The 230,686-nt window shown below is 47.2% G+C and carries 200 protein-coding genes, 13 tRNA genes, 3 rRNA genes, 1 pseudogene and 2 other annotated features (2 of these 219 running past the window's edge); of the genes and pseudogenes, 28 read left to right on the forward strand and 189 right to left on the reverse strand.

The genetic code is table 11. The annotated features are described in order from the left end of the window. The 3 genes in view from MKY44_RS21910 to MKY44_RS21920 are tightly spaced (at most 14 nt apart) and all read right to left on the reverse strand, a layout consistent with a single transcriptional unit that may run on beyond the window. Nucleotides 1-1,008 carry the 5' portion of a UDP-glucose--hexose-1-phosphate uridylyltransferase gene (locus MKY44_RS21910; RefSeq protein ID WP_341008588.1) on the reverse strand. It extends 591 nt beyond the left edge of the window, so 1,008 of the gene's 1,599 nt are visible here — the first part of the coding sequence; it begins with the start codon at nucleotides 1,006-1,008; its stop codon lies off the left edge, out of view. Between the two features lie 14 nt (nucleotides 1,009-1,022). Further along, nucleotides 1,023-2,012, reverse strand: a complete 990-nt coding sequence (galE, locus tag MKY44_RS21915) for a UDP-glucose 4-epimerase GalE (RefSeq protein ID WP_315938440.1) — start codon at nucleotides 2,010-2,012, stop codon at nucleotides 1,023-1,025. A gap of 1 nt (nucleotide 2,013) precedes the next feature. Next, nucleotides 2,014-3,195 (reverse strand): galactokinase, encoded by a 1,182-nt coding sequence (locus MKY44_RS21920; RefSeq protein ID WP_341008589.1) that lies wholly within the window; start codon nucleotides 3,193-3,195, stop codon nucleotides 2,014-2,016. 153 nt (nucleotides 3,196-3,348) lie between these two features. Between MKY44_RS21920 and MKY44_RS21925 the strand changes: the two genes are divergently transcribed. Further along, the gene (locus tag MKY44_RS21925; RefSeq protein WP_341008590.1) at nucleotides 3,349-4,323 is read left to right on the forward strand and encodes an AraC family transcriptional regulator; all 975 of its coding nucleotides are present in this window, start codon (nucleotides 3,349-3,351) and stop codon (nucleotides 4,321-4,323) included. Nucleotides 4,324-4,404: 81 nt separating this feature from the next. Here the strand turns inward: MKY44_RS21925 and mgrA are convergent, their stop codons facing one another. The 6 genes from mgrA to MKY44_RS21955 all read right to left on the reverse strand — a co-directional run bounded on the left by mgrA (nucleotide 4,405) and on the right by MKY44_RS21955 (nucleotide 9,684). Further along, nucleotides 4,405-5,412, reverse strand: a complete 1,008-nt coding sequence (gene mgrA / locus MKY44_RS21930; protein ID WP_036616991.1) for an L-glyceraldehyde 3-phosphate reductase — start codon at nucleotides 5,410-5,412, stop codon at nucleotides 4,405-4,407. A gap of 78 nt (nucleotides 5,413-5,490) precedes the next feature. Beyond that, the gene (locus MKY44_RS21935) at nucleotides 5,491-6,231 is read right to left on the reverse strand and encodes an NAD-dependent protein deacylase (RefSeq protein ID WP_341008591.1); all 741 of its coding nucleotides are present in this window, start codon (nucleotides 6,229-6,231) and stop codon (nucleotides 5,491-5,493) included. A 42-nt stretch (nucleotides 6,232-6,273) separates the two neighbouring features. After that, nucleotides 6,274-7,041 carry an HAD family hydrolase gene (locus tag MKY44_RS21940; RefSeq protein ID WP_341008592.1) on the reverse strand — a complete coding sequence of 256 codons (768 nt, stop codon included), beginning with the start codon at nucleotides 7,039-7,041 and terminating at the stop codon, nucleotides 6,274-6,276. A 63-nt stretch (nucleotides 7,042-7,104) separates the two neighbouring features. Beyond that, nucleotides 7,105-7,869 carry an alpha/beta fold hydrolase gene (locus MKY44_RS21945; protein WP_341008593.1) on the reverse strand — a complete coding sequence of 255 codons (765 nt, stop codon included), beginning with the start codon at nucleotides 7,867-7,869 and terminating at the stop codon, nucleotides 7,105-7,107. Between the two features lie 95 nt (nucleotides 7,870-7,964). Then, nucleotides 7,965-8,630: a bifunctional 2-keto-4-hydroxyglutarate aldolase/2-keto-3-deoxy-6-phosphogluconate aldolase gene (locus tag MKY44_RS21950; protein WP_047844056.1), complete on the reverse strand. Its 666-nt coding sequence runs from the start codon at nucleotides 8,628-8,630 to the stop codon at nucleotides 7,965-7,967. Between the two features lie 88 nt (nucleotides 8,631-8,718). Continuing rightward, nucleotides 8,719-9,684, reverse strand: coding sequence for a sugar kinase (locus MKY44_RS21955; RefSeq protein WP_341008594.1), 966 nt, complete (start codon nucleotides 9,682-9,684; stop codon nucleotides 8,719-8,721). 222 nt (nucleotides 9,685-9,906) lie between these two features. On the opposite strand from MKY44_RS21955, the gene MKY44_RS21960 reads away from it, so the two are divergent. The 3 genes and pseudogenes from MKY44_RS21960 to ilvD all read left to right on the forward strand — a co-directional run bounded on the left by MKY44_RS21960 (nucleotide 9,907) and on the right by ilvD (nucleotide 13,316). Further along, on the forward strand, nucleotides 9,907-10,947 hold the full coding sequence (locus MKY44_RS21960; RefSeq protein WP_341008595.1) for an acyltransferase family protein: 1,041 nt from the start codon (nucleotides 9,907-9,909) through the stop codon (nucleotides 10,945-10,947). Between the two features lie 123 nt (nucleotides 10,948-11,070). Next, a pseudogene (locus MKY44_RS21965) lies at nucleotides 11,071-11,313 on the forward strand (KGG domain-containing protein); the annotation flags it as partial. A 317-nt stretch (nucleotides 11,314-11,630) separates the two neighbouring features. Then, on the forward strand, nucleotides 11,631-13,316 hold the full coding sequence (gene ilvD / locus MKY44_RS21970) for a dihydroxy-acid dehydratase (RefSeq protein WP_074096200.1): 1,686 nt from the start codon (nucleotides 11,631-11,633) through the stop codon (nucleotides 13,314-13,316). Between the two features lie 85 nt (nucleotides 13,317-13,401). On the opposite strand, the gene MKY44_RS21975 is transcribed toward ilvD, so the two are convergent. After that, nucleotides 13,402-14,805 (reverse strand): polysaccharide deacetylase family protein, encoded by a 1,404-nt coding sequence (locus MKY44_RS21975; protein WP_341008596.1) that lies wholly within the window; start codon nucleotides 14,803-14,805, stop codon nucleotides 13,402-13,404. A 175-nt stretch (nucleotides 14,806-14,980) separates the two neighbouring features. On the opposite strand from MKY44_RS21975, the gene MKY44_RS21980 reads away from it, so the two are divergent. After that, nucleotides 14,981-16,156 (forward strand): AI-2E family transporter, encoded by a 1,176-nt coding sequence (locus MKY44_RS21980; protein ID WP_341008598.1) that lies wholly within the window; start codon nucleotides 14,981-14,983, stop codon nucleotides 16,154-16,156. Here MKY44_RS21980 and MKY44_RS21985 read toward each other — a convergent pair. The 14 genes from MKY44_RS21985 to MKY44_RS22050 all read right to left on the reverse strand — a co-directional run bounded on the left by MKY44_RS21985 (nucleotide 16,151) and on the right by MKY44_RS22050 (nucleotide 32,172). After that, a complete protein-coding gene (locus MKY44_RS21985) occupies nucleotides 16,151-17,962 on the reverse strand; it encodes a peptidoglycan D,D-transpeptidase FtsI family protein (RefSeq protein WP_341008599.1) in 1,812 nt (603 codons plus the stop codon). The genes MKY44_RS21980 and MKY44_RS21985 overlap by 6 nt on opposite strands. A gap of 121 nt (nucleotides 17,963-18,083) precedes the next feature. After that, nucleotides 18,084-20,372, reverse strand: a complete 2,289-nt coding sequence (locus tag MKY44_RS21990) for a methyl-accepting chemotaxis protein (RefSeq protein ID WP_405170485.1) — start codon at nucleotides 20,370-20,372, stop codon at nucleotides 18,084-18,086. Nucleotides 20,373-20,606: 234 nt separating this feature from the next. Then, the gene (locus MKY44_RS21995) at nucleotides 20,607-21,935 is read right to left on the reverse strand and encodes a peptidase U32 family protein (protein ID WP_091027680.1); all 1,329 of its coding nucleotides are present in this window, start codon (nucleotides 21,933-21,935) and stop codon (nucleotides 20,607-20,609) included. A 17-nt stretch (nucleotides 21,936-21,952) separates the two neighbouring features. Further along, complete coding sequence (locus MKY44_RS22000) at nucleotides 21,953-22,882, reverse strand: peptidase U32 family protein (protein WP_341008601.1); 930 nt, start codon at nucleotides 22,880-22,882, stop codon at nucleotides 21,953-21,955. A gap of 14 nt (nucleotides 22,883-22,896) precedes the next feature. Next, nucleotides 22,897-23,937, reverse strand: coding sequence for an endolytic transglycosylase MltG (mltG, locus tag MKY44_RS22005; protein ID WP_340913424.1), 1,041 nt, complete (start codon nucleotides 23,935-23,937; stop codon nucleotides 22,897-22,899). Between the two features lie 75 nt (nucleotides 23,938-24,012). Next, nucleotides 24,013-24,327, reverse strand: a complete 315-nt coding sequence (locus MKY44_RS22010) for a DUF1292 domain-containing protein (RefSeq protein ID WP_047844066.1) — start codon at nucleotides 24,325-24,327, stop codon at nucleotides 24,013-24,015. After that, nucleotides 24,328-24,627, reverse strand: coding sequence for a DUF1292 domain-containing protein (locus MKY44_RS22015; RefSeq protein ID WP_017686820.1), 300 nt, complete (start codon nucleotides 24,625-24,627; stop codon nucleotides 24,328-24,330). 12 nt (nucleotides 24,628-24,639) lie between these two features. Continuing rightward, nucleotides 24,640-25,056 carry a Holliday junction resolvase RuvX gene (gene ruvX, locus MKY44_RS22020; RefSeq protein ID WP_062835871.1) on the reverse strand — a complete coding sequence of 139 codons (417 nt, stop codon included), beginning with the start codon at nucleotides 25,054-25,056 and terminating at the stop codon, nucleotides 24,640-24,642. A 128-nt stretch (nucleotides 25,057-25,184) separates the two neighbouring features. Next, the gene (locus MKY44_RS22025) at nucleotides 25,185-25,445 is read right to left on the reverse strand and encodes an IreB family regulatory phosphoprotein (protein WP_036616950.1); all 261 of its coding nucleotides are present in this window, start codon (nucleotides 25,443-25,445) and stop codon (nucleotides 25,185-25,187) included. Nucleotides 25,446-25,686: 241 nt separating this feature from the next. Continuing rightward, nucleotides 25,687-28,317: an alanine--tRNA ligase gene (gene alaS / locus MKY44_RS22030; RefSeq protein ID WP_341008602.1), complete on the reverse strand. Its 2,631-nt coding sequence runs from the start codon at nucleotides 28,315-28,317 to the stop codon at nucleotides 25,687-25,689. 435 nt (nucleotides 28,318-28,752) lie between these two features. After that, nucleotides 28,753-29,820, reverse strand: coding sequence for an AI-2E family transporter (locus MKY44_RS22035; RefSeq protein ID WP_091027676.1), 1,068 nt, complete (start codon nucleotides 29,818-29,820; stop codon nucleotides 28,753-28,755). 294 nt (nucleotides 29,821-30,114) lie between these two features. After that, nucleotides 30,115-30,324, reverse strand: a complete 210-nt coding sequence (locus MKY44_RS22040) for a hypothetical protein (protein WP_017686815.1) — start codon at nucleotides 30,322-30,324, stop codon at nucleotides 30,115-30,117. A gap of 10 nt (nucleotides 30,325-30,334) precedes the next feature. Continuing rightward, nucleotides 30,335-30,856: a PRC-barrel domain-containing protein gene (locus tag MKY44_RS22045; protein ID WP_017686814.1), complete on the reverse strand. Its 522-nt coding sequence runs from the start codon at nucleotides 30,854-30,856 to the stop codon at nucleotides 30,335-30,337. Nucleotides 30,857-31,020: 164 nt separating this feature from the next. Continuing rightward, entirely contained in the window at nucleotides 31,021-32,172 is a 1,152-nt protein-coding gene (locus tag MKY44_RS22050) for a cysteine desulfurase family protein (protein WP_341008603.1), read from the reverse strand. Nucleotides 32,173-32,302: 130 nt separating this feature from the next. Between MKY44_RS22050 and MKY44_RS22055 the strand changes: the two genes are divergently transcribed. Then, nucleotides 32,303-32,632, forward strand: a complete 330-nt coding sequence (locus MKY44_RS22055) for a hypothetical protein (protein WP_341008604.1) — start codon at nucleotides 32,303-32,305, stop codon at nucleotides 32,630-32,632. A gap of 185 nt (nucleotides 32,633-32,817) precedes the next feature. Here the strand turns inward: MKY44_RS22055 and cymR are convergent, their stop codons facing one another. Then, on the reverse strand, nucleotides 32,818-33,237 hold the full coding sequence (cymR, locus tag MKY44_RS22060; RefSeq protein WP_076212458.1) for a cysteine metabolism transcriptional regulator CymR: 420 nt from the start codon (nucleotides 33,235-33,237) through the stop codon (nucleotides 32,818-32,820). Between the two features lie 321 nt (nucleotides 33,238-33,558). Between cymR and mnmA the strand changes: the two genes are divergently transcribed. Then, a complete protein-coding gene (mnmA, locus tag MKY44_RS22065) occupies nucleotides 33,559-34,683 on the forward strand; it encodes a tRNA 2-thiouridine(34) synthase MnmA (RefSeq protein WP_036616942.1) in 1,125 nt (374 codons plus the stop codon). Nucleotides 34,684-34,814: 131 nt separating this feature from the next. Here mnmA and crcB read toward each other — a convergent pair whose 3' ends face one another. The 4 genes from crcB to MKY44_RS22085 are packed head-to-tail and all read right to left on the reverse strand — an operon-like array spanning nucleotide 34,815 to nucleotide 37,846. Further along, nucleotides 34,815-35,174, reverse strand: coding sequence for a fluoride efflux transporter CrcB (gene crcB, locus MKY44_RS22070; protein ID WP_341008605.1), 360 nt, complete (start codon nucleotides 35,172-35,174; stop codon nucleotides 34,815-34,817). Further along, nucleotides 35,171-35,572 (reverse strand): fluoride efflux transporter FluC, encoded by a 402-nt coding sequence (locus tag MKY44_RS22075; protein ID WP_036674530.1) that lies wholly within the window; start codon nucleotides 35,570-35,572, stop codon nucleotides 35,171-35,173. The genes crcB and MKY44_RS22075 overlap by 4 nt, the downstream gene beginning before the upstream one ends. A 33-nt stretch (nucleotides 35,573-35,605) precedes the next feature. Beyond that, nucleotides 35,606-36,913, reverse strand: coding sequence for a replication-associated recombination protein A (locus MKY44_RS22080; protein WP_341008607.1), 1,308 nt, complete (start codon nucleotides 36,911-36,913; stop codon nucleotides 35,606-35,608). 42 nt (nucleotides 36,914-36,955) lie between these two features. Beyond that, the gene (locus MKY44_RS22085) at nucleotides 36,956-37,846 is read right to left on the reverse strand and encodes a LysR family transcriptional regulator (RefSeq protein ID WP_341008608.1); all 891 of its coding nucleotides are present in this window, start codon (nucleotides 37,844-37,846) and stop codon (nucleotides 36,956-36,958) included. Nucleotides 37,847-37,982: 136 nt separating this feature from the next. On the opposite strand from MKY44_RS22085, the gene MKY44_RS22090 reads away from it, so the two are divergent. Beyond that, nucleotides 37,983-38,726 (forward strand): SDR family NAD(P)-dependent oxidoreductase, encoded by a 744-nt coding sequence (locus MKY44_RS22090; protein ID WP_341008609.1) that lies wholly within the window; start codon nucleotides 37,983-37,985, stop codon nucleotides 38,724-38,726. Beyond that, the gene (locus MKY44_RS22095) at nucleotides 38,723-39,625 is read left to right on the forward strand and encodes a DMT family transporter (protein WP_341008610.1); all 903 of its coding nucleotides are present in this window, start codon (nucleotides 38,723-38,725) and stop codon (nucleotides 39,623-39,625) included. Before MKY44_RS22090 ends, MKY44_RS22095 begins: the two co-directional genes overlap by 4 nt. Nucleotides 39,626-39,756: 131 nt before the next feature. Here MKY44_RS22095 and MKY44_RS22100 read toward each other — a convergent pair whose 3' ends face one another. The 12 genes from MKY44_RS22100 to MKY44_RS22155 all read right to left on the reverse strand — a co-directional run bounded on the left by MKY44_RS22100 (nucleotide 39,757) and on the right by MKY44_RS22155 (nucleotide 56,712). Next, nucleotides 39,757-41,937 carry a HelD family protein gene (locus tag MKY44_RS22100; RefSeq protein WP_341008611.1) on the reverse strand — a complete coding sequence of 727 codons (2,181 nt, stop codon included), beginning with the start codon at nucleotides 41,935-41,937 and terminating at the stop codon, nucleotides 39,757-39,759. Nucleotides 41,938-42,160: 223 nt separating this feature from the next. Then, the gene (locus tag MKY44_RS22105) at nucleotides 42,161-43,939 is read right to left on the reverse strand and encodes an ABC transporter ATP-binding protein (RefSeq protein ID WP_341008612.1); all 1,779 of its coding nucleotides are present in this window, start codon (nucleotides 43,937-43,939) and stop codon (nucleotides 42,161-42,163) included. Nucleotides 43,940-44,012: 73 nt separating this feature from the next. Beyond that, entirely contained in the window at nucleotides 44,013-45,311 is a 1,299-nt protein-coding gene (locus MKY44_RS22110) for an NCS2 family permease (protein ID WP_036616916.1), read from the reverse strand. A 438-nt stretch (nucleotides 45,312-45,749) separates the two neighbouring features. Beyond that, a complete protein-coding gene (locus MKY44_RS22115) occupies nucleotides 45,750-46,508 on the reverse strand; it encodes a tRNA threonylcarbamoyladenosine dehydratase (RefSeq protein ID WP_091020457.1) in 759 nt (252 codons plus the stop codon). A gap of 18 nt (nucleotides 46,509-46,526) precedes the next feature. Further along, entirely contained in the window at nucleotides 46,527-48,305 is a 1,779-nt protein-coding gene (gene aspS, locus MKY44_RS22120) for an aspartate--tRNA ligase (RefSeq protein ID WP_341008613.1), read from the reverse strand. Between the two features lie 213 nt (nucleotides 48,306-48,518). Beyond that, nucleotides 48,519-49,772, reverse strand: coding sequence for a histidine--tRNA ligase (gene hisS / locus MKY44_RS22125; protein WP_169481821.1), 1,254 nt, complete (start codon nucleotides 49,770-49,772; stop codon nucleotides 48,519-48,521). A gap of 821 nt (nucleotides 49,773-50,593) precedes the next feature. Continuing rightward, nucleotides 50,594-51,862 (reverse strand): SEC-C metal-binding domain-containing protein, encoded by a 1,269-nt coding sequence (locus tag MKY44_RS22130; RefSeq protein ID WP_341008614.1) that lies wholly within the window; start codon nucleotides 51,860-51,862, stop codon nucleotides 50,594-50,596. Nucleotides 51,863-52,492: 630 nt separating this feature from the next. After that, complete coding sequence (locus tag MKY44_RS22135; RefSeq protein ID WP_341008615.1) at nucleotides 52,493-52,939, reverse strand: hypothetical protein; 447 nt, start codon at nucleotides 52,937-52,939, stop codon at nucleotides 52,493-52,495. 104 nt (nucleotides 52,940-53,043) lie between these two features. Beyond that, nucleotides 53,044-53,550: a type 1 glutamine amidotransferase domain-containing protein gene (locus MKY44_RS22140; protein WP_036616900.1), complete on the reverse strand. Its 507-nt coding sequence runs from the start codon at nucleotides 53,548-53,550 to the stop codon at nucleotides 53,044-53,046. A gap of 266 nt (nucleotides 53,551-53,816) precedes the next feature. Beyond that, the gene (locus MKY44_RS22145) at nucleotides 53,817-53,984 is read right to left on the reverse strand and encodes a hypothetical protein (protein ID WP_338706895.1); all 168 of its coding nucleotides are present in this window, start codon (nucleotides 53,982-53,984) and stop codon (nucleotides 53,817-53,819) included. Nucleotides 53,985-54,060: 76 nt separating this feature from the next. Next, nucleotides 54,061-54,522, reverse strand: a complete 462-nt coding sequence (dtd, locus tag MKY44_RS22150) for a D-aminoacyl-tRNA deacylase (RefSeq protein WP_341008616.1) — start codon at nucleotides 54,520-54,522, stop codon at nucleotides 54,061-54,063. Between the two features lie 12 nt (nucleotides 54,523-54,534). Beyond that, a complete protein-coding gene (locus MKY44_RS22155; RefSeq protein WP_341008617.1) occupies nucleotides 54,535-56,712 on the reverse strand; it encodes a RelA/SpoT family protein in 2,178 nt (725 codons plus the stop codon). 373 nt (nucleotides 56,713-57,085) lie between these two features. On the opposite strand from MKY44_RS22155, the gene uraA reads away from it, so the two are divergent. Further along, on the forward strand, nucleotides 57,086-58,402 hold the full coding sequence (uraA, locus tag MKY44_RS22160; RefSeq protein WP_341008618.1) for a uracil permease: 1,317 nt from the start codon (nucleotides 57,086-57,088) through the stop codon (nucleotides 58,400-58,402). A 153-nt stretch (nucleotides 58,403-58,555) separates the two neighbouring features. On the opposite strand, the gene MKY44_RS22165 is transcribed toward uraA, so the two are convergent. From MKY44_RS22165 to MKY44_RS22190, 6 genes are all read right to left on the reverse strand, one after another. Beyond that, nucleotides 58,556-59,068, reverse strand: coding sequence for an adenine phosphoribosyltransferase (locus MKY44_RS22165; protein ID WP_017686780.1), 513 nt, complete (start codon nucleotides 59,066-59,068; stop codon nucleotides 58,556-58,558). A 37-nt stretch (nucleotides 59,069-59,105) separates the two neighbouring features. Beyond that, the gene (gene recJ, locus MKY44_RS22170) at nucleotides 59,106-61,514 is read right to left on the reverse strand and encodes a single-stranded-DNA-specific exonuclease RecJ (protein ID WP_341008619.1); all 2,409 of its coding nucleotides are present in this window, start codon (nucleotides 61,512-61,514) and stop codon (nucleotides 59,106-59,108) included. A gap of 40 nt (nucleotides 61,515-61,554) precedes the next feature. Next, a complete protein-coding gene (locus MKY44_RS22175) occupies nucleotides 61,555-62,514 on the reverse strand; it encodes a cation diffusion facilitator family transporter (protein ID WP_341008620.1) in 960 nt (319 codons plus the stop codon). Nucleotides 62,515-62,587: 73 nt separating this feature from the next. Continuing rightward, the gene (secF, locus tag MKY44_RS22180; protein ID WP_051447454.1) at nucleotides 62,588-63,496 is read right to left on the reverse strand and encodes a protein translocase subunit SecF; all 909 of its coding nucleotides are present in this window, start codon (nucleotides 63,494-63,496) and stop codon (nucleotides 62,588-62,590) included. Further along, nucleotides 63,486-64,736 (reverse strand): protein translocase subunit SecD, encoded by a 1,251-nt coding sequence (gene secD, locus MKY44_RS22185; protein WP_051447453.1) that lies wholly within the window; start codon nucleotides 64,734-64,736, stop codon nucleotides 63,486-63,488. The genes secF and secD overlap by 11 nt, the downstream gene beginning before the upstream one ends. 91 nt (nucleotides 64,737-64,827) lie before the next feature. After that, nucleotides 64,828-65,067 (reverse strand): post-transcriptional regulator, encoded by a 240-nt coding sequence (locus tag MKY44_RS22190; protein WP_036617497.1) that lies wholly within the window; start codon nucleotides 65,065-65,067, stop codon nucleotides 64,828-64,830. Nucleotides 65,068-65,294: 227 nt separating this feature from the next. Here MKY44_RS22190 and spoVB point away from each other — a divergent pair, with 227 nt between their 5' ends. Further along, complete coding sequence (gene spoVB, locus MKY44_RS22195; protein WP_341008621.1) at nucleotides 65,295-66,917, forward strand: stage V sporulation protein B; 1,623 nt, start codon at nucleotides 65,295-65,297, stop codon at nucleotides 66,915-66,917. Nucleotides 66,918-66,920: 3 nt separating this feature from the next. On the opposite strand, the gene MKY44_RS22200 is transcribed toward spoVB, so the two are convergent. Further along, the gene (locus tag MKY44_RS22200; RefSeq protein WP_445670696.1) at nucleotides 66,921-67,634 is read right to left on the reverse strand and encodes a YetF domain-containing protein; all 714 of its coding nucleotides are present in this window, start codon (nucleotides 67,632-67,634) and stop codon (nucleotides 66,921-66,923) included. A gap of 227 nt (nucleotides 67,635-67,861) precedes the next feature. On the opposite strand from MKY44_RS22200, the gene MKY44_RS22205 reads away from it, so the two are divergent. After that, entirely contained in the window at nucleotides 67,862-68,254 is a 393-nt protein-coding gene (locus MKY44_RS22205) for a TIGR04086 family membrane protein (protein ID WP_341008623.1), read from the forward strand. Between the two features lie 125 nt (nucleotides 68,255-68,379). Here MKY44_RS22205 and yajC read toward each other — a convergent pair whose 3' ends face one another. The 68 genes from yajC to MKY44_RS22545 all read right to left on the reverse strand — a co-directional run bounded on the left by yajC (nucleotide 68,380) and on the right by MKY44_RS22545 (nucleotide 134,844). Next, nucleotides 68,380-68,694, reverse strand: a complete 315-nt coding sequence (gene yajC / locus MKY44_RS22210) for a preprotein translocase subunit YajC (protein WP_145324035.1) — start codon at nucleotides 68,692-68,694, stop codon at nucleotides 68,380-68,382. 67 nt (nucleotides 68,695-68,761) lie between these two features. Next, nucleotides 68,762-69,898, reverse strand: a complete 1,137-nt coding sequence (gene tgt / locus MKY44_RS22215) for a tRNA guanosine(34) transglycosylase Tgt (RefSeq protein ID WP_341008624.1) — start codon at nucleotides 69,896-69,898, stop codon at nucleotides 68,762-68,764. 35 nt (nucleotides 69,899-69,933) lie between these two features. Continuing rightward, entirely contained in the window at nucleotides 69,934-70,962 is a 1,029-nt protein-coding gene (gene queA / locus MKY44_RS22220; RefSeq protein ID WP_341008626.1) for a tRNA preQ1(34) S-adenosylmethionine ribosyltransferase-isomerase QueA, read from the reverse strand. Nucleotides 70,963-70,968: 6 nt separating this feature from the next. Then, the gene (locus tag MKY44_RS22225) at nucleotides 70,969-73,056 is read right to left on the reverse strand and encodes a SpoIID/LytB domain-containing protein (RefSeq protein WP_341008627.1); all 2,088 of its coding nucleotides are present in this window, start codon (nucleotides 73,054-73,056) and stop codon (nucleotides 70,969-70,971) included. Nucleotides 73,057-73,154: 98 nt separating this feature from the next. Beyond that, nucleotides 73,155-74,165, reverse strand: coding sequence for a Holliday junction branch migration DNA helicase RuvB (ruvB, locus tag MKY44_RS22230; RefSeq protein WP_341008628.1), 1,011 nt, complete (start codon nucleotides 74,163-74,165; stop codon nucleotides 73,155-73,157). Nucleotides 74,166-74,220: 55 nt separating this feature from the next. After that, entirely contained in the window at nucleotides 74,221-74,835 is a 615-nt protein-coding gene (gene ruvA / locus MKY44_RS22235) for a Holliday junction branch migration protein RuvA (protein WP_036616866.1), read from the reverse strand. After that, nucleotides 74,832-75,335, reverse strand: a complete 504-nt coding sequence (ruvC, locus tag MKY44_RS22240) for a crossover junction endodeoxyribonuclease RuvC (RefSeq protein WP_017686765.1) — start codon at nucleotides 75,333-75,335, stop codon at nucleotides 74,832-74,834. Before ruvC ends, ruvA begins: the two co-directional genes overlap by 4 nt. A gap of 307 nt (nucleotides 75,336-75,642) precedes the next feature. Next, nucleotides 75,643-76,335, reverse strand: coding sequence for a BofC C-terminal domain-containing protein (locus tag MKY44_RS22245; protein WP_341008629.1), 693 nt, complete (start codon nucleotides 76,333-76,335; stop codon nucleotides 75,643-75,645). A 203-nt stretch (nucleotides 76,336-76,538) separates the two neighbouring features. After that, nucleotides 76,539-76,612, reverse strand: a tRNA-Pro gene (locus tag MKY44_RS22250). Between the two features lie 7 nt (nucleotides 76,613-76,619). Then, nucleotides 76,620-76,698, reverse strand: a tRNA-Leu gene (locus tag MKY44_RS22255). A 16-nt stretch (nucleotides 76,699-76,714) separates the two neighbouring features. Next, nucleotides 76,715-76,791: transfer RNA gene (locus tag MKY44_RS22260), tRNA-Arg, on the reverse strand. A 6-nt stretch (nucleotides 76,792-76,797) separates the two neighbouring features. Then, nucleotides 76,798-76,872, reverse strand: a tRNA-Gly gene (locus tag MKY44_RS22265). 23 nt (nucleotides 76,873-76,895) lie between these two features. After that, a tRNA-Asp gene (locus MKY44_RS22270) sits at nucleotides 76,896-76,973 on the reverse strand. A 27-nt stretch (nucleotides 76,974-77,000) separates the two neighbouring features. Further along, nucleotides 77,001-77,074 (reverse strand) — tRNA-Met (locus tag MKY44_RS22275). 17 nt (nucleotides 77,075-77,091) lie between these two features. Next, nucleotides 77,092-77,167: transfer RNA gene (locus MKY44_RS22280), tRNA-Val, on the reverse strand. A gap of 122 nt (nucleotides 77,168-77,289) precedes the next feature. Beyond that, nucleotides 77,290-77,361: transfer RNA gene (locus MKY44_RS22285), tRNA-Glu, on the reverse strand. 4 nt (nucleotides 77,362-77,365) lie between these two features. Further along, nucleotides 77,366-77,441 (reverse strand) — tRNA-Asn (locus tag MKY44_RS22290). Nucleotide 77,442: 1 nt separating this feature from the next. Then, a tRNA-Ala gene (locus MKY44_RS22295) sits at nucleotides 77,443-77,518 on the reverse strand. Nucleotides 77,519-77,552: 34 nt separating this feature from the next. Further along, nucleotides 77,553-77,626, reverse strand: a tRNA-Ile gene (locus tag MKY44_RS22300). 38 nt (nucleotides 77,627-77,664) lie between these two features. Beyond that, nucleotides 77,665-77,781: ribosomal RNA gene (gene rrf / locus MKY44_RS22305) — 5S ribosomal RNA — on the reverse strand. A gap of 78 nt (nucleotides 77,782-77,859) precedes the next feature. Further along, nucleotides 77,860-80,785, reverse strand: a 23S ribosomal RNA gene (locus MKY44_RS22310). Nucleotides 80,786-81,099: 314 nt separating this feature from the next. Further along, nucleotides 81,100-82,652: ribosomal RNA gene (locus MKY44_RS22315) — 16S ribosomal RNA — on the reverse strand. The 16S, 23S and 5S rRNA genes sit together here with 11 tRNA genes alongside, the layout of an rRNA operon. 548 nt (nucleotides 82,653-83,200) lie before the next feature. Further along, nucleotides 83,201-84,841 (reverse strand): LysM peptidoglycan-binding domain-containing protein, encoded by a 1,641-nt coding sequence (locus MKY44_RS22320; RefSeq protein ID WP_341008630.1) that lies wholly within the window; start codon nucleotides 84,839-84,841, stop codon nucleotides 83,201-83,203. Between the two features lie 195 nt (nucleotides 84,842-85,036). Further along, nucleotides 85,037-85,921 (reverse strand): branched-chain-amino-acid transaminase, encoded by an 885-nt coding sequence (gene ilvE, locus MKY44_RS22325; protein WP_017692630.1) that lies wholly within the window; start codon nucleotides 85,919-85,921, stop codon nucleotides 85,037-85,039. A gap of 148 nt (nucleotides 85,922-86,069) precedes the next feature. Then, nucleotides 86,070-86,942: a prephenate dehydratase gene (pheA, locus tag MKY44_RS22330; RefSeq protein WP_047841177.1), complete on the reverse strand. Its 873-nt coding sequence runs from the start codon at nucleotides 86,940-86,942 to the stop codon at nucleotides 86,070-86,072. Continuing rightward, nucleotides 86,939-87,907: a homoserine kinase gene (gene thrB, locus MKY44_RS22335; RefSeq protein WP_341008633.1), complete on the reverse strand. Its 969-nt coding sequence runs from the start codon at nucleotides 87,905-87,907 to the stop codon at nucleotides 86,939-86,941. Before thrB ends, pheA begins: the two co-directional genes overlap by 4 nt. Further along, the gene (gene thrC, locus MKY44_RS22340) at nucleotides 87,904-88,974 is read right to left on the reverse strand and encodes a threonine synthase (protein WP_341008634.1); all 1,071 of its coding nucleotides are present in this window, start codon (nucleotides 88,972-88,974) and stop codon (nucleotides 87,904-87,906) included. The genes thrB and thrC overlap by 4 nt, the downstream gene beginning before the upstream one ends. 115 nt (nucleotides 88,975-89,089) lie before the next feature. Continuing rightward, nucleotides 89,090-90,376: a homoserine dehydrogenase gene (locus MKY44_RS22345; RefSeq protein ID WP_341008636.1), complete on the reverse strand. Its 1,287-nt coding sequence runs from the start codon at nucleotides 90,374-90,376 to the stop codon at nucleotides 89,090-89,092. A gap of 58 nt (nucleotides 90,377-90,434) precedes the next feature. Next, nucleotides 90,435-90,872 carry an ACT domain-containing protein gene (locus MKY44_RS22350; protein WP_017692625.1) on the reverse strand — a complete coding sequence of 146 codons (438 nt, stop codon included), beginning with the start codon at nucleotides 90,870-90,872 and terminating at the stop codon, nucleotides 90,435-90,437. A gap of 229 nt (nucleotides 90,873-91,101) precedes the next feature. Further along, complete coding sequence (obgE, locus tag MKY44_RS22355; protein WP_076216952.1) at nucleotides 91,102-92,412, reverse strand: GTPase ObgE; 1,311 nt, start codon at nucleotides 92,410-92,412, stop codon at nucleotides 91,102-91,104. Nucleotides 92,413-92,429: 17 nt separating this feature from the next. After that, nucleotides 92,430-93,227 (reverse strand): Spo0B domain-containing protein, encoded by a 798-nt coding sequence (locus MKY44_RS22360; RefSeq protein ID WP_341008637.1) that lies wholly within the window; start codon nucleotides 93,225-93,227, stop codon nucleotides 92,430-92,432. A gap of 90 nt (nucleotides 93,228-93,317) precedes the next feature. Beyond that, nucleotides 93,318-93,629: a 50S ribosomal protein L27 gene (rpmA, locus tag MKY44_RS22365; protein WP_017692622.1), complete on the reverse strand. Its 312-nt coding sequence runs from the start codon at nucleotides 93,627-93,629 to the stop codon at nucleotides 93,318-93,320. Between the two features lie 23 nt (nucleotides 93,630-93,652). Then, on the reverse strand, nucleotides 93,653-93,982 hold the full coding sequence (locus MKY44_RS22370; RefSeq protein WP_036605912.1) for a ribosomal-processing cysteine protease Prp: 330 nt from the start codon (nucleotides 93,980-93,982) through the stop codon (nucleotides 93,653-93,655). Between the two features lie 14 nt (nucleotides 93,983-93,996). Beyond that, nucleotides 93,997-94,308 (reverse strand): 50S ribosomal protein L21, encoded by a 312-nt coding sequence (rplU, locus tag MKY44_RS22375; RefSeq protein ID WP_017692620.1) that lies wholly within the window; start codon nucleotides 94,306-94,308, stop codon nucleotides 93,997-93,999. A gap of 14 nt (nucleotides 94,309-94,322) precedes the next feature. Next, nucleotides 94,323-94,407: a sequence feature (ribosomal protein L21 leader region), on the reverse strand. A 56-nt stretch (nucleotides 94,408-94,463) separates the two neighbouring features. Next, a complete protein-coding gene (locus tag MKY44_RS22380) occupies nucleotides 94,464-95,714 on the reverse strand; it encodes an Rne/Rng family ribonuclease (protein ID WP_341008639.1) in 1,251 nt (416 codons plus the stop codon). A gap of 106 nt (nucleotides 95,715-95,820) precedes the next feature. Continuing rightward, complete coding sequence (locus tag MKY44_RS22385) at nucleotides 95,821-96,681, reverse strand: M50 family metallopeptidase (protein WP_341008640.1); 861 nt, start codon at nucleotides 96,679-96,681, stop codon at nucleotides 95,821-95,823. Then, nucleotides 96,674-97,522, reverse strand: coding sequence for a M23 family metallopeptidase (locus tag MKY44_RS22390; RefSeq protein ID WP_074096243.1), 849 nt, complete (start codon nucleotides 97,520-97,522; stop codon nucleotides 96,674-96,676). Before MKY44_RS22390 ends, MKY44_RS22385 begins: the two co-directional genes overlap by 8 nt. A gap of 149 nt (nucleotides 97,523-97,671) precedes the next feature. Then, nucleotides 97,672-98,466 carry a septum site-determining protein MinD gene (minD, locus tag MKY44_RS22395; RefSeq protein ID WP_017692616.1) on the reverse strand — a complete coding sequence of 265 codons (795 nt, stop codon included), beginning with the start codon at nucleotides 98,464-98,466 and terminating at the stop codon, nucleotides 97,672-97,674. 3 nt (nucleotides 98,467-98,469) lie between these two features. Continuing rightward, nucleotides 98,470-99,132, reverse strand: coding sequence for a septum site-determining protein MinC (minC, locus tag MKY44_RS22400; protein ID WP_017692615.1), 663 nt, complete (start codon nucleotides 99,130-99,132; stop codon nucleotides 98,470-98,472). Nucleotides 99,133-99,206: 74 nt separating this feature from the next. After that, complete coding sequence (gene mreD / locus MKY44_RS22405) at nucleotides 99,207-99,740, reverse strand: rod shape-determining protein MreD (RefSeq protein ID WP_091037552.1); 534 nt, start codon at nucleotides 99,738-99,740, stop codon at nucleotides 99,207-99,209. Then, nucleotides 99,740-100,612 carry a rod shape-determining protein MreC gene (mreC, locus tag MKY44_RS22410; protein WP_124117730.1) on the reverse strand — a complete coding sequence of 291 codons (873 nt, stop codon included), beginning with the start codon at nucleotides 100,610-100,612 and terminating at the stop codon, nucleotides 99,740-99,742. Before mreC ends, mreD begins: the two co-directional genes overlap by 1 nt. A gap of 185 nt (nucleotides 100,613-100,797) precedes the next feature. Next, entirely contained in the window at nucleotides 100,798-101,832 is a 1,035-nt protein-coding gene (locus MKY44_RS22415) for a rod shape-determining protein (protein WP_017692612.1), read from the reverse strand. A gap of 183 nt (nucleotides 101,833-102,015) precedes the next feature. After that, on the reverse strand, nucleotides 102,016-102,705 hold the full coding sequence (gene radC, locus MKY44_RS22420; RefSeq protein WP_341008643.1) for a RadC family protein: 690 nt from the start codon (nucleotides 102,703-102,705) through the stop codon (nucleotides 102,016-102,018). Between the two features lie 37 nt (nucleotides 102,706-102,742). After that, the gene (locus MKY44_RS22425; protein ID WP_036673538.1) at nucleotides 102,743-103,354 is read right to left on the reverse strand and encodes a Maf family protein; all 612 of its coding nucleotides are present in this window, start codon (nucleotides 103,352-103,354) and stop codon (nucleotides 102,743-102,745) included. A gap of 94 nt (nucleotides 103,355-103,448) precedes the next feature. Continuing rightward, the gene (locus MKY44_RS22430) at nucleotides 103,449-103,691 is read right to left on the reverse strand and encodes a DUF4321 domain-containing protein (protein WP_036605903.1); all 243 of its coding nucleotides are present in this window, start codon (nucleotides 103,689-103,691) and stop codon (nucleotides 103,449-103,451) included. Between the two features lie 145 nt (nucleotides 103,692-103,836). Continuing rightward, nucleotides 103,837-105,066 (reverse strand): SPOR domain-containing protein, encoded by a 1,230-nt coding sequence (locus tag MKY44_RS22435; protein WP_341008646.1) that lies wholly within the window; start codon nucleotides 105,064-105,066, stop codon nucleotides 103,837-103,839. Between the two features lie 116 nt (nucleotides 105,067-105,182). Continuing rightward, nucleotides 105,183-106,502 (reverse strand): UDP-N-acetylmuramate--L-alanine ligase, encoded by a 1,320-nt coding sequence (gene murC, locus MKY44_RS22440; RefSeq protein ID WP_341009926.1) that lies wholly within the window; start codon nucleotides 106,500-106,502, stop codon nucleotides 105,183-105,185. A gap of 56 nt (nucleotides 106,503-106,558) precedes the next feature. After that, nucleotides 106,559-107,935 (reverse strand): bifunctional folylpolyglutamate synthase/dihydrofolate synthase, encoded by a 1,377-nt coding sequence (locus tag MKY44_RS22445; RefSeq protein WP_341008647.1) that lies wholly within the window; start codon nucleotides 107,933-107,935, stop codon nucleotides 106,559-106,561. Nucleotides 107,936-108,013: 78 nt separating this feature from the next. Then, entirely contained in the window at nucleotides 108,014-110,680 is a 2,667-nt protein-coding gene (locus tag MKY44_RS22450; RefSeq protein ID WP_341008649.1) for a valine--tRNA ligase, read from the reverse strand. 61 nt (nucleotides 110,681-110,741) lie between these two features. Continuing rightward, nucleotides 110,742-111,023: a binding site (T-box leader), on the reverse strand. Nucleotides 111,024-111,178: 155 nt separating this feature from the next. Then, nucleotides 111,179-112,762 carry a LysM peptidoglycan-binding domain-containing protein gene (locus MKY44_RS22455; protein ID WP_341008650.1) on the reverse strand — a complete coding sequence of 528 codons (1,584 nt, stop codon included), beginning with the start codon at nucleotides 112,760-112,762 and terminating at the stop codon, nucleotides 111,179-111,181. 374 nt (nucleotides 112,763-113,136) lie between these two features. Continuing rightward, complete coding sequence (locus MKY44_RS22460) at nucleotides 113,137-114,036, reverse strand: RluA family pseudouridine synthase (RefSeq protein ID WP_340913336.1); 900 nt, start codon at nucleotides 114,034-114,036, stop codon at nucleotides 113,137-113,139. After that, nucleotides 114,033-115,337, reverse strand: a complete 1,305-nt coding sequence (hemL, locus tag MKY44_RS22465) for a glutamate-1-semialdehyde 2,1-aminomutase (RefSeq protein ID WP_341008652.1) — start codon at nucleotides 115,335-115,337, stop codon at nucleotides 114,033-114,035. Before hemL ends, MKY44_RS22460 begins: the two co-directional genes overlap by 4 nt. A gap of 26 nt (nucleotides 115,338-115,363) precedes the next feature. After that, complete coding sequence (gene hemB / locus MKY44_RS22470) at nucleotides 115,364-116,365, reverse strand: porphobilinogen synthase (protein ID WP_017692601.1); 1,002 nt, start codon at nucleotides 116,363-116,365, stop codon at nucleotides 115,364-115,366. A gap of 104 nt (nucleotides 116,366-116,469) precedes the next feature. After that, the gene (gene cobA / locus MKY44_RS22475) at nucleotides 116,470-118,032 is read right to left on the reverse strand and encodes a uroporphyrinogen-III C-methyltransferase (RefSeq protein WP_341008653.1); all 1,563 of its coding nucleotides are present in this window, start codon (nucleotides 118,030-118,032) and stop codon (nucleotides 116,470-116,472) included. A gap of 4 nt (nucleotides 118,033-118,036) precedes the next feature. Continuing rightward, nucleotides 118,037-118,993: a hydroxymethylbilane synthase gene (gene hemC / locus MKY44_RS22480; protein WP_341008654.1), complete on the reverse strand. Its 957-nt coding sequence runs from the start codon at nucleotides 118,991-118,993 to the stop codon at nucleotides 118,037-118,039. Between the two features lie 2 nt (nucleotides 118,994-118,995). Beyond that, on the reverse strand, nucleotides 118,996-119,646 hold the full coding sequence (locus MKY44_RS22485; protein ID WP_341008656.1) for a precorrin-2 dehydrogenase/sirohydrochlorin ferrochelatase family protein: 651 nt from the start codon (nucleotides 119,644-119,646) through the stop codon (nucleotides 118,996-118,998). Nucleotides 119,647-119,651: 5 nt separating this feature from the next. Continuing rightward, the gene (locus tag MKY44_RS22490; protein WP_415841522.1) at nucleotides 119,652-120,479 is read right to left on the reverse strand and encodes an ABC transporter permease; all 828 of its coding nucleotides are present in this window, start codon (nucleotides 120,477-120,479) and stop codon (nucleotides 119,652-119,654) included. 14 nt (nucleotides 120,480-120,493) lie between these two features. After that, nucleotides 120,494-121,879, reverse strand: coding sequence for a glutamyl-tRNA reductase (hemA, locus tag MKY44_RS22495; protein ID WP_341008658.1), 1,386 nt, complete (start codon nucleotides 121,877-121,879; stop codon nucleotides 120,494-120,496). Between the two features lie 342 nt (nucleotides 121,880-122,221). Then, a complete protein-coding gene (gene speD, locus MKY44_RS22500) occupies nucleotides 122,222-122,623 on the reverse strand; it encodes an adenosylmethionine decarboxylase (protein WP_307416330.1) in 402 nt (133 codons plus the stop codon). A 335-nt stretch (nucleotides 122,624-122,958) separates the two neighbouring features. Continuing rightward, nucleotides 122,959-123,546, reverse strand: a complete 588-nt coding sequence (locus tag MKY44_RS22505; protein ID WP_036605891.1) for a hypothetical protein — start codon at nucleotides 123,544-123,546, stop codon at nucleotides 122,959-122,961. Nucleotides 123,547-123,825: 279 nt separating this feature from the next. After that, nucleotides 123,826-124,470, reverse strand: a complete 645-nt coding sequence (gene yihA, locus MKY44_RS22510; RefSeq protein ID WP_341008660.1) for a ribosome biogenesis GTP-binding protein YihA/YsxC — start codon at nucleotides 124,468-124,470, stop codon at nucleotides 123,826-123,828. 156 nt (nucleotides 124,471-124,626) lie between these two features. Continuing rightward, nucleotides 124,627-126,966 (reverse strand): endopeptidase La, encoded by a 2,340-nt coding sequence (lon, locus tag MKY44_RS22515; RefSeq protein WP_091011872.1) that lies wholly within the window; start codon nucleotides 126,964-126,966, stop codon nucleotides 124,627-124,629. Between the two features lie 86 nt (nucleotides 126,967-127,052). Beyond that, nucleotides 127,053-128,807 carry an ATP-dependent protease LonB gene (lonB, locus tag MKY44_RS22520; RefSeq protein ID WP_315937731.1) on the reverse strand — a complete coding sequence of 585 codons (1,755 nt, stop codon included), beginning with the start codon at nucleotides 128,805-128,807 and terminating at the stop codon, nucleotides 127,053-127,055. Nucleotides 128,808-128,974: 167 nt separating this feature from the next. Then, a complete protein-coding gene (gene ispG, locus MKY44_RS22525) occupies nucleotides 128,975-130,072 on the reverse strand; it encodes a flavodoxin-dependent (E)-4-hydroxy-3-methylbut-2-enyl-diphosphate synthase (RefSeq protein ID WP_017692591.1) in 1,098 nt (365 codons plus the stop codon). 121 nt (nucleotides 130,073-130,193) lie between these two features. Further along, on the reverse strand, nucleotides 130,194-131,447 hold the full coding sequence (gene clpX / locus MKY44_RS22530; RefSeq protein WP_036605887.1) for an ATP-dependent protease ATP-binding subunit ClpX: 1,254 nt from the start codon (nucleotides 131,445-131,447) through the stop codon (nucleotides 130,194-130,196). Nucleotides 131,448-131,459: 12 nt separating this feature from the next. After that, nucleotides 131,460-132,050, reverse strand: a complete 591-nt coding sequence (gene clpP / locus MKY44_RS22535) for an ATP-dependent Clp endopeptidase proteolytic subunit ClpP (protein ID WP_036605886.1) — start codon at nucleotides 132,048-132,050, stop codon at nucleotides 131,460-131,462. A gap of 379 nt (nucleotides 132,051-132,429) precedes the next feature. Beyond that, nucleotides 132,430-133,770: a trigger factor gene (gene tig / locus MKY44_RS22540; RefSeq protein WP_341008662.1), complete on the reverse strand. Its 1,341-nt coding sequence runs from the start codon at nucleotides 133,768-133,770 to the stop codon at nucleotides 132,430-132,432. 138 nt (nucleotides 133,771-133,908) lie between these two features. Continuing rightward, a complete protein-coding gene (locus MKY44_RS22545; RefSeq protein ID WP_174806500.1) occupies nucleotides 133,909-134,844 on the reverse strand; it encodes a hypothetical protein in 936 nt (311 codons plus the stop codon). Nucleotides 134,845-135,078: 234 nt separating this feature from the next. Here MKY44_RS22545 and MKY44_RS22550 point away from each other — a divergent pair. Together MKY44_RS22550 and MKY44_RS22555 are read left to right on the forward strand one after the other, a co-directional pair. After that, nucleotides 135,079-135,152 (forward strand) — tRNA-Arg (locus MKY44_RS22550). An 891-nt stretch (nucleotides 135,153-136,043) separates the two neighbouring features. Beyond that, nucleotides 136,044-137,273 (forward strand): CynX/NimT family MFS transporter, encoded by a 1,230-nt coding sequence (locus MKY44_RS22555; protein ID WP_341008663.1) that lies wholly within the window; start codon nucleotides 136,044-136,046, stop codon nucleotides 137,271-137,273. Nucleotides 137,274-137,390: 117 nt separating this feature from the next. Here the strand turns inward: MKY44_RS22555 and MKY44_RS22560 are convergent, their stop codons facing one another. From MKY44_RS22560 to MKY44_RS22570, 3 genes are all read right to left on the reverse strand, one after another. Further along, on the reverse strand, nucleotides 137,391-141,350 hold the full coding sequence (locus tag MKY44_RS22560) for a S8 family serine peptidase (protein ID WP_341008664.1): 3,960 nt from the start codon (nucleotides 141,348-141,350) through the stop codon (nucleotides 137,391-137,393). Nucleotides 141,351-141,744: 394 nt separating this feature from the next. After that, the gene (locus MKY44_RS22565; RefSeq protein ID WP_341008666.1) at nucleotides 141,745-142,515 is read right to left on the reverse strand and encodes a class I SAM-dependent methyltransferase; all 771 of its coding nucleotides are present in this window, start codon (nucleotides 142,513-142,515) and stop codon (nucleotides 141,745-141,747) included. Nucleotides 142,516-142,940: 425 nt separating this feature from the next. Continuing rightward, nucleotides 142,941-143,014 (reverse strand) — tRNA-Arg (locus MKY44_RS22570). A gap of 291 nt (nucleotides 143,015-143,305) precedes the next feature. Between MKY44_RS22570 and MKY44_RS22575 the strand changes: the two genes are divergently transcribed. Beyond that, the gene (locus MKY44_RS22575; protein ID WP_017692583.1) at nucleotides 143,306-143,599 is read left to right on the forward strand and encodes a DUF4870 domain-containing protein; all 294 of its coding nucleotides are present in this window, start codon (nucleotides 143,306-143,308) and stop codon (nucleotides 143,597-143,599) included. A gap of 177 nt (nucleotides 143,600-143,776) precedes the next feature. Here the strand turns inward: MKY44_RS22575 and MKY44_RS22580 are convergent, their stop codons facing one another. Next, complete coding sequence (locus tag MKY44_RS22580) at nucleotides 143,777-144,133, reverse strand: hypothetical protein (protein ID WP_341008667.1); 357 nt, start codon at nucleotides 144,131-144,133, stop codon at nucleotides 143,777-143,779. A gap of 31 nt (nucleotides 144,134-144,164) precedes the next feature. Next, a complete protein-coding gene (locus tag MKY44_RS22585; protein ID WP_341008669.1) occupies nucleotides 144,165-144,464 on the reverse strand; it encodes a hypothetical protein in 300 nt (99 codons plus the stop codon). 192 nt (nucleotides 144,465-144,656) lie between these two features. Between MKY44_RS22585 and asnB the strand changes: the two genes are divergently transcribed. Further along, entirely contained in the window at nucleotides 144,657-146,501 is a 1,845-nt protein-coding gene (gene asnB / locus MKY44_RS22590) for an asparagine synthase (glutamine-hydrolyzing) (RefSeq protein WP_341008670.1), read from the forward strand. A gap of 142 nt (nucleotides 146,502-146,643) precedes the next feature. Here the strand turns inward: asnB and MKY44_RS22595 are convergent, their stop codons facing one another. The 9 genes from MKY44_RS22595 to MKY44_RS22635 form a co-directional block, all read right to left on the reverse strand. Beyond that, complete coding sequence (locus MKY44_RS22595; protein ID WP_341008671.1) at nucleotides 146,644-148,338, reverse strand: methyl-accepting chemotaxis protein; 1,695 nt, start codon at nucleotides 148,336-148,338, stop codon at nucleotides 146,644-146,646. A gap of 332 nt (nucleotides 148,339-148,670) precedes the next feature. Then, complete coding sequence (locus tag MKY44_RS22600) at nucleotides 148,671-149,534, reverse strand: STM4011 family radical SAM protein (RefSeq protein WP_341008673.1); 864 nt, start codon at nucleotides 149,532-149,534, stop codon at nucleotides 148,671-148,673. Then, nucleotides 149,531-150,919 carry an STM4012 family radical SAM protein gene (locus MKY44_RS22605; RefSeq protein WP_341008674.1) on the reverse strand — a complete coding sequence of 463 codons (1,389 nt, stop codon included), beginning with the start codon at nucleotides 150,917-150,919 and terminating at the stop codon, nucleotides 149,531-149,533. The genes MKY44_RS22600 and MKY44_RS22605 overlap by 4 nt, the downstream gene beginning before the upstream one ends. Nucleotides 150,920-150,966: 47 nt before the next feature. After that, nucleotides 150,967-151,752: an STM4013/SEN3800 family hydrolase gene (locus MKY44_RS22610; protein WP_341008675.1), complete on the reverse strand. Its 786-nt coding sequence runs from the start codon at nucleotides 151,750-151,752 to the stop codon at nucleotides 150,967-150,969. Further along, complete coding sequence (locus MKY44_RS22615; RefSeq protein WP_341008677.1) at nucleotides 151,745-152,992, reverse strand: STM4014 family protein; 1,248 nt, start codon at nucleotides 152,990-152,992, stop codon at nucleotides 151,745-151,747. Before MKY44_RS22615 ends, MKY44_RS22610 begins: the two co-directional genes overlap by 8 nt. A 21-nt stretch (nucleotides 152,993-153,013) precedes the next feature. Further along, a complete protein-coding gene (locus tag MKY44_RS22620; protein WP_341008679.1) occupies nucleotides 153,014-153,856 on the reverse strand; it encodes an STM4015 family protein in 843 nt (280 codons plus the stop codon). A 350-nt stretch (nucleotides 153,857-154,206) separates the two neighbouring features. Beyond that, entirely contained in the window at nucleotides 154,207-154,830 is a 624-nt protein-coding gene (locus MKY44_RS22625; protein ID WP_017692573.1) for an XTP/dITP diphosphatase, read from the reverse strand. A gap of 1 nt (nucleotide 154,831) precedes the next feature. After that, nucleotides 154,832-155,587 carry a ribonuclease PH gene (gene rph / locus MKY44_RS22630; protein WP_341008680.1) on the reverse strand — a complete coding sequence of 252 codons (756 nt, stop codon included), beginning with the start codon at nucleotides 155,585-155,587 and terminating at the stop codon, nucleotides 154,832-154,834. Between the two features lie 337 nt (nucleotides 155,588-155,924). Next, nucleotides 155,925-156,980, reverse strand: coding sequence for a GerMN domain-containing protein (locus tag MKY44_RS22635; RefSeq protein WP_341008682.1), 1,056 nt, complete (start codon nucleotides 156,978-156,980; stop codon nucleotides 155,925-155,927). Between the two features lie 271 nt (nucleotides 156,981-157,251). On the opposite strand from MKY44_RS22635, the gene MKY44_RS22640 reads away from it, so the two are divergent. Continuing rightward, complete coding sequence (locus tag MKY44_RS22640) at nucleotides 157,252-157,818, forward strand: phosphatidylglycerophosphatase A family protein (RefSeq protein WP_017692570.1); 567 nt, start codon at nucleotides 157,252-157,254, stop codon at nucleotides 157,816-157,818. Between the two features lie 160 nt (nucleotides 157,819-157,978). Here the strand turns inward: MKY44_RS22640 and MKY44_RS22645 are convergent, their stop codons facing one another. The 5 genes from MKY44_RS22645 to MKY44_RS22665 form a co-directional block, all read right to left on the reverse strand. Continuing rightward, complete coding sequence (locus MKY44_RS22645; protein WP_053061408.1) at nucleotides 157,979-158,632, reverse strand: ferric reductase-like transmembrane domain-containing protein; 654 nt, start codon at nucleotides 158,630-158,632, stop codon at nucleotides 157,979-157,981. 31 nt (nucleotides 158,633-158,663) lie between these two features. Next, complete coding sequence (locus MKY44_RS22650) at nucleotides 158,664-159,707, reverse strand: FAD:protein FMN transferase (RefSeq protein WP_341008685.1); 1,044 nt, start codon at nucleotides 159,705-159,707, stop codon at nucleotides 158,664-158,666. Then, entirely contained in the window at nucleotides 159,704-160,120 is a 417-nt protein-coding gene (locus MKY44_RS22655; protein ID WP_341008686.1) for a hypothetical protein, read from the reverse strand. Before MKY44_RS22655 ends, MKY44_RS22650 begins: the two co-directional genes overlap by 4 nt. Before the next feature lie 198 nt (nucleotides 160,121-160,318). After that, nucleotides 160,319-161,302, reverse strand: coding sequence for an MBL fold metallo-hydrolase (locus tag MKY44_RS22660; protein ID WP_341008688.1), 984 nt, complete (start codon nucleotides 161,300-161,302; stop codon nucleotides 160,319-160,321). A gap of 27 nt (nucleotides 161,303-161,329) precedes the next feature. Next, nucleotides 161,330-162,073: a class I SAM-dependent methyltransferase gene (locus MKY44_RS22665; RefSeq protein WP_341008690.1), complete on the reverse strand. Its 744-nt coding sequence runs from the start codon at nucleotides 162,071-162,073 to the stop codon at nucleotides 161,330-161,332. Between the two features lie 232 nt (nucleotides 162,074-162,305). On the opposite strand from MKY44_RS22665, the gene MKY44_RS22670 reads away from it, so the two are divergent. Then, nucleotides 162,306-163,181, forward strand: coding sequence for a DUF72 domain-containing protein (locus MKY44_RS22670; RefSeq protein ID WP_341008692.1), 876 nt, complete (start codon nucleotides 162,306-162,308; stop codon nucleotides 163,179-163,181). A 200-nt stretch (nucleotides 163,182-163,381) separates the two neighbouring features. On the opposite strand, the gene MKY44_RS22675 is transcribed toward MKY44_RS22670, so the two are convergent. From MKY44_RS22675 to MKY44_RS22705, 7 genes are all read right to left on the reverse strand, one after another. Next, nucleotides 163,382-165,559, reverse strand: coding sequence for a glycoside hydrolase family 88/105 protein (locus MKY44_RS22675; RefSeq protein WP_341008693.1), 2,178 nt, complete (start codon nucleotides 165,557-165,559; stop codon nucleotides 163,382-163,384). A 57-nt stretch (nucleotides 165,560-165,616) separates the two neighbouring features. Next, nucleotides 165,617-166,438, reverse strand: a complete 822-nt coding sequence (locus MKY44_RS22680) for a polysaccharide deacetylase family protein (protein WP_341008695.1) — start codon at nucleotides 166,436-166,438, stop codon at nucleotides 165,617-165,619. 17 nt (nucleotides 166,439-166,455) lie between these two features. Continuing rightward, nucleotides 166,456-169,809, reverse strand: a complete 3,354-nt coding sequence (locus MKY44_RS22685) for a glycosyl hydrolase (protein WP_341008697.1) — start codon at nucleotides 169,807-169,809, stop codon at nucleotides 166,456-166,458. Between the two features lie 240 nt (nucleotides 169,810-170,049). Next, on the reverse strand, nucleotides 170,050-171,555 hold the full coding sequence (locus MKY44_RS22690) for an extracellular solute-binding protein (RefSeq protein ID WP_341008698.1): 1,506 nt from the start codon (nucleotides 171,553-171,555) through the stop codon (nucleotides 170,050-170,052). Between the two features lie 18 nt (nucleotides 171,556-171,573). Then, nucleotides 171,574-172,461 carry a carbohydrate ABC transporter permease gene (locus MKY44_RS22695; protein WP_017692544.1) on the reverse strand — a complete coding sequence of 296 codons (888 nt, stop codon included), beginning with the start codon at nucleotides 172,459-172,461 and terminating at the stop codon, nucleotides 171,574-171,576. Nucleotides 172,462-172,473: 12 nt separating this feature from the next. Then, nucleotides 172,474-173,403, reverse strand: coding sequence for an ABC transporter permease (locus MKY44_RS22700; RefSeq protein WP_026081491.1), 930 nt, complete (start codon nucleotides 173,401-173,403; stop codon nucleotides 172,474-172,476). A gap of 333 nt (nucleotides 173,404-173,736) precedes the next feature. Then, nucleotides 173,737-176,142, reverse strand: a complete 2,406-nt coding sequence (locus tag MKY44_RS22705; RefSeq protein WP_341008700.1) for an AraC family transcriptional regulator — start codon at nucleotides 176,140-176,142, stop codon at nucleotides 173,737-173,739. Between the two features lie 215 nt (nucleotides 176,143-176,357). Between MKY44_RS22705 and MKY44_RS22710 the strand changes: the two genes are divergently transcribed. From MKY44_RS22710 to MKY44_RS22720, 3 genes are all read left to right on the forward strand, one after another. Then, the gene (locus MKY44_RS22710; RefSeq protein WP_036605860.1) at nucleotides 176,358-177,713 is read left to right on the forward strand and encodes a dipeptidase; all 1,356 of its coding nucleotides are present in this window, start codon (nucleotides 176,358-176,360) and stop codon (nucleotides 177,711-177,713) included. Between the two features lie 998 nt (nucleotides 177,714-178,711). Further along, complete coding sequence (locus tag MKY44_RS22715) at nucleotides 178,712-179,347, forward strand: TetR/AcrR family transcriptional regulator (RefSeq protein WP_341008701.1); 636 nt, start codon at nucleotides 178,712-178,714, stop codon at nucleotides 179,345-179,347. 155 nt (nucleotides 179,348-179,502) lie between these two features. Continuing rightward, nucleotides 179,503-181,089 carry an oleate hydratase gene (locus MKY44_RS22720; RefSeq protein WP_341008702.1) on the forward strand — a complete coding sequence of 529 codons (1,587 nt, stop codon included), beginning with the start codon at nucleotides 179,503-179,505 and terminating at the stop codon, nucleotides 181,087-181,089. 818 nt (nucleotides 181,090-181,907) lie between these two features. Here MKY44_RS22720 and MKY44_RS22725 read toward each other — a convergent pair. The 4 genes from MKY44_RS22725 to MKY44_RS22740 all read right to left on the reverse strand — a co-directional run bounded on the left by MKY44_RS22725 (nucleotide 181,908) and on the right by MKY44_RS22740 (nucleotide 185,259). Beyond that, nucleotides 181,908-182,279 (reverse strand): hypothetical protein, encoded by a 372-nt coding sequence (locus tag MKY44_RS22725; RefSeq protein WP_211084603.1) that lies wholly within the window; start codon nucleotides 182,277-182,279, stop codon nucleotides 181,908-181,910. Between the two features lie 164 nt (nucleotides 182,280-182,443). Next, on the reverse strand, nucleotides 182,444-183,661 hold the full coding sequence (gene nagA / locus MKY44_RS22730) for an N-acetylglucosamine-6-phosphate deacetylase (protein WP_341008704.1): 1,218 nt from the start codon (nucleotides 183,659-183,661) through the stop codon (nucleotides 182,444-182,446). Next, nucleotides 183,658-184,386: a glucosamine-6-phosphate deaminase gene (gene nagB / locus MKY44_RS22735; protein ID WP_341009927.1), complete on the reverse strand. Its 729-nt coding sequence runs from the start codon at nucleotides 184,384-184,386 to the stop codon at nucleotides 183,658-183,660. Before nagB ends, nagA begins: the two co-directional genes overlap by 4 nt. A gap of 9 nt (nucleotides 184,387-184,395) precedes the next feature. Then, nucleotides 184,396-185,259: a MurR/RpiR family transcriptional regulator gene (locus MKY44_RS22740; protein WP_341008705.1), complete on the reverse strand. Its 864-nt coding sequence runs from the start codon at nucleotides 185,257-185,259 to the stop codon at nucleotides 184,396-184,398. 224 nt (nucleotides 185,260-185,483) lie between these two features. Here MKY44_RS22740 and MKY44_RS22745 point away from each other — a divergent pair, with 224 nt between their 5' ends. Continuing rightward, entirely contained in the window at nucleotides 185,484-185,831 is a 348-nt protein-coding gene (locus tag MKY44_RS22745; protein WP_341008706.1) for a hypothetical protein, read from the forward strand. A 160-nt stretch (nucleotides 185,832-185,991) separates the two neighbouring features. Here MKY44_RS22745 and MKY44_RS22750 read toward each other — a convergent pair whose 3' ends face one another. Next, nucleotides 185,992-186,531: a DUF4303 domain-containing protein gene (locus MKY44_RS22750; protein WP_341008707.1), complete on the reverse strand. Its 540-nt coding sequence runs from the start codon at nucleotides 186,529-186,531 to the stop codon at nucleotides 185,992-185,994. 228 nt (nucleotides 186,532-186,759) lie between these two features. On the opposite strand from MKY44_RS22750, the gene MKY44_RS22755 reads away from it, so the two are divergent. Further along, nucleotides 186,760-187,053 (forward strand): hypothetical protein, encoded by a 294-nt coding sequence (locus MKY44_RS22755; protein ID WP_341008708.1) that lies wholly within the window; start codon nucleotides 186,760-186,762, stop codon nucleotides 187,051-187,053. A gap of 200 nt (nucleotides 187,054-187,253) precedes the next feature. On the opposite strand, the gene MKY44_RS22760 is transcribed toward MKY44_RS22755, so the two are convergent. The 6 genes from MKY44_RS22760 to MKY44_RS22785 all read right to left on the reverse strand — a co-directional run bounded on the left by MKY44_RS22760 (nucleotide 187,254) and on the right by MKY44_RS22785 (nucleotide 193,217). Then, complete coding sequence (locus MKY44_RS22760) at nucleotides 187,254-187,478, reverse strand: helix-turn-helix domain-containing protein (RefSeq protein WP_017692532.1); 225 nt, start codon at nucleotides 187,476-187,478, stop codon at nucleotides 187,254-187,256. Nucleotides 187,479-187,724: 246 nt separating this feature from the next. Beyond that, entirely contained in the window at nucleotides 187,725-188,714 is a 990-nt protein-coding gene (locus MKY44_RS22765; protein WP_341008710.1) for a YhcN/YlaJ family sporulation lipoprotein, read from the reverse strand. Between the two features lie 295 nt (nucleotides 188,715-189,009). Then, the gene (locus MKY44_RS22770; protein ID WP_341008711.1) at nucleotides 189,010-190,026 is read right to left on the reverse strand and encodes a DUF4340 domain-containing protein; all 1,017 of its coding nucleotides are present in this window, start codon (nucleotides 190,024-190,026) and stop codon (nucleotides 189,010-189,012) included. Continuing rightward, the gene (locus MKY44_RS22775) at nucleotides 190,023-191,417 is read right to left on the reverse strand and encodes a GldG family protein (RefSeq protein ID WP_341008713.1); all 1,395 of its coding nucleotides are present in this window, start codon (nucleotides 191,415-191,417) and stop codon (nucleotides 190,023-190,025) included. Before MKY44_RS22775 ends, MKY44_RS22770 begins: the two co-directional genes overlap by 4 nt. Before the next feature lie 4 nt (nucleotides 191,418-191,421). After that, a complete protein-coding gene (locus MKY44_RS22780) occupies nucleotides 191,422-192,138 on the reverse strand; it encodes an ABC transporter permease subunit (protein ID WP_341008715.1) in 717 nt (238 codons plus the stop codon). After that, a complete protein-coding gene (locus MKY44_RS22785) occupies nucleotides 192,135-193,217 on the reverse strand; it encodes an ABC transporter ATP-binding protein (RefSeq protein ID WP_341008716.1) in 1,083 nt (360 codons plus the stop codon). The genes MKY44_RS22780 and MKY44_RS22785 overlap by 4 nt, the downstream gene beginning before the upstream one ends. Nucleotides 193,218-193,690: 473 nt before the next feature. On the opposite strand from MKY44_RS22785, the gene MKY44_RS22790 reads away from it, so the two are divergent. Beyond that, nucleotides 193,691-194,764, forward strand: coding sequence for a glycosyltransferase family 4 protein (locus tag MKY44_RS22790; protein ID WP_341008717.1), 1,074 nt, complete (start codon nucleotides 193,691-193,693; stop codon nucleotides 194,762-194,764). Between the two features lie 65 nt (nucleotides 194,765-194,829). Here MKY44_RS22790 and MKY44_RS22795 read toward each other — a convergent pair whose 3' ends face one another. Together MKY44_RS22795 and MKY44_RS22800 are read right to left on the reverse strand one after the other, a co-directional pair. After that, complete coding sequence (locus MKY44_RS22795) at nucleotides 194,830-196,359, reverse strand: DHA2 family efflux MFS transporter permease subunit (protein WP_341008719.1); 1,530 nt, start codon at nucleotides 196,357-196,359, stop codon at nucleotides 194,830-194,832. A 205-nt stretch (nucleotides 196,360-196,564) separates the two neighbouring features. Beyond that, nucleotides 196,565-196,924 (reverse strand): hypothetical protein, encoded by a 360-nt coding sequence (locus MKY44_RS22800; protein WP_341008721.1) that lies wholly within the window; start codon nucleotides 196,922-196,924, stop codon nucleotides 196,565-196,567. Nucleotides 196,925-197,110: 186 nt separating this feature from the next. Between MKY44_RS22800 and MKY44_RS22805 the strand changes: the two genes are divergently transcribed. Next, entirely contained in the window at nucleotides 197,111-198,349 is a 1,239-nt protein-coding gene (locus MKY44_RS22805) for a glycosyltransferase family 4 protein (RefSeq protein ID WP_341008723.1), read from the forward strand. Next, the gene (locus MKY44_RS22810; protein WP_211084618.1) at nucleotides 198,346-198,516 is read left to right on the forward strand and encodes a hypothetical protein; all 171 of its coding nucleotides are present in this window, start codon (nucleotides 198,346-198,348) and stop codon (nucleotides 198,514-198,516) included. Before MKY44_RS22805 ends, MKY44_RS22810 begins: the two co-directional genes overlap by 4 nt. Before the next feature lie 141 nt (nucleotides 198,517-198,657). Here MKY44_RS22810 and MKY44_RS22815 read toward each other — a convergent pair whose 3' ends face one another. The 21 genes from MKY44_RS22815 to modA form a co-directional block, all read right to left on the reverse strand. Next, on the reverse strand, nucleotides 198,658-199,191 hold the full coding sequence (locus tag MKY44_RS22815; RefSeq protein WP_341008726.1) for a GNAT family N-acetyltransferase: 534 nt from the start codon (nucleotides 199,189-199,191) through the stop codon (nucleotides 198,658-198,660). Between the two features lie 249 nt (nucleotides 199,192-199,440). After that, the gene (locus tag MKY44_RS22820; RefSeq protein ID WP_341008727.1) at nucleotides 199,441-200,157 is read right to left on the reverse strand and encodes a glycosyltransferase; all 717 of its coding nucleotides are present in this window, start codon (nucleotides 200,155-200,157) and stop codon (nucleotides 199,441-199,443) included. Nucleotides 200,158-200,253: 96 nt separating this feature from the next. Beyond that, complete coding sequence (locus tag MKY44_RS22825) at nucleotides 200,254-200,970, reverse strand: glycosyltransferase (RefSeq protein ID WP_341008728.1); 717 nt, start codon at nucleotides 200,968-200,970, stop codon at nucleotides 200,254-200,256. Next, nucleotides 200,967-201,908 (reverse strand): NAD-dependent epimerase/dehydratase family protein, encoded by a 942-nt coding sequence (locus MKY44_RS22830; protein ID WP_341008730.1) that lies wholly within the window; start codon nucleotides 201,906-201,908, stop codon nucleotides 200,967-200,969. Before MKY44_RS22830 ends, MKY44_RS22825 begins: the two co-directional genes overlap by 4 nt. After that, nucleotides 201,890-202,717, reverse strand: coding sequence for a dTDP-4-dehydrorhamnose reductase family protein (locus MKY44_RS22835; RefSeq protein ID WP_341008731.1), 828 nt, complete (start codon nucleotides 202,715-202,717; stop codon nucleotides 201,890-201,892). Before MKY44_RS22835 ends, MKY44_RS22830 begins: the two co-directional genes overlap by 19 nt. Beyond that, complete coding sequence (locus MKY44_RS22840) at nucleotides 202,714-203,700, reverse strand: polysaccharide biosynthesis protein (RefSeq protein ID WP_017692517.1); 987 nt, start codon at nucleotides 203,698-203,700, stop codon at nucleotides 202,714-202,716. Before MKY44_RS22840 ends, MKY44_RS22835 begins: the two co-directional genes overlap by 4 nt. Continuing rightward, nucleotides 203,693-204,784 (reverse strand): non-hydrolyzing UDP-N-acetylglucosamine 2-epimerase, encoded by a 1,092-nt coding sequence (gene wecB / locus MKY44_RS22845; RefSeq protein ID WP_076329077.1) that lies wholly within the window; start codon nucleotides 204,782-204,784, stop codon nucleotides 203,693-203,695. Before wecB ends, MKY44_RS22840 begins: the two co-directional genes overlap by 8 nt. A 14-nt stretch (nucleotides 204,785-204,798) precedes the next feature. Next, nucleotides 204,799-206,424, reverse strand: coding sequence for a glycosyltransferase family 4 protein (locus MKY44_RS22850; RefSeq protein WP_341008732.1), 1,626 nt, complete (start codon nucleotides 206,422-206,424; stop codon nucleotides 204,799-204,801). 66 nt (nucleotides 206,425-206,490) lie between these two features. After that, nucleotides 206,491-207,630: a CgeB family protein gene (locus MKY44_RS22855; protein WP_341008733.1), complete on the reverse strand. Its 1,140-nt coding sequence runs from the start codon at nucleotides 207,628-207,630 to the stop codon at nucleotides 206,491-206,493. Nucleotides 207,631-207,690: 60 nt separating this feature from the next. After that, a complete protein-coding gene (locus tag MKY44_RS22860) occupies nucleotides 207,691-208,785 on the reverse strand; it encodes a CgeB family protein (protein ID WP_341008734.1) in 1,095 nt (364 codons plus the stop codon). Between the two features lie 252 nt (nucleotides 208,786-209,037). Beyond that, complete coding sequence (locus MKY44_RS22865; RefSeq protein ID WP_341008735.1) at nucleotides 209,038-209,379, reverse strand: hypothetical protein; 342 nt, start codon at nucleotides 209,377-209,379, stop codon at nucleotides 209,038-209,040. Between the two features lies 1 nt (nucleotide 209,380). Continuing rightward, nucleotides 209,381-209,680, reverse strand: a complete 300-nt coding sequence (locus tag MKY44_RS22870) for a hypothetical protein (RefSeq protein ID WP_341008736.1) — start codon at nucleotides 209,678-209,680, stop codon at nucleotides 209,381-209,383. Then, nucleotides 209,677-210,018, reverse strand: coding sequence for a hypothetical protein (locus tag MKY44_RS22875; RefSeq protein ID WP_017692510.1), 342 nt, complete (start codon nucleotides 210,016-210,018; stop codon nucleotides 209,677-209,679). Before MKY44_RS22875 ends, MKY44_RS22870 begins: the two co-directional genes overlap by 4 nt. A 23-nt stretch (nucleotides 210,019-210,041) precedes the next feature. After that, nucleotides 210,042-210,329 carry a hypothetical protein gene (locus MKY44_RS22880; protein WP_017692509.1) on the reverse strand — a complete coding sequence of 96 codons (288 nt, stop codon included), beginning with the start codon at nucleotides 210,327-210,329 and terminating at the stop codon, nucleotides 210,042-210,044. A gap of 121 nt (nucleotides 210,330-210,450) precedes the next feature. Beyond that, nucleotides 210,451-211,203: an amino acid ABC transporter ATP-binding protein gene (locus MKY44_RS22885; protein ID WP_124117626.1), complete on the reverse strand. Its 753-nt coding sequence runs from the start codon at nucleotides 211,201-211,203 to the stop codon at nucleotides 210,451-210,453. After that, nucleotides 211,200-211,910, reverse strand: a complete 711-nt coding sequence (locus MKY44_RS22890; protein WP_253503011.1) for an amino acid ABC transporter permease — start codon at nucleotides 211,908-211,910, stop codon at nucleotides 211,200-211,202. Before MKY44_RS22890 ends, MKY44_RS22885 begins: the two co-directional genes overlap by 4 nt. A gap of 4 nt (nucleotides 211,911-211,914) precedes the next feature. Then, complete coding sequence (locus tag MKY44_RS22895; protein WP_341008738.1) at nucleotides 211,915-212,658, reverse strand: amino acid ABC transporter permease; 744 nt, start codon at nucleotides 212,656-212,658, stop codon at nucleotides 211,915-211,917. Nucleotides 212,659-212,681: 23 nt separating this feature from the next. Next, nucleotides 212,682-213,521 (reverse strand): transporter substrate-binding domain-containing protein, encoded by an 840-nt coding sequence (locus MKY44_RS22900; protein ID WP_341008739.1) that lies wholly within the window; start codon nucleotides 213,519-213,521, stop codon nucleotides 212,682-212,684. Nucleotides 213,522-213,819: 298 nt separating this feature from the next. Then, entirely contained in the window at nucleotides 213,820-214,152 is a 333-nt protein-coding gene (locus MKY44_RS22905; protein WP_017692504.1) for a hypothetical protein, read from the reverse strand. Between the two features lie 273 nt (nucleotides 214,153-214,425). Beyond that, the gene (modB, locus tag MKY44_RS22910; protein ID WP_341008740.1) at nucleotides 214,426-215,112 is read right to left on the reverse strand and encodes a molybdate ABC transporter permease subunit; all 687 of its coding nucleotides are present in this window, start codon (nucleotides 215,110-215,112) and stop codon (nucleotides 214,426-214,428) included. Next, a complete protein-coding gene (gene modA, locus MKY44_RS22915) occupies nucleotides 215,109-215,981 on the reverse strand; it encodes a molybdate ABC transporter substrate-binding protein (RefSeq protein WP_036673450.1) in 873 nt (290 codons plus the stop codon). Before modA ends, modB begins: the two co-directional genes overlap by 4 nt. A 237-nt stretch (nucleotides 215,982-216,218) precedes the next feature. On the opposite strand from modA, the gene MKY44_RS22920 reads away from it, so the two are divergent. Beyond that, nucleotides 216,219-217,262 carry a helix-turn-helix transcriptional regulator gene (locus MKY44_RS22920; RefSeq protein WP_341008741.1) on the forward strand — a complete coding sequence of 348 codons (1,044 nt, stop codon included), beginning with the start codon at nucleotides 216,219-216,221 and terminating at the stop codon, nucleotides 217,260-217,262. 146 nt (nucleotides 217,263-217,408) lie between these two features. On the opposite strand, the gene MKY44_RS22925 is transcribed toward MKY44_RS22920, so the two are convergent. Beyond that, nucleotides 217,409-219,481: a beta-galactosidase gene (locus MKY44_RS22925; RefSeq protein WP_341008742.1), complete on the reverse strand. Its 2,073-nt coding sequence runs from the start codon at nucleotides 219,479-219,481 to the stop codon at nucleotides 217,409-217,411. 175 nt (nucleotides 219,482-219,656) lie between these two features. Here MKY44_RS22925 and MKY44_RS22930 point away from each other — a divergent pair, with 175 nt between their 5' ends. Continuing rightward, complete coding sequence (locus MKY44_RS22930) at nucleotides 219,657-220,514, forward strand: helix-turn-helix transcriptional regulator (protein WP_341008743.1); 858 nt, start codon at nucleotides 219,657-219,659, stop codon at nucleotides 220,512-220,514. Between the two features lie 79 nt (nucleotides 220,515-220,593). On the opposite strand, the gene MKY44_RS22935 is transcribed toward MKY44_RS22930, so the two are convergent. The 12 genes from MKY44_RS22935 to cntA all read right to left on the reverse strand — a co-directional run. Further along, nucleotides 220,594-220,827: a helix-turn-helix domain-containing protein gene (locus MKY44_RS22935; RefSeq protein ID WP_341008744.1), complete on the reverse strand. Its 234-nt coding sequence runs from the start codon at nucleotides 220,825-220,827 to the stop codon at nucleotides 220,594-220,596. A 9-nt stretch (nucleotides 220,828-220,836) separates the two neighbouring features. Further along, a complete protein-coding gene (locus MKY44_RS22940) occupies nucleotides 220,837-221,313 on the reverse strand; it encodes a DUF2975 domain-containing protein (RefSeq protein WP_341008746.1) in 477 nt (158 codons plus the stop codon). A gap of 278 nt (nucleotides 221,314-221,591) precedes the next feature. Continuing rightward, on the reverse strand, nucleotides 221,592-221,927 hold the full coding sequence (locus MKY44_RS22945; protein ID WP_341008747.1) for a DUF3024 domain-containing protein: 336 nt from the start codon (nucleotides 221,925-221,927) through the stop codon (nucleotides 221,592-221,594). A 115-nt stretch (nucleotides 221,928-222,042) separates the two neighbouring features. Next, nucleotides 222,043-222,312 carry a 30S ribosomal protein S14 gene (gene rpsN / locus MKY44_RS22950; RefSeq protein ID WP_062324162.1) on the reverse strand — a complete coding sequence of 90 codons (270 nt, stop codon included), beginning with the start codon at nucleotides 222,310-222,312 and terminating at the stop codon, nucleotides 222,043-222,045. Nucleotides 222,313-222,630: 318 nt separating this feature from the next. Continuing rightward, on the reverse strand, nucleotides 222,631-223,827 hold the full coding sequence (locus MKY44_RS22955; RefSeq protein ID WP_341008750.1) for a GTP-binding protein: 1,197 nt from the start codon (nucleotides 223,825-223,827) through the stop codon (nucleotides 222,631-222,633). A 571-nt stretch (nucleotides 223,828-224,398) separates the two neighbouring features. Continuing rightward, nucleotides 224,399-225,664, reverse strand: coding sequence for a staphylopine family metallophore export MFS transporter CntE (gene cntE / locus MKY44_RS22960; protein WP_341008751.1), 1,266 nt, complete (start codon nucleotides 225,662-225,664; stop codon nucleotides 224,399-224,401). Next, a complete protein-coding gene (cntE, locus tag MKY44_RS22965; RefSeq protein WP_341008752.1) occupies nucleotides 225,661-226,854 on the reverse strand; it encodes a staphylopine family metallophore export MFS transporter CntE in 1,194 nt (397 codons plus the stop codon). Before cntE (MKY44_RS22965) ends, cntE (MKY44_RS22960) begins: the two co-directional genes overlap by 4 nt. A gap of 14 nt (nucleotides 226,855-226,868) precedes the next feature. Further along, entirely contained in the window at nucleotides 226,869-227,621 is a 753-nt protein-coding gene (locus tag MKY44_RS22970; RefSeq protein ID WP_341008753.1) for an ABC transporter ATP-binding protein, read from the reverse strand. Next, on the reverse strand, nucleotides 227,622-228,431 hold the full coding sequence (gene cntD / locus MKY44_RS22975; protein ID WP_341008754.1) for a staphylopine uptake ABC transporter ATP-binding protein CntD: 810 nt from the start codon (nucleotides 228,429-228,431) through the stop codon (nucleotides 227,622-227,624). Continuing rightward, entirely contained in the window at nucleotides 228,412-229,308 is an 897-nt protein-coding gene (gene cntC, locus MKY44_RS22980; protein ID WP_341008755.1) for a staphylopine uptake ABC transporter permease subunit CntC, read from the reverse strand. The genes cntD and cntC overlap by 20 nt, the downstream gene beginning before the upstream one ends. Further along, nucleotides 229,308-230,240 carry a nickel/cobalt ABC transporter permease gene (opp1B, locus tag MKY44_RS22985; RefSeq protein ID WP_341008756.1) on the reverse strand — a complete coding sequence of 311 codons (933 nt, stop codon included), beginning with the start codon at nucleotides 230,238-230,240 and terminating at the stop codon, nucleotides 229,308-229,310. The genes cntC and opp1B overlap by 1 nt, the downstream gene beginning before the upstream one ends. Nucleotides 230,241-230,253: 13 nt before the next feature. Continuing rightward, nucleotides 230,254-230,686 carry the 3' end of a staphylopine-dependent metal ABC transporter substrate-binding lipoprotein gene (gene cntA / locus MKY44_RS22990; RefSeq protein ID WP_341008757.1) on the reverse strand. Its footprint extends 1,196 nt past the window's final position, so 433 of the gene's 1,629 nt are visible here — the last part of the coding sequence; its start codon lies off the right edge, out of view — the gene reads right to left on this strand; its stop codon occupies nucleotides 230,254-230,256.

Here is a 230,686-nt window from a genome sequence, read left to right on the forward strand (position 1 = left end):
ATCGTGTGAGGCCAGACGCATGACGGACATCGGCCATTTGACAAGACTCAATGTAAGTCCAGGTGCATCCGCATGGCGGAAGACCGCCTCTGGCTGTGCATTTTGAATGGCGAATGTATGACGTCCGCCCTGGAAATGGTCATGTGTCAGAATCGACCCACCTACGATCGGCAAATCTGCATTAGATCCGATAAAGTAATGCGGGTACTCCCCAACAAAGGCAAGCAGCCTGCGCAGCGTATCCTTTGTCAGTTTCATCGGCACATGATCATGATGGAAAATGATGCAGTGCTCGTTGTAGTACACATACGGCGAGTATTGGAACAACCAAGGCTCGTTGTTAAGTTCCAACGGAATGACTCTCAGATTCTGGCGGGCCGGGTGATTCACCCGACCAGCGTAGCCTACATTTTCACGACACAGCTGGCATTTTGGATATACCGGTGGCGGAAGCAATTTCGCCATAGCAATTTCCTTTGGACTTTTCTCCGGTTTTGACAGGTTGATAGTAATCTCCATGTCTCCATAGGCCGTGTCCTGTGTCCAGTAGACGTTCTTCGAGATCCGATCCATACGGATGTAGTTGGAGTTAATCGACAAGTCATAGAATTGAGATGTGGCCGCCTCAATGCCTTCCGTCTGCTCCGTGTGGCGGAATGCGCGTACCACTTCGGATGGGCGTGCCATCAAATGACCCATGATTTTGGCATCCAGCAAATCACGGAATGTATCGCTATTTTCAGGAATGAGTCCAATGGAAAATCCATAATCAATCAACGTATCCAGCATAGCCTGTGGGCCATCGGGCACAGTCGCGTCCAACTCGCCGGCATAAGGCTCTGAGAATCCGAATTGTTCCAGCAAGAGGTTGCGGCTATAATCCCAATCCGCTTCCTCGATTAATTGTTTCTGCAAGGCAAATGCAACCAGACGTTCAATGGCATGCAGTGCTTCCTGCTGCTCCGGTGTCCGCTCTGTGGCACCTGCTGCAATATGAGTCTGTGACATAAGGTGTTCGCCTCCTAGTTTTTTCCGTAGCCGTCAGGACGTGATTGGTGCCAGCTCCAAGCGCTTTGAATAACATCTTCCAGATTGGTCCATTTTGGATTCCAACCCAGGACAGATCTCGCTTTGGCAGATGAAGCTACCAGCACAGCCGGGTCACCTGCACGACGTGGTTCCTGTACAACCGGGATATCGAGGCCAGTCACTTTTTTAGCTGTTTCGATCACTTGTTTTACCGAGAAGCCTGTGCCGTTACCCAGGTTAAACACGTTACTGTTCTCACCTTTGCGAAGATAATCTACTGCACGCAGATGTGCATCAGCCAAGTCGCTCACGTGGATATAGTCACGGATACATGTTCCATCTTCTGTTGCATAGTCGTCACCAAACACTGCGATGTGCGGACGTTGTTTCAAAGCCGTTTGCAGCACCAGTGGAATCAGATGACTCTCTGGTTGGTGATCTTCACCAATTTTGCCGCTCTCATGAGCACCGGCTGCATTGAAGTAACGCAGGGAAACGTATTTGATATCCTGAACTTTATCGAACCATGACATCATGCGTTCCATCATCAGCTTGGTTTCGCCGTATACGTTGGTTGGCTCTGTACGATCGCTTTCTTCGATTGGCACTTTCTCAGGCTCACCGTAGGTAGCTGCTGTAGAGGAGAAGACGATGCGGCGTACGTTCGCTGCATTCATCGCTTCCAATAGACAGAGTGTACCAAACACGTTGTTGTCATAATATTTAACCGGGTCTTTCATACTCTCGCCTACGAGTGAGTTAGCCGCAAAGTGAATGACTGCATCGATTGAATTCTCAGCGAACAGCTTCGCCAGAATTTCTTTGTCACGCAGATCCCCTTCATACAACTTACCGCCGAGCAACGCCTCACGATGCCCTGTCTGCAGGTTATCCAGCACAACAACCTCTTCTCCACGTTCCAACAATGCTGCTACCGTATGAGATCCAATATACCCTGCTCCACCTGTCACCAAAATTGCCATTTTACTTCGCCTCCTTCAATTCTTTAACACCGTCGCCTACACCGCATACATAGAAATCACCTTTTAGATGGGTACGCGCTTCATATGCAGCGCCCACTTCACTTACAAAACGCTCGACATCATTCTCATGCACAAGTGATACGGTACAACCGCCAAATCCTGCGCCAGTCATCCGAGCACCAAGCGTGCCTGGAATCCGCTGAGCTTCTTCAACCATAACGTCCAGCTCATCACAGCTTACTTCGTACAAGTCACGAAGCGATTCATGAGAAGCGTTCATCAGCTTACCGAAGGTTTCCAGATCGTTACCCTGCAATGCTTCGACTGATGCGAGCACACGAGCGTTCTCTTCCACAACATGTTGTGCACGCTGTCTTACTTTCTCATCCTTGATCTGATCCTGTAGTGTTACGAACTGCTCTGGCGTCAATTGAGCCAGGTAATTCAGTGCAGGCAGCTGTTCCTTTAAGATGGCAAGTGCCTGCTCGCATTGGGAGCGACGTTCATTGTAGGCCGAATCCACCAGACCGCGGCGTTTGTTCGTGTTACCGATGACCAATTTGTAGGAGCCTGTACGGAAAGGAACCTTTTCGTATTCCAGTGTGTCACACATCAGCAGGATCGCGTGATCCTGAGCACCGTTTGCGACAGCGAACTGATCCATGATTCCACAGTTGACGCCTACGAACTCATTTTCCGCTTTCTGGGACAGAAGCGCCAGTTGAACCGTATCAATATCCGTTACGCCCTCCAGAGACTGAATCGCGAAGCCCGTGAGTACCTCCAGTGATGCAGACGATGAAAGTCCTGCCCCGTTCGGAATCTCCCCGTGGTACAGGAAGTCATACCCTTTTGTTACATTCACGCCTTTGCCTTGCAATTCAACCATGACACCTACAGGATAGTCGGTCCATTCTCCGGTTTTTTCCTTACCGATGGAGGAAGTGTCTAATACCCCTTCATAAGACATGTTCGTGGAAGCCAGTTGCAACTTGTTGTCCTGACGCTCACGAATGATCAAAGTTGTTCCGAATTCAAGTGCTGCCGGAAGCACGTATCCACCGTTATAGTCAATGTGCTCACCGATCAGATTCACACGCCCAGGGGCATGAAATACACGGATGTCCGCTCCACTCTCTCCGTACTTTTCAATAAACTTTTGTTTCAATTCAGTTACGTTCACTGCTGGTGCACCTCGCCTCGTTGTTGTGGTTTTCTTAATGTTATTATATAAGAAAGCGGTGCCTCTTGTAATGCAACCATGTGTGTTTCATATGGATAAATGTGACCTTAAGGCGTATAATGATCGGAGCATCCCGGAAAGAAGGAAACGACTATGGCAGACCAATTCAACGCCAAGAAAGAATCCCTTGCATCTTCTAACGAAAAAATACAGGAATCACCTTCCGGTAAAAGCGGAGCACTCAGTTATTCGGTTGCCTCCAATCCGGTCTATTATGAACAAGGCGCACTGCATGTCCTGTTTGCCGGAGCAAGCCAGACCCTTCCGGGTCATGCCGTCGGACCCAAACTGTTTGATTATTATCTGCTGCACTATGTAGAAAAAGGGGCGGGTACGTTCCGTACCGAACTGCACACCTACGATTTATCCGCAGGTGATTGTTTCCTCATTCATCCCGGGCAACTGGTAAGTTACCAGTCTCACGCCCGCAACCCATGGCAATATCGCTGGATTGCCTTCACAGGCAGCCAGGCTGGCCAACATACCGAGGAAGCCGGGTTCCGCCCGGAGAAGTCCGTTTTTCATGCTGGACCATCCTGTGGAATATCCGATTGGCTATCCGTGATGCAGGATGCTTTTGCCAAGCGCAAAGAAAGCTCCCATTTCACATCACTGGGTACGTTATATATGATTCTAGCCGAAGCACAGAATCACCTTTCGCAGGGTCAAACCTTAATTCCCGGTGAATCCTCCATCCGACGTACGGTGAAACAGATGATTCAGTATATGTCCACCCAATATGCCTATCCTGTCTCCATTGAACAAATGTCTGCGAGTCTCGGTTACAACCGTGCGTATCTATCCCGTATTTTCAAACAGGAAACCAGTCTTTCTCCAGTCACCTATCTGCTAAAACTGCGGATCGACAAGTCGCGCCAACTCCTGAGAGAACGCCCGGATCTGTCCATCGAACAGGTATCTGCCTCAGTGGGACTGCCAGACGCGCTGTATTTCTCCAAACAGTTCAAACGATTTCACGGTGAAGCGCCTAGCTTGTATCGAGAGAAAATACTGTCCCGCCCACTAAACCAGGGGTTACAGAAGAATGCTCAACAAAACAAACGGTAAGCAACTTAACGGACGGAACCACGTAAGACAAAAAAAGGTGCATTCCGCCATTATGGCTAAGATGCACCTTTTGCACTTTATTTATTTGTCATCAGGCTCCGGAGACAGGATGGATTCAATCCGTTCCAATTCCTCTGTAGAGAAATCCAGCTGACTGAGTGCAGCCACATTCTCTTCAATCTGGGAAGGACGACTTGCGCCAATCAGCGCAGAAGTTACCCTGCCATTACGCAGCACCCAGGAGAGTGAAAATTGGGCCAAACTCTGACCACGGGCTGCTGCAATCTGGTTCAGCGCACGCACTTTGCGGAGCGTCTCTGGAGAGATGTTGTTTTCATTCAGGAATACCGACGGTCCTTTGGCACGTGAGTCTTCCGGGATACCATTCAAGTATTTGTTCGTGAGCACACCTTGTGCCAATGGACAGAATGCAATACTGCCTGTTCCATACTCATCCAGCACGTCCTGCAAACCATCTTCAATCCAGCGGTCCAGCAGCGAGTATTTCGGTTGATGGATTAACAGGGGCGTACCCAGACCTTTCAGAATTTCGGCAGCCTGTCTCGTCTGCTCTGCGGGATAGTTGGAGATCCCTACATAAAGGGCTTTGCCCGAGCGAACAATATGATCCAGTGCCATCATCGTTTCTTCCAAAGGTGTTTCGGGATCATAACGGTGTGAATAGAAAATATCCACATAATCCAGGCCCATACGCTTCAAGCTCTGATTCAGACTGGATACCAGATTTTTGCGTGAACCCCACTCGCCATACGGCCCGGGCCACATATAATACCCCGCTTTGGTGGAGATCACCAGTTCATCACGGTAAGGTTTCAGATCCTGGGCCAGTACCTGTCCAAATAACTGCTCAGCCGAACCTGCCGGTGGGCCATAGTTGTTGGCAAGGTCAAAATGTGTAATGCCCAGATCAAATGATCGGGTAATCATATTACGACCATTCTCAGCGTTATTGATACCGCCAAAATTATGCCACAGCCCCAGTGAAATCGCTGGCAGTTTCAAACCTGAGCGTCCAACGCGGTTATATTTCATCGTTTCATAGCGAGTATCGCTTGCTACGTAGACCATTATGAATCCCTTCTTTCCCCAGGTTCCGCCTCTTGTGTCCGGTCTATGCCGGAGAATGCGGTTATTCAGTCCATGCGTTTAACCAAGAAGCTGGTCCACATTATTCATTACCTCGCCAATCGGCTCTGTAATCAGCAAATCAGCCCGGCGGTCGTAAGCGGTAGGTGTGGCGTTAAGAAGAACGGTATGTTTTCCTTGAAAATACGTAATTAACTGGGCCGCTGGATATACCGTCAGTGACGTGCCTCCCACGAGTAATAGATCTGCAGAAGACAGCGCATCAATGGAACGATACAATGTCGTCTGATCCAGCTCCTCTTCGTACAGCACCACATCCGGTTTGATCACACCACCACATGTGGTACAGCGAGGCACGGTATCTTGGGACTGTATAATATCATTCAGCGTATAAAACTGCTTGCAATCCATGCAGGCATTACGATGAATTGAGCCGTGAAGCTCAAAAACATTGCTGCTGCCTGCCTTCTGATGTAGTCCGTCGATATTTTGCGTGATCACTGCCTGAAGTTTTCCCGCCTGCTCCAGACGGGCCAATAGTCGATGGCACCCGTTCGGTTCCGCATCTGGATGAAGCATTTTACCACGATAAAAATCATAAAAAATATCGGCATGTTTATCAAAAAAATGCCGGCTTAATAACTCTTCCGGTGGATAAGGCGAATGCTGCTCCGTCTGATACAGACCCGCAGCCGAGCGGAAGTCGGGAATCCCGCTTTCCGTTGAAGTTCCGGCCCCTCCGAAAAAAACAATACGGGAGCTTTCCTGAATCCAGGCAGCCAGTTGTTCTGTTGCGTTCATCCTCTCTCCTCCTTTTATATCGTCCAACCAAGCCAGGGTGACTTATAAAATAACGCTTATCTCATTATAATGACGAACAATGGCATGGGCATCAACCAGGTGGGATCCTTGATCTAACTGTGGACAGTAACCAAGCGTATAGGATACCTCTGCGTGCCTCCCCATCTGCATATCCCCATTGCTGTCTCCAATGACAACGGCCTCCGCAGGATGGATATGTAATTCACGGCAAGCCAAGAGTGCTGCTTCTCTATCCGGTTTGCCCTGGGTCACCCGATCACAGCCCACAATGGATGTGAAAAAGGAACGTATCCCCATCCAATCCAGATGTGTTTCTGCTGCTGCTGTGCTGTCTGAAGTGACGACCGCCAGTGGTATGTCCGCTGCCTTGCATTTCTGCAAGAAATCCAGCAATCCTGACATGGGTTCAGCGGATTTGCGCTCTCTTACCGATCTCATGGCTACACTTGAAAATTGGCGTATCGTTGTGATCGCTTCATTCCATGGCATACCTGCCGCATATAACTGCCCGGCAAGCAATCCCGTGCACTCATCCACAGTCGCAATGGCCAGCGGGCCTTGCGGATCATATCCAACAATATGACCTTGCGGATTATGGGTGGTGCCCAGAACATGCTCCCGTTCAACCGTAAATGAAGCTCCGAGTTCATTCATACGTGATTGCAACTGATCCAGTAATGTCTCTGCCCATGGCCCCCAAAGCTGGAGAAATTCCAGCAGTGTTCCATCTTTATCAAACAGGATACCTTTACATGGGATCTGCACTCCATTCACTTGAAGCATGGTCATCCGTATCGCCTCCATCAAGTATGCTATAAATGCATACAGCCCTTAGTGCAGAATAATCAAAACCTACTTGATGGCACTTAACCAAGCCAGTACCGTCTTGACCGTCTGATTCAGCTGTTCTTCTCCACTCACTTCTGGCTCGCCATCTCCTTTTTGATGACCATAATCACCGAACTGGGCGTGGTTACCACCTTCAATAGTGTAATAAACCGTGTCTCCTGGAAGATACATCCGTCCACTCTGATACTTCGTAGCATTCACGACTTCATCTTTCGTACCCAGAATAGATAAAGCAGGTATTCCAAGTGACTTTACGCTTCCTTTTTCATCCGGGTAGGATGCCAAGAAGAAGATGCCCTGAAGTGCATCAGGATGCGCGGCTACATAACGTGCAGCCATCGATCCACCGAGAGAGTGTCCACCCACAACAAATTGTTCGTCCGGATATGCGGCCAGAATCTCATCTGCCAAGTTTGGCTTGAGCACTGCCAGATTAACTGGCATTTTGGCAATAATCGTGTGATGCCCCGCAGCGGCCAACTCATGCGCAAGTGGTGCGTAACTTTCCGGTTTTACCAGTCCACCAGGGTAGAAAAGTACACTTTTCCCAGTCGGTTTATCTGGCACAAAATCAATCCAGTTCTCTTGTTCGCTCACCGTCACCTTATTGGCTGTTTCCATGGCCGTTTGAGCTGTTTCCTGTGGACCGTATGGTGTGAATAATTTCCACGCAACAAATCCACATCCAATGACAATGAGCGCCAGAAGTACGAGCAGGAATTTCCCGATGCCCCTCTTCTTGCGCCCTGTATTATACCGATTTCTCAACGTTAATCACCTTTCTTCACTTCCGCAGGTGCCGCGGCTCACAGAATTGGGAGCCTTCGTTAATTCAGGCTCCCTTTCTCCGAATTGAACAAATATTATTCAGCCTTGGCCTTGCGGTAAGCATCCATATATTGTTCCGCTTTGCGACGGACATGACTCAGGTCACCCGTCTTCACAGCTTCCGCTGTCAAGTCGGAGCCGATACCAACAGCCACTGCTCCACCCTTGATCCAATCCCCCAGATTAGACAAGGATACCCCGCCAGTTGGCATAAAATTCGCCTGCGGCATAGGGCCCTTCATCGTTTTGATAATCGAAGGATCATACAGATTACCCGGGAACAACTTCACAATGTCCACACCAAGCTCCAATGCGCGTTGAACATCAGCAATCGTCATCACACCCGGCAGAATCGGAATTCGATACAGGTTGCAGATCTGAACGGTATCCGGATTCAGGGAAGGTCCGACTACAAACTCGGCACCCGACATGATAGCCGCTCTTGCCGTTTGTGGTTCAAGCACCGTTCCCGCACCAATAATCGCGAATTTCTCTGGATCTTGTGTGTTCCAATGGTATACACGGCTTAATTTTTCAATGGCTTTGAGAGCACTGGGTACTGTCATCGTAATCTCGATAACTTTAATGCCACCCGCAATCGCTTGCTCGGCCATGGCAATAACTTGATCCGCAGAATCTGCACGCAGAACTGCCACAACCCCATTGTCCGTAATCTTTTGCAACAGCTGAAGCTTCTTCATTTCATTCTCTCCCTTGTCAATGTGGTGGTTGTGTATACAAGCCTTACATTTAAGAACGAAGATGAGCCATATATAATTTCAGCAGCGACTAGCGCTCAACATGGGCAACGTTGTTCAGCTTGGCCTCGACCTGCCCCCACGTGGGGAGCGCCTCCCAATCGCCAACAGCCTGTATAACCATGGAACCGGTCAAATTGCCGAGACGGGTTGCTTCCTGCGGGGAGTATCCTTTTAATAATCCCGATAAAAATCCCGCGCAGAATCCATCTCCTGCACCTACCGTATCCAGAACATAATCCGCCTTAAAGTACGGAACTTCAGTTAGGGTACCATTCGCCAATACGTAGGTCAAATCAGGGCCACCCTTCACAATGCACACAGCATTCATGGCAGATAAACGCTCAAGTACTTTTTGATCATTTTCTTCGTTATATAGAAGTTTCATCTCGTCCAGACCCGGTAAAAAGTAGTCCGCCAGTTCAGCTAAACGCAGTATAACCGGACGGGCCTCATCCGCAGACCATAGTTTGAGACGCAGATTTGGATCAAAGCTTACTTTCACCCCTGCCTGTTTGGCAATATGTATAGCAGCCTCTACCGTAGCAAGTCCGGACGGGCTTATCGCTGCCGTTATACCCGTAACGTGCAATATCTTCGCCCCGGCAATATAGTCGGGATCCAAATCATCAGGTGTGATCGCACTTGCAGCAGATAGCTTCCTATAATAATGCACCGAGGCTTTCCCGGAAGCGTTCTCACGAATCATCAAACCAGTAGGCTCGTGATCACTCAACCTTACCCGGGATACATCTACGCCTTCACCGCGAATGGCTTTCAGAATCATACTGCCGATCGGATCATTGCCCAAGCGTCCAAACCAACCACTGGTATGCCCCAGGCGGGATACGCCAATAGCCAGATTGCTCTCAGCACCCCCGAAAGACTTGTCCAGTGTGGCTGCATATTCCAGCCCTCTTGTATCTTTGGCAGTCAGCAAACCCATACTCTCCCCAAACGTAATAATTTCCGGGCTTGGATAGGGACTCGTTGACATGATTTCTTCCCTCCTTATAGTTACATTCCCTCATCTTCTTTTTCTATTGTCATCCTCTATGCAACCGTTGTCAATCCCGTTGCGTTCATTTTGTTGTCACAGCTTTAATAAAAGATAACGCTTACCAATGTGAATTAAATCACAATAGATAATGAACATCCATATTACCCTTATTACAGATGCAAATGAATTTGCAACCAGGGTCTATAAGGGGGCTACACCATGAAAAATCAGACACTGATCCGGGATGATCAGGAATCTTTCTTTTACAATCTGCGCTTTATGCTTATCGTCTGTGTCCTTGCTGGTAATGCACTTGAACCACTCATCACACGTTTTGCAGGAGCGGAAGCTCTGTTCCTGTGGATATATACGTTTCACATGCCACTCTTTGTATGGGTAACCGGGTATTTTGCGACACACTCACTCCAGGGTGCATCTGGGCGAAATGTCCTGAAGCAGATTGCACTACAGTATGTACTGTTTCAGTCCTTATACGCACTAATGGACTTTACCGTATTCCACACACCCCATATGAGGCTATCCTTCTTTGCACCTTACTTGCTGTTATGGTTTCTCGCGAGTCATTTCTGTTGGCGACTGTTGCTTCGTCTGGCGATTTCCTGGAAACCGATATATCGGGTGATTGGATCGATTACGCTCGGTGTAATTGCGGGGTATTTGCCTATCGACGGATTCTGGCTCAGCTTCAGCCGTACGTTTGTATTTCTGCCGTTCTTTGTCATCGGTTATGACTATGGAGCAACCATCCGTTCACATTTATTATCCGGTTGGGGGCGAAAAACCGCAGCCATCCTCTCTGCTGCACTGTTGGTATGGATCGGGTATGGTGGTTTGAACATTTCATCCGGATGGTTACTCGGCAGCATGACGTACGCCGAACTGGGTCACCACGAATGGTATGCCGGCATCTTCCGGGTGGGTGTCTACTTGCTGGAAATCGCATCTGCAGCACTGTTCTTGGCCTGGGTACCTTCCTTGACTTCCAGACTGACGGACCTTGGACGACGTACACTCTATGTGTTCCTGCTGCATGGGTTTCTCGTTCGTCTCGCGATCTGGTCCGGAGTCTACAGTTATATGGGAAGCTCGGCGTATATTCCAGTCATACTTGTCATTGCCATACTCTTCGCAGTCACACTGGCTCTGCCGGCTGTACGTCACACGTTCAAACCCGTAATTGAACCGGATATATCCCGATTTTCTTTCAATCGACATGAGGTGTTTAAACGTTCGGCCTAATGCTCTGACGGATCTCTTCACCATCGATTCTATCCTAGTGAATTGTTTCAGGCTGGAAATAAGGTGGTAAATTAGGGATACGCGCTACAAAAAACAACTTATCGTTGTAAGGAGTGATTTGTAATGGCACGTCAACAGACGTCAGAACACAAGATGAGCCGTGAGGAAGCTGGCAGATTAGGTGGCAAAGCGACTTCCAAGAACCATGATCGAAGCTTCTACCAGATGATTGGAAAAAAAGGTGGAGAAGCGACTTCAGATGCCCATGACACTGACTTTTACAAACAGATTGGTCGCAAGGGCGGCGAAGCAACCTCCGAAACTCATAATAAGGAATTCTATCGTGAGATTGGACGCAAAGGCGGAAGCAACTAATGAATTCCGCTTGCCACATCGAAACATGATCATAGCTTTCCCGTAAATCAAGAAGTCTAATTCCATGAAAATGGTTTGAGGCTTCTTTCTATTGATTGTAGAAATATGACGACGGTTGTGATAGACTCAATAGAAAAACCGGGTGTTCACGGGTTTAAAGCAGCAAAGAATTTCACAAACTACGGGGAGCTCGACACCGGCATGCCGGTCCTTTTTTTTAGAGTACGGATGAAATTAAACGACAGATGCACTGCCATTTACTTTTCCATTCATGTTGCTCAATATTATATATTTGGGGGGAATACACCATGTCAGCCAAGAAGATGCGTTCCGATATGATCAAAAAAGGTTTTGACCGTGCACCACACCGGAGTTTGCTTCGCGCAGCGGGCGTTAAAGAAGAGGATTTCGGCAAGCCGTTTATTGCCGTATGTAACTCATACATCGATATCGTGCCCGGCCATGTCCACCTTCAGGAATTCGGTAAAATTGTAAAGGATGCTATTCGTGAAGCCGGTGGCGTTCCATTCGAATTCAACACCATCGGAGTAGATGATGGTATTGCCATGGGACACATTGGTATGCGTTACTCGCTGCCAAGCCGTGACATTATCGCGGATTCCGTGGAAACCGTTGTATCTGCACACTGGTTCGACGGCATGGTATGTATCCCGAACTGCGATAAAATTACACCCGGCATGATGATGGGTGCACTCCGTTGTAATATCCCTACCGTGTTTGTCAGCGGTGGACCGATGAAAGCCGGTCGTGACAGCAATGGTAAAGCTCTTTCCCTGACTTCCGTATTTGAAGGCGTGGGTGCTTACCAAGCAGGTAAAATCGATGATAAGAGCTTGCTCGAACTTGAACAGTTCGGCTGTCCGACATGTGGATCATGTTCCGGTATGTTTACCGCAAACTCCATGAACTGTCTGGCTGAAGCGATGGGACTGGCTATGCCAGGTAACGGAACCATCCTGGCTGTTGCTCCTGAGCGTCGTGAGTTTGTTAAACAATCTGCTAAACAACTGATGGAACTTATTAAAATGGATCTGAAACCACGTGATATCGTTACTGTAGAAGCGATCGATAACGCGTTTGCACTGGATATGGCGATGGGTGGATCTACGAATACAGTACTGCACACGCTGGCACTGGCTCATGAAGCAGGCATCGAGTATCCAATCGAGCGTATCAATGAAGTAGCTAACCGCGTTCCGCATCTGGCGAAACTTGCACCTGCTTCCGATCTTCACATCGAAGACGTTCATAATGCAGGCGGCGTAAGCGCAGTGCTGAACGAGTTGCTCAAGAAACCAGGCGCAATTCATGGTGACTGCATTACAGTAACAGGTAAAACGATCCGTGAGAACGTTGAAGGAAAAGAAATTCAGGATACAAATGTCATTCACCACCTGGATAACCCGCATTCCGAAAAAGGCGGCCTGGCTGTATTGTTTGGTAACCTTGCACCACAAGGCGCTATCATCAAAGTTGGTGCAGTTGATGCTTCAGTTGGCGGATACCACAAAGGTCCTGCCATCTGCTTTGACTCCCAGGAGCAAGCGCTCGAAGGTATTGCTAACGGCAAAGTAAAAGAAGGACATGTTGTTGTTATCCGTTATGAAGGACCAAAAGGTGGACCAGGTATGCCTGAGATGCTGGCTCCTACTTCCCAGATCGTAGGTATGGGATTGGGTGCCAAAGTTGGTCTGATCACCGATGGACGCTTCTCCGGCGCATCCCGCGGAATCAGTATCGGACATATCTCTCCGGAAGCAGCTGAAGGTGGTCCAATCGCCTTTGTTGAAGAAGGAGACATCATCGAGCTGGATCTGAACAACCGTATCATCGAATTGCACATCAGTGACGAAGAGTTTGAACGTCGTCGCGCAGGTTGGAAAGGCTTTGAACCGAAAGTAAAAACCGGTTACCTGGCTCGTTACTCCAAACTGGTTACCAATGCAAGCAACGGTGGCGTACTGAGTATCTAATTCACTAATAAATAAAGGGTTGCTCTTCTGCCAAATCTGGCGAAGGGCAACCCTTTTCTTTTGCTGGTTGGTGTGATCAGTCCGTTTAGTTCCGCTCTGGCAGTATCTCTTTTTCAATTAACAACGATTCATCTCTGGATTCTTCTAACGTTGCTGCCACCTGCGTCATATGTTGACCGTAACGTTCCAGCAGTACATCCAGCGGCATGGCAATCATCTTGGGTACCAATTGTTCTGTACGCTGTTTCAAACGTTTGGTTCCTGCCGGGTGGATTACACTTAACAGCAGCTTCAAGTATACTTTGGATGCAGCACTGAACGGTCCTGGGGGCAATTCTTGTATGGTAAATCCAAATTTTTCTGGGCCTCTGTTAATCATGCTCACACCGTATATCGCCTTGGCAGAGCGTAACTCCGGTTCGAGTGCCACCATGCGTGCCAGATCCGGCAATTGCTGTTCCATGGTCCGAATCATGCGAATAGCCAAATGCATACTGGAACGTGATGTCACTCCAAGTTCATACAACTTCTGATTGTCAAAATGCAGTTCTATCACCGGATCTCCATTTTGAATGACATGGCCATCATTCATCTCCACCCGCGCTCCGTGATATACACGTGATCTGAAGTGCAGCATCGGCTCCTCTGGCGAAGCCGTCCGTAGATGATATACCCAGTGGAACAACTTCTCCCAGCCCAGCCATAGGGCAACAACGATTCGTTTCCATAGCTTCAATGGTGTCTGTAATTGCGTTTTGTTCTGAGATTCGCTCACTGTGATACCTCCCATCAACGTATCAACGCGTACACTTTGCAGCCCGAGTCGTTCAGCTTCCTGCAAGACGACTTCCAGCGCCTGAAGCATCTGCTCCGGCGCGTGTGCATCTGCACCAAGGGTCGTTCCTCGATCATGCAGCAGCATGACCTCTCCACCTCTCAGTTCCTTCAGCATCCGTTCAGTCAATCTCTGGGCACCTACTCGGCTTCTCCAGTCTTCAAACATGGAAGACCACAGTACAATCTTTCGTTCTTTCTTGCTGAAAAAATCAAACAGATTCATAATCCCCCACGGTGGACGATAATAACAAGTCTTCACGCCGGTTACTTCATGAATAATCTGACCTGTTCGCTGAATCTGATCTCGAACGGTACGTGGCCGCATGAGCCAGTTCGTCTTGTGAATATAATTATGAATGCCAATAAGATGACCTTCCTCATGTATGCGCTGTATGAGTTCAGGATGACTCGCTGCATGTTCTCCAACGACAAAAAATGTGGCTTTTGCCTGATGCTGACGAAGCAGATCGAGCAGTCTTGGCGTATAATGTGGATCTGGCCCATCGTCAAACGTTAATGCAAATTGTGTATCACTTCTTCCCCGTCGAAATACACGAAAACCAAAAATCCTGCTGATCAAACTTGGAATAAAGGCGTAAAAAGATGAAAGATACAATAACCACAGTAAAATACTATGAAGTATCGTTGTCATGTTGCAAGCTCCCCACTTCTCCTGCTAAATTACGGTGCACTATGGGCACTATCTAAAATAAACCGCCTTTAATTTTATCATAGTTCAGACTTTTCTTGAATCCTGTTTTCCCAAAAAGATAGCTATCGTGTACAATAAATACAATCTAATTATTGCCATCAAAGGAGCCATGTCCATGCTACCGCTTTACAAAAAATACGGGCGAACTGTCTTTGACATCGCATTGCTCGTATTAACCGTGTATGTGATCATGTACAGTTTCAGTCAATTATACCATGTGGCTGCACCGGTCTTTCTATCATTCATTGTGTATTGGATGATTGAACCGCTGGCCAAATTTTTACATCGCAAAGGATTGCCCAAGACACTTGGAGCCGCCATCTCCGTCTTGTTGTTTCTTGCATTGATTGTCGCTGCCTTTTTTGGGGTAGGCTTGATTATCATTTCACAAATTTCCAATCTTCAAGATAATTTTCCCGTATACATTGAAATGATACAACGTGAATTCACCAATCTGGTGTTATTCATTCAGGACAAGTCAGACGCTCTTCCTGATGGAGTTATGGAAAAAGCGAATGATTATTTTGCAACACTGACCGGGTTCCTGTCCAAATGGGTAACTAGCGGAGCGCAATTCGTCGTAGGTTTCCTCAGTTCATTCTCTTCGTTTATTACGAACTTCGGAATTGCGATTATTCTGGCATTTTTCCTCAGTATCGAGATTGAATCCTGGCGCAAGTTCGCCCGTGCGAAAACGCCCAAAACATTAAAGTTAGCTATTGAATTCATGCGTAATCACGTGTTCAAGACAATCCGCTCGTATCTGAAAGCACAGATGATCATGATGCTCATTACGTTTGTATTGATTTATGCAGGTTTGTTGATTTTGGGAACCTCTAATGCCTTTACCATTGCAGCAGTCTGTGCGGTTTTTGATCTGGTACCATTGCTTGGCGTCCCTGTTGTGTTTATTCCATGGATCGTCTACTTATTCATTATTGGAAATAGTAGCCTGGCGATTGGCCTGATTGTGATTCTGGCAGTGACGATGCTGACAAGACAATTGCTGGAACCGAAAATATCGGGTAACTCGATTGGTGTATCTTCGGCGTACTTGATGCTTTCGTTTATGCTGATCTCCCTTTCGATCTTTGGCCTGGCTGGTGTAGTGTTATCTCCAGTGCTTCTGATCCTTCTGAAAGAACTGTTACAACAAGGATACCTGCAAAAGTGGATTCACCTGCCAAAAGATGAATTTGAATCCTCTCCATTGGTCATGGACCCACCCGTTAATAAGGCCTCAGCGAATTCTGCCGAGTCTACTGTACACCGTCCCTGCGAAGGATCATGAGGACTCCGCCAAATAGTCCATCACCTTCCTGAAGAGAGCCGTCGCCTGATGTTGGCTGTCAGGAGAGACATTTTGAACAAGAACAGCTACAGCATATTGGGGTTGTTCTACCGGTCCATAACCAATGAACCATTGATTGTTGCGCTTCTCTCCATGTTTCTGTACTTGAGCTGTACCTGATTTTCCTGCAACATGCCACCGTGCACGCTGCAGGGATTTTCCTGTTCCCTCGCGGACTACCTTATTCATCCAGGATAACAGTTTATGCGCTGTTGCGGGAGCAATCTGTCCTGATGTTGAAGGTGAATCATGCAAGGGCATCTCCAGCATGGTGCCACCATCCGCATATCGAATGCGCTTAACGAGACGTGGGGCACTAACCTTTCCATCATGTAACAGTGTAACGATCAGATTGGCAGCTTGCAGCGGTGTGACCAAGACATCTCGCTGGCCGATTGCTGTCTGTATTTTCGCACCTTCATCAGCAGAAGAAACAGCCTCTGTTCTCACACGCCCGTGATCCTCATGATCAAAGTGTCGTAACACAGGCATTCCTGCCATCTGCTTCCCCTCCCAGCCAATCGGACGCGCGAGTCCCAGACGATCAGCCGTGTTCTCCAGTTGTTCCATACTAAGCCTGCGCGCCGTTTCCGCGAATACGATGTTACAAGACTCAGCGAATCCTTGCTCCAGATTTAGGTCTCCATGCCCGTGCTCCTTCCAGCAAGACAGCCCATATCTTCCGTACTCACCACCACAATGGAATTCTTCTCCGTTAGAAACCGTATGATACTCCAAAGCGGCAGCCGCAGTGACAATTTTGAAAATGGAACCCGGTACAGCTCCCTGTACTGCACGATTCCCCCAGGACGATTCTTTAGGGTCCACATGTTGTGGCTGATAGAAAGGACGGGAGATCATGGCGCGAACATCTGCGTTAGCGGTATCTAACACAACAATGGCCCCTTCTTGTAATCCAGATTCTTGCGTCAACTCCTCCAACCCACGCTGTAACTCAGCATCCACAGTGGTTTCTACACGTAAAGGATAATGGCTATTGGTCGGTGCAATGACGTGCGGCTGAATATCAGGGATAATCTCTCCACCACCCGAGACCATGCGTGATACAAGCGTAGGGCCAATTCCCCTTAACAGCGGTTCAAGTGTCCTCTCCAGGCCCGCTGCTCCTGATTTCATAGCAAATGGCTGTTTTACTTCATCCTGATGTCCAGTCAGAACTTTGGAGGACTCAGGCTGTTCAGCCAGATAACCCATCCACTGCATTCCTGTATGCCCATGAAGATACCTTGTCATCATCGGATAGATGCCAGCTTCTTGCAGGTGCAAACTACGTAGGCGCTCCACCTGAGCAGCGGTCAAATGAACAGGCTGATGTGTACCTGCTGTCCAGAAATGAGGTATACTTTCCTGATTCCATTCCTTCTTCAATTGATCCGGATCGGTATGTAATATAGCTGCCAACTGTATCATCTCGGAGCCTTCTAATGCCCCATACTTGCGTAATGTCTCTAATGGACTTGCCTGTGGAAAAAGAACCAGTCCCCATTGCAGCTTACCGGTCAACGCCTCACCCTTGTAATCCGTAAATTGTCCCCGCCCCGGGTCAAGCATCACCCCGCGTTCACGCTGCAATACAGACATTTCACGTACCGTTCGGTGAAATCCAGGCATCGTCTGATTCACCTGAACGATCTGGACCCATCCCAATCGTAATATAAGCAATCCAAAGACAAGAGTTAGAAGAATACAAGTTATATAGATTCGCCGTTTCGCAAGGAGATGCATCCCAATCTCACCTTTTGTCGTTTTGACATATTATTGCTGATATGGCTTGGAATTATCCGGTAAACAAAAAGAAAACCTGTCCCATGTGCGGGACAGGTTCTCCTCATTTCAACCTTGCTTGTTACACCGTAAAGCGTGACAAGGTTTCTTTCAGTTCAGTAGACACATTCTCCAATTTGCCAGACAGATTGACCAGCTGGTTACTGATATTTTGCTGTTCACTGCTCAAGGAAGCTACTTCTTGGGACGTTGCAGAAGATTCTTCAGCTACAGCGCTGACATTGCTCATGGCTTCAGACAACGTACCTTGAGATTTGTTCAAATCTCCAATAGAACCTGTCACCATGCCCAGACGTTCCACAAAGGCACCCATCTGTTCCTGTACGGAAGCAAAGATGACGTTGGTATCTTTAACCGCATCCATCTGTTCCTTGAATAACGGATAAGCTGCCGACAAAGCATCAACGGTCTCATTCATTTCAGTCATGATTTTGTCTGTAATCTCTCCAACCATCTCAATGGATTGTCTGGATTGAGCCGCGAGCTGACGAACCTCATCAGCCACCACCATGAATCCGCGTCCGGCTGCACCGGCACGTGCTGCTTCAATGGTTGCATTCAGGGAAAGGATATTTGTCTGTTTCGTTATGTTTTGCAGCACTTCAAGCACTTTCAGAACAGAAGACGTACTCTCTTTCAGCGAATCAACCTTATTCACCAGTGCACCAATCATTTCTTCTGTCTTCTGGGTTTTGGTCATCAACTGATTCAGATGTTGTGTTCCTGTCTGACTGGACTTCTCTACATGACGAGCAGAATCACCCATCTGTTCATTAGCAGCGATTACACTCTGCATCTGACGAGAGATATTGTCAGTTAATTCATTGCCACGTTCCGCTTCGGTTGCCAAACTGCCTGCACCGCCTGCGATCTCTTCTGTAGCTACTGCGATCTCCGAAGCAGATACAGCCGTTTTCTTGGATGCACTGCTCAGCTCAGAGGCCGTATCCAATACTTCCTGTGCAGAACGATTGGTTTGTTCAACCAGCTTAGTAATCTGCTCCATCATCAGATTGAAGGCAGTCGAGAGCTGACCAATTTCATCCTGGGAGCTATATGGTGTACGAACTTTAAGATTACCTTTCGCACCTTCCTGCATCAGGTCTTTCAATTTGCCGAGTGGACGAGCGATCATACGCACCATCCAGATCCCGATCAATACTGCAATCCCCGCATCAATCAGCGCCATCCACAGGGTCAGAGTCAGAATACCTTTTGCGTCCTGAACCAAAACAGAGGTAGGTATCATACCAACCAGTTTCCAATTGGATGTATCCATCGTACTGTATACAGCCAGCATTTCCGTAGATTTGCCATCTACCGTATAATCCGTATTCGTACTACCTGCTGGTTCCGTCAACTCTTTGACAAATGCAAGCTCTGTTTCTTGTCCTGTACGATCCGAGATGGAGGATGCAACCACTTTATTATCCGGAGCAATTAGTTGAAGAATAGCTCCTGGCCCCAGATCAAGCGATTTCAATTGTTCCTCCAAAACTTCCAGTTTCAGTTCAATAACCAGAACATACGACTGAGTAGTCCCCTGCAAGTTTTTCATGGAACGTGCAATTTTAAACGTTGGCGTTGAGCCATCTTCCTTGACCTCTGTTGGAAGCCAGCGATAACCGCCCGCCTCAATTAACTCACTGTACCATGCTTCCTGGCGAATGCTGCCCATGGATGAACTGTTGCTGCCGGTACCCATAATGGACTTTGTATCGTCCGTAGGTACCAAATAAATCGCTTCCATAGATTTATTTGTAAATGCAACATTGGACAGTTGCTTGTTGATTGAACTTGAGTTCACGAATGTATCATACGCAGTCAAATTCGTATCTGACATTTTTTGTAGCAAGGACTGCATTTCCGGATCAAAGAAAATCTGTGTGGATGTATCCACAAATCTCTCCAAAATAATGTCCATTTTTTGTTTGGTCTGATCAATGGTCTCCTGATTGGCACGCGAGGCATTTTTCTCTATCGTACCCTTGGCTTTTGAATAGGATAATAGACCTAAACTCACTACAAAAATCATGATCCCCGCAAAAAAGATCAAGAACAGTTTAACCCCTACGGATTTGACCGGATTTGCCTTCCTAATTTGTTTGAAAGAAGACCCTCCAAGGTTTTTCCAATCCCGGTTTTTTAATTGTTTTTTTACCCAATCGGTCTTGATCCAGCCCAGCTTCAATTTACTACGGTCAAACTTAAGTAATTTTTTCCCATTCCCTGTAATTTTACTTTTACCTACTTTTTCTTTCTTCACTTTCTGAACCTGCTCAGGGTTAACCTGCTCGGATTTTATCACTTGCTCCCCACTGTCTTTCTGCTTCTTTTGAACCATTCCCATTCACCTGCCAGTTATTTACTTGTTGGATTTTTCTTTCTCTCCCCTATAAATATGTAGTATTCGACAGCTTTCTTCGTTCCCCTTTCACTTTCCAGAAATATTTTACAACTTTATTCCTATTTTTCTATAAAAAAAAGACCCCCATCTGCCGATAAACGGAGGTCCCCATGTAAATTTCATAACACTATGTTGTTAAATCATAATACAATATTGACACATTGTAGGTATTTGAGCCTACTTCTTTTTTCTCATCATATCGAAGTACGAAACCGGTTGATCTACCTTCATTTTAATCAGTTGCAACGGGTGACGAGCAGCATCTAGAACATTGCCTTCTTCATCCTGTATTTCACCGACGACCTGTTTGAAAAAGTGACCTCCCGGACCGAAAAATTCGATTTCCTGTCCTGGTTTGAAGTGATTGCGCTGTTGAATGGTTGCCATTCCTGTTTCAGCATCATACCCCATGACCAATCCAGCGAAGTCAAAAGGTACGGCCTTTTCTTCCGGTTCATAGATATGATCTTCATGGTCTGGTGTGTCATAGAAAAATCCGGTATTGAGCGGACGATTCGCCGCTTTGTTCATTTCTTCAACCCATTCAGGTTTCAGAACATAATTTTCCGGGTCTGCCATATAGGAGTCAATAGCTTGACGGTATACGTTAACCACAGTTGCCACATAGTGGATCGATTTCATACGTCCTTCAATCTTGAAACTGTCCACGCCCACATCAATCAACTCGGGAATATGGCCAATCATGCACAGATCCTTAGATCCCATGGAGAATGAATTATCCTGTTCTTGGAACAGAGGAAGCTGGTTCTCACCCAGTTTGAATGGCGCAGGTGCCTTCATCTGCATGTCCTCTTCGCTAACCCAAACCGTATCTTCTCTCGCATCCTCGAACAGATCATACTTCCAACGACAAGACTGGCAACAGCCACCCCGGTTGGAGTCCCGATCCGTAAAATGGTTGGAGAGCACACAACGTCCGGAATACGAAGAACACATCGCCCCGTGAATAAAGGCTTCAATTTCGATATCCACATTGGCCTTGATTTCTTCAATCTCTTCAAAGCTGGTCTCACGTCCGAGAACAACACGTGGAAGTCCTTCATCTTTCCAGAACTTCACGGCTTGCCAGTTAAGTGTGGATTGTTGAGTACTCAGATGTACCTCAAGGCCCGGCACAGCACGAAGGGCAACCTCAATAATAGCCGGATCAGCTACGATGATCGCAGAGATTCCCGCATTATAGAGGTTTTGCAGATATGTTTCGATCCCCTCAACATCCTCATTATGTGCATAGATGTTTGTCGCTACGAACACTTTGGCTCCATACTTTTTGGCAAACTCCACACCTTCACGCATCTCTTCAAAGCTGAAGTTATCCGCGTTGGAACGTAGTCCATAGGCCTGTCCACCGATATATACGGCATCTGCACCGTAATGGATTGCAAATTTCAGTTTTTCCAGATTACCCGCCGGAGCTAGCAGCTCCGGTTTGTCCAGACGGTTACGTTTACCCGAGAACTTCCGCTGTACCGCCACTGTTTCCATTCTGTTCACCTCATCTATTAATACACTTGTTCTTTATAGAAAAATCCAAACGACAATTCACGTTCAGGGTCCTGTAACTTCCGCACCTCAGCGAGCCACTCTTCAGAGAACGCATATGCATCAGCATCGGCTACATAACTGTCAATCGCTGTCCGATATGCACGTACAACAGCTTCATTGTAGGAAAGTGATTTTAACATACCTTCAATTTTGAAACTGTGCACACCCGCCTCCATCAACAGATGAAGGTCTTCGAGGATACATATATCCTCAGAGCTCATAATGTGTGTACCGTTAATGTCCTCATAGATCGGGAATTTCTCATCCCGGCGTTCAGCCTCGATCAGGAACAATCCCCGTTCTTTGCCTAGATGTCCCTCAACCGGCCGCCCTTGATGAGCCATGTAACTTTGTACCAGACTGCGCTTGGAATGATAAATATTCGTCATGCCATGCACCTGAACCTGAGCTTCCACCTTCAAAAAAGGAACCATTTCCGTCAACTCGTCCATATTCAGCTCTCGGGCAAGTACAACGCGACTCGCTCCCTTGGTTCCCCAATAGTTGGCCGTCGCATAGTTCGTTGAAGTCATCTCCGCATTCCAGTGCAACTTCACATGTGGTGCGTATTCCTTCATGGTAGCCAGCACGGATGGATCATTAAACTCCACACCATCAATACCGATTCTGCCAAGTGCTTGAACATATTCAGGCAATTCTTTCAACAGTTCGTTGGACATCAGATTAGTCATGGATACATACACACGCGCCTGATGTTTGGCTGTAATGGCAACCACCTCTGCTGTCTCTTCCACGCTAAAGCTGCCTGGAAGACGCATGCCGAATCGATCATCTCCAATGACCAAAGCATCTGCTCCAGCCTGAAGCAGCACTTCTGCCTCTTTCACATTCGCTGCTGTAACGAGCAGTTCATGTTTCTTACTCATATAATCCCCTCCGCTTATTGCGCAGCCTTACTTTTGGCTATATTTTGCTGGTGTTCCTTATACGTTTTGGCAAATAGATGTCCGGATGACCCGTCCTTTTTCGTCACATAGAACAGATACTCCGAAGCTTCCGGATTTAGCGCTGCTTCAATGGACGGAAGACTTGGACTGGCAATTGGACCTGGTGGCAAGCCTTTATTCAGATACGTATTATACGGACTTTTCACCTTAAGATCTTTGTAAAACAATCGTTCCTTTGGCCTATCGAGCAGATATTGAACGGTAGCATCAATCTCCAGCTTCATATCCTGATTGATCCGATTGTAGATTACACCTGCAACCAGAGCACGCTCCTCGTCCACCACAACTTCTTTCTCCACAAGTGAAGCAATCGTCAGCAGTTCATGCAGGGAAAGGTTCTTTTCCTGAAGCTTGGCTTCCAAATCAGGAATGGAATTGATCTTGGTCTGGAATTCTTCCAGCATTCGCTGCATCACATCATGCGTGGAACTTCCCTTTTTCAGTTCATACGTCTCCGGGAACAGATACCCTTCCAATACGTAGCGAAGTTCTTCATCCACTGGAATATCTTTGATGATATCTACATCAAAGGCCGAAGGATCATTGGCCAGCTTGATGAATTCATCCCGATCTACAACATGCTCATAAGAAAGCTTACCCGCCATTTGCAAAACGTTATAACCCTCCGGAATCGTAAATTTCACCATTTCCTCAGGTACAACTTCACCACTACTCAGCTTGCTAACAATCTCATCATATGTCACGCCAGGATTCATAGAATATGTACCCGCCATGAAATTAGAACCTAGTTTCTTCCACTTTAAATACCCTTTGAAGGTTAACCCGCTTCGAATGAGGCCTTCTTCTTGAAGCTGATCCGCGATTTTCGAAGTTCCCGATCCGCTCTTAATCTCGAATACGACCGGTTCTGTAGAAGCTTCCACGGGACGCATCATACTCCATACGTAACCGCCAGCGCCTCCGGCAAGAACTACAATGATAAGCAGTATGACTACTATTGCTTTCCCTTTCAAAAAAGAAACAACTCCTTTACACAACCAAAAAGAGCGGACTTCTCCGCCCTCCTGGTTTCTTCAATTTGAAGCTGATTAATCTTCGTCAATGGGGAGTGTACACTCATCATACAGCTCCGAGATGTTCTCCCACTCATCATCATCGTCGATCGTAACTAACTCTGGCATGATCTGGTCTTCACTTCCAGGTGATACCCGCAGAAGTTCAACCTCGTCATAAGGTCGCAACGAACTGCGGAGCACCGCGTACTGTTGACCGTTCACTTCGAACTCAGCCAACAAGTCATACGGTTGTGATTTACCGTTCTCTTCCTCGAGCTCAACATGAGCACCGAATGCCAGACGCAGTGAATCTGTCCATTTCAGGTCTTTGCGGCTATATTCCGTCATTTAGTTCGCTTCCTCTTCATCTTCAGCAAGAAATGTATTAAACGTCTCCTCGACGATATCCCATTCGGCATCATCTTGGATGACGAAAAGTTTAATATCGTCGCCCTCTTCTTCATAACGGAATGCATATACATCCGTTTCGCCATCTTCAGGTTCAACCGGAGCAACCATCATGTACTTGGCCTCCGAACCATCTACTTCAAACTTCATGATGACTTCAAATTCCTCTTCATTACCCTCGTCATCCGCAATGTAAATAATTTCCGCTTCTTCTTCCATACCCAGTTGATCTTCAGCCATTGTTGATCCCCCTCACCTTCTACTATTGGCATCCAAATAATTTTGCAAAATCAAGCTTGCGGCCATTTTGTCCACAACCTGCTTGCGTTTTTTCCGACTGACATCCGCTTCGATCAGCGTACGTTCTGCTGCCATGGTTGTCAGCCGTTCATCCCAAAGGTGAACAGGTAAATTCAGTTCATCCCGCAGGCGTTCGGCAAAAGCAATGCAGATCTCACCGCGCGGTCCTACGGTGCCGTTCATGTTTTTGGGAAGTCCGACTACGATCTCACTAATCTCATGCTCACGCACAAGTTCGGCAATCCGAGCGAACTCGCCTTCATCACGGCGGCGTTCTAGCACTTCCAATCCCTGGGCAGTCCAACCGAAGGCGTCACTCGCGGCAACTCCGATTCTTCGGTCCCCATAGTCCAAACCTAATATTTTCATCCATGCTCTCCCATCCTGGGGCCTGCTCAGATCGATTACGAATAATCGCCTTCTCAAGCTTCAGGCTGTCTTCTGTCGGTTCATTTCCCGCTGCCTGCAAGGCTGCAACACAGCGGAAGCGGCGTACATTACCGGTGATTGGCCAGATAGGAACGTACAAGCTCTTCAATCAGCTCATCGCGCTCCTTTTTACGGACCAGACTACGTGCGTTGTTGTGACGAGGAATGTATGCCGGGTCTCCGGAAATCAGATACCCAACAATTTGGTTGATCGGATTATACTCCTTATCGACCAATGCATCATATACCGTGAGAAGAATCTCTTTGGATGATGCTTCCTGTTCGTCACCTTTCACATTAAATTTAACCGTCTTATCCATGGAGTCCATTGATGACACCTCGCTCCTGCATGAACATGGGGACCATGTCCTGCCGAATTGATTTCTGTTTATATAATAACATATTCTGACTGCCACAAGTAAACAAAGGATAAGGCAATTGTGTTTTTTGCTTGTCCTTTACTAGCTTCAGCATATTGCATCATTCGATTCCACACGCTCTCGGGTACAAAAATAAACGAACAGAACCATTTCGATTTATTTTTTGACGATTGAAAGCCACTCAATGGATTTATGCACTATGCCCGCTAACCAGCGAAACCGCCAGTTTCAGCGCTTCATCCAGCTTGGTCGCATCCTTACCTCCGGCTTGCGCCATATCTGGACGTCCACCGCCGCCACCGCCGCATACTGCTGCGACTTCTTTGACGATTTTGCCTGCGTGTAATCCTTGTTTTACTTGTTCAGCAGGTACTGCTACAACAAAATTCACTTTGCCGTCCGCTGGAGCACCCAATACGAGTACCGCGTTAGGCAATTTTACTTTCAACTCATCTGCCACTGTACGCAGCGCATCCATGTTCGGAGCATCTACGCGTGCTGCCAGCAATTGTGTATTTCCTGCTTGTACCACTTGATCCGTCAATTGACCAGCTTCCATGGCACTCAGCTTGCTTTGCAGGGATTCAGTCTCTCTGGCTGCTTCTTTCAGTTGTTGGTTCAGACCTTCAATCCGTTTAGGTACATCAGCCACATTTGCTTTGAGCAGTGCTGCTGATTGTTTAAGCAGTTCCAACTGGCTTTCCACATACAGATATGCGCCGCGGCCAGTTACAGCTTCGATCCGGCGTACGCCGGAGCCAATTCCGCTCTCGCTCACCAGTTTGAAGATTCCGATCTCTGAAGTATTATTTACGTGACAGCCGCCACAAAGTTCCAAACTGTAGTCTCCAACTTGAACAACACGCACAATATCTCCATATTTTTCGCCAAACAGGGCCATTGCCCCCATTTCTTTGGCTTCATCAATAGCTTTCAGCTCGATGTTCACGTTCAGACGATTCCAGATCTGCTCATTCACCTGACGTTCAATCTCTGTCAACTCTTCCGGTGTGATACTACCGAAGTGAGAGAAGTCAAACCGCAGACGCTGTGGCTCTACGAGCGATCCTGCCTGGTTTACGTGTGTGCCGAGCACATCTTTGAGTGCCTTGTGCAGCAAGTGAGTTGCTGTATGGTTTTTGATAATGTCGCCACGTTTCGCTGAATCCACTTCGGCGTTGATCACATCACCTACACGCAGTTCACCAGACTCCACAGTCACCAGATGTACATGTTGTCCGAGTGGAGCTTTGAACAAACCTTGTACCTTCGCTGTTACACCAGCACCTCGCAGCAAGCCCTGATCACTCACTTGACCGCCACTTTCCGCGTAGAACGGAGTCTTGTCCAGAACAACCTGACACGTCTGTCCTTCGCCTACAGATTCAACAAGGGCATCACCAGCTACGATGGCTACCACTTTTGCTTCCGTCAACAGGTCAGTATAACCAACAAACTCGCTTTTAACCTCCAGATCAGCAAGTGGTCCGCCTTGAACTTTCATGCTCTCGTTCTCTTGGCGCCCAGCACGTCCAAGCTCACGTTGTTTCTGCATGGAAGCATCAAAACCTTCACGGTCCACAGTCAGGCCATGCTCTGCGGCATAATCTTCTGTCAGGTCAAACGGGAAACCGTACGTATCATACAACTTGAAAGCTTCAGGTCCGCTAATAACCGTGCGTCCTTCGGATTTGGCTGTGCCGCTGATATCAGCCAGAATAGCCAGACCATCTGTGAGTGTTTCGTGGAAACGCTCTTCCTCGGTTTTGATTACTTTGGCGATGAACTCCTGTTTGTCTACTACCTCAGGGTAGTACATGCCCATCACTTCACCAACAGTTGTTGTCAATTCATACAGGAATGGACGGTCAAGTCCAAGCACTTTTCCATAACGAACTGCACGGCGAAGCAAGCGACGGATGACATATCCACGTCCTTCATTACTTGGCAGAACGCCATCACCTACTGCAAAAGCAACCGTACGGATATGATCGGCAATGACTTTTAATGCAACATCAATCTCTACGCTGTCGTTATATTTCACACCCGCAAGAGCGGCTGTTCTTTGAATCATCGGTTGGAACAGGTCTGTGTCGAAGTTGGAATCCACATTTTGCAGAATGGAAGCAAAACGCTCCAAACCTGCACCTGTATCAATGTTTTTGTTAGGAAGCGGTGTGTAGCTACCATCTTTGTTATGGTTGAACTGGGAGAATACCAGGTTCCATACTTCCAGGTAACGTTCGTTTTCCCCACCTGGATACATTTCAGGATCACTCATGTCGTTTCCGTAAGCTTCGCCGCGATCATAGAAGATTTCTGTACAAGGTCCACATGGGCCTTCGCCGATATCCCAGAAGTTTTCATCCAATTTGATGATACGTTCAGCAGGCAGTCCTACTTTTTCGTTCCACAGTTTGAATGCTTCTTCATCTTCCGGATATACCGTTACAGAAAGACGTTCCGGATCGAATCCGATCCACTCTTTGCTGGTCAAGAATTCCCAAGCCCATGTTACGGTCTCTTCCTTGAAATAATCTCCAATGGAGAAGTTGCCAAGCATTTCGAAGAACGTATGGTGACGACGCGTTTTACCAACATTCTCGATATCATTGGTACGGATACATTTTTGGGAGTTCGCTAGACGCGGGTTCTCTGGCTTCTCACGTCCGTCAAAATATGGTTTGAGTGGTGCCATACCTGCATTGATCCACAGAAGGGAAGGATCGTTGTGAGGCACGAGCGATGCGCTCGGCTCGATTTTGTGACCTTTACTTGCAAAAAACTCTATCCATTTGGACCGGATTTCACTGGCTTTCATACTGGATGCCCCCATTAAATTATAATAGTCCGTTGCGTATTCGCTCCGGTTGGTCAACATTGTTTTTGTAAAAATAAACACAAAAAACGCCCCTGAATAATCAGGGACGATGTTATCGCGGTACCACCCTGGTTATTGCTGTTCATCCCTTGCTGCCCGGACAAACAAACAATCTCCTCGTTCATGCGAAATAACGGTCGCTCCCGGCAGGGTTGTCCTGCACTCCGAAATTAGCTTTCCGCCGCTTCATCTTTCAAGACTCTTCCAGCCATCAGTTCAGGCTCACCCTGATCCGATGAAGTCTATTCTCTGAGGAAAGGAACCCTCGGCGTACTTTATTTCATCATCGATTTCATGTTCTCAACATACACACTCATTATATCGGTAGCACAAGCGGGTGTCAACGCGGCCTCGTTGATGTTTTAACCCTGTTATTTAGTCGGTCCTTCGTTTGATGTAATAGGCGAAAAAGTGTTGCACAATCACCTTCAGCACGGCAAAAACAGGTACTGCCAGAATTAAACCTACAATGCCTGCCAGTTCACCTCCGACGAGCAGTGCAAATATAATCGACAGTGGATGCAGATGCAACGTACGTCCCACCACCTGAGGAGAAATAACGTTACTCTCCAACACCTGGCACAGTGTGTTCACAATGACAACAAGTAGTACCATTTTAAACGATACGGTTGATGCCATGACCACAGCAGGAGCAGCTCCAAGGAACGGCCCCAAGTAGGGCACAATGTTAAACACAGCTACAATGCTTGCAAGCAGCAGGGCATACGGCATATCAATGATGATATAACCAATGTAGGCAAAGATACCAACAATGACACAGACAATAAACTGTCCACGAATGTAGTTCCCCAGTGCGGTATCGATCTCTTTCATCACCGAGACAATCGCTTTACGACGTGAACGCGGAAGATATGCCACAATGGTACGCTCGAATACCTCAAAGTCTTTTAACATATAAAAGATCAGAAATGGCACGATAAACACATTAAATAACACATTAATGGTCGCCCCGATATTGTCCATGAGCACGGTAATTCCCTGAGTTAGTCGATCCTCCATCTGAAAAAACCAACTGTTCATGCCTGTTCGCACACTTGGCGGCATTAATTTGTGATCCATATTGTTCATCAGGCTCTGGGCACGCATGGATAGCTCAGGCATATGCTCGTTGAGTTCCCCCAGCTGTTCAATCAATACCGGAATGACATTCATCAGAATGACACCGAGGCAGGTCAGGAAAAAGGCATATATGAGGAGAACCGCAATCGTACGCGGCACCTTGCGCCCTCCCAGCATGCTGACAATCGGATTAAGTACATAGGATATGATAAGGGCTACGATAAAGGGTGCCAGCACTGTTTTCAGGAACGCATATATGTGAAGCAGTAAAGGCCGCAGCAGCCATATAAAATATAAAATGATCAATCCGAGCAGCAGCCAGATCGCGTAACGGAACAGCTTGTTTTTGGTTAATTGCTCCACTTTGCATCTCTCCTTTTGGACTGGCTCTGAGAGTCAGTATATGTAGGAAAGGTAATATTTATTAACACAGCGCAGAAGTGGAAGGAGCAATCCGAACTTTTTTTCCTTAAACCAAAAAACGCCTCCTTCATCAGAGAAGGAAGCGCATTTTGCAGTATAGGGCAGCATATAATCATACATACACCAACCGAACCACTATGTAACCGCATCTATATACATCTGCCAACAATTAACGACAGCCTCTCATGACAGACATTGTCATGAAACCGCATATAGAGGAAGTTATTCTGCTTATTAAGAAGAAGCGTGAAGATGAGGGAAGTCTTGTGGCAGCTCGTCCCCGAAAAACAGATCATCCAGGGAACTCAGCGTACCGTCTTCTTCCACCTGATATACAGACATTTTCTCACCGTTCACCGTTAATTCAATAAAGCATCCCCAGCAATAAAACTGGTGGGAACCAATTTTCCCGATATCTTTGGAACTACAGTTTGGACATTTCATATTCATTCACCTATCCATTAACAGAATGAATGGCATTTTCCAAGCGTTGTTCACTCAGAGACGGCACCATAATGGCACTTTCCCCGATGGACATATCGCTTGTACATGGCAGCCATTTGCGGCCCTCGATCAGATCGGACACAAAACCGTCCGTAATTTCAATCCCTATTATTGTATTTCCCAACTCTTGGTCAAAATAAACATCGGAGACACGCCCAAGCAGCAAACCTTCTTCGGTGAGCACGGACATCTCCTTCAATTTAGACCGACCGAGGAGGTACGTGTATTTTATGTCGTCGGCTCCCGTCTTGCGGACAGCCTGTTGATTACGGATCATGACGGCATCTTCGCCGTAGGCAACGATATCTTGCCACTGCACGATTTTGACATGATTGGTAAACAGACCTTTGTTCTCAAGCTCAATGCCTTCGATCTCCCAATCATCATTCACAATGAAATCCTGGATTTTACCGACCTGCTTCCCGTCCTCAACATCAAAAACGGCAAGTCCGATCATTTCCTGAAGCTTCATCGCTGGGTCCCCCTCATCTTCTTATCATTAAATAGGCGCGGCGCTATTGCTAGGTATGCCCAAAGTTGATGAGTGGCAATCAGACGCCGATCATCAAAACCGCTTCTATCCAACCGATGAAATGGAACTTCTTCCCTCCTTCTGTTCCATGTGTAAAGTTCCCCTCAGGGTCTATTACGCAGTCGTCCAAGAATGGTTCCAATTTTTTCGGCGGTTATCATGATTTCTTCCGTAGTATTACCCAATCCCCAGCTAAATCGAATCGCAGAGTGTAAAAATGTTTCAGGTAATTTCATCGCTTTCAGCACATGAGAGACTTCAAGTGACCCGGAAGTGCAGGCAGAACCGCTTGCAACAGCAATCCCTTCCATATCCAGATTCATTAACATCGTCTCTGTGGACACTTCCGGAAAGCTGATATTCAGGATGTTTGGCAGCGTATGCTCCAGATGTCCATTCACGTGAAAGTGCTCCGTACCCACATGAATTTCAAGCTGTTCCAACAAAAGTTTACGCAATTCCAAATCATGCTGACGATGCGCCTCCGTCTGTGCTGATGCAATCTTGAGAGCCTCTGCAAATCCGGTAATACCTGCGATATTTTCCGTACCAGCGCGACGCTGACGCTCTTGCAACCCACCGTGAGCTCTTGCTTCCAGCACAATTCCTCGCCGTACATAGAGTGCACCCACACCCTGAGGCCCGTTGATTTTATGCGCAGAGAAGCTGATTAGATCCACAGGCAGTTCCTTACAGGAAATATTCTGGCTGCCCAGAGCCTGAACTGCATCGGTATGGAAAAGGATATTATGCTGACGTGCAAGCTCACCCACCTCACGGATCGGCTGAATCGTGCCTACTTCATTGTTGGCATACATCATGGTAATCAACACCGTATCCGGTCGAATAGCATCTCGCAACTCACCCAGATTTATTCGTCCATAATGATCAACAGATAGATAGGTTACTTCATAACCTTGCCGCTCCAATTCCTGACACGTATGCAAGACAGCATGGTGCTCAATTGCGGTCGTAATGACGTGTTTCCCCTTATCCTGCCTGGATGAGACTGCTCCAAAGATTGCCAGATTGTCGCTCTCCGTGCCACCTCCGGTGAATACCAATTCGTCCGGGAAACAGCCCAAAGACGCCGCAATGACATCCCTTGCTCCGCTGACAGTCCGTTTGGCCTCACGCCCAAAGGCATGGATACTTGATGCATTGCCAAATTGTCCTGTCATGACGTTCATCATCGCTTCTGCGACTTGTGGATGCATAGGTGTCGATGCGGCGTGATCCAAATAAATTCGTTTCATTTATCTTCACCCCGTTATATGTTAAATTTCTATCTCATGGCAAACTGTCAAAATTGGAAACTGAAACGGATGCTCTATTGTCACATCTTCGTGTATAATGTTATATATCCATTTCAAAAAGGAGAGAGACATGAGTGATCCCATTCTCGGGCAGATTCTGAATCAGCTTCAACAAATGGACAAGCGGTTCGACAGCATTGATGGACATCTTGGAAAAATAGACAACCGACTCGATGTTATGGAAGAGAGGCTCGGTGCCGTAGAGAGCAGATTGGACACCATAGAGGAACAAACTAAAAACATTCCGCTTCTTCAACAAGCTGTTCTGGAAACATTGACCGTTACGAAACGCCTTGAGGCCTCCCAATCGGCCTCTGAACGCAAAGTAACTACCGAATTGAATACCCATCAGCACAGCATTGATATTTTGAATCGCCGTCAGTTACGCATGGAAAGCTGATTTACAAGTGATCCAGTTAAGTTCACACTTGACCATCTTGTAAATCACGCGGCTGAATACATAGCCCTGCTCAATTAAAATGATCTGTAGAAATTGAAGAACAAAGTACCCATCATTGCCTTGGCATGTCTAAAGCCCCCAAGTTGGGGGCTTTATTGTGTCTTCTGTGATGCGAATTAATGACCTTAAATGTAAAACATGTAGCTGTCTTTTTTGTCCTGATCCTGGAAGGTAATCAGGTCTTTCAGTGTTGTGGAATCCAACACTTCCGCAATCCCGTCACGAATACGCAACCACAGATCACGCTTCGCTGGATCATCTTCCTCCGTGAAATCTACTGGAGAGATTGGCCCTTCCAGTACACGGATTACATCGCCTGCAGTCACGGTTGCAGGATCACCCGCAAGGATATAACCGCCGTAAGCACCTCTAATGCTTTTCACCAGTCCTGCATTACGTAGTGGAGCAATCAGTTGCTCCAGGTAATGCTCCGAGAGCTGGTTGCGCTCGGCAATGCTTTTAAGTGATGTAGGGCCTTCGCCTGTTCTGGCAGCAAGCTCCATCATGATTGTGAGGCCGTAACGGCCTTTTGTCGATATTTTCAAAGGAGTCACCTCTTTCAATTTTCAGAAACGATTGGAAACTTTATATTTAATCCTATGGTCCATGACCGTCTGTTTCACGACCTGTCCACAGCAGAGAAGCATAGAAATTAGCATGAATCTTCTAATCCTCCGTATTCCGATCATAACCCTCAGCTAATGTTAACATATCTGCATGCTTTATGGAAAAGAAAGATTGACGATATTCCAAAATGTGCGTCTGTGGTGGACACTATCCAAAATTGGCCGGGTGTATCGTATCTTGAGTCCGGTTATGCTAGAATAAGAAACGAAACACATTTATATATAGAAATGGTGATAACGATGTCCAAAACAATTGAAAATACACGGGTCGTCGTTGGCATGTCCGGAGGTGTCGATTCTTCCGTTACCGCACTGCTGCTGAAAGAGCAAGGTTACGATGTCATCGGCATTTTCATGAAAAACTGGGATGACACCGACGAGTTCGGCCACTGTACCGCTGAAGAAGATTCAGAGGATGTACGCCGCGTATGTGAACAGATCGGCATTCCTTACTACACTGTCAACTTCGAGAAAGAGTATTTTGATAAAGTATTTACCTATTTCCTTGATGAATATAAGTCGGGTCGCACGCCAAATCCGGATGTCATGTGTAATCGTGAGATCAAATTTGGTGAATTCCTGAACAAAGCTCTGGATCTCGGCGCAGATTATGTAGCTACAGGACACTATGCTCGCCTGATTGAAGAAGATGGCACACTCAAGTTGCTTCGTGGTGTGGACAACAATAAGGATCAAACGTATTTCCTTAACGCACTCAATCAGAACCAGCTGTCCAAAGCCATGTTCCCGATTGGTCATCTGCCCAAACCAGAAGTACGCAAAATCGCAGAAGCGGCTGGTTTGTATACTGCCAAGAAAAAAGACAGCACAGGTGTCTGCTTCATCGGTGAGCGTAATTTCAAAGAGTTCCTGAGTAACTATCTGCCTGCCAAAGGCGGAGACATGGTTGATATCGCAACCGGTGAAGTCAAAGGTCGCCACGACGGTCTGATGTACTACACACTCGGACAGCGCCAAGGTCTTGGCATTGGCGGTTCCGGCAATGGTGAACCCTGGTTCGTTGCAGACAAGAATCTGGAGAAAAATCAACTGCTTGTTGTTCAGGGCGATGCCCATGCAAGCCTGTACTCCACTGGTCTTACCGCAACGGGTGTGAACTGGATTGCTGGTGCAGAGCACATGCCTAATGTGCCATACCGTTGTACTGCCAAATTCCGCTATCGTCAGCCGGATCAAGGTGTAACATTGACCTGGCAGGAAGACGGAAGCGTGGATGTACAATTTGATCAGCAGCAAAAAGCCATTACGCCAGGACAAGCCGTTGTTTTCTACGACGGAGAGGTCTGCCTGGGTGGGGGTACGATCGATCAGGTGCAAAAAGTACCTGTACCCGCAATGCAATAATAGAGCTTGTCCATTAAAATGCAGATTATACACAATACCGTGTATCCCTATTAAAAAAGCCGTCTTTCATGTATACCATGAAGGATGGCTTTTTTCCTGCTTATTTTTGCAAAAAAATTAAAAATAGTTCGTTATGCAGTTAACCAGACTCCTGCCAAGCAGGCCAACACCCCAACTACAACCGAACTGATGACGTAGAGCGCCCCGCTTGCATATCGTTGTCGACTCATAAGTCCTAACGTCTCATAACCAAAGGTAGAGAACGTCGTGTACGCACCGCAAAATCCGGTTCCCCAAATCACCCAGATTCCATCTGAGATCATTGCAGATTGGTGCCACCCGTATAACAACCCAAGCAGCAGTGAGCCACTGATGTTGATGATCCATGTTCCCCATGGAAAAGCCATTCCCAGCAAGCCAGAGACCCATTTTCCCAGACTGTAACGCAGTACTGCACCCAGCACACCTGCAAAACCAATCCACAGGATCATGAGGCATCACCCTCTTGTCTTTGTGCTCCCAACATACGATGTCCAAGGCTCATTCCCAGCGCACAGAGCAACAACCCTGCCAACAAACTTACAATCATATAAATAGCGGCACTGATCCATTCGCCCCCTTCGGATAAACGAACAATATCCAGTGTAAACGTGGAGAATGTCGTAAATGCACCAGTAAAACCTGTACCAATCGCAAGTCGAAGTTGTGGTGTTATTTTGCCTGGAACAGCTATGGTAAAGAACCAACCCAAAAAAAGGCTGCCCATCGCATTGATTAACAGCACTGCCCAAGGGAACCCCCCATGGACAGTTGGTATCGCTAACTGTATGGCATATCGGGTTAATGTACCGAGAAATCCACCCGCCCCTATATACAAAAGCTCTTTCATGTTGTGTGCATCTCCCGAGTGATCTGACTGATCTTATAGATCTCTGCGCCGCTGTTGGTTCAGCCTGATCTTCGATTCGTTGCCTTGCTCCGTGGCCTCATAGAATACTCTCCGCGAGAGCTGCTTTGGCAAATATTCTTGTTTCACGTAATGCCCCGGATAGTTGTGTGGATATTGATAGCCCTCATGTCCAAGCTTCACGGCACCCGAGTAATGTGTATCTCGCAAGTGAAGGGGAACTTCTGCCGATTTAACCTCATCAATTGCGTTCATGGCTTTGGAAATAGCCGTGTACACCGCATTGGATTTTGGACTTTCGACCGCGAACAGAATCGCTTGTGCAATGTTCAGCTTGGCTTCAGGCCAGCCGTTATTTCGGTAAGCATCAAGTGCTCCAATCGCCTGAGTCATGGCTTGCGGGTTCGCAAGTCCAATATCTTCACTGCTTGCTGCAATCAGACGCCGAATGAAGGTCATCGGGTCCATGCCGAGCTTCTCCACCGCGTATAGAAACCAAAACAACGCCGCATCGCTGGAACCCCGAATACTCTTGTGAAATGCAGACAGCACATCATACTGTGTGGATTCATCTGCCTTCACAATGGGGCGTCGAATAGACTCTTCAGCTACACTAAGCGTAATATGAATGGACCCATCCATCTCCGGTAGCGTGGTCAACGCAGCCAGTTCAAGCGCATTAAGCGCACGCCGAATATCTCCGTTGGCCATCGTAGCAATATGTTCAAGCGCCTCATCGTCCGCCTGCAGTTCCATGAACCCCAGACCTTTGTCCGCATCACTCAATGCTCTGCGCATTGCAATTAGGGAATGATCCTTATTTAGCGATTCTAGCTGGAACAGAGTAGAACGGCTCATCAAGGCTCCATTGACATAATGAAAGGGATTCTCTGTTGTTGCGCCGATAAAAATAATCGTGCCCTTCTCTACCGCTGGCAATAGCGCATCCTGACGTGAACTGTTAAACCGATGTACCTCGTCGAGGAACAAAATGGTTTTTGTTCCATACAGCTGTTTGTTCGTTTGCGCCTGTTCGATGACTTCACGCACATCCTTGACGGAAGCTTCCACTGCATTCAGGCGAACGAACTGTCCTTGCGTTTGCTGGGAAATAATATGTGCCAAGGTAGTCTTACCACATCCCGGCGGGCCGTATAACAAGATGGACGAAATCTGATCAGCCTCGATGGCGCGCCGGAGTAATTTCCCCGGTCCAATAATATGTTCCTGTCCAATATATTCATCCAGATGCTCTGGCCGCAAGCGGTCGGCGAGCAATCTAGCTTGTGGTTTTGAGTCCTGTTGAAACGAAAATAAATCCATTGCTCATCACTTCCTTAACGGATTGCCTTGCCTTGAATACAATTACACTTCTGATGGTTCTCCACTCTCTATCATATCATACTCTCGCGGTAACATAGCCATAAATGCATGAAGTGCACTGCTGACAAAGGCATCCTTGCGAGTAATAAAATGAGTCATCATGCGATTCATACCTACGGGGAGTGTATGCGTGCGCAATAATCCATTTTTGATCTGATGCCTAATCACAATCTCTGGTAATAAGGAAATTCCCATACCGGACGTAACTCCACTAATAATCGCTTCAAGGGTTCCGAATTCCATAATTACTGGGCGGGTAACACCACTCATCTCTAACCATTCCTCCAAAATCTGACGATAGGAACACCCCATGCTGTAGACAAGAATGGGTTTACTCTTAAGATCTTCATCCGTAGGACCCATACCAGAATAGACAACAAATAGTTCCTCATCAAATACGGGAATAGAAACGATATCAGGATGATCACAGGGACAGCCTATAAATGCTCCCTCCAATTCATACCCAATAACCTGATCCATAAGCATCTGCGAATTTCCAGTAACCAGTGACAAGGAGACATCTGGATACTGTTTATAATATCTGACGAAAAGTTCCGGTAGTCGCACGGCCGCTGCGGTTTGTGTAGACCCTATTCGCATTGGACCCGCTGGTGTGCTCGTCGCCCGAAGCGCCTTGGAAGCATCATTCAGCAAACCAATAATTTTATCTGCATAGGTCAGCAGCATCTCTCCGGCTGGAGATAACGTCATGCCTCGGTTATGGCGAATGAACAACGTTGTACCTACTTCTGCTTCCAGATGCCGGATTCGTGCCGTTACGTTGGATTGAACATACCCCAGTTTAGAAGCAGCTTTGGTCAGATTCCCTTCCTGTGCAACACACTGAAATATTCTAAGATCCCCGCTCTCCATGGTCCCCCCACTCTGACATCATTCAAAATGATATCCACTTCATTACCAATCATTATACTTCATGTGTAAACCGGACTACAATTCATGTAGATCCCAAACCAGTCATCTGACTGGATGATGATAAGGAGTGTTCAGCATGACATACTGGAAAAATAGAGTTGCTCTGATCACAGGTGGTGGAACAGGTATAGGCCGTGCTGTAAGTGAGATGCTCGCTGAACGCGGAGCCTTAGTCGCTGTCAACTATTCCCGCTCACAAGATGCAGCAAACGAGACTGTTCAACACATTCTGAATACGGGAGGCCAGGCATTCGCCGTTCAAGCTAATGTTGCCAATGATCTTGATGTCCGGCGGATGGTCACTACAGTAACTGAAACCTATGGCCCGATCACTGCACTTGTAAATAACGCCGGAATCACGCACCATATCCCCATGCACGATCTGGAGTCTGTTACAGATGACGTCTGGAATGAGCTGCTTGATGTGAATGTGAAAGGCATGTTTCATTGCGCTCGTGCAGTGACGGAAGGTATGAGACAGGCTGGCGCTGGTTCTATCGTAAATCTGGGCAGTATCGCAGGTAGTACGGGTTCAGGCTCCTCTCTCCCATACGCCGTCTCCAAAGCGGCAGTTCATGGTCTAACTTTATCACTTGCGCACGCACTCTCACCACAAATTCGGGTGAATGCTATCGTCCCTGGCGCAGTTGCTACAAGGTGGTGGGCTGGAAATGAGGAGCGAATGTATCGTCTTGGCGGAGAAGTGTTATTACAGCATATTGCCTCACCTGAAGATATTGCACACATGATCTGTGCTGCGCTGGAACAGCAATCCATGACCGGGCAGCTAATTACTGTAGATAGCGGACAGACGTTATGAGCTCCAGTCATGATAAAGATGCCCGGATCATAAAACCATTGAAATATACACTATTGATCATTTTAACAACGCTCATCATGGGTACTTCTTTTCCAGTTGGCAAGATCGGCATGTTATATGCCCCACCTTTCCTGCTCATGGGCATACGGTATATACTGGCAGGTGGTTTGATGGCCTTGTTCCTTCGTAAACGTCCTTTGCCTACTGGATGGCAGTCATGGTTGAAAATAATCCTTATTGGCCTGTTCCAATCCGCAGGAGTGATGGGCTGCGCCTACTACAGCATGAACTGGATTACATCCGGTGAATCCGCCATTATTACGTTTACCAATCCGTTGCTCGTCATTATCCTCAGTGCTCTCTTATATAGAGTGACCTACCGTTTCAGTCAGTGGATCGGTGTTATACTCGGTTTCATCGGGATTATGTTAACCTTTGGATGGCAGATGAGCTTTAGTCCTGGAACCTGGATTGGATTTGGTGGTGCGATCTCCTTTTCCGTGTCCACATTGCTCATCAAACGCTGGGGCAATGGCTATGATACTTTTGTCTTAACAGCCTATCAGATGCTTGCTGGAGGTGCTGCGTTGCTTCTGCTGAGCGTATGGACTGAACAGCCTCACTTTATGGTCAATACCACCTCTGTTATGGCGCTGCTCTGGTTAACGCTTGTTTGCTCCATCATTCAGTTCTCACTCTGGTTTTATCTGCTTCAGAATAGTGACCCAGCCCAAACCAGTTCGTATCTGTTTCTGGCACCGTTCTTTGGTGTATTATCGAGTTGGATTTTACTAGGAGAGCACGTTCAGTGGTTTGCATTAGCAGGCGGTTTATTTATTGGTGTTGGCATATTCCTGGTGAACCGTCGCTCATCCAGAATGAGAAATAGCGTAACATAAACTTGCACTTCTTCATCGTTCTTCCTTGGAAGATTAATCATTTCTCACACAAAAGCAAAAAAGGCATGCGCTTATGGGACTTTCCCATGAACGTCATGCCTTTTGTTGTTTGTTGTATAATTAAACTCTATTTAACCAAGCTCTGGCCAACCCTGAATGGTTACGGGTTCGCCATCGGGATTATGTGTTGCAGCCGCATAGATTGGCAGTACACCGTCATGGAACAACCACAACTCGTGCAAGGCCCGTGTACAACCAACGTACAACAGCTTTGCATCACCCGCATTTGGCAAATAATGCTTCTGGTCTACGTCTGCCACAATAACGGCATCAAACTCCAACCCTTTGGACAGATAGACAGGCAAAACGGAGTGTCCACCCGTGTATTGCTTTTTGCCACCATCGATCAGGTTTAGATCCCAGCCTGCAGCCTGTAGGTCACGGTGAAGTTCCTCTGCTTCATGCAGTGTACGGGTCAGGATGGAAACCGTTCGGTAGTCTTTGACGGTTAACACCTTCAAAGACTGCTCCAGACTTGCCGTCCGCCCTTCCCCTCCATAAGCCAACGTCCGAACCGGATCACCACTACGGAAAACAGGAATCGCCGTAATTCCGCTCTTGACACCACGTTCCAGAATCGTATTGGCATAGTCGATAATTTCCATCGTTGAACGATAACTTCGGGTCAATGCAAAGTATGCATTCTGTTCCTCAGGAAACAGAGAACTCATCTCATCCCACGCATGAACACCACGGTACTCATGAATCCCTTGGGACAAGTCACCTAGTATGGTGAAGGAGTGCCCTTTGACGAACTGATCCAATAACGCCACATGGAAAGGTGAAAAGTCCTGCGCTTCATCGATCACAATATGGTCAAATCGCTCCGAACCCTCAATATCATGGACCAGTGTATGAATGTATACCAATGCAGGCAGATCCTCTTCACGGACGATATCCTGTTTCAGCTCTGCTGCGGTTTGTTTCATGACCAGTTTTGGAATAAGCCCGCTGAGCGAGGCTGGCACAGAGCCACCCTTTGCAGCTTTGAACAGCTGTTTGTATAGCGTAAGCGGCTCATATTGAGGCCATTTTTTGGCATAGGCCTTCTCACGAGTTGCTGCTTTCTTCTTGCGTTCTTTGCGCACAGCTTCTGGCATCGGTTTCTTAAGTTCCATCTCGATCCAGCGATGAACTCTCGCCATGACCCGTTCTTTGCGTTTGGCCAGCGGATAATGCTTGTATTCCTCACCGAACCAGTTCTCGATCTCCGTCTTGTTGAGCACCTTACCATCCCATGGACTGAAGTCCATATCCGGCACAGAATCCTCTTCCATGCCCGACAGCCACTCTCGAATAAGCTCCATGAAACGGATCGATCCTTTGTAACGTCCAGGCACATCATCATTCAATTCAGGCCGTGCATCAGGTGTTTCAAACCAGGTGTTCAATGTATCCGACGTATTCGCCAAAGGCATCTCCAGCCCCAGCAGGTTCATCGCCCAATCCGGGAATGTCCGCTGCTGAATGTCCCCTACTCCGAGTTCCGGGAGCACATCCGAGATGTAATCCAGGAACATGTGGTTAGGTGCAAAAATAACCATTTTCTCCGCAGATACCTGCTCCTTGTACTGATACAGCAAAAAGGCCAGCCGATGCAGGGCAACCGTTGTTTTCCCGGATCCAGCTACACCCTGAATGATTAATGCGGTATTTCGCGCCGCACGAATGATCAGATCCTGCTCCGCCTGAATCGTCGATACGATATCACGCAGTTTGTTATCCTTGTTCTCTCCCAGACGATAAACGAGGAATTCATCAGATACCGCTGGCTGGTCGCTGTCACGGTTATATGTATCCGCCACACGTTCCAATATCCGCTGTCGAATGACAACGTTTCGTTTCAGGTATACCAGACCTTCAATAAGCCCTTCCGGGGCTTCATACGTAGCGGAGGCTTCGCCTCCGGTAAATGAGTAAAACAGGCTGGCGACAGGAGCACGCCAATCGATGACGAGCGGATGCTCTCCCACCTCTTCGCGGTCTACGCCGATTTTGCCAATATACAGCGGTTTCCGTGCACCACTGCCCTGTTCTTCGAAATCCAAGCGTCCGAAATAGGGTTGCTGCGCGCTCTTGGACAAGGCGGTGCGGCGCTCTTCGCGTCCAGCTTCCAGCACTTGTTCTGTGAAGTCGTGGCCGGTGTATACCGGAATATTTTGCAGTCGCTCCAGCTGACTGTCCACTTCCTCCATCGTTCGCTCTAACCTGTACTCTTCTTCTTGATAGGCACTTTGAAAGCTGTCTGACATGTTTCAGTTACCTCCTAAGAATATGTTTTGCTCTGCATCACCAATCACTGACGACGCAAAAGGATACCCACTATATCATATTGATGTGTAAAAAGCTACAGTCACGTGAGTACGGAAAGAATAAAACCGTTGTACTCGCTCCTATTAAACGAATGAACAACGGTCTTAGGTTAAACTATATTTGAACCTTATCTTTAAAATACAGTAATCGATCTAATTTGATTTAATCTTGCCTTTCCTGTGCCACAAACTGCTTCTGCGCTAATTCACGATATACCGGATGATTGCTAATTAATTCCGTATGCGTTCCTGTTCCGGTAACATGTCCATGCTCCAGTACAACAATTTGATCGGAATCCACAACTGTGGACAGTCGGTGAGCGATCACGATCGTAGTTCTGCCTTCCATCAGGTTGGACAAAGCCTGTTGTACTTCATACTCCGAGGTGCTATCCAGACTGGATGTCGCTTCATCCAACATGAGAATATCCGGACTGCGCAGTAAAGCACGAGCAATAGCAATCCGCTGACGTTGGCCCCCGGATAACTTGATTCCTCTCTCGCCCACTTCCGTGTCATAACCCTGTGGCAGCTTGTCGATAAAGTCGGCAGAATAGGCCATCTCAGCAGCTCGCCTGATCTCATCCATCGTGACCTCACGGTCCAATCCGTACGTGATGTTGTCTTTGATCGTGCCCGCCATTAGCGGACTTTCCTGAGATACATACCCGATCTTGCTGCGCCAGGAGGATAAAGAATAATCCGTTATGGCTTGTCCCCCATATGAAATGTGACCTGAATCGGGCATATAGAACTGCTCCATCAGAGAGAACAGCGTTGATTTGCCGCTACCGCTTGGACCGACAATGGCCGTCACTTTTTGTGTAGGTACCGTCAGATTGATACCGTGCAGCACTTCCTCACCTGTGACGTAGGAAAAGTGTACATCATGGAATGCAATCGTCTCATTTCCTTTTGGAGCTACCTTGGTGCTGTCATGTGGCTCTTCCTCATCGGCAAGGATAGCTTGTATGCGCTCTGTTGCACCTACGACTTTTTGCAAACGAGAGTACAGCGTGGTGAATTGACCCATTGGCATAATGACCTGGAACAACAGCAAAATGAACGCAACCAGTTCACCAGGCGACAACAGTCCAGACGCTACCCGCATTCCCCCCACACCCAGAATAACGACCAGTACGGCAGTCATGACAAATGTAAACAAAGGACCGATCAGAGCAAGGATGCGTGCTTCCTGCAAGCCAAAAGCGAACATTTTGCGAATGCGGGAATCCCCTGCTTCCACTTCCTGTTTCTCCGTGCCGTACGCTTTAACCAAGCGGATCTCGCCAATAACCTGGCTAAGTACGGACGTAAGACCTGCCATTTCATCCTGCTGTTTCTTGGAGATCTTGTACATTTTCTTACCCACCGGCAACAGAATCAACAGCGTGAGTGGCACCAGACTCAGAATAATGAGCGACATCACCCAATCCAAATAAAATAGTAACGCCACTCCACCCACAACGGCAACGATGTTCGACACAAAGGAAACCAGATAATCTGCGATCAACGTCATGATCTGGCTTGTATCATTCGTAATCCGACTCATCGTATCGCCTGTCCGATTGCGATCAAAATACGGCATTCGCAGCGACAAGACCTTGTTCCACAGCTTGGTGCGAAGCGTTGCCACCACGCGTTGTCCGGCGTAATTTAACATATAAATGCTAATACCCGAGGCAATCGCCTGAATCACAAATGCCCCCAGCAACAATAAAATTACAGATTTGTTCAATGCCGAAGTGGTAAGTCCATCAATCAGACCTTTGGTCATCAATGGCACGATCAGTCCGGCTGTTGTTTGAATCAGGGTTAAGATGAGGGCCAGAATCAGGATCAGTTTTGGCGGGTTCGTGGAAGCGATCAGCTTGACGAAATCCTTAAATCCCTTTTTTCCTACCTTCGGGTCATTCTGCCCTGCTTGTTGCTGCTCTTCCATTCCCGTTCCTCCCGTTCTCCGTCTGCTCACCAGAGATCATACGTATGAACTTACATGACGTTGCCTTTTCTTATTACAAAACTCCATGCAACACAAAATTGGCTAAAAAGAGGATGGAAATGCCATACATGACCACAGGTACCTGTTTACCTTGACCTGCTGCCAGCTTCGCTAGTGGATAGGCAATAAATCCAAATGCCATACCGTCCACGATGCTATATGTAAATGGAATCATGACCATGATCAGAAATGCCGGGAAGGCCTCTGTGAAGTCACCAAAGTCCATATCTTTCACACCTTGTACCATCAGGCCACCAATAATGATCAAAATGGGAGCAATCGCACTGTCCGGAATGTAACCGAGCAGAGGGATGAAGAAGAACGTAGCTCCGAATAACACGGCTGTAACGAGCGGAGTCAAACCTGTGCGTCCACCTGCCGCAATTCCGGCTGTAGTCTCGGCTGCAGCAACTGGAGGACTGCTTCCGAACACGCCTGCCAGCACGGTACTAATAGATAGAGCACGCAGACTTCCTTTGAATCGCTCTGGACGACCAATCATCTGTGTCTGAGCCGTAATTAATCCGATATTTTCGAACACTACAATGAGCAGTAGCAAAAATACCGCGATCCAGAAGGCAACATCAGCCAGCTTCATCAAAGACAATTCGCCAAACAACCCACCGTATTGACGCAACGCATCCATCGCTGATACGGACTCACCCGGGTTCACTGCACCAAGTACATAAGCAAGACCTGTCCCGACCAGAATACTGATCAGAAGTCCACCCTGTACGTTCCGTATAAATAAAATCAAGGCAAGCACCAGCGTAACGCAGGCTGTAATGACGTTCGGATCATTGAAGTGCCCAATCGCAACAAACGTAGTCTGGTGTGCGATGACAATTCCACTTTTTTGTAAACCGATAAATGTCAGAAACAAACCTATTCCCACCGTAATCCCGTGTTGCAGATTTTTCGGGATTGCTTCGCTGATCATTTTGTATAGTGACGTAAACGCAACAATGGCAAACAGTATACCTGTAACGGTTACAACGGCCAGCGCTTCTTGCCAGCTTAATTTCATGGAATGTACAAGTGTATACGTAAAAAATGCATTAATCCCCATTCCGGGTACTACGATAATGGGTGATTTTCCGCCAAATGCCATGAGCAAACAGCCTGCAATGGACGTCAGCAGGGTTCCAACCATGGCCGCCTGTAAGGGCATCCCAGCATCGGAAAGAATTGTAGCATTGACCATAACGATATAGACCACGGCAAAATAGGAAATGGCTCCCGCCACAACTTCCTTCTTCCACTGGTCTCCTGGCTCCATGCCAAGACGTCTGGTCATCCATCCGTGTTTCATTTCGTTCTATTCCCCTCTCTCTAATTATAAATTCAACTAAAGAATGTTTACACTTGCCACTCCGATGACAGAATAACCTTTCGATCGCTGTTATCCCCAGATTTTTTGCATTTCCTTCTCCAAGGGGAAAATCCGGTGATAAAGGCGAACGCTTCGCTTCTCCAGCTTTTTTCTGTCCTCTCCGTTCTCGTGTAAAAAGTTAAGTTGAACCTATATGCCGCAAATTCATTTATGTATGTATCATCATTTCGCGCAGCAGTGAATATCATACACGGTTTTGACTTTGAAGTACATGACGTAACTCTGACATTTATCCAGGGATATAGTTCAGCTATCATAGACGATTGACGTCCCATCCGCTCCTCTCTTGCGAAGTATGATCACACAAAAAAGCGCAGATGCCTTATCAGCATCCACGCTTCTTCAGTTGGTAGCAAGTTACTGCTGTTTGTTCTCTGCAATTTCTAACAAGTCCTTAATGGCAACACTGACCATAATCAGTCCGGCTACCGGAGGCACAAATGAGTTACTCGCAGGTGGCTGTTTAGCCTTGCGAATTTCAGGAGCATTCTCGGGAACGATTTTTTGTGTTACGTCCTCACGCGGTTTCATCGGCTTTTCAGTCGAGAAGACCACTTTCACACCTTTTTTGATGCCGTCTTTACGAAGTGTAGTCCGCACAACACGGGCGATCGGGTCCATGGTCGTTTTCGAAATATCCGCAACCTGGAATTTTGTTGGGTCCATTTTATTCGCCGCACCCATGCTGGAAATCATCGGAATTTTACGTTTCAGGCACTCTTTAATGAGATGGATTTTGTAGATAATCGTGTCGGATGCATCCAGCACATAATCCAGTTCATATTTGAACAGTTCCTCATACGTTTCTTCCGTGTAAAACATATTCAGGGCAATCGCATCACATTCCGGATTGATCAGTTTCACACGTTCCACCATCAGATCCGCTTTCTTCTGCCCCACTGTCGTAGTCAGAGCATGAATCTGGCGGTTAATGTTAGTGATGTCCACGACGTCTTTATCAATCAGGATGATGCGCCCAACGCCGCTACGGGCAAGAGCTTCTACAGCAATACCACCTACGCCGCCAATACCGAGCACAGCGACTGTACTATTCTTTAATGCATCCAGACCTTCAGGTCCGATCGCAAGTTCTGTTCTTGAAAATTGATGGAGCATTGAGAATCGATGCCTCCTTTATTTCTTTTCCGCTACCGGTTTACGGGCTACACGGATGTGAAGTTGTTCCAATTGAGAGTCATCCACTTCGGATGGTGCATTCATGAGCAGATCCGTTGCACTTGCCGTTTTCGGGAAGGCAATCGTTTCACGCAGATTCGTGCGACCTGCCAGCAACATGACGAGACGGTCCAGACCAAAGGCAATACCACCATGCGGTGGAGTTCCATATTCGAATGCTTCCAGCAGATAGCCGAATTTCTCATTCGCTACTTCTGTAGAAAGTCCAAGGGCAGCAAACATTTTCTCCTGAACATCACGTTTATAGATACGCATTGAACCGCCACCTACTTCATAACCATTGAGAACAAGGTCATAGGCTTGAGCACGGATTGCACCTGGATCTGTGTCAAACAGATGTACATCTTCGTCTTTTGGACGAGTGAACGGATGGTGTTCTGCCACATAACGTTTCGCATCTTCATCATATCCGAGGAGCGGGAAGTCCACAACCCAAGCAAATTTGAATTTGCTGTCATCAATCAGACCGAGTTGACGGCCGATTTTCAGACGCAATGCGCCCAGAACGTCAGCAACCACTTTTTTAGTGTCTGCGGAGAAGAGCAACAAGTCGCCATCTTCAGCACCAGTACGTTCTTTGACAGCTTCGATTTCTTCAGGCGTGAAGAACTTCACGATTGGCCCTTTGAACTCGCCGTCTTTTACTTGAATCCAAGCCAGACCTTTCGCACCGTAACGTGCAGCAAATGGTCCGAGATCATCGATCTCTTTACGGCTCCATGTGCCACAGCCTTTAGCGTTCAGCACTTTCACTTCTCCACCTTTTTCGATGACAGAAGCAAATACTTTTACACCACTGTTCGCTACGATATCGTTCATTTCAACCAGTTCCATACCGAAGCGCAAATCTGGTTTGTCTGAACCGTATTTGCCCATTGCATCTGCATACGTAATCCGTTGGAAAGGTAGTTCCAGCTCGATGCCTTTGGTTTCATGCAGCAATTTGGCCATCAGTTCTTCCATCATTGGCAGCAGATCATCCTGTTGCAAGAAAGAAGTCTCGATGTCGACTTGAGTGAATTCTGGTTGACGGTCTGCACGCAGATCCTCATCCCGGAAACAGCGAGCGATCTGATAATAACGCTCAACGCCACCCACCATCAGCAATTGTTTGTAGATTTGTGGGGATTGTGGCAAGGCGAAGAATTCACCTTCATGCACACGGCTCGGTACGAGATAATCACGCGCACCTTCCGGGGAGCTCTTAGTCAGGATCGGTGTTTCCACTTCAACGAACTCTTCTCCATCCAGGTAGTCACGGAACACTTTGGATGCTTTGGAACGCAGTTTCAATGTTTCGAACATTTCCGGACGACGCAGGTCCAGGTAACGATATTTCAAACGAAGGGATTCATCAACTTCGACACCATCTTCAATGAAGAATGGAGGTGTTTTGGCTGCATTGAGCACTTCGATTTCAGTGATTTGAACTTCAATTTCGCCTGTAGGCAGGTTTTTGTTAACTGTTTCTGCATCACGTTTAACAACTTTACCTGTTACAGCGATAACATACTCGCTACGTACGCGATCTGCAATTTGCAGAGCTTCACCGGAATAAGCCGGGTTAAAGACAACTTGTACAATCCCGCTGCGATCACGCAGATCGATGAAGAGTACGCCTCCCAAGTCACGGCGGGTCTGAACCCAACCGTTCAATGTTACTGTTTCACCGATGTGTGCGGGTGTTAATGCGCCGCAATGATGACTTCTTTTCATAACCAAACTCCTCATTATGTGAATTTCCGTTCTGTATGGGCAGTTAGTGCCTGCTCTTCAACAGTCCGGTTACGTGTAGATCATGTATTCGAAAAGGCATGTTACCTCTGGCTCGCCAACTTCCGCTTAATTTGAATCGTCGATGAGTCTCAGTAATTTTGCCGGATCAATTGTTTTACTTGAATGTTTAAGATTTAATGTAACACTTCGTGCTTATTTACCTTCGCGAATTGCCGCTACCAGATCATCAAGCTTCACAGTTTGTTGCTCACCCGTATTCATCGACTTGAGGGCAATCTCACCACGCTCCAGCTCGTCATCACCAAGAATGGCAGTATAGCGGGATTTGAAACGGTCAGCTGATTTCATCTGTGCTTTCATCTTGCGGCCCAGATAATCACGTTCCCCAGAAAGTCCAGACTGACGAAGTTTGAACAACAGTCGGTTCACTTCACGATCAGCTGCCTCTCCCAGAGCAACAAAGTACACATCCAGTGGAGCCAGCGTAGTAACCTCAATATTTTGGTGCTCCAGAATCAGTTGGATGCGCTCCAGACCAATACCGAAGCCGATACCCGGCTGATCAGGTCCGCCGATATCACCAACGAGACCATTGTATCGACCACCGCCGCCAACGGTATCAATTGCTCCAATACCTTGGGCTTTTAATTCAAAAGCAGTCAGCGTGTAATAGTCCAAGCCCCGAACCAGACGATTGTTCACCGCATAATCCACACCGAAATCATCCAGGTATGCTTGTAACTTGGCAAAGTGATTCAAAGACTCTTCATCCAGGCTATCCAGTATGGACGGTGCCCCAACGAATTTGTCCTGATCGACTTTACAGTCGAGTACACGCAGCGGATTGCGCTCCATGCGGGACTGGCAGTCCTTGCACAGGCTGTCTTTCATCGGTCTGAGGAACCCAAGTAACGTCTCACGGTATTCTGCACGGCTGGTTGAGTTACCAACGGAGTTGATCTCCACTTTGACATCCTTCAAGCCGAGCTCCACGCACAATTGGTAACCTAGTGCGATTACTTCCGCATCAATCGCCGGGTCCAGCGCACCGATGGCTTCTACACCAAACTGGTGAAACTGACGCTGACGACCTGCCTGCGGACGCTCATAACGGAACATCGGACCGATGTAATAGAGCTTGCTCACATCCGGTTCGCCGTAGATTTTGTTCTCTACATACGCACGGACAACACCCGCTGTTCCCTCCGGACGAAGAGTCATGCTGCGATTGCCTTTGTCATCAAAGGTATACATTTCTTTCTCAACGATATCGGTAGTCTCTCCTACACCGCGTACAAATAAAGAAGTCTGTTCGAAGATCGGTGTACGAATCTCGCGGTAATTAAACCGTCGACATAGATCTCGTGCTTTTTCTTCTACATACTGCCATTTCTCGACAACTCCAGGCAGTAAGTCCTGCGTTCCAGTCGGTTTTTGAAAAGCCATCTTGATCCCTCCAGCATTGATTTTTTTCTCTAAAAGTTAAAAAATTCTACACGTGATCACTGCGCGGGCAGAACAACCTTACAATCGCTGTTATCCCCAGATTTTTTGAATTAATTTTATAATGTGGAAATCTGGTGATAGCATATGCTTCCGAAGTAGCTTTCTTTCAGAAAGCTTTTAGGCGAATGCTTCGCTTTTACAGGTTTTTTCTGCCCTCTCCGTTTTCATGTATTTCTTTTAAATCAACTTATATAACAAAAAAATCCCTCGCCCTGTCTGCTATGTATAGCAAACAAAGGGACGAGAGATTGTGTAATATACATTCACCCGTGGTACCACCCACATTCCGGAAACCTGACACTTTAGCCGTTCAGGTGATCTCTGATGATTCAAGATTGCATACAGCACCCTGATCAAGCAGATATTCCGCTCTACGTGTAACGCACGTCCTGCGCAGCCCGGCTACTGGTCAACAGATTATCTCTGCTGTGTTCGCCGTCTGTTCTCGGGGAAGTCATTCGTCCGCTCATCAAGAGAATCCTTACAGCCTGGGGATTCCTCTCTGGTCATGTGGGCACGGAGTACTTGGTCCCGTCATCAAATCAGTAATATAGTTCAAAAATCGACTTGTATTGACTATAGTCAACGTATTATTTTCTGATTGTAATGAACCGCAGTGTTAAAGTCAAGGGTTAACACAAAAAGATAGCTCTAAAAAATTTTGCTCACACGCAGCATGGTATGTGGAGTCCACAGAAAATATGGCTAGTAGAAGCTGGATTCATCATATGAATTCCAACTTCTATTCGCTTCTTATTTCTCTATTGTTGCAGCATCCACTTCAACAGATCCGGCGCGCTCGCCCATAAACGGGAATGCATAATGACATATTCAATCGCTTCGTCGGAGTCGCCCATTCCGACAAAGTCAGGGAGGTTATGCGGCAGCCGTTTCAAACCCAACAGGTAATCAGGCACATGTTTGTTCACACCCCGGGCCACACGGTACAGCATTTTGAGCTGGGTGGTGATTCCGTTTTTCTTATACTCCAGAATAATCTTGTCATAGGCAAAGGCCGTTGCGCCGTCACCTCTTCCATACTCCTCCAGCAATTGCTCTGCCTGATCCAATTGGTTGCTGTACAAATACACAGCAGCGAGCAGGTAACGTGCTCCGGTATTGTCTTCCGTATTAAGCTCTAGCATATGCTCCAGAATCTGTGCTGCTTCTTTCGTATCTCCGCCAAACCAGCAGGATTCGGCATAACTTTTGCATATCCGGATATAGGGACGAGTCTCATGAAGCCCCCAGAAGTCCCCTTTGTTCTCCTCAAAGAACAGTTCGCCCAGTTCACGTTTGCCAGCAGCGATTCCTTCCTTGAGGTAAGATCGTGCATCATTCTCATTGTCCGATTCCTCAGCCAAAATGAGATACGCATCAGAACTGTCAGGATACATCTCCAGCGCTGTTTCCGCCAGATGTACTCTCCGTTTGGAAGAGCTCGCTTCCATCGCCTTAGACAGCAGAGCCTGTGCTTTGTCTTTCGATGTGCCTGGACCGTTCAGCATCAATAGCTCGTCCGTTTCACCGCCCATGCCGTATTCTTCGATGTAACTATTCATCTCCTTAACCTTCCGGGAGATCGTGCCTGTCGTTACCTCATATTTATCAGCCAGCTCAGCCTTTGAGACATTGAAGCCGTATTCCTCGGACAACAAATACTCAATTGCAGCAGAGAACGAGCCTGTCTTCTTCACAGTAGGGCGGGTCTGACGGGAGTAGCCGTTCCATAGCACCAGAGCTTCCAAAATTACCTCTGGCTCGTATTGGTTCCTCATGTTCTCAATAGTCTGCAGGGCCAGCTGTTCGTGAGCCGGGTGCTCCCATTTCAAATCGCTTGCCACCATCTTTTTCAGCTTGGTCAAGGTCAGTTTGCTCTCAGTCTGAATGGAGGCTTCCCGAACCGGTTGCTCCGTTGATATTATCCCCAGTATGGATTCTACTGCAGAGGACTCCTTGTTCAGACAACATTTCTTATATTTTTTCCCACTGCCGCATGGGCATAAATCATTTCTTCCAACCTTACTCAAAACTAATTCCCCCTTAAATCTGTCTCTAGCCATTCGCATGAGAACTCTGTTGCTTTAGCATTGTAGGTGTCATTTCTCAAACGAGGCATTCTATATAACTTTCAAATTCCATCGATCAAGCAGAAACGGCTGCCCCGTACTTATATAAAAAAGGTGGGGCCGTTTCAGCGAGTATATGTTCATCTGGAATATGACGGATCACTCTGGCGATGAGTTCCTCATACTCTCTGTCATAGGATTGAATTCGCCTGAACCCAATCGCTGGAGCTAGATTTACCGTCCAATGTAGCCCAACTATGAAAACAATTCGCTGTAGAATATATAAACCCATCTCTCTATTCTAGCAAAAATTGAATAAAGGGGTAAGCTCTGCCCAAAACATACACATTCTCAGCTCAAAAAAAATAGCCTGCACACGGTGTGCAGGCTCAAAGGATATATAAAAAAGGGGGTCATGTGTGTTATTATAAGCCCACTATGTTAAAGGCTTATGTATCTAATATTACAGTAATATTACAAAAATGATAGCGCTTTATAAATTAGTTTTTTAATATCCTCCTGATTAAAAAGCCCTTGCACATCACTCGACTGTGTGGTCGAGCAGTGCAAGGGCCAAGAAGTATCTACACGTTAATTCAAATCTTCCACATAGGCATGGTTGGAACGAAGCTTATGAACAATCTCGTCATAATCCTCATCCCTTACTTTGGCAGACAGAACATAATGCAGATCATTATAATCGGCCGAAGACACATCTGCAGCATTCAGCATGTCTCCATCCTCATTCACTCTGTCACGAGTATCCCGTTCTGCATCACGGTCCACATTGGCTACCACAGGGATCACATTTTCGCTGGCTGGAACACCAGGGGCTGCACCTACACCCATTGCACCATTGGTACCTACGCCACCTGCTGTATTATAAGGCACCAGTGGCACCATAACACGCGTGTCTCTACCTATCGCACTGTCCAGTTGACCTACTTCCAAATGCTCTGTACGGAACGTCTGAAGTGAAGTTCTTGCTCCCTCTGCCTCGTCCTCGGTTCGAAAATACGCCTGAATATGTTTTGTCATGTCAAACCCTCCTTTTTCGGAATGAAATGCAACGTGAAGTTTCGTAACGACACGATGTAACGTAGTTAAGATACATCAATGTATGTCAGTTGTACTGGCTGAAGTTATATAACTTTTAGCAGTTCACGTACAAACGCTGGCTCATCTTCAGGTGTTCGGGATGTAATATAGTTTCCATCCACAACGGCCTCATGATCCTTGAACTCTGCTCCTGCGTTTACCATATCATCCTTAAGTGGTGGATAGGATGTAATGGTACGGCCTTTCAACAGACCGGCACTAGCCAAAATTTGCGGACCATGACAGATCGCAGCAATTGGTTTCTTCGCACTGTTGATCTCGGTGACAAACTTCAAGATGTGCGCATCACTTCGCAAATTCTCAGGGGATGATCCACCAGGAATCACGACTGCATCATAATCTGAAGCGGATGCATCACCAATCGCCTTATCTGTGGTATAGGAGGCCTTTCCTCCTTTACCTTTAAGGGTCTCACCGGCTTTTAATCCGATAATCTCCACTTCATGTCCAGCTTTTTTTACTTCGTCATACGGGACCTGCATCTCCGAATCTTCAAAGTCATTCGCCAATAAAAAAGCAACTTTACTCATAACGTATGTTCTCCTTTCCGTGTTCGAACTTTCTTTATAAAATCGGGTCTTGCAGTACATTGGCACTTCGTTGTGCCTCGTTTTGTTATTACCCTCACCAGAGCAATTTATAACAATTCAATGTAATTTCATTTTGTAACGAAGTCTTCAAACGAATAGTTAAAATGATCAACTCACGACAAAAAGTCCTGATTCGGGAAGGAATCAGGACTTTTTCAGAATCTGTATAATCCAAATATCGGATGTTTATATCCCTGTGTAAACATTCAAGATCGCGGAAGATGACTCTGCTTCCCTTTGTCCGAATCCTGAAGTGCCCAGATCGTTGCAACATACTCAGCAGCCGAACGGGCAAGGTGCAATGATTCATACAGGTTGCCAGGGAGTAACAAAGGTTCTGTACGGGCACGTGTTTCTTTCGCAGATTGGCGCATAATTGGATGGATACTCCTTTGATCATGAAATAGTCATCAACGAATTATCCCTTATTATGGCCTGAACCCCATGGAATTATGCACTTGGTTCATGACGAACCGGACTTTCAAGCATCAAAGTCACGGGTCCCCAGTTGGTAAATGTTACATCCATCATCGCTCCGAAACGCCCGGTTTCAACCTGAATACCTTTATCACGTAGCAGTTGATTAAACGTTTCATATAACAGTTCTGCCGCTTCAGGTCGGGCCGCAGCTGCAAAGCTCGGGCGCTTTCCTTTGCGACAATCTCCGTACAGGGTGAATTGGGAAACAGACAATACAGCACCGCCAACATCAAGCAGACTGAGATTCATCTTCTCCTGATCATCCTCAAATATCCGCAACCCACTAACTTTGTCAGCCAGATACTGGGCATCCTTCGCGGTATCCTCATGGGTAATGCCCACGAGTAGCATTAATCCGGATTCGATCTTACCTGTCAGCTCGTCTCCCACGGTCACCTGAGCCTCTTTACAGCGTTGTACAAGCACCCTCATCTTACAGGCTCCTTACTGCATAATCCGATGCACCGAATAGACATCTTTCACACGTTTGATCCGTTCTACAACGGATTGCAGATGATCCGTATTACGAATCAGAATTGTGACGTGCACCAATGCTAATTTATTTTTATCTGTCCGTCCTGTAACGGCAGATATATTGGTTTTACTTTCGGATACAGCCTGAAGTACCTCGTTAAGCAAGCCATTCCGATCATGGCCTGTAATCTCAATATCCACACTGTAACTTGCTTCGATATTCTCTTCCCACTCCACCTCAATAACACGTGCTGCTTCTTCTCCATCTGCACTTGTCGGAATATTCGGACAGTCACTACGGTGTACGGAAACGCCGCGTCCACGTGTAACGTATCCGATAATTTCATCCCCAGGTACAGGATTACAGCATCGTGCGAATCGAACAAGCAGATTATCGATGCCTTTGACACGAATACCGTTGGTTGGTCGATTTCTGCGCTCAGGCGCAGGTTTCAGCTCGCGCATCTCGGAATTTAATTCCAGCAAACTGGACTCTTCCTGCTCTTTACGCAGTTTTTCGGTTGCTTTTGTTACAATCTGTGCAGCAGTAATCCCACCAAATCCAACAGCCGCAAGCATGTCATCAATATCGTTAAACGCATATTTTTTGGCAGCTTCCATCAACTTGTCATCCGTCATCCACGCAGAAGGATCAAGCCCCATACGTTTTAATTCACGCTCACAGCTCTCCCGACCTTTTTCAACGTTTTCTTCACGGCGTTCCTTCTTGAACCATTGCTTGATCTTCGCTCGTGCATGAGAAGATTTCGCAATTTTCATCCAGTCCTGGCTCGGTCCGTAAGAATGTTTGGACGTCAAAATTTCGATGATATCACCTGTCTTCAGATGATAATCGAGCGGAACAATCCGACCGTTTACTTTGGCACCAATGGTCCGATTACCAACCTCCGTATGGATTCGATAAGCAAAATCCAAAGGAACAGAGCCGATTGGCAATTCGATGACTTCTCCTTTTGGCGTAAATACAAATACCAGATCCGAGAAGAAATCCATTTTGAGTGACTCTACGAATTCTGATGCATCCTGTGCTTCGTTTTGAAGTTCAAGAATTTCACGGAAGAACGTAATCTTGTCTTCAAAATGATTTCCGTTCGCAGCGCCTTCTTTGTAGGCCCAGTGGGCAGCAATACCAAATTCAGCAGTCCGGTGCATATCCCATGTCCGAATCTGTACTTCCGTTGGTTCGCCATTGGGACCAACTACCGTTGTATGCAGCGATTGATACATATTCGCCTTTGGCATCGCAATGTAGTCTTTGAAGCGTCCAGGCATCGGTTTCCATAGCGTGTGTATAATTCCCAAGGTAGCATAACAATCCTTGATATTATCCACAATAATACGAATGGCAAGCAGATCGTAAATTTCGTTAAACTGCTTGTTTTTGGTGGTCATTTTCTTGAACACGCTGTAGATATGTTTCGGGCGTCCCGAAAGGTCTGCCTGAATTCCCATCTCATCGAGCTTGTTCGTAATTCCATCCATAACCGTATCAATATATTGCTCACGTTCTGCACGTTTTTTGTGCATCAGGTTTGCAATTCGGTAATACTGCTGCGGATTCAAATAACGGAGGGCGATGTCCTCCATTTCCCATTTGATTGCAGAGATACCCAAACGGTTTGCAATCGGACAAAAAATTTCCAGCGTCTCATATGAAATCCGGCGCTGGCTTTCTTCCGACTGAAACTTGAGTGTCCGCATATTATGCAGACGGTCAGCCAATTTAATCACGATGACACGGATGTCCTGCGCCATGGCGATGAACATTTTGCGGTAGTTCTCGTTCTGCTGTTCTTCCTTGGAGCGAAACTGAATACGTTCCAGCTTCGTCAAGCCGTCAACAAGCATGGCACACGTATTGCCGAAATGATTGCGGATCTCTTCAAGTGAGACCGTAGTATCCTCTACTACATCATGAAGAAGCGCTGCTATTATGGAGATGGTGTCCATCTGCATGTTCACAACAATGTCGGCAACCGCAAGCGGATGCAGAATATACGGTTCTCCCGATTTTCGCGTCTGTCCATGGTGGGCCTGATCAGCAAATTCGTAAGCTTCTCGTATGCGCACCAGATCGGGTTCTTTGATATATGCCCCGGCCTTCTCGAGTAATTGCTCTATGCCCATTCTGATCTGTTCCGTGTCCTTTCTATACCAAATGGAACCCGTGACAGTGCTGCAACACAGGTTCCCCGTAAAAGTAATTTCCTATAATTATGACGCTTCGCCCGTTTCCCGTCAACTGCTGACGAATAAGAGCGCTTATCCAATTTTTATATTGGTGATCTGAATTACTTCTATCCCATTTCCCTATGACTCACAGGGGATTGGATGTATTTCTTATTTCTTATGTATTATTGCCGTTATTTGCTGAAATAGAAGGAAAATTCATGAAAATATAAAATCCATCGCTTTGCTACGTCAAAAATGTTATTGATTAATTAAGAGAAACTCTGTAATCTATTGAAAGTTTGTGTTTCGGAAAAGGAGATGAAATTCATTGCAACGCGAAATTCAGGTTAATCAAAAGATGCCACTTGGCTCAGGTTCACTGCTCAGCCTTCAGCATTTGTTCGCCATGTTTGGCAGTACGGTGCTTGTACCAAACCTGTTCGGTGTTGATCCAAGTATGATCCTGCTGATGAACGGGATTGGAACATTGTTGTACATACTCATGTGCAAAGGTAAGATTCCAGCATATCTCGGATCAAGCTTTGCCTTTATTGCACCTGTCACAATGGTATTAAAACAACATCCAGAGAATGGCTACTCCATGGCACTTGGAGCTTTTATCATAACAGGACTTGTTTTCTGTTTCGTGGCCCTCATTATTAAATTTGCGGGTACCGGATGGATTAACGTAGTCTTCCCACCAGCGGTTATGGGCGCCATCGTTGCTCTGATCGGTCTGGAGCTTGTACCTGTTGCAGCTGGTATGGCAGGATTGATTAACTCTGATCCTGTTGCTAACCCAAACTGGGTGCCGCAGGCCAAACCCATTATTTTATCCATGGCCACGCTTGGTATCACTGTCATTGGAGCCGTAACGTTCCGTGGATTCCCCAAAATCATTCATATTTTAATCGGTATCGTAGTTGGTTATATCCTTGGCTATTCTATGGGTCTGGTTGATAAACAGGCTATTGGAAACGCTGATTTCATCTCACTACCAACCGTAACAACGCCTACATTTGACTGGTCCGTTATTTTCACCATTTTACCTGTAGCGCTTGTGGTTATCGTTGAACATATTGGACATTTGCTTGTAACGAGCAGCATTGTAGGCAAAGATCTGTCGAAAGACCCTGGGCTTCATCGTTCCCTGCTTGGTAACGGCGTATCTACCATTCTGTCCGGGTTTGTAGGATCAACTCCTAATACAACCTATGGTGAGAACATCGGTGTTATGGCCCTGACTCGCGTCTACTCCACATATGTCATTGGTGGCGCAGCAGTCATTGCAATCGTACTCTCCTTCTCAGGAACATTCTCGGCGCTTGTAGCGAATATTCCTGTGCCCGTTATGGGTGGTGTATCCCTGCTTCTGTTTGGGGTTATTGCAGCATCTGGTCTGCGTATTCTGGTTGAACAGAAAGTCGATTTTGCCAAACCGACCAATCTGCTGCTTACTACACTTGTATTGGTCATCGGACTAAGTGGTACAGAAGTTACCTTCTACGGCGTTCATCTGAAAGGGATGGCACTGGCAACCATCGTCGGAATCCTGATGAGCTTGTTGTTCAAACTGTTTGAAGTGCTGGGTTGGTTGAATGACGATTCGCGTAAACAGCCTATCACTGAAAAAATGCCCGATTAATTTCCATCGTATACACATCAAAAAGCCTGTTCTCCCTAACCTTACGGTTGGAAGAACAGGCTTTTTGATAATCATTAATGCTGTATATTATTTCCCGGGAAACGGAAAAAACAATTCATGTTTCATCACAGCGGTACATGTGGAGATTTCAGCTTAATAATTCATCAATGTGAATACATCGATTTCTGGCAATTTAGCACGACCATTCAGATCAGACAGCTCAATCAGGAAGGCAGCTCCGACAACTTTCCCACCCAATTGTTCAATCAAGTTGATGGAAGTTGCAATCGTTCCACCCGTTGCGAGCAGATCATCTGCGATCAGGACATTTTGACCTTTTTCAATCGCATCTGTGTGCATCGCGAGTGTATCCTTGCCATACTCGAGATCATAACCAACTTCAATCGTCTCTCCAGGCAGTTTTCCACTTTTGCGAATCGGAGCAAAACCGACACCAAGAGCGTATGCCAGAGGGGCGCCCACAACGAAACCACGTGCTTCAGGTCCAGCAATAACGTCAATTTTGAGATCAGAAACCATCACTTTCAGTTCATTGATCGCATTGCGGTACATTTCTCCATCCTTCAACAATGTTGTAATGTCCTTAAAGCTGATTCCCGGTTGTGGAAAGTCAGGGATGACACGAATATAATCTTTAAAATCCAAAATAATCTCCTCCTAAAATAAATACACAAACTTCCATCTAAGATACGCCCTTCATCCGGGATATCATCCATTGTGTCAGTTGCGGTGTGGCTGCATCCAGCATCACCTGTTCTATTTCGGCCATGTTTTCCAGCGCCTTATAGTGACGTGAAGCGGTTAGTTCACGCTTAGGCGGGTTATCCACAAACGCAATTTTGCCGTTATCACGGGTAATGAAGGATAACTCTTCGAATACATCCAACATCATCGTAATCATGCGCGGCGAACAACCACACTGACGACTGAGCACAGGAGTAACCTCTTGTTCCTCCACGGGTTCAGCTTTCCATTTCAACACCTGCATATAAATACGCTTAAAGAGTTCTCTGGAAGGCATCTGAAGGCGATCTCGGCGGTTGCCTGATCCGTGCAGAAGGATGATATTCTCAGCTCCACTGAACAAAGCCAGCATGGCATTAAGTTGTTCCGGGGTTTCCGGCGTATCAAACACAAATAACGTCCGGACTTGTTCCTGTCCATAATGCTGTGCAGCAGCATTACACGGAAATAACCCGACCTTTCTATCATATACCCAAAGGCAAGGTTCATACAATGAATTTCCCTCGGAAACATCTGTTTCTTTCCGAACAATAGCACCAACAGAACCAGATTTATATCGCAGATGCACCTCAAGTGAGCTCAAGAAATGCTTCATCGCATTTAAAGGCTCGGCATTACCGCGCAAATCAAACACTTGGACCTGAGGAACATGAATGTCCTGAAGCATCAATTGAGGTTTTCTCATCCCATTCCATTCATTGATGGACAGTTCTCCCATCACATCAATAACGGAACCTGGGAGAAGAAACTCTGCTAACGCTCCCTTGCCAAAAGCGACGGTTTCCAGTTGCTGACCATCCTGTTCCAGAACCAGTTTCAGATGGCGTTTCTCTCGTCCCATTGTTCTGGTTTCCTTCACAGTCACACTTCTCAATACAAACCGTGGCGAAGGATTGCTCATTCCAAAAGGCTGCAATCTGTCGATCTCCTGGATCACTTTCAGCGGAACATCACTGATTCTGCATTCATCATCCGCAAGACGTTGAGGTACAAAGTCCTCTTCAGTTAATACAGATGCAGCAAACTCATTCAAACCAGCCTCAAGTTCTTCCAGCTGATCCCGATGCAAGGTCATACCTGCTGCTGCAGGGTGTCCCCCGTAATGGTCCATAGTGTGTTTATTGACTGTGAGTGCCTGATAGATATCCAAGCCCTCAATGGAGCGAGCAGAGCCCTTGCAGACACCGCTCTCTGGATCGATCCCAAGGATAAGTGTAGGTCGGTAATAACGTTCCAGCAATTTGGAAGCCACAATACCAACCACTCCAACGTTCCAGCCCTCACCAGCCAATACGATTACATCTGGAACGGATCCTGAACGAAGCTGTATCTTTTGTTCCAACTGTGCAGTTGCTTCTTGTAATATGCCCTCTACAACTTGCTGCCGCTCCCGATTCAATAGATCAAGCTGGCCCGCAAGCGTATGAGCTTCATCCAGATTCTCGGTGGTGAGAAGCGATACCGCTCTCCCGGCATGATCCAAACGTCCACTGGCATTAATACGAGGCGCCATGGCAAAGGCAATATTAATTGAAGTCACCTGACTCTGATCCACACCACTGATTTCCAGCAATGCACTTACACCAGGAAGACGTGAACCACGCATCGATTCTATTCCATAACTGACAATAACCCGGTTCTCCCCTTCCAAAGGCATCAGATCGGCAACGGTGCCGATGGCGGCAATCTCCATCCATTCACCGGGCACTTCCCCGATTAATGCCTGAGCGAGCTTCAAGGCTACTCCCGCTCCTGCCAAACCTTTAAAAGGATACGGGCATCCTGGAAGTTTCGGATTAATAAGTGTAAAGGCTTCGGGCAAAATTTCAGGCGGCTCGTGGTGATCTGTCACAATGACTTCGATGCCCAGCGTTGCCGCATAGGCAATCTGTTCAACAGCACTGATTCCGGTGTCCACGGTAATAATCAATGAAACGCCTTGTTGATGGGCCCAATCCAACGCATGGTTGTGTAATCCATACCCTTCATTCGAGCGATGAGGGATATAAATATCGTACGAAGCCCCAAGATGACGCATCAAATGGATCATGAGCGATGTGCTGGATACGCCATCAGCATCATAATCCCCGTAGATCAAAATATGTTCTTCCCGCTCCAATGCCAACTTGATACGTGGCACAGCTTCATTCATGCCGAGGAGCAGATAGGGATCATGCATCTGATTCAGATCAGGATGCAAAAAACGTTCGGCCTCCTTCTCATTGTGCACTCCTCGACTGACAAGCAAACGTCCAACAAGGGGGGAAACTGAAAGCGCCTGCGAGAGTCCCGCAGCCGCCTCCAAATCGATATTCGGTGTATTCCACCGGTATTGCGAATAAAGCAATGATAACGCTCCTTTCCTGATCTACTGGACCCGCGCTTCACTACTGAATTAATGTCGCTTCGTGATCGGGCAGTTCATGATTGGATTTATAAGGATAACCTGGATCATAAGGTATCGCTTGAATCTGTACTTCTTTCACATGACTGAACCGGGTTAGCAGTAGTGTCTTGGCGCGATTCGCAATCTCCTGTGCTTCCAGTATTGAGATTCTTGGATTCACACTAATAACCAGCTCAATCGTAACGTCATGTTCCTGTTCACGTGCAACCAAATGTTCAATGGTAATGATGCCATACACCCGCTGTACAGTCTCTTTGAAATCTGACGCTTCTTCCTGCTGCAGTTCCTGAACGAGTGAACCATAGACTGTGTCCACAATCATTCGGTAACCCTTGTGAAGCACAAAACAGGAAGCAATCAACGCTGCCGTGGGGTCCAGGTAGAGCAACATGCTCAAACCCATCTCTTCACCAGCCATCGATCCTATAATGCCGATTAACACGGTGAGCGAGCAATAGAGCGCACGACGATGTTGCTGTGCATAGGCCAGCGCCTGAGACTGGTTTCGTTTACGGAAATATCTGTACTGAAATTGAAAAATCGCTTCCTTCACAGCCAGAGCCGCAACAGCCACCAAAAGTACTGACTTGCCAGGTGCTTCCGGTTCACTTCCAGAGAGGCTACCCAATGCAGAGATGGCAAGCTGTAATCCACCCATGAGGATCAGGACAGATAACAATACTGAAATTCCCGGTCTGGCAACACGTGAATGTTCTCTAAACCGTCCCCTGCGAGCCTTGCTCTTATCGCGTACAGACTTGGAGGGAAAGAGACCAGCCAGGGCAGAACCAGCTTCAGAAGCAGAATACAAGCCGTCAGCGAGCAATGATTTGCTGTTTGCCATATAACCGACTCCCGCTTTGATCACCGCAAGTCCCATATTACCGGCAATACCGCTCCATGTGGCAGCCTGAGCAGATGGGATATGTTCTCTGGTCATGAATATTCCCCCTTAATTCTGTACATAAAGTTGCAAAACCGCGCCTGGCAGACGCGGCTTCACAATAAGATGTTTAGTTGGATTCTTTAGCTACTGTTTTTGGCTTATCCACTTGTTTACCTTTGAGCATCAGCCATAGTGGGGCAGCGATATAGATTGAAGAATATGCGCCGAACAGTGTTCCGATAACCATCGCAAGAGAGAACATGCGAATGGATTCTCCACCAAATATGAACAAACAGATTGAAGCTGCAAACACGGTGAATGTTGTATTCAGGGAACGTGTCATCGTTTGAGCCAAACTGCGATTGACTACCTCGCGTAGGTCGGCTTTGGTTGTCTTTTTGGCAAAACGCAGATTCTCACGAATCCGGTCAAAGATAACGATCGTATCGTTGATCGAGAACCCGACAATGGTCAATACTGCGGTAATGAAGGTCAGATCGACTTCCAAACGGAAGATGGAGAACACACTTATTACAACAAATGCATCATGGAAGAGTGCGATAACCGCAGCCAAACCAAAGCGCCACTCAAATCGGATCGCAACATAGATCATGATCCCGATACTTGCAATGAGTACCGCGTAGATCGCGTTGCGCTCCAATTCTTTGGCCATCTCTGGATCAACGGTATTTACTTCATAGGAAGCTGATGCATCCAGTTTGGCAAATTCTTCTTTGAACTTACTTTCTTGATTTTCATCCAATACGTTCGAGAAACGAACATTTACACGGTCAGCCCCCGATGTAATGGTAACGTCACCCTCATCAACACCGATGTCCTTAACGATAGGTTTAATCTGCTCCGCTGTGATTGCTTTGGATACCGAGATATCCACATTCGATCCAGCACGGAAATCAACTGCATAATTCAAACCCAAAGCCAGAATGCTGATGATCCCCGTAATCGTCAGAATAATCGAGAAGATATAGGCAATCTTACTACCTTTAACATAATCAAAATTCCAATTAAAGCGCACGAATTTCACTCTCCTTCACTCCGAAGTACTTAGGCTTCTTCAACACGTTACCCCGTACAAGCAGGGTCAACAGGAAGCGGGAGAAGAAAATATTCGTGATAATACTGGTGACAATATCAAAAATCAGCACGAGTGCAAAACCTTTAACCGCACCTGTTCCCAAGAAGAACATAACAGCCGCAGCAATAATGGTTGTGATGTTGGAGTCAATGATTGTTCGGAAGGAATGTTTACCACCCGCTTTAACCGAAGACAAGATCGACTTACCACTGCGCATCTCTTCTTTAATCCGTTCGTACGTGATGATATTGGCATCCACCGCCATCCCTATACCCAGGATAAACGCCGCAATACCTGGAAGGGTAAGCACGAATTCTCCTAAATAGAAGATTGCAAGTACCAGCCACGTATGTGTAATCAAGGCAAAACTCGCGATAATACCAGGAATGCGATAAAGCCCAATCATAAACACTAGAATAATAACGGAACCAATCAATCCCGCTTTAATGGTCTGATCCAGAGAAAGTTTACCAAGTGTTGCACCAACACTTTGTGAATACTTCTCTGTAAGTTTCAGTGGCAATGCACCCAGGTTAATGGTGTCACGAAGCTGGTTTGCTTCATCACGTGTGTAAGCACCCGAAATCTGAGCGGAACCATCTGTCAACTGTTGTCTAACGGTTGGAGCAGATAACAGCTCATCGTCCAAATAAATAGCGAGAGGTTGTCCGATCAAACGTTTGGTAATCTCGGAAAATTTGGCTTTGTCTTTCACTTGAATGTCAATCATAGGCTCATTCAATTGAGTGAACACAACTTTGGCTGCATTCTCAACAAATTCATTTCCGCGAAGTTCGATTTTGGTGTATTCGCCTTCCTTGTCGTTCTCAGCTTTACTACGGAAGGTCAAAACAGCCGGTTCTTTCATTTTGGCTCTAACTTCAGCCTCATCCGTAACCCCTGCCAACTTCAATCGAATCCGGTTGCTTCCTTCAGTGGTTACCTCCGGTTCGCTTGTTCCGAGCGCATTGGCGCGGCTTTCAAGGCTTTTGGCCGTTTGCACCAAAGATGCTTTGGTGACTTGTTGACCTGCTTCGAGCGGCTCTGCTTCATATAAGATCTCGTAGCCTCCCTTTAAATCAAGGCCCAAGCGTATATTTTTGAGCAGTTCCGGGCTTGTTCCCACCATTACCCCTGTGGTAACAAGCACGACCAGAATGAAACTGATAATTCTTTTCATGCCGTTCCTAGATCCCCTTTCGTTCTCAATATTCCTATTATAGCGATGCCGTAAAAAGCAGTCAATTTTCAACAAAAAAGATCCCTTTCGTCTAGAAAGAGGACCCCCGGTATGCAGACACGGTCATAAAGTTCATAAAGCTTGTTGCTTTCAGTGACAAAATGTCGTTCACCAGCTGGTGAAGCGGTGGAATGCCCTGTTTTTCATATTTATGACTGACGCAATTCCAGACATCTTTGCTGGTGACATATTCGTAACCGACAAGCCTTAATTCCTCCGCTTTGCTACGGCAGAGCATCTCTATTGACTGTTCCAACTCCACATCATTCATTTCTTCCAACGGGGAGCCTCCCTTCGTACATCCAAGCCTTTATGCGGCATCAATATTACATGATTCGACTTCGCCTGATCATATTCCTTCTTGCTGATTATGGTTCTTTTTGTTAATCGTGTCCAAGTTGTCATGAGAAGATAAAGGACTGGCATAGGATGAAGAACAACGGCTTTGTCCCGTTTATGTTGATAGCCTGTACTTTCAACCGGGAAAGAGGGGTAGTCTTGAAGAAACAGACATTTATCCAGGGGGCCATGATCCTGCTCGCGGCAGGCATAATTAATCGAATACTTGGTTTCATTCCGCGCATTGCGCTGCCACGAGTCATTGGTGCAGAAGGTGTTGGCATCTACCAATTGAGCTATCCCTTTTTTATCGTACTGGTGACATTAATTACGGGTGGTATTCCGCTCGCCGTAGCCAAGCTCGTAGCCGAAGCTGATACCGGTGCCAATCGTTATTCCCCCCAGCGAATCCTGCAAGTAAGCTTAAGCTTTACGTTGACCCTGGGTGTTGTATTCATGTTTTTGTGCATCCTATTTGCACCCTGGGTTACCAAGTACGTGCTCACAGATGAGCGGGTGTACCATACGTTCGTTAGTATGAGCCCCATGATTGCCATTATCGCCGTATCTGCTGTCTACAGAGGGTATTTCCAAGGTAAGCAAAACATGATGCCTACTGCCATTTCATCCATTGTTGAAACCATCATTCGTATCGTCTGTGTCATTTGGTTTGCCTGGCTTCTCCTCCCCCACGGTATTGCCCAAGCTGCTGCTGGTGCCATGCTGGGAGCGCTCGTTGGAGAATTCGGCGGTATGCTTGTACTCTTGTGGAAGTATAACAGGCAGAAGAAAGAGTTACCACTCGCTATGCAACAGAACATGTCCAATCTCACAGCCAAACCTTTAAACCCAATACCTTCAGTTCTGAAAGAAACGGGTACTCCACAGCCGGGATTAATCCGGCGTTTGCTTGCAATCTCTATTCCTGTTACAGCAGGCCGATTGGTTGGCTCCTTATCCTATCTGGCCGAAACTATTGTTACTGCCCAGAGTCTGGCTCTGGCAGGCATATCCAAAGGGCTCGCTACAGCACAATATGGTGCATTACAAGGTATGATTATTCCCTTGCTGCTGCTGCCGGGGGCACTAACCTCATCGCTCGCGACATCACTTGTGCCTTCACTGTCTGAAGCTTCTGCTCAGGGAGATCGCGCACTGATTCACAAAAGAATGCATCAGGCATTACGCTTGGCACTGGTGACAGGTGCTCCGTTTTCTGTGTTTATGTATGTGCTTGCCGAACCGATGTGTCTTGTTCTGTATAATGATGCATCGATCGGAAGCATGCTGAAGCTAATGGCTCCTTTTGCTTTGTTCATTTATATTCAAGCTCCTCTTCAAGCTGCACTACAAGCTCTTGACCGTCCGGGTAAAGCATTGCTAAATACGTTTATAGGTGCAGTTATCAAAATCACGTTGATTCTAACGCTTGCGTCCCGGCCTGAATATGGTATCTTCGGTGCAGTCATCGCCATCTGTGTGAATTCTACGGTAGTTACCCTGTTACATGCCCAAAGCGTACGTAGCCTGCTACAGTTCCGCTTCAAGATGATGGATTGGGTGAAGACGGGTGCAGGAATGATTATCATGGGAGCAGCGACCCTACTCGTATACGAAGAGACTGCCATGATATTGCCTTTTTGGGTGAGGATGCTTCTCGCTCCTTTTGTCGGGCTTATCGTGTATTTCATCGTCATGGGCTGGACCAAAATGATTGACTTTCATGATCTGTCCCGTGCTCCTTTGATTGGTTCATGGTTCAAGCGCCGATCAGGCAAATGATTTTCATTTTTTATCATCTTTTGGACTGACATATATCTTCCCATTGTGGTCAATGGAGCATATAAATACATCCTTGAAATCCAGAATTCCGTTATGTTGAATTTGATTTTTCAGCCAAAATCTCGTTTTCTGGATGATCTCCAGATTCTGATCCTGGACCTTTCCGTCCATAATTAAGGGGAGTGGCAGACCTTCATATTTGATATTTGGAAATCCGTCAATCTGGTTTTTTCCCGTTTTGGATTTACTGGAAGAAGAATCTTCTGAGTCGGAACCGGAAGAATTACTGTCGTTAGAAGTATTCTCATCCTTGGGAAAAACGGTCAACTTGCCTGTGGTCTCCAAAATAGCGAAATCAACCTCACCGATACTGTCTACATTCTGCTCACGGAGTTGTTGCAATAGATCATCCAGATTATATCGTTGCTTCCGCATCTCATCCCGGTGAAGAACGCCTTTGGAGATCAAAACAGTAGGTTTGCCATCAATTATCAGGCGAAGACGCCGACTTTTAAGACCTATAAAGGCCATTCCGATCTGTACAATGATCAAGGTAAGCATGGGGGCAATCCCATAAGAGAGTGGTTTATCAATATCTTCAATGACAAAAGCAGCCATTTCAGCAAGCATAATGGACACGACAAGATCAAACATGGATAGCTTACCAATCTCACGTTTACCCATAACCCTCATTGCACAATACACCAGAAAGTACATGAGAATGGTTCGAAAGATATGTGATCCGACATCTGGGAAGTTCACAACAGGGGTCCTCCTTCGAAACTGAGTTTTTAACAGTTAGCGGGGTAGTGCAATCCCTATTTTGACCTGAACCTTACATGCTCATGCAGAAATAATCCGTTCATTTAATGGAAACAGTTCATAAGTCCGAAGGCTTGACCATACACTGTATTAACTTATAACTTGTACAAGGGGGTTGCTTCATGCAATTGATCCGCCGCTTGGTTTCGTTTCGAGTGTCCAATCCGATTCTGTCAGGCCTCTGTCAGGCTTTTGTATGGATGTTTATCGGGGCATTTATTCTCTCCTTGTTTCTCTGGATGAGCGGAATGCGGGAACAGGACCTCTCGTTGTATACCTATGTTGTTCATGGCTTGTCATTATTGGTTGGTGGTTTTGTCGCAGGCAAACGTTCTGGTGAAAAAGGATGGTACTACGGAGGGATTACCGGAATCGTATATGGACTCCTTGTGCTGTTGATCGGATTTCTCGCGCTGGATGCTTCGTTTAATTGGAAGGATAGTTTACAACTGATTAGCGCGTTCTTCATTTCAGCTCTCGGTGGTATATTCGGTGTTAATACGCATCGCTCCTAACTGACTAGTAAAGAACATCGACCTTCCCTCATAAATCAAAAAAGAGAACCGGGTCTCCAGGGAGATCCGGTTCTCTACTAGGGAATACGCCACAAACGCACCCTCGTTATTCTATGTTACAGTAACTATTCAACAGCCGTATCACGAGCTACAGCCGTGCTGATTGCATTACGATCAAATGTAAGCTTAGTTACATCGTTTACACGCAATACAACCACATCGTCCGTAATCTCAGCGATCGTACCGTGAAGGCCACCAATCGTTACAATTTTGTCGCCCTTTTTCAATTGGCTCAGCATTGAATTCCGTTGCTTTTGCTTTTTGTTCTGTGGACGAATCATCAAGAAGTAGAAAATTGCAACCATGAGTACCAAAGGTACAATCAAAGATACAATGCCTCCACCTGCTTGTGCTCCTGCTAGAGTCATTCCCTGAAACATTCAAACTCCCCCTTATCGACTATACATACAGATATTGCTTGTTACGCCGGTTTCCTTAGAAACTCAATCAGAAACCTTTGTCATTGTCATGAAGACCATATTGATCGAAAAATTCATCCCGGAAATCAAGCAAACGATCTTCCATAATGGCTTTACGTACATTACGCATCAAATTCTGCAAGAAATGAAGATTATGGATCGTTGTCAAACGCAGGCCAAATGTTTCATCTGCTTTGATCAAATGACGCAGATAAGCTCTGGAATAGTTACGACAAGTGTAGCAATCACATTCAGGATCTAATGGTCCAAAATCGGTTGCAAACTTGGCATTGCGAACTACCAGACGTCCTTGACTGGTCATCGTTGTTCCGTTACGGGCAATCCGAGTAGGCAGAACACAGTCGAACATGTCCACACCACGAATAGATCCCTCAATCAACGCATCGGGCGAACCTACCCCCATCAAATAACGTGGTTTATTGTACGGCAACAAAGGTAACGTATAATCCAATACACCATACATCAAATGTTTCGGTTCTCCAACACTCAGTCCACCAATAGCATACCCCGGGAAATCCATGGAAGTCAAATCTGCGGCGCTCTGACGGCGAAGATCTTCATGCATGCCTCCCTGTACGATGGCAAACAGGCCTTGGTCATGCGGACGAGCGTGACTTTCGAGACAACGTTCTGCCCAGCGGCTTGTTCTTTCGAGTGATTTTTTGACATATTCATATTCAGCCGGATACGGTGGGCATTCATCAAAAGCCATCATAATATCGGAGCCAAGTGCATTCTGGATTTCCATGGCCACTTCAGGTGAAAGGAACTTCTTGTCTCCATTCAAGTGGGAGCGGAAGTTAACGCCTTCTTCCGTAATCTTGCGCATCTCGCTAAGAGAAAACACTTGGAATCCGCCGCTGTCCGTCAGGATTGGACGATCCCAGTTCATGAATTTGTGCAATCCGCCAGCTTCACGGATGATTTCATGTCCTGGTCTCAGAAACAGGTGATAGGTATTACTCAAAATAATCTGAGCATCCATTTCTTTCAACTCTTCAGGGCTCATTGTTTTGACAGTCGCCTGTGTACCTACAGGCATAAAGGTTGGTGTCTCAATAATACCGTGAGGTGTATGTACACGTCCTAGACGTGCACCGGATTGTTTGCAAGTTTTGATATGTTCATACGTAATTGCTGCCATTGGTTTTAATCATCCTCTAAAAGTTAATCGTTATACTAATATATCAACATGGCATCGCCGAAGCTGAAGAACCGGTATTTCTCTTGGATGGCTTCCTCATATGCCTGCATAATATGTTCCCTGCCTGCTAGTGCACTAACCAACATAACCAACGTGGATTTCGGGAGATGAAAATTCGTAAGCATCCCATCGATCACTTTGAAGGAATAGCCTGGGTAGATGAAAATGCTGGTCCATCCGCTGCTCGCTTGCAGTATTCCATTTTCAAATTTGCTGCCTACCGTTTCCAAAGTCCGGCAGCTCGTTGTCCCAACCGCAAAAACACGGTGTCCATTCTCTTTGGTCTGGTTAATCAGATCTGCCGTTTCTTGTGACAAGGAGTAATACTCCTCATGCATGACATGATCTTCAACAACGTCAACCGACATCGGTCTGAACGTTCCCAGTCCTACATGCAGCGTAATGAAGGCAACATTAACGCCCTTGGCACGAATTTGGTCCAGCAACTCATCCGTAAAATGTAATCCTGCTGTAGGTGCAGCCGCTGATCCTTCATGCTTTGCATACACGGTCTGATACCGTTCACGGTCATCCAATGTCTCTTTGATATAAGGTGGCAACGGCATCTCACCCAGACGGTCCAGAATCTCTTGGAAGATTCCATCATACGTAAACATAAGTGTACGTGCCCCCATCTCGCCCTCTTCTTCAATGATTGCCTTCAATTCATCACCAAATACGATGACCGAACCAGCTTTCAGCTTTTTACCCGGCTTAACCAGTGCTTCCCACTTGTCGCCTTCCACATTTTTGAGCAATAACACTTCCGCTTTTGCTCCGGTATCTTCTTTTGTACCGAACAGACGGGCTGGTAGAACACGTGTATCATTCAGAATCAATGTATCACCGGGATTCAGAAAATCGATAATATCAGGAAACGTTTGATGATTAATCTCACCACTATCTTTGTTCAAGGTAAGCAAACGGGATGCCGTGCGATCAAGCAACGGCGTCTGTGCTATCAATTGCTCTGGTAATTCAAAATCATATAAGTTCACATTCATTTAGTTTCATTCCTTAACAATAGTCGCATTTTGATAATAGTGTTTCAATATTGCCTGGTAATCATACCCTTCATCTGCCATGCCTTTGGCTCCCCATTGGGACAAGCCCAATCCGTGGCCATTGCCCTGACCGATGAACATGAAGGTCTGACCCTGCGTCACCGCTCTCGCTTGACCATCGCCACTCATAACTACAAGTGCATTACCGGATGATGTTCCTGCGCCAGAAGAAGACAATACAGAGGCACCATTTGAGCCGGTTTTACTGGCTGTTTTGCCGTCAGCGCCTAATACAGTATAACTTCCGGTCCCTGCAATATCAAATAAAGTGCTCGGTAATCCACCGAGCGCAGAGCGGTATGTATCGGCATATTTCACCGTCATAGCCTGTCCATTGGCAGTGACTTCAAGTGCTCTTCCGGAAGGTCCACGCTTGGTCACTTCCAAGGTTGAGATGGAAGCAGGAACAGACGCTGTCGTTTTACCCTGAAGGGATTTAACCAACTGTGCAGACGTGAAAGGTCCTCTCACCCAAGCATAATCATTGGATTGAGCTACTTTTGCCAGTACAACAGCTTCGTTGCCTGGATTCATTTTAGCTACAGGTTCAACGGTGGATTGAATTAACGGAATGGCACGCACATTGGTATTCTGAGCTGTTACCGTCACTTTAGCCAGTCCTGCATTGGTCTTGGTCGTTAATTCTTTGATGTTATCCTCACGAATGTACCCACTAACGCCTGAGCTGAGCAGCACATGATACCACGTATGTAATCCTGCCTGGGCTGATGTATCCCCCGAGCTAACTACATTGGTGAACACACCTGCTCCACCGTTCCATACCTCAGAAGGATGAGCCGTCTGGCCGCCCGCATTGGAGGAGAATACAGCTTCGATGATTTTCCCACCGCTCTTGACCACTTCTCCAGCAGTTGCATCCACTGCGCTGGTTACTTTATCGTTCTCCGAACCAATCCCGTTATAGGCTTGGCTGAGCGTTGTATCCACAACATTTGCAATTTTGAAACGTTCACCCTGTTGAAGCGCGTAGGATCGAGCAGCTACGGCTTGAACTTTCAGAGCTTCAGCAGGCCAGGAGGAATACACCTCTGCCCCTACGACAGAGTACAGGTATTGCTCCAGTGGAACAACGTTGACCAACGCCAGATCACCACTTACGATGCTAATTTCCATATCTCCACGATACGTTCGCTGAGAACGTTCCACTACCTTGATACCATTGCCATTCCCTTGTACCAATGCTTTGGATTCAGTACCTGCAATAGTGTAATGCGGAGCTGTTTTGAGTGCATCCGTACTTAATCCTGCATCCTGACGGATGATGAGCCCTGCACTATTATTGACAGGTGAAAGGCTTATCCCCGGAGCTTTGGCTTCCACACTGTTCTTCAATGCGGTTAATTCGGCATCCGTTGAAGCTTCACCCACCCATACCGCGTATGCTTGGCTTCCTCCACTCAGTTGAAGGACTGGATAGACACTACTAACTCCTGTTGATAAAAGGTTGGCTTGGGCCGCCTCTGCTTCCTGAATCGAACCATAGGTTCCAGCAGAAAGGCGTTTACTTCCCGTTACAGCTGGCTTTTGACCAGCCAATTGAGCTGCTGCTACCTTTTGTACTCGTGTAACAGCTTGTCCTGCCAGTGCCTCCGTTGCATAGTTGCCTGTGTAGAGCTGGTAAATGGCATTTCCATTCACAGACGTTGTGAACAGCAACGGTTTATCTGCGGTTGCCTGCAACAATTTTGCTGCTGCCGATGCCGCTTTGAAATCCGCTGTTTCCAACACCTTTACTCGGAATCCATCTGCACTGAAACGGACTTGTCCTGCCGGAAGGTTTACATTTGCGCCGCTCTCCGATTGGATGCTCCATTGTCCCGTCGATTCAAGCGTAATGAGTGGTGTAGTTGATTTATACGTACTGCCCAGATTCGCAAACATGGCTACCCGGATCGTCTGTCCGTCATTTCCTGCTGCATATGCAGGCACTTGCAGACAACCCACTGTCAAAAGAGCTGCCGCCAGTACCTTCAATCGACGACTCCACTTCTTCGTTCGTATTGCTTTTCCCACAATCAGACTCCTCTCCATGCATTTCTTTCATTTTATATCGGATTAACACGTAATTATTTCAATGTTTATGGTTAACGTTAAAATGAGCATGTTCAACATTATTTCCCATCTCTTGGTGGAACAGGAAGACCCAAATGATGATAGGCGAGATCTGTTACGATCCTGCCCCTTGGTGTACGCTGAATCATACCAATCTGAAGCAGATACGGTTCATAAACATCCTGGATCGTCTGACTTTCTTCACCGATTGTAGCAGCAATGGTATCCAATCCTACGGGACCTCCCCGGAAGCTGTTGATCATCGATTTGAGCATCTTATGGTCAATGTCATCCAGGCCACGCGGATCGATCTGGAGACGTTGCAGCGCTTCTTCCGCCAGTGTCTGCGTTATAATCCCATCACCACGTACCTGTGCAAAGTCGCGTACTCGTTTTAACAAACGGTTGGCGATCCTTGGTGTCCCACGTGAGCGTAATGCGATCTCTTCAGCAGCATCTCCCACAATCTCCACACCCAAAATTTCTGTAGATCGTGAGACGATATAAGCCAGCTCATCAACCGTGTAGAATTCCAATCGACTGATAACACCAAATCGATCTCGAAGTGGAGCAGACAGCAAGCCAGCACGCGTTGTAGCCCCAATCAGAGTGAATGGCGGCAGATCCAGCCGAACGGAACGTGCACTTGGACCTTTACCAATCATAATATCCAATGCCGAATCTTCCATAGCGGGGTACATGACTTCTTCAACGGTACGATGCAAACGATGAATCTCATCAATAAACAAGACATCGCCTTCCTGCAGATTGGTTAACAATGCTGCAAGATCACCTGGACGTTCAATGGCCGGGCCTGACGTAGTTCGTAAATTAACACCCAATTCGTTGGCAATAATGTTGGCAAGTGTTGTTTTACCCAGTCCGGGTGGTCCATATAACAAAACGTGATCCAATGCCTCATTACGAAATTTGGCAGCTTCAATATATATCTTTAAATTTTCCTTCACCTGATTCTGCCCGATATATTCATTCAGATACCGGGGACGAAGACTCAACTCAACATTTTGGTCCTCCATCATCAGGTTCGCGGAAATAATCCGATCATCCATGTTCATCCCTACCTTTTTTTGCAGGCTACAGCTATATTATAATATGCAATTTGTATTATCCCGTAAACAGCATTTGCAGCGCCTTTTTCATCAACACATCAACGGAATCTGCTGTAGTAACATCCTTTTTCAATTTGAGCCATACTTTATCAAGCTCACTGTCAGTATACCCAAGTGCCTTGAGACCTTCACGTGCCTCATCCCAGGCTGAACCACTTCCCGACTCTTCCGATGGAGGAGCGAACAAACCTGTTGCATACGCTGCCGCGCCAAAGCTATCCAGCTTATCCTTGAGATCCAGAATCATGCGTTGTGCAGTCTTCTTGCCGATGCCTGGCAATTTGGTCAAGAACGTAAGATTCTCCTGGTAAATCGCCGTAACCACATGTTCTGGTGTACCTCCAGCGAGTATGCCCAGTGCCACTTTTGGACCGATACCGGATACTTCAATCAGTTTACGGAACAAACGCTGCTCATCCCGTGTAACAAATCCAAACAGCAACATCGCATCCTCACGCACATGATGGTGAGTGTACACGGTAATTTCGCCTTCTTGCTTCGCAAACGCAAATGGATTTGGACAGAATACGCGATACCCTACACCATGAACATCCAGCACAATATAATCATTCTCTACATGAATGAACTGTCCTCTTAGAAAATCAATCATTTTCGCAATACCTCATTCAACTTGGAATTTAATGTATAAGAGTGTGCGTGGCACACGGCTACAGCCAATGCATCCGCTACGTCATCCGGCTTAGGAACGACCTGAAGACGCAAGAACATTTTGACCATCTCCTGTACTTGCTTCTTCTCTGCTTTACCGTATCCAACAACAGCCTGCTTGATCTGCATTGGCGTATATTCTGCAATAGGCAAACCCTTCTGTGCGGCAGCGAGTACCATAACGCCTCTCGCCTGACTGACAGACATTGCTGTTGTAACGTTCCGATTGAAAAAAAGTTTCTCCAGCGCTACTGCGTCCGGTTTGTATTTATCAATCAATTGCACCATACCTTCATATACGTGAAGCAACCGTTCCTCTTCAGGGGTATGAGCTTCCGTCTGAATACATCCATATTGTACGGGTACCACCTTACTGCCGATTTTATCCACAAAACCAAAACCAACAATCGCAATCCCCGGGTCAATTCCCAAAAAACGCAAAACCATCTCTCCCTCACAAAAGCGAACATATGTATCGTTCATTTCATTATAACAAAAGATAGACCCTGCGGCAGGAAAAACTTTGTCTAACTGATTACTCGTCTTTATTCGTGGATTTTTTACATGTTTATTCGTATTTTCAACTATTTCAGTTCAAACGACAAAAAGGACATCTCTTCGATGTCCTTCATCATATTCCACATATTTTTGGGTCTATCGCTTGGTTACGTAACCACCAATGTTATTGCTATTGGCACCGTCGTTTCAGTACTTCACAATTTTAATACCGTAGGCGAGGACGTTTGGATTACCCGCCATTACGGATTAAATGGTGATCTTCATCCACGGCATAGTCACTGAACGTAGAGATTACGCTATCATATTCATCCTTGTCCTGAATCCGAATACCCTGCTGCAGTTGCTCTAGTACGCCTTCAGGCAAAGAACTCTCCAACGTCCCAACATCCAACTGAAAGAACGTACGAATAACCTTCTCTTCTGCAGGCTTACCCTCGTACAAATTAAGGTTCCCTACAGCATCTATGCTGATATAAGCCTGTTGTTTACAATGCGGTGAAAGGTCATCTACACGTTGCTTCAAATGCAACTCATCTGATGTTCCAACGGTAGCATCCCATTCCGGATGTTGAGCTAGCAGCATCTTCAACTGTGGTCTAGCCATCTTGCCTAACTGCTCTGTTTCCAATCCGCAGATGTACTTTGTCTCCAAAACCACACTTGTTAAATGATCCGGATCAGAATCAAGTTGCTCTACTAACGCCTGAATCTCCTGTTCTGATCTTGTTTCCTGCGTAACAGGGCCCATCACACTGGTTGCCTCACTAAAATTAGTTGTCAGCAAACGCTCAATCGCCGATGAGATGGACAACCCGCTGTAAGCCAATATCGTAACTGCAAGCAAAGCCGCCGTTATCCATACTGTTCGTTTCCACCGTCTCCAGCGTCTCTTGAATTGTTTTCTGAAGTTAAACGTGTTCACATGAACCCCTTCTATCACTTTTTAAACCTATTGTGACCTAAAGAACGAGGCTTTATGCACAACTAACTTGTGGTCTGAAGAAGGAACAGACATGTGTTAGCTTAGAGAATTTGTCATAGTTAATATCGAACTTGCATTTATAGAATCTTATATTGATAAATATAAAAAAAACACTATCTAATTATAGATAGTGTTTTTAGAGATCGGGATGACACGATTTGAACATGCGACCCCCTGGTCCCAAACCAGGTGCTCTACCAAGCTGAGCTACATCCCGTTATATATACCGGCGAGAGGACTCGAACCTCCACGGTTTCCCACTCGATTTTGAGTCGAGCGCGTCTGCCATTCCGCCACGCCGGCAAATTTGAAGTTATAATGGCGCGCCCTGAGAGATTCGAACTCCCGGCCTTTTGATTCGTAGTCAAACGCTCTATCCAGCTGAGCTAAGGGCGCAAATATTGGAGCGGAAGACGGGAATCGAACCCGCGACCCTCGCCTTGGCAAGGCGATGCTCTACCGCTGAGCCACTTCCGCACACGGTATTATTAATATAAAAATGGCGGAACCGACGGGATTCGAACCCGCGATCTCCTGCGTGACAGGCAGGCATGTTAGGCCAACTACACCACGGTTCCAGATCACTTTCTCAAAGGAAAGTATAATTGCGGGGGCAGGATTTGAACCTGCGGCCTTCGGGTTATGAGCCCGACGAGCTACCGGGCTGCTCCACCCCGCGTCGTTATAAAGTTTATATGGTGGAGGCTGAGGGGATCGAACCCCCGACCCTCTGCTTGTAAGGCAGATGCTCTCCCAGCTGAGCTAAGCCTCCATATTATGATCCGTAGGGGATACTCTCACTTCGTTCGAGACTGCGAAGCAGTTGCTAACGAGGTATATCCTCCGACGAACCTTTGGGATTCTCATCCCTTGTTGAAGCTATAAATATAGCTATGACCCGTAGGGGATTCGAACCCCTGTTACCTCCGTGAAAGGGAGGTGTCTTAACCCCTTGACCAACGGGCCTTACTGGCTCCCCGAACAGGGCTCGAACCTGTGACAACTCGATTAACAGTCGAGTGCTCTACCAACTGAGCTATCAGGGAATGGTGGAGCCAAGCGGGATCGAACCGCTGACCTCCTGCTTGCAAGGCAGGCGCTCTCCCAGCTGAGCTATGGCCCCATACTCTGGTGTATTTCTTGTTTTGGTCTTGCTATGGGCCCTGGTGGACTCGAACCACCGGCCTCACCCTTATCAGAGGTGCGCTCTAACCAACTGAGCTAAGGGCCCTTATCAATTTTCGAAAAAAAATACCCCAATGGGGTTTCGCTTGGCGGCGTCCTACTCTCCCAGGACCCTGCGGTCCAAGTACCATCGGCGCTAGAGGGCTTAACGGTCGTGTTCGGGATGGGTACGTGTGGAACCCCTCCGCCATCGCCACCAAACGCATAGCTTAGCTTACATTCAGAGATCGTTCTCTGAAAACTAGATTCGAAACGAAACATGCGAATTACAACTTGCTATTGGATAAGCCCTCGACCGATTAGTACTGGTCAGCTCCATGCATTGCTGCACTTCCACCCCCAGCCTATCTACCTCGTCGTCTTCAAGGGGTCTTACATACTGGGAAATCTCATCTTGAGGGGGGCTTCACGCTTAGATGCTTTCAGCGTTTATCCCGTCCGTACATAGCTACCCAGCGGTGCTCCTGGCGGAACAACTGGTACACCAGCGGTACGTCCATCCCGGTCCTCTCGTACTAAGGACAGCTCCTCTCAAATTTCCTACGCCCACGACAGATAGGGACCGAACTGTCTCACGACGTTCTGAACCCAGCTCGCGTACCGCTTTAATGGGCGAACAGCCCAACCCTTGGGACCTACTTCAGCCCCAGGATGCGATGAGCCGACATCGAGGTGCCAAACCTCCCCGTCGATGTGGACTCTTGGGGGAGATAAGCCTGTTATCCCCAGGGTAGCTTTTATCCGTTGAGCGATGGCCCTTCCATGCGGTACCACCGGATCACTAAGCCCGACTTTCGTCCCTGCTCGACTTGTAGGTCTCGCAGTCAAGCTCCCTTATGCCTTTGCACTCTTCGAATGATTTCCAACCATTCTGAGGGAACCTTTGGGCGCCTCCGTTACTCTTTAGGAGGCGACCGCCCCAGTCAAACTGCCCACCTGACACTGTCCCCGCACCGGATTACGGTACCAGGTTAGAACCTAGATACGATCAGGGTGGTATCCCAACGTTGCCTCCACACAAGCTGGCGCTCATGCTTCAAAGGCTCCCACCTATCCTGTACAGATCGTACCCAAATTCAATATCAAGCTGCAGTAAAGCTCCATGGGGTCTTTCCGTCTTGTCGCGGGTAACCTGCATCTTCACAGGTATTAAAATTTCACCGGATCTCTCGTTGAGACAGCGCCCAAGTCGTTACGCCATTCGTGCGGGTCAGAATTTACCTGACAAGGAATTTCGCTACCTTAGGACCGTTATAGTTACGGCCGCCGTTTACTGGGGCTTCGGTTCACAGCTTCGGATTGCTCCTAACCACTCCCCTTAACCTTCCAGCACCGGGCAGGCGTCAGCCCGTATACTTCGCCTTACGGCTTCGCACAGACCTGTGTTTTTGCTAAACAGTCGCTTGGGCCTTTTCACTGCGGCCCCCTCGTGCTATTCACACTACCGGGGCACCCCTTCTCCCGAAGTTACGGGGTCATTTTGCCGAGTTCCTTAACGAGAGTTCTTCCGCGCGCCTTAGAATACTCTTCTCGCCTACCTGTGTCGGTTTGCGGTACGGGCACCATCACCTGGCTAGAGGCTTTTCTTGGCAGTGTGAGATCATGACCTTCGCTACTATAATTTTCGCTCCCCATCACAGCTCAGCCTTACGATGTGCGGATTTGCCTACACATCAGCCTCACTGCTTAGACGGACATCCATCAGTCCGCGTCACTACCCTACTGCGTCCCCCCATTGCTCATAACGGCTTACGGTGGTACAGGAATTTCGACCTGTTGTCCTTCGACTACGCCTTTCGGCCTCGCCTTAGGTCCCGACTTACCCTGAGCGGACGAGCCTTCCTCAGGAACCCTTAGGCTTTCGGCGGATCAGATTCTCACTGATCTTTTCGTTACTCATACCGGCATTCTCACTTGTATAATGTCCAGCGCTCCTTACGGTACACCTTCAACCCTTATACAACGCTCCCCTACCCCTGATGCAAAGCATCAAGCCATAGCTTCGGTGGTGTGTTTAGCCCCGTTACATTTTCGGCGCAGAGTCACTCGACCAGTGAGCTATTACGCACTCTTTCAATGGTGGCTGCTTCTAAGCCAACATCCTGGTTGTCTGTGCAACTCCACATCCTTTCCCACTTAACACACACTTGGGGACCTTAGCTGATGGTCTGGGCTGTTTCCCTTTTGACAATGGATCTTAGCACTCACTGTCTGACTCCCGGAAGTAAGTCTATGGCATTCGGAGTTTGACTGAGCTTGGTAACCCTTGCGGGCCCCGCACCCAATCAGTGCTCTACCTCCACGACTCTGTTTTCCGAGGCTAGCCCTAAAGCTATTTCGGGGAGAACCAGCTATCTCCGAGTTCGATTGGAATTTCTCCGCTACCCCCACCTCATCCCCGCATTTTTCAACATGCGTGGGTTCGGGCCTCCAGTGCGTGTTACCGCACCTTCACCCTGGACAGGGGTAGATCACCCGGTTTCGGGTCTACGTCCACGTACTACATCGCCCTATTCAGACTCGCTTTCGCTGCGGCTCCGGCTCTTCACCTTAACCTTGCACGGGAACGTAACTCGCCGGTTCATTCTACAAAAGGCACGCCATCACCCCTAAAACGGGCTCTGACTTTTTGTAAGCACACGGTTTCAGGTTCTATTTCACTCCCCTTCCGGGGTGCTTTTCACCTTTCCCTCACGGTACTGCTTCACTATCGGTCGCTAGGAAGTATTTAGCCTTGGCAGATGGTCCTGCCGGATTCATACGGGGTTTCACGTGCCCCGCACTACTCGGGATCCGTCTCGGAGGGAACCAACTTTCAACTACAGGGCTTTTACCTTCTTTGGCGGGCCTTTCCAGACCTCTTCGCTTAACCGGTTCCTTTGTAACTCCATGTGAGACGTCCCACAACCCCAAAGAGCAAGCTCTCTGGTTTGGGCTTCTCCGCGTTCGCTCGCCGCTACTGACGGAATCACTATTGTTTTCTCTTCCTCAGGGTACTTAGATGTTTCAGTTCCCCTGGTATGCCTCTACATAACCTATGTATTCAGTTATGAGTAACTGGAAATTACCCCAGCTGGGTTTCCCCATTCGGACACCCCCGGATCAAAGCTTGCTTACAGCTCCCCGAGGCAGTTTCGTTGTTCGCCACGTCCTTCATCGGCTCCTAGCGCCTAGGCATCCTCCGTGTGCTCTTAGTAGCTTAACCATTTTGTTCCGGTTTCGGTCGCTCGCTTCCCTTGGTTTGGACTACGTCCAAATCCAAAAGTCGCTCTCACCCGATACCATCACAAAAGCAATTTAACTACCTTTATAAACACTTCACTTGTTTACACAAGATCAGCTTAAAGGAATGTTCTAATTCGCGTTTGTTTCGTTTCGATATCTAGTTTTCAAAGAACAAGCTCCATGCAAAAGCAAGCTGTTTGAGAGTTTGAGCTCTCAAAACTGAGCAACGAGTGAGTGTTTTACAGCTAAGCTGCATATTTGAATGTTTCCGTTGCAGGAAACGATTCTCCATAGAAAGGAGGTGATCCAGCCGCACCTTCCGATACGGCTACCTTGTTACGACTTCACCCCAATCATCTATCCCACCTTCGGCGGCTGGCTCCTTGCGGTTACCCCACCGACTTCGGGTGTTATAAACTCTCGTGGTGTGACGGGCGGTGTGTACAAGACCCGGGAACGTATTCACCGCGGCATGCTGATCCGCGATTACTAGCAATTCCGACTTCATGCAGGCGAGTTGCAGCCTGCAATCCGAACTGAGACCGGCTTTGTTGGGATTGGCTCCATCTCGCGATTTCGCAGCCCGTTGTACCGGCCATTGTAGTACGTGTGTAGCCCAGGTCATAAGGGGCATGATGATTTGACGTCATCCCCACCTTCCTCCGGTTTGTCACCGGCAGTCTATCTAGAGTGCCCACCCGAAGTGCTGGCAACTAAATATAAGGGTTGCGCTCGTTGCGGGACTTAACCCAACATCTCACGACACGAGCTGACGACAACCATGCACCACCTGTCTTGAATGTTCCGAAGAAAAGGTACATCTCTGCACCGGTCATTCAGATGTCAAGACCTGGTAAGGTTCTTCGCGTTGCTTCGAATTAAACCACATACTCCACTGCTTGTGCGGGTCCCCGTCAATTCCTTTGAGTTTCAGTCTTGCGACCGTACTCCCCAGGCGGAGTGCTTAATGTGTTAACTTCGGCACCAAGGGTATCGAAACCCCTAACACCTAGCACTCATCGTTTACGGCGTGGACTACCAGGGTATCTAATCCTGTTTGCTCCCCACGCTTTCGCGCCTCAGCGTCAGTTACAGCCCAGAGAGTCGCCTTCGCCACTGGTGTTCCTCCACATATCTACGCATTTCACCGCTACACGTGGAATTCCACTCTCCTCTTCTGCACTCAAGTCACCCAGTTTCCAGTGCGATCCGGGGTTGAGCCCCGGGATTAAACACCAGACTTAAATGACCGCCTGCGCGCGCTTTACGCCCAATAATTCCGGACAACGCTTGCCCCCTACGTATTACCGCGGCTGCTGGCACGTAGTTAGCCGGGGCTTTCTTCTCAGGTACCGTCACCTTGAGAGCAGTTACTCTCCCAAGCGTTCTTCCCTGGCAACAGAGCTTTACGATCCGAAAACCTTCATCACTCACGCGGCATTGCTCCGTCAGGCTTTCGCCCATTGCGGAAGATTCCCTACTGCTGCCTCCCGTAGGAGTCTGGGCCGTGTCTCAGTCCCAGTGTGGCCGATCACCCTCTCAGGTCGGCTACGCATCGTCGCCTTGGTGAGCCGTTACCTCACCAACTAGCTAATGCGCCGCAGGCCCATCCCCAAGTGACAGATTGCTCCGTCTTTCCAGTTTCCTTCAGGCGAAGAAAACAACTATTCGGTATTAGCTACCGTTTCCGGTAGTTGTCCCAAACTTGAGGGCAGGTTGCCTACGTGTTACTCACCCGTCCGCCGCTAAGTATCAAGGAAGCAAGCTTCCTATCAACTCCGCTCGACTTGCATGTATTAGGCATGCCGCCAGCGTTCGTCCTGAGCCAGGATCAAACTCTCCAATAAAGTATTGAAAAGAGCGATAAGCTCATTTTGAATCTGACGAGATTAAAAAATCTCATTTGTGCTCCAGTCGATTCAAGCCAAGGCTTGTTTCAAACTTTCGCGTTCATTCTGCAAGCAGAATGTTTACTCACTCGTTGTTCAGTTTTCAAAGATCAAACTTGTTTCATCATCTCTTGTGTTTCCCGTGCCAGCCGTGTGTTTCAGCGGCGACTTAAATAATATATCATACGGCTGAATGTAATGCAACAGTTTTTTTCATTTCTTTTCTTTAGTAGTTTTGCATTAGCTAAAGCTATCATATCCGTTCCCTAATCTTGTCCTATCATATTAGGTTACGCTCATAGGGTACAAATATTTTAACACATTTATGAAAGGGTTTTCAATAACTTCTTAATAAAATGCTTTCTATCATTTCCTGAGCAACTATATCTCCGTTATGCGCAACTCAATGTTCACTCAGGTAAGCGGGAAGCCAGCTCTCTATTACAGAGCTGGCTTCCCGCTTATATAACAGGTACCTCACTTATTCATCAATCGCAATCCCCAGGTTAGTTTTGTATCCATGGATTACGACGCTTTTTATCGGATTTCCGTTGGTTGGAAGTAGCTGCACCCTCTCTGGATGTTTTCCCGGACACGGATACCTTGGATTTATTCTTCAGAGGAGTCTTGTTTGTTCTGCGTTTTGCAGCGGCCGGCTTACTCCCTGCTTGCTTGGACTTCCCTTCCGAATCTGATCCAACCTCTTCAATTGCTACCTGACTTAAGTTAGCGTCTTCACGCCCCCCTTTTTTGCCACCCTTCCCTTGCCCCTGAGGAGGATACATTTCACCAAATGCTCCAAGCGGGGACGGGGGAACCATGTTCTGAGTAGGGTACGGATTCTGATAAGCATACTCAATAGGCTGGTTTGGCATCGTTGATGTGGACATTTCAGGCGGCATACCGTACGAAGGACCGTACATATTCCATGCCGGATCCTGATAACCATGAGAAGGATAAGTATACTGAGGCATATGTGTATGTGAGCCACATCCGCATGGAGGGTACGGAAGCATTGAGTATGGAGATATGAAAGGCGGCTGATGATTCATATGACTAGGTGCTGAATACGTTGGGAATGGACTATTCACTTCGCCAGCTGGCGCAATCGGAAATGAGTTGTTTTGCATTTCTGCGGACAGATTCGGCATAGCGTTATTGTGGTTATAACCCTGCTCCGCGCCAGTCCACGGACTGTTAGGCAGATCACTGCCACTATAAGGACTAACTTCCGGAATCCCTGGAAACGACGCATTGTTACTCGCTCCTGCCGTGTACATGTCTTGCTGAGCACCATACACCTCTTGTACAGGAACCGGGATTTGAACATAAGGGTGCTCGGCTGGCGCATGATGCAACTTATTACCACAACCACAAGGTTTTTTCGTTGCTGGTGCAACCTCAGTTGGAGACTTTGTGTTAGGCATTACAGGCAAAGGCATACTTTCTGGCGATAGATTAGGCATTGTGTATTTCTTGGATTCTGCTACCGGTTTTACATAAACTTCGGGTTTAACCTCTTCTTTTTTGTGCGTTTCCTTTTCGGGTTTCACTTCAGGAAGCTCCGGTAACTGCGGCAGTACCTCCAGTTCAGGCTTCACATTCGGCTTCTCCGTATTGACTGGTGGTGGAGCAGGCAGCGGGACCGGAACAGGAACAGGTACAGGAACCTCTGCTACCGGAGCAGGGGGAGTTGGCGCTACTGGAGCCGGTGGTTCCGGTTCTTTGACTCCCGTGTATTCCTTACCTTCAGGTGACAACTTTTCATGAGCAGCAATATTGCTGGCACCCGAATTAGATGTGCTGTTTCCTTGTGCGTGCATAGATGGAATATAAACTGTCTCCCCCACCAGCAGAGCGTTCGGATTTTTCAACTGCGGATTGGCATTGACCATGTCTTTTAAAGGAACTCCCCAGGCTTGTGCCAACTTCCATAACGAATCTCCTTGCTGCACCTTATGACTGTGGAGCACACCCTCCGGTTTCGGTGTTACTGGCTCGGCAGGAATTTTGACCTTCATGCCAATATCCAACTTGTCGGGATTTGTGATTTGCGGATTAGCCGCGATCAATTTGTCCAGCGCTACATTGTATTTTTGGGACAGCAGATATAATGTGTCGCCTTTTTTCACCATGTGTATTTTCACAGGGAACTAACCTCCTAGACGTCATACTTGGGCAGTACATTCGCCCATACCGTTACTACATCCTATGCAGAAACCGGGCTAATGACATCAACTAAACAAAAAAAATCCTCCTGTCTCCAAAATCCCCATACACCAGGTATGCAGAATTTTATCGGACAAGGAGGATTCCTGTTCCCTATGTTATGCAATTCTAACTTAAGATTCCCACACTTTATATCCATCTTTGTCAACAATCTGACGGAATGCTTCCAGCAGTCTCAGCGTTACCGGACCTGCTACTCCCGTGCCAATTGTTCTTCCATCGACTTCATATGCAGCGATAACTTCTGCAGCTGTCCCGGTGAAAAAGACTTCGTCTGCGATATACACATCATGCAGGGTGAATGGCACTTCTTTTAATTCAAGCTCGAGTTCGCCACATAGATCGATAATCGCTTGACGTGTAATCCCTTCAAGTGCTCCGAGATAACAAGGCGGCGTGTACACTACACCATTTTTGATGATGAAGATGTTATCACTTGAACCCTCAGTAACGTAACCTTGGGAGTTCAGCATAATTGCTTCACCAGCACCTGAATAGTTAGACTGGATTTTAACCAGGATGTTATTCAGATAGTTTAACGATTTAATTTTCGGATTCAATGCGTCCGGAATGTTCCGGCGTTGGGATACCGACACGGCTTTCAATCCAGTAAGATACGCTTCCTCCGGATAGATCGCCAATTGCTCCACGATGATGATTACGGATGCCTTAGGGCAACGTAATGGGTCCAACCCCAGATTACCAGGGCCACGCGATACAATAAGACGAATATAACCATTACGCATATCATTACGGCGTACCGTTTCAGCCATGACTTCCAGCATCTCATCAATGGACAGCGGAATGTTCAAACTAATGGATTTTGCCGAATCATACAAACGATCCAAGTGGGCCTTACATCTGAAAATATTTCCGTTATAGATCCGAATACCTTCGAAAATCCCGTCTCCATACAAAAATCCATGATCATATACCGAAACAGTTGCGTTCTCTTTGGTCACATATTGACCATCCAAATAGATCCATTGTTCTGCCACCGATGACTGCACCTCCATAAAATATCCATTCCCTGTACTCCGAAACGTTATTAACCCGTCCATTGTACACCAAATGACAAGCCATTACTCGCTCATTCTACCCCGACTTATGACAACCTTCTAACATTCCCAAACACCATCAGGTCAATTATCTCGAAGGATATGTATAACAAGGATAGCTACCCAGAACGCGCACCTGACAATTCAATGCTTCAATCTCTGCCATGGCTGCGGTAAGCAATACCGAATCGACCGTTTCCACAACATCAATGTAAAAATAGTAACTGCCCAATCGTTTCTTCGTTGGACGAGATTCGAGACGGGTCAAGTTCAGCTTCCGCCAGGCAAAAGCCGACAATACCTGATGCAACGCACCCGGTGCATCTTCTGGCAACGTCACCAGCAAGCTGGTTTTTACATGATCCGGTTCACGTGGAATGTTCACAGGTTCATGGCCGATGAGCACAAAACGAGTGTAGTTGTTGTCATGATCTGTAACCCGCTCAGCCATAATGTCCAATCCATGCTTCTGAGCAGCAAGTTTGGTACCGATAGCCACCCAGCCCTTACCCGGATTTTTTTTCACAATTTCTACAGCTTCGGCTGTACTGTTCACACCTTCAAGATCGGCCCCGGGTGAATGCAGCCGAATAAAATTCTGACACTGCGGAATAGCCACAGGGTGAGACATAATCTTGGTAATTCTACCAAAGTCATACTCGCCACTCTCTGTCTTAAATTCCGAGCCATGTCCAATAACATTCTGGATGGATGGATACACCCACTCCGCTTGCATCGGAATGTCCACCTCGTTCACAAGCCAGTCCATATGAAGACTAACGGAACCTTCGATGGTATTTTCAATCGGAATGACACTGTATTGTGCAATCCCGCTATCCGTTGCTCTAAACACATCCGAAATCAGCTTGGAATGAAGCAAATCCAATGGTTCCCCGTTGAAAAGGAAATCAATTGCCTCATGAGAGACTGAGCCTTCAGGTAATACTGCAATTCGTTTCATGCATTAACTTCCCCTTTGATTCTGTCCAGAAAAGGACGTTCGTCTTGATCAGGCAGCACGGTTACACCGTCCAAATCCGGATCGAGCCACAGTGCTGAGGCCGATATGCCCTCCCGCTCCATAGTGTCCAGCAAGTATTGTTCCAATCCCGCTTTCCGGGTGTCATGACGATCTACCAAAGTCAATACGGTCGGTCCAGCTCCGCTCAGGGCAGCTCCCAACGCTCCATGATCGACGGCATGTTCCAATATCTCAGCCATGCCTGGCACCAATGATGCCCGATATGGTTGGTGAATTCGATCTGACATCGCCTTCTGAATCATATCCAGTCGTCCACTCGTCAAAGCCGCAACGAGCAGTGAGGATCTGCTAATGTTATGCACCACATCAGACATGCCAAATTGCTCAGGAATCACATTCCTTGCTTTTGAAGTAGACAGCTGGAATTCAGGTACAATAACCAAAGCCTGCAAATCCTGGTGTGGTTCAATACGTATATGATCTACCTGTTGACCATTCCATGCAGCCGTAATAATACCGCCATACAGAGATGCTCCCACATTATCAGGATGCTTCTCGAGGGATGTGGCCATATCCAGAAGCTTGGCATCGGATAAAGGTGCACCAATTAATGCATTCGCTGCTGCCAATGCACCAACGATGGCTGATGCACTGCTCCCGAGTCCCCGCGTAAGCGGAATATCGGAATACATGGAAATCTCCAATTCAGGTACGGACACCCCGGCTTCATCGAATACCATCTGGGCCACTTCGTAAATCAAATTCGATTTGTCTGTAGGCAGGCCTGTCAAATGATTGCCGTGAAGATGAAATGTTGTCTGCTCGGCAGGTTTCATTTCCAACCAGGCATACAAAGACAATGCCATGCCCAGGGTATCAAACCCCGGACCGAGATTGGCTGTGCTTGCAGGTATTTTTACAGTTACCTTTTCACGCAAACTCATACAGATTGCTGCTCCAGTTGTGCAATAGCGGCCATTACTGCTTCTTCCGTATCTTCAACAACAAGTGGCTCAGTCGCTACTGTTTTGATCGCAATATTAGGATCTTTCAGGCCATTACCTGTCAGTACACAAACTACAGTCTCTCCGCCTTTAAAGTACCCTTCACTCTTCAGTTTGTATACACCGGCAAGGGAAGCCGCAGAAGCAGGTTCAGCAAAAATTCCTTCACGAGAAGCAAGTGTACGATACGCTGTCAGGATTTGTTCATCCGTTACATAGTTGATCTGTCCACCGGATTCCTCAGCTGCAGCTACTGCCGTTTTCCAGCTCGCCGGATTACCGATTCGAATTGCTGTTGCTACCGTTTCAGGTTCAAGGATCGGCTCACCTTTGACAATGGCCATCGCACCTTCAGCTTCAAAACCAACCATGCGTGGCAGTGTGCTGGACTTGCCTGCATCTTTATATTCTTTGAAACCTTTCCAATAAGCCGAGATATTACCCGCATTACCGACTGGAATAGCCAGAACGTCAGGCGCTTCGCCAAGTTGTTCAATTACTTCAAACGCTGCTGTCTTCTGTCCTTCAATCCGGAACGGATTCACAGAGTTTACAAGTGTGATCGGATGTTTGGCTGTGATCTCACGCACAATCTCCAGTGCACGGTCAAAGTTACCATTAATCGCAATCACTTTAGCTCCATAGATCATGGCTTGGGCCAGTTTACCTAGTGCAATGTTGTTATTCGGGATCAGTACGATACAATTGAGGCCACCACGTGCAGCGTAAGCTGCTGCAGCTGCTGACGTATTACCTGTCGATGCACACATGATCGTACGGCTGCCCTCTTCCATAGCTTTGGCAACAGCCATAACCATACCGCGGTCTTTGAAAGATCCTGTAGGGTTCAAACCTTCGTATTTGAAGTAAACATTCAAACCGAGCTCCTCAGACAGATTCTCTGCATGAATCAACGGTGTATTTCCTTCCTGAAGCGTAAGCAGGGGTGTATTTTCATTAACTGGAAGGTGCTCTCTGTACGTTTGCAAAAGTCCTTGATATCTCATTGTGGGTAAACTCCTTTATGTTTTAATAATCTGAAATGATGACCTGTTGAAACGGATATGATTAACTTGTACGTTATAACTGAAATAATTGAGATGCCGTATGGGATAAGGACAATTATCCTTCGACCCGGTAAACACTCTTAATGCGGCGAATGACGCTTAGTGATTCAAAATGTTTTAACACTTTATCCATGCTTGCCTTACTTGCATTATGTGTAACGATAATGATCTCGGCATCCGGGTTGTGCTCATTCGGCTGTTGAACAACCGACGCCAGACTGACATCATATTCTGCGAAAATTTGTGTGATTTGTGCCAATACACCGGCTTTGTCGTCTACGTGTAGTAAAATAAAGTTTTTCGACACGATCTGCTCGTCACTTTGTAGTCGCTTAATCTTATAAGGCACAATTGCTTTGAGACCGTTCACGCCAAGTTTAAGGTTTTTGGTAACCGCCACAATGTCAGCTACAACCGAAGTTGCCGTTGGAAGTTCTCCCGCACCCGCACCGTAGAACATCGTCTCCCCTACAGCTTCACCGTGTACATATACTGCGTTGAACACACCGTTGACTGAAGCAATCGGGTGATTCTGTCTAACCATAGTCGGCTGAACGCTGATCGTGATCTCATCGCCAATACGGTCCGCAATACCAAGTAATTTCATCTCATAGCCCAGTCTTTTGGCATACATAATGTCTTCACGAGTTACGGAGGATATTCCTTTAACGGTTACATCCTTCAACTCCACATTGGTACGGAAACCGAGTGTACTCAAGATCGCCATTTTGCGAGCTGCGTCAAGTCCCTCCACATCGGAAGTTGGATCGGATTCGGCGTATCCCAGAGCCTGTGCTTCAGAAAGTACTTCTTCATAGGATGCACCTTCCTGACTCATTTTGGTCAGAATAAAGTTCGTTGTTCCGTTCACAATCCCCATAATGCGGGTAATCCGATCAGAAGAGAAACCTTCAATCAGCGTACGAATGATCGGAATCCCTCCAGCAACACTCGCCTCATAGAACACGTCACATTGTTTTTCCTGTGCCTTCGCCAAAATCTCTGTACCGTGCAATGCCATGAGATCTTTGTTTGCTGTTACGATATGTTTCCCACGTTCCAATGCTTCAAGAATATACTCCTTCGTCTGATCAATGCCGCCCATGACTTCAACGATGACATCAATATCCGGATGACGAATGACTTCCCAAGGATCTTCCGTAAGTTTGGCACGGTCTACAGCAATAACACGTTCTTTCTCTGTATTTTTCACTGCGATCTTCTCGATGATAATCGGCGATCCAACCTGACTGCTCAGATCCTCCTGATTCCCTTCCACAATGCGAACGACTCCCGTTCCGACAGTTCCCAGACCCAACAATCCGACTTTTACTGGTTTCACTAACGATCTACCCCCTAATGTCTATTCTTGTCTGTCAGTCCTGTATGTTAAAGCCTATTTAACCTTGGCCTACAATACGCGTGCGTCTTACTCCAGGCATATCTTGCATTCGATCCAGCATTTCACCAATTTCGCCATGAAGATGTGTCGTTTCAACTGAAATGACAACATTGGCTCTTCCCTGAAGCGGTATACTCTGATTAATCGTGAGTACATTAGCTCCATAACCAGCTACATGTCCAAGCACACGAGACAAGATACCCGACTGATGCTCCAGATCAATGGAGATCGTTACAATTCTCTCGCGCTCAAGCTGGTTGATCAGATGAATTCCATCCTTGTACTTGTAAAAGGCACTCCGGCTTAATCCGACCTGTTCAACCGCCTCATGCACTGTTTTAACATCACCAGAAGCCAGTAGTTCTTTTACCTGCATGGTCTTCACCACAGCCTCTGGTAAAATATCTTCCCGTACTAAGTAATAGCGTTCGTTCACAGAACGTCCTCTCCTCAAAGACTCATGTATTCATATAGTGGACATTATATAGGATCTATGACAAAAGGGCAATACATGACACGCCTATTTTTTGAAATACGTTCCTCACAGTATACAAGTTTATCCCTCTCCCATGTCAGGAAAAAACAAAAAAAACGCAGAGTTGCGGGTCAACTTCCCACTTCTCTGCGTTCCTATATCAATCTGTCTCTCCGCAAAAGACGGCTACTTAGTAGTAACTGCTGCCTTCCACGAATTCGAATTCAAAGTCTCCAATACGCACAATGGTGCCTTCTACAGCTCCGCGCTTACGCAACTCAGCGTCCACACCCATATAACGCAGTGTACGTGCGAGTTTCAATATAGCTTCATGTGAGTTCAGTTGCATCCGTTTCATCATGCGGTCAATCTTAGCACTTTCGACAACGAACATTTCATTCTCACGCACAATTTTGAAACCATCGTCTTCTTTTTTGTCCAGACTGTATACTTTACGTTCAGATACATCTGCTACCTCTTCAACCACTCGCTCGTCTGGAACCTGATCCAGCAGATCAGCTGCACGATACAGAAGTTCTTGAATCCCTTTCCGGGTCAAGGATGAAATTGGCATCACTTCAATATCAGGTTGAACCTCACGAACTTGCTGTAAAAATTGCTCCAGGTTCGCTTCTGAGTCTGGCATATCCATCTTGTTAGCTGCTACAATTTGTGTTCTCTCGGCGAGAAGCGGATTGTACAACTTCAATTCGTCATTGATTTTCTGCCAGTCTTCAAAAGGATCGCGTCCTTCCGAACCCGACATATCTACGACATGAACAATAATACGAGTACGCTCGACATGACGCAGGAACTCATGTCCCAGTCCGACCCCTTCATGCGCACCTTCAATCAGTCCAGGCAAATCGGCCATGACGAAGCTTCGGCCTTCTCCTACACCGACTACACCCAAATTCGGTGTAATGGTTGTGAAATGGTATGCACCGATCTTTGGCTTGGCTGACGAAACGACAGAAAGCAATGTGGATTTCCCGACACTCGGGAAACCAACCAGACCAACATCTGCCATAACTTTCAGTTCGAGTACGATGTAACGCTCTTGTCCTTCTTCACCGTTCTCAGCAAGTTCAGGTGCAGGATTGTTCGGTGTAGCAAATCGGATGTTACCCCGTCCGCCCCGACCACCACGAGCAATAACAACCTGTTGACCGTGACGTGTCATATCCGCCAGCACTTCTCCACTGTCTTCATCCAAGATGATAGTTCCTGGTGGAATGCGTACAATCATGTTCTCCGCGTTTGCACCATGCTGACTTTTATTACGTCCCTTCTCACCACGTGGGGCCTTGAAGTGACGCTGGTAACGGAAATCCATCAACGTCCGCAAACCTTCATCCACTCGGAAAATGATGTCAGCTCCTCTGCCTCCATCGCCCCCGGCAGGTCCGCCGTTTGGTACATACTTCTCACGACGGAACGAAATAATTCCGTCCCCTCCGTCTCCGGCTTTTACATAAATCTTCGCTTTATCTACAAACATTGGTTAACCCCTTCTTCCTATATTCCACACGGCATTCTGAATTGTATAAACGTATCCTCAGACGGAAACTGCTCCGTTCTGACTTTTTTTCCTTTGAGTACGGCAGTAAGCTGCCGCAGTGTTTCCGGATCGGGTGTTTGATCCCCGTCCAGTCGGACAACCACATCTCCATGATCCTGTCCGAATTTTAAGGTCAGTTTGCGAACCTCTCCCCAAGAAGACCGGCCGCCGCCATATTGATAGGCCCTGATTGCATCCGCAATCGCCCCGGTAAGTGACTCGCCATCCTCGGGAGAGACCAGAGCACTAAGCTGCAACTCATCTTCTATTTCCACATGCAAGTCCAGCGCAATTCCACTGGCGCGAAAAGACTGAAGATAAAATACGAGGGAAGGAATACCTAATCTGGAGATTCGGCTTTCTTCTGTAACCCGCTCTTTTATTCTTTCCACACATTGCAAGGATTTATCAAGTTTGCCCAGCCGAAGATATCCATATAACACCTGAAGGTCGTTCATCCAGTCGTGTCGATGATGATTTAATGAAGCAATTGCTGTTTTTTCCATGGATTGTATGATGGCTCTGCGTTCCGCCTCCGCCTGTTTCTTCATCGCATTCACAGAAATGAGCAATACTGCGACGGACCACAATGCGCACACGACGCTTGAGATCATCGCCGGATACAACATAACGAAAACCAAAGGAATCAGAAGTGAACATGCCGCAATCCACGGCACTCTTTTCCAAGATTTCATGGCTTCTCCCCGTTCTACAAAACTCGGTTGGTCTACACCCACCGTAACCAAGTATAACATGTCTTTTCTGCCAGTTCATTATCGAATAACCGTTGAATACAAAAAACCTTCGGCAAAAATGCCGAAGGCTCCTTAGGCGGAATGCCGATATTACGCTTCTACTGCTGCTGCTACAGGAGCAACATTAACAGGGTAGATGCTTACTTTTTTGCGATCGCGTCCCCAACGTTCGAATTTTACAACGCCGTCGATTTTCGCGAACAAAGTGTCATCTTTACCGATGCCAACGTTAGTTCCTGGGTGAATTTTCGTTCCGCGTTGGCGAACGAGAATGCTACCACCAGTTACAGTTTGACCATCAGCACGTTTAACACCCAGACGTTGAGCATTACTGTCACGTCCGTTCTTCGTGGAACCTACACCTTTTTTCGATGCGAATAACTGAAGATTTAATTTCAACATGATTGGTTGTCCTCCTTCTTTGCTTATTTGAATTGCTGTATTTTAATATACTTCCCGTATGACTCTGCAATATTAGAGAGCATAACCACCATGGATTCGAGTAACAATTGTACCTGGGACCAGGTTTCCCCTCTCTCTAACAAAGGTAAAGAACCGCTTAAAAAGCCATTCTTCATCTTGGCATCCATTTCGACACCGGTCAATGTTTCAATCGAATTCACCGTACCCACTGTAACAGCGGATACCCCGGCACATACGATGTCTTCTCCCCGCTTGGCAAAATTAGCATGCCCTTCAATGGAAAAACGTTCGATGTTCCCGTCCTCATCACGAAAGATTTGAACGATAATCACTTATCGCACCTTCTTTACGCTTTGATTGTTTCGATAGTTACTTTAGTGTACGGTTGACGGTGACCTTGCTTCACATGGTAGTTCTTTTTAGGTTTGTATTTGTATACGATAACCTTTTGTCCTTTGCCATGTTTCTCCACTTTAGCCGTTACAGTAGCTCCGGAAATCAATGGTGTACCTGCTGTCAAACCTTGATCGTTAGATACAGCCAGGACACGGTCGAACGTTACGCTTTCGCCATCGTTCGCAGTCAATTTCTCGATGAACAGAACATCGCCCTCTTGGACTTTGTACTGTTTGCCGCCTGTTTCAATAATTGCGTACATTTGCCTTGCACCTCCTCATGTCTCAGACTCGCCCGTTCTCAGGTGACAGTGTCCTTGCGGAACTGTTCTTATACCCGGCCAGTGCGGTTACAGCATGTGCAAGACCATTAGGCTAAACACATACTTGAAGATTATATCACGCAATATATCAAAAATCAATGCAAAGGTGAAATATATCTTTTTCCCGTACCATGGCAGGAAGAACACGGCTCCACATAGGGTAACGTACTTTCTTCCCGCACTTTCTTACGGGTAAGTTCGAGCAAACCCAGCTTGGTCCACCCCATTACAAACGCTTTGGTCCGATCCTTCTTGAGCTCGCCCTCCAACGTTGCTGCGACGTCATGCCGATTCGAGGCTTCCTCCATATCAATGAAGTCGACAATAATCATGCCACCGATATCTCGCAGGCGCATCAGACGGGCAATCTCCACTGCTGCCTGTATGTTGGTCTCTGTCACGGTCTCTTCCAGACTGTCACCGCCAGCTCCCGTATATTTGCCTGTGTTCACATCCACTACAGTCAGAGCTTCGGTATGATCAATGACAATGTATCCGCCTCCGGGCAACCACACTTTCCGGGCAAAATCCTTATTCAACTGTTCCTGCACACCATAGGCAGCAAAGATGGATTCTGTTCCCCGGTACACCTGTACTTTGGGTTGATGACCCGGACTAATTTCTTCGAGCAATGCTTTTACCTCACGGGCTTGTCCTTCACTATCAGTGATGACTTCGTCACTCCCTGGCGTATACACATCTCTGATGATTCGCTGTACCATGCTATGATCCCGATGCAAGAGGCTTGGTGAAGGCAAACTGTCCGCTTTTTCACGAATCAGATACCACTGCGCACGTAATGTTTCCAAGTCCGACTTAATGGCTTCATGCTGCTCTTCTCCAGATACGGTTCGAATAATAAGTCCTTCTTCATCCCGCCTCAGTTGCTCCCCAAGTGCCTTAAGACGGGAACGATCCCCTTCACGGGCAATTTTCTTGGATACCGCTACATAGTCAGCAACAGGCATGTAGACAAGCCAACGGCCCGGGAGTGAATAATGAGTCGTCACCCGGGCTCCCTTGCCTCCTACCGGTTCTTTCAGAACCTGAACAATGACTTCCTGACCCGGACGAAGCAACTCCGAGATGGAAGGCTTCACCTTGGGCTGCTTCTCCAGATGGGGATGCAACACATCGTCCACATAGAGGAACGCATTCTTTTTCTGACCAATATCCACAAAAGCAGCTTGCATACCTGGTAACACATTCACGACCCGTCCCTTGAAAAAGGAACCCAGCAGTCCACGATCGCGTGTACGCTCTGCCGTAAATTCCACAGCTTTGCCTTCTTCCAGAAGCGCCATTTGCATGAGGTTATGTTCATTATGTACTATCATTTGTTTCATGGCTTCACCTCTAGAAGACAATTCAAATCATCCACATCCATTTCAGTATCTTTTCAATTCTCATTGTACATATATTAACCCATTTCAGAACAGGTCCACCAGAACACTACAATTGATCACCATTTTGTTGAAAATAGGAACCGATAATCCGTTGCTCAGGCAAGACGGCCATAATTCGACCCTGTCTGTTCATCACGTATACCATATGGTATCTTTCTCTCTTTAATAGACGCAAAATAGTGTCCAAAGGTTTCGCCGGAAATGAGATTATTGGCTGCGCCAAACTGCCAGTAGCCGCGTGACGAGCGAACGCACCCTCTCGATTCATAAGAAAACGAATAAAGCGATAGGGTACATTTCGGTAATCCGTTACGTTGGAATAGAACAAAAAAAGGCCGATTAACAGAATGTTGAGCGGTAGGCCGTAGTCTCCAGTAAACCATCGGCTGATAGCATATAAAATAACCCCTACGCTACACAGAATGCTAATTCTGTAAGTCCACATTAATGTTGTATAGTAGGGTGCCCACAGACTGACAAGTGCCTGAACAATTTTACCTCCGTCCAGAGGAAGTACAGGCAGCAGATTAAAGAGAGCAATGAGCAGGTTCCCCTGAATGATATAGTTGAGAAATACCGGATCGCCCAGATTGCCATACTGCAACAGCATAACCACGCCAACCATCAGGATGTTTTGTAATGGACCAGCCAGAGCAATCATGATTTCCCGGTAGGCCGTGATCGTACCTCCATCTTCGATAACCGCTACTCCTCCAAAAGGAAGCATCTGGATCGACAAGACACGATAGCCCAGAAGTGCCGCCGCCGCAGCATGTCCACATTCATGAATGAATACGATGGCAAACAACGTAATAAGTTCAATAAAATGTCCAGTCAGAAGGGAGGCCATCATAATAATTACAAAAAACGGATGAAACGTAATACGGACTCCCCACACCCTAATCAAGGGCAACAACTTCCGCCGGGTCTACGTACTCCTCCCCCTCTTTGACTGCAAAATAGAGCGTGGCCGGTTGTTCACCACCCGTAGCCTTTAGACTCCCCACTGGATTCCCCGCCTCCACCCAATCATTCACGCTCACTTCACTTTCGTTCAGCCGACCATATATTGCCGTGACATTGCCTGTATGTTGGATGACAACTGTGAATCCACTTGCTGCATCTCCGATAACCTCCATGACACGCCCAGCATCAGAACTTGCGACCTGTATAAGTTCTGCACCTGCGGCATCCGGAACGATCTCAATTCCCTTCATGCTCAGCGCGAATGGCTGAACCACTGTGCCTGAGATCGGTTTGCCCAGTAACTGCCTTACTTTCAATCCGTTCACGGCATCCGTCGTATGTCCGAGGACCGGAAGAAACGAAGGCGTTCCTCCAAAATGCCGTTCATACCAAGCCGCTGCTGAGGCAAAATCCATATCACGATGGAGTGCATCCGCAATTACTGTTTTGGGTGATGTCGTCCACGATGTATCCAACTGAAATAGACCCCATACTCCGCCAAATATCAAAGCGCTAATAACCGTCCGTTTGAAAAGTGACTTGAACAGGTTGAATCTCGAATGCCCCCCTGGAACGAAATGACCATTCTCTTTTTTCCACAACCATTCCGGATCTCTTTCCTGTATCCCCTCACTAGGCGTAAATGGTTTTGGGTGTATGATCTCATTCTTGTCCAACAGTGAACCTAATTTCTGCTCCTGTAAGACCTCCACAGTGGCACCATCCATCAGTCGCCGAATGCGTTCTTCTCGTCTCTGCTTGATTCTGAGTTTCGTGTTCATGGAATGTCCTCCCGCCGAGGCTTGTTTACTACATCCTATGAAGAGGTGGTTGATAATATGAACAAGCCTGCCCGCAGGTAACAAAAAAAGCCGGGCTATAAGCCACGGCTGTCATGTAATCAGATAATGAATAAGTCCATTTAAATGAGTTAACCCATTCCCAAGAACTTTTTGAAACGAGTAAAAGCTCCCTTTTTCTGCTCCAGCTGCATCAATGGGACCGTATCTCCCAGAATGCGTCGTGCAATGTTGCGATACGCAATTGCCGCAAGTGAATCCGGATTCATGACCGTAGGTTCTCCTGAATTGGCCGCTTTGATGACCAGTTCATCATCAGGCACGATGCCAATCAGGTCAATATTAAGTACTTGTAAAATACCATCGATATCTAACATGTCACCCGATTTAACCATATTATTGCGAATTCGATTCACCACCAGCTTTGGTGATTGAATGTGCGAACTCTCCAGCAGGCCGATGACACGATCTGCATCACGTACTGCAGCATTTTCCGGTGTAGTGACTACGATGGCTTGGTCTGCTCCTGCTACCGCATTTTTGAAACCCTGCTCTATACCGGCTGGGCAATCAATAATGACGTATTCAAAATCTTTTTTTAATTCAAGGATAATATCCTTGACCTGTTCTGGCGACACTGAGTTTTTGTCTCTCGTCTGCGCCGCAGGCAACATATATAATTCTTCGAAACGCTTGTCTTTGACCAAAGCCTGATTCAGACGGCAGCGGCCGTCTGCAACGTCGCACAGATCGTAAATAATACGGTTTTCGAGTCCCATCACGACATCCAAATTACGAAGGCCGATATCGGTATCTACCAGACAAACCTTTTTGCCGAGCAGCGCCAGCGCTGTCCCGATGTTTGCCGAGGTGGTTGTTTTACCCACGCCGCCTTTACCCGAAGTGATCACGATCGCCTCTCCCATGAGCTACACTCCTTTAAACACATTAAAATCTCGGCGTAACCGAACGATATTGCTCATTTTGTCTATCTGCATCTGATTGTCCTGTAAGTAAGCAAATTCCATTCCGGTCTCTCGGCTCTCCCATTCATCGGGAGGACGACTGATGATATCCGCAATCCGTAGCTGCGTCGGTGCAAATACCGAAGCGGCAATAATCGCTTCCTCGTCCCCGCCAATTCCGGCATGAGCCATACCTCTGAGTGAACCCAACACATATATATCTCCGGTACACGTCACTGTGCCCCCCGGATTGATATCCCCAAGAAACAGGAGATTTCCTTCATGATGAAGCACCTGACCTGAACGCACCATACCACACATGGTTACAATCGGCGGTGGTCCTTTAACCTCCGGTTGGAGTGCAGGTGAGTCGATGGATCGAATAAGCAGATTCCCTTTTTGCTTCAATATATCGAGGATTGCTTCTTTCTGGTCCTCTGTCACTTCGCGGGCACCCAACTTGATATCCACATGAACAATCGGTCCGGTCAAAATATTTTGATGGCTGTGTTCCAGCTTATAGCGGAGCTCATAGAGCAATTCCTCGAATTCACATTGATCGTCCAACAGGAAAACCAGGCCGTCTCGGATGCCTTTAATCGTTACGTGATTCGATTTTACCGTCATAAGCCTGTCCCTCCCATCTCATTACATTTCGTGCCCGGGGCCCCAAGTTCCTGCTTTGCGCTCCATAAATGTATTTAGGAAGCTTCTTCTGTCTTGCTCCGTCTTTTGCCGATCCGCTCCAGTTGTTTCCGAAGGGGGACATAAATGATCAAGGCAAACACAAAATGAATGAACAAATTAGGAATCATGTATTCAATCAACGCCCAGTCAAAGGTCACGTGGTTAAGTTGGAAGAGCTTGTACAGGAAAAATAGCATGGTGTCATTAAGCAGACTTCCCAAAATGACAACCGATACCATAACCGGCAGTGGTGCGCGTGGTGCTTGAAAAATGAGTCCCATCATGTATGCCGATAAGCCCATCGAGAATCCATAAGGTCCAATCATCTCGCCGTAGAATACAACGTCATGCAATAGTCCAAAAAATATACCGAGTACTAGTGCCGTATGACGATGATGATATACAGCGATAAACAAAATTACGATATAGACCAGATTGGCAGAAATACGCATGTGCCAGCCAGAAGGGATGAGCAGCGGCAAAATTGTGCCTTCCGCAATGAACAAAACGAATAGTAACAGGAACAGAACTTGCTTGCGCGTTACCATTATTCTTTTACCTCAGGCGGGATAATGACAATCAGCTCTTTCCAGTCAAGGAAACTTGCATATGGCTCAATTGTAGCTGTTTTGGTTAAACCATACTCACTTTTCTCGACACTCTTCACTTTACCAATCCGCATGTACTTCGGAAAATTGTTAATAATTCCGGAGGAGATAATCTCATCATCCTTTTGGATATTAGAATCCTCCGAGATTTTGGTCATCTTGAGCATGCCCGTCTTCGGATCGTAGCTCTCAATCATGCCAAACACTTTCTCTTTACCTACCGCCGTTGCTGCAATGGCATTGGATGTCGGATCATTGGCGTCCATGGACGTTAACAGATTGACCGTTGATGTATATGAGCTGACATGACTGATCACACCGACCAGCCCTTCCTGGGAGGTAACGGCCATCCCCGGCTTGATTCCCGCATTTTCACCGATATCAATGTTAATGGTTCTGCTATTTGGATCCGAATTGGCACTGATAACCTGAGCAATTCGTGAACCGTAATTATAGCGATTCTTCTGTTCTTCTGTGAAATTGAGCGCTTTCTGAAGTTGCTCATTCACTTGCTCCATATCATTGTACTTCAGCCGATCCCGGGTATAGTGACCCATTGCGATGCGAAGCTCTTCATTCTCATCATATACCGTACGCATGTTCGCTACATCTTTGAAAAAGCCCGCTACATAGGAAGCGGGCTTGTAAAATACGTATTGTACAAATCCAACTGAATCCTTCAGGAATTTCTCCGGCCAGGATAGAGTGGTTCGCGGACTGAGCGTAAAGCCCATTAACGCGATAAATGTAACAAGGCCCACCAGCAAAACAAAAAGTCTTTTGTTGCCTAGCAGTTTAAACAGTTCGAACACCCTCTAACATCCATATTCTCTTCCGAGCCATGCCCGGCGGGGAGACTGTCAGACCTGTAGTCCCTGCGAGAATATCAGCCGATCCTCCCCTGTTAAGCGGGTAATAGCTCATCCCCGGGGTTAACCGGGTCCTCTATAAAGATATCTTGCCACTTGGTCGCTATGCCAAGTTAGGCAAATACCAATTAACGTTTGGAACGAACTGCCGAACTGCTTCTGCTTTTGAACAAATGAATATTCTCTAGCGCTTTACCTGTTCCGATTGCTACACAATCCAGCGGGTTCTCAGCCACAATGACAGGCATTCCTGTCTCACCAGCAAGAAGCTTGTCCAGGTTGCGAAGCAACGCCCCACCACCTGTAAGAACGATACCCCGATCCATGATATCGGCTGCAAGTTCAGGCGGGCATTTTTCCAGTGTTACTTTTACAGCTTCAACAATTGCATTCACGGTATCAGCCAGCGCTTCACTGATCTCGTCCGAAGTAATCGTAATTGTCTTCGGCAGACCTGTTACAAGGTCACGTCCACGAATTTCCATCGTTTCTACTTGTTCCAATGGCATAGCTGATCCGATGTCCATCTTCAATTGCTCCGATGTACGCTCACCGATCATGAGATTGTATTGGCGTTTGATGTACTGGATAACGGATTCATCCATCTCGTCACCTGCTACACGAACCGAACGGCTCGTTACAATACCACCAAGAGAGATAACAGCCACTTCCGTTGTACCGCCACCAATATCGACAACCATACTACCCGTTGGTTCCCATACAGGCAGATCTGCACCGATTGCAGCAGCAAAGGGCTCTTCAATTGTATAGGCTTCACGTGCTCCAGCCTGTTTGGTTGCATCTTCAACCGCACGTTGTTCTACTGCCGTGATCCCGGACGGTACACATACCATCACGTTTGGATGACGTTGGAACATGGAGCGCTGTTTCTGCGCCTCACGGATAAAATATTTGATCATTGTTGCCGTTGTATCGAAATCGGCAATAACGCCATCTTTCATTGGACGAATGGCACGAATGTTACCTGGTGTACGTCCAATCATTTTTTTGGCGGCTTCACCTACTGCCTCGATGCTATTTGTATCTGTCCGTATAGCGACAACCGAAGGTTCTCGCACCACAATTCCTTTTCCTCGTACATAAACCAACGTATTTGCTGTCCCCAAGTCAATACCCAAATCTTTCGTAAAACCACCAAACATAACATAATCTCCTTTTCTGCCTCATATAGCCGCCCCATTCTGATCCAGAGCGTAATAATTTTATTCCCACGCAATACGTGGAGCTAATATTCGCATTTGTTTTTTTGCATTTGTAAAGTGAACCTATCTTTTACGGACAACGCCGTTAACATTCATAGGAAAACATCAACGCCAACCATTATATTATACTAAGCCCTTCTCCTTCAAACTTACGTACGTTCCATCTCCGATAATAATATGATCAAGCACGTCAATGCCAACAATAGCGCCTGCTTCAATCAGTCTCTTGGTTATTTGGATATCCTCCGGACTGGGCGTAGGATCACCACTCGGATGGTTGTGTGCGCACACAATCGATGCGCTGCTGCATTTGATGGCAGCCCGGAACACTTCACGTGGATGTACAATCGAAGCGTTAAGGCTGCCCATGGAGAGTGTTTCCTGGGCAATAATATGATTTTTGCTATTCAGAAAGAGACACACAAAATGTTCTTTTTGCAAGTAACGCAATTGTTCGATCAGGATATCAGCTGCATCACGCGGTGTACGAATTGAAGTCGACTGTGTAAGTCTGCTTTTGGCAATCCGATGACCCAGCTCAATGCCGGCTTTCAATTGCACAGCCTTGGCATTGCCAATCCCTTTCATCCCGGTCAGTTCTTCCAGACTCAAATCCATCAACGAGCGAATGCCACCCGCTTCGGCCAGAATCCGCTGTGCCATATGCACCGCGGATTCCTGTCTTGTGCCTGTTCGAAGTAAAATTGCCAGCAATTCAGCATGGCTTAAGGCGCCCGCCCCGTATTCCATCATGCGTTCTCTCGGGCGTTCTTCCTGGGGGATGTCGCGCATCATGTATTGAGGCGACTCCATATGTTCCCTCTTTTCATTTCACAACATTTGGCTTCATTCATGTTCGTGGCAACACATGTACGCCGAACCCGTCCAACATATCACTTAGCAAAGATAGCGGCAAGCCAACCACATTAAAATAACATCCTTCAATGCGGTCGATCAGTGAAGCACCAATGCCCTGAATGGCATATGATCCTGCCTTATCTGAAGGCTCACCTGTCTGCACATAAGCACGGATGGTCGCATCCGACAGCTCTTTCATCGTTACATCGGTCTGGCGGTAATGAACTAACGACTGTCCATTGCCGGCATCAATACAAGCGACGCCCGTAAACACCCGATGTACGCGGCCCTGCAGCCGGGATAACATACGTTCAGCATCCGCTTCGTCTAAAGGTTTGCCTAGAATCTCACCATCCAGAACCACAACGGTGTCACTACCAACAATAATGGCTTCCTGCTCGCGGCCTTCAAGCCCGCGATACACGGCAAGCGCCTTGCGCAAAGCAAGTTCCTGTACCGTCTGTTCAGGTGTCCACTCTGGTGGTGTATCTTCATTGGCATGACTTGGTATTACATCAAACGCTAGGTGGAGTGATGCGATCAGTTCTTTGCGCCGAGGCGATGTGGAGGCCAGAATAATAGGGCGCTGTTGTGTGTTATCCAAAATGAACGGCTCCTTATGCCACGGCAACATCCTGTCCGGATCACGATAATAGATGTCACTGGTTTAATTTTTTTCGTCATAACTCGTCATTCTCCTACAGTCTGCGATACAGCCACACAGCGGCAATCATACCGATCAGACTCAGAAGGCTCATTTGAAATTGAAGTGAAATATTATAACTGATAATATCCAGATCAGCCTGTGGCGACCAACGTATGGTCGTGGCTTTCGTAAGAAAGGCTACTGCCTTTACAGGCTGCAGTGCCTTGGCGATCCACGCTCCGGCCATCCAGCCGAGCAGCAGAAACAGCAATAACATGCCGAAGTTTTTTTTCATCGGTAATCTTCCCTCGCCATTTTTTGACACCCACATTATTATACGGGGTTTTGTACGTCAATACAAACACAAATCCGGCAAGGGGAACTATTTCCAGTTCCTTGCCGGATAGGTATTTCCAAGCGTTGTTATGGGAAAGAGCATGTTACTGCTTAATCGCTTCGAGCCATTTTTTCTGCTGCAGTACATATTCCATCAGATCGGACTGCACGGACCACATGTGCACATCATCCGGGTTTTTGTTGTACTCCGAGATAGCCGTAATTGCACTGTTCATTGATTTCTCCATTCCACCAATAATAGGTTGTACATCTGCGGTCAGACCAGGTGTAAGACTATTCAATCCCGTCATCCATGACTGATGCTTATTCTGAATCGCAGTCATCGTTTCTGTAGAGACTGCTGCCGGAGCAGACTGTCCCAGTTGCTGAATGGACAAGGTAGATAATTGTTCCACCAGTGCAGAACTGTTCGTGAAGAAAAGCTGCACATCCTCTTGTTTGCCACCGAATATAGCCGGATTGATCTCAGGGTTCACAATCTCTTTGACGTACAGTTCAACTCCCTGGGCTTTTAGCCTGGAGCTAAGTAGCTTGGCCTCTTCACGATCAGCCGAAATGCCTGCATATACTCTATTGCCATCTTCAGGATCAGAACCTGCGGCTATACCTGCCTGAGCCAGCTCAAGCTTGGCCTGCTCAGCTCGTTCAGGAGAACTGAATACGCCGTATTGAAGTGCATAATACGTGCTGCCAGTCGTAGCTGTCTGAAGCTCTTGCTCTGTACCAGCAGCCCCCTCCTGACCCGTCACGGTGGAAACCGCCTGATTGACGGGCAGAAGATCACCTGGCTTCGCGGCTCCTTCTTTATTAAAAAATGAGAGAATAACCATACCAAAGAGTGCTCCGGTAACAAGCGCCCCGGTAACAGAACCAATCATTTTCCATCCCCTTGGAGGGCGATTGCGTTTATAGGAATAGTTTTCCGAATCTGCAAGCCAGTCGTGGCCTTGATCATCATGTGTATTGGACAGATCACGACGCTCTTCCTCCAGATTATCGGTGTGATTAACATAACCGTAACCGGAACGGTTCCCAAAATAATGGTTCTCATCCAAGTTCAAGTTCGAATCATGACTCACCCGCTCGTCAGGTTCAGGTACAGTAGAGCTTGTCAGCACCGTCTCTCCCCAGTCTCCGGGGATATCCTCAGGCGTCCATGATGGGGTTGTATCCATCTGCTTAGGCGTTAGCGGTTGATTATGCGGTAATTCTTCACTTAACGTCACCAATGGACTGGACGCGGATATCCTCTTGTTTTCAGGCTTGTCCGACTCATGATCCCCGAAGCGAAACGTCATTCTAGCATTGCTCACCCGTACCCTCTCCTTTGTCCCATTTATATAAGCTATATGCAGAGACTGGAGAATACATTCCATATAACGCAAAAAACGCCTGCTTCGTATCGAAGACAGGCGATTTCTCAATTGATCTATTTCAAACCTTTGGCAAGTGTATCGCCGACTTTCCAAATATCACCTGCACCCATCGTAATCACAAGATCTCCTGGCTGCAGACGATGCTGCAAATCAGCGACAACTTCTTCTTTTGTAGGAAGGTAACGTGCAGAAGCATTACTGTTTTGAACGATCAGTTCAACCAGTTTGGCTGAGGTTACCCCTTCGATCTGTTTTTCGCCCGCAGGAGAATAGATATCGGTAATAAGCACTTCATCAGCTTCCGCGAAAGCACGACTGAACGCATCCAGCAGGAAGAACGTCCGCGTATAACGCTGTGGCTGGAATACCGCAATAATGCGTTTGCCCGTTGCCTTGGCGGCACTAATGGTAGCTTCAATCTCAGTCGGGTGATGAGCATAATCATCGATGATCAGCATATCACGCGCCTCGCCCAATACCTGGAATCTGCGTTTGGCTCCGTGGAACTGGATGATAGCTGCCACAATCTTCTCAAATGGAATCCCTGCTTCCAGACAGGTAATCACAGTAGCCATCGCATTATAAACGTTATGCTTACCCGGCACTGATAGTTCCACCGTGCCCATAGCAACACCCTGATGATTCATCGTAAAGGAGATACGGCGATCGCCCAGTACAATATCCGTTGCCGTATAATCTGCTGCACGATCAATACCATAGGTTGTAATCCGTGACTTGAGTTCTGGCAAAATCGCTTGAACATTCTCGTCGTCAGAACACACAATCGCTGTTCCTTCCGGACGAATCTGGCTCAGGAACTGCACATAAGCCCTTTTGAGCTCCTCAAAATCACTGTTGTAATTCTCCAGATGATCTGCCTCAATATTGGTTACAATACCGAGCCATGGATGGTACTGCAAAAACGAACCATCGCTCTCGTCCGCTTCAGCGACTACCCAGTCGCCTTGACCGGCCTTCGCGTTGGTACCCACATTCATGATTTCTCCGCCAATAATGTATGTCGGATCTGTATCACATTTATCCATAACAAGTGCAATCATGGATGAAGTGGTTGTTTTACCATGAGCCCCAGCTACAGCCACACCTTTACGTTCGTTCAACAAACGTGCAAGCATCTGGGAACGATGCAGAATCGGAATGTTCAGCTCTGCAGCTGCTACCCGTTCCACATTATCAGCAGGAGCTGCTGTAGAGTAGACAACAAGATCTGCTCCAGTGACGTGCTCTGCCGTATGTCCGATATATATTTTCGCTCCCTTGGCTGCCAACTTCTCGGTCAACTCCTGTGAAGCGACATCCGATCCGGTAACGGTGTATCCCATTTCCAACATAACTCTTGCGATGGCACTCATGCCATATCCGCCAATCCCTATAAAATGAACGTGTTCCGATGTATTTAACAAAACTTTCACCAACCTTTTTCAGAATCGGTTTGATGCAAAAGGGCTGCCCGCACATCCGCAATCAGGTACAGTGTGCCGGAGACCACCCCCAGATCTTCCGCTTCCGTCCGTGACTTCAATAGATCAAGTGCCTTTGCCCATTCGGGCTCGACGATGATTTCCAGTTCCTGCTTCGCAATGGCGGGACGTACCCGTTCGACAATCTGCAGCAATTCGGCTGCATCCATTTTGCGTCGGAAATCTGGCTCGGTCAGGATCAGCGTATCCACTAGTGGCAGTATATGCTGCAAATACGCTTCGTGATGCTTATTTGCCAACATACCCATCATCAAAATTAACTTGTTGTGCGGATAGACATCCATAATGCTCTTGGCCAGTGACTCTGCCCCTTCCGGATTATGTGCTCCATCGAGCACAATTCGGGGTTCATCGACGACTTTTTCGAATCTTCCTGCCCAGAAAGCATTCTCCAGTCCAAGTGCAATATCGTTGTCATCCAGCATAAATGCCATGTATTGTCTAAGCAATTCAAGCACCATAAGTGCGGCCGCTGCATTGTCACATTGATGTGAGCCCTGCATGCGTATGCGAACGTCCAGATCACGGAACGGGCCTGTAAAATGAAAAGATTGTCCGTTCTCATTGCTGTCCAGTCTATGATAAGAGAATTGATCTCCAGCCAGATACACGCTTGATTGAAGCTGCTGTGCTTTCTCCTGAATCACCTTCACAGCTTCGGGTTGAGTCGCGCAAGTCACAACGGGTACTCCCGGCTTGATAATACCTGCCTTTTCTCCAGCAATCTGCTCAATCGTATCTCCAAGCACATCCGTATGATCCATACCAATGTTGGTGATGACGGACACAACAGGTGCGACAATATTCGTTACGTCCATCCTTCCCCCTAGCCCCGTCTCCCATACCACAACGTCAGGGTAACACTCCTCTGCATAGTACAGAAGCGCCAGAGCCGTGGACACCTCAAACATCGTGGGTGATCCAAGCGGAGTGGAGGCCATTTCCATGACCAGTGGATGTAATCGGTTCGAGAGCTTAAGCAGGATTTCTTCAGGAATATCCTCACCGTTGTATTGAAAACGGTTTGTAAACTTGGTGATATAAGGCGACGTAAAGGTACCCACATCATATCCAGCCTGAAGAAGCACTGACGTCAAAAAAGCGCAAGTCGAACCTTTGCCGTTCGTTCCCGCGACATGAATAAATTTGAGACGTTGGTGTGGATTTCCTAACATGGACATCAGACTCTCGATTCGTTCCAATCCAGGTCGGATGCCAAAAGGAATAAGGCCATTGATCCAGTCCACGGCCTCGTTATACGTAAGTAAAGGAGTTGCTGCATCTGTCCCGTCTAATTCCGTCATCTGATTCACCTTCGGTCCCGAGTTTGAGTGAAAAAAGCGGCCGGATGGCATAATGGCTCTCCATCCGACCCAAATATATTAACCTTTAAGTTCCTTGATTCGTGCAATCACTTTATCCCGTTTATCGGAATAATCTGCTTGCTTGGCGCGCTCTTCCTCAATAACTTTGGCAGGAGCTTTGGCTACAAAGCCTTCGTTAGCCAGCTTTTTCTCTACACGGAGAACTTCGCCCTCAAGGTTCTGCAACTCTTTCTCCAAACGAGCCACTTCCTGCTCGATATCAATAAGACCTGCGAGCGGCAAGTATAGTTCTGCCCCCGTAATGATCGCAGTCATCGCCTTATCCGGTGAGCTTAGATCCAGCCCACTATCGAACTCGGACGTATTACAGAAACGTTTGATGTAGTGACTGTTACGCGCAATGATGCTGGACGTCTCAGCACTATTTGCTTTGACCATCAACTCGATCTTTTTGCTCATCGGCACGTTCACTTCTGCACGAATGTTTCGAACTGCACGAATGGTATCCATGAGCAGGTTCATCTCGGCAACAGCCTCTGGGTTCTCAAGAGCAGGATCATATACCGGCCATGCTGCCAACGTAATGGTCTCACCTTCATGCGGCAGATGCTGCCAGATCTCTTCGGAGATGTATGGCATAAACGGATGAATCAGGCGCATCGTCTGATCCAGAACATAAGCAAGCACGGATTGTGTTTTCTTCTTGGCAACCGGATCTTCCCCATAGAAGGACAGCTTAGCAAACTCGATGTACCAGTCACACAGGTCATCCCAGATAAAGTTATACAACACACGACCCGTTTCCCCAAATTCATACGCTTCGATTAGACGCGTAATATCGCGGGAAGTTTCGTTCAGACGGTGCAAAATCCAATAATCCGCTGTACCAAGCTCTCCACTGATGTCACGTTCCTCATAGGTGAATCCTTCCAGATTCATCAATGCAAAGCGCGAAGCATTCCAGATCTTGTTGGCAAAATTACGAGCCTGCTCCACCCGTTCCCAACGGAAACGGAGATCCTGACCTGGCGTGCTGCTGGTTGAGATCATGTAACGCATTGCATCTGCGCCGTATTTCTCAATCACATCCAGCGGATCTACACCGTTGCCCAGTGATTTGGACATTTTGCGTCCATCTGCATCACGAACAAGACCATGCATCAGCACATCCTTGAACGGAATCTCATCGGTGAATTCCAGTGCAGTGAAAATCATACGTGCAACCCAGAAATATATGATGTCATACCCTGTCACAAGTACACTTGTCGGATAATAACGTTTCAGGTCTTCCGTATCTTCCGGCCAGCCTAGTGTGGAGAATGGCCATAAGCCTGAGCTAAACCAAGTATCGAGTACGTCTTCATCCTGTCTCAGCTTGCGACCAGCATTCTCTGGCAGCGTTGTTGGATCTTCAGCAGATACGATGATTTCACCCGTTTCCTCATCATACCAGGCAGGAATACGATGTCCCCACCACAGTTGACGGGAAATACACCAGTCACGAACGTTCTCGATCCAGTTCAGATAGGTTTTCTCAAAACGATCCGGAACAAAATTAACCCCTTCGCCGCTCTGTTGTTTTTTAATCGCTCTCTCTGCAAGTGGCTTCATCTCAACGAACCACTGTGTAGACAGATACGGTTCAACAACAGCTCCGGTACGTTCACTGTGTCCAACCTGATGCGTGTGATCCTCAATGTTGATCAATACACCCTGCTCTTTCAAGTCAGCAACAATCTGCTTGCGGCAGTCACTGCGATCCAGTCCCTGATACTTGCCTGCCTCAGCATTCATTGTGCCGCTCTCATCCATTACCGTAATTTGGGGCAGATCATGACGAAGACCTACTTCAAAGTCATTTGGATCATGCGCAGGCGTGATTTTAACAGCACCACTTCCAAACTCTTTATCCACATAATCATCAGCAATAATTGGAATTTCTCGTCCAATGATAGGCAGTACAAGTACTTTACCAATCATATCTGCATAGCGCTCATCTTTCGGATGAACAGCAACTGCTGTATCTCCCAGCATCGTTTCAGGACGTGTTGTTGCCACTGTAACGTAGCCACTTCCGTCTTTGAGCGGGTACCGCAGATGGTACAAGTGACCCTGTACTTCTTTATATTCAACCTCAATGTCGGACAGAGCTGTCCGGTTCACCGGGTCCCAGTTAATGATGCGTTTGCCTCGGTAAATAAGGCCTTTTTCATACAGTTGAACAAATACTTTGCGAACCGCTTGGGACAGACCTTCATCCAGCGTAAAACGTTCACGTGAGTAATCAAGCGACAATCCCATTTTGCCCCATTGCTGACGAATGGTAGTGGCATATTGATCTTTCCAGTCCCATACTTTCTCCAGAAACTTCTCACGTCCCAGATCATAACGAGTCAGACCTTCTTCACGCAGCTTCTGCTCCACTTTGGTTTGGGTAGCAATACCTGCATGGTCGGAACCCGGAAGCCATAGTGCGTCGTAGCCCTGCATCCGTTTCGTACGGATCAGAATATCTTGCAGTGTAAAGTCGAGCGCATGCCCGATGTGCAGCATCCCGGTCACATTTGGGGGTGGAATTACAATCGTATACGGCTCGGCATCTTTACGTTGACCGGCTTTGAAATATTCACGTTCCATCCAGGTGGAGTACCATTTATCCTCTGCCGCCTTAGGATCGTAAGTGGTCGGCATTTCTGTTGCAGCTGATTTTTTTTCCTCAGACATGTGTCATTCCTCCGTTACTTCATCATCTTCGCCAAAAAAAACAAAAAAAACCTTTCATCCATCAAAGGACGAAAGGTTAGCTTTCGCGGTACCACCTTTGTTTCACGCCTACAGCAAGATAGACTTCACCCTCTGTACATGACGTGACACTTCAAGCAGATAACGGCTGCTACCGGCCCATCCTACCTCAGAAATAAATGACGATTGATCTCATTCATCCCTTGTATTCAAACAGGCAACTCCCGGGCGACTTCGATCAGTTGGTTCCTGCGGAATCTCACAGCGTTGCAATTCCACTCTCTGAAAGGTCATACTGTCTACTACTCCCGTTCCACGTTGTTCTTCAAAAAACCTACACACATCATACCTTGCTCGTGCGCGATAGTCAACCTGACAACAGCGGATAAAGAGCGCTGGAATGCAGGTTTGGGACGAATCATGCAAAAACCCGCAATCCTCAAGGGGATCACGGGTCGTAACGAAGGCTTTAACTACGGATTAAGGGATGTACAATATCTGACCTTCTTCCACAACCTGCTCAGATAATCGGTTATACAACTGAAGTTCCCTCGTGCTCAATTGATATCGATCTGCAATGGCATCCAGTGTATCTTCTCGCTGAACGATGCAAAGTTTCACCTTGCGGAATGGGGTCTGGTCCACGATCGTTCCCAGGAACAGGTTCTTCCATTCCACATCATCAGCTGGATACGTTTCTTCCTGTACCACACCCGCAGGAACTTCATCGCCTCGCTCCACTTCAGCATCGCGTGCCGCTCTGCCGGAGGATAACAAGGAAGAGATACCTACGCCCTCTTCTTGCCGTGGTGCGGATTCTTTTTTGCTGCCAAAAGCAACCTTCAGCTCCGGCTTGTCTTCCGTCTCAGCCACAGGTTCAGGAACAAATGCTTCGTTCTGTACGAACTCGTCTACCCCAGTCGTTTCAAAAGACGGCCGGTCTTCCTCAGCGTTGCCTGGTTCGGACGAAGCAAATACACCTTGCCAGTTCTCCGCCTGTGATTCGCCCGGGACATCGGCAACTGCCTGATTCTCCTGCTGAGGTACAGATCTCGCTGATTCGAAGTGCCATACCTCTGGTGCGTCCGGTACATCCGGTGCTGCCAACTCATTAGATGATTGAGCAGTAGGCTCTGAGACTGCTTGATCTGCACTTCTCGAGTTCGCAGGCAATGCATCCACGGAAGGCTCGGACCAACCCGAAGACTCATCTTCCAGAGGCAGCAATGGTTCCGACTCAGGGTAAGAAGCTAATCGATCTGCGGTCTCAGCCATAAATGACGAGATCGGAGAAGGTTCGCTGTATTGCTCATGAGATGCCAATTCATCCCCATTCGCTGTCAGAGATGCGGGATCTTCGTTTGCATCAGGTTGTCTGTTTTCGTTAGCGTACTCCGCACTTTGCTCCTCAGGTTGAAGTGGCTCGGCCGATGACGAACCCGCATATTCTTGCTGCCATTCTTCGCTATTCCTTAATGTCTCTTCCCTTGTGGACAGGTCAGCGAATTCCGGAGCACCGTATGCAAGTTCTGCTGCATTCGCAAGTCTCTCTTCCTCACTCCGCTGGAGCAGGTACTCTTGTGCAAATGTGTTGGGGTCGCTGCCTGTCTGTGCTGCTTCATCAGAACGGTTGGATTGCTGAGCATCAGGTGAATGAACAACTGTAAACTCATCTGCTGACCACACTTGTGGCTCTTCAACAGGAAAGCCCTCGATGCCTCGCAACGACAACACGCCTGTAATGTTCAGACTGCGATTGGATAACAGATCCACGTCAAAATTTTCGATCTCGATGGAAATATCCTCAATCGATCTGACCCGATTCAGCGGCACTGTGATCTCCACGGGAATAAAATGTTTGAGCTCCTCTGAAACCTCATTTTCTCCTCTGTACGCACCTGTAAGTAAAAGATGCCCTCTTAACGTGGCATGATCATCCTGCCCTATGACTTGAATGCGCGGGTATAGTTCAATCTCCTCCAATTCCTCAATCGCAGGGACTCCCTCAGACAAATGAACGCGCTCATAAATATCGAACCGCAAACCATAAGGTTGATTCAACAAAGGTGGCGTCCTCCTTTCGGCATATGTTCACCATGATCCTTCTCATGGGACTGATCCATGGTCCAAATCCTTCGTTACCCCATCTATATGCCTTGAATGAGATGAGCATGCCACCTTTTGAAAAACCTTGTTATATAAAGCGAAATAGAGAATGTTGCACCTAGCCACTTCGATGACAGAATAACCTTCCAATCACTGTTATCCTTAGATTTTTTTGATTCCCTTCTTCAAAGGGAAAATCCGGGATAGCTTATGCTTCCGAAGCAGCTTTCTTTCAGAAAGCTTTTAGGGGAACGCTCGGCTTCTTCACGTTATTTCTGTCCTCTCCATTCTCGTGTAACTAGTCAGTCAAACTTATATAGTGTATTAATAAATTAACTCTCACGCTCTGCCAATTGTGTGAAATCGGATGGCCAAGGATCATTCACTTCAATCATGGCTCCAGTTAACGGGTGGCTAAACTTCAGCACCTCTCCATGAAGCGCCTGCCGACCAATGGCATCCGCTCTGCCTCCATACAACGCATCACCAATAAGCGGGTGTCCCGCGTAACTTAGGTGTACACGAATTTGGTGTGTTCGTCCTGTATCCAGCTTTAATCGTACAAGGGTTGCTCGTTCCCATACTTCGGCGATCTCCACATGAGTAACAGCTTCCTGTCCACCTTCGGAGACACGCCTGCGCTGTTTGTGATGTCTGTCCTTGCCAATTGGAGCATCAATTTTGCGGAGTTCAAGGGGGATTTGTCCACCTGCAATAGCTACGTAATGGCGGCCAATTTCTTTGCGGCGCATCGCTTCATCCAGTTTGGCGAGGGCAAAAGCATTTTTGGCATACAGGACAGGTCCGGTTGTATCCTCATCCAGTCGATGAACATGGCGTACGCTCGCCTGTATTCCGTTCATTTCATAATAAGAGGCAACCACATGATCCAGCGTGATGGCCTGATCAGCACGGCTTCCATCCGGATGCAGTTTCATGCCTGCCGGTTTGTGCATAACCAGACAGAAATCATCCTCATACAACACATCCACATCAGCCCAACGTGGCTCCACATCGATTGGCTGGGACGCAAAAAGGGCCAGCCGAAGCCGGTCCCCTGCAAGTTGTATTCCACGGTTTGCTTTAAGCTGACGGAGCAGTTTCTCCGGAAATTGAAGCTCAGACAATAGCCATTGCTCTGCAGCCATCGGTTTGTCCGAACTGCCTGTTACGGCTTTCCCTGGCATCAGCTCAAGCCATTCCCCGCGGCGTTTCCAACTTTTAATAGTCATAGCGATTGAAGAGCTTTACGATTCGCCTCGATCGTATCGTCAATATCCTGCTCTGTGTGCACACCAGAGACAAACATGCCTTCGTATTGCGAAGGCGCAACACTCACACCTTGATCAATCATGGCCGCAAAATAACGACGGAATTGATCCAGATTGCTTTCTTTGGCAATATCATAATTGGTTACTGGAACGGCACTAAAGAATGGACAAACCATGGAACCCACACGGTTAATGGTTATTGCAATACCCGTCTCAACTGCATTTTTCTCGAATCCGGCTTGCAAACGTGCAGACAGTGTCTCCAGACGGTCATAGACCTCTGGTGTTAACAATTTGAGCGTCGTATATCCTGCTGCCATAGCCAGCGGGTTCCCGCTAAGTGTACCCGCCTGATAGATCGGTCCTGTTGGAGCAATCTGTTCCATCAGATCACGACGACCGCCATAAGCACCAACCGGGAGTCCGCCACCGATCACTTTACCCAGACAAGTCAGGTCAGGTGTAACCCCATACCGTCCCTGAGCACAGTTCAACCCTACGCGGAAACCGGTCATGACTTCGTCAAAAATAAGCAGGCTGCCATATTGGGTCGTCAAACTGCGCAGGCCTTCAAGGAAACCGGAAGCCGGAGGTACAACCCCCATGTTACCTGCCACTGGTTCCACAATAACAGCGGCCAGCTCTTCACCATAGCGTTCAAAAGCAAGCTTCACGGACTCCAGATCGTTGTAAGGTACCGTAATTGTATTCACAGCTACACCTTCAGGTACACCTGGACTATCCGGTAAACCCAGTGTTGCAACACCTGAACCCGCCTTGATCAGCAAGCTGTCCGCATGTCCATGATATGATCCTTCAAACTTCAGAATTTTACTGCGTCCGGTTACCCCGCGTGCCAGTCGAATGGCACTCATGGTTGCTTCCGTACCGGAATTAACCATCCGCACGATATCGATAGAAGGTACACGCTCACAGACCAGTTTTGCCATCTCGGTCTCCAGCAAGGTAGGCGCACCAAAACTTGTTCCTTTGAGGGCTGTCTCACGCAAAGCTTCTACAACGTCAGGGTGTGCATGTCCCATAATGAGTGGGCCCCACGATCCCACATAGTCAATAAAAACATTGCCATCAATATCGTAGATTTTGGACCCTTCGCCGCGTTCTGCATAGATCGGAGTAAGTCCCACCGATTTGAATGCGCGCACAGGGCTGTTCACCCCCCCGGGTATGTACTGCTTCGCTTCCTCAAACGCGCTGCGTGAGCGCTCATCATTGCGACGATTACCTTGTTGTGCAGTCATGAATATCCTCCTTAATATAATTTATTTTATTTCTCAGCCAGCCAGCGTGAAGCGTCTTTTCCGTAGTAGGTAATGATCATATCTGCACCTGCGCGTTTCATGCTGAGCAGGATTTCCATGGCGACTTTTTTCTCATCGATCCAGCCTTGAATCGCCGCTGCCTTAACCATGGCATACTCGCCACTTACATTATAGGCAACAAGCGGAAGATCAAATTGATCCTTGATGGTGCGCATAACATCCAGATAGGAAAGGGATGGTTTTACCATCAACATGTCCGCTCCTTCCAGTACATCCGTTTCGGCTTCACGCAAAGCTTCACGTGCATTGGCCGGGTCCATCTGATACGACTTGCGGTCTCCGAATTGGGGTGTGGAATCCGCAGCTTCACGGAATGGACCATAGAATGCAGATGCATATTTAACAGAGTAAGACATAATCGGAATGTGACTGAATCCATTCTCATCCAGTCCCGCGCGGATCGCTTGTACAAATCCATCCATCATGTTGGATGGAGCAATAATGTCCGCTCCTGCTTTGGCTTGAGAAACTGCCGTTTGCACGAGCAGATCAAGTGATTCGTCATTTAACACATCTCCGCAGATGTGACCGTCAATCTCCACGGTGTGTACCATACCGCAGTGACCGTGATCCGTGAATTCACACAGACAAGTATCTGCAACAACCAGCAGTTCCGGGTACCAGGATTTGATTAATCTCGTCGCTTCCTGCACAATGCCATCTTCAGCGAAGCCAGATGAACCCACACTGTCCTTAGTCTCCGGAATACCGAACAATAACACGGCTGGAATTCCCAACTCGGCAATTTCCGTTACTTCCTCCTGAAGACGATCCAGCGAGAAGCGGAATACGCCAGGCATTGATTTAATTTCAGATTTTACATTTTCTCCATACGTAACATAAATCGGTTGAATAAAATCATCCACGGTTAGATGGGTCTCTCTGACCATATTGCGAATACCTGTGGATTGACGTAAACGGCGATGCCGTACAATTGGAAAACTCATACGAGTAAAACCTCCTTGAAAAAGTTAAATAGAGCAAAAAGGGAAGCGCGCTGGTATCCTATCGAATTCAGCACGCTTCATATGTTGACATGATTACATGTGTATTAATTTCGAAGAGCGCCTTCTTTGGTGCCTGTCCGTTTCCAGTCGCATAGCACTGTGATCAAGCTATCCATCGTTGCTTCCTCTGCCATCAGTGTAACCTTCAGTCCAGCGGCTTCTGCCGTCTTCGCTGTAACAGGTCCGATACACGCAACCTCAACATCTTTTAATAAAGGCAGTGGATCTTGCAACCCCATACGTTTCAACATACTCATGAAGTTGGTAACCGTCGATGAACTTGTAAAGGTCACCGCATGAATTCCACCTTCTTCAAGTAGCTTGAGTAGTTCGTCATCATCCTCACCAGCGAGGATCGTATCGTAGGTGATGGCTTCGGTGACCTGAAGTCCTCGTTCTCTCAACTGGTCACGTAACCATGTACGTGCAAGATCACCGTGCGGAAGCAATACTCTCTGACCTTCCTTCAGCTCACTTTCAAAAGCCTCAAGCATGCCTTCGGCCTGGAAAGGACCTTTGACAACCTCTGCTACGATGCCATGTTTGCGCAAAGCATCTGCTGTGGAAGGTCCTACGGCAGCAATTCTCGCTTGATGAATCGAGCGAATGTCCTTGCCTTCCTGTTCCAGATGGCGGAAGAAAAACTCCACGCCGTTCACACTTGTGAAAAACACCCAGTCATAGGTATTTAAAGCACTGAAGGCGTCTTTGACACTTTGCTGCGCAGATTCACTGGACGGCATGACCGTCTCAATGACCGGAAACTCATACGGTTCGCCGCCGAGTTCCTCAATGCGATTCACCAGTTCACTCGCCTGACTGCGAGCACGGGTCACCAGAATTCGTTTGCCAAACAGCGGCAGCGCTTCTGCCCATTTCAATTGTTCCCTTTGATTGACGACATCCCCCACCACAATAACAGCTGGTGGTTGGAAATTGGCTGCGATCACTTTCGCTTCTATATCCTCAAGAGTACCTGTAAGGGTATCCTGTTCCGCTCGTGTTCCCCAACGAATCAGAGCTACCGGTGTTTGCGCTGGACGACCATGACGAATCAATTGTTCGCTGATATATCCAATTTTGGCAACCCCCATCATAAATACAAGTGTGCCCGTTGCGTTCGTCACTTTATCCCAATGGATACTGCGATCAAGCTTGTCCGGACTCTCGTGCCCCGTAATAATAGAGATGGATGATGCATAGTCACGGTGAGTCACAGGAATTCCGGCATACGCAGGTACACTTATTGCAGCGGTAACCCCAGGTACAATCTCAAACGGAATTCCGTTTTTGTGCAGCAAACCCGCCTCTTCGCCCACGCGTCCAAAGATCGTTGGATCACCGCCCTTAAGCCGAACCACAACCTTGCCTTCAAGAGCCAGATCAACCAACAGTTGATTGATCTCTTCCTGCTTCATCGTATGCCGATCCGGGCGCTTGCCCACGTAAATCTTGACTGCGCCAGGTTTCATTTGTTTCAACAATCTCGGACTTGCCAAACGATCATAGACTACAGCATCGGCTTTCCCGATGGATTCCCACCCTTTTACCGTAATCAGCTTTGCATCCCCAGGACCTGCCCCTACCAAAAAGACCTTTCCCACCATGTCTTCATCCCCTAACTTCTGCCAGTATCTGCTCTGCTCCCCGTTCAATCAATCTCCACGCCACTTCTTCACCCAGACGAACCGGGTCCTTGCCGATCATAGCTTCCTTAAGAATCAGTCCACCATCCGGCGTGCCGACCATACCTGTTAATTGTAACGTGTTTTCACCATTCAGGGAATCTGCATCTTGCTGAGGCACCCACACCGCATGAGCACCGATCGGAACCTGACAGCCCCCATTTAATACACTGAGAAAACGGCGTTCCGCCTGTACAGGAAATGCTGTCTCGGGATCGTTATACAGCTGCAGTAAGTGCAACAGTTCCTCATCGTCTTCACGACATTCGATACCAAGCGCGCCTTGACCCACTGCCGGAAGGCAAGCTGTTTCCATCAGGTACTCTGTGATCCGGTCTTCCCAGCCCATACGGTACAATCCTGCAGCTGCCAGAATAATCGCATCGAATCCTTCGGTCTCCAGCTTCCGCAGACGGGAATCAATATTGCCGCGAATCGATTCCAATTGCAAATCTGGACGATAGGCCTTTAATTGACTCGACCGGCGCAGACTGCTTGTTCCGACTCTAGCTCCTTCTGGCAGTTGATCCAGAGTAAGTCCACCATTGGAGATCAGCGCATCCCGTGGATCTGCACGACGGGGAATAGCACCATTGATTAATCCTTCGGGTAACTCGGAAGGCATATCCTTCATGCTATGAACAGCCATATCAATCGTACGATCAAGCATCGCTTGTTCAATCTCTTTGACAAACAAACCTTTGCCTCCCACTTTTGACAACGTTACATCCAGAATGAGATCTCCCTTGGTAACAATCTTATGTACTTCAAAGTCAAAAGCTAATCCTTCCCGCTCACAAATATCGCGTAAATCCTGAATGACATGACCTGTCTGGGTTAGCGCAAGCGCGCTCTGTCTACTTCCAACTTTAATTGTACGCATATCTACACTTCCTCCTGATTACGGGATATCCAGTCCCCGATTTCTTCTTCGGTCCACCACCGAAAATGGCCTGTACGAATATCTTCTAATATGTGCATTTCAGTTAATTGCCGAAGCAACGTACTCCTGAGACTTGAAGAAGATACGCGTGACTTCACCTCAGTCCTCATCTGGTGCAAAAACTCAAGGTACGTCTCATATTCATCACCGAACTGTCGTTCGAGTGTGGCACGTATCTCCGCAGCTGCTGCCGGTCCCGCTCCTGCTGTGGATATCGCTATGCTTAATCTCCCACGCCTTACCACGCTTGGCGTAATAAAGCTGCTGTGCTCCGAAGACATTGCATCATTCACCAATATGCCCACAGCCTCAGCATCCCGAACCACAGTTGAATTGACCTCTGAATGGTCAGTCGCTGCATATACGAGAAAGGCCCCCCGCAAATCTCCATTGCGGTAGGACCGGTCTATCCATTGAATTCGGGATTCATGATGCAGTTGTTTTAATATGGGAGTAAGCTCCGGACTAATGACCGTAATCTGTGCCTCAGCATGCAGTAATCCCTTAATTTTACGTTCGGCAACACGTCCACCACCAACCACGCAGCACTTCTTGCCTGAAGTATTCACAAATATCGGCGTGTAACGGTCCATCCCCTTCACTCTCCCGTCCAACGATGAAACGCTGAATACGCATTGGATAAAAAACTTATAATGACAAATCCGTACCCAATCAGTGTCCATCTTGCCATGATAATTGTAGAGAACTGTTTCCTTCTCTTGGATACGAAGTAACCCACATAGATGGCAATGGCAAGACCTGTCGCAATAACTTTGAGATCCAAGAGCAGGACCCAGCGTGTTTCCGCTACGATGGACAATACCGCAAGCATCACAGAAACGCCAAGGAGCGGTGTACCTATGAAATTAGCACCATCCATGTATTTGCCGATCACTTCCAGGCTTGGCATCCGTCGCATCGTATCATTCCACTTTTTTTTCTTCAACTTACGGTGCAGGAACAGATATAACATGGCAAATACCGTAGCAACGGTTAACGCCGCAAAACCAAGATTCGCCAAGGTAATATGCATAATGAGTAATCCATGTACCGTTTGCCAGTTATGCAGTGATATCTCTCCGGCCGTAAACCACAGTCGGTTTAATACCGTAACGGAAAAACCTACAACATTCAGCAACAAAATCACAAATTCGGAACGCTGGATGCGAGTCATGACGAGAGACATCAGCACAATACTGAATGAAAATATAAACAAAAAATCAAAGGTGGTATAGATAGGGAAATGGCCTTCAGTCCACATGCGCAATATGACATGCGTTACCTGCAATCCCCAAACAACGACAAGAAACCCTGTGCCTGTCCGCTTCGCCCCCGCATTGCGTCGAATGCAGTCCGAGAAATAGAACAGTAGGCTCAGGGCATACATATAGATTAGAGCTTCATAGACTTGTTCAGCAAGGGTCAAGCTGCCCACCCGCCTTATACGCCTGCCGGAGCATAAGCCGGCACGGGGTCTTGCCGGTTTTCGTTAAGGTGAGCGGCTGGTTTCGCCAGAGCTGTAGCATCACTCTGACTCACTTTTTCAGCGGCCATCTCTACTGCATCTTCCAGAGCGAAAATCTGAGTAAACATGCGCAGAGCTTCATCACCTTGCTTCGTGCCTGCCATTTCCTTAATCCGATTAATCGGATCTGTCGTCATTTGGTTCACAATACTCTTGGTCAAACGACGAATGACTTTACGTTGATGTTCATCGAGCTCAGGCAGTTTATTAAACAGGCTATCCATCGTTTCTTCATGAATGGAGACACCTTTTTCCTGCAAAGCGCGAATAACGGGACGAACACCCAACGTTTTGAGCCAATGGTAATAATCCTCCATCTCAAGCTCAATCATTCTCTCAATCTTGGCAGCTTCCACCTTACGCATCTCCAGGTTGCTCTCCACGATTCCTTCCAGATCATCAATGTCATAGAGAAATACGTTGGATAATTCACCTATCGCCGGATCAATATCGCGTGGAACCGCAATATCAATCAGGAACAATGGACGAGATTGACGACGCTTCATGCTCTCTCGTACCACTGCTGTATCCATGACATAACGTTCAGCTCCAGTGGAACTAATCACAATATCAACTTCATTAAGTCGATCTAATGCCTGTTCCATCGTGCAAGGTGTACCCCGGAACTTGGCTGCCAATTCTTCAGCTCTTGCGAGCGTGCGATTCGCCACGATGACCTCGGATGCCCCGTTGGCATAGAGATGTTTCACGGTTAGTTCACTCATCTTGCCGGCACCCAAAATGAGCACCTTCTTGTCTGTGAACATGCCAAAGATCCTCTTACCGAGTTCAACAGCAGCATAACTGACTGATACGGCGCTCTCCCCGATGGAAGTCTCCGAATGTGCCCGTTTGCCCAGCGTAACAGCCTGTTTAAACAGCATATTAAACCAGGTACCTGTTGATTTCTCTTCCTGCGCTTTAAGAAAAGCCTGTTTCACCTGTCCAAGAATCTGAGTCTCACCAATGACCATGGAATCTAGTCCGCAGATGACGCGGAACAAATGGCGCATGGCTTGATCATCTTCATATATATATAAGTGTTGCGTAAATTCTTCCCGTGGTACATTAAACCATTGTTCCATGAATGTTCGAATAAAATAACCACACATGTGAAGACGGTCCACCACAACATACAACTCGGTACGGTTACATGTGGCTACGATTACACCTTCCAATACACTCTTGGTCAGCTTGAGCTGCTGCAGCGCTTCAGACAAATCCTTTTCTGCAAATGTGAATCGTTCCCTAACCTCTACAGGCGCCGTGCGATAATTCAAACCAACGACAACGATGTGCATTGCAAGTTCACCTGCCTAATAAATTTCCAATCAAAGTGCTTACTGCATATGTCTATCCATTTATGATTGACAAGGTTAATTATATCACACATCATAGCCGTGACCGGGTCATTTTTATGAAATGTTTATGAAATCACCATGTTCATCATCATATGCACTGTCATTTATTGTAGTGTCTCACCAAAGTTCACCGTTATGCGTTAAAAAGTGTCGATTATGAATATTCATAACGATACGCATATTAAAACAAATAGCCATGGAATTATTCCATGACTATTTGAGTTTGGGAGGTTATGTGTCCATCCCGATATGTGAACATTGTGTATGCAATATACTTTTTATTTAAACCCGTTCAGTCTGGTTGTTCATCTCTGGTGTTTCAACTTGCAATTCGCCCAATCCACGTACCAACTTCTTTGCATACGTTTTTTCAGGCTTTAATACGGATACCAGGTAGTCAATAGCAAGCTGTGGATCTACAGTCTCCCCACAAGTGTAACAATCAATCGCTGCAAAACCTCTCTCAGGATACGTATGAATGGAGAGATGGCTCTCAGACAATAGTACAAGTACGGTCGCTCCCTGTGGATCAAACTGCTTGGACTGTACGGACATCACTGTCGCGCCACATGCCTCCGCTGCTTCAATCATTTGGGCTTCCAGATACTCTGCATTGTTCAGTAGATTAAAGTCGACACCCCAAGTATCAACAGCAACGTGTCTTCCGAAAGTTGAATATTCCATCCTTCGGTTCCCCCTTCCTAGGAATAAAATGTTTGAAAAATTTCATCCGCTAGGACCTACGTCATTCACTTCCCGAGGGAAAAATCTCTCGCAACATATAATGTCCTGAGTGAATCCTGGTTCCTATATTGTTTTCAACGAGATTAAAAATAACATTGAATCAGAGTGAAATCAACCCTTTTCCAGAAGATTGTAAAATAAATATTTCCAATTCGGAATATTCGATTTCACATCAAAAAATCCCCCTGAAACCTCCACATTGGCGAGTGCCACTGCCCGGAAGATACAAGGGAATTCATTATATACATATACGTTTATAAACATACAATTTTAAACTAATAAGCTTCAAGCTCAAACAACCGTTTTTGATGACGAGCAAGGGTCTCATCAATCTGATGGAGCTGATCAGCAGTCGCATCTTTTCTAGTATCCAGCAGTGAATCGATCTCCGCATACACACGGTTGATTTCGCGTTCTACATCTCTGGCCTGGAACAAATGTTGCAATTCAAGCAACGTATTTTTGTATTCATAGATCACTCGGGTGTTCTCCCCGGTTTTCTCCACAATTTTGCGGACAGTGCCTTGAGCATAAACATACGTCATGGTGAACCCTTTATAGATCCGATGAACGACCCCGTCACCCTTAAAAGTCACAAAGAGCTTCCGGACAACGTTGGTCAGATGCAGATTCACCAGGCGGCAAGATAACTCACAGATATAAAACCCTTCTATGCGGTCAAAAGGGAAATGCACTTCTTCTCCACTTACATCCCCCAGCACAACCTCCTGACAACCATTGTCCAACACCTTAACCCGGTGATGAAGCCTGCCGTCTTCTGTCATGCGCAAAAACTGATGCATCTGGGGTTCTGACAATTTCATAGTGGCCTTCACATACTCTGTGGCTAACCGCTGAGCCATACAAATCCCTCAATTCTTTCCCGATTGTTTTGTCTTCCTGCACATGTAGCAGTCATCTCAAAATTCTTCAGGCCGGCATGGCCGGTAATTTTGGTACGGTTGGCAATATGCACCTATGCTCATTATACACTACCCTAACGTTATTTTTCTCCAGACCCAGATGATGAATTGTCACGAAATCCCTTAAAAAACCGGATTAATCTGGATCTCATCAAAGATTCACTTAGCATGCTCACTTTCCTGCACTAAAACGGTATACTATCTCGGTTATCCGTTAATTCAGTTGGTTTCTTCCTCATCAGAAGCACCCTCTGCATCCAGCACTGGTGCATACTTATCTATGCGGGCATGGCGGGTAATGATGTCCCATAACTCTTCTTTCCCCAGTCCCTCTTCGGATGAAAACGGCACAAACAAATCCCCTGAACGAAGGCCCAGTGATTCCTTGATGACTTTGATATGTTTGGCTCTGCGTGTTTTTGGAATCTTGTCCATCTTGGTTGCTACAACAACCAAAGGCAATCCGTTATGACGAAGCCATTCATTCATCATCTTGTCATCCTTGGATGGCTCATGTCTCATATCCACCATCTGCATGACCAGTTTCAATTCCTCGCGTCCCAACAAATATTTCTCCATCATTTTACCCCAGGCAAAGCGTTGCTCTTTGGAAACTTTAGCGTAGCCATATCCCGGGAAATCGACGAAGTAGAGATCCTGATTAATTTTATAATAGTTGAGTTGCTGTGTCTTACCCGGTGTTGAGCTCGTCCGAGCCAAATTTTTACGATTGATCAAACGGTTGATCAGGGAAGATTTCCCCACATTGGAGCGTCCCGCCAAAGCAATCTCTGGCAGACCATCCTCGGGGTATTGTTCAGGCCGAACGGCACTGATAATAAATTCAGATTGATTTACTTTCATATTGTATCTTTCCTCTCTTGAACGCCTGTGCTATGCATCACCTGTTGAAGGTATTATGCCATGGATTGTTCTATCATACCAAAAAAACCGTTCCAGCGGACGCCGAAGCCTCCGCAGAACGGTCTAATCTTCATACGAACCTTTCGGATACGTGTGTTACAGGTGAATTCCAGTCTGCTCAACAAGTGCATGCTGCAATACCTGATCCATATGGGCTACAGGGACAAACTCCACATCTTCCTTGATGCTGTCTGGAATGTCACGCAGGTCCCGTTCGTTATCCTTAGGCAATAATATTTTTTTATAGCCGGCACGATGAGCTGCCAGTGATTTCTCTTTCAGACCACCAATCGGCAGTACACGTCCACGCAGTGTTATTTCACCAGTCATCGCGATATCCTTGGACACATGTTTGTTCGTCAAGGCTGAGATTAACGCTGTTGCCATCGTAATCCCGGCAGATGGACCATCCTTCGGAATCGCTCCTTCCGGAACGTGGATATGGATATCATTCTTCTCATGGAAGTCAGGCGAAATTCCAAGCTGTGTAGCTTTGGAACGGGTGTAACTGAATGCGGCTTGTGCCGATTCCTTCATGACATCCCCCAGTTTACCTGTAAGAGTCAATTTACCTGTTCCAGGCACAACAGTCACTTCAATGATCAGGGTATCTCCACCCACTTCAGTCCACGCCAGACCCGTTACGGTACCAATCTGATCTTCCAGTTCGGCCATTCCATAACGGAACTTGCCAGGCCCAAGGTAGTCTTTGATCTCATCGGATGAGATGTTAATCTGACCTTCCACACCAGATACGATGTTCTTGGCAGCTTTCCGGCACAACGAAGCCATCTGCTGTTCCAGATTACGCACACCTGACTCCCGTGTATATTCACGGATTACACGCAACAACGCGTCATCCGGGATTTCCAATTGCTCTTCTTCCAGACCATGGTCCTGCTTCTGTTTGGGCAACAAATAATTTTTCGCAATTTGCAGCTTCTCCAGTTCCGTGTAACCAGGGATGTTGAGCATTTCCATCCGATCCAGCAATGGACGCGGAATATTGTGTACCGTGTTGGCAGTTGTTATAAACATAACGTTGGATAAGTCAAACGGCAATTCTACAAAATGATCACTAAACGTATTATTTTGTTCCGGATCAAGCACCTCAAGTAAGGCTGCGGAAGGATCTCCGCGGAAATCTGAAGCCATCTTATCAATCTCGTCCAGCAGGAATACCGGATTGAGTGAACCTGCCGTTTTCATCCCCTGAATGATACGCCCAGGCATGGCCCCTACATAGGTGCGTCGGTGACCACGAATCTCGGCTTCATCCCGCACGCCGCCAAGAGATATTCTTACAAACTCCCGACCTAGCGATCTCGCGATCGAACGAGCAAGTGATGTTTTACCGACCCCTGGAGGTCCAACCAGACAGAGAATGGGCCCTTTGAGCTTCTTGACGAGCTTCTGGACAGCCAGATATTCCAGCACACGTTCTTTGGGTTTTTCCAGTCCGTAATGATCCGCATTGAGCACATCTTCGGCTTTTTGGATATCCAAATCATCCGCTGTCATCTGACTCCAAGGAAGGCCAAGCAGCCAATCCACGTAGTTGCGAATGACTCCGCCCTCGGCTGAACTTGCAGGCATTTTCTCCAGTCGATCAATTTCTTTCTCGACCTTTTCTTTCACCTTGTCCGGCAAGCCGAGTTCTTCCATCTGAGTGCGAAGTTCCTCGACCTCACCCGCACGGCCTTCTTTTTCACCCAGTTCTTTCTGGATCGCTTTCATCTGCTCGCGCAAATAATATTCCTTCTGCGTTTTCTCCATCTGTTTCTTCACACGTTGGCTGATCTTGCGTTCAAGCTCCAGCACTTCGCGCTCATTGTTCAGGATATCCAGTAATTTCTCCAGACGTTCCCGAACGTCGATAGTCTCCAGAATTTCCTGTTTATCCTTGATTTTCAAGGACAGGTGACTCGTGATGACATCAGCCAGACGCCCTGGTTCTTCGATGTCAGACACCGCTGCGAGTGTCTCTGGTGTCACTTTTTTGGACAGGTTAATATAATTCTCGAACTGGTTCAGAACAGTACGCATCAAGGCATCCGTCTCCGGATGGGTATTCTCCTCTTCGGGCAGCTCTTTAGCCAGTACTTCATAATATTCCTCGTTGTCCGTATATTCAATAATTTCAGCCCGTTCCAAGCCTTCAACAAGTACACGAATCGTACCGTTCGGAAGCTTCAGCATCTGTCTGACCTTGGCCACGGTTCCGATTCTGAAAATGTCCTCTTGTGTTGGTTCTTCAATATTTACTTCGGCTTGGGAACATAGGAGAATCAGATGTTCTTCTACCATCGCTTTTTCTAAAGCCTTGACCGATTTCTCCCGGCCCACATCGAGATGCAGTACCATACTCGGGTAGACGAGAAGTCCTCTTAAAGGCAGTAAAGGAAAACGACGACCTTTCGCTTTGCTCGGTCCCATCGCTTTCGCACCTCCAATGGCTCTCAGGTTGTAGTCATTCATTATTCTATCAAATGTTCACATAAAAAACCAATGAAGGGAAGCGCTTAGCAGCTTCCCGAATCTGTAACCTGTCCTGGACGAGGCACGTCCGCACGCAAATAGGAAGCGGATGCCGGTGGAAAAATCTCCGGTGCAGGTGCAACTGTCTCCTCTGCAAGCTTCGTTTGTTCCATCTGTTGTGATTCCGGAACCCAAGCGAACACTTCACGGAATACGTCCTGTACCGTATCTACCGGGATAACGCGCAAGCCATCCAGATTCTCAAAAATGGACTGCCAGTTCTCTGCGGGAATAATAACGGTCTTCGCTCCTGCCTGAAAGGCAGCCTCGACCTTGGCCAGCACGCCACCGATAGGCTTAACCCGACCATGAATACTGATCTCGCCAGTCATCGCTGTCTCATGATCCACAGGACGCCTCTGAATGGCTGATGTAATGGCAGTCGCCATGGCAATCCCGGCGGATGGACCATCAATAGGCGTCCCACCTGGGAAATTCACGTGTAAATCGTAATCATTCGGACGAATACCCATGGCTTTTAATACGGTTAACACATTTTCAACCGAGCCTTTGGCCATACTTTTTCGCCGGAGTGTACGCGAACCGCCTCCAATCTCTTCTTCATCCACAACGCCTGTAATGTTGATACGGCCTTGATCTTTAAGAGCCGGAACAGCAGATACTTCGATCTCCAAAATGGTTCCCATATTCGGTCCGTATACCGCCAAGCCGTTAACAAACCCCACCTGCGGCTGTGTAGGGACCTTCCGATCGGGCCGTGGCTGAATCTGGCTGCTACCCGCCACCCACTCCACATCAGACGCCTGAAGCGTCTCACGCTTCTCTGTCAGCGCAAGTCCAGCAGCCAGCTGGATGATATTGACCGCTTCACGTCCATTGGTTGCATATCGCTTGACCACATCAACGGCATCCGGACATGGACTGAACCCTATTTTCTGAACAGCATCCTCTGCAATTCGCCCAATCTCCTCAGGCAACAAAGGACGGAAATAAACTTCCATGCAGCGGGAACGCAGAGCTGGTGGCAATTCATGAGGCGAACGTGTCGTTGCTCCAACAAGGCGGAAATCGGCCGGCAGGCCATTTTGAAAAATATCGTGGATATAAGCAGGAGTATGCGTGTCTTCCGAGTTATAGTACGCACTCTCCAAAAACACCTTGCGATCCTCCAATACTTTCAACAGCTTATTCATCTGAATCGAATGTAATTCACCAATTTCATCAATAAAAAGCATACCCCCATGCGCTTTCGTCACAGCGCCCGGTTTTGGTTGGGGAATACCAGCAACGCCCATGGCTCCTGCTCCCTGATATATCGGATCGTGGACCGAACCAATTAAGGGGTCCGCAATACCACGCTCATCAAAACGGGCTGTTGTTGCATCCAGCTCCGTGAATTTGGCGTCTGGCTTGAAAGGAGAAGATGGATTCTTCTTGGCCTCTTCCAACACAACCCTTGCGGCAGCTGTCTTCCCGACTCCGGGAGGGCCATAAATGATAACATGTTGCGGATTCGCACTGCATAATGCAGCCTTAAGGGCCCGCAACCCATCTTTTTGCCCAACAATATCGTTAATGGTAGCTGGACGCGTCTTCTCCGACAGCGGCTTGGTGAGTGAGATCGAACGCAGTTTGCGCAGCTTCTCCAGTTCCTTGCGAGATTCTCGCTCAACGGCACTGCGGTTTGTTTTCTGGCCACGCAGCAGGTTCCAGAAATACAAACCAATCACCACTCCAAAAAATAACTGAATCAACATGATGACCATACCAAATTCCATGTCTTCACATCCTCCTATTTTGTCGCTATTCTCATATGAGATCATGCTAATACTTGGTAGTATAGCCTTTTCAACGCGACGTAAACGGGCGATGCGGAATTTGTATGCGAGAAAATAAAAAGCCCGCCATCACTGGCGAGCTTTTGCTGTAACAAGATATGAATCAATCAGTGCGAACGACCAGGAATAACACCTGTCTCTTCGTAGGCTTCGACGATTTTGTCGATCTCTTTTTTTAATTCCTCAACCATGATTTCTTCAGGCACTTTACGGATCATCTTGCCGTGACGGAACAAGAGACCTTCTCCACGAGCACCGGCAATCCCGATATCCGCTTCTTTGGCCTCACCTGGACCATTAACCGCACAACCCAACACCGATACTTTAATCGGCACCTTCAGTTTGGAGATATACTCTTCCACTTCGTTGGCAATGGAGAACAGGTCGATATCCAAACGTCCACACGTTGGGCAGGAGATCAATGTAGCTGCATTTGTAATGAGTCCAAATGTTTTGAGCAGATCACGAGCAACCTTGATTTCTTCTACCGGGTCCGCACTCAGTGAGATCCGCATCGTTGAACCAATACCCATGGACAATAGAGCTCCCATACCTGCGGAGCTTTTGATTGTACCGGAGAACAATGTACCCGCTTCGGTAATCCCGAGATGCAACGGATACGGAATGATTTGAGCTGCTTTGGTATACGCCTCAATCGCCATCGGCACATCCGATGCTTTGAGAGACACGATGATATCATGGAAATCAAGCTCTTCCAAAATACCAATGTGATACAATGCACTTTCTACCATAGCATCTGCCGTAGGATACCCATACTTCTCAAGGAGATGGTTTTCCAAAGACCCCGCATTTACTCCAATCCGAATCGGAATGCCGCGGTCTTTACAAGCCTTAACCACTTCTTCTACTTTCGCACGTTTACCGATGTTACCTGGATTAATCCGAACTTTATCGATGCCGTTCTCAATCGCAAGTAAAGCCAGCTTATAGTTGAAATGAATGTCCGCTACGAGCGGTATATTAATGCGTTTTTTGATTTCCTTGATGGCTGCGGCAGCTTCCTCATTATTCACCGTTACACGTACCACTTGACATCCAGCTTCTTCCAGTCGCAGAATCTCTGCAACCGTTGCTTCAACGTCTGCCGTTTTGGTTGTACACATACTTTGGATAATGACTTCGTTACTGCCACCGATCGTTACGTTTCCCACTTTCACGGGACGTGTATCCTGTCTTAAATACATGAGTGATTTCTCTCCCCACAACGTCAAAGCTCCACCCTGACAGAGACATGAATTCGCCTTCTGCCAAAGTGGAGAACTGACAAGTCTATATTTCAGAGTTCAACGGGATTCAGGCCTTTTATTAGGCGCTCTCTTCCTGCTTATCGTCCTTCGATTGGCTTAGTTCAGGCACGACTCTTTTCTCAACAACTTCTTCCGTGATGACACAGTTCGTAACATCTTCACGTGAAGGCACTTCATACATGATTTCCAGCATGATACCTTCAATGATGGCACGTAATCCACGTGCACCTGTGTTACGTTTAATTGCTTCTTTTGCAATCGCGAGCAATGCAGCTGGTTCAAATACCAGATTCACATTGTCCAGCTCAAGCAGTTTTTGGTACTGTTTGGTAAGCGCGTTTTTTGGTTCGGAAAGAATCCGTACCAACGTATCTTCATCCAGCGGCTCCAAAGTGGAGATGACTGGCAGACGGCCTACAAACTCCGGAATCAGACCAAATTTCAGCAAATCTTCCGGCAATACCATACCCAGGTATTCACCTGGTTTCAGATCTTTTTGCTCAGAAACGGTATTAAAGCCAATGACTTTTTTACCGATCCGGCGTTTGATCATTTGCTCCAGACCATCAAAGGCACCGCCGCAAATGAACAGGATGTTCGTTGTATCGATCTGAATGAATTCTTGATGAGGGTGTTTACGACCACCTTGTGGTGGTACAGAAGCCACAGTTCCTTCAAGAATTTTCAAGAGAGCCTGTTGCACACCTTCGCCCGATACATCACGAGTAATGGATGGGTTTTCGGATTTACGCGCTACTTTATCAATCTCATCGATATAAATAATGCCACGCTCTGCTTTTTCCACATCATAATCAGCAGCTTGAATCAGTTTGAGCAGGATGTTCTCTACATCCTCACCTACATAACCCGCTTCTGTTAATGACGTAGCATCAGCAATAGCAAAAGGAACATTCAAAATTTTCGCCATCGTTTGCGCAAGCAACGTTTTACCAGAACCTGTTGGTCCTAACAGCAAAATGTTACTCTTTGACAACTCAACGTCTTCAATTTTGCTTTGTGTGTTGATCCGTTTGTAGTGATTATACACCGCAACAGACAATGATTTTTTCGCTTGTTCCTGTCCAATAACATATTGATCCAGAATATTACGAATTTCTTTTGGTTTCGGAATATCTTTCAGGTCTACTTCTTCATCATGACCAAGTTCTTCCTCAACGATTTCGGTGCAAAGTTCGATACATTCATCACAAATGTACACGCCTGGTCCAGCGACCAACTTGCGTACCTGCTCCTGAGATTTACCGCAAAAAGAGCATTTCAGTTGCCCTTTCTCATCGTTAAATTTAAACATGAAACCACCCCTTTAGGAATTGATCGGTCTACTGAGCACCTGGTCAATAATGCCGTACGTCTTAGCTTCTTCAGCGCTCATGAAGAAGTCACGGTCTGTATCCCGCTCAATTTTCTCAAGAGGCTGACCCGTACGATCGACGTATATTTGATTCAGTTTCTGACGTGTTTTAATAATCCATTCTGCGTGTATCTTAATATCCGCAGCCTGTCCTTGAATGCCGCCAAGCGGCTGATGAATCATTACTTCGCTGTTTGTCAGCGCATATCTCTTGCCAGGTGCACCGGCTGTCAGCAATAACGAGCCCATGCTTGCTGCCATCCCTACGCAAATGGTAGATACATCCGGCTTGATAAATTGCATCGTATCGTATATACCCATCCCTGCGGTGACAGAACCACCAGGTGAGTTAATGTACAAGCTGATATCCTTCTCAGGATCGTCGGCTGCCAAAAACAAAAGCTGTGCTATGACAAGATTGGCTACATCGTCATCAATCGCACTGGTTAGAAAGATAATGCGATCTTTCAGCAAACGTGAATATATATCGTAAGACCGCTCGCCTCGATTGGTTTGTTCTATAACCATTGGCACCAGACTCATGAGACCAACCTCTTTTCTACATGTAATTAGACATAGGCCACCTGTAAAGCAAACCCAAATTCATTCTACCACTTTCCTGTGACAATGTCATTTTTCACAAGAGGGGTGAGACATCAATTTGTTTACTTTTTTAGCCTGATCATATTTAACCATGTTTTCTATGTATGTGCAAATTGAAGCCATCCTATGCCGTCTTGCCGTTTTTTATTTGCATGAAGTACATAGGTATGTAAAAAGTGTACACGGATCAATAAAATTAGTGTTCATCCATATAATTACTTCATTTTCTATAAAATGGATGTCATAATTTAAAAATAAGGCACGCAATAATTCACGTGCCTTATCGTTTATTCAACTGACAAGTTGATAACAGCTTGTCTTATTTTTCGTCAGCTTCTGCAACAACTTCTTCAGCTGGAGCTTCAACTGGTTCAACAACTGTGCTGTTCTCAACAAGAACATCAATCGTTTTACGCAGTTTAACTTCATCGCGAAGGCTGTCCAGGGAACCATTACCTTCGAGGATGCCACGGATCTCATCAGCAGGACGCTTGTAAGATTCAGCCATTTTCTCGAGTTCTTGATTCACTTCTTCGTCAGATACTTCAATGTTTTCCGCTTTACCTACAGCTTCAAGCACCAGGTTGTTGCGAACACGTTTGGAAGCATCTTCTTGCATTTGTCCTCTCAGGTCAGCTTGAGTCTGGCCAGAGAAGCTCAGGAACATTTCAAGGTTCATACCTTGGTTACGCAGACGGTTGTCGAAATCACGCATCATGTTTTGTACTTCGCTCTCAACCATTGCAGAAGGAATGTCCACTTCAGCGTTCTCAGCCACTTTTTCTACAACTGCATTTTCTTGTGCAGCTTTGGCTTCGTCAGCTTTACGGGATTCCAGTTGTGTTTTCAGGTCAGCTTTGTACTCTTCAAGAGTGTCGAATTCGCTAACATCTTTAGCAAACTCATCATCCAATGCAGGAAGTTGTTTGCGTTTGATTTCGTGAATTTTCACTTTGAATACCGCTTGTTTGCCAGCAAGTTCTGCTGCATGGTAGCTCTCTGGGAAAGTCACTTCTACGTCTTTGAAGTCACCTGTGGACAGACCCACAACTTGCTCTTCAAATCCAGGAATGAATGTGTTGGAACCCAGTTCCAGAGAATAACGCTCAGCTTGTCCACCTTCGAAAGGTACACCATCAACGGAACCGTCGAAGTCGATTACTGCAACATCGCCGTTAGCAGCGGAACCTTCGTCGATTACAACGAGTTCAGCGTGACGTTGTTGAAGACGCTCAAGTTCTTCAGCCACTTCTGCGTCAGTTACTTCACCTTTTGCTACAGCAACTTCGATTCCTTTGTACTCACCAAGAGTAACTTCTGGTTTCACAGTTACTTTTGCTTTGAACTTGAATGTTTGTCCTTTAGCAAATTGTTCAACATCTACGTCAGGACGATCAACCGGGAAGATATCCGTTTGGTCGATTGCTTCTGTATAGGCTTCAGGAAGCAAAATGTCGATTGCTTCTTGATAAAGGCTCTCTACACCAAAACGTGCTTCGAAGATGGAACGTGGTACTTTACCTTTACGGAATCCAGGTACGTTTGCTTGTTTAACCACTTTATTAAAAGCTTTGTCGAGTGCTGCAGTTACACGATCCGCATCCACTTCAACCTCAAGAACCCCAAGGTTCTTCTCTATCTTTTCCCAAGTTGCTTTCATTGTATACTTTCCCCTCCAAAATTCACATGTTCACGTAGGCAATCACGTACAAAATAACCATTTTAGTATAAACAAGATTAGATTCTTTTTCAAGGGGAATCCCTTGATACAGTTTAAGGAAAACGTTTCCGGCCTCGATTAACCATCCAAACCGGCAGATACAAACTGTTTCATCGAACGATAAGCCTGCTCCAGTCGAAAGCGCATCGCGCCTGTCACAGCATACATTGAGCGGGTATTTTCCTCATCATGCGAACCACCCAGACTGTCTGCAACGGTCATATGTAGAGCTGCTGCCCATATATCTGTCATGGAATCATTTTCTTCCAGCATCGATACATAATCACGGGTTCCATACACCGCCATGACATATTGTATCCACAGTTCTTGGGCAAAATAAAAGAGCGTAGGTTCATGAACCTCCGTCTGATCTGCCACTCGTTCCAGAATCTGAACGATTTGGAGCGGGAATTCCTCTGGTCTAAGAGGCACGGTGTCGATCTCGACTTCAACCTGCTCTTCGCCTCTCGTAAACAGGATCATACCTTGAACACCTCGGCGACGCAAGGTTTGCAGCACCCGAAATTGAAGCAGAGGGTGAAGCGACTTATCTTTTAACCAACTGGTAAGAGCCTCGTCAATCTTCGGCAGATCAAGATAGGCCAACTGCTCCAAAGCCAGCATCGTCTGTTCAGACAGCGGCTCTTCCATTACTGTGCGAAGCATCTTATCAGCATAGCCATCATCCTGTTCAAGCTTCATTCGGGCATGCTGCCGTGCCATGTCTTCCTCACTAATCTCTTCTTCCTCTTCTCGTTCTTCAAGAACAGCAGGCGAGGTTTCTTCATATTGAGGAAACGCAGCCTGAAGCCATTCGAGCAGAGCCCGCCATTCATCATAGTGGCGCTCTTCCTGTCCCTGACATTGCAGCAAAAAGTGAAGCAATTTCATCGCTTCACCATACCGTTCATTTTCAAGCATAACTGTCAATTGAATCTGGTAATAGTCCAGCGTCTTAGGAAACAGCACAATATTGTTGTTATGCTCGGTTTCCGGGGTCGTGGATTCCTTAATGGGAGCACCTCCTCTATATCCTGAATCTCCAGTCGGAATCAACATAAATAGATGTATATATTAAAACGATTGTCGATCTATTTTCTGAGTTCTCCTGATATTCTAACATAACCTTAAATATAATGAAAAAAACGTTACTGCCGCCAAATATCATATACGAAAAATAGTTTAGAATAAAATGCTTGATATTCCTGTATGCATATGATAAAATCAATTTTGCTTGAAAAAATTCATGTCTCAGTAGCTCAGCTGGATAGAGCAACGCCCTTCTAAGGCGTCGGTCGGGGGTTCGAATCCCTCCTGGGACGTATTAAAAAGAAGCTTCCTTCGGGAAGCTTTTTTTGCGTTCTGGGGATGAGAATCCCAACGGTTCGTCGGAGCATTCACTTCGTTAGCACCACTTCGCAGTCTCGACTGCAAGGAGAGTATCCCCCTGGAACGTATTAAAAGAAAACTTCCTTCGGGAAGTTTTTTTGCGTTCTGGGGATGGGACCCCAACGGTTTGTCGGAGCATTCGCTTCGTTAGCACCACTTCGCAGTCTCGACTGCAAGGAGAGTATCCCCCTGGGACGTATTAAAAAGAAGCTTCCTTCGAGAAGTTTTTTTGCGTTCTGGGGATAGGACCCCAACGGTTCGTCGGAGCATCCGCTTCGTTAGCACCACTTCGCAGTCTCGACTGCAAGGAGAGTATCCCTCCTGGGACGTATTAAAAAGAAGCTTCCTTCGGGAAGCTTTTTTTGCGTTCTGGGGATGATTACCCCAACGGTTCGTCGAAGCATTCGCTTCGTTACGTACTTTATGCGCTGCATTGGAGCGTCCGCATTTGCTCACTCTATAAGCAACACGTTGAAGTATCGATGTCTAACGAACACAGGACACTTTATTTGCTCTAAATTCAGCACTGTGGAATTCTAACGAATCTTAGAGAGCTTATTTCACCATTCCGAGGTATTAACTCACTTATTTGCGCTTCATAGCCTGATTAACGTCGCTGAGGTTCGTTAGAATCTGAAAATAGCGGTTTTACCCATTATAAGACCTCGTGGATTCGTTAGAGTTCACAGGCTAGTCAAGGCATCCATGGTCGATTGTTTTTTTTCATTTCATTGCTCAATATTGACATAGAATGTTATGCTTACGGAGTGGATAATGTAACAATCCATACATATTAACTTCTTAGGAAACAGGAGATTTTATCAATGTCATCTTCAATACAGCAACACTCATCTATCCATGCCGAGGAAGAACATTCTTCGACTTCCAAAAGATTTGGCCTGTTATTAGCAGGCATTATCGTCATCGCCGCTACCATGAGGTCACCGATCACCGCAACGGGTCCCGTCGTGGAGATGATTCGCTCAGATACAGGTATTGGCCATACGATGGTCGGGCTTCTGACCTCACTTCCTTTGCTCGCCTTTGCAGCAGTCTCTCCTTTTGCACCACGTCTTGCCAAACGTTTAGGACTCGAATCTGCTCTGCTATTGGCTGTTATGATCGTAACCATTGGGGTGGCATTACGCTTGTTGCCTTCCGTTCTCTCCTTATATGCAGGAACCGCAATTTTGGGGTGCGGCATTGCATTAAGTAACGTGCTTTTGCCAAGTTTGATCAAACGTGATTTTCCATTACGGGTAGGTATCGTCACCGGATTATACTCTGTATCCATGAATATATTTGGCGCCATCGCCTCCGGTGTGAGTGTGCCCGTAGCAGGAGCCACATCTATGGGTTGGCGTGCTTCGTTAGGCATGTGGGCCCTGTTGTCCATATTGGCGCTTCTTTTGTGGCTCCCCCAGATCGCCGCAGGACGTCAGCGAATGTTATTCATAGCCACACAGAGTGAAGGGACGCCTGTACGTCTACGGACCTCTTCCCTGGCCTGGTTCATTACTTTATTTATGGGTCTGCAATCTCTAATATTCTATACAACGATCACCTGGCTTCCCGAGATTCTCGCTGAGCAAGGATTCAGCCCCACCTCAGCAGGGTGGATGCTCTCCCTGATGCAGATGGTTAGTGTACCGGCTACCTTTATCGTTCCAATCCTCGCCGGCCGAACGCGAGATCAGCGTGTTCTAACTGCGATAACGTGCTCTTCTTTAATTGTCGGATATGCTTTATTGTTAAGTGGTATCGCTTCGCTCGTTACCATCGGTGTCACGTTGGCAGGAATAGGTGCTGGAGCTTCATTTGGAATGGTAACCATGTTCTTCGTCCTTCGCACAAAAGATGCCAGACAAGCTGCCAGCCTGTCCGGAATGGCTCAGTCCTTCGGATATATGCTTGCTGCAGTGGGACCTCTACTGTTCGGCATGCTTCATGACTGGACAAAAGGATGGACCCTGCCGTTGCTAATACAGGTCATTCTGGCCGTTGCTCTGCTAATCGCTGGGATTCAGGCCAGCAAAAATAGAATGATCGGTTAGCCATACAATTCATTTATAAAAAAACAAAACGGCCTCCATCCTGAAATTCAGGATGGAGGCCGTTTATGCATAGAACAATTCCTTCATTAATTTAATCAATTTCAATGAGGAATGAACTTACTTCACTTTTACCTTAATCGTGTCTGTGCTGGTAACGCCGGCTGCGTTAATTAACTCTGCCCGGTACGTATACGTGCCCGAAGCTTTCCCTGACACTTTAGTCACAGCAATTTGCGCAAGCGGTGATACCGCACGGAGTTCTTGCGTGTCGATCAACGTATCATTTTCATAGAGACGATACTCTGTAGCGTTGGTTCCCCACCACAGGTTCATAGTCACCTTATAATTGCCATCGCCATCCCAGTTATCGTGAGAAAGAACCGCTTTGCCTGGTGTTGCATTGGTAACCCGAACAGTCAACGTCTGACTACGCGTTGTTCCCTTGTCGTTAGTCAGCTCAGCCACGTACGTATACGTGCCATTGGCTTTGCCCGTGATCTTCGTCTGAGCAAACTGCGCCCAAGGCGCGTTGTAAGTCAACTTTTGCGTATCAACCAAAACCCCATCCTCATATAACTTGTAGCTAGTTGCGTTCTCGCCCCACCACAGGTTCATTGTAACGATATACGCGCCCTCTGGTAAGCCGTTGCCTACCCAGTTATTGTGAGACAACACAGGTGTACCTGGGGCCTTAGTTGCCGGAGTTTCAGGTTCGGTCTCCACGGCTTCCAATTTCAGTGCCGTATTGGCTGTACCCGAAAGCCCCTGTTGGTCTTTTACTGTAAGGTCAACAGCATACTCGCCTGCTTCAATCCCCTCCAAAGGAAGGCTGAAGCTGCCATCAGCTTGTACTTCAAAGACTCCTTCTTTATAAACCGAACCATCTTCTTTTTTCACAACATACGTTGCTTCCAGGGAAGCTGCCGGATCAAACGTGATGTCCCATCCGCTGGCAAGCGCAGGGGCTACACGGAAGTACAAGTCTTCCACGCTACCATTAAGAACAGCAGACTCATCCTCTTTGAACTCCAACGCTTCTGGTGCAGTTACAGCCGGAGCTGTCTTTTTCACCAAAAATGGCGAAGTGTCTTCCTTATAGGTTTTGCCGTCCGTACCAATAGTAGTGATGTCTACCGTATATAAACCATCCGGAATCTCAGTCACTTCATCGGTTGTGTAATCTGCATATGAGCCGTCCCAAGCAAGGTTGTATCTTGCATTGGCATTGAAGTTAAAATAGTTACCAAAGATGGAGCCGATATAACCATCTTGATAATATCCACCTTCCGGATTAAGACCATCATAGATCTCAATCAGGGCAAATGTCATCGGATTATAGAATTCCATCGCAACATTCAGCGTATCCAACGTACCATCAGCCTTCAATGGATAGTGGAATGGATTTTTCTCAGTGCCTTTTACGGTTTCAATATATTTAACCCCACTCAACGTAACGTTGAAATGAGCAACATATGGCACAGTAAAAGTATTGGTTCCGTTCGAGAACTCAATGTATCCTTGGGCTTCTGTAGTGGCAGTAACCCCTCGTGGAACGGTGATTGTCACTGCAAGTTCTTCCTCACCATTCAGTGTGAAGGAACTCTTGTCTACCGCAACAGATACACCAGCGACATTACGAGTTGGATTCACATTTACGGTGTAATCCCCACCACTACCATTCAGCGCTTCAACTTTAATTGTTTTGGTAATCGTCTTTTCATCTGTGCTCAGGAAATTACCGTAATTGATACTTCCGGTGATATTTTCCTTTTCAACAACAGAGCCACTTTCTGTGTATTGAGTTACATCAAGCACTTTGACAAAAGCCGCAGGATCAATGGTATTAACAGCCTGAATACGGCCAGCACCTTGATCAAATACATCAAACTTGGTTGTATCCAGCACTTTACTATTGTTCATCAGTGCAACTTTGATATCAAATGGTGTCCATTCCGGATGTTTCTCGATCAGCAACGCAATCAAACCTGCTACATGAGGTGTAGCCATACTTGTACCTGATTTACGATCATAAGCTTGTGCGTAATCTGCGTCTGGCTCATCCTTGCCGTAGGCAGGAATCGTAGACAAAATGCTTGTACCTGGTGCAACAATATCCGGTTTGATGTCCAGCGTTACCTTAGCAGGTCCACGTGAACTGGATGAATTCATTTCATCGCCCGGAGTTTGGGAACGTTCAAAATCACTAAAACTCACTTCAACGGCTTGGCCTGCGTCCAGCTCAGCCTTGATCACATCTCCATCTTCCTTAGACATGCTCAGTGTTGGAATGAGTTCAAAGTTATCGCCCAGACTTACACCGATTGGACCGGGAATGTTGTTATACACAATAACAGCTAAGGCTCCGGCTGCTTTAGCATTGGCGATTTTCTCTACAAATGCGATTTCACCACGCTGTATTAATGCCACTTTACCTGTAAAATCCTTACCTTCAAAATCAGTTGGCTTACCCAGTGCTGCATATTCAAGCTCATATTTCCCTGTCAAAACAGTTTCAGGGTCTGCCGACAGGCTCCATCCCATCAGATCCAGACGGTAAACCGACTCTGTAATAGCCAGTGGAGCTTCAGTCGGAGCAATTACAGACTCTTCTTCCACAGGGGCAGCTTCAGGAGAAGCTTCAACGGGTGCAGAAGGTGATGCAGATGGAGTATTTTCTTCCGTTGTAGCTTCTCCTACATTCGGAACTTCAGCTTCGTTAGAAACTGTGTCCTCCACAGCTGCTGCACTTTCTTCATCAGCAGTTGCGGGTACATCTTGCTCTGAACCTTCAGGCTCTTCTGTTCCAGGTGCCGTACCCAGTTCAGGAGATTGTTCAACCTCTGGCACCGGTTGTTGTTCAGGTTGTGTCTCTTCGCCTTCCTCACCAATCCAGAAGTGAGTATCCGCTGTAATAAGCTGGCTAGGGCCTGTGGAGTTACCTACAGTGATGGCCATGGCAGATGCCCCCGGAGAACCGAGTGTATACCGGTTGGGTCCGTCATTGCCACTGGCAACTACTGCTGTCACACCAGACAACATCGCATTATTCAGGGCTACCGAGGTAATATAACTTGGATCGTTAGCGGCATTCCCCAAAGAGAGATTAATTACGTCCATACCATCTTCAACAGAACGATCAATTCCGCCGAGTACCCATGAGGTTTGACCACTACCATACGGTCCAAGTACACGGTAAGCATAGATATCTGCTTCAGGAGCAACGCCAACAATCCCGTAATCCCCTGCTTCACGAGCAGCAATGGTACCGGCTACGTGCGTACCGTGGGATGTGTAAAAGGCACTTCCCCTTTCATTAAACTCAGGTTCCCCTGAACTTTTCCATTCTTGATATGTCGCTTCATACGGATCATTGTCGTTTCCAACAAAGTCCCATCCGCCTTTGTAAGCTTCCTGCAAATTAGGATGTTCATAGTCAATCCCTGTATCAATGACTCCGACTTTAATGCCATTTCCTTTGTAACCCAGATCCCATACTTCAGGTGCACCAATAAAAGGCGCTGTGTCTTTCATGTATGGGTTCACTTCATCTGTCTCTGGCGCTATTGTAACTTCAAGGTCAGGATATACGCTGACCACGCCAGGTATTTGAAGCAATTGTCCCACTTGGTTTCCTTTAAGCTCAATCGCTACACCATTCAGGGCATATGCATATTCTTCTAATACTTCATGTTTGATTTTCTTCTGAGTGAGGCTATGTACAAATGACTGTTGTTGTTGCTCAACTTGAGTCACAGCCTTTGTTTCCATAGAGGAGGTAAAAGATTTTCCGGAGAGGGTTGATTCACCTTGCGCTACTGCAACAGGTTTATTGGAAAGTTCAACGATCACTCGGGTGTTCTCTCCACCCAGACCTTCCAAGCTTTTATCCAAAAATGGATCTGCGGCAAGCTTTGCTTCCCGTCCTGCAAGAATCTCTCTCCATTGTTTGGCTTCGGCTGTACTAGGTAAGTTGTCAAGCTGAATAACTGAATCTGTGGGAGCGGCTCCAGCCGCGGGGAGAATAATGGAAAAGACCATCAGAACACTTAATAACGTGGATATCAATCGTTTACTCAAGGCTTTGCCCCTCCTTTTAAATGTGAATACGTCACCTAATGATGGGTTCCTGCTGTTTGTGCGTACTGCAATACACACTCCAATTTCACCACCTATCTGCCAGAAGGATTGACCCTTGGTAAATTATTCTATCAAAATACCACATTTTCCTTCTAAATACTTACAAATATGATATAAAAATTACTTATATGGGTCATGAGTATGATAAAAATATCCATTTGTAATTATTTGTCGTTTGAATATTTCATTTTTAAAATAATGCATCAAAAAAAGACCAAGAGCCTCTTTATCCGAAAGAGATTCCTGGTGTATAGGGGAAGCGTGGTTAGCATACAGAGGATCTTGATAATTCGTTTAACATCGATAAAAATTGCTACATATCACAAAATTCTACTTATTCTGGCTTCACGGCTTCAATACGCAGACGTTTGTAATCGGCATACAGAGCATCATCTTTCCAAAGGTGAGGCATCACGATCTGACTGGTTTCCTTGCATATTTGTTGTATCTCTTCATGACTGAGCCCCTCAAAATAGTCCCCTCCAAAATGAGTCAACCAGCCTACTATACCTTGCTCACCATCTGCCAGTCTGGTAGGACGGTCATAGTGATAGGCCTGTCGCACCACAAATCCACGTTGCTCTAAAATATGGCTATATTCTCCGATCGAAGGAAAGTACCACGGATTGCGTTCCGATGCACGAATGCCCGTGTTTCGCTCCATAACCTCCTCTAATGCATTCACAATGGTCTGCACGTTCCCTTTACCACCAAATTCTGCTACAAAACGCCCTCCAGGCTTCAAAGATTTCCATATACTATCCACCACTAATCGCGGGCTTCGCATCCAGTGCAGGGCTGCATTGGAGAAAACGGCATCATACAGTCTATTCGTCTCAAATTGATGACCGTCTCCTTCCACGAACTCAAGTTCAGGGAATTTCTCCCTCGCACGGCGAATCATCTCCAGCGATGCATCCATGCCGATAACTTCAGCTCCAGTCAGAGAAATTTCATGCGTTAAATCCCCAGTCCCGCAACCCAGATCAAGAATGTATTCCCCTTTTTGGGGTTGAAGCCACGAGATCAGGTTTTTGCCGTATCCGGACACAAAAGCCAGTTTGTTGTCATACTCATCTGCTTGCCATTGATTTAATGATTTCATAGATACCACCGTCGCTTTCGTTATTGATTTCCTCATTGTGGCATAGAATTGTTTATTCTTTAAATATATAGATTCTATATTGTTTATAGGTATAACCAATAGGAGACTTCCTCTGAACGCAAAAAACCTCCCTAAGGAAGTTTCTTTTTAGTACGTCCCAGGAGGGATACTCTCCTTCCAGTCGAGACTGCGATGTAGCGCTAACGAAGCGGATGCTCCGACGAACCATTGGGGTTCTCTTCCCCTGAACGAAAAAAAGAAGCTTCCCGAAGGAAGCTTCTTTTTTTACGTCCCAGGAGGGATACTCTCCTTCCAGTCGAGACTGCGATGTAGCGCTAACGAAGCGGATGCTCCGACGAACCATTGGGGGTTCTCTTCCCCTGAACGAAAAAAAGAAGCTTCCCGAAGGAAGCTTCTTTTTTTTACGTCCCAGGAGGGATTCGAACCCCCGACCGACGCCTTAGAAGGGCGTTGCTCTATCCAGCTGAGCTACTGAGACAAATATGTATAATAAATTTTCGGCGCGGTTCTTATTATACTCTGATTTCTATATTTTTCAATAGTTTTATAAAAAAATTAATAATTATACTTAAATGCGGGCTCAAACATGTACTTTTCGGTGTTATTCTCATACTCCAGTCCCTTTGAGAATATGATAGCTTGAACCAGGTTATATTGAGGAGATTGGGACATTTAGAGTAAGATGAACATCAGACATTTTCAATGTCAGAATTGCTGGGTAATCTTTTGCATACATACATTCAATGATCCATTGAAGGAGAGAATCGTCATGAGACAACTTTTATCAGCCCTATCCTACTTTAGTATTTTCTTTGCTCCGTTCCTGTTTCCGATCATTATATGGATTGTTGCCAAGGATGATTACATTGAGGGACATGCGAAACGCGCCTTATTCTCACATGTATTCCCCTTTCTCGCTGCCATTCCGTTATTTTATTTCTTCGTAACTGCGCATAGTCTGGGTTCCGCCGTTGGGTTTGTCATTCTATTCTTTGTAATCTACGGATTAAGCTTTGTGTACAATGTGGTTAAAGGGATTCAAGTACTGCGCGAGTATGCTTGATCACATCTCCACCTGATCTGACCATCGCATAACAAAACCCGCCGTTCAACAACGGCGGGTTTTTCCAGTTACAGATACAGTAAGAGCAACCAGCAACAACAACAGGTCACTGTCTACGTATGCTCAACATTAAATTCTATCCCACTATCGCCACATGTGTTGCCGGAGCGTTACTTGTTAAGCCTGCCCGATCAGATAACGCTGAAGTGTTGGACCAAGCAAACCAAAGGCAAACAACTCACTTTGAAACCGAGCTTTATCTTCTTCGACTGTCATACCTTCGCTGTTCTCAAATGCGTTATCTGTCGCCTCTTCAAACGCAGTATGCATATTATTGTTATACCAGTCGATCGCCGAATCGGAGTGATTGCGTACAATCCGAACAACTTCCAGCGAATTTCCGGGCTGTGTTGAAGCCACGTATACAAGTAACGACGGATCTCCGGCATTTCCAGGCTGCACTTCAACCTCTGCACAAGACAATCCATCCACCTCGGTTAATCTGCGTATTTTGGCATCTTGAATAGCATACATTCGTCATCGCGCTCCTTTTCCTTTGTGCTTATCATGTACTTTGTTCAATCTGGTATCGTGTCTCTGGTGTGCCCAATCGGTAAATCTCTCGATACACCTGTTGTAATGCCGTTTCATAAGCTCGGTTTACGGACTCCTCCGGTGTATCTGGCCATGGGAATACCATGCCAGGAAAGGCCTCTTCCTCCTTTTCCTGCATGAGGCTCAGCAGTCCCAGTAATTGCTCCGCTTCCTGCGGCGTTGCCTGAATGATCCATTCATATGATGTTACCGACGGATCCGGAATAACGGAGCGGCCCATGACAGACACATAATACTTCATACTGTCCATTGCATGTTCTCTCCTTCACAGGCATGTTGAGGCCGTTGTCCCTAGAACTAGTTTCCGAAGAGGACAGACATTTTATGCCTGCTTTCGGCATATATTTGTTACGACCTCTGACGAAAAGACAACATTTGCTGGTTGCCAGTAACTAAGCAGCCATACGGATGAATGACTCGACCAAGAAAGGATGAACAAACCATGTGCGGTATTACCGGCTTCATACAGTGGAATCGGGATTTGACCCAGGAATCAGAGCTGCTGGTCCGTATGACGGATAGCTTGTCGAACCGGGGGCCCGACGCTTCAGGTACATGGATCTCCAATCCTTGTGCCTTTGGACATCGGCGTCTTAGTGTAATGGATCCCGAGAACGGCGCACAGCCCATGCATGCGTTACAGGGAGATACCTCCTATACCGTCGTGTATAACGGAGAACTATACAATGCACCCGAGTTGAAAAAGGAATTGCTCCAGCGGGGGCATCAGTTCCGCACGCAATGTGATACGGAAGTGTTGCTCGCCTCTTATATTGAGTGGGGACCGGCATGTGTTGACCGGTTTAACGGTATTTTTGCTTTTGCCATATGGGATGGGGGACGCGAACAGGTTTTTATCGCACGAGATCGCCTTGGCGTGAAACCTCTGTTCTACAGTAATAACAAAGACACTCTCGTATTTGGTTCTGAGCCCAAAGCTCTGCTCATTCACCCGGACGTGGAAGCCGCTGTTGGCCCGGAAGGATTGGCCGAAGTGTTTATCGTAGGACCTGCACGGACACCAGGACACGGCGTATACTCATCACTGAGCGAACTCAAACCTGCGCACGCGCTGATCTATAACCGAAACGGGATCCGAACCTATGCCTACTGGAAACTGGAAAGCCAGAATCACGAACATAACCTGGAAGAGACGGCAGCCGAGGTACGATCTCTCTTGCAGGATACACTGGAGCGCCAGTTGGCATCGGATGTTCCGGTATGCTCTCTTTTATCAGGAGGACTGGACTCCAGTGCCTTGTCTGCATTAGCCGTGGATTATTACAACCGGACGGGGCAAGGCCAAGTCAGTACGTATTCTGTCGATTATGTGGATAACGCCAAGCATTTTCAGGCACATTCCTTTCAGCCGGGTGCAGATGGGCCCTGGATTAAGCGAATGGTGGATGAACTCAAAACCGACCATCACTGGATTGAGATCGAGAATGGAGAACTGGTTCATGCACTGACACAGGCCATGCTAGTAAGGGATCTGCCAGGCATGGCAGATGTGGACTCCTCACTCTATCTGTTCTGTAAAGAAATCAAAAAAGGGGCTACGGTTGCCATTTCAGGCGAAGCAGCGGATGAAGTGTTTGGCGGTTACCCCTGGTTCCATCGAGAAGATATGCTGAACTCCGGTACGTTTCCGTGGTCTGTAGCACCCGATATGCGAGCAGCGCTATTATCCCCGGAAATTCGGGAATGGATTCGGCCACTCGACTATTTGGCAGACCGCTATTCAGATGCAGTGGCTGAAGTGCCTCTGTTGGATGGGGAAACAGGTAAAGCTGCACAAATGCGGGTGATGTCCTACCTGAACATTACACGTTTCATGCCTACACTTCTGGATCGCAAAGACCGGATGAGCATGGGGGCAGGACTGGAAGTACGGGTACCTTACTGTGACCATCGTCTGATCCAGTATGTGTTTAACATCCCTTGGGAAATGAAAATAACGGGTGGACGGGAAAAAGGTATTCTGCGTAAAGCACTCGAAGGTGTCCTGCCTGACGATGTGTTATATCGCAAAAAGAGTCCATACCCGAAAACACATAATCCGCAATATCTGGCCGCGGTTAAACAACAGGTGCTTGATATCCTGGATGATCCTGCATCGCCTATTTTACCTTTGATCGACAAAGCTCAGATTCGCAATCTTGCGTCTTCACCGGATGCAGCTTCCAATCTCCCCTGGTTCGGACAGCTCATGTCGGGTCCCCAGCTATTTGCTTATCTGACTCAGATCAACACCTGGTTGCGGACATATAAAGTTGCTATTCGTTAGAATGACCCCCTGATCGCTACTTCATCAAAAAAAGGGTGCCAGGAGAACAGCATAACTGTTGTTCTCCTGGGCACCCACTTGTTTTACATACACGATACGATCATTCATAAATATTGAACTTCACCCAGAAGTATATCCATGATTACACTTTGAATCGACTAACGGACTCCTGTAACTCTTCCGCCATAGAGGAAAGGTCATTAGCCGCCGATGCGATCTCCTGCATGGCAGACAGTTGTTCCTCGGACGTTGCACTAACTTCCTCTGTTCCGGCAGCTGCATTCTCTGTTACTTCCATGATGGTCTTCATGGACACATTGATCTGCTCCACACCCGCCGCCATTTGTTCAATGGATGCAGATACCTCCTGAGTCTGACCTGCGACATTGCCGACAGCTTCACGAATCTCCTCAAAAGTACCTCCTGCTTTACGGACAAGTTCTATGCCTTCCTGAACCTCAGCGTTTACTTCTCCCATGGATTGTGATGCATTATTCATCCCTTTGCGTATAGCAGCTACGAGTACACTGATCTGTTCTGCTGATTTCGCAGATTGATCAGACAGCTTGCGCACCTCTGTAGCAACCACCTCGAATCCACGACCATGCTCACCTGCTCTTGCAGCTTCGATAGCCGCATTAAGAGACAGCAGATTCGTTTGTGCCGATATTTCGGAGATACTTTCAACCATAGATCCAATCTCATCTGAATGATTACCTAGTTCTTCAATAACCGTAGCGAGTACACGTACAGTCTGATGAATCGAGTTCATCTGCCCAACAGCCGATTGAACCGCATCATTACCAGATATGGTTTTCGCTGACGCATTCGTTGCTTCATCCGACATATTTTGTGTATTCACTGTCATCTGCTGAAAGCCTGTGGACAATTCATTAATCGTATGAAACCCGTCTCCAACCATACTCACCTGCGTATCCATACCCGTAGCAATCTCTTCCATCGTTGTAGCTACCTGTTCGGTCGCTGTCGCCGTTTGCTCTGTACTTGCCGTTAACTCCTCAGAAGAAGCAGCTACCCGATCTGCATTATGACCCACCTGATGGATTAAATGGCGCAAGTTCTCCATCATCTTGTTGAAGGATTCCGCCAGTTCTCCGATCTCATCCCGATTACGAACAACAATCGCCTCACCCGTCAGGTCTCCATCAGCAATTCGGCTTGCAGCCCTTGCCACATGTGCAACTGGTTTGGATATGATTCTCCCCATGCTCAATGCAATTACCACGCCTAAAACGATCGAGATGATACCAATGATCATGATTAAACGAAGTACTTTTTGAATGAGTTGATTGGCATTTACAATGCCAGTGTCCAATGAATTTTGCTGATGTTGTTCCATGGCAGTTACCGTTTCTTCAAATCCGGATATGATCGTTGGACCTGTATCTAACAGCATCCTTGTGATCTCGCTAGTTCTGCCTTGTTTTTTCAATTCAATGACACTCTGTCCAAAGGCATAATATTCCTCCGCACTGCGGTCTGAACGATCCAGAAAATCAATCATCGTTGGGGTTTGAATGCCTGATCTTAATTCTTCGCTGGTTTTACGGTAATCTTCATAAAAAAACTTGAATTGTTGCTCACTTTGATCATTCTCTTCCGTCACAAAATTCCGTAAAGCAACCTGCTGGGATTTCACATCGATGATCATGTTTTTGATCGTGAGCAGTTTCGCGGTACGCTCCCGGATTAAATCCGTAAACGTTTTCTCAACCGAGATAAACTGAGTATATGAGATGACTACAACGGCTACCAATAAAAGAAGTACAGAACCAAAACCTAAAAGCAATTTCCTACTAATGGACACTCTTTTCATTTCATTTCCCCCATACGTTTCAATGTATTTCAATCATGAATTATGTAGTCAATCTGAACGCTAAAATTCTCCCTCCTTTTAATTCAAATAAAATGGATAAATATGAGACTACTTAAAACAGGTTAGTATATTGCGCAATCAAATTTAGGTCTATAGTATCTACCCATACTATAATTTAGGTTTTTATACACGCATAATCGACAATATACTACATCTCTTTTATCCTAAATTACACATTTTGAATCGTTAGACCAAAATAAAAAAAAAGACTTTACCCAGCAGTACTTACTGGTGTAAAGTCTTTATCAATTTCAGCGCATTTCAATTCAAAGTTAACGATTGATCAATACCGGATTACGTTCCAACAGCCCGCTACCAAAGGTTTCCCTGAACGGGGAATCCTCCATATGGATATAACCGATGTAACAGCCGCATTTTTTCATGCGACAAGGCCGATCCGCAGACAAAGCCTGCAAACCATCGCGATACAGATGTCCAATGATTCGACGATCCTTGTAACACCTCTTCACATGCCCGGACCCCTGTACATAAAATACTTCCGAACCGGCAGCACATCGTTTGCCCAAGCTCTCATAATCCTGCAGATTACCTTCAAAAAGCGGATCAAGCCCACGTAAAAACTGAATCTCTTCCGGCGTGTAATACTTGGGCCGATCTTTGAAGGCATTTACCCACATATACACATCATCCGGCAAAGCCTGTCTCATGGACTCAATTGCGGGGAAAGCACTACGGAGTCCGACCGTACCGACACTAAAAGCAAGTCCCATCTGACGCAAGGTCAGACATTGTTTTACAAAAGAAGCCTCTTTTGTCTCACGAGGATGATACGTCGCCCAAAAGGCTGCTGTGTTCGCATCCAGTTCCCTCGCCCAATCCAGCTTGACGGACAGGTTGGTTTGAATTGCAACTTTATCCACATGTGGCATATGTGACAGCTCAACCATCGCTTCCCGGTACCAACGACGCACCAAAGCTTCACCATAGGGATTGAAGAAAATCGAAAATTGGTGTCCCTCAACTTCCTGCTCCCTCACCCAATTCACAAATTGACGCAATTGTTGTTCATCCACTTCCAACGTCTCTTTGGAATCCACCGTTTTGCTAAAAGGGCAGTATGGACAGTCGTAATTACAGGAAGACAACTTCCCCCGATAATACAAAGTCGCTCTCATGAGAAAACAAACCCTTCCATCTGTTCACGAATTTCGGCAGATATAAGCCAATCTCCAATCGCATCGGAGTAACCCAGTCCTTCTTCTGTCAGACGCAGCACCTGCTTGCCCTCATCGTTCTCCAACTCCGCCATGCCCTCTGTCAACAGTTCAGCCAACCAGACATAGTCGGACATCACATCGGTACCAAAGCGCTGTTGGTAGTCAGACAACGTCAATCCCTCCCGATGCAGCAAGGCTTTCAGAATAAAGCGACGTCTCTGTTCCTCACGGCTTAACACGATGCCATAATCCGCCACATCGTAGCGCTCAGTTGCCACATAATCGGCAATGATGCTCTGTGTGGCCTTGTAACTCACGCCATACTTGGAAGCATAATGTACTTCACTCGTATAAGAGCGTGCGCCACATCCCAGACCAACCATGCCCTCCTCCTGACAACTATAAGGCAGAAGCACTTTCGAGGACGACTGTTCTTTGGCAAATCTGCGCATCGAATATTGCACATAACCTTTACTTTTTAAAGTCTCACGTGCAGCTTTATACAGTTCCATCCGAATGTCAGGTCCCTGACGGCGAATATCATCAGGCTTCACGATTGTATTTTCCCGTGTGTACAAGGGATAGATAAAGATTTCGCCCGGTTCGTAGGCCAGAACTCTTTCCAATGAATATATCCACGATTCCACCGTTTGACCCGGCAAACCATAGATCAGATCCAGATTCAACAACGGGAAATCATACCGAGTAAGCTTCTCAAGCGCTCGTTCAACTTCCTGCGGTTTTTGTGGACGATAGATGGCAGATGCTTCAGCTTCAATAAAACTCTGGATGCCCATACTGATACGATCCACACTTCGTTCCTTCATGATGGCCAGCTTGGCTTCCGTAACGGTATCCGGCGACGTTTCCACTGAAATCGATGCTTGCGCAGGGTCCAGCCCCATCACATGTTCAGCAATATCAAACAGACGATTCAACTGAACCTCATTTAATAATGTAGGCGTTCCCCCACCAATCGCGAACCGCGAATACGGCCTTCTGGATGTAATGGGTGCCCACTGCTTCGCCTGACGTTCCAGCGCATCTACATAGCGTTCATGTGTATCATCCCGTCGATCCGGCAGGGTGAACAAATTGCAGAATCCGCAACGAGCAGCGCAAAAGGGAATATGCATATATAAAAAATACGTATCGGTATTTTCTCGTTCCCACAGCGGCCCTAACGGAAGTGGTGGGTCAAGCTCCCGATAGGCGGTCTTGTGCGGGTACGAGTATAAGTAAGAACGATAAGGGAATGCCAGTACTTCACTGAGACTTGTAGCAATATTGGATCCGGACTGTGTGGAATGGCCTGTTGTTGTCTGTTGTATATGTTTCTCCATCGGTTTCCTCCTGTCTCCGGTTGTTGTCCTCATAAGATCAATACATTCTATACTAAAAATTCGCGGTAAGGCACCGTCCAGACGACATCATGCGCAAGCCGGTGTCCTTGATACCCGTCTTCACCGTAAGCTGTACCATGATCGGAAAAAGCTAAACAAAAGGCAGGCCGGGCGCGTTTCCTCATCGCCTCGAACAATGGCCCAAGAGCCTCATCTACATATCGGAGTGCAGCTCGCTGAGTTTCCACCGAATCCTTCTTGGCTCCTTCTACAAAGTAACGATTGGGGCCATGAATGGCAGACACGTTCAAAAACATAAATATCTTTTCATCCGGCGCTGTCTGTTCAAGCAGCTTTAATGCATGCTGTACCTGATGCTCTGTTGATTTGGGGTTGGTTACCCCAAAGTTCATTCTCCAGTAGCTGTGTTGGAAATAGCCGGGCAATACTTTTGCAAGCGGGTTTTTTTTCGTAAAAAAGATGACGCCGCCAACACAGATGGTACGGTAACCTTCAGCTGCGAACCCGGATACGATATCCGGTGTATCAAACAGCCAGGTGTGCGGATGTGTTTTGAGCCCGGTATTTCGGGAATGAAATAGCCTTACATGAGATGCCTTATCTGTATTAGCAGGAGTCGGCATAAAACCACCAAAAAAAGCATGGTGTGCCGCATATGTAAAACTGCCTGGGGTATGGCGCTTCTCCCACGGACCCGAACCACACAGATTAGGACAATTCTCCTCTTCCAGCTTGGCTACGTCATAGCGTAACGTATCCAGCGTAATCATTAACAGATCATGGGAGCCCACAATGGTGTTCATATCAGGCATGTTGAATAGGCTCCTTTCGTAAAAGTTCCATTTCCCACTCGTAGGTTCCCAGGCCATGATGCTCGACCCTGTATAACAGATCTCCAAACGGATTCACATCCAGCACATAGGCACGCGGATTCGAACCACTCGTAAGCATCACATCAATCCCGGCTGACCACGAGTTGGGAAATGCAGACATGGCTGCTTGCGCTGCCGACCGAACCAGCGACATCCGCTGTTCATCCAGCCCTGCTTCAGCAGGCAACATACGTTCATTGCGCAGATGCAGATTGGTAATTGGCGTATGGCTCAGCCGCATAATCGCATGACCTGCCTGTCCACCCGCAACCAGCTGGCGAATATCGTAGGCCCGTTGATCAAGCGTGGCTTTGGGCATCCATCGTTCAATCTGTGCACCTTCTGCACATAACCAGTTCATTAGCGTAGCAATCTCTTCACTGCGGGTATACTTGCGTAGACGTCCTTCATTGAAGAAAATCGTCTTGCCCTGTCTCTGTTCCATCCCCATCGTTGTTACAGCGATTTCATCACCCGTTCGGGGATTGACTTGATAGGCAACAACTCCTGAAGCCCCGGAGCCGCACGCAAGCTTCACAAACACACGATGCATCTCGGCAGCCTTCATTGAGCTACGCAGTTCCATATAATTGCGGATTGGCTGCAAAGTTTGAAGCGCCGGAGGTACATCAACTCCATGTGAAGATAGATGCTGCTGGCATGTTCTTTTGTCAAACATCAATTGGATCTCGGCGGGATCATTCATGAATCGGACTTCAGGCCACATTTCCCGAGACTCACGTCCGATTCGATCCAAACATGCTTTCCAGCCACGAAACCACTGGGCGGGAGCGTAAATTCTTCCCCACTCCTGTTCCAGCGCAAGTGCCTGCTCTGCGGAAAATGCTTCTGTACCCATTCCACCCGTTAATGTTGACGTATCGTTCATAGCTCCAAGGAACAGTAGTTCACGCTCCACTTCCCAATCCTCACCTGGAGCATCAATCCGAATCAGGGGTACAGGCAGATTGAAATCTACTGTATCAGCGATGGTTCGTCCGTGTCTCCAATTCTGGAGCAATTGAGCATATGGCAGTACAACCGCAGGTGTCAAACCCAATCTATGCCTAGCCTCTTGCAGCCCTTGTGTTCGTCGGTTATCAGGGTTTCCGATCAATAAAAAGGGCTGATCTTGCGTTAGATCAGGTACATCTATTGGTTGATGCAGGCTTTCATTCATTTCCTTTACACCTGACATCGACTATTCCGTTAACGATGGATAGCGCCAGTCATCCTCATCACTTTGTTGCTGGTCGCTAACATCTACAGATATACCCGATTGGTTCCAGCGACTGATCATTTCATTGGTCATGTAATGGTAACTTAGATCTAGATGTTTCAGTTTCTTGATTTTGTCACTGGCAAGCAACGCCTCAGCCCCTTCATCGGACAACGTTCCTTGCGATAGATCCAGTACTTCAAGTTGATCCAGAATAGGTGCTTCTGCTGCTGCTTTGGCAATCTCATCCTGAATTTCACTGTCTTTCAGACCCAAGTAAACCAGCTTTGGAAATAATCCTTTTTCTAGCAAAGGGAGTACATCTTCAAGTGATCCATTGAAACCATAATTATCCACACCCAGGTACAGTTCCAGTTTACGCAATTCAGGCAACTTGGCATGGGTGATTGAAGATAACACTTCTTTCGGGAGACCACCACATATAATAATCAATTCTTCAAGCTTGGCATGTTGGAGTGGTTCCAGACTGAGGCCACTACTGCCCATGACAGAGAATGATTTTAATTCTGGAAAGGCACCTAACAGCGGTGTGAGATTTGTCTGGATAATCCACGATACTTCACATTCTTCGAATCCCATATCTCCAATGAACAGTTTCTTCAATGACGGAAAGCTTGGAGCCGACTCGACGAGCGTTCCCATGAACTCATCAGGTGAATTTTCATACGCCTGTCCCCAATCTCCGATGACCAGACTTTCCAATGAGCTGGCCTCCGGTTTAGCCGCCAGTTCCTTAATTAATTTTTCCATACGAATGCCGTCCTCATAATCATCGTAAGATACAACAAGCTTCACTTCTTGCATGAGTAGATCCCTCCGTTTAAGGTTCATATGTGATTCGTTAGTTTGAATGTTAACCCATACCACACAAGGCTTGCAACTTCTTCCAACTCCAGTCCCAATGAGATTCCCAATCGTGCAATGTAAACCATTTCTCATGTAGGTACAAGAACATATGTTCTGATGTGTAGTCGCAGAAATAGCTATCTTCAATTAGGTATATGGATGGACCTTCACCAAATCCGATCAAACACTTCATTTCATAGAAAAAGCGTTAATGGCGGATGAACCATCCCATCGGAATGCTTCTGTCCTTCCATTAACGCTTTGATGTTCACATATCATGAAGTTAAATCAAGATGTTTCGTATAGTCTTAGCCTTCAAGTCTGGATACAAGCGCTCTCAGCGCATGACCACGGTGGCTAATCGCCTGCTTTTGCTCAAGCGTCAGCTCTGCCATCGTCATCTCGTATTCAGGTACATAGAAGAGTGGATCATATCCAAAACCTCCAGCACCTGCAGCTTGAGCAGTGATCCAGCCTTCCGCAGTGCCTTCCGATTCATACTTATCACCAGTTGTCGGATCATACAGTACCAGCGCACAGACGAAACGAGCCGGACTTAGTAGCGGCTGCTCGGTGTCTTCACCGGATTTCAACGATTCCAGCGTCTCCAGCAACTTCGCATTATTCTGTGCATCCGTTGCTCCTTCGCCTGCATATCTCGCTGAATATACTCCCGGCTCCCCGTCCAACAGATCTACGCAAAGTCCTGAATCGTCTGCCAGAACAGGCAAACCAAGCGCATCACCAACCGCCTTGGCTTTCTTCCAGGCATTCTCCGCGAACGTTACGCCGTCTTCCACCACATCCGGCAGTTCCGGATAGTCAAACATGCTCTTAACCTCTTTGCCAAGCGGTGCGAAAGCATGAGCGAATTCACGGACTTTACCCGCATTGCGGGTAGCAACAATGAGGATTGGGCTGTCCAAACTCATCTTAGGCTTCCCCTAATCCACGCGCGCCGATCTTGAGCGCAATCAGTCCGAGCACTTCTTTTTGACGCTCGATCATTTCCAGAATTCCCTGTTCGCCCAGTTCCAACATGGCGTTCAGCTCACGGCGATCAAATGGTGCTTCCTCACCTGTTCCCTGAAGCTCGACGTATTTACCGCCACCTGTCATCACCAGGTTCATATCCACCTTGGCTTTGGAATCTTCATCATAGTTCAGATCCAGTACAGGCTGTTCACCCACAACACCCACACTTACTGCGGCAATGAAATCCGTAATCGGGAACACTTGCAGTTTGTGCTGTTGGGAGATCTTGTTCACGGCAAGCGCCAGCGCTACAAACGCACCGGTAATGGACGTTGTGCGTGTGCCTCCGTCAGCTTGAATAACATCACAGTCCAAGGTAATCGTACGCTCACCAAGAGCCTGCAGATTAACTACCGAGCGCAGTGCCCGACCAATCAGACGCTGAATTTCCATGGTGCGTCCAGTTAATTTGCCGCGATTGGCTTCACGTTGGTTCCGAGTATGTGTTGCACGTGGCAACATGGAATATTCAGCTGTTACCCAGCCTTTACCCTGCCCTTTCATAAAGGGAGGAACACGTTCCTCTACTGTCGCTGTACAGATTACTTTTGTATCTCCAACTTCAATCAGTACAGAGCCCTCGGCGTATTTATTCGTGTTCACTGTTAAATTCAGCGGGCGCAGCTGTTCGCTGGTTCGTCCGTTTGATCTCATATTTTCTGCCTCCTACGACTTAAGCATCCTGTAATGTTGAGCTTGTTCACACTTTTAGAGATTGTTCAAAAAGCTCGCTTTTGATTACGAAAAATGCCTTAAGGCATCATCAGCATCGAATATGGAATTCAGCCTAATAAGCATAAGCTTACGAAGTATGTTTCCTTCGGAAACATTGTAGTTGCTCACGTAGTTTGCCTACGCTCCGCTACTCCATTTCTAGCTTCATCCCATCTTCTCGGTCCTGAAAACCGATCTTTTTGAACACGTATTTTACGAATCCCTTATATTTTACCAAAGAGTTCGGTTAAAAGCATCCTTAAGCATTCTTCGTTCATTAAATCGGAATTTCGTTGATATATTCAGGCTTGGAAACCGGCGCACTGTAATCCCTGTTGTCGTCACCCATGACCGTTTTTTGGCCGTTCCATTCGATCTGCACTTTGGCATCCTTGCTGGCTGTGTTCTCCGCAGTGGTTAATACGACAGACTGTAACAGCTCGCTTGGCACGATATCCCCTTCGGCAAACATATCATCTTTCAAGGCAACTGTGACCGTGCCATCCTCTGCCGTTTTGACCGATTGTAGCTCCGTTCCGCCTGTCATAACCTCTTCCAGTTCTCCACCTTTGTCAGGTCCTTTGATCAGTTCGTTCAATGCTGCCTGCACCCGATCTTCACCAGGTGTAACCAGACGTGTCACTGGAACATAATATTGGATGCCCGCTGGCGAAGCAGCGGAGAAATAGACCGTTACCGGGCTGCTGTTGGTCACAAACGTATCACCCAGATCCAGATTGATTCCCACAGCCCGATTCAGCGGTTCAGGCAACGGCGTGCTGTTCACAGGCATTTGTGTTAACTTTTTGCCATCCACCCAGATCTGCACATTCTCCACATCAGGTGTTCCCGTCAATGTCCACGTGACAGCTTCTAGCATTTTCCGTTCTTCCTTCGCATCATACTTGGCAAAATTACCCGAAAACTCCACGACCGCCAGCTTGTCATCCGCGTGAATCGTTACATTCTGCACAACCGTTCCCTGCGGGAGAACGCCCTGGAATCCTTCAGGCAGCATACCCCCGTAGGCCCCACCTGTGACAAGTGTATCCAGTGCTGTCTTTGGACTGCTTGCGTCTGTTCCAGAAGGAAGTGTCAGGGATACCGGAGCGAGCAGCCCCTGCTGGTCTTGCAGATATACCGTCGTTAATGGGAGCGTTGCGAGTGCACCATTTCCTTCGGCTGCCTGAATCATGGCTGCTTCCTGAATGGGCGGTGGTGGATCAACAGCTTCGGAAGACTGTGCTCCGAACATGCCGCAGCCTGACAATACCATAGGAATACTCAGCAGCGCTGCTGCCGATACCGTACGCAAAGAATGGATCTTTCTCATGATCACGTTCCCCCTCATCATTTTTACAGTTTGTACTACCATGTATACGAGCCTTTGTCCAAAAAATAACTAAAAGATAATAAGAAAAATGTCTATCAACGAACTTTCACGAAAGACAGACCGTGTTTAGCTGAAATTTTCCATGTGGTAATCGAATTGCTCAACTTCACTGAAACTTATAATTTTATTATCTTAAAGAAACGTAATAGAGGTTAATACGTATTAGGAAGCAAGAGTAGGGACATTGCTAACTTCAGAGGAGGAATCGCCCATGGAACACCCTGAGCAAGAAAAAATCCCTTACAGCCTGAATAGCCGCAAGGTCGCGGAGGCAACAAGGGAATGGCTGCATAAGCGGGGCGTCACGATCCCTGAGATCGCAGAACTGGTCATGTTATTGCAGCAAAAATATTATCCAGGTCTTACGATGGAAGAATGTATCGAAAATGTGGAGATGGTTCTCCGTAAACGCGAGGTACAGAACGCTGTTCTGACCGGGATTCAGCTTGATATTCTGGCAGAACAGGGGCAGCTCATATCTCCTTTGCAGGAGATGATTGAGAACGATGAAGGACTGTATGGCGTGGATGAGATTTTGGCATTCTCCATCGTCAATGTATATGGCAGTATTGGATTTACGAATTATGGTTATGTGGACAAGCTGAAACCAGGGGTGCTTGAACGACTGAATGACAAGAGCCTGGGCCCTGTCCACACGTTTTTTGATGATATTGTCGGTGCGATTGCATCAGCAGCGAGCAGTCGGATCGCCCATCGCAAACAGTCCGAGCTTGAAGAAGCACTGGGAGAAAAACCTGTTAGTGATGACGCTGTATAATGCGTAACTCGTTTCATATCTGAAGCCATGTGGAACATTGGACATGTGTATGGATGCTTCGTGAAATAACTGTTCAATAAAATAACTGTTCATGGAAAAAGCGGCCTGATGGCCGCTTCTTTTGCATGTGTAACGATACTTTTTGATAATTCACATGTTATTATTTCAGATGTTTAGGTCGTACCGTTCCCACCAAACCAAAACCTTCAACCCAATTCTGCTCGGAAGGTGAACCAGATGTTGCACGTTTCGGTCCAATCGTGATTTCCGGGCCTTTACGCTCTCGCAACATGCCACGCAATACCGTGATACCGAGAATGCTGAGTCCGGTAAATACATATATCATCCGCATGATGATATTGCCAGAATCCGTTCCGGTAACCATGCCGTGAACCAGCAGACCAATGAACACCGGATAGGACAGCATGTGGAACATGAACCACCATTTACGGCCCAGCTTGTTCCGCAGGTCACTGGATAACAGGACGATCACTAATCCGTAGAAGGCTAACGTTCCCAGACCACTGCCGATCGGATGCACGGAGGCGGTAAAAGGAATCAGAAGTTCTCCCCAGGTAAACGGGCTGTAGTGATCAATATATAACGTTAACGCATGCACGAGTCCAAGTCCGAAGGCAAGCCAAGTCGTTCGTGTATGCCATTTGAACATGGCTGCTTTCGGTTTACCTTTGGCCATAGGCATCCCTTGAGCAATACCCAGAAACACACCGGCAAAGAGCAGCACATAAGCAGCAATTCCACTAATTCGAATGATATTCCACGTCGGCAGGTAATCTACAATCCATTGTGCCATAACCGGCTCCCCCATATCTGTTAGACTTGTCCTATATCAGACTGAAGCGATGATCCGGATCAAAACCGGGCCAGTGCTCAGCGAGCGTATCCGTATTCCCTCTAAAGTAAGTACTCCCATCCCGTGTCATCCACAGGACGTCATGCCGATCATAATGTCGGTTTAACCAGCCCACCGCTTCGGCACTTCCCAGAATGCAGACCGTCTTGGCAATAATCTCGCATTGTGACGCATGCTGTCCGAGAACGGTACACTGTAGCACATCCGTATCCGCCGGTTCCATCGTACGGGGGTCAATGAGGTGATGTGCAAGGCTGCCATCTGCATTCTGCCATTGTCTGCGGGAAATACCCGAAGTGGCAACAGCTCCTCGCTGTACACGGACCGCACCTGACACATTCCCCTGATCCTGCAAAGGATCAGCTACTTGCAAGGTCCACTGTGGGTGGTCTGGTGTGCCCCATACTTGAATATCTCCACCCGCGTTAATCAACCCCGCCGGAATATGCAATGTTCGCTGTAACCAGTCTGCGATGCGCTCCACTGCCCAGCCCTTAACAATGCCTCCCAGGTCCAGCTCAGCTCCGGGGTCCAGATGAACCATCCGGCTGCCTTCCCGCTGAATCCAACTCGGACGGCTGTGGTCATATCGATCTTCCATCAATCCTGAACAATCAGGTGTTTTCGTTCGCAATATGCGTTCAAGCAATGGACGTTGCGATTGTCGTTGTTGCACCTTCTCGAAGCTTAGATCGTATCCCGAAGCCTGAAGAGCCTGCGAGATGCCCGGTTGAAAAATCCCTTCGGTTAGACCAATATATCCGTAAGCCAGACTCAAAACCTCATCCATCGCAGCAGAGATCGGCATCCATCCGGTCGAACCATTCAGACGATTCAGTTCACTGTCTGCCACAAATCGGCTGAAGCGCTGCTCCTGCGTCTCAAACCAATCCTTCACCAAGGTTGCTGCATGTTCAGCTTCTTCCCGTCCAGCGGACAGTTGCACTTCAACATCCGTGTTCATCGCACGGAATTGAAACCGGAGCGGACGAGTGACTTGCTCCGTGCGGCTCATGACGCACCTGTACGTGACTGATAGTTGCCACTGCTGTATCCGGAGTCTGTACCCTGGTTATTTTGTCCGATACGCTGAGAATCTGAATAATTCCCCTTGTTACTCGTGCTCTGATCTGGCTGAGCTGCTTGTGTGCTATCAGATGTTCCATTATATTGACTATCATTATTGTCATTGTCCTGCGTGTTCCAGTTGTTGCTGTCCGTTGTACTGTTGATCCATTCATCCATCACATCATCATGCGTATCCACTTGGCTTGAAGCAGTAACGCTTGTATCTGTGCCATTTGCTGCTGCATAGGCCACATCAAAGGCATCCGAAGTTCTTACATATTGAAAGAGTGCAGCCACAGTCAACGTTGCTGCCGCTGAAGCTTGCCATTTTCTCCATTGATTCCGTTTTCTTCTGGTCATCGCTCTTCCCTGCTTTCTTTAGGGTGTGTCTCAAGACACTCCCTAGCGAAGTTCATAGATGTATCATAGGCGCGCTGGCTTAAAAATAGATGAATGAACCGTTAAGAGAGGCTAAAAAGGCCCAGAACAGGTGATTTACCTGTCCAGAGCCTCTATATAAAATCGTATTATCATTTCATATCGATATCATCATTCCGTTTAGATTTGAAAATAGAACGTGCCATCCGGTTGCTGCTCTTGCTTCACTACTTCGCGTCGAAGTAACTCCTGCAAATGGGCCAACGTCTCACTCATGGCAAAACGCAGTTGGTGGGTACCAAGCCGATTGCCAAACATGTGCACACAGATGTCATAAGCTTTCGCCGATGACTCCTGAATTCGCTCCGTCATCTTCTGAAGACGTTCCTCGTGATGAGCCAGCAATTGAACTGTCCGTTCGGTGAACTGGGCAAAAGGATTCCGATGCCCCGGATACGCCTGCTTGACATTCAGCTCCCCAAGACGTTGCAATCCTTCCATATAAGACAATAATGGCTGAAGGTCACTGCCGGGTTGCAGACTGATATTCGGTGAAATCTGTGGCAAAACTGCATCTCCGCACAGAATCTCCATGGACTCCGGCGCATAAAAGGATAAATGGCCTGGGGCATGTCCCCCCGTCTCCACAGCAACCCAACGTTTCCCGCCCATATCGAGCCACTCGCCATCTTCAACGGGTGTCACATTTGGAAGTGGCGTGATCTGCGAAATGAATGCCTTCATATGTTCATGTATCTGCTCAGTCTTGTCTTCGGGCATACCATGACGACCATAATAATCAGGTAATATTGTATTAATGTGTGAATCAGATCCCCACATATAATCGGCCTCTTGGCGGGAGCGTGTGGACATTCGAACGGGTGCCCCCGTCATCTGTTGCATCCAACCCGACAACCCAAGATGATCGGGGTGATGGTGGGTCAGTACAATTTGACGAATATCACTAAAGGTCAGGCCGAGATCTGCCAGCGCTTCACTCCACTCCTGTTCCGTTTCCGAATTACGCGGTCCCGGATCTATAATGGTTATATTCCCATCCGGTTCTGATAACACATAACTGTTCACCCATCGTAAGGGAAACGACATGCTGATCTTGACCCGATGTATGCCCTCTGTCATAGACATCTCTTCTATGCGCTTCATGTTATCCCCCTTCCAGACTGTCTCTGTTCACTCCACAGGACGGCGACCCACAAAAATCATGCGTGGAGAAGTCTGCTCGTCATATTTCTCTTCATCATAGCCGCCATGTACCTGATCTACCCGGAGTCCGGCGGCACTTAACATCTGACTCAGTTGATCCCGTGTGTACAACTTCACACGCTCCTGATATACCCGCGGTTCATGTCCGGATGTGGTATCCGTAATGCGAATTTCCTTTTGCACAAATCCTTCCTCAATCTTGCGGAACTCCTCAATTCGCTGCCCTTCATCCTCTCGAACCGAGTGCGGTACCAGATGACGAGTCACATAAGCCGTATTCATAAAATCAATTATAAAGCTGCCACCCGGGCGAAGCATACGATGAATGGCACGTAATACTTTCAGTTGTTCTCCGTCCTCCAGGAAATAACCAAACGATGTGAACAGATTAACTACAGCATCGAAGCCACCTTTCAACGGCAGTTCACGCATGTCTGCGTGACACCAAGATACTCGGTGTTCGGTGTCCATTAGGCGCGCTTCATGTAGAAGCACATCGGAAAGATCAACTCCGGTCACTCGCAATCCTGCGTCAGCAAGTGCCATGGAGTGCCGTCCCATACCGCAGCATAGATCCAATACTTCAGCATTGGGCTCAAGCTTCAACCAATTAATCATTTTATGTACTTCCTGATGGGCACCCTGCACATCCCGGTGCTTGTATACGAGAAGATAATCTTCTCCAAAACTCTTTTCATACCATTCCGTCATCCATTCTCGCCCTCCACGTGGTCACTGGCTCTCTATCTATAGTCGCTGTTGTACAAGCCTGATCATTTCCACTAGCTTTAATGTATTGTAACGTCTTTATTCTGCAAACTCAAAAAATTCCAGTAAGTTTCCAACATTGAAGAGCCAAAATGCACACGATATAATGTTAGACATACGCCAGCAAATCGGTTAATTATAAGAGGTTGTTCAAAAAGCAACAGGAGGTGTTCTTATGATTCACATCGGACTTACCGGATGGGGGGATCAGGAAGATCTCTACCCAAACCGCACCAAAGCCAAAGACAAGCTCAGTCTATACGGACAATACTTCTCCACCGTGGAGGTGGATAGTTCCTTCTACGCCGTTCAGCCGCGGGATCGAATGGCACGATGGGCTGCCGAGACGCCCGAATCCTTTGCTTTTATCATCAAAGCCTATCAGGGAATGACCGGACATCTGCGGGGCAAGCCCTACTTCACCAGCACGTCGGAGATGTATAAGGCTTTTCGGGAATCACTGGAACCGGTCATTGAAGCTGGCAAGATGCAGGCAGCCTTGTTTCAATATCCTCCTTGGTTTGAGTGCAATAAGGACAACGTGAAAGAACTTCGTGAAGTAAAACTTCGAATGGAGGGCATTCCGTGTGCTCTGGAATTCCGTCATCGTAGCTGGTATGAAGGTGACATGCGCGAGCGGACGCTTTCGTTCATGAAAGAGCAAGGCTGGATTCACAGTGTCTGTGACGAACCTCAGGCGGGTTCAGGTTCTATCCCCATCGTGCCACAGGCGACGGATTCCGAGATGACGCTGGTGCGTATGCACGGACGCAATGTGTCCGGCTGGCATCAGAATGGTGCGCCTAATTGGCGCGAGACCCGTTACCTGTACCGTTACAACAAGGAAGAATTGTTGGAGTGGAAAGGATATCTGGAGCAATTGCAGGAGCAGAGCAAGGATGTCTATGTTATTTTTAATAACAACTCCGGTGGCGATGCAGCGGCGAATGCCCAGATGATGATGGACCTGCTGGACCTGCCAGTGAAGCCTTTTCCTGACCGTACTGAACCGGAGAAGGAAGAAGGACCGGAGCAGCTGGAGCTATTTTAATGCGTGCTAAAAACGGAGTTATTCATATTATTGGGTGAAGGTAAGTGTATTTATATATTGCTTTATGCAGATCAGATTCGGGATTGGAATAAAACTAAAAGCGGCAAGCCTGAGGGCATTGCCGCTTTCTTTAGCTGGTAATCTACCTATAGAAGGCTATCCACATACATCCGTTCCGTTGCGTTGCGTTGCGTCAAACATCAGCGCTGCGCGGCTGTAACCGAAGAATCGATATGCGCCTCACGGAGCTGCTGATTCATTTTATGCGCTTCAATGCCAGCCAAGAGCACAATGCCGATTCCATGGGTATCGTTCAGATTCCACCCCAGATCATCGCGATAATACAAGGCGGTAAACGAGTACCCGGAACCGCGACATACCCCGTATATATTACCTTTATAGTCAATCGACAAACGCGTCATGCCTTCCCATCCTTTGCGTACGGCCTCCAGATAAGGCTCCGGTTGTTCTAGCCACCCTTCCCGAATTCCACGGGCATAGGCGTAGATGAACATCGATGTACAGGAGGTCTCTTCATACGAATCCGGGCGGTTTAGCACCTGATGCCAAAGTCCATTTTCCCCTTGCAGCGCCAGATAACCTTGACTTAAATCACGATAGAAACATAACAGTTCCGGCCGTTTCACATGATCATGCGGCAGAATGGACAACAGTTCGGTTAAGGAGAATAGCACCCAGCCGTTACCCCGTCCCCACGGAATACCTGTCGCCCGACCACGCACGAAATCATACACATGGGACATGATCTGTTGTTCGGGAAGGTAGAGATACTTACGGAACATCAGGAACTGATTGACCGCATCGTGCCAATACGCCCTATCTCCTGTCAGCTGACCATAACGCATCAGAAAAGGTGTACTCATGTACAAGTCATCACACCACATCGTCTCCTGACGCATCTCTCCACTGCCGCGAACCCGGTAAAAGGCACCATCCTCCAGACGCTCCTGCTCATCCGTAATGTAGCCCGCAATCCGATCCGCGGTATCTCTTCCCCCACGAATATCGCCAAACTCCATCGCAGCAAGCAGCGTAGACCCAAACGAACCGCAATCATCCAGGCTGTCGATGGCAGACAGTTGATTATTGATTCCTGCTGCACCATACCCTTCCCGATCCCAAAGACCATAGCGGTCAAATGAAGTACTCAGTTCAATATGTTGCCGCACGTACTGAATGTAATCATCCCGTCCCAATTCCTGTCCCGTCTGGAGTAGTCCAAGCAGGGTAACGCCGAGCGGATAATTCCACTTTCCGTAATGTGTATTTTCCAGGTAAGGACGAACATGGGTGTCGGGAAGATCTACACGCCAATACACACCTTTTGCGCCATCATCAAATACGGTATCGGTTCGCACGATATCGTCGTGGGATGGTTCAGCACCAGGAGCAAACACACCTGTGTACAGCCAGGGGTCAGAGCATCCCGCAACCGGATGAGGAGATTTCAATCTCCAGCCTGTGGAACCCGAACGCTCGGCATCTTCCAAAGTGAATCCCCATGAGCCGCCGACTTCCTGAATTTCACCTTTCGCGACCAGATCAGATGAACCGTAACGGCGAGGAAGTTCAACGCGGAAATTACCGCTGCTTCCAGCAGAGTATACTTCCGTACCATCCACATACAGAGTCAAAGCACCAGCATGACGGCCTTGTAAAATAACTGGCGTTGATCCTGGCAAGGTTACATCCAGTTTGGACCAGGCGTAAGCAACAGCTAATTGTTCTGTTCCAAAGATGCGGGCAAAAGAACCCATACTCTGCTCCTCTTCTGTCCAGCCCCTGCGCGGATACCAGGAAAGGCCCGTCTCTTCTTCCGTCATGCCGTCACGAGGAAGAGATACTAAAGGTTCATCGACGGGTTCGGAATATAACCAGCCCTCATGTCCCTGACGATCTGCCCCAGGAGTGAGGAAGTGGAGCGGGAAATTTTTGAATGAAGCTGTTCCGTAGATACCGCCGAATCCTACTTCTGTTTTGACAAAACACAGCAACACATCATTCCAGCCATAGTGAACGGAAATCGGAATCTGGGTTCTTCGCTCGGGAAATAACTCCTGCAACAACTCGGACTTAAACACCTCTTCACCATTCACATAGATCGTCACCGGACTATAACAGTTCAGACCCGTATTTAACGTTGTATTTTGCTCGCTCCATAACTTGCCCCATACATACACGTATTGCCCTGCACGCGCCTCTACGCATTTTTCATTCAGATTCAGGTCGTAACGATAATCGCCAAGCCTACGAAAACCTCCCTGATGATAAGCTCTGAACAAAAATGAATGTTTCGGATGATCACCAATATAACGCTGAGCCACCGTAGTCAATATATCCGGAATTGAATCGTACACCTTGCCTGCAATCGCCTCGTTCTCATGAAAATAACGAATGATCGTCAGCTCCCTTCCTTATACCTTGATTCGTTCGCTTAGCCGCAATGTCTCTCCGCCCTGCACTTCAACAACCTGCTGATCCGCTGTGAACCAAACCGGGATGGCAGACGGATTATGGATGATGGAGCGATCTGCTGAACACTCCAATCGTTGCACCGCTTTCCAATAGGCAATCACTTCGATGTTCGTGGCATACCAGATATCGTCCCTGCCGCCAATCTGCTCACCGAACTGTTCGATGATCTCCCAATTGTCGTTGTCATTGAACTCATAGCTGTGACCCCAGACGTAGAGCAATAGTGGCGTACCTGTTTTGGAATGTTGGATAAAACGTTTGGCATGCCCCGCCAGATCATGGTTATGATGACAGGTCGGGTGCCATTCAAGGGGACGGTCTGGCAACGTGTATCTGCCATGTGATTCAACGGTACGGGCATAATCAATGCCAAGCCACTCCAGCTTTGTACTTAACGCACGGTCATACCCTCCGTTGGGATAAGCCATGCCTCGTACCGGATAACCGACGAGCTGCTCCAATGCTTTTCGGTCTTCCATAATCTCTTCGGTCAATAGTTCATTCGGAACATAAGGCAGCGTAGGGTGAGTAACCGTGTGAACGGCTACTTCATGCCCCGTATACAGTTCAGCGACTTCCCCAGCCTCAATGCGGCCTGGATTACCCAGGGTACCGGAGTTCAGATTAAAGGTTCCCCGTAGACCATACCGATTACATATCTCCACTAGTCTGCGATCATGCACCACTCCATCGTCATAACTGAGCGTTAACGCTTTCATCAGGCCGCCTGGATAGCGGTCAAACTGAATACGATGTCCCATCCCTTACTTCCACTCCTTTATCCCAATTCTTCAACAGGTACATGACCGGCATCCTGTAATCGATGATGTTCCGAATCAAAATACGTACCTTCCAGCAGGCCAATCAATGTGTTGGTAATCCGCACTTCAATGTCGTTGTCTCCCGGACGCAACCAGGAGGCCTCTCCCTTCCAACGATACGGAGACCAGCATCTCACACCCAGACTATGTCCGTTCACCCGCACTTCCGTTACATCCTGCACACGCCAATCGCTAAATTCCAGTTCAAACGAGGTCATATCTTCCCCTGGCTCATCCAGCCAGAACGTACGTTTATAACTCATTTCCCCGGCAAAATGGGGATACAGCGGCTGCGGTTCAGGTCCGATACGAAGGGCCGTGTCCAACTCCCGTACAAGCGAAGCCATGCCTTCATGATGGAACTCCACGCCGAATCTTCCCTGTAGATACAAGGGATCCACGATGCCATTCTCATCTTTCGTTACCTGCACAATCACCGTCATTTCGTTGAGACCGCTGTGCAGCAGCTCCGTAATATCACAAGCGATATTATTGTGGTCGGTTATATCGATTGGATCGAACTGTTCTTTTCCAAGTGGTTGCCCATTAATCTCCAAGGACCAACTGCCCGAGATCGCCGCTCTATCCATGAATAACAAGCATGCAGGCAATGCCGTTCTTAGCTCAAATGTGGTCGTATAACGGCACTCGATTGGGTAAGCAACGGATGCTTTTTTCGGTGTGCCAAACACCTGATTAAACTGGACTGGCAGATGCTGCTGCTCCGATAATTCTGCCGCCTGATCAATAAACGGTTTTACAGCTACATGCTGGCTTTCCAGAATCACACCATTAGCATTGGAAGCCTGAAGATGGAATTGTCCCATTCGCAAAATGTTAGGCTGCACCGTTTCCAGTCGCCACGGCCCTTCTGAAGGGACCATGATCTTATGGGCCAGATTGGCCCCTGCCGAAACATCCGCTCCGAACGTCGAATCCGTTTTGTCTGTTACATCCACCTTCGTTGGTACCACCTCTGCCCCCGCAGCTTGTAAAGTAAGGCGTACAGCATGCGCTTCATAAGGCGCCAGCGTTAGTGAAATGCACCATTCCCCGCCACTGCTCGTATACGGCAATGCCTGAAGCTGCCCTGTCTCCAGATCAAGTCTTTCTGCCACCAGACTAGCGTTCTCTGCCAGCTCCTCTCCATCCCACAGCTGTCTGGCGACCAGCTTCAATTGCCCCTTCAGGTCCTGACCCTCCTGATTGGTCAAGAAAACCATATGCTCTCCATCGGACAATTGACGGGTGTGCATCAACAGGGATGCACTTTCTTCCTCCATGATCCAGCAGATGGGTTCCGGCAATACCTGATCTAGCAGGAGAGAGATCAGCTCCAGCGAAAAGTCATCTCCTTGCCCCGTTCCTGCGGGTAGAAAGTAGGCATTCCCCTCACCCTGATGCCACATGGTTTCACGGTTATCGTGATCTGTTGTCACGTTACGGCCCCAGTACACCTCTTGCGCCTGCTCGCCTGCACCAAAGAACTGGGCAGCTTCATCTCCCTCCGGACTTCCCGGCTGAATCGCAATATGCGGAGGCATCCCAACAGAAATAACAGTTCCTCCCTGCTGAACGAATCGCTTCACCTGTTCCCAGGCCACGGCCTCTAGATTCAGCATCGGTGGCAAAATCAGTACGTCATAACGGGCAACGCCGATCTGAATGATGCCATCCGTTAAGTCAGCTTCCGCCAACAATTCGGGGTCAAGGTGATCATAGTCACGTCTGTTTTCGAGAAGATGTGTCGTGATCCTCATCCAGTCCTTTGTCAGACGCTCCAGTTGCACACGTTCTGATTCGTCCTCGCCGCTATACTCAAATCCATGCAGCGGATTACCCATCAGACTCCAGAATGTCGTCGTTGGGTCAAGCACGGCAATACGAATATCTGCTGCTCCGGTGCTCATGAGATAGCTCAACCGTCCGGTGTAATCCCCCAACTGCCGGAAATGCTTCCAGTAGGGATTCTGTAAAAATTGAGATGGCGGTGCATCATGCTTCGTAAGCCCACCAATCGTATAGAAAAAGGCGTGAAAGTTATAAAAATTGGTGCCCATGGCAGCCATACGATCAATCATCCACTTGGCATCCTGTAGCGTCATCGACCAGCCTACACTGTGAAAACATTCAATCAGATTGCGGCTTCGGCCCAATTGCCGGGCAAGTGAACTGACCATCTTGGGATTGTCACGCATCTTTTGGCCGTATCGTTCCAGAATCCACGATAAGGACCGTCCGATTTTCTCATGTGCCGAATCACCGCCTGGCATATGGCTGAACAACTGGGTGGTCATCCGTACACCAGGCACTTCAGCCGCATACTGGATTCCTGCTTCCTCACACCAGTCATGCACCTGTTTGTGATAGGACTCCCTGAGAAGCAGATGGAGTGACTGGTAATAGTCATACCGAATCCGATGCGCGTCCGGAACATCGCCATATAGCAGAGCCGGTAGCGAATCGATCAGACTATAACCACAACGCTCACTGAAATAACGGGGAAGTTGTGGTGACCAGGGGATACGGCCCAGCGGTGCGATTTCATCCGAGAACATACCTTTGATCACGCTTTCAAATTGATCTCCAACTGCTGACTTATAACGCTCATGTGTCAGTTCAATAAAACGACTCATCGCTTCCTTGTGGCAAGGATCAACAAAGTTGCCGTAATATTTGAAATCATCGATCTCTTTTTCCTGAAATATAATCAACTCCCAATCACCCGGGGGAACATCCCACAACAAGCGGAACGCTGTTCGGTAGGTGAAGAACCGCTTACGGTTATACGATGTGAGTCCGGTCTCCTGATACACCTGATCGGTCTGGATATTGCCGATTTTGCTGCGCAAGTCAACGGATTCATGCCACAACCGTTTGCCCTGTTCATCTTTGGGAATCGCCTTGGCAACCAAGACTCGTCCCCATGGCAACTCCAGATCCACAGCTTCTCCGCCCTGAACCACCAACTGATGATGCACCAGCTGACGCTGCTTCGCTTCAGGGAAATCAAGGGTCACTTCCCCACCAGCCATGCCGCTTGGATATGGATATTCGTCATATAACCATACCTGCATGCCGTGAGCAGCCGCCGCTTCCACTGCAATCCGCACCTTATCAAACCACGCTTCCGACAGATAGGGAATTTGCAGTCCCTGACGTGGACAGATGAAGAATCCACCTACACCTTGCGCCGCCATCTCAGCCACTTGCCGCTTAACCTGTTCTTCTTCCATATCCCCGTTCCAGAACCAAAAGGGATGGACCCGGTACTGCGCCTCGGGATTTTCAAAAGCATCCCCGTTCCACATGTTGCCTTCCTCCCTGCGTGTCCAAAAGTGTGTGGTGTCCAGCTTTACCAATAACGTTCATTTAAGTTCATATAGGTTTGTTTCGCTTTGATTATACATCAAAAACCATATTCAGGAAGTCATAATTTCCAGAAAGTTGGATGAAATTTGGTTCACGGATCAAGCTATTACAGCGATAAGAAAAGCCCGGCTGTTTCCGTTACGCTGAAAGCACGGCTGCCGGGCTCTGGCTTATACGACTTAATTCAATGCAGCGTACAGTTCATTAACTTCTTTGACATAATCGTCTCCGCCGTTGTTCTTCCACAGAGCAACAGCATCTTCGAACCCTTTCTCATCAATCTGGCCTACGATATATTTGATCCGTGCATCGTTGATGATATTGTCCAGCTGTGGTCCTTTCTGGGCGTAAACATCAGAGATCAGCGGTTCGCCAGGATTGGCAATGACAATCTCTTCGTTGGCTTTCTGCACCTGTGCAACCTTTTCACGGACAGGTGTCTGTTGTACACGAAGCGTTCTGTCTTCCGGCACAAACATCAAAATCTGATTTAAACCCTGCAGGTCGCGCAGCGCCAGCTTGTCAGTGCTCGGTATGATGTAGTCTTCTTTTTTCTCGTATTGCTTGCCTTCCAGTCCGTTGTACAACAATGCCTGCAATTCCGGTTCATTCAGCTGATCGAGGAAGCTCAGTACCTTCTTCAGGTCTTCTTCCGTTTTGACACTGCTTTTGGAGATCGCAATCAGGCCAGAGTAGCCGGACGTTGGCATATCACGCAATCCCTTTGGACCTTCCATCGCTTGCAGCACATCCACACGTCCTGTCGCATTAGGGTCTTTATCGAGTATTTTCTGATCCATGCGCTGCGCATTATCTGCTACATCCACCATAACACCAGCTTGCCCATTCACAAATGGATCAGGCAGTTTCGTTGCATCCATCACGGCAAAGTCCTTGTTCACCAGACCTTCGCTATAGATTTGACGGAAAAATTTCAGGGCTTCCATGTATTCTGGTGTCTCATGCGCCGGGATCAGACCTCCGCTGCCATCATCTCCCCATTTGTTGGGTGCACCGAACCATACCTGCATGTTATCCCATGGACCCGTGAACTTGCTGGCAACCAGACCATACGTATCATCCTTGCCGTTACCGTCCGGATCATCTTTCGTGAACGCTTTCAATACATTGTAAAATTCATCAATCGTCTTCGGCTCTTCCAGCCCCAGATTCTCCAGCCAATCTTTGCGGATTGTGACCCCATTACGTCCTAGGGCGCGTGCCCGGTAGATTCCATAGGTTTTGCCATCGATTGAAGCATTGTTAGTGATGATTTCATTCATTTGGCTCAGATTCGGATAATCTTTCAGATAAGGACCAAGCTCCCAGAATGCTCCGGATCGGGCCGCATTAATAAAACTTGGGGACTTCCCTAACACCACCATAATCTGAGGCAGCTTTCCCGAAGCCAGTGTGATGTTGAATTTGTCTTCATACGAGCTGCTCGGCACCCACTGCAAGTTCACATCCACCTTGGTCAATTCCTTAAGCTTCTGGATGACCGGGCTGTTCTCCGGCGGATTCTCCGCTTCAAAGTTCGGAAGCATAATAGTAATTTCATCTGTTCCACCAGCAGCAGTTCCTGAACCTGCTTTGTCCGTGGAGCATGCTCCCAGAATTGTACTCAATACCAGTGACGCAGAGAGTAACAGTGCACCTTTTTTGAATCCCGTTTTTTGTCCCATACGTTCTCCCCCTTGGCTTTAGCCTTTGATTGAACCTAACATGACACCTTTGGCAAAATGCTTCTGCAAAAACGGATACACCAGCAAAATCGGAATGGTACCTACAACGATCACTGCCATTTTGATCGACTGCTCTGGTGGCTGTACAAAATTGGGATCCATGTTTGCCATATCTCCGACACTGGCTTGCGAGAGCAATACAATCTGTCTCAGCATGACTTGTAGCGGCCATTTGTCACTATCGGAAATGTACAGGAGTGCCGAGAAAAAGTTGTTCCAATGTCCCACGGCGTAGAATAAGGCAAACGTGGCAATGACCGGCTTCGATAAAGGCAGAACAATTCGCCACAGCACGCCAAGATCCGAACAGCCGTCGATGCGGGCCGCTTCCTCCAGCCCGGGCGGCATTTGCTGAAAAAAGTTTTTGACAACTATTAAGTTAAAAGCGCTGATCGCGCCAGGAAGCATAAGGGCCCAGTAGGAATCAAGCAGTCCCAGTCCACGAATGACGAGATACGTTGGGATCATGCCACCGCCAAATAACATCGAGAAAATCACCATGTTCATCATGACATTACGGCCCCAGAAGTCACTTCTGGATAGTGGATAAGCCATCGTTAATGTGAAGAACAGATTGACCAGTGTACCTGCCACCGTGATGAAAATAGAAACGCCAATGCTGCGAAAGATTGTGGACGAAGAAAAGATATACTCATACGCGCTGAAGGAAAACACCTTCGGAATGAGGAAGAAACTGCGTTCGGTGATCTCGGCTTCCGTTGCGAAAGAATTCCCTATAATATACAGGAAAGGAAGGACGGTTAATATGCCCAGAATCCCCAGCATGACGTAATTGAAGATATCAAATACCTTGCCGGCAGGGCTGTTGTATAGACGGCTGTTCATGGGCGCTCCTCCTTAATAAATTCCGGGGTGACCGAATTTTTTCGCAAGTTTATTACTGCCGAGCACCAGAATGATCCCCACCACAGACTTGAATAGTCCAACAGCGGTACTGTAACTGAATGCACCTTGCGTGATCCCCACCGTGTACACATACGTATCAAAAACGTCAGCGACATCCCGGTTGAGAGAGTTGGTCATCAGATAGATCTGCTCAAATCCGGTATCGAGGAAGTTCCCCAGTCTGAGAATGAGCAAAATGACAATAGTCGTGCGAATCGCGGGAAGCGTGATATGCCACATCCGCCGTAACCGTCCTGCGCCGTCTACAATAGAAGCTTCATACTGCTCCGTATCTACACCTGCGAGGGCTGCAAGGAAAATGATCGTGCCCCATCCCATCTCCTTCCACATCATCTGAACAATAATGAGCGGACGGAACGAACCCGGACTGGAGAGTACATCAATAGGCTTGCCTGTAATCCAGGCGATCAGGTCGTATAACACCCCGCCTTGCGGGGTCAGGAACACGTACGTGATACTGGCGATAATCACCATGGATACAAAATGGGGGACATAGACCAGCGTTTGAATCGTTCTTTTGAAGAAAGCGACCCGAATTTCATTTAATAACAAGGCGATAATGATCGGTGCCGGGAAAAAGAAGATAAGATCATACAGGGCAAGAACCAGCGTATTGCGTAATAGTCGGAAGAAGTCCGGATTGGAGAAAAAGTTCGTAAAGTTCTCTAGCCCTACCCAGTTACTCTCCCGGATGCCCAGGAAAGGCTGGTAATCCTGAAAGGCAATGATGATCCCCCACATGGGCAAGTATTTAAAGATGACAAAGTACAAAAAGCCGGGAAGCACAAGCACATATAACCATTTGTTTCGTTTGATCTGCCTTTTCCAATTGGACTCCTGTTTTAATGGTCTTGTTGCCATATCCGCTTGAGCAGTTGCAGTGCCGTTGGTATTCCAGTCCGTCTTCCCGTTCATCATGTCTCCCCTTTCTCAACGATGTAAGCGTTATCAATTAACCTGATACTCAGACTATACAGCCGATCTTTTTCCGGCAACCTTCATTTTTTGCATTGCTCCGGCACATTGGCCGAAAAGCCCGCTATAACGCCATTCCCACAAGAAATTGCACATAACGTAGCAGGTAGAATTGCACATTTTTGCGGGTTTATCCTTCTTTGTATCACAGTAAAAAAAAGAAAAAACCGACATCCACTAAAGCTGAATGCCGGTCTGAAATGACAAAAATATAAACGGTTATTGTCCGAACCATTGATCGCGATACTGACTCGGCGTAACTCCCTCCTGTTTCTTGAAGATCCGATTAAAATAACTGTGCTGATATCCCACAGCCGCTGCAACATCATTGATTTTCATCGTTGTCTCCCGTAACAATTGCTTCGCCGCATCCATTCTCACCCGTGTCAGATAATCAATAAAGTTGATGCCCGATACCTGTTTGAATGCCTTGCTCAGTGCATAGGGTGTCATCTGCTCCTCGTCAGCACAATTCTCCAGCGAAATGTCGCTGCGGTAATGTGTATCGATGTACAACATCGTTCGTTCCACCACCAGTTTCAGCGGTTCCTGCGATCGTACCTCAACCTCTTGTATATAAGGTATGAATACCTCACTCATCATCCATTGCTTCATCTGTACAGGTTCACGAATTCCGGATAATCGCTCATACATATTGCAACCACCAAACAGCTTATAAGGTGTGACTCCCGTTTGCAGCATCATGTGCTGAATGCTGCCGAGCAATTGAAGCATCATCTGTTGCACCTGAAATTCGGTACTGCCCGTCCGCGTAATCTCACTCATGAATTGTTCCAGCACACGTTCCGCTTCGGTTTGTTTGCCCAGCCTGACCGCCTGTAACAACTCCCGTTCCAGCCCAAGTGGATAGGAAGCTGCTTCATTTCTGCGGAAACATTCCTCATCCTCCAAATCGAGAATCTGACTTCCTTCCTCCACACTGCGATAAGCCACGGCCTGTTCCATCTCGACGAATCGTCCGGGCAGTTCCTGAAGTGAAGCTGCTGGGCGACTGACCATCAAGGTCACCTTCATTTTGAGCGTACGTCCAATGACCTCCACCAGTTCCTGTCCCCATAACAGCGCTTGTGATTTCACAGGTTCGTCCTGGGGAGCGATAACAAGCATGGCAGATGACAGGTCATGAAAGTTCATGACACTGATCTGTCTGAAATAATTTTTCGCCACTTCCTGTGTAATATTCACTGCTGCAAAGGTGACTAATCCCGTGTCCTTGCTTCCAAATCTGCCTTGCAGCTGCTCATATCCCGTAAAATACATCTGCACAAGCAAAAACTGCTGGCCCTCCAGTTCAAAACCAAGATTACGCATCCGCTGCTGTAGATCCTGCTCGTTATAGGCATATAGATGCCCCTGTACAAGTTGTAAGACAAAACTGTCGCGCAGATGGGGAAGCTGCTCCTGCAATTGGCGATGTGCCGTGACACTGCGGGAGGTCAGTTCGTTCCACTGTTGCTCCAGCAGCTCAAACTCGTCCAGCTTGGCATCCGTTGGTGTTGTTTCGTTTCTGCCAGGCGTAAGCAGATGCAACATCCGTGCTACAGGCGAATAGATGCGGCGTGAAGCAAACCAGGATAACAATAATCCCAGGATGAGACTACCTATACTCGCAATGACGATGATTTTGGACACCAGCTTGACTGGCGAAGTGACTGATGTCAAAGGCGCTGCGGAGACGTAAGTCCAGTCTGAATCGATCCGACTCAATGAGCCGTATGACACAGAATAGGTCTGATCCTCATATCGGAACAGGAATGAGCGGCTGCCCGCATGCAGGGCTACTTCTTCTTTTATCTGCTGCTCAAAAGCAGAAGTCTCTCCCGCCGTTCCCGGATTCCCGGTAACCAGTGTGTTTCCTTCCTGATCCATGAGGAACGTTAAACCTTCGTCGTAAGGAGTAAGCGTTTTCAACAAACTGGCAACTTTCTCGTTATCCAGCGTGATGATCAGTGCACCAAACGGATTAATGCTCTCCCCCGGTATCTTATGTACTAGAACAAGTGCATTGCCTGCATCCGTATGCAGCGGACTATCGTTAGTCGAAGGTTCGGTATCTCTGTTGATGCTGGAAACCCAGTCTGTCCAGTACACGTGGTTCCCCATGGAAAGGTATCGATCATATGCTTGTACTTTCGCTTCATCGTTCAATTCGGTATAATCCCGATTAAACAAGATTGGCTTCGGTTCCTGCAAATACAGCTGTGCTGACTTGATCAGTGGATGGGAACCTTGTAATACGTATAAGGTAGTCACAATCTCCTGCGTTTCATTAAAATAATACACAAAATCCAGTGTTCGCAGTGCATTGCCAAACCTCGGTTCAAAAGCCCAATGAGATAAGTTCATCTCCAGATAAGCCAGCTGGTCATCCACATTGCGTGCCCGGTTCTCGATCTGGTTCTGATGCATCTGATTGAACTCGGTCTCCATTCGGCCAACCACCTGTTGATACATGACGATACCTGTGATTAGCCCGGGAATGCTGGCAATGAGTAAAATCAGCATCAGGCTGTTTCGATAAAATCGCCCTTTATGCCTTCCAGCCTTCAAATCGGATAACCGCTTGAATCTGCCAAATATTCGATCGCTCCTAGTCGGTTCCATCGCTGCTCACCTGCCTGCTTGCATCGAGTCTGACTGTCATGGAAACTTCCTCAACTCCCCTGAGAATATATGGATGAAATCCTTTTCTTGTATTATACGCACAATCCTCAGGTGAATGAAACGATCTGTAACCGATCATTTTTTTAACCAATGTTTTATTAACATGACAAAATGGATTACAATGAGATATAGCAAACATGAAGGAGGCCTTTTTAATGAAAGAACAGACTTATTTTGAACAAAATAGAGAAAAACACCTGGCAGAACTGAATGAATGGTTGTCCATTCCAAGTATCTCTGCCATTTCAGAGCATAAAGAGGATATTAATCGTGCGGCACAATGGGCAGCAGATGCGCTCACACGTGCAGGCATGGAAAACGTAGAGGTCATTCAAACGGCTGGACATCCGATTGTCTATGCAGATCACCTGCATGCACCCGGCAAACCGACGGCTCTGATCTATGGACACTATGATGTACAACCTGTTGATCCACTTAACCTGTGGGAGACGCCTCCTTTTGAACCTACCGTTCGTGATGGCAAGCTGTATGCCCGTGGTGCAACGGATGACAAAGGACAGATCTTCTTACATATCAAGGCAGTTGAAGCCATCCTCGCCGAAAACAAAGAACTGCCAGTTAACATCAAGTTCTGTATCGAAGGCGAAGAGGAAATCTCCAGCCCGAACTTGCCCATCTATCTGAATGAACATACAGACAAGCTGCGTGCAGACATGATACTGATCTCGGATACGTCCTTGCTTGAAAAAGGTAAACCGGCGATCTCCACTGGCCTGCGCGGCCTATGTTCCATGCATGTGGATCTGAACACAGCCAATACCGACTTGCACTCCGGTTCATTTGGTGGTGGTGTACCTAACGCACTGCACGCACTCGTATCCCTGCTCGCTTCGTTGCATGATGAGCAAGGTCGTGTAAGCGTAGATGGTTTCTATGACGGCGTACTGCCACTGTCTCCTGAGATGAGAGAAGAATTTGTAAAACAAGGCTTCAATGAAGAACAGCTTCGTCAGGACCTTGGACTGGAGCAATTGTACGGCGAAGAAGGTTACTCGTTCGTGGAACGTGTTGGCGCTCGTCCAACATTGGAACTCAACGGTGTATGGGGCGGTTTCCAAGGCGAAGGTAGCAAAACGGTTATTCCGAAGGAAGCTCATGCCAAAATCACCTGCCGCCTCGTGGCGGATCAAGATCCACAACATGTATTGGACCGTATCGAAGCACATCTGCGTGCTCACGTTCAACCGGGTGCAACGCTGCATGTGAAACAGATCGAAAAAGCTTTTGCTTTCAATACCGATCCTTCCAATCCAATTCTGCAAAAAGCAGCAGATGCGTATGAGCACGTGTATGGCGTTCGTGCCCTCTTTACCAAAGATGGCGGCTCCATTCCGATTGTTGAGAAGCTCTCACGTGTACTCGAAATCCCTGCTGTCATGATGGGTTTCGGCTTGCCGGATGAGAACCTGCATGCACCAAACGAGCACTTCAACCTGGAGAACTTTGATAAAGGGTTGTTGACGATTGTTCAGTTCTTGAAGAGTTTGTAATAGTTCGGACTCGTCGTGTTTAAAACCAGTTCATGAGGGCGTGCTAAGTGGACGTTCCGGTGCCGAATCGTTCTTTAGATCGCTGTTATCGTCGGATTTTTTGGATTCCCCTTCTCAAAGGGTAAAATCCGACGATAAAGGCGAACGCTCCGCTTCTTCAGAATCGATTTCGTCCCCTTCACTACGTTGCGGCTTCTCGCAGACTGATTTTAAGATTGAGCCTAACTATTGAATGGTTAGTGTAATGGGGAGAACAAAAGGACGGCCTTCGGGTCGTTTTTTTGATTTATTTTATTTCTTTGTTTTTTTGTTTCTTTCGAAAAGTTGTTTCTTGTTTCTTTGGTGAAATTGTGGTTTTTTCATGGCTGCTTTTTATGATGGAGACGATGGAGACTTACTTTTAAATGGATTAGTGTATTAGAGGTAACAACATGGTGACCTTATAGGCCGTATCTTTGAATTTTGTATTCACCATTGCGTTTGCAGCTCGCTTTTTTATGGCTTCTTTAAAGAAATGGATCTGACTTTGATGGGTTAGTGTGATAGCTCACAGAACGATGGGCTTCTAAACATTTTTTCGATTTTTTTCTCGATAACTTCGTTATCGTTGTTCCTATGACTGATTTTATAGACGGGGGCTCGGTTTTAATGGTTTAGTGTATGGGAGATAACATACGCGACGGCTTATCGGCCGTTTTTTTAGATTGATCGGTATCCTTCACTAGGTTTCGGCTTTTACCCTGACTGGGCTACTTTATTGTGACTGGTTTTAGACGACGGCTAACTTTTAAGGGTTTTGCTAGAGATAACTCAAGCGGTGCTCTTCGGCTGTTTGTTTGAATCGATTGATATTTAGAATGCACCCTTATGGAGTATGATGTGGATCGGGTAACGAAGATGGTTGATAGCTACAGGGGGATTTATAGATGGGAGGATCTTTCGGGATTCCTGCGTTTTGACTTGCTTAGTACTCAGGACTTCGGCGCGGGGCTTTTGCCATGAGTGTTTACGTGCTGTTGCGCCCCGGCAAGCTAATCCAAAATGATGAGGTGAATGTTGTGTCTGCTTCTCACCTAACCAAACATGCGCTGGCTCACTCGCTTAAATCACTGATGGAGCATACTCCACTGAACAAGATTACGGTCAAACATCTGGTTGACCATTGCGGCGTGAACCGGCAAACCTTTTATTATCATTTTCAGGATATTTACGCGCTACTTGGGTGGATCTATCAGACTGAAGCGGTGGAGAGCCTTACGGAGTACCGAAGCTACAGCACATGGACGGACGGATTCTATAAAATCTTTTGTTACATCGAGAACAACAAAACGTTCTGCTGCAACACACTCGACTCGCTCGGGCGCACCCACTTGGACACATACCTCTATGAAGTAACCCATGATCTGATCATGGGTGTTATTGATGAGCTGGCCTGTGGGATACAGGTCCGCAGTGAGGACAAAGAGTTCGTCGCCAACTTCTATACCTTGGCCTTCACGGGGCTGATCATCCAATGGATGAGGGGCGACATGCGAGAACCTCCCAAACATATTATTGAGATGCTCAGTGAGCTGATCGAAGGCAGTGTCCTGAGGGCACTGCACAGGTATGAGAATAAGCTGCCATCCACTTAAGGATGCGCGGCTTTTTTCATATGTGATCTAAGCCTAGGTTTTAGACATTTTTCCAAAAGTGACCAAAAATTAGACACTCCCGTTCTTTTGATCATACCTTACGGGACCTGCAAAGTTTACATTAGGGATGTGATTACAGAACCTTTTGGAGGCGAATGATCGTGAAGAAAGAACATGGTAATAAACAGGTCTATTTTGTAGGCGGTGGCATTGCATCATTGGCGGGTGCAGCTTATCTGGTCAGAGATTGTGGCTTTCCTGGAGAACACATTCACATTATCGAAGAAATGCCCATTCTCGGCGGTAGCAATGACGGGGCTGGCAATCCCGATCAAGGATATATCATCCGCGGCGGGCGGATGCTCAATGACGAGGCATATGAGAATCTGTGGGAGCTGCTGGCTTCCATCCCTTCCATCGACCGTCCGGGCATATCTGTCCGACAGGAAATTACCGAATTTGACGATGCCAATCCCACACATTCCAATGCACGACTCATCAACCGTGACGGGAAGGTCGAAGATGTGCTCTCGATGGGCTTTGATATGGCGGACCGTCTGGCGATGGGTAAACTGATTATTACTCCTGAAGACACGCTGGGTAAACTGCGCATCAACGACTGGTTTGGCCCTCATTTTTTCAAAACGAACTTCTGGTATATGTGGGCGACCACCTTCGCCTTCCAACCTTGGCATAGCGCCGTGGAATTCAAAAGATACATGCTTCGCTTTTTTCACGAATTCCCAAGAATTCAAACGCTGGAAGGTGTCACCCGCACACCGTTCAACCAATATGACTCGATTATCCTGCCATTGCATAACTACCTGGAACCGTTTGGCGTAGATTTCACGCTGAAATGTACGGTTACCGATCTGGATTTCAAAGACGGCGACGGCATTACAGTAAGTCGGATGCATGTGCTCAGGGGAGGTGAAGAGGAAGTCATTGACATCCTCGAAGGTGATCTCGTCATTGTCACAAATGGTTCAATGACCGAAGGAGCCGATATCGGCTCCATGACTTCCGCACCGAAACTGAATGGCAAGGGCAGCTCATGGAAGCTGTGGGAGAACATTGCCGCCAAGAAAGCGTTGCTGGGCAATCCTTCTTCTTTTAATGATCATGTGCATGAGTCCAAATGGGAATCGTTTACGGTCACCTTCCAGGATTCGGTCTTCTTCGATCTGATGGAGAAATTCACACGCAACCGGGCAGGCACCGGGGCTCTGGTTACTTTCAAGGATTCCAGCTGGTTCATGTCAGTTGTTCTGGCCTTTCAACCGCACTTCCGCGGTCAGCCGGAGCATGTAAAAGTATTCTGGGGATACGGATTATACCCGGATAACGTGGGCGATTACGTGAAGAAAAGAATGTGCGACTGTACCGGGGAAGAGATTATGCAGGAGTTGATCGGGCATCTTCATTTCCAGGAACATCAAGAGGCCATCATGGCTACCGCCAACTGTATTCCTTGCATGATGCCTTACATTACAGCGCAATTCATGCCTAGACTAAACAGCGACAGACCGAAGGTTGTGCCTGAAGGCTCCACCAACCTGGCCTTCATCAGCCAATTCTGCGAAATTCCCGATGACGTGGTATTCACCGAAGAATATTCAGTCCGAGCAGCACGGATCGCCGTATACACTCTTCTCGGAGAGAACCGGCCAATTGAGCCGATCAACAAGTATCAGTATGATGTTCGGACGCTGTTCAGCAGTTTTGTGACTTCGTTTAGATAACTAGTTATATAGAGGATTCAAATATAGGATGAAAGAATGGTTGGATTAATCGGTGGATGGGGATAGATCTTTGGAGATATCTGTAGAATTCGGTGAGTAACTTTGTGATCTTTAGGAAGCTTTGTTATCTTAATTCTATTGATTGTGCCAAGTTAGTAAGATATGAGTTACTACATGAGTTAGCTTCAGAAGCTTGCATCCCCGTTGAACGAATCAATGAGTGAATATGGTTGTTGCTGAACTGAAGAGTCGTTGTATAAAGCAAATAAAGAGAGTTCCGTCAGCGATGACAGGACTCTCTCTTTCGTTTACTCGTTTACTATCTAAGCCCGACACATAGCTTTCATCGAGATTGCCAACTGTCGTCTAAAGAACCTCACAAGCCTTATTTCTCGAAATTTCGCAGGTTTGATAATCTAACGAATCGTAGACACTTTATTTGTGCTGTAAGCATGTTTGGGTAGCAGAATATCGCTAAATTGTACTAAATAGCGTGTCTGAGATTCGTTACATTTTGTATGACAGCAAAATCATTGGAATAAGGCTTCACAGATTCGTTAGAACTGAGCACCCCTTCGGAGATGACTAATTATGAGATGCATTCGTTGTCATGTCTTGTTGTCGAGATCCTAGTCTATTCTTTATTGAAACTTAACTTATTACTCTTCCATGTTACTCACGTATACTCTTGTAGTGTTCTTATTATTCTTGGTGTTTATTTTCATTTTTTCGTTGATACTCATCCCTATGAGAGCCACATATTATACTCTACTCTTCCTACTCACGCCGCTTATTACAGCCTACATATCACACTTCGCTTATGTGCGGAATGTTGTGAACTTCAGCATGTGCACAAGCTTGGATAAATGTGCGATATCCTGCTGGACTCCAGAGGTGTCCGTACCTGCCATTGCCTGGTTCGCTCTCAGCGTTCTACGTGTGTTCAGCATACCCTCGATCAATTTCATGACCGTGTTGCGTCCACGATGATCGACAATCATATACTTTTTGCGTGCATCCAGCTCTACCCATACGATGTTGCTGAATGATGTGAACAGATGCCTGCGGTACAGCTCCATATCGGTCTCATTGTAATGCTCGCCATAAAAGGCATAATATCCGTGTATGTGCAACTTCTCCGCCAACACTGTGATGAACGGATCATGTTCGAGCATAGCGTTACGTTCCATGTTTCACGCCTCCGTTATGCGTGATCCGCAGATCCCGTCTTTTTGAGATCTATTTTAACATATTGTGCAAGGTGTTGCCTCTACACAGATAAAAGCCAAGTTTTAACTCCGAAGACCGATGCATCACAAATGAAAGTTATTAGCACGATACTAATTTTCTAAATCTAATATGACTCACCTATCCGTCTGCCCTTCACCCATACACCCTCAATATTCAGCTCCGCATTCAGAAAAACGATATCTGCCTGTTTTCCTTGAGCCAGGGAACCTGTCCGATGATCAATGCCCAGCAGGCGTGCCGGGGTCAGACTTGCTGCACGTGATGCAGCGTTCAGGCTCAAGCCCACTTCCTGTACCAGGTAACGGAAACCGCGAATCATCGTAAGTGTGCTTCCCGCCAGTGCGCCTCCGTCCTTCAGTCTGGCCTCGCCATGCTTCACGATTACTGGCAGGTCGCCGATCTTGTATTCCCCATCATTCAGTCCCGCAGCAGACATGGCATCTGTAATCAACACGAGTTGATCGTTATGTTGCTTCAGCTGAGCGAGGATTGATATCGCCGCAGGGTGAACATGAATGCCGTCAGCAATCACCTCAGCACTGATGCGTGGATCACTCAGTACGGCTCCGGCAGCCCCGGGTAACCGGTGATGTAGCGGTGTCATGGCATTGAACGTATGTACTGCATGATGAAGTCCGGCTTCTACTGCCCGCTCCACCTCTTCATAGGTCGCATCCGTGTGGCCGAGTGCCGCTGTAATCCGCTGCTCACGTAACCACGAAATGACTTCCAGCGCGCCTTCACGTTCCGGTGCCAGCGTAACTTGACGGATCAGACCGGGATATTGCTTTTCCCATGCCTCAAGCCAGGATACATCAGGCAGAATGATATGTTCCGGATTTTGTGCGCCAGGCCATTTCGGACTAAAAAACGGACCTTCCAGGTGTACACCTTCAAGCTGAGCATAAGGCATTTCACCGGAACGGTAACGGTTGACCTCAGCAAGTACGCTATCCAGTCGCTCTTTCGGAGCCGTCATGGAAGTCGCAAGCATCGCTGTTGTTCCCTGCGTACTATGAAAAGAAGTGATCTTGTCCAACACCTCCGGGCTTGCGTCCATAAAATCTTCTCCGTTCCCACCATGCACATGAATATCAATGAATCCAGGCACAATGAGGCCGCGTTCCGGTACAAGCGGCAAAGCCTCTCGCCGAATCTGTTCAGGCAGACCTTCAGGTACCCCAGCATAGAGGATTTTCTCGCCCCTCCAGGCTATTACACCATCTTCCAATATCTCATTTGAAAGGAGAAGCTTGCCCCGAAGAAGAGAAATATTTTCATCACGCTGGCTCCCAGGTTCATGGCTATTCGCTCCGGTCATCTCACCAGCCTCCCAGCCGCATGGTCCAGCAATACCACCACATTTGGATGACATTGCAAAAGCGATGCAGGACAGGCCGTTGTGATTGGTCCCATAAAAGCTTCGCGAATAATCTCGGCTTTTTCCTCGCCACGGGCAATGAGCAGAATCTGTTTGGCTTTCAAAATAGTACCGACACCCATCGTAATCGCCTGAGCCGGCACCTCATCGATGCTGTCAAAGAAGCGTGCGTTTGCCTTTCGCGTCTCGTCTTTCAGATCCACGACATGTGTTCGTCCTGTAAGTTCAGTTCCCGGTTCATTGAAGCCAATATGACCATTATGTCCGATGCCCAGCAGTTGAAGGTCTACCGGTCCACGATCGTCCAGCCTTTGTTCATAGGAATTACATTCCTGTTCCAGATCTGCAGCCTGACCATCAGGCACTTGCGTTCTAGCAATATCCATATCGATATGATTGAATAATTGTTCATTCATAAAACTGCGGTAACTTTCACGATGTTCTGTTGGAAGCCCAACATACTCATCTAGATTAAAAGAAGAAGCCTGTGAGAAGCTGACAAGCCCCTTCTGATATAACGTAATAAGCTGTTTATATATGCCTACAGGAGAACTTCCTGTCGCGAGCCCCAATACAGCCCGTGGTTTGGTCTGCAACAAGCTGGCAATGAGGCCAGCACCTGTGGCGTTCAAATCTTCTTCATTTTCAAAAATTCGTATATTCATCTTCATCTGTCAGGCACCTCCGTTGTGTTGGACTCGATAAGACTGCACGTTGTGATAGGATTGTTCCAGTCTGGGGATAAAACGGTCGAAGTCGGCACTTACCATGCCTGTGAACAAAATATCGACCACATGCAGCAGTGCAATACGTGAAGCCATATCTCCACGCCTCATTCCTTCTTCCAGAGAAGAGGTGAACAGCGGGATATCGGATACAGTTGCGAGCGCGTTACTGCCATAGGAAGTCAGTGAAATCGTAGAAGCTCCGGCCTGTTTGGCACAATGCAGGGCATCGATGGTCTCTGGTGTTTCGCCTGAATAGGATACCGCCATCGCCACATCTCCCTCGGCGAGCGAAGATGCGGATGTAATCTGCATATGTGAGTCGGAAAAAGCCGTACAGCTCTTGCCAATCCGCACCAGTTTCTGATAGAAATCCTGTGTAACAATCGATGAGGTAGCTACACCGTACAGATCGATGCGGCGAGCCTGACACAATAATTGCACTGCCTGCTCCAATCTGCCCAAATCCAGCAAACGGGTGGTATCTGCAATAGACGCGAGGTGGTTGGCTTCGATAGCTTCAACAATTTTGGATAGGGAATTGCCCGCTACAATATCCTGATACGCCGTTTCATCAGATGCGTGGGACAATTCTGCGGCAAGTTTCATTTTGAAATCGGGAAAACCTTTGAAATGAAACGACTTGCAAAAGCGGGTTACCGTCGCCGCACTTGTGCCACTCTGCTCTGCCAGATGACTAATCGTCCAGCCGGGAATGTCCGATGGAGATTGCATAATGACTTCGGCAATACGTCGCTCCTGAGACGGAAGGTTATTCAGTTCTTGCTGCAACGCACGTAATATGGCTGCCATGAGGCCCTCACTTTATGAAAATTATTTTTATTTATTTTTAATAAATTAAGAAAATCATTTTTATAACTTCATTTTAATCAAGACGATCCTGCAAATCAAGAGGAATTTCACATGACTTTTGCAATGATGCTGAGCGTGTATAGACCTTCACCTGCTTGATACGCATAGTTGATGTCCTTTATATTGAGAATCGATATGATCGTATTAAAAGAAGGAGCAATCCAATGAATCGAAGACAACAGAAAAAGTTCAGTCCTTCCACCTGGATTATAGCTGCCAAACAAACCGAAGGACGTGCCTATTATGCCCTCTATGCCATCGACTGGAAACGCGGAGGTCGGTTGAGTTGGGAAGGTTGGAATCACCTTGAAGATCTGCTGCAATTTCATATTCCGATCAAACAAATAGCCGGAGGCCGGAAATCTTCTTCCATGCCTGCCGCCAAAATAGCAAAAAGAGCGCTCCATCTTCACCTGAATGATGCACAGTTCGAGCAGCTGGAGCAGCTCTTTTATCAGCCTTTATCGAAGAAAAGATGGAGGAGTTTCATTCAAATGAATAGGAATCAATAAGTGTATGGATTCGGTTGTTTCATTTTTTCACGCTAAAACAAAAAAGCCTCTTCCTTCTTTAGTTTAGTTAAAGAATAGGAAAGACTTTCGCGGTACTAAGATTCAATTCTTTTTAATGCAATTTCCATTCAACTAAACGCTTAACTCAAGTTAACTCGGTCTAATTCATTTCATCATATCGTTTTAAGAATTTGCTGGCTAAGCCGGGTACAGTCATTTGATGGACCGATTGATTTTCAATCTCCTCCGCCAGATCATCATCTGTGAGAGAAACGAAAAACGTAATGTCTGCTTTGGTTTGTCCATATCGGGCCAAAACGTCATCTGCTGTCTCATTCACAACTTTGGCGATGATTCGAATGATCTCATCCTTATACTTCTGGACATCTTCTGTTGCATACAATAATCGACTGATGTGGTTAAAGTGCGTATCCTCGCCATATTGATATTCGGAGCAGCCCCATCTGTAATAGATCTCGTCCTCCTCACTGTCACATAACCCCTGTTCCTTCATATTGGTAATATGCCTAGTCAGGGATTCCTCTGTATTTACCGCCATGAACAGCGTTATCCAATCGCTGTCTGTTCCAAATACACAAGCATATACTTTCTCATGCTCTACTTTTGCCAGCGTTTGTTCCAGATCGGGTAGAAAACCCGCTCGAAATTGATTTTCAAATTCACTTAAAAAGCGATCCACTCAGCTCATCCTTTCATTATTAATGCAGTTTAAGATTCAATTGTCTGTTCAAACCATTGATTGGGGCCAAAGCCTTTAACGAGATATTCATAATCCCGCCCTGTTGATACTATATGGTCTCTCAATAACTACAAGGTACCACATAATTACAATTAACATACTTACTTCCTACACCCTTAAACGACTATGCTATAATAAAAATACGACTATTCAAGCGAGGTGAGGCCGATGAAATGGGGAGAGATTACTGAATTACACCCAGATCGTTTTGTGCTTGTGGAAGCAATCAAGGCAAGTTCCAGCAACCGTGTCCGTCAATTAGAGGATATAGCTGTTATTCAAAACTATGATAATCCTCAAGAAGCCTGGAGCGGTTACAAAGAACTGCACAAGCTCCATCCGACACGCGAGTTATATGTATTTCATACGAGCAGAAGCGATGTTGAGGTTGTAGAGGAATTTTTCTCAGGAGCCTCATGCAAAGTCGACTTTGAATTAATGGATGTTCAATTTTCAATATAAGCCATGTAGTGATAACCTTTGATGGTTGTTGTTGCGTGGCTTATTTTTGTACACCATGGTTGTTTGACTCCATCCCGGAACAACGGATCCTCTTATGAATAAACTGTAAATCAGCAGCAAAAAAGCCTTGCCCCATTCTTCATGAAAAAGAATAGAGAAAGGCTTTCATGCTGCTACTTAATCCTAACTGTAATTCGCAACTAGATCTTCAGTTCTCCAAGCTTAATCAGCTCGACAACTGCCTGCGAACGACCCTTAACATTGAGTTTCTGCATCACATTCGAAATATGGTTACGCACCGTTTTCTCGCTGATGAATAACTGCCCTGCGATGTCACGCGTTGTTTTGTCTTGAACCAGTAATTCGAATACTTCGCGTTCACGGTGGGTCAACAAAAATTTGCTTTTATGATCGATACCCTTCAATGTTCACCCCTCCTTGCTCGGGTTGTGTTGGTGTAACAAGGTTAAGGGGATACAGTCAACTCATCTTATGTCAGGTCAAGGGCGTTGGTTCAGTTTTATAAGAAAAATGGGCAGTAAACATGTGATTCATTGTCCAAAGAGAGCGTATGCAATTGTATATGTATTAGAGATCAAGTAAAACAAACATGCCCCTGCAGCGGATGTTACCATCTGCGCAAAGGCACACTTGTTCATCTGTCTTCAGAACTACCGATTCATTCGGTTCATCATGCCATCGTTATTATTACGGTTCATCAGGCCATCGTCAAGGATGCCATCGCGGTGATTCGTATCTGTTCCGTTCGTTGGGAAAATGCGCTCCACCATCGATTGGAACGTATCGATCATGCCACTAACGGGCTTACCGTTACGAATATCTGTGGCATAGTTCTCCACATGCTCCACAAAGTCCGGATTGGCTGATACATATACATTCTCGATGTTTGGTGCAAACTGCTTGATTTTGGCTGAAATCTTACCCTTAATCTCAGCTGATGTGTTATCGTCCGTGCTATCTACACGTTGTCCCTCACTTTTCATACCATAATGCCCATCGTCTGTCCCACGTGCTTTACCGCTGTTTGTCAGACCACGCATCATACCAACGGCGCCTGTGCCCATGGTTCCATAGATGCTGCGGTCATTCCCCATATGGCTGCGATCCGTTGCCGAATTTGTGTTCAGTCCTGGAGCAATCCCGCTAGTGCTGTATGGAGACATTGTGCCCGTACCGCCATTCACACGCATACCACCCATATCGTGATTCATGTTGCCCCCACGCATGGTATCACTGGCATGATTGCGCATCGTTCCATTCAGCATGCTCGTACGACCATTGGACTTGCTTTCCAACTTGCCTGCATGACCATCTGCCAAACGAACCGCGACATAAGCATTACGATCCGTTAACATGACACGGGCGGATTTGACTTCCTTCATCTCCGTGATGCGTTTTGCCAGCTCTTCACTGGATTTCAGGTCAGTCACATTATGCATGCGATAACTTTTTGCACGGATGCCATCCATGCCATTTGTTTCCACACCATAACGGTTAATGCCGTTAGCTTGCTGACGAACACTTTGTGTATGCATATTGTTGGTATCCCGATTCGTGCCACAACCTGTCAAACCGGCCATTACAAAGATTGCAGTAGATAATGATAACGTAATAGCTGTTGCCTTTTTGACTGCTGGCATGTACTCATCCTCCAATGTTTGTTGGTTTTGGTCACAAAGATAGGATGCGCTTCTGTACGTACCGATATGCTGAAAGGATATGGTACCTTACCCTGTAGGTCTGGATCTTCTGGTTTGGGTATTCTGGTTTGGGTATTCTGGTTTTGGTCTTTGTGTATTAGTCTTTAGGTTTTGATCTGTGGATCGTGAGATTCTTCGCTATATAAAACAAAAAAACAGTACTGCTTGTTCGCAGCACTGCCTCGAAATAATATTTGTATCTTAATACAATAATATCACTTATCTTCCGCCCCGCTCATTTCCCTTCTGTTGATGAGGAAGTCGTTTCGTCATTTGCAGAACTCGATGACTCTTCCGAAGAAGTTGTGGATGCTTTAATTGTATCCGGGAATTTCTCGGCTTCCGTTAGACTCGTTGCATCCATGGCATATGCCCATTGACCATCCGGCGTAATGACCCAGATCTGATCCGATTCGGATGGCACCGTAATTCCTCGATATACATCTCGAACTTGTTGCCCATTTACCGTCTGTTCAACAGACAGGGTGAATCGGGGAACCGAATTCTTCAGCTCGGACGCTTTGCGCACATCATCTGCTGTCGACAGGTTTTTGATTTTGCCGATAAGAGATACGGCATCTGTGGATTCAATCGTTTTTCCATTCAGTGTCCAGGTCTGTTCTGCCGCATCGTTCTTCGATGCCGATGTTAACATCCAGGTAGCTGCTTCCCCTTCCCACTCCAGAGACCCAACATTAGTCTCATCCATGTTAAAAGGTGTAGTGTCCAACAAATCACGACGAGACAAAGCTATGCTGGTAATCGCCTCTGTCTGCACGGCAACCACAGGGCCCGAATCAACTCGCACATAACGTGCATCATCTGCTGGAAGCTGGCCGCCAATAGCCAGTTTGATCTCCCGATTATCTTTGAGTTTGATATCCATACGTGTAGCATCTGTTCCTAATCCGTACTTATCCAGATCCGTCGGCGATTCTTCCACCACCAGTTCCTGATTCGCACCACTCAGAGCATCCAGCCAGCTGCTTACACTGTAACCGTTCAGAGGATAGGCTTTTGGCTCAACCATCTGCCATACGCCATTTTCAAGCGCCAAGGTCGAAGATGCTGCTGTACCGGATGTCTCCTCCGTTGTGTCATGTATTGTGATAGATTGAATATCCCCGGATTGAATACCGAGCAACTTGGCTTGCTCCGCTTCTTCTTCCCGAAAATAATTTTGACTGGCCGCGTACACCCAGCCCACAATCAGTACGATGACCACCAGAATCGTTGGGACCCATTTTCTCATACCCGTCTACGCCTCCACCATAAGAGTACACCGATGATAACAAAGATGAGTGGGAACGCGACAATAGCCACGAAGAAAATCGTTCTGGCCTGTTCGCCATTCAGGTATGCCGTCTCATACCCGGCTTGTACCCGTGGGCGAATCGTCAATCCATTTTCTTTCTCACTCAGATAGTTTACCGTATTCAAAATAAAGTCCCGATTGCCGCCATTCGCAATTTCCGAATCCTGCATGAAAATGGACGAACCCAAAATAACCGCCTTCGGTTTGCCATCCGTTGTATCGGCTGCATACCCTAATTCAACGGGTCCTTGAATGTCCTCTTCGACATCATTGGTTGTTTCATTCTGCAATAAACCGCCGATATTCGTCTCCCCATAACTGTCATTCGAAGAATGAATTAAAGGTGAAAGAGTATATTTATCCTGTTCTTTGCTGGTCAGCGCAATCGATAACGACAACATCGGATACAATTGGCTTGCAGCAAGTTTGTCCGTAATTGCATGTGTACCATACTCCGGCACCACCCAGAGTGGCCCCATCGTACTGGCTTGCTGGTTATCCACCATGACTGCATGCTCATCAACGACGCCATAGTCAGCCATCAGAGCATCGATGTTTTTCCAACTGGATTTCATATCTTCTACGAATCCGAGGGATAATAACAGCTTGCCTCCATTACTCAGATAGGTGCGAATGGCCTTCATTTCTGCATCACTGAGATCACGTTGTGGACCTATAATGGCAAGCACATCTGCATCTTCCGGAACCTTCCCGGCCTGATTCAACTGCAACTCTTCCGTCTGCACATTATTTTGTTCCAAGGAAGATTTCAGCGTAGTCATCTGAGCGAGACTCAGCTCTTCATGTCCGGTCAAAAAGACCATTTTATGCATCTCGGTGGATGACATATTCATGAGCGCCTGTGTCAGCTTTTCCTCACCTGTAAATTGATATGATCCGTCACTGCCATCACCTGTCGCGGTGAACAAACTGGCGATATCAATCACTTTGTGTTGATCGCCCTGCTCCAGCACAATGGAGCTGCCTGTTATGCCGTATTTGGATGCAAGCGCAGGTTCTTGCGTCAGATTATATTGTTTTATTTTCAACTTGCTATTGCGTTTCGTGTATTCCTCGACCATATCCGTGACCTCACGGTTCAGGACGGTGTTGTTGGCATTTTCAACGGTTAACACCAGAATGTTGACGTCATCCTTCACATTTTTGATCGCAGTAAGGGACTGGTCAGATAACGTGTATTGTTTGTTCGAGGTCAGATCGAGCTGGAAGCCGCCAAGTGAATTCAGGAACAGTGTTAGCAAAATAAAGATGCCAATCACCGCTACGGACAGCACGGTACTGTTGGTATGACTTAACCATTTTTTCATCTTCTCACCTCCACCGCTTCCGTTCCACAATTTGAATGCTTAACAGCAGAAACACACCCGAAAGGGTGACATAATACAAGATATCCGGTCCACTAAGTACACCTTTCATGAAGCTGTCGAACCGGTTAGTCAGTGCAAATGGGTCCAGCCACTGTTGCAAAGCAGAACCTGTATTACCTGCGAATGAATCAAGCATCCACAAAACGAGCAAAATAATAAAACCCGCCACCGCAGACACCATCTGATGCTGGGATAATGTAGAAGCGAACAGTCCAATCGCCATCATGCTTCCGCCCAGGAAAAATAACCCCAGTGCAGACATCCATACCGTCGTCATATCCAATGTCCCATAGAACGACATGATGAATGGATACACCAGACTACACAGGATGAGCACGGCCAGAATGGCCAGAGAAGCAAGATATTTGCCAAAAATAATTTCTGTTACACGTGCCGGAGAAGTCAGCAACAACTCATCCGTTCCCTGTCTAAATTCCTCTGCAACCAGTCGCATCGTTAACAATGGCACGACAAACAGCAGCATGGACAACGTATCGCCCAACACGAGACGATAATCGACAATACTCGGCTGATAATATACGAAACTGGAGTAGAACAGCAAACTGGTCATCAGTACATATACGGCAAAAGCAAAATAGGATGTTGGTGACAGAAAATAAGCTTGCAGCTCTTTATTGCATACCGCCATCATTCGTCTCATTTGGAGTCCTCCCCTTTGCGAGCTTGGGGCGAAGCATCGGCTGCTGTACTAACTGATGTTCCCGATATACTCGAAGAGTCGATGTCCGAATTTGCGTCTGTGTCTGTTGACTCGGTTGTGGTCAGCTTCAGGAAGATCTGCTCCAGACTCAGGTTCTCCTTCTTCATCTCCAGTATTGGTAATCCTGCACCAGACAAAAGGTAAAACAGGTCCTCCCGGAAATCTTCCGAGTTTTCTCCAGTAAGCAGCATTTTAACCGTATTCGCCGAATCTGAATTAAGTGAAGTATCTTTGGCGGTATTCGCATCCGACGCTTGAATGACTTCACTCCGCACCTTATCCCAGGGTGTCAGCACATTATGTAATTGCTCCGCAGTGGCCTTCACTTCAATCGACACCTTGAACTGATCCCCCATTGCTGATCCGAAATGCTGAGGTGAACCATCCAGCACGAGCTGTCCCTGATTGATGATCAACATTCGATTACAGAGCGTGCTCACTTCAGGCAAAATATGCGTACTGAGCAGCACCGTATGGTTCTCCCCCAGTTCCCGAATCAGATCTCTGATCTCGATAATCTGATTTGGATCAAGGCCCGATGTTGGCTCATCCAGGACCAGCAGATCCGGCTTGTGAATAATGGCTCCTGCTAGCCCGAGGCGTTGTTTGTATCCTTTGGATAACCCACGTACCATTTGCCTTTCCCGACCCTGAAGTCCCAATCTGCTAACCATCTCACTGACCCGCAGCTTAACCTCACGTGCCGGGACATCTCGCAAATTGGCTACGAATTTAAGATAGGACTGCACCGTCATATCCGGATAGAGCGGCGGAGTTTCAGGCAGATATCCAATCTTGGAACGAACACGCTGACCCTGCTCATGCACCGATGCCCCATCCACCATAATGGAACCCGCGGTTGGATGCAGATAGCCCGTAATCATACGCATCGTTGTTGTTTTTCCGGCACCATTGGGTCCGAGAAAGCCAACAATCTCACCACGTTCCATCGTGAAATCCAGTTGATGTACGCCGCGTTGCCCTTCGTAAACTTTGCTGACCTGTTTCACTTCGAGCACATCATTCATCCTTTCCCGTTAAAATACCCGTGCACCATCGTTCGTTATATAAATTCAACTGAAAATATTACACTTACACTCCGATGACAGAATAACCTTCCGATCACTGTTATCCCCAGATTTTTTTGATTCCTTCATCAGAAGGAAAAATCCGGGGATAGCGTAAGCTTCCGATGTAGCTTTCTTTTCAGAAAGCTTTTATGCGCACGCTTCGCTTCTTCAAGTTATTTCTGCCCTCTCCGTTATCGTGTAAATGTTACGTTGAACTTATGTAATAGATGATGGGCACGGGAAGTTCCTTGTATATTACGGGAGCTATCCTAGCCTCAGCTTAATGACACTTAAAAGGCAGCTTAAAAATATTTGTCCAAAATGTGAACAATCTGACCAACACCCACACCCTGCGCTTAAAGCCAACGTAACATAGAGTACAGGAGAATGTGCTCCTGACCAAAAGTCAGAGGGTGAATCGTGTGAAAGTATTATTCACGTTTTATGTTCCGAGCGGTGGCGTGGATACGTTAAATCGACTGCGCACCGCTGTTCTGAAACGCCATGGCATTGAAGCGCACCTATTGTATCTCAGCACAGGCTCGGGATTGCAGAACAACAGTGATACACCCATTTTTACCGCGTCCAGTGACGAGGATATCCATCATATCATCCATACTCATCATTATGATGCCATCATTGCCACTTCAGACATCGCTATGCCCGGTCGCTTGCGAGGACTTGGTTATACCGGACGAATTATTTTTGAAGCGCAGGGACTCGGAGCACGCGATCAGGCTCTGGAAACGATACAGATGGGTGTCCCTTACCTTCAAGCTCATTGTGATGCTGCCGTTATACCTCCCACAGACCACCTGCTGGATATGTTCATTCATATCTGTCCTTGGCTTCATCGGTTTGTTATTCCCAATATGCTGGATACGGACACCTTCGCACCAATCTTGGTGGATACCCCACCCTATCCGGTGCTGGCTTGGGTAGGACGACTTGAACACAACAAAAACTGGCGTGAATATTTAATCATATCGAGTGAAATTGTCAAAAAAAATCCAAAAGCCAGACTATGGTTGTTCCACGATCCAACTTTGGCTAATCCAGAAGATGAAGTCATGTTCCGGCACATGCTGGCAGAATACGGGCTTGAGGATCGCATTGGCATCTTTATCAATGTTCCTCATTCTCAGATGCCTGCATATTATTCCATGATTGCCGCTTCAGGGGGCATCATGTTATCCACTTCCCTGCTTGAAGGATTCGGTTATGCTGTCGCTGAAGCGATCAGTTGTGGCTGCCCGGTGCTCAGCACGGATTCGGATGGTGTGCGTTCATTTATCACACATAATAAGACTGGTAAGTTTTATCCAATTGGAAATGTAGAGGCCGCTGTAGCCGAAGCAAGGGACCTGATGAATAACAAGAAACTGCGTGAGTATATTCGCATTCAGGGTAGACAGCACATGAGCTTGTCTTTTTCACCAGATCGATATGCCATTTCTTTTCGTGAAATGATGACAGCACTGCGAATTTTCCATTGAGCATAGCTAAAAAGGCAGTTCAGCAAAATTTCTCTGAACTGCCTTAGTATGGTTTTTATAGAGTCTTAGTGTCCCATCATCATCGCAGGATCAGGCTTGTCGCCATTTTGAAGTTCTTCTTCCGGCATCGGTTTTGGTTTGCGCAGAATCAGACTGAGCAAACATCCGAACAATGCAATACAAGCGGCCAAGAAGAACGTATCATTGAAACCAGCCACCAAACCATGAACGATAGCGGTCGGCTCTGTACTCGTTGTATTATCTGCGATTCTTGAAGTAAGGAAGCCTGTAAGCCCTGCAACTGCAAAGGACACGACCACTTGCTGTGCAGCGGCCGTGAGCGGTGTCACCCGTCCAACCAACTTACGCGGTGCAGCATTCAATACATGCGTATTGAGTGGCATCATGGACAAGCCCATACCCAGACCCATCATGACCAGAGCCGTTATAATCAGGCCAAGACCTGTCTCTGCCGTAATGGAGGACAGAATAAACAATGCTCCCGAGATAATACCCAGACCCACGAAGGCCAGAGGTCTAGCACCGATTTTATCAAACAATCGACCACCAAGCGGCATACCCACTCCAGAAGCCAATGCCTGTGGCAGCAGAATCAATCCTGTTTCCAGTGCAGTGTATCCTTTGATCTGTTGCAAATAAAGCGGGATCAGGATCATCGCACCGAACAGCGCCACTTGTGACACCCATGCGAGAATAATTCCCCGTGAGAAATCAGATGATTTGAATACCCGGAGTTCGAGTAATGGATTTTGATGACGAAGCTCCACAATAATGAACAAAATGAGCGCTACACCACCCACAATGACACCCGTCAAAGTTGTTGCAGACGTCCAGCTCGTTCCACCCTCACTCACACCGTAAGCCAGCATCGAGAACGCAATTGGCGCCAGAATCATGCCGAGCAGATCCAGTGCAGGTGTGCGTCCACGATCTGTATCCGGCAAAAACTTGATACATAGAATGAAAGCTGCAATACCAATGGGCAAGTTAATCAGGAAGATCCAGTGCCAGCTCAGTGATTCAATAAACCACCCGGACAACACCGGACCCAATGCGGGAGCAAGCAACATCGGAATTCCCAGCATCCCCATGATGGAACCTCTTCGCTCAGGCGGAGCCAGACGAAAGACCATCGCCATACCAATAGGAGCAACCATGCCTCCACCAAGGCCTTGAATGATACGGTAAATGATTAATTGCTCAGGTGATTGAGCGATCGAGCATAACACAGAACCCAAGGTAAACATGGCAATGGTGAACAGGAACACTCTTTTGGCACCAAAACGGTCCGTTAACCAGCCTGCCAGTGGAATAACCGCAGACAAAGCCAGAGTGTAACCCGTAACCGTCCATTGAATGGTCTTCAGGTCGGTCTCGAAATATTGAACCAGATTCGGAATGGCCACGTTCACCACCGTGCTGTCCAGTATAACCATGATCATACCGACGATAATAGCCAGGAGTGGCAGTATAATTGTTTTGATTGAAAACTCTGCGGGCTCCTGGGATACTGCTGTTTGCTCTTTCACGTTCTCCACACTCTTTTCCAGCCAGAAGATCGCAGGCTTAGCCATGCGTCTCACTCAGCCTATATTGACGACTAATTTCAAACTATCGTTTTAAACTTTCGTTTAATACTGATCTAATTCTAATGAAAATACCTTTGCTGTCAAGCTATTTTTTCAGACAATTCTACTATGGATACACCACAAAAAAATGGAACAGGCACCTTCCCTGCTCCACACGTTGATTAATCATGACTATTTAATTATAACCATATCAATCTGCAAGCTTCATCATCTGATATTCTGACAGTATGCCCAATGTCTGACCGTGAATACTCCGGAAATACATTCGAATAACCAGATGATTCGGAGAAGAGCTGTTGCTGATGATCCTCAGCTCATAAGGCTCGGATGACACATCCAGATTATGAATGACCTGATTACCGCCCGCTCCCCCCGAATTTGACGTTAGGTGAAAAAGGTGTCGGTACAGTTCTCCGTGCATACTGGCTCCACCAACAAATACATCCGTCCCTTCCTCGCCGCCCACATAGGCCAACTCCACATCCATGTACTTGACGGGAACAAATGTCTGTAACAGATTCTCATGAATCTCAAGTAAATATACCGCCACTGTAGATCCCTCCTTCGGAGCACATGAACCTTCCTGTACATAGGATATGCTTCCTCTCGTCCATTGCCATTTGCATTCACCCATTTTCGACCAATTACACGGAAATGCCCGACCTTCCGGTCCTCTTTTTTCATAGAATAAAAGGATAGAAGCTCGGCCGGTGCAGGCCGTGACAAGGAGGTAGCTATGAAAGTTCTGCTCGTTACGTATTGGGAGCTTACACATATGGGAGGCATATGGACATATGTTAAACAACTGGCCGACAGGTTAATCGCACTTGGTGTAGAGGTTGATATCATGGGCACAAATGGTGCCAATAACGAAGTATATGTTCGTAATCTGAACCGCGCTTTCTCCAAGGATAAGGTGTGGCCCATGCTGCAAGCCAAACTCAATCCGACTGATCTGCCACAATTCACTGCCGATCCTCTTCTCGCTTATTATGAACTGAATAGATATGCCTTCGAGATGGCGGCCGCTTATCTGGGGGTGGACCACTACGACGTTATTCATGCGCAAGATCCGGTAGCTGCCGTAGCGATAAAACGCATCTTGAACCGCAATATCCCACTGGTTACAAGCTATCATGGCGCTCTTGCACGCGAAGCCTTTTACGATGCTCAAAATTCCAACCCACAGCTTACTCTCCCTTCATATTTGCAATCCAAGCGTGGTCGTTATTTTCTCTCATTGGAAGAGCGAAGTGCAGCACAGTCCGAGCTCATTCTCGTGTCAAGCCACTGGATCAAGAGTACGCTTACAGAGCTTGCCGTTCCTGAATCAAAGTTCAGACAGATTCCCTATGCTGTAGATCTCCCAGCCTACCGTGCCTCAGCAGCTGTGAAGTTCCGCCAGCGACCACCTGCGGGCAAGAAAGTCATTGCCTTTACCGGACGACTTGAATACATCAAGGGCGTTCATGTGTTAATCAAGGCCTTAGCCAGTCTGAAAAATAAACGTTCCGATTGGGTCTGCTGGATCGCAGGAGAGGGCAATCTAACCGATGAATTGCGAGCACAAGCCGTGTCAACGGGTATTGGAGCGGATGTTGTGTTCTGGGGCAAGTTGGACAATATTCCTTCCTTCCTGCGCCATGCAGATATCTATGTCCAGCCCAGCCTGCAGGACACCCAGCCGTTCTCCGTTACCGAAGCACAACTGGCGGGTGTACCTGTTATCGTCAGTGGTACAGCCGGCATGCCTGAGATGGTTGAACCTGGACGAACGGGATGGGTTGTTCCTCCGCAGGATGTCGACTCGCTCCGTGAACTGTTGGATGCACTACTTGAGGATAATGTTACCCGGAGAACAGTGGGTACGGCGGCAAAAGCCTGGGCTGAACAACATCGTTCACTGGAAGTGATGGGATTGCGTACATTTCAAGTCTACCAAGAAGCCATTTACAGAGGAGGACATACGATATGACGTTACTTGTACCAAGTGATCTATACAACCGCTGGTTTTCGACTCCTGTTTCCACACCTCACATCAACGTGGATTACGCTGTAATGAATGAATTGATGAAGAAGCTGCCTAAAGGATATGTATTTCCCGATCCCGCATCCATGGCGATCATGAATTCAAAAGATTGAGTTGTCCAATGATATGCCGTCTTCATATAACATGCCGAAATATCAAACAAGGGGTGTCCCATCTGTCATATGAATGACTGTGGACACCCCTTGCTTGCTTCATATGTGTTCTAACGGACCGAGAACACGCTATTACAGATCTTATTCATCTGTCGCCAACTTGGAATACATATTCAGATCACTGAACGTTTCGCCTACCCTCTCGTATGCTCTGAGGGTGCCTTCATATGTGAAATTGAGCTTTTGTAATAGCTTGATCGAATTCACATTATCGGGGTCAACCTTTGCTTCCATTCGATTCAGCTTCAAAGTCGAGAATGCATGAACTAACAAAGAAGAGATCGCTTCCGTAGCATATCCTTTTCCCCAGTGTGATCTGGCAATGTCATACCCGATTTCTGCTTTAAGATTGTCAAAATCCAGTGAATTATAACCACATGAACCTATGATTTCGTTGGACTCTTGCGTAAGGATAGAGAACCGAATGGCCTTGTTTTCCTGAGCAAGATCATTCAGAAGATTAATCATGGCTATAGCTTGATTTTCATCGGTAAAATGAGTGATATTCATAAATCTAGTCACATCCGGATCAGACCAAATCTTAAACAAGCTGGCCGCATCCGATACGTTCATTTTTCGCAAATATAACCGTTCTGTGTGTAACTCTGTAATCAATACTCTTACCTCCATTAGTTTATTAATAGTTGGGTTTAAGATATTGATATCTGCGCATAGTCCAGTCCCTTCCGTGTATGAATCATTTCATTATACAGAGACTTCAGCAATCGATCATCCTTTCTGTCCACGAAATCTGTCCATAAAGCAAAAAAGAGCTTCCACTTATAACACTTAAAAAGTGCTTCATAAGGGTGCTCTCCTGTCCATTTAACACCTATTCCATTCAGCCATCGTTGCCAAATCCATCTACTTCCAGTACCCGCCAATCTGAAGCAAGTTAAGCAGAATAGGCCGATGCTTCTCTTGAACTTTTTCCATCTCGGCAACCAGTGCCTTGAAGTGACGTTTGGTCCCCATCGATTCATGCAATCGGTAGCACATCAGAGGTTCATTGTAGTAGAACAGCTCATACATTGGAAACAGCCTCATCCACATCTCATAGTCATGGGTGTAGCGAAAATCAGTGTCGAACAGTCCAAAGCGCTCAAATGCTTCCATCTCTAACATGACAGTACAGCCGTTAATCGGACAACCTTCCAGCAGTACCTGCAACATCTCCAGACGACTGCCCACTTCCGGATGCACCGTATCCAACCATTCACTCTTCTCATTCACATAATGGTAGGCACCATGGCAGAATGAAGCCTTGACCTCTCGCATAAACGTCAGTTGTTTCTCCACCCGATCCAGCAGCATCACATCATCTGAGCTTAGCCAGACAAAGTAATCCCCTGTTGCATGTTTGATGCCCTCATTTAATGCTGTCGCGGTTCCACCGTTTTCTTTGCGAATATAGCGGATGGAATCCATGAATGGCTGTAGCCGCTCCACGTGCTCGGTTGACCCATCATCCACCACGATGACTTCGATATGCGGATACGTCTGGTGAATGGCACTGTGAACAGCCTGCTCGATATAAGCACAATTGTAAAAAGGAATGACGATCGATACTTTTGGCTCCATTCGGGCCTTCCCCTCCTCTTACTGTCTTAGGTAAAATGCTGCGCAAAGAGGGCGTTAATCAGCCATCTTTTGGCTTTCTTAACTGCCCTCCCTACGCTACCCGCCAAGCGTCGCTATTCGCTGCAACAGCGGTTCCCGATATCTGGACCATACCATGGATGCCTCTTTGCCAATGACATCCGCATGACGTACCGATCCCATTCCCCCATGCCACCGATAGGCAGTAAGCGGTTCATTCAGGTATGGGAACCGATGACCGTTCAGTACAATACGCATCCAGAGATCCAGATCATGGGTGTAGGGAAGAAGTTCATCGAACAGCCCCACTCCGCTAAAGAGATCCTTACGAATCATGACCGTGCAGCCGTTCACTGGATTGCCGTTAACAAACCGTCGTAGTAAATCCATATCCGACATCGGTTCAGGCCCACCATGCATTTTGGTAACTGCCGAATGCTCGTTGATATAATGAAAGTTTGTATGTGAGACGAGCACATTCTCACGCTGCATAAACTCCAGCTGATAACGAATTTTATCCGGGTACAGATAATCATCCGAACTGAGCCAGGCTACATAATCACCAGAGGCATGGCGGATGCCATGATTAAGTGCCGAAGCCGTCCCGCCATTGCTTTTGCCAAGCACATTAATATAAGGAAGATAGGGTTGAAGCAACTCTGCATGCCGGGTTGAACCGTCATTCACAACAACGATTTCCACATCGGGATACGTCTGGTTCAGCGCACTCTGAATCGCCTGAGGCACATAAGGGCAGTTGTAGAATGGAATGACAATGGATACTCTCGGATTCAACTTGTCGTCCTCCCTTGCTGGACACGAACATCACTCAGGATATCCTGAAGCGATGTGGCAAATGGAATCATCGGCTGCCAGCCAAGCTTGCGCAGCAGTGATAATTCCTCCTGTTTCCCCGAACCATCCGGACCAGAAGATGCCCCATCCCAGCGAACAGGGACTTCCGCTTCTGTCATGGATAACAGCAGATCTGCAATTTCACCAAGACTGCGCTCAACTCCAGACACCACCGGGTATACTGTACCGCTGGACCCGTGTACCAGGAGGGTCGCATACGCTCTGACGGCATCCCGCACATCCAGAAAGTCACGGGTATTGTCCCGTCCGGACAGACGGAATGCCTCGGTTTTGCCCGCCTGCTCACAGGCAACAACATGGCGTGCAAGCAGTGAACAGATGCCTGTGGAAGGACCCGCACCAATCAGATTGCCTGGCTCCGCCAGCATGATCTGTTGTCCGAAGAGCGACATCCACGACAAGGACACCATCTCTTCCAGCGCTTTACTGAGACTGTATGGATGCGGAGGCTGGGGAATCTGGCCAGGTTCCGGCGTATATTTTAACCGCGATCCTACAATAACGGTTCGTGCTGTCGGACAACTGCGAAGCGCATCCAGCAGATACAGCACGGCCATCACATTGGTCTCCAGGACCAGTAGCGGATCAGACCACGAATCAGGCACTGAATTTTTGCCAGCGAGATGCAGCACATAGTCGGGCTGCACCTCGCCGATCAGATGACGCACTTGCTGTTTATCGTTCAGATCACAGACATGGACTTGTGCACCTTTACCGAATGAATACACATCCGGCCTCCGGACTACCGCTGCAACCACTGCACCAACTTCCCGAAAATAAGATACGGCATGTCGCCCGGTAAAACCGGAGGCGCCTGTAATCAGCACTTTCTTGCCTCTCAGCTCTGCTCCATCCATAATGCCAACTCCTTCAGCATTGTAGAATAATCCGGCAGGTCTGTCTTCACATCCTCGCGAGTGGACACCAGCGTACGGTCCTGCACTACACTGTCATCACGCACAATCGTCACATCCTGCTTATCCCAGGTCTGCTTGAACAATACAAGCAGGTCATGCTTGCTGACAGGTGCCGGATGAGCTAAGTGGATCAGACCACTAACCGATGAGGCCAGGTAATGGTCTACCCATTTGGCCAGCTCAAGTGTGGTCACACCGTTCCAGAATACGTGGGTATACCCCCCGACTTCACCTGTGCTGGACATAAACCATTGCATCAGACCAATCCCGCCCTGGCGAATCTCGGGTCCAATGATGGACGTACGGATCGTCAGATGACCTTCATCCTGAACTTCGCCAAGTGCTTTGGTGATGGCGTAAGCTGAAGTCCCATCCGTAACATCATCTTCCCGGTATGCTCCCCGTTCTCCGCTGAACACACAGTCCGTGCTGATATGAATCAGGCGTGCACCAATCGTATCTGCAACCCGCCGCAGACGATGTGGCAGAAAACCGTTAATATGATATGCAGTAATTTTGTCCTCATCTGCGAAGTTGTTCAACACACCTACAGCATTAATAATCACATCCGGGTGCACAGCTTCTACCAATCGATCAACCATGAAGCTGTCGTTCACATCCAGGAGCAGACCATTGGGGTCCGTTACATCCCGAGATGTGTAGAAGACGCTGTGTACACCTTGACGGCGGAAATAGTCGACCAAAATATGGCCGGCCATTCCGTTTCCACCAAGTATCAGCAGTTTCATGACAAGAATCCTCCGCGTTTCAGAATTTCACGAATCTCCTCTTTGGTCATGAGTTGGTGTTCAGAACTGAAACTGTTAAAGGAGACCGGGGGACAATTGGTATAATGTTCACGCAGACCCGGTATGCCCAGGGTAGGAAGAATTACCAGGTACTGCTCATCGTAAACAACGGTGGTCATGCTCTCGAATTCACTCATCAATATTTCATGGATTTTCTCCCCTGGACGAATGCCACGTTCCACAATGCTCACATTCTCTACACCGGAATCCTCAATCAGCACTTCCGCGAGATCAACGATTTTGCAGGTAGGCATCGTCATGACAAAGATCTCTCCGCCGACACTTTCCACCGAAGCTTTGAACAGCAAGGTAATTGCATCCTTTAGCGTAAGAAAGAATCGAGTCATACTCATATCCGTGATGGAGACCTGCCCTTTCTGGCGGATCTGATTCTTGAACAGATGTACCACACTTCCGTTTGTTCCCAGTACATTCCCGCCCCGTACCGTAACAAACTTGGTATCGCTGTGTAACAAGTTTGCATATACAATTAATTTTTCGCCGATCGCTTTTGTCATGCCATAGAAGTTGGACGGATTGGCAGCCTTGTCAGTCGAGATATAGATTACTTTTTCCACCTTGTTCTCAATAGCGGCCTCAATTACGTTCTGTGTACCAATCACATTGGTTTTGAGTGCTTCGTACGGTTGGTCTTCACACACCGGAACATGCTTGAGCGCAGCCAGATGAAATACATAGTCCACATGCTGGCAAGCCGCCGTCAAGGCGTCCTTGTCACGAATATCTCCAATCCGGAAATGAAGACGTGGGTCTTCAAATTCACGACTCATAGCCACTTGGCTGGACTCGTTCCGGGAATATACAATAATTTCTTTGGGCTGCTGGGGCAGTAGTTGAGCCACAAGTTCATAACCCCATGATCCCGTACCGCCAGTCACGAGTATACGCTTATTTTCAAACATGCATTTTCCCTCCAAGCAGAAATTTAACCACTTTACTGGATACATCTGTGGCTTTGTAACCTTGCGGGCAATCCCAGTCGCTAGACATCTTTGTCATGACTTTCACGCAATCAGCGATGCGCGCGGCATCCAGACCGGAGACTACATTGCTGCCGCAATCGACCGTTTCCGGCCGCTCGGTAGTTCGACGCATCGTTACGGTCGGCACGCCCATAATGCAACACTCCTCCTGCACGGTACCGCTATCCGTAAGTGCACAGCGTGCATGACGTTCAAGCATTACAAAGTCGAAGAATCCAAACGGCTCATGAAACTCCACCAGCGGGTTCATCTCCAGATGCAGATGCTCCGCAATCCGGATCGCTGTACGCGGATGAATACTGCAGATTACACGCAATCCGTGTTCTTCTGCGACCTGGTTCAGTCCTTTCATAATCTCCAGCAAATGAGGGGCATGATCCACATTCTCGGCTCGATGGGCAGTAACCAGGAAGTATTGCCCGGACTTCAGCTTGAGCTTTTTGAGTATTTTGCTGGAACTTACTTGCGCGTCGTAGTGCTGCATGACTTCATAGATGGGATTGCCCGTTAGCACGATGCGCCTGCTTGGTACCCCTTCACTGACCAAATGTTTCTTGCTCTGTTCCGTGTAAGGCATATTAACGGTAGAGATGGCATCAATAACCTTACGATTTTTCTCTTCAGGCACATCCAGGTCGAAGCAACGATTGCCTGCTTCCATATGAATAACAGGAACACCCATGCGCTCAGCCAATATTGCACATAATGCGCTATTGGTATCGCCGAGCAGCAGCAATTTATCGGGCTTCTCCTGCAATATCAGATCTTCCATCTGCGTAAACATCGAGGATAGCTGTCGTCCCAGAGTGGCCGCTTCATCCTGAAGAACGTAATCCGGTGCGCGCAGGCCCATTTCCTTGAAAAAGAGACCGCTGAGACTTTCCGTGAAGTTCTGTCCCGTATGCACCAGAATATGTTTGGACGCGTACTGGTCCAGCTTGGAGATGATCAGGCTGAGCCGTATGATCTCAGGTCTCGTACCCAGCACCGTCATGATCTTCATCGTAATCCCTGCCTTCATCTTGTATTGGAACCCTTGCGCCCTGCTCGGCTACGTCCTGCTTTGGCAGATTTGCGTCTGCGACTAGCCGATTTCCCCATATGTGGACGCGGTCCCTTCGTTGTACGGGTTCTCCCCTTACGTCTGCCAGTTCCGGAAGTACGTTTCAGCCCCTCACGGTCTCGGCGAGAATGAGGTGCAAGTGGCTTGCGACGACGTTTCCGCGTTTTGCCCCTCTGTTGAATCGGCTTTGCAGCCGGGACAGTACTTGAGGCAACAGGAGCATCGTGACCCAATGCGATTGGAGGTAATGAGGAATGTGGCAACGCCTGTATGACGGTCAGTGGGAATAACAGTGCCCGCACCGTAGTCGGCTCCAGAACCAGTACAGTGCGTAGTCCCCCCTCCCCATGGGCATACACAGGTCCATTCGGAGGTTGGATATAAGCAAACCATCCGGGAAAACGCAATAACCACTGTGTCACCATCGTATGCAGTTTCGTTCGGTAGGTTTCAACGCCGTAGAGCCTTTCCGCTTCTGTCCGATTGCGCCACCCCGTAATTGAGGCCAGCTCTGCATCATTCAGCAAGGTTGTTGCCAAGGTGACAAGCGCTTCGGTATCGCCCGGCGGGGCCAAAAATGCATCACTACCTACGGATTCCATTAATTCCTTCAGTCCACCCTGAGCGAAAGCAATGACCGGTTTGGCAAAATAGAGACCCTCCAGTGCGGTCATGCCAAATCCTTCTTTGACCATGCTTGGGATGACCAGAATATCCATCGCGGTATACGCCAGAGATACGTTCTCTTCAAATGTAGTGAAGGTAAATCGGCGTGAATACCCGGATTTTTTCACCCGTGATACACACTCGTCGTAATACTTTTTATCCGATGGTGCCCCGATGATCCAGAAGCGACAGCGCGAATGTGTTTCACAGATCCTCAAGGCCATATCTACAAAAGGTTTCAACCCTTTGGCATCATATATAAATGAAGAAATATAACCGATACAGGTCTGCGATGATTTGAAACCGAGCTCCTTACGCTTACGTTCGCGCAGATGAATCCAGCGGTCCGGTGCTGGTAGCGCGGGTTCCCAAGTTGGGGATATGATGGTCACTTTGTCACCCATGCCGGCTTCCTGGAATGGGGCTACCGCTGTCTCGGATATACCAATAATCCAATCCGCGTAACGGCCAATCATCTGGATCGCCTCGGTTGTATGTTCATTCGTATGAATAATCTCGGTAATCTTCCAGATGATCGGAATCTGAAGGGACTTTGCCGCTATAGCCGGCATCACATTAACACAGGTGTTCGTTAACACTATATCGGGAGCAGTCTCCCGTATTAGGGAGACTGCTTCCTGATACGCTGGCGTATCACGAAGATGCTCCGCATCATCTGCAATGCCCAGGTAAGGTGTGTACACACCGTGAAGCATCGGCAGAGTGCATATTTTGACCTGAATGCCGAATCTCCGCGCAAGCCCCGCAAGCTTCCCCTCCTGAGGGGCTACGAGCACACATTCAAAGATCGTACCGATCTCTCTCATAAAATGAAGCAGCAGCTTCTCGGCACCTGTAATGCTGCGAGTATTGCACACATGCGAAAATAACATCATCTTTGGTTTCGTTGCCATGGCCGCACGGACCCTGTACACGATTATCCGATACAGGGTACTGTGCACACCTCCTCCCGGCCAGAATTAAGGGAATATGATGGTTAACATTTCATTAATTCTTTTGCCATACGTGTGGTCTTTCAGTGTACGTTCGAGTCCACGAAGTGCAATCTCACGGCGTTCCTTTTCATGAGTAAGATAATATTCCACTTTGTCGAGTAACTCCTGCGGCGAGGAATAGGTCTCAATCTCCACACCCGGTTTGTAGAAACGCGCAATGTCATCTCGGGCGTCGGTCAGCTGTAGCGTCGTGGACGCGGCAATTTCAAACGTTCTCGGGTTTGGTGAAGCTGGCGCGATTTTGAGGTGATTATTATTGACGGAATCATCTTCGTGGGATCGATGCAGGTTGATGACAATTTTGGTGCCATTGTACACATCATTGGTCTCCGGCGGACTCATCCAGCGCCCGAGCTCAATCTTCTCGCCATAGGCAGTATAGTCAGGCAGACGGTCCCACCAGATTCCGTTAAATACCGTATTGTGTGACATCAACTGAGGCATGATCGGATTGAAGAAGTATACCCGGTTCCAGTAGGCCGAGCCGATAAAGCTGACATCCCGTTTTAACGGGGAAGGAGTTGTAATCGGAAAGTAATGATTAGTGAATGCGGCAAAAGGGAGGTAGTGAACTGACGCGCAGCCGATTTGTCGATATAGATCGATACAGTTCAGTTCCAACGTGAAGACATGGTCAAAATGTGTCACAATTTCCAGCGTCATATCTGTATAGTACGGGTCATCCGTGAGCCAGATTGCCGTCTGGATACCCGCTTGGCGAATCGCATCGATATGCTCGATGGGGATATCCATTCCATCCAGCACAAGCACAAGATCAGGACGCGTCTGTAGCGCAATTTCAGAAATCGGTTGACGCGGATCAGAGAGGGTTACTTGAGCTACCATACCCTGTAGCGTGGCCATAATGGCCTCATCCAACGGAGAGTAAGGGAAGCCTTTACCCGAGGATACATACAGCACGTGAAGCTGTCGGAAAGGCAACGGTTCCTGTGCACAATTCACAATATAGTTGGCGCGACCACGCAGATATCCCTCTTCCTTACCTGCGTCATATCCGGCATGTTGCCCATTTTTGCGCGCTTGATCAGCCAGGCTCAGTACGGGTGCATGAATCTTTTTGGTTTTACGGTGTTTGAGAGACATACCGCCACTCCTTTATTTTTTGGGATAGTGTTCTTGTTGATGCTGCACTTCAGACGGGGATTATAAATGTTCCAGCAACTGACCGATCCGGCGAGTGAATGTATGCTGGTTCATCGTGGTGAGAAGTCCCCGCCACGCTATCGCCTGTCGTTCTTCTTCATGCTTCAGATAATAGTGGATCTTGCGCTGAAGCTCTGCTGCGTTGGTGAACGTCTCGATGTCATATCCCGGCTTATAATAACGGGGTAAATCTGCACGTGCATCCGTAATCTGCATTGTGCCGCATGCGCTGATCTCATACGTGCGTGGATTAATTGAGTGACCTTCAAGATGATGTGTATTGCGATTGTCTTCCCCATTCTCGCAAGTCCGGTGAATGTTAATGACAATCTTGGCGCCATTGTAATAATCTACTGTCTCTCCAGGAGCAATCCATCCTTCGTGGATGAAACGGCCTAGTACATCAAAGCGTGCCAACCGATTCCACTGGCTACCCGCAATGAATACTTTTTTGTCCGCTAGAAAAGGGGCCAGCTCATCAAACAAGGCAATCCGGTTCCAAAATCCGGTACCGATAAAACAAATGTCGTGCTGATGCTGCGGTGCCGCGCGCCGCGGTTGAAACATGCCTGGATTCACCGCGAGTGGCATATAGATGACCTGGTTCGCTCCATGTCCCAGATAGAAGGGCACCGCGGCCTCTTCATGCGTGAACACGACATCATAGTGCTGGCAAAGGGACGTTGTATCTTCGGTGAAATACGGATCATCCACAAACCACACGGCAGTTCGGATACCGAGTGCACGTATGCCATTCACCTGCTCTACATGATCTGCGGGAAATACATGCAGACCATTCATGACGAGCACAACATCGGGCCGATGCTGACTGGCTTCCTGCAACATCGCTGCTGGCGATCCAACAACGCATTCACGTACAGATTGCTGCAGAGCCAAGGTAACACCTTCATCGATGGCATCGAATCCTTGCGGGATATACAACACCTTCATGTCCCGCAGGGTCGGTTCAAACATCTGCACCCGCTCCATCATGGCTTGACAGCCGCCAAATCTGCGGCCTTCTGCATATCCGCCGCGGTAAGCTGTTTCCGCTTCGCTCAGCGGACGGTGCCTTCGTTTTGCCACATTATTCACCCTGTCTTCCTTCAGGAGATCTCACTTCCAGACTCTCCCCGAGATTGGTCTTCCCTCTAAAGGATATGCCTCGGGGTCAGATGCATCATGGACGGGTGTCCTGCAAGGCGCAAAATTGGCGCATGCCCTCCACATCCGCCTGTACGGGCATGTCCGCTTTTGCGGCGATGCAAATAGCCCGGAGGGATCTGTCCCCCCGGGCTAACTGTGATACAGGTATCATTCCATACAGGAATAATCCTATCTACTCGGTTACTGTGCTTTGTAAGCCAGCTGATGTCCGTCCTCGAATCCCATGGCGAAACCCGCGTTGAATCCCTCGTTGTACGCCTCGTTGTATCCCTGGCTGTACGCACCGTCCGGGTTCGGATCGGTAGGGGTAGCCGGGACGACTGGTTGTACGGGCTTTGGACTCCGGTGCCGCCGTACCGCACGTTTCTTTTTTTTGAGCCACGCACTGCGTCCTTTAAGTGGGCGTTTGTGAAGAACACGTTTGGCTCTGAGCGCACGCAGTTTGCGAATTTTGCGCAGACGGGCTCCACGGATTAACAAAGCTCTTTTGGTTCTCAGTCGTATTTTCTTCTTCTTTAACATGTCAACATTCCTCCTGTATGTCCCGAACGATACGAATTGCACACCCGGGGTCTTTGAGCCACGGCAAGCCAGGCTCCCCATGCTGGATTCGGGCCAGCCTGATTCCCGTAACCATACGAGCCATTTCTGCCTGATAGCGACTCAGCAAACGAATGTTTTCGGCCAGACTGCGGGCGGATACTTCCGAATGAGCGGTTACACTGGCTACACTGTCCAGAATGCGTGCCAGCGCCTGCTGACTGTGTGCAATGGATTCAATGAGCGCCAGTTTGGCTTCCTGCTCACGCCGCATCAGACTCATTTTCCCATGTCTCCCAGATCCATGCCGCCAAACATGCCACCGTCCATACCGCCGCCATCTTCGCTATCGTTCTGCACCATCACCGCTTTGAGATTGTTGCATAGTCCGGTCTCCATCCGGGTTAATCCTTCCAGCAATTCCACCAGCTGATCATGCATTTTGAGCGGCTCGCCTACCTGATCCCCATGCGTCAGAAAGGTATCCCCATTTAAATGATTCAGCGTCCAGTTCCGTACCTTCTCGGCCTCAATCGCTTTTGCCTCCAGGATCAGGGCAATATTCCACTGCATTTTGGCTGCTGCGTCCAGCATCAGAATGAGGCTCTGTTCTCTACTCATGTTCCCTCACCCGCCTTCCGGGCTTATTCTTCCTCTTGAACCGCGATCTCCCGCATGACTTGGGTCAGCGTTTCGGCTACAGCCTCTTCCAGATCTGCAAGGCCCCCCAAGTAAGAGATAATGCTTTTGTTGATTTGCCCAGAGCTATCCAGCAGACCGTCAACGCCATCCAACTCCGGTTCGATATCTGGCAAATGATTGATGATTTCAGACATGCGTACAGCGACTTGGCGTTTGGCATCCAGCACACGTGCGATCTGCTGGTGAGAGTGTGCAATATGTGTGATGATTTCATCGATTTTGCTCTGCATGGTCCTCCTCCTTACCGTCACGGCCTGCTTCACCCATATAAAAACCCGGCCTATCAGCATTTGCCTGTTACAGCATATGCCGGGCCGGGATCGTCAGTTACTATAGCTTGCGCCTATATCGTCAGATGACATAACTCCAGTCGGAAGAATATCGACTGAGGAATTGGCGAGTACGTTCCTGCTTGGGACGTACAAACACCTCCTCCGGGGTTCCTTCCTCCACAATGGAACCTCCATCCATGAAAACAACCCGATTTGCCACCTCACGGGCAAACCCCATTTCATGGGTGACTACAATCATGGTAATCCCCTCTTGAGCAATGGAGCGGATGACAGACAACACTTCTCCCACAAGCTCGGGGTCCAGCGCCGAGGTCGGTTCATCAAACAAAATCACTTCTGGGTTAAGTGCCAATGCTCTGGCGATGCCCACCCGTTGCTGTTGTCCACCTGACAACATACTTGGATACTCATTGATTTTGGCAGACAGTCCGACTTGTTCAAGCACACGCAAGGCACGAGTACGGGCATCGGCTTTGGACATTTTCTGGGCAATAATTAATCCCTCGGTGACGTTATCCAGCACTGTCTTGTGTTTGAACAGATTATAGTGCTGGAACACCATCGCCGTTTTTCGTCTCAACTGCACAATGTCATGTTTGCGTGCATGCTTGCAATCGACGGTTAATCCACTGATCTGAACCTCGCCCTCATCGGCACGTTCCAGAAAATTGACGCAGCGCAGCAGCGTTGTTTTACCTGATCCACTCGGTCCAAGGATCGCTACGACATCGCCCTGTTCCACGGTCAGATCAATTCCCTTCAATACTTCCTGCTTGCCAAAAGTTTTGTGTATGTTGGTTAGTGTAATCATGACACGCCTCCTTTGCTGTACACGGCAACCCGACGCTCAAGCAGAGCAGTGATCCTTTCGGCAATGATGGTCAGCCCCCAATAGATGAACGCTGCGGCGATAAAGGCCTCCAGAAACTTCAGACTGACGGATGCCACCACATCCGCTTTACCGAGGATGTCCATCTGAGACACGGTAAAAGCGAGTGTTGATCCATGCAGGAACCCAACAAACATACTGCACAGGTTAGGCAATACCGCCCCGATCGCTTGAGGGATGATAATACGTCTTAAAGCCTGGAATGTGCTCATACCTACAGCGTGAGCCGCCTCCATCTGGCCGATATCCACAGCAAGAATGCCTGAACGGATAATCTCGGACATATAAGCGCCCGCAGTGAGCGAGAAAGCAATCAGTACAAATACGAGAATTGGAATCGACGAGGATTGGAAAGCCCAACCGTAACGTTCCGCCAGCTTATCGATAATCATCGGAATGCCGTAATAGATGAGAAATAGATGCATCAGCATCGGTGTTCCACGCAGGAATGAAACGTAGAAGTCAGCAACGCGGTGAATCCACCGCACGCGATAAATACGGATCAGAGCCGTAGCCAGACCGATTCCGAAGCCTGCAATCAACGGAACAATCGTAATGACGAGTGTCAGTGGCAATGCCTTCAGGATTTGAAAAAAAGATGTATAGATAAACTGGAGATCAATAGACATATGCTCACCCCGCTATTCGTTTCAGGCGTTTGGCTCGAATTGCCGGTTTGTGTACAACTCTCTTGCGTTCATGACGCTGGAGTCTGCGTTCTGCAAAGGCAAATCCTTTTTCGAGCACAATAACAATGACATAATAGACCACAGACAGACTGATATACACTTCAAGTGCATGCGATGTAGCCGAAATTAACGTCTGCCCTCTGCCCACCATATCCATGACACCAATGGAGAAGGCCAAAGACGTATCCTTCAATGAACCGATTAACGTATTGGCCATGTTCGGAAAAGCAACAATCAGTGCCTGCGGAACAACAATCCGCCGAAAAGACTGGAATGTGGTCATACCCGCAGCATAGGCTGCTTCCGTCTGACCTTTTTCCACACTGCGCACCGCTCCGCGAAAGATCTCGGCAAAGGATGCCGCATCACTAAGCGCATAGGTCACAATGACAAATAACAACGGGTCGGTTCTCGACAGGTCGATGCCAATGGGTTTGAGCAACTCGGGAAGTCCGTAATACACCAGGAACAATTTGATCAGGATCGGTGTGCCCCGCATGAATGAGACGTACAGGGTAGCCAACTGGCTTAGTACCGGAATCCGATACAGCCGGGGAACGGCCAGAAGCACGCCGCCCACCAGGCCGAGCACGATGGAACCCCCCAGTACAATCAGTGTTATATGCAAATATCGTAGCAGTTCCGGGATGAAATCCAGAACCAATGACAGATCAAATGATTTTCCCATTACCGCTGCACACCTTTCTCAGACTACTCTTCAACCGTATAGTCAGCTCCAAGCCACTCTGTGCTCAGTTTGCCTAATGTTCCATCTTCTTTGATCGCTTTGAGCGCTTCGTCCACTTTGGTTTTGAGCTCCTGCTCATCTTTGTTCAGAATGAAGTACACTTTGGAGTTGGAGAGGGCATCTCCTACCGTTTTCAACTGAGCATCAACCGCCTTATTCTGATAATCAATGGCAAACTGAGTGCTGATGGTGGCATCCACCCGGCCTGTTTTGATCTGAGTAATGGTATCCTCACCCGCTCCGGAATAAACGATATCAATCCCGTTGCCGTTCGCTGCATTCCATTTCTCAGCAAGTACAGCCGCATTACTCGTAGCACCAACAATCAGTTTTTTCCCTTTTAGATCCTCAATCGATTTTACTTCCTCATTTTTCTGACTTACGACAATTTTATTTGGAAAAATATTATAGGCTTCATCATTAAACAGGAACTTGGCCTGTCTCTCATCATTCACTTCCATCTGGTGAGCGATCAGGTCAATTTTTTTCGTTTCCAGACTCAGCAGCAGGTTTTTGAAATCCATGGTGCTGAATTCGAATTCGTACTCAGGCAAACGTTTGTCGATCTCCCGGATCAGTTCCACATCATAACCTGTTAACTTGCCATTCTCATCAATGAAGCAGACATTTGGGAACTGTGTACCTGTTCCTACAATGATCTTTTTCACTTTGGTGTCGCCTGCTGCCGAAGCAGATTCTGAATCCTTGCTTGCAGTTCCTGTGCTGCATCCAGCCAGTACCGCCAGCATTGTAATGAACAGCAGTGCTGTCCGGAATTTTTGAATCCCCCGTTTTTTAACCATTCCCAATCTCCTCCACAGGCTGTTATCACAGCGAATATGATGTGTACTCCCATTCCTCTACCCTATTAACAAACCATTCTTACTTGTATAGTCGGAATTAGGTTGAACAAAGAATATCATTACAAGTCATCTTAGGGCAATAACTAAACTAATAGGACATCCTGATATGGTTATAGGACTTCTCTATAGTACAAGAAAAAGCCATCCCCCATATCGATTGGCGGATGGCTTCTTCTTGTATGACTCTCACTGATTATACCATTTTGGCGGTGCATCACTTGGTGTGTACACTACTCATCTATCTGCGACTCGCCCATTTAATTTTACGTGCAACTTCCACTCGCTGTAATTGTAAGAGACCGATCCGTTCCTCGAACTTCTTGCGTTCGTCCATGGAATGAGCGGCATGAATCTGGTGGCACAGACCTGTCAGTTTGCTGTTGATGTAATCAAACCGTGTCCATAATTCCTCTTCAGGTGTGCGTTGCTGCTCCGTCGCCGTCTGAAATATTTTGAGTTGGCGGATAAGGGATTGTTGCCATTCCTGATCCTGAATTTGGATGGCAAAATGCAAAAGATCCAGATAGTCATCAATTTGCAACGAAACGCCGCAATCAGATTTAGTGTTCATCGTCGTCTCTCCTTATTTCAGTACTTGGCTGGAATCCATTACCTCTATCTTACAGGATCAAGCCCACTGAAAGCGAGTGCTGAACGATTAAATTTTGGGAAAATTTTTATTTTTTTATGTTAAAACAGCTTTACATTTCCATTAAGACCAATTTGGCAGGATATTGATATTGGTACATATGAAATTGGTAATAAAAACCCGCGTTAAGGAAAAAAGTTCTTTCCTCAAAACGAGTTTTTCATCATTTTATATATAATATGCGCACATATCAAATCAGTCATTTTTTCCATCTCGCTGCTGTCTGGTCATCAGTAACATGAGAAACGAGATGATGATAATGGAGACAGTCCACGCCCAGGCCATGGTCTGATTGCCCGAATCCACAGCGACATAGATTGCCGTGGGTACCGTTTGTGTTTTGCCCGGAATATTGCCTGCAATCATCAGTGTCGCACCAAATTCGCCGAGTGCCCGGGCAAAGCCCAGGATGAAGGCGGTCATCAATGCTCTGCCTGCGAGCGGCAAGGAAATGTAACGAAAAACCTGCCACTCATTTGCCCCAATCGAACGACCCGCATCCTCCAGATCACGATCCACACCACTGAATCCCGATTTCATCGTCTGATACACGAGTGGAAAAGCAACCACCACCGCAGCAATCACCGCAGCCCACCAGGTGAAAATAACCGGTGCGGAGAATATGGTTTCAATCCATTGTCCAAACAGACTTTTACGCCCCAGTATGACAAGTAACAGAAATCCAACCACCGTCGGGGGAAGGACTAGCGGCAGCATAAATGCCGTTTCCAGCAGAATTTTCCCCCGAAATGAAGAACGTGACATCTTCCAGGCTATCGCAATTCCGAGCACAGTGGCCACTACGCTGGATAATAACGCAACCTGAAGCGATAAGCGCACCGGTGACCAGAATGCGGACCAGTCTATGACGTTCACATTCATTCCGGAATTGTAAATCCGTATTTCGCGAAGATATCGAGCACTTCAGGGGTTTGTAAATACGCATAGAATTGTTCGGCCTCAGTACGGTGTTTGGTTCCTTCAATAATGCCTATTGGATAATTGGCTGGTGTGTAGCTGTTCTTGTCCACCTCAAACGCAATTTTCACCTGATCCGAAGTAAGAGCATCCGTTTTATATACAAATCCTGCATCTGCATTACCCGTCTCTACATATTGAAGAACCTGTCTAACGTCTTTCCCCTGCACAAGCTTGCTTTCCAGTTCATCCCACAGCTTGGCATTGGTAAGAGCTTCCTTGGCATAGGTTCCCGCAGGAACACTTTCCGGAATCCCAATGGCTACCGTCTTGATGGAGTCGCTGGTGAGATCCGTTTCACTGGTTACTGTGTGGGTCCCATCTGCTGGTACTATGGCCACCAGTGAATTCTGTAGCAAATTCTTCTGATCGCCCGATGCAATCAGGTTTTCATCCACTAGCGCATTCATATTTTTTGTTGCCGCCGATACAAAGACATCAGCCGGGGCACCCTGTTCAATCTGCTGTTGCAAGGCACCCGAGGCGCCAAAGTTAAAATTAAGTTCTATATAAGGATTAGCTAACTCATAATTGGTTTCAATCTCTTTCATCGCATCGGTCAGACTGGCCGCCGCAGAGATTGTCAGATCTACCGTTTCCTGCGGATCGGTATTTCCTGCTGATGAACTTTCACCTGATGCCGCTGGCGTTGAGGTCGTTTGTTCTGCACCCGTGGATGTATCCGTAGTGCCCGTGCTTGCGCCGCAACCAGCCAATACAAGAGCCAGTCCCAGTGACATACTTCCCAACACATATCCGATTCTCTTTCTCATTCATTTCTCCCCCAACGTTATCTTTAGATATAACTAGTTATAATTGATTATATCTAATTATACACAAGACAAAAAAAATAGGAAGGTGATTAAGATCACATTTGATTTTTTTTATCTGTCCTATGCGTTTATTGCGTGTTCTCAGGTTTATGGCATCCCTCAATTAATGATATAGTACAAGAAACATTCATAACAAAACCATAATTGCTCTATACCTTTGAAGGAGGATCTTCACTTATGACGGAGGAGCAATCCTACACAACCGAAGAAATATCCAAGCTGCTCAAAATATCGAAACTGACGGTCTATGACCTAATCAAAAAAGGAGACCTCGTCGCATACCGTGTGGGTAAACAAATGCGAATTGATGCAACCGATCTGGAGGCATATAAACGTCGCTCCAAGCAACTCCAGTCCTCAGGTCAACGTATCCCGACTCCTCATCAGACCTCGGAATCAGTGACTCAGCCAGGTCAGGATGATTTTCAGGGAACTTCCTTACAAACGACTACACCCATTGGGTCTGCGCATGCAATTACTCCAGCGAGTTCTGCTCATGCAATGACTGCTGTATCACGGCATCTGGTCATAACAGGTCAGGATGTCAGTCTGGATATTCTAATGCGCCATATGGAAAAACAAACTCGGGACATTCGTCCGCTACGCTCGTTCATGGGTAGTCTGGATGGGCTTATCTCGATGTATCGCGGTGAGTCCGATCTGGTCAGCACCCATCTGCTCGACGGAGATACCGGTGAGTATAATCTGCCGTATATTCGCAAAATTCTGACGGGACGATCTTATGTTGTGGTGAACTTGCTATCACGACCTGCCGGACTGTATGTACAGCGTGGTAATCCGCAGAACTTGCAGAATTGGACCGATCTGAGCAAGCCTGAACTGAGACTAGCTAACCGGGAGATAGGTTCTGGCGCGAGAGTATTGCTGGATGAGCAGCTTCGGCTGCATGGAATTCCATCCGCAGGTCTGATTGGATATGAAACCGAGGAAACCAGTCACATGGGCGTGGCTGCCAAAGTCAGTTCTGGCGAAGCCGATGTCGGAGTTGGCATTGAGAAGGCTACGCGACTTGTAGGCCAGGTTGATTTTGTCCCGCTCACTCAGGAGCGCTATGATCTGGTCATGCTCAGGAAGCAAGGTAATGAAGCCTGGACAGAATCTGTACTGCGAATTCTCCAATCGCCGGAGTTCAGGCAGGAACTGCAATCATTCGAGGGATATGATGTATCCCGGACAGGTGAGATTTTGTACGAAGCATAGGTATACGAAATACAGCCAAAAACACTCATGCTTAATGGATGTTACACATCACATCATGCATATACAAAACGCCTTGCAAGGGCTGCAAGGCGCTTTTGGTGTTTCTTTCAATATATAACACATATATGGATGGATGAATGAATTTCTTAATGTGGCAAATCGATCTCAAAAATGAACACACCATACGCGGGCAAGTTGATCTCATCCTGAAGTGTTGTACCTGACAGTAACTCTTTTGCTTGCTTTTTAAGTTTAATGGGTGCTTGTTGATCCGAGTAGTTGAGTAAAAATACATAAGCTTTATCCTTACCGGAACGGATACCAAGCTCAACTTCGGACGGTACCTCTACCAGGTCACCCACAGGTGAAGATAGCCCTATTTCATCCAGGAGAGCATCTACGACCGGTTCATTGTAAGCCGCTCCATAATACCATACTTGCCCCTGACCTACCGTACGTTTGGTCAATGCAGGACTACCTGCATAGTATTCGGATGTATACTCGGCTACGACCTGTACGTCAGCATGCTCCACATGAAGAACTTCGTTAAATCCGGCCGTTGACGTTCCCTCCTGAAGTCGCTCATTCGCCCCACTCCATTGCAGTTTGGCTGCTGGAATGGTTCCTTTGATTAAGGTAAAGTCCTCTACGGTTACACCACACAACTCAGCGACAGCCCCTGGGAACGGTCTCATATAACAATGTCCCTTGAGATCCTTATAACCGGTGCGCGCACCGAAAAACAGAGTGCCTCCTTGACTAACATAAGCTTGCAGAAGTTCTGCTGTCTCGTCTGTCATGATGGCCGGGTGAGCATAGATGATCACCTTATACTCGGATAACTCCTCCAGTGTTGTCGTTGGTTGCAGTGTAACCATGTCCGTCGGAATATGACGATACTGGAGCTGCTTATACCAGGAGCGTACACTCTGTTGCTGAAGCGGGCCGTGCCACTCATCCAACTCTCCATCCCAGATGTTATCGTAATCCTGTAGGATCGCAACATCGGCTTGATATGTAGTGCCCGCAATAACACGCCCGATCTTGGCAAACTCTTCCCCTACTTGTGCAACCTCGCGTACTCTTCTGTTGGGTTGATTATGGTAATCATTGATGCCATGCCAGTACATCTCCGTGCCAAATGTTGCCGTCCGCCAGCGGAAGTAGACGAGTAGATCTGTTCCGTGAAGAACAGATTGATACGACCATAATCGGATCTGTCCCGGTCTTGGCGTACCCATGCCTATACTGTCAACCCAGCCTCCTGGCCCAGACTGTTGTTCCATGACGCAGAAGTTCGGTGACATGTTGCGTACGTTCGACAGTTTCATGCTCCAGGCCCGATCTTGTAATGCGTTATCGTCTGTCCCTGGGAAGATCGTGGCAAACTGCGGATACGAATCATAAGAGAAGAAATCCAATAAATCTTCTGTCATTTCATGATTATCCAAGTGTCCAAACGTACCGTTTGTTGTGATCCAATGTTCCGGGTCCAGTTCCCGAATGATGTCCACCTGAAGCTTGGCAAATGAAATGGTATTGGAGGAGATGAATCTCTTTTCATCTAATGCCAAATGAGGATTTGGCGATTGGCTGACCATATTTCGGGTAAGGTGAACTTGCTCCCAGTCAGTATAGGTCTGACTCCAGAAAACGGTTCCCCATGCTTGGTTCAGATTCTCTAACGATTCATAACGATCCTTTAACCATTCACGGAAGGCTACATGGTCAGCCTCAGCATAGAAAACATCCATATGACAATTGAATTCGTTATCGATCTGCCATCCAATAAGAGCCGGATGATCTTTATAGGCAATCACCATATTGCGCACGATTTTTTCACATTGCTGTCTGAAGATTGGGCTGCTGTAGTTGGTATGACGCCGCATTCCGTGTTGATACAACACCCCGTCTTTATTTGCGTTTAATACTTCAGGATATTTGGATGTTAACCACGCTGGTGGAGTTGCAGTAGGTGTTCCCAAAATAACACTCAAACCGTATTGATGCGCCAGATCCAGTGCCTTCTGGAAAAAACTAAAATCGAACTGGTCTTCTTCCGGCTCAAAGATGGACCATGCAAATTCAGCCATCCGAATAACTGTGATATTCATCTCTCTCATTCTACGGAAATCGTCCTCCCACAACGCTTCCGACCAATGCTCAGGGTAATAACAGACCCCCATTTTTAATTCATCCATTTGGATTGATTTTGCCACCTTTAATTGCCCCCTTAACCTGCCATATTGCCTCCATTCTATTGGAACCTTCACATATAATAAATGACAAGATTATGCGACTTATAATAAAATATTGTCATTGCCTAAGATTCAAATAACAGTAGGCTGAATCTATTTCAGTTCACTACATAAAAATATTGCGTTTAAATGGAGGATGCACGTGAAAGAACACATCTTTCTCCCCAAGCCGATTTTCCCCAGACATGTATGTTTTCCCGATTTTATTGGAGGGTACAGTGACTTTCCGAAGCATCGTGTGCATCGAGAATATGGCACCACTGAAATTAACTTGGATCATTGCTACAATCTGCACCTTGTACTTGAAGGTAAAGGATTCCTGGACACGGGAACCACTCGTTATGAGCTAACGCGAGGGCAGGGTTTCCTCTATGGTCCCGGTCTCAGACAAACCTACTACTCAGATTTGGATGATCCTTGGAGTATTCGTTGGATTCACTTCTACGGCATTCGTCTCGAAGAGCTGTTAAATGGAAAAGGTGTTGACGAGCCGTGGTTGTTTCAATGTTCCAACTTCCCGGTGGTTACCGCGCTAATGGATCGATTACTGGAGCTCGGAAGAGGCTATCAGGTGGAGGACGAGCACAGTGTGGCAGCTACACTATATGAGCTTCTGACTCGATTGCAATCCGCAGCGAGCCGAATCAATGTTTCGCTCAATCACACTTCAGAGCGAATTCGTGAAGCAGGAAATTATATTCGTTCCCATAGTAACGAGCACATTACACTTGACCACGCTGCCGGGATTGCCGGATACAGTACAACATACTTTAGCCGAAAGTTCAGTCAGACGTTTGGAATCTCTTTCCCGGAATTCCTCTTGGAATCCAGGCTACTACATGCGAAACAGCTACTCGCAACAACCAACCTTTCCATTAAACAAATTACGCTGGAAACGGGATTTTCACAGTCAAGCTATTTCATCCGATGTTTCAAAACCCAGGAAAACGTAACGCCTATGCAATTTCGAATGATGCACAATCATTCGTTATAGGTACGGCACGTATTTCTTGATCAAGCTGACGCAAAAGAAGACTCTGCATACAACATGCAGAGTCTTCTTTGATCATTTTTCATATAAGTTCATTTGTATCTTCGTCCTCGTCAGACTTATATTCCAATATATCTCCAGGCTGACAATCCAGTGCTTTACAGATCGCATCCAGAGTGGATAAACGGATCGCTTTTGCTTTTCCTGTTTTTAATATGGAAATATTGGCGATTGTGATCTCAACTCTCTCTGCAAGCTCGGTAACCGTCATTTTCCGCTTTGCCAACATCACATCAATATTGATTATAATGGCCATATATTCACCTCAGACCACTAGGTCATTTTCTGATTTGATATCAATCGCTTCCTGTAACAATCTTTGGAGCACAGCGGAAAATACTGCTATGACCAATGAAGCAAAAACAGGAACCATCCCCATAAGAATGAGGCCTGGGGCATCATCTTTCTCTGCTACAACATAAACAAATGGCAACATCACAAAATAGAGACTACTGATTACAATAGCACAATATTTTATTGTTTTTAAGGATTTCACTGACATTAGAGAGAACGCTTCATTTTTGTCGATGTAGCTCAGCAGACGGAATGCCTGGTACAGTGCAACAATAAACGGAATAACGGACACATACATAACAATCACTATGGGGTATAGTGCACCTGCATAATTGGGATTCACCGGGTTGTTCGCTAACCAAGGTATGCCGAATATACATAAGGCAAGAATTGGAACACCAATAAGCAACACAGCCAATTTTAAAAAGATGGTTGTACCTCGCTTCACAAAAAGCACCTCACTTGTTTTAAGTGATATGAATTTATCACAATATTTATTGTTTTACAATAAATCTTTATTGCAAAACAGGTTTTATTTATTCTTTTGCCCGTTAAGAAAGGAAGATCAAAAGATCGCATCTCTCTTTGCTTCAGTGATTCTTGGACACAAAAAAAGTCCGATGCTAGCCACTGATGTCGCTAGCTCGAACTCGGTTGCATATACGCCATATTTGTCTGAATTAACATTAATTTTAACGAATGAAATATACTCTTGACCGATCTCTCTCACGTACCCCAGAACAGCCCGGCCTCATCCCGTTCAACCTGCTCGAGCACATCCTCAAAATCAGAACAAGGTGTAATAACATCTACCGGATTCCAGCTGCTCTGTTCATCTCGGGCATACACTTTCCACTGATTTTCTTCCCAGTAAAATCGGGCAATATGCATCTTATCCCATTGATACCGTTCTTCGGCGGGTCTTTCTTCGGTCAGGATCAATTCATTGTCATTCATCTCATATGTCAACTTCACCATCGTACGCAGTGGCGCAGGTACCTTCTCATGAATATATCCATTCATTACGGACTGAATTCTTCGTAACGTAAACAAGTCCAACATGAAGATGCACCTCCTTTCAGCAAAATACGCCCCTGTTCTTAATCGACTCGTACAGCTTCCAGCTCACAACAACCTGCCTTCATGCAAAGGTGGTCAGCCACATCCCTTGAACACTTTACCAACTGGATTTCGTTACACCAGGAATCTGTCCTTGATGAGCCAGTTCTCTGAACTTAATCCGAGATACCTTGAACTTGCGTAGATAACCCCGCGGGCGGCCTGTCACTTCGCAACGATTCTTCAAACGAGTTGGAGATGCATTACGTGGCAATTTCTGCAATGCCTCGTAATCCCCTTTTTCCTTCAATTCCCGGCGCAGGTTCGCATATTTTGCCACGATCGCCTGACGTTGCTTCTCACGTACCACTTTAGATTTTTTAGCCATGAATGACAGCTCCTTATTGATTGAATTTATATTTATTTATCTATATAAATTGAACTAAAGAATATTTACACTGCACACTCCGATGACAGAACAACCTTCCGATCGCTGTTATCCCCAGATTTTTTTGATTCCTTTTCCAAAGGGTAAATCCGGGGATAACGTATGCTTCCGATGTAGCTTTCTTGCAGAAAGCTTGTAGGCGAACGCTCCGCTTCTTCAGGTCCTTTCTGTCCTCTCCGTTTTGTGTAAATGTTTATTTCAATTTATATAGATGTGCTTATACAGCGCTACTCCCAATGCAGAACATCAATTTCCCAGTTATACGGCTTCCACAGGCCATGGCAGCGGATTATCGAAATGGCCCCAGTCGGACAGCATTTCTTCATCACTGAGCAGGCACAGGTCTAGCGCATCTTCAATGCTCGCACGCTCCATTTCGATCCCAATCATGACAACCTCCGTCTGACGATCTCCCCACTGGGCATCCCATTTCTCCAGAACATCCGGCTCGTTACGTAAAATTTCCTCTTTGTCTGCTTCCGGCATCGCCGCGACCCAATGTCCCGCAGGACCAAATTGAATGGATGGTCCTGCCTGACTGAGGCTTGCCGCAACATCCCCCTCGGCCGCGAGCCATACTAAACCTTTGGCACGTACCACTTCTTCCGGCCAGTAACTCATGAATTCAGCCAGACGGGAAGGATGGAATGGCTTTCTACGGCGATAGACAAAGGAACCAATACCATATTCCTCGGTTTCCGGTGTATGCGACTCCTTCTCCAGCTCCTGAATCCACCCAGCGGACATGCTCACTTTCTCAAAATCAAAGCGGCCTGTATTCAAAATCTCAGACGGATTCACCTGTCCATTCTCAGTCCGAATGATCTTGGCGTTAGGCTGTAGCTTGCGGATGACCCCTTCGAGCTTGTTTAGCTCGGTGTCATCGACCAGATCACATTTGTTCAGCAGTAACACATCACAGGTTTCGATCTGATCGATCAACAAGTCTACGACGTCACGAGTGTCCTCATCTCCAGTCGCTTGGTTACGATCCAAAAGACTCTGCCCTGATCCAAAATCATGCCAGAATCGATTGGCATCCACTACCGTTACCAAACAATCCAATCGGGCCAGACTAGTCAAGTCAATACCCGACTCCTCATCGGCGTATGTAAAGGTCTGTGCAACTGGAACAGGTTCACTGATGCCGGTGGATTCGATCAAAATATAATCATACTTGCCTTCGTTCACCAGCTTCTCAATCTCCTGCATCAGATCATCCCGCAAGGTGCAGCAGATACAGCCATTGGACAGCTCCACCAGCTTCTCTTCGGTTCGAGACAAGGTTGTCTCCCCCTTGACCAACGCTGCATCAATATTGACCTCACTCATGTCGTTGACGATTACGGCAACCTTAAGCCCTTGTCTGTTGTTCAACACGTGATTCAAAACCGTCGTTTTCCCTGAACCGAGGTAACCACTCAGTACGGTTACCGGCACTTGCTTTTGTGTCATAGAAATCTACTCCTTATATGTGCAGTCTGTGTAATTCGGACTTTAATAGTAATCATTACGATTAACAACAATGACTATAATCCTGTTAGACGGTCGTTGTCAAACTATTTTTGATTTCAACCTGCAAAAAAACAAAAAAAGGCTGATGACCAGCCCTTGCACTTTCGCATCCTGGGATACGTTTTGGCAAGAAGTGAGTCATAAACCTCCTCTGTAAATGTTCGCAATACATGCGGGATAGGCTAGACAGCGGACTATATCAATATAAATTAGAATTACGCCTGTACCGCGACATATTCAACAAAACTATATAGATAGAACTGAACATTTACACAAAACGGAGAGGACAAAAAGAACCTGAAGAAGCGGAGCTACAAGCTTTCTGCAGGAAAGCTACTTCGAAAAAGCATACACTTCGCCTACAAGCTTTCTGAAAGAAAGCTACATCGGAAGCATACGTTATCCCCGGATTTAATCCTTTATAAAAGGAATCAAAAAAATCTGGGGATAACAGCGATCGGATGGTTGTTCTGTCATTGGAGTGATCCGTGTAAATGTTCTTTAGTTCAATTTATATAGTCACCCCAGATCTAGCCTTATTGCCCGCCTCCATCCGTTGCCTGAACACCAACACCAGAACCATCGCTGCAACAGAGAGCAACGTGCAGATCATAAACATGGTCGAATACGAACTCACTTGCACAATAAGCCCCATTGCCAGTCCACCCAGAGAGAATCCAAGATCATACGAGGACATGAAAATCCCCATGAGTACATATCTGGAATCCGCAGGTAGCACAAAAGACAGATATGTGGTTAATGTCGGGTACAACAATGCCAGAGCAAAACCGCTAAATACCGCGGATAAATACACCAGTGGCCCGATGGTCTCCATTAGACTGAGCAACTGGGTTCCCAGTGCAGCACACAGCATTAACCCTGCCATCAGCCAGGTACTCCAGCTACCGTCGGACGGAATTTTTTTACGCAAAATAAACCTGCACAGGATCACAACCAGTCCCTGAATTGTCAGAAATACGCCTGCACTCGCCATTCCGGTGGATACCATATATAAGGGAAGGAAGGTCGCTGTTGCCCCAAAAACGCAGGACGCAAACAACATCACCACACTGCTGATCAGCAGTGGCGTACTACGCCAGATGCCGCCGAATGAACGAAACATATCACCCAAGGTATACGATTTGTTCTGTACGGTACTCCGCGGCAAATCCACATTGTACCCAATCAAAAGTGGTAGCGCCGCCAGTCCGATCATCAGCAACGTAAACGCCAGATCACTGGCATTTTCCCAGATTTGTATGGCAAGGATCGGAATGACCAGAGAAGGAACCATCGTAAACAGGGTGTACATGGACAGCCCTTGTGCCCGGTCTTTGTCCTCCAACTTTTCCACAATACCCGCCTGCATCGTCATGGAGAAAAAGGCCGTAGCCACCCCTTGCAGGGCCCGCAACCACAGATACGTCTCCACACCAAAAACAACAAACAGCAGCAGCGTACCCGCATGCAAAAGCAATAGCCATTGCATCACTCGAAGCGGCCCATGCTTACCCAGCAGCTGCGCTGCAAAAGGTCTCAAGAGCATACAGGTGAACATATATGCCCCCATCATCAGGCCAATCTCAGCCTGATTTAATCCAGCGGCCTCGCTTCTCAGAGGCAGAATAATCGTCAGAGCTGAATTCGCCGCAAAAAATAAAAAGGCCAGCATATAAAACCGGATAAACGAAAAGGATACCGGATTTAATTTTCCATTGGATGTTGCCGTCATCGAAGACTTCAAACGTTTGTCACCACTTTCTCTTCTGGCAGTCAACTCACAGATGTACCTGTCACGGGTCTACGCCGTTCATAGGCAAAAACGATCATTACCGCTCCTAGGATAGCACAGATCATGTACATAAATGAATAGGAAGAGAAGTCAGCAACGGGTCCCATAATCACACCACCCAGAGAAATACCCAGATCAGCCATCGCGATAAATAACCCGATCAGGACGTTCCGGTTCAGTTTAGGCAAGACAAAAGATAAATAGGTCGTGAGTGTCGGATACAGGATCGCCTGACCGATTCCCATGCACACAGCACCCACATAGAAAAAGACCACTCCGCCTGTCACGGCAAAACTGACACATTGCGCAGCTACGGCGAGCAAACACATGGTGCCCATCATGAAAGGAGAATGCCAACTGCCATCGGACGGAATCCTTTTTCGGAGCATAATTCGAGCCAGCACCACCGTTCCTGCCTGAAGCATCAGATATACGCCGGCATTCCCGTTTGGTACTTGGCTCGCATACAGCGGAATAAAGGTGGTAATCGCGCCAAATACAACGGAAGCGGCGAGCATTAACACACTGCAACGAAATAAATGTGGATTCTTCACCAACTGACCAAAGGATTCCCACATACTCACGTTCTGCTCCGACTGATTCTCAGCAGGCTGCTCCTTGTTTGGTTCCATTTTGGCGGTATATCCGAAGACGCCCGTACATACGGCAATGCCGATCAGAACCACTGTAAAATAATCCATGCCACCCGTCTGCCAGATTCCTAACGCGATAACTGGCCCCACGATGCCTGGTATATAACTGAACAGCGAATAATACGAAATGCCCTGTGACCGATCCTTCTCCGGAAGGGCATCAATAATGCCAATCTGTAAAGCCATGGAGAAGAACGCTGTCGATACACCCTGCAAAATACGAGCAACCAAATATCCACCGAGTCCCGTAAAGGTATATAAAATTAGCGCAAATCCATTGATAATCAGAATCAGACGCAATATTTTGATTGGTCCGTGCTTTTGAATAATCCGACCTGCCCAGGGTCTGAAGAACATCGTTGTGAACATATAAGCGCCCATGATCAGTCCAATCGTTGTACCGCTCGCACCCAAGGACTCCCCTTGTAATGGGATGATCACGTTAAGAATGGCATTGGCACTGAAATATAGAAGAACCAGTATGTACAAGCGCAGAAAAGGCCAAGACATCGCTCCACTCACAATGGGTGTTCCCCCTAAAATGGTATTAAATGCTTCAATAATCGCTTCCCATAGTCGGACTGTACGTCCTTAAGTTGCTTGGTCGGAACGATCTCTACAACCTGCCCCTCTCTGAAAATGATCACCCTGTCACAGATATAAGCTGCCGCCTGTATATCATGTGTGATAAAGACATAGCTCAGCTTGTAGATTTCCTTAAGCTCTTTCAGTAATTGCAACACCTGGATCTGAACAGACACGTCCAGTGAGCTGATCGCTTCATCGAATACGATAAGTTTTGGGGCTGTCGAGATCGCTCTGGCAATGCACACTCTCTGAGCCTCCCCGCCGGATAGTTCATGCGGATATTTGGATTTATAAGAAGGGTTCAGTCCAACTTGGTTCAGCAACAGATCCACTTTCTCTGAGTTACCTTGATCCTTTCGCAGCTTTTGCTGTGCTTGCATCGGTTCCATAATGGCAGCTTCCACATTAAGAAATGGATTGATGGATGACGTATAATTTTGAAAAACGGCGCTAAGGTTACCCATCCGTACACTTCGATCCTGTACGTCTTTACCATCGAGCGAGATCGTTCCACGATCCGGGCGTTCAATGCCCAGAATCAGACGGCCCAACGTAGATTTACCGCTTCCACTTTCACCGATGATACCGAGACACTCGCCCTGCTGGCATTCAAAGGTAACCTGTTTCAATACCTGTTGTTTGTACTTGGAGAACAGTCCGCCTTGGTTATATGATTTTTCGATACCTTCCACCTTTAGCATCTATGAGTCCCCCTGCATCAACGCCTTAAAATGATTGCTCAGCTCCAGTCGGGTAGAGACCAGATACTGCGTATAGGCATGCTTCGGCTCTGTCAAAACAGAATGCATGCTGCCGCGCTCTACGATCTCTCCGTCCTTCATGACCATCACGTCATCTGCAATCTTCTGAACGACGCCGAGATCATGGGAGATGAACATCATGGAACAGCCCATGCGTTCACGTAATTGAATCAATTGCTCCACCACTTCATATTGGGAGACCGTATCCAGCGCCGTTGTTGGCTCATCCGCAATAATCAGATCAGGCTCAAGCACCAACGCCAGAGCAATCATGATTCGTTGCAGCATTCCACCGGACAGCTGATGTGGAAATTGATTCAGAATCTCGCGCGGATGTCTGAGCATGACGCTTTCCATGGCATTGATGATTTTCCGTTCAATCTCGCGGTTGTTCCAGCCAAAATGCTGCTGAAGCGTCTCCCGAATATGAACACCAATGACACAGGAAGGATCAAATGCACTCATGCCATTCTGCAAAATCATACACAGCTGCTTGCCCCGCTTACGCCGCATCTCCGGTTCCGAAAGCTGGTTTAGGTCTTCGCCCTGAAATAACATTGTGCCCGATTGGCGAATCCATGGCTTGTTCAATCGCATGATAGCCCTGCACGTGACAGACTTGCCGCTTCCGCTTTCCCCCACGATGGCCATACAGCTTCCCTGCTTAACTTCAAATGAACTGTCATGAATGATCACTTTACCTGTATTGGTATCCCATACTTTCAAATGTTCAACCTCGACTATATTCATAAGCAGGCTTTCTCACCTCACTTTCGTAAAACTTGTCGGACTTACCTTGAGAGGTCATCAATTTGGGGTCCAGAGCCACCTGAAGCGCATCCGATAGAAAATTAAAAGCCGATACCACCACTACAATGGCCAGGCCCGGTGCCAACATCAATTCAGGTCTGGAGAACATGACTTCCCTCGCCTCATTGAGCATCATGCCCCACTCCGCATGCGGAGCCTGAATGCCGAGCCCCAGAAAGGAAAGACCGGAGATCTGCAACATCATTGAACACATGGAGCCACTGGCAATGACGGCAATATCGGCAAAGGTAACCGGAACAATATGTTTGGTTATAATTCTCAGATTAGACGTGCCGGAGGCTTTAGCGAATTTTACATAATCCATATCGGAGAATTGCATCACAGATGTTCGAATAACGCGGGCAAACCAGGCCCATTTCATCCAAACAAAGGCAATCAAAATGTTCTCCAGTCCTGCACCCAAAATGCCAACCACCGCCAGTGTCATCACGTACCCGGGAAAAGACAGCATAATGTCACAGAATCTCATAATCCATGCATCCACTTTCCCCTTGAAGTAACCCGCAATGAATCCAACAATAGCCCCAATCAGAACAGAAAGGCTCAGCGCAACCAGAACCCATAACACACTTGGACGGATGCCATAGATAAGCCGGGATAACACACATCTGCCCAGATGATCATTGCCTAATAGATACTCCCAGGACGAGGAGGCATAACGAAGCTTCATGTTCACTTGTCCAGGATCATGCGGCGCAATAAGCGGAGCAAAAATGCCCGCCATAAGCGTGGCGATAATCACCACCAAAGAGGTCAACGCAAGCTTGTCTTTGCGCAGATTTTTCAATATTCGCATCAGAATTCCTTTCTCAACCGGGGATTCATCGCCGCATTAATGATGTCGGATAACGTGTTAAACAACACAAAGGTGACAGCCAACATCAGAACATACGCCTGAATAATCGGAAAATCCCTGCTTAAAATGGATTTCACGCTGAGTCTTCCGAGCCCAGGCCAGGCAAATACATTTTCAATGACCACCGTACTGCCCAACACAATCGGGATCGCCATACAAAAGATGGACACGGCCACCTGTAATGAATTTCTTAGAATATGCAGGGTTACTTTCTTCTCGCTCAGACCACTTGCCCTTGCATATAACACATAGTCCTCATTCATATTGCTCAGCATGGAACTTCGAACCGTTCGGAAATAAATGCCCGTATAACTCACCGTGATCACAATCACCGGTAGAATGTAGCTTCGATACGAGTCCATGCCGCTGGTAGGTAACAGGTCCAGCTTGACGGAAAAATACCAGATCATCATGGCTGCAAGCCAGTAGGATGGCATGGCGGTAAGGAAAAATGATACGCCTCTGACCGATCGATCCAGCAGCTTGCCTTCTCTCATGGCACAGATCACACCGAGCAGAATGGATAGCGCAATAATGAATACCGATGAGACGAGCGTTAACTTCAATGTGTTCATAAAAGCCGGCCCCATCAATGACCATACGGGTTCACCAGATACATAAGAGTTGCCAAAGTCCAACTGTAAAACAGCCATAATCCAGTTCGCATACTGGATCATGAACGGCTGATCGAATCCTAGCGCTTCATTCGTTTGCGCGATCAGTTCATCCGTAATCTGCGGAACTTCCTGTGCCTGTAACACAACAACCGCCGGGTCCAAGGGAGATAGATTAATCAGGACAAACGTTATAAATGAAATGATAATCAGTAAAGGGATGGTTAACAGAATCCTTTTGACGATATAACTTCCCATATCCATCTCCGCTCTATTTAAAATTCATTTGTTCAAATGGCAGTTCATATTGAGTCTGCTTGAATGAGATTCCATCGAGATTCTCGGGAGCGACTACGGTGACACGCCCGTTGGTAATCGGGATGAAGACTGCTTCATCATGGACGATCTTCATAATGTCGGCATACAGGGATTGGCGTGAAGCCTCATCCGTGGAGACCATGACCGCATCGATTTTCTGATATAGTTCATCTGCTTGGGCAATTCCGCTTGTTGTATGCTTGTATGCCGAATCTGATGTAAATGCAGCAATCGTACTCTGTGGATCATAGGCCAGTCCCCAGGTTTGATTAAAGAGTAGATCATATTCTCCGGTAGCTCTCCGATTCGCAATGGAAGTGGACTCTTCGCCTACGATCTCAAGCTGAACACCCAATTCTTTCATCGAATACTGGATCAATTCAGCC

It is taken from the genome of Paenibacillus sp. FSL R7-0026 (assembly GCF_038004485.1).
GTDB lineage: Bacteria > Bacillota > Bacilli > Paenibacillales > Paenibacillaceae > Paenibacillus > Paenibacillus xylanexedens_A.

Bases quoted from the DNA above. Each gene is read 5' to 3' on its own strand.
- galE (WP_315938440.1), bottom strand. From the start codon at position 2,012: ATGGCAATTTTGGTGACAGGTGGAGCAGGGTATATTGGATCTCATACG.
- MKY44_RS21925 (WP_341008590.1), top strand. From the start codon at position 3,349: ATGGCAGACCAATTCAACGCCAAGAAAGAATCCCTTGCATCTTCTAAC.
- mgrA (WP_036616991.1), bottom strand. From the start codon at position 5,412: ATGGTCTACGTAGCAAGCGATACTCGCTATGAAACGATGAAATATAAC.
- MKY44_RS21935 (WP_341008591.1), bottom strand. From the start codon at position 6,231: ATGAACGCAACAGAACAACTGGCTGCCTGGATTCAGGAAAGCTCCCGT.
- MKY44_RS21940 (WP_341008592.1), bottom strand. From the start codon at position 7,041: ATGACCATGCTTCAAGTGAATGGAGTGCAGATCCCATGTAAAGGTATC.
- MKY44_RS21950 (WP_047844056.1), bottom strand. From the start codon at position 8,630: ATGAAGAAGCTTCAGCTGTTGCAAAAGATTACGGACAATGGGGTTGTG.
- MKY44_RS21955 (WP_341008594.1), bottom strand. From the start codon at position 9,684: ATGTCAACGAGTCCCTATCCAAGCCCGGAAATTATTACGTTTGGGGAG.
- MKY44_RS21960 (WP_341008595.1), top strand. From the start codon at position 9,907: ATGAAAAATCAGACACTGATCCGGGATGATCAGGAATCTTTCTTTTAC.
- ilvD (WP_074096200.1), top strand. From the start codon at position 11,631: ATGTCAGCCAAGAAGATGCGTTCCGATATGATCAAAAAAGGTTTTGAC.
- MKY44_RS21975 (WP_341008596.1), bottom strand. From the start codon at position 14,805: ATGACAACGATACTTCATAGTATTTTACTGTGGTTATTGTATCTTTCA.
- MKY44_RS21980 (WP_341008598.1), top strand. From the start codon at position 14,981: ATGCTACCGCTTTACAAAAAATACGGGCGAACTGTCTTTGACATCGCA.
- MKY44_RS21985 (WP_341008599.1), bottom strand. From the start codon at position 17,962: ATGCATCTCCTTGCGAAACGGCGAATCTATATAACTTGTATTCTTCTA.
- MKY44_RS21990 (WP_405170485.1), bottom strand. From the start codon at position 20,372: ATGGGAATGGTTCAAAAGAAGCAGAAAGACAGTGGGGAGCAAGTGATA.
- MKY44_RS21995 (WP_091027680.1), bottom strand. From the start codon at position 21,935: ATGGAAACAGTGGCGGTACAGCGGAAGTTCTCGGGTAAACGTAACCGT.
- MKY44_RS22000 (WP_341008601.1), bottom strand. From the start codon at position 22,882: ATGAGTAAGAAACATGAACTGCTCGTTACAGCAGCGAATGTGAAAGAG.
- MKY44_RS22010 (WP_047844066.1), bottom strand. From the start codon at position 24,327: ATGACGGAATATAGCCGCAAAGACCTGAAATGGACAGATTCACTGCGT.
- MKY44_RS22015 (WP_017686820.1), bottom strand. From the start codon at position 24,627: ATGGCTGAAGATCAACTGGGTATGGAAGAAGAAGCGGAAATTATTTAC.
- ruvX (WP_062835871.1), bottom strand. From the start codon at position 25,056: ATGAAAATATTAGGTTTGGACTATGGGGACCGAAGAATCGGAGTTGCC.
- MKY44_RS22025 (WP_036616950.1), bottom strand. From the start codon at position 25,445: ATGGACTCCATGGATAAGACGGTTAAATTTAATGTGAAAGGTGACGAA.
- alaS (WP_341008602.1), bottom strand. From the start codon at position 28,317: ATGAAAGCCAGTGAAATCCGGTCCAAATGGATAGAGTTTTTTGCAAGT.
- MKY44_RS22040 (WP_017686815.1), bottom strand. From the start codon at position 30,324: ATGAAATGTCCAAACTGTAGTTCCAAAGATATCGGGAAAATTGGTTCC.
- MKY44_RS22045 (WP_017686814.1), bottom strand. From the start codon at position 30,856: ATGAAGCTTCAGGAAATGATCGGACTTGCCGTTTTTGATGTTGAGGAC.
- MKY44_RS22050 (WP_341008603.1), bottom strand. From the start codon at position 32,172: ATGAAACGAATTTATTTGGATCACGCCGCATCGACACCTATGCATCCA.
- MKY44_RS22055 (WP_341008604.1), top strand. From the start codon at position 32,303: ATGAGTGATCCCATTCTCGGGCAGATTCTGAATCAGCTTCAACAAATG.
- mnmA (WP_036616942.1), top strand. From the start codon at position 33,559: ATGTCCAAAACAATTGAAAATACACGGGTCGTCGTTGGCATGTCCGGA.
- crcB (WP_341008605.1), bottom strand. From the start codon at position 35,174: ATGATCCTGTGGATTGGTTTTGCAGGTGTGCTGGGTGCAGTACTGCGT.
- MKY44_RS22075 (WP_036674530.1), bottom strand. From the start codon at position 35,572: ATGAAAGAGCTTTTGTATATAGGGGCGGGTGGATTTCTCGGTACATTA.
- MKY44_RS22080 (WP_341008607.1), bottom strand. From the start codon at position 36,913: ATGGATTTATTTTCGTTTCAACAGGACTCAAAACCACAAGCTAGATTG.
- MKY44_RS22085 (WP_341008608.1), bottom strand. From the start codon at position 37,846: ATGGAGAGCGGGGATCTTAGAATATTTCAGTGTGTTGCACAGGAAGGG.
- MKY44_RS22090 (WP_341008609.1), top strand. From the start codon at position 37,983: ATGACATACTGGAAAAATAGAGTTGCTCTGATCACAGGTGGTGGAACA.
- MKY44_RS22095 (WP_341008610.1), top strand. From the start codon at position 38,723: ATGAGCTCCAGTCATGATAAAGATGCCCGGATCATAAAACCATTGAAA.
- MKY44_RS22100 (WP_341008611.1), bottom strand. From the start codon at position 41,937: ATGTCAGACAGCTTTCAAAGTGCCTATCAAGAAGAAGAGTACAGGTTA.
- MKY44_RS22105 (WP_341008612.1), bottom strand. From the start codon at position 43,939: ATGGAAGAGCAGCAACAAGCAGGGCAGAATGACCCGAAGGTAGGAAAA.
- MKY44_RS22110 (WP_036616916.1), bottom strand. From the start codon at position 45,311: ATGAAACACGGATGGATGACCAGACGTCTTGGCATGGAGCCAGGAGAC.
- MKY44_RS22115 (WP_091020457.1), bottom strand. From the start codon at position 46,508: ATGCTCCATCAATTTTCAAGAACAGAACTTGCGATCGGACCTGAAGGT.
- aspS (WP_341008613.1), bottom strand. From the start codon at position 48,305: ATGAAAAGAAGTCATCATTGCGGCGCATTAACACCCGCACACATCGGT.
- hisS (WP_169481821.1), bottom strand. From the start codon at position 49,772: ATGGCTTTTCAAAAACCGACTGGAACGCAGGACTTACTGCCTGGAGTT.
- MKY44_RS22135 (WP_341008615.1), bottom strand. From the start codon at position 52,939: ATGACAAAACATATTCAGGCGTATTTTCGAACCGAGGACGAGGCAGAG.
- MKY44_RS22140 (WP_036616900.1), bottom strand. From the start codon at position 53,550: ATGAGTAAAGTTGCTTTTTTATTGGCGAATGACTTTGAAGATTCGGAG.
- MKY44_RS22145 (WP_338706895.1), bottom strand. From the start codon at position 53,984: ATGCGCCAATCTGCGAAAGAAACACGTGCCCGTACAGAACCTTTGTTA.
- dtd (WP_341008616.1), bottom strand. From the start codon at position 54,522: ATGAGGGTGCTTGTACAACGCTGTAAAGAGGCTCAGGTGACCGTGGGA.
- MKY44_RS22155 (WP_341008617.1), bottom strand. From the start codon at position 56,712: ATGGGCATAGAGCAATTACTCGAGAAGGCCGGGGCATATATCAAAGAA.
- MKY44_RS22175 (WP_341008620.1), bottom strand. From the start codon at position 62,514: ATGACCAGAGAACATATCCCATCTGCTCAGGCTGCCACATGGAGCGGT.
- secD (WP_051447453.1), bottom strand. From the start codon at position 64,736: ATGAAAAGAATTATCAGTTTCATTCTGGTCGTGCTTGTTACCACAGGG.
- MKY44_RS22190 (WP_036617497.1), bottom strand. From the start codon at position 65,067: ATGAATGATGTGGAGTTGGAACAGTCAATAGAGATGCTCTGCCGTAGC.
- MKY44_RS22200 (WP_445670696.1), bottom strand. From the start codon at position 67,634: ATGTACTTTCTGGTGTATTGTGCAATGAGGGTTATGGGTAAACGTGAG.
- MKY44_RS22205 (WP_341008623.1), top strand. From the start codon at position 67,862: ATGCAATTGATCCGCCGCTTGGTTTCGTTTCGAGTGTCCAATCCGATT.
- yajC (WP_145324035.1), bottom strand. From the start codon at position 68,694: ATGTTTCAGGGAATGACTCTAGCAGGAGCACAAGCAGGTGGAGGCATT.
- tgt (WP_341008624.1), bottom strand. From the start codon at position 69,898: ATGGCAGCAATTACGTATGAACATATCAAAACTTGCAAACAATCCGGT.
- queA (WP_341008626.1), bottom strand. From the start codon at position 70,962: ATGAATGTGAACTTATATGATTTTGAATTACCAGAGCAATTGATAGCA.
- ruvB (WP_341008628.1), bottom strand. From the start codon at position 74,165: ATGGATGATCGGATTATTTCCGCGAACCTGATGATGGAGGACCAAAAT.
- ruvA (WP_036616866.1), bottom strand. From the start codon at position 74,835: ATGATTGATTTTCTAAGAGGACAGTTCATTCATGTAGAGAATGATTAT.
- pheA (WP_047841177.1), bottom strand. From the start codon at position 86,942: ATGAAACGAATTGCAGTATTACCTGAAGGCTCAGTCTCTCATGAGGCA.
- thrB (WP_341008633.1), bottom strand. From the start codon at position 87,907: ATGAGTTTGCGTGAAAAGGTAACTGTAAAAATACCTGCAAGCACAGCC.
- thrC (WP_341008634.1), bottom strand. From the start codon at position 88,974: ATGAGATATCAAGGACTTTTGCAAACGTACAGAGAGCACCTTCCAGTT.
- obgE (WP_076216952.1), bottom strand. From the start codon at position 92,412: ATGTTTGTAGATAAAGCGAAGATTTATGTAAAAGCCGGAGACGGAGGG.
- MKY44_RS22360 (WP_341008637.1), bottom strand. From the start codon at position 93,227: ATGTTATACTTGGTTACGGTGGGTGTAGACCAACCGAGTTTTGTAGAA.
- rpmA (WP_017692622.1), bottom strand. From the start codon at position 93,629: ATGTTGAAATTAAATCTTCAGTTATTCGCATCGAAAAAAGGTGTAGGT.
- rplU (WP_017692620.1), bottom strand. From the start codon at position 94,308: ATGTACGCAATTATTGAAACAGGCGGCAAACAGTACAAAGTCCAAGAG.
- MKY44_RS22380 (WP_341008639.1), bottom strand. From the start codon at position 95,714: ATGAAACAAATGATAGTACATAATGAACATAACCTCATGCAAATGGCG.
- MKY44_RS22390 (WP_074096243.1), bottom strand. From the start codon at position 97,522: ATGAACACGAAACTCAGAATCAAGCAGAGACGAGAAGAACGCATTCGG.
- minD (WP_017692616.1), bottom strand. From the start codon at position 98,466: ATGGGAGAGGCGATCGTGATCACTTCGGGTAAAGGCGGCGTGGGTAAA.
- minC (WP_017692615.1), bottom strand. From the start codon at position 99,132: ATGACGGTAAAATCGAATCACGTAACGATTAAAGGCATCCGAGACGGC.
- mreD (WP_091037552.1), bottom strand. From the start codon at position 99,740: ATGGTAACGCGCAAGCAAGTTCTGTTCCTGTTACTATTCGTTTTGTTC.
- MKY44_RS22415 (WP_017692612.1), bottom strand. From the start codon at position 101,832: ATGTTTGGTGGTTTTACGAAAGATTTGGGTATTGACTTGGGGACAGCA.
- radC (WP_341008643.1), bottom strand. From the start codon at position 102,705: ATGGAGTCGCCTCAATACATGATGCGCGACATCCCCCAGGAAGAACGC.
- MKY44_RS22430 (WP_036605903.1), bottom strand. From the start codon at position 103,691: ATGAAAAAAAACTTCGGCATGTTATTGCTGTTTCTGCTGCTCGGCTGG.
- murC (WP_341009926.1), bottom strand. From the start codon at position 106,502: ATGAGTGCCATCGCAAGAGTTATGTTGGAAATGGGATACACCGTTACC.
- MKY44_RS22445 (WP_341008647.1), bottom strand. From the start codon at position 107,935: ATGACGGAATTAGACGGGACAGATGCAGCAACTCCTTTACTTACGTAT.
- MKY44_RS22450 (WP_341008649.1), bottom strand. From the start codon at position 110,680: ATGTCTGAGGAAAAAAAATCAGCTGCAACAGAAATGCCGACCACTTAC.
- MKY44_RS22460 (WP_340913336.1), bottom strand. From the start codon at position 114,036: ATGACTATTAAAAGTTGGAAACGCCGCGGGGAATGGCTTGAGCTGATG.
- hemL (WP_341008652.1), bottom strand. From the start codon at position 115,337: ATGACTGCACAACAAGGTAATCGTCGCAATGATGAGCGCTCACGCAGC.
- hemB (WP_017692601.1), bottom strand. From the start codon at position 116,365: ATGAGTTTTCCAATTGTACGGCATCGCCGTTTACGTCAATCCACAGGT.
- cobA (WP_341008653.1), bottom strand. From the start codon at position 118,032: ATGGTGGGAAAGGTCTTTTTGGTAGGGGCAGGTCCTGGGGATGCAAAG.
- hemC (WP_341008654.1), bottom strand. From the start codon at position 118,993: ATGCGTACAATTAAAGTTGGAAGTAGACAGAGCGCGCTTGCGCTAACC.
- MKY44_RS22485 (WP_341008656.1), bottom strand. From the start codon at position 119,646: ATGGACCGTTACACGCCGATATTTGTGAATACTTCAGGCAAGAAGTGC.
- hemA (WP_341008658.1), bottom strand. From the start codon at position 121,879: ATGCACATCGTTGTCGTTGGTTTGAATTATCGCACGGCGCCTGTAGAG.
- speD (WP_307416330.1), bottom strand. From the start codon at position 122,623: ATGGAATATTCAACTTTCGGAAGACACGTTGCTGTTGATACTTGGGGT.
- MKY44_RS22505 (WP_036605891.1), bottom strand. From the start codon at position 123,546: ATGGCTCAGCGGTTAGCCACAGAGTATGTGAAGGCCACTATGAAATTG.
- yihA (WP_341008660.1), bottom strand. From the start codon at position 124,470: ATGAAAGTAAATCAATCTGAATTTATTATCAGTGCCGTTCGGCCTGAA.
- lon (WP_091011872.1), bottom strand. From the start codon at position 126,966: ATGGGACCGAGCAAAGCGAAAGGTCGTCGTTTTCCTTTACTGCCTTTA.
- lonB (WP_315937731.1), bottom strand. From the start codon at position 128,807: ATGGAATTTGGTATGGTCATCATGTTGATTCAGTTATTTTTTGGAGTG.
- ispG (WP_017692591.1), bottom strand. From the start codon at position 130,072: ATGTATTTAAGACAGGATACACGTCCCGTGAAAGTGGGAAACGTAACG.
- clpX (WP_036605887.1), bottom strand. From the start codon at position 131,447: ATGTTTAAATTTAACGATGAGAAAGGGCAACTGAAATGCTCTTTTTGC.
- clpP (WP_036605886.1), bottom strand. From the start codon at position 132,050: ATGAGTCTGGTGCCAATGGTTATAGAACAAACCAATCGAGGCGAGCGG.
- tig (WP_341008662.1), bottom strand. From the start codon at position 133,770: ATGAAAGCAACTTGGGAAAAGATAGAGAAGAACCTTGGGGTTCTTGAG.
- MKY44_RS22555 (WP_341008663.1), top strand. From the start codon at position 136,044: ATGTCATCTTCAATACAGCAACACTCATCTATCCATGCCGAGGAAGAA.
- MKY44_RS22565 (WP_341008666.1), bottom strand. From the start codon at position 142,515: ATGAAATCATTAAATCAATGGCAAGCAGATGAGTATGACAACAAACTG.
- MKY44_RS22575 (WP_017692583.1), top strand. From the start codon at position 143,306: ATGAGACAACTTTTATCAGCCCTATCCTACTTTAGTATTTTCTTTGCT.
- MKY44_RS22580 (WP_341008667.1), bottom strand. From the start codon at position 144,133: ATGTATGCTATTCAAGATGCCAAAATACGCAGATTAACCGAGGTGGAT.
- MKY44_RS22585 (WP_341008669.1), bottom strand. From the start codon at position 144,464: ATGGACAGTATGAAGTATTATGTGTCTGTCATGGGCCGCTCCGTTATT.
- asnB (WP_341008670.1), top strand. From the start codon at position 144,657: ATGTGCGGTATTACCGGCTTCATACAGTGGAATCGGGATTTGACCCAG.
- MKY44_RS22595 (WP_341008671.1), bottom strand. From the start codon at position 148,338: ATGAAAAGAGTGTCCATTAGTAGGAAATTGCTTTTAGGTTTTGGTTCT.
- MKY44_RS22600 (WP_341008673.1), bottom strand. From the start codon at position 149,534: ATGAGAGCGACTTTGTATTATCGGGGGAAGTTGTCTTCCTGTAATTAC.
- MKY44_RS22605 (WP_341008674.1), bottom strand. From the start codon at position 150,919: ATGGAGAAACATATACAACAGACAACAACAGGCCATTCCACACAGTCC.
- MKY44_RS22610 (WP_341008675.1), bottom strand. From the start codon at position 151,752: ATGCCTGATATGAACACCATTGTGGGCTCCCATGATCTGTTAATGATT.
- MKY44_RS22615 (WP_341008677.1), bottom strand. From the start codon at position 152,992: ATGAATGAAAGCCTGCATCAACCAATAGATGTACCTGATCTAACGCAA.
- MKY44_RS22620 (WP_341008679.1), bottom strand. From the start codon at position 153,856: ATGCAAGAAGTGAAGCTTGTTGTATCTTACGATGATTATGAGGACGGC.
- MKY44_RS22625 (WP_017692573.1), bottom strand. From the start codon at position 154,830: ATGAGTTTGGACAGCCCAATCCTCATTGTTGCTACCCGCAATGCGGGT.
- rph (WP_341008680.1), bottom strand. From the start codon at position 155,587: ATGAGATCAAACGGACGAACCAGCGAACAGCTGCGCCCGCTGAATTTA.
- MKY44_RS22635 (WP_341008682.1), bottom strand. From the start codon at position 156,980: ATGAGAAAGATCCATTCTTTGCGTACGGTATCGGCAGCAGCGCTGCTG.
- MKY44_RS22640 (WP_017692570.1), top strand. From the start codon at position 157,252: ATGGAACACCCTGAGCAAGAAAAAATCCCTTACAGCCTGAATAGCCGC.
- MKY44_RS22645 (WP_053061408.1), bottom strand. From the start codon at position 158,632: ATGGCACAATGGATTGTAGATTACCTGCCGACGTGGAATATCATTCGA.
- MKY44_RS22650 (WP_341008685.1), bottom strand. From the start codon at position 159,707: ATGAGCCGCACGGAGCAAGTCACTCGTCCGCTCCGGTTTCAATTCCGT.
- MKY44_RS22655 (WP_341008686.1), bottom strand. From the start codon at position 160,120: ATGACCAGAAGAAAACGGAATCAATGGAGAAAATGGCAAGCTTCAGCG.
- MKY44_RS22660 (WP_341008688.1), bottom strand. From the start codon at position 161,302: ATGAAGCGCATAGAAGAGATGTCTATGACAGAGGGCATACATCGGGTC.
- MKY44_RS22665 (WP_341008690.1), bottom strand. From the start codon at position 162,073: ATGACGGAATGGTATGAAAAGAGTTTTGGAGAAGATTATCTTCTCGTA.
- MKY44_RS22670 (WP_341008692.1), top strand. From the start codon at position 162,306: ATGATTCACATCGGACTTACCGGATGGGGGGATCAGGAAGATCTCTAC.
- MKY44_RS22680 (WP_341008695.1), bottom strand. From the start codon at position 166,438: ATGGGACATCGTATTCAGTTTGACCGCTATCCAGGCGGCCTGATGAAA.
- MKY44_RS22685 (WP_341008697.1), bottom strand. From the start codon at position 169,809: ATGTGGAACGGGGATGCTTTTGAAAATCCCGAGGCGCAGTACCGGGTC.
- MKY44_RS22690 (WP_341008698.1), bottom strand. From the start codon at position 171,555: ATGGGACAAAAAACGGGATTCAAAAAAGGTGCACTGTTACTCTCTGCG.
- MKY44_RS22695 (WP_017692544.1), bottom strand. From the start codon at position 172,461: ATGAACAGCCGTCTATACAACAGCCCTGCCGGCAAGGTATTTGATATC.
- MKY44_RS22700 (WP_026081491.1), bottom strand. From the start codon at position 173,403: ATGGCAACAAGACCATTAAAACAGGAGTCCAATTGGAAAAGGCAGATC.
- MKY44_RS22705 (WP_341008700.1), bottom strand. From the start codon at position 176,142: ATGGAACCGACTAGGAGCGATCGAATATTTGGCAGATTCAAGCGGTTA.
- MKY44_RS22710 (WP_036605860.1), top strand. From the start codon at position 176,358: ATGAAAGAACAGACTTATTTTGAACAAAATAGAGAAAAACACCTGGCA.
- MKY44_RS22715 (WP_341008701.1), top strand. From the start codon at position 178,712: ATGAGTGTTTACGTGCTGTTGCGCCCCGGCAAGCTAATCCAAAATGAT.
- MKY44_RS22720 (WP_341008702.1), top strand. From the start codon at position 179,503: ATGATCGTGAAGAAAGAACATGGTAATAAACAGGTCTATTTTGTAGGC.
- MKY44_RS22725 (WP_211084603.1), bottom strand. From the start codon at position 182,279: ATGGAACGTAACGCTATGCTCGAACATGATCCGTTCATCACAGTGTTG.
- nagA (WP_341008704.1), bottom strand. From the start codon at position 183,661: ATGACCGGAGCGAATAGCCATGAACCTGGGAGCCAGCGTGATGAAAAT.
- nagB (WP_341009927.1), bottom strand. From the start codon at position 184,386: ATGAATATACGAATTTTTGAAAATGAAGAAGATTTGAACGCCACAGGT.
- MKY44_RS22740 (WP_341008705.1), bottom strand. From the start codon at position 185,259: ATGGCAGCCATATTACGTGCGTTGCAGCAAGAACTGAATAACCTTCCG.
- MKY44_RS22745 (WP_341008706.1), top strand. From the start codon at position 185,484: ATGAATCGAAGACAACAGAAAAAGTTCAGTCCTTCCACCTGGATTATA.
- MKY44_RS22755 (WP_341008708.1), top strand. From the start codon at position 186,760: ATGAAATGGGGAGAGATTACTGAATTACACCCAGATCGTTTTGTGCTT.
- MKY44_RS22765 (WP_341008710.1), bottom strand. From the start codon at position 188,714: ATGCCAGCAGTCAAAAAGGCAACAGCTATTACGTTATCATTATCTACT.
- MKY44_RS22770 (WP_341008711.1), bottom strand. From the start codon at position 190,026: ATGAGAAAATGGGTCCCAACGATTCTGGTGGTCATCGTACTGATTGTG.
- MKY44_RS22775 (WP_341008713.1), bottom strand. From the start codon at position 191,417: ATGAAAAAATGGTTAAGTCATACCAACAGTACCGTGCTGTCCGTAGCG.
- MKY44_RS22780 (WP_341008715.1), bottom strand. From the start codon at position 192,138: ATGAGACGAATGATGGCGGTATGCAATAAAGAGCTGCAAGCTTATTTT.
- MKY44_RS22795 (WP_341008719.1), bottom strand. From the start codon at position 196,359: ATGGCTAAGCCTGCGATCTTCTGGCTGGAAAAGAGTGTGGAGAACGTG.
- MKY44_RS22805 (WP_341008723.1), top strand. From the start codon at position 197,111: ATGAAAGTTCTGCTCGTTACGTATTGGGAGCTTACACATATGGGAGGC.
- MKY44_RS22810 (WP_211084618.1), top strand. From the start codon at position 198,346: ATGACGTTACTTGTACCAAGTGATCTATACAACCGCTGGTTTTCGACT.
- MKY44_RS22820 (WP_341008727.1), bottom strand. From the start codon at position 200,157: ATGGAGCCAAAAGTATCGATCGTCATTCCTTTTTACAATTGTGCTTAT.
- MKY44_RS22830 (WP_341008730.1), bottom strand. From the start codon at position 201,908: ATGGATGGAGCAGAGCTGAGAGGCAAGAAAGTGCTGATTACAGGCGCC.
- MKY44_RS22835 (WP_341008731.1), bottom strand. From the start codon at position 202,717: ATGAAACTGCTGATACTTGGTGGAAACGGAATGGCCGGCCATATTTTG.
- MKY44_RS22840 (WP_017692517.1), bottom strand. From the start codon at position 203,700: ATGTTTGAAAATAAGCGTATACTCGTGACTGGCGGTACGGGATCATGG.
- wecB (WP_076329077.1), bottom strand. From the start codon at position 204,784: ATGAAGATCATGACGGTGCTGGGTACGAGACCTGAGATCATACGGCTC.
- MKY44_RS22850 (WP_341008732.1), bottom strand. From the start codon at position 206,424: ATGGCAACGAAACCAAAGATGATGTTATTTTCGCATGTGTGCAATACT.
- MKY44_RS22855 (WP_341008733.1), bottom strand. From the start codon at position 207,630: ATGTCTCTCAAACACCGTAAAACCAAAAAGATTCATGCACCCGTACTG.
- MKY44_RS22865 (WP_341008735.1), bottom strand. From the start codon at position 209,379: ATGTTAAAGAAGAAGAAAATACGACTGAGAACCAAAAGAGCTTTGTTA.
- MKY44_RS22870 (WP_341008736.1), bottom strand. From the start codon at position 209,680: ATGAGTCTGATGCGGCGTGAGCAGGAAGCCAAACTGGCGCTCATTGAA.
- MKY44_RS22875 (WP_017692510.1), bottom strand. From the start codon at position 210,018: ATGAGTAGAGAACAGAGCCTCATTCTGATGCTGGACGCAGCAGCCAAA.
- MKY44_RS22880 (WP_017692509.1), bottom strand. From the start codon at position 210,329: ATGCAGAGCAAAATCGATGAAATCATCACACATATTGCACACTCTCAC.
- MKY44_RS22885 (WP_124117626.1), bottom strand. From the start codon at position 211,203: ATGATTACACTAACCAACATACACAAAACTTTTGGCAAGCAGGAAGTA.
- MKY44_RS22890 (WP_253503011.1), bottom strand. From the start codon at position 211,910: ATGTCTATTGATCTCCAGTTTATCTATACATCTTTTTTTCAAATCCTG.
- MKY44_RS22895 (WP_341008738.1), bottom strand. From the start codon at position 212,658: ATGGGAAAATCATTTGATCTGTCATTGGTTCTGGATTTCATCCCGGAA.
- MKY44_RS22900 (WP_341008739.1), bottom strand. From the start codon at position 213,521: ATGGTTAAAAAACGGGGGATTCAAAAATTCCGGACAGCACTGCTGTTC.
- MKY44_RS22905 (WP_017692504.1), bottom strand. From the start codon at position 214,152: ATGAACACTAAATCTGATTGCGGCGTTTCGTTGCAAATTGATGACTAT.
- modB (WP_341008740.1), bottom strand. From the start codon at position 215,112: ATGAATGTGAACGTCATAGACTGGTCCGCATTCTGGTCACCGGTGCGC.
- modA (WP_036673450.1), bottom strand. From the start codon at position 215,981: ATGAGAAAGAGAATCGGATATGTGTTGGGAAGTATGTCACTGGGACTG.
- MKY44_RS22920 (WP_341008741.1), top strand. From the start codon at position 216,219: ATGACGGAGGAGCAATCCTACACAACCGAAGAAATATCCAAGCTGCTC.
- MKY44_RS22930 (WP_341008743.1), top strand. From the start codon at position 219,657: ATGCACGTGAAAGAACACATCTTTCTCCCCAAGCCGATTTTCCCCAGA.
- MKY44_RS22935 (WP_341008744.1), bottom strand. From the start codon at position 220,827: ATGGCCATTATAATCAATATTGATGTGATGTTGGCAAAGCGGAAAATG.
- MKY44_RS22945 (WP_341008747.1), bottom strand. From the start codon at position 221,927: ATGTTGGACTTGTTTACGTTACGAAGAATTCAGTCCGTAATGAATGGA.
- rpsN (WP_062324162.1), bottom strand. From the start codon at position 222,312: ATGGCTAAAAAATCTAAAGTGGTACGTGAGAAGCAACGTCAGGCGATC.
- MKY44_RS22955 (WP_341008750.1), bottom strand. From the start codon at position 223,827: ATGACACAAAAGCAAGTGCCGGTAACCGTACTGAGTGGTTACCTCGGT.
- MKY44_RS22970 (WP_341008753.1), bottom strand. From the start codon at position 227,621: ATGCTAAAGGTGGAAGGTATCGAAAAATCATATAACCAAGGCGGACTG.
- cntD (WP_341008754.1), bottom strand. From the start codon at position 228,431: ATGAATATAGTCGAGGTTGAACATTTGAAAGTATGGGATACCAATACA.
- cntC (WP_341008755.1), bottom strand. From the start codon at position 229,308: ATGCGAATATTGAAAAATCTGCGCAAAGACAAGCTTGCGTTGACCTCT.
- opp1B (WP_341008756.1), bottom strand. From the start codon at position 230,240: ATGGGAAGTTATATCGTCAAAAGGATTCTGTTAACCATCCCTTTACTG.